We start from the raw sequence: 226143 nt of genomic DNA on the forward strand, positions 1-226143 counted from the left end.
GTGCGGGCGGATGCTTCAGACACACCCACCCCGCCCCGGAGGCCCTCCTCGATCAACCCGACACGCCGCCGCACACAACGTCTCGGGTCACGACATCTAGGGAGACGAAGCAAGAAAAGGGGAGCACGCCGATAGGGGGAGCTCGACCCGACGAGGTAGAACGGGGTCATGACCGTGGCTCCCGACATCCGCCTCACCGGTTACGCCCACGGCGGCGGCTGCGCCTGCAAGATCCCGCCCGGCGAGCTCGAGGACGTCGTGCGCGGGCTGATGCCGTCGCCGTCCACGGCGCGCGAGGGCGAGCTGCTCGTGGGCCTGGAGGACGGCGACGACGCGGCGGCCGTGCGTATCCGCGACGGCATCGCCTTGATCGCCACCACGGACTTCTTCACCCCGGTCGTCGACGACCCCTACGACTGGGGCCGCATCGCCGCCGCCAACGCGCTCTCGGACGTCTACGCGATGGGCGGGCGCCCGGTGATCGCGCTGAACCTGCTGTGCTGGCCGCGCGAGGTGCTGCCCTACGAGCTGGCGGCCGAGGTGCTCCGCGGCGGGCTGGCGGTCGCCGACGAGGCCGGGTGCCACGTCGCGGGCGGTCACTCGGTCGACGACCCGGAGCCCAAGTACGGCATGGCGGTCACCGGGATGGCCGACCCGGATGCGCTCATCCGCAACGACGCCGCGCGCCCGGGGACGCCGCTGACGCTGACCAAGCCGCTCGGGCTCGGCGTCCTCAACAACCGGCACAAGGCCACCGGCGAGTCGTTCGCGGAGGCGATCACGGTGATGACGACGCTGAACGCCGACGCCTCGCGCGCCGCGCTCGCCGCCGGGGTCCGGGCGGGCACCGACATCACGGGGTTCGGGCTGCTCGGGCACGCCCACAAGCTGGCCCGCGCGTCCGGGGTCACCGCGGTGATCGACAGCGCGGCGGTGCCGTTCCTCGACGGCGCGCGCGAGGCCGCCCGCGACGGCCACGTGCCCGGCGGCTCGCGGCGCAACCTCGACTGGGTGCGCCCGCACGCGCGCCTCGACGTCGACGAGACCACGGCCCTGCTGCTCGCCGACGCCCAGACCTCCGGCGGCCTGCTGCTGGCCGGCGAGATCCCCGGCCACCCCGTGGTCGGCGAGATCGTCGCCGCCGAGGAGGGCACGACGCTGCGCGTCAGGTGAGCGCGACCATGGCCTGGTCCCAGAGGTCGCGCGCGGCCTCGCGGACCTCGTCCTCGGGGACGTCGTGGGTGGCGCTCTCCTCGTGCCCGCACCAGCCCTCGAGCACGCGCAGTCCGCACTTCTGGCAGCCGCCGTGCCAGGACACCAGGACGCGGTGCCACACGCGGGTCAGCGGGGCGACGTCGGCGAGGTTGGCGTAGGTGAACACCGCGACCGTCGGCGTCCCGACCGCACCCGCGAGGTGCCGCGGGCCCGAGTCGTTGCCGAGCATCACCGAGGCCCGCGACAGCAGCCCGATCAGGGCCGGCAGGTCGAGCGTGCCCACCGCGGTCTCGGGCTCCTCCCGCATCCCCGCGACCACCCGCTCCACCCGCGCGGCGTCCCCGGGACCGCCGACCACGACGACGCGGGCGCCCCGGTCGGCCAGGTCCTGCGCGACGGCCCCCAGACGCTCCTCGGGGTAGCAGCGGCGGGCGTCGGTGGCGCCGGGGTGCACGACGAGCAGCGGCGCGTCCCCGGACGGCACGACGGCGTGCGAGGCGACGAGGTCCTCGTCGCGTACCTCCACGCGCGGCTCCACCCGCCGCGGCGTGCCCCCGGCGGCCGCGGCGACCTCGAGCCAGCGGATCGTGTCGTGCTGGTAGGGCCAGTAGGGCACCCAGCGGTCGGGCCGCGGCGCGTCCGGGGTGGCGCTGCCGACCGTGACGCGGGCGCCGAGGCGGAGCAGGAGCGCGTTGGAGTTCCGCCCGCCGCCGTGCATCTGGACCGCGAGGTCGTAGCCGTGGGCACGCTGCTCGGCGCACCAGGCCTCGACCTCGTCCTCGCTCGCGTCGGGGTCGGGACCGACGCGGATGCCGGGCATGAGGGGCACGGTGACGACCCGGTCGACGGGGGAGCGGCGGCCGTCGAGGAGCGCGGCGTGGTGGCCGGCGCCGAGCAGGGTCACCTCGGCGTCCGGGTAGGCGTGGCGCAGCGCGGCGAGCGCCGGCTCGGCGACCACGTAGTCGCCGAGCCCGTTCGCGCGCAGGACCGCGAGCCGCCGCACCTCGGGCACGAGAGGAGCGGGTGTGGCGGGGAGCCCGAGGGCAGGGCTGATCACGGCGCGGGAGCCTACGGTCGGGGGCATGAGCGAGCAGCGGGCAGCACTGGTGACCGGATCGACGAGCGGGATCGGCCGGGCGATCGTCGACCGGCTCCACGGTGACGGGTGGTCGGTCCTCGGCGTGGACCTCAAAGCGGACGAGACGCTCCCGGGCCCGTCGCTCGGCGCCGACCTCACGACGCGCGAGGGCAACCGCACGGCCGTCGACGCCGCCCTCAAGCACTTCGGGCGCCTGGACCTCGTCGTCCCCAACGCCGGGTTCCAGCACGTCTCCCCGGTCGCCGACTTCGACGAGGACCGCTGGGACGCCCTGCTCGCCATCCTCCTGACCAGCCCGTTCCTGCTCGCGAAGTACGCGTGGGAGGCCCTGCGCGCGGCCCCCGACGGCGGGCGGTTCGTCGCGATCGCGTCGGCGCACGCGCTGGCGGCCTCGCCGTTCAAGGCGGGTTACGTCTCGGCGAAGCACGGCGTGCTCGGGCTCGTGAAGACCCTCGCGCTCGAGGGCGCCGCCGACGGGATCACCGCCACCGCGGTCTGCCCCGGGTACGTGCGCACCCCGCTCGTCGAGAAGCAGATCGCCGACCAGGCGAAGGCCCACGGCATCAGCGAGGACCGGGTCCTCGAGGAGGTGATCCTCACACCGCACGCCCTCAAGCGGCTCATCGAGCCCTCCGAGGTCGCCGACGTCGTCGCGTTCCTGCAGACCCCGGCCGGTGGGGCGTTCACCGGCTCGCCCGTGACGATGGACCTCGGCTGGACGGCCCGCTGAGCGGGTCGTTGCGATACTGCCGCCCGTGACCCTCCGGGAGCTCGCCCACGAGCGCTGGCTCACCGTCCCCAACGCGCTGAGCGTGGTGCGCCTCGCCGGCGTGCCGCTGTTCCTCTGGCTGCTGCTGGGGCCGCGCGCCGACGGGTGGGCGCTGGTCGTCCTGGTGGCCAGCGGCATCACCGACTGGCTCGACGGCCGCATCGCCCGCGCGCTCGACCAGTACAGCCGGCTCGGCGAGATGCTCGACCCGCTCGCCGACCGGCTCTACACCGTCGCGACGCTGGTGGCGTTCCTCATCCGGGGGATCGTCCCGTGGTGGGTGCTCGCGCTGATCATCGGCCGCGACCTGGTGGTCTCGCTGGCGCTGCCCCTGCTGCGACGCAAGGGCTACCTCGCGTTCCCGGTGCTCTACATCGGCAAGGCCGCGACGCTGAACCTGCTCTACGCGTTCCCGCTGCTCCTGCTGGCCCAGATGGACTGGCGGGGCGCGGACATCGCCCGACCGTTCGCCTACGCGTTCACGACGTGGGGGATCGCCCTGCACCTGTGGTCCGGGACGCTCTACCTCGTCCAGCTGGTGCGCACCGAGCCCGCACAGCTCCCCGAGCGGGCGTGACGCGCGCCCCGGTGCGGTTGGCCCCCGGGTGCCGGGCGCTCTAGCCTGCCGCGGCCCGAACCCGACCGAGCAGTAACGAACGTGAGGAGTCGCCGGTGGTCCCCGAGGGCCTGCGCTACACCGCCGAGCACGAGTGGATCACTGCGTCCGAGGGTGACTCCTCGGTCGTCCGGATCGGCATCACGGACTACGCCCAGGACCAGCTGGGCGACGTGGTGTTCGTCCAGCTGCCGACCGTCGGTTCGTCGGTCTCCTCCGGGGAGTCCGTGGCCGAGGTCGAGTCGACGAAGTCGGTCTCGGAGATCTACGCCCCGCTCGACGGCGAGGTCACCGCGGTCAACGACGCGCTGTCCGAGACCCCGGAGCTCATCAACTCCGACCCGTACGGTTCCGGCTGGATGATGGAGCTGCGCATCCCCGACGGGCGGGCGGTCGACGAGCTGCTCGACGCGGAGGGCTACCAGGCCGTCATCGACGGTTCCTGACGCCCCGGCGCGGGTCGTCACGGGCCCCTGACGAGGGGACGCGTCCCTACGCTCCGCCACGGCACGCGGATGTGCGCTCACGGTGGGTGGGGAGGGACTCGACCCCGTGACAGGGACCGGTACCGTGACGGCCACCTCGCGACGATCCGTCACCGAGCCCGCACCGCCGCCCTCCGGAGAGGGTGTCGAGCAGGGCCCGCGGGACGGGCGGGACGACCTGGACGAGCACGACACGACGGAGGAGCACGGTGAGCACAGGCGGTCCCCCGGTCCCCCCCGAGCGTCAGGGCGAGACGACGTCGGTCTTCCGGGCCGACTTCCTGGCCGAGCCCGAGGCCGAGTCGCGCAGCGGCCCGGTGTCCGGCGTCGACTCCCTGCCGGCCGGTTCCGCGCTGCTGGTGGTCAAGCGCGGCCCCAACGCGGGCTCGCGCTTCCTGCTCGATCGCGACACCACGAGCGCCGGGCGCCACCCCGACAGCGACATCTTCCTCGACGACGTCACCGTCTCCCGCCGTCACGCGGAGTTCCGCCGTGACGGCGCGGAGTTCGTCGTCGTCGACGTCGGCAGCCTCAACGGCACCTACGTCAACCGCGAGCCCGTCGACACCGCCGTGCTCGCCAACGGCGACGAGGTGCAGATCGGCAAGTTCCGGCTTGTCTTCCTCACCGGCCCCCGCGACGGCGGGTCGGCCGGGGCGGGGGCGGGGCTGGAGTGACCGCCGCCGGGCTGCCCGAACCGGGGGGAGCCCCCCTCTCGATCGGATCGGTCCTGGACGCGCTGCGGGCCGAGTTCCCGGAGATCACGATCTCCAAGATCCGTTTCCTCGAGTCCGAGGGACTGATCAGCCCAGCGCGCACGCCGGCGGGGTACCGGCAGTTCTCGCACGACGACGTCGTCCGGCTGCGCTTCGTGCTCTCGGCGCAGCGGGACCACTACCTCCCGCTCAAGGTCATCCGCTCGCGGCTCGAGGAGTTCGACCGCAACCCGGTGGCCGGCGGACCCTCGCTGCCCGGTGACACGGTCACCGGCGGCGAGGTGGCGCTCGCGGGCGCGCCGTCGGTGGAGACCGGCGGTCCGGGCGGTCCCGGCGGTCCGGGCGGGCCGGGTGGCCCGAACGGCTCCGGTCCCGTCCTCACGAGCACCGGGGCGTCCGCGCGGGTGCGCAGCCTCGCCTCCGTGGCCTACCGCGCCGAGCCCGACGAGGACCCGGACGGGCTCGCCGTCACCAAGGGCGACTCGGTGGGCCGCGACGTGCTGCTCGCCGAGGACGGCGTCGACGCCGCGCTGCTCGACGGCCTCGAGCACCACGGCATCCTGCGCGCCGACCCCGACGGGCGCTACGAGCCCGAGGACGTCCTCGTCGCCCGGACCGCCGGGGCGCTCGCCCGGCTCGGCGTGGAGCCGCGCCTGCTGCGCTCCGCGCGGGCCAGCGCGGACCGCGAGGTGGGCCTGCTGACCCAGCTCGTGACGCCCGTCGCCCGCAGCCGCGGACCCGAGGCCACGCGGCGCGCCGAGGAGCTGTCGTCCGAGCTCGCGGCCCTGTCCGGGCGCCTGCACGCCCTGCTGGTCGGGGCGGGTCTGCGCCACGGTCTGCGGCGCTGAGAGCCCACGTCACACGCCTGTGACGTGGTCCTCGGCGGGGCTCTGATCCGCTCAGCGACGCGATCCTCGGCGCAGGTTCGGACGCGCGCGCGGGGGTCGGAGAGCGTGTAGCGTCACGCTTCGTCGACCGGTGGACGGGGTGACGGAGCGCGGAGCTCGATTCGATCGAGGAGGGCGAGTCGCATGAGTGAGATGCGTGTCGTGGGGGTTCGGGTCGAGCTCCCCGCGAACCAGCCGATCCTCCTGCTGCGCGAGGCCGAGGGCGACCGGTACCTGCCCATCTGGATCGGCTCGGTCGAGGCCACCGCCATCGCTCTCGAGCAGCAGGGCGTCAAGCCGGCCCGGCCGCTCACCCACGACCTCCTCAAGGACGTCCTCGGCGCGCTCGACCGGCGCCTCGAGCAGGTGCGGATCATCGACCTGCAGGAGGGCACCTTCTACGCGGAGCTCGTCTTCGACGGCGACATCCGCGTGTCCGCCCGCCCGAGCGACTCCGTGGCCCTCGCCCTGCGCGTCGGCGTGCCGATCCACGCCGAGGAGGGCGTCCTCTCCGAGGCCGGGCTCGTCATCCCCGACGAGCAGGAGGACGAGGTCGAGAAGTTCCGCGAGTTCCTCGACTCGGTGTCCCCGGAGGACTTCCGGGGCGCCGATACGTAGTTCCGCGAGCCCCGTTATTCTCACCCTCAACTCGAGGTCGAGAGTCGCCGCGCGTCGCGTTGACCCCCGTCTCCGCCGCTCGTACCGTCGGCGTCACCACGGGACGAGGGAGGCACATCGGTGAGCGGTGGTCAGGACGGCGGTCCCGCCGGCCCCGAGCTCGAGCCCCTCGGTCCGGAGGGTGAGCAGGGTCTGCTCTTCGCGGACGAGCTGTTCGGCGACGACGGCGTGCCGGGCAACGGCGAGATCCTCGGCTACCGCGGCCCCGCCGCCTGCCAGATCGTCGGCATCACCTACCGCCAGCTCGACTACTGGGCGCGCACGAAGCTCGTGGTGCCGAGCATCCGCACGGCCACCGGGTCGGGCTCGCAGCGCCTGTACTCGTTCAAGGACCTCGCGGTGCTCAAGGTGGTCAAGAACCTCCTCGACACCGGCGTCTCGCTGAACAACATCCGCGTCGCCGTCGAGCAGCTGCGCCGCCACGGCGTGCGCGACCTCGCGCGCATCACCCTCTTCTCCGACGGCGTCACCGTCTACGAGTGCACGTCGCCGGAAGAGGTCGTCGATTTGCTGCAGGGCGGCCAGGGCGTGTTCGGCATCGCCGTCGGCGGCGCCATGCGCGAGATCTCCGGCAGCATCTCGCGGTTCCCGGCCGAGCGCGCCGACGCCGCCGCCGTGGAGCACGCGCCGGAGGACGAGCTGGCGTCGCGCCGCAACCGTGGAGCCCGCTCCGCCGGGTGAGAGGCGCCATCGTGGACGCCGGCGTCGAGGAGCACGTTCGGCAGGCGTTCCGGCCTGTCGATCATGCGCTACGTGCCCCTCGCGCCTGGGGCGAGCCGGACGGGCCCGATTCTTGCTCTCGATGATGATCTCTCGAGAGTGTCGTGAGGGTCGTGCGGTCGGACAGCTCTGAGAGCACTCCCGAGAGATCGTTCCGGCGAGCGCCGAGCGGGTGACGCGGGCCACGCAGGTCGTGGGCTCGCGGCGTCGACTGCGGTACCCTCCCTGCGTCGTACTTGGACGCCGCGCGGGAGAGACCTGCAGACAGAAGCCTCTGGGTGCAGGCGCCGAAGGAGCAACTCCTCCCCGGAACCTCTCAGGCACCCTGACCGCGCGGAGGAGACGACCTCTGGAAAGAGGTGAACGGTCCCGCGAGGGCTCGTCCACCCGCCGATGGTGCAAGCCGAAGGTGAGCCCACCTCACCGGCGAAGCTCTCAGGCGCCCGCACCGTAGCGGGCAGCGGCAGAGGGGGAGGCCGCGTTTCCGGACGGTGACGTCCGTGAGCGCGAGGCCCCTGTTCGCCCTGCTCCGGAGGCGTCATGAACGCATCGCACGGTCCCGCATCCTCCTCGTCCTGGGAGAGCGCCCCGCTCGCCGCGCTCGAGCACGGTGTCCCCTTCGCCGACCGCCACATCGGCCCCGACGCGCGCGGTCTCGCCCGCATGCTCGAGACGGTGGGTGTCGGCTCGCTCGAGGAGCTCGCCGACCGGGCGATGCCCACGTCGATCCGCACCGATCCCGCCGACTGGTCCGACGACCCGACGGGCGCGGCGCCGCCCCCGCCGGCCACCGAGGCGCAGGTCCTCGAGGAACTGCGCGGGCTCGCCGCGCGGAACACCGTCCTCGAGCCCATGCTCGGCCTCGGGTACCACGGCACCATCACCCCGCCGGTGATCCGCCGCAACGTCCTCGAGGACCCGGCCTGGTACACCGCGTACACGCCCTACCAGCCGGAGATCTCCCAGGGCCGGCTCGAGGCGCTGCTGAACTTCCAGACGATGGTCTGCGACCTCACCGGCCTCGACGTGGCCGGCGCGTCCATGCTCGACGAGTCGACCGCCGCCGCCGAGGCGATGCTCCTCCTGCGCCGGGCCGACAAGACCAAGAGCTCGCGTTTCCTCGTCGACGCCGACACCCTGCCCCAGACGATCGCGGTGCTCCACACGCGCGCCGAGGCGCTCGGCATCGAGATCCGGGTCGTCGACGTGACCACCGACCTCCCCCATGACGACTTCTTCGGCCTGCTCCTCGCCGCGCCCGGCGCGTCGGGCGCGCTGCGCGACCACCGCGCCGTCGTCGAGGCCGCCCACGAGCGCGGCGCCGCCGTCGTCGTGGCGTGCGACCTCCTGGCCGCGGCCATGGTCACCCCGCCCGGGGAGATCGGCGCGGACGTGGCGGTCGGCTCCACGCAGCGCTTCGGTGTCCCGCTTGGCTTCGGCGGCCCGCACGCCGGGTTCCTCGCCGTGCGCCAGGGGCTGGCGCGCCAGCTGCCGGGCCGGCTCGTCGGCACGTCGGTCGACGCCGACGGCGACCCCGCCCACCGCCTGGCCCTGCAGACCCGCGAGCAGCACATCCGCCGCGACAAGGCCACCAGCAACATCTGCACCGCCCAGGTGCTCCTCGCGGTGATCGCCTCGATGTACGGCGTGCACCACGGCGCCTCGGGCCTGCGCACGATCGCCCGGCGCACCCACCGCATGGCCGCGGTCCTGACCGCTGGCATGGTCAAGGGCGGTGTCGAGGTCGTGCACCGCGAGTTCTTCGACACCGTGCTCCTGCGCGTGCCCGGCGGCGCCGCCGGGGCGGTCGCGGCGTGTCGCGGCGAGGGCATCCTCGTGCGCGAGGTCGACGCCGACCACGTCGGCGTCTCCTGTTCCGAGCAGACGACCCGCGAGCACCTGCGGGCCCTGTGGCGCGCGCTCGGCGCCGGCGAGATGGACATCGAGGACCTCGACGCCGCCACCGACGACGCGCTCCCCGCGGCGCTCACGCGCACGTCGAGCTACCTCACGCACCCGGTCTTCCACCGCCACCGCAGCGAGACCGCGCTCCTGCGCTACCTGCGCGAGCTCTCCGACAAGGACGTCGCGCTGGACCGCAGCATGATCCCGCTGGGCTCCTGCACGATGAAGCTCAACGCCACCGCGGAGATGGAGCCGATCACCTACCCCGGGTTCGCCGGGCTGCACCCGTTCGCGCCGGAGTCCGACGCCCCCGGGATGCTGACGGTGATCCACGACCTCGAGGACTGGCTGGTCCACCTCACCGGCTACCACGCGGTCTCGCTGCAGCCCAACGCCGGCTCGCAGGGCGAGCTCGCCGGACTGCTCGCCATCCGCGCGTACCACCGCAGCCGCGGCGACCTGCAGCGCGACGTCTGCGTCATCCCGTCGTCGGCGCACGGCACCAACGCCGCGTCGGCGATCTCGGCGGGGATGCGGGTGAAGGTCGTCCGGACGACCGACCGCGGCGACGTCGACCGCGAGCACCTGGACGAGGTGATCGCCGAGGCCGGTGACGCGCTCGCCGCCATCATGATCACCTACCCCTCGACGCACGGGGTGTACGAGCCGCACGTGCGCAAGGTCTGCGCGGCGGTGCACGACGCCGGCGGGCAGGTCTACGTCGACGGCGCCAACCTCAACGCGCTGGTCGGGCTCGCCCGGCCGGGCCGCTTCGGCGCCGACGTCAGCCACCTGAACCTGCACAAGACCTTCTGCATCCCGCACGGCGGCGGCGGCCCGGGCGTCGGTCCGGTGGGCGTGGCCGAGCACCTCGCCCCGTTCCTGCCGAACCACCCGGCCCAGCCGTCGGCGGGCCCGGACACCGGCGTCGGCCCGGTCGCCGGCGCGCCGTGGGGCTCGGCGTCGATCCTGCCGATCTCCTGGGCGTACGTGCGCCTGATGGGCGTCGACGGGCTGCGGCGCGCCACGCTCACCGCCGTCGCGGCCGCCAACTACGTGGCGACGCGGCTCGCCGACCACTTCCCGACGCTCTACACCGGGCCGGACGACTTCGTCGCCCACGAGTGCATCCTCGACCTGCGCCCGCTGACGAAGAGCTCGGGCATCACCGTCGACGACGTCGCCAAGCGCCTCGCCGACTACGGCTTCCACGCGCCGACGATGTCGTTCCCGGTGGCGGGCACGCTCATGGTCGAGCCCACGGAGTCCGAGGACCTCGACGAGATCGACCGCTTCTGCGACGCCATGATCGCCATCCACGGCGAGGTGGCCCGGGTCGAGTCGGGGGAGTGGCCGGCGGACGACAACCCGCTGGTCCACGCCCCGTTCACGGCCCGGTCGGTGCTCGGCGGGTCGTGGGACCACGCCTACAGCCGCGAGGAGGCCGCCTTCCCGGCCGGCGGGCGCCCGACGAAGATCTGGCCGCCGGTGCGCCGCATCGACGCCGCCCACGGCGACCGCCACCTCGTGTGCTCCTGCCCGCCGCTGGAGGAGCTCGCCGAGTCGTGAGGGCGCTCCGCGCCACGTGAGTGTTCTGGGTCGTCCAGACAACCCGAAGCACTCACGTGGCCGGAGGCCACTCGGCGTGTCGGTCTCACCCGATCGTGGGGCCAGAGGTGACACTGTGGCCCACGAGATCAGGGGGTCCACGTGGGCGTGCTCATGGCTGCAGGCATCGTCGTCGGTATCACGCTCGGGTTCGTCGTGGGCCGGCGCTGGGCCGAGTACTTCCGCGCAGCCGTCGACGCGCGCGGCATCATGAACAACCGCAAGAACTACCGGGGGAAGAGCGACCTCGCGTTCGTCCTCGGTGGTCTGCTGATCCTCGGCATCCTGATCTTCTACGCCAACAGCGCGACGTACTGACGCCGTCAGCCGCTCGCGGCGCCCGGTTCGTCCAGCGCCGCGCAGATCCGCGCCAGCGTGACGCCCCGCGCGGCGAGCAGGGGCATCGCGCGCCCCGTCTCGGTGTGCAGCATCCCGAGCAGGACGTGCTCGCTGCCGATCGAGCGGTCGCCGCGCCGGATCGCCTCGCGCAGCGCGAGCTCGAGGACCTTCTTGGCGCCGCGGTCGAAGGGGATGTGACCCCAGCGCCGCCCGCGGCCCCGCCCGGCCCGCGTGCTCTCCAACGCGCCCGGGCCGAAGGCGTCCTCGACGCGCTCGCGGACCTCGTCGAGGTCGATCCCGACGCTCGCCAGCGCCGCGCGGTCGGGGAGGTCGGGCCCGGGGGCGCCGAGCTCGGCCTCGACCACGGCCCGCGTGACGCCCCGGGCGGCGAGCAGCGCGGCCGCGCGGGTGTCGGTCGCCCGGCACAGGCCGAGCAGCAGGTGCTCGCTACCGATGCGGTCGGCGGCGCGCTCGCGGGCGTCCTCCTGGGCGAGCACCACCACCCGCCGCGCCGGCTCGGTGAATCGTTCGAACACGTCGACCTCCCGTCACGCGATGTCGCGGCGGTACTTCTTGTGCACCGCCTGCCTGCTGACCGACAGGCCCTCGGCGATCGCCTGCCACGACCAGCCCTGGTCGCGCGCGTTGCGCACCTGCAGCTCCTCCAGGGACTCGAGGAGCGTGCGCAGCGACGCCACCGCCGCGAGCCCGGTCGCCGGGTCGCGCGAGGACGCCGCCGCCGCCACCGCCGTCGCATCAGCCATGCGTGTCAATCTAGGTTGACGCCACGCGTCTGTCATCCGGAGTTGGCGTCCCGACCGCTCAGACCGTGATCGCCTCCGTGGGCGCGTCCGGGGCGGGCACGACCGGCGGCGGGGTCGTCGCGTGGCGCACGGCCCAGGCCAGGACGTAGTCGGCGATCTCCTCCCAGCCCGGCGCGGCCGGCAGGAGGTGCGGCTTGCTGCCGAACTCGACGACCTCGGTGATCGTCTTCTCGGCCCGGTAGTGCGCCGCGTTCGACCACTGCACCTTCGGCGGCATGATGTTGTCGCAGCTCCCGCCGACGAAGAGCAGCGGCGCCCGGTCCTCGTTCCCGTAGTTCACCCAGGTGCCCTGGTGGCCCGGCGTCAGGTTCGCCAGCGCGCTCTCGAACAGGATGCCGCCCGACACCGGCACGGCGTAGCGCTCGTAGAGGGCGCGGGCCTGCTCCTCGGGGAAGGTGTTGGTGAACGCGTAGTTCCAGTGCTCGAAGTCGTAGCGGATCGCCCGGTGGCGGTTCGCCGGGTTCTTCAGCACCGGGAACGTGGCCTTGACCTGCGACAGCGGGATCACCGGCACGCCCTCGGTCGGCGCCGAGTTCAGCGCGACGCCGGCGGCGCCGAAGCCGTGGTCCAGCAGGATCTGGGTGAACGCGCCGCCCGCCGAGTGCCCGATGATGATCGGCGGGGAGGACAGCCCGCGCAGGATCTCCTCGAGGTGCTCGACGATCGCGGGGATCGTGAGGGCCTCGACGGGGGAGGGGTCGGCGTTGAGCGACTCGACCTCGGCCTCGAAGCCCGGGTAGGCCGGGGCGATCACCCGGTAGCCCTTCGCCTCGTAGTGGGCGACCCACTGCTCCCAGGAGCGCGGGGTCACCCAGAAGCCGTGGACCAGGACGATGGTGTCGGGGGTGCGGGCAGCGTGGGTCATCGGTCGGACTCCTCGATCGGCCTAGAGTGTGATCACCGTAGGTAGACCGTCGATGTCGGAGTTGCCCGACGGTGCGCGGTTCTTGCCCCAGGATGCGCTCGGAGCCTTGGTATCGGCGCGGCTCGTCTCTACGCTGAGTCACCATGCTGGTGCTCGACTCCCGGGACGCCCCGGCGGCCGAGCGCGCCGAGCTCGTCACGACGCTGATGGCCGAGACGAGCGCCGCCACCGTCACGCTCGCGCCGCACCCCGACCTCCACGCGCGCATGGACCTCTGGCAGCTCGGCCGCCTCCCGCTGTTCCGCAGCGAGTCGTCGGGGATGGCGATGTCCCGCGACCGTCGCCGCGCCCGCCGCGACGAGGCGCCGATCGTCGCGCTCGCGGTCCAGGAGCGCAGCACCGCCAGGCACGAGCAGTTCGGCCACCAGCAGACGGTCGCCCCGGGCCGGCTGATGCTGGTCGACCTCACGGCGCCGTTCGCGTTCTCGTGGGCGACGTCGGGGGCGTCGCGGGCGCTCCAGGTGCCGCTGGACGCGCTCGGCCTCCCGACGGAGGTCATCCGGGACGCGGCGCCCCGCCTCGACGCGAGCCCGCTCGCGGGGCTCGTCAGCCGCCACGTCGTCGACCTCTTCGCCGCGGCCGACCGCCTCGAGGCCGGCGAGCAGGCGGCGGCCGTCGGGGCGGCGAGCATCGACCTCGTCCGCGCGCTGATCGCCTCGACGCAGGGCGACCGGGTCGCCCGGCCACTCCACCACGAGACGCTGCTCGCGCAGATCCACGAGTACCTCCGGCAGCGGCTGCGTGACCCCGACCTCGGCCCCGACGAGATCGCCGCGGTCCACAACATCTCCCGCCGCCAGCTCTACGAGCTCTTCGCCCGGGCGGGCAGCAGCCTCGAGCAGACGATCATCGGGCGGCGCCTCGAGGCCGCCCACGACGAGCTCGGCCGGCCCGGCGCCCGGCACAAGGCGATCGCGACCGTGGCGCACGAATGGGGCTTCCGCGACGCCGCGCACTTCAGCCGCCGGTTCAAGGACGCCTTCGGCATGACGCCGCGGGAGCGGCGGGCGAGCGCCTAGGCCAGCGTCGTCGTCCCGGGCGTGAGCACGACGGGCACCGGGGCCCCGCGGACGATCGCGCCGCCCGGGTCGCCGAGCAGCACACGCGTGGCGGTGCCGGCCGCGTTGGCGCCGACGACGAGGATCTCGCCGTCGTCCCAGCCGATGCTCTCCACCGCCTCCTCGACGCTCGCCCCGGCGACCGCGAGGGTCTCGGCGTCGGTGACCCCGAGCTCGGTGAGCGCCGCGCGCTGGGCGGCGACCATCTGCTCGCGCCACTGCTCGACGACGACCTCCTCGGCGTGCAGGCCCGCCTCCGGCGGCACGGTCGGCCCGCGCTGGGGGCCGAACGAGGCGACGCGCAGCGACGCCCCGGTGCGGCGGGAGAGGTCGACGGCCGTGGCGAGCACCCGGGAGGCGTGGCGGCCGCCGCCCCACGCGCACGTCACGCGCGTGACCGGGCCGTCGTGGACGGCGTCGTCACCGACCAGCGCCACCGGGACGTCCGCCGAGCGGGCGAGGCGCGCGCCGACCGAGCCCGGGCCGGGCGGCGCGTCGCCGAGCACGATCACGCCCGCCTGGTGCGCGTGGGCCGCGCGGGCGAGGCCGCCGGGGATCGAGCGGTCCTCGACGACCGTCGTCTCGACGTCGACGCCGTCGATGCCGTCCACGACCGGCGCGGGGTCCGGCGCGGCGTCCTCGCCGGGCGAGGTCACCGTGCACACGACGACCGGGCCCCCGAGCGCGCGGGCCAGGCGGGCACCGAGCACGAGGGCCCCGGCGCCGGTGTCGCTCCCGGGCACGCGGCCGACCAGCACGGTCACGACGACTCCTCCTCGGATGTCTCCTGCGCCGACGCGCGCAGACGCGAGTGGCGCGCGCCGTAGAACGCCCAGAACACGAGCGCGACGCCCAGCCAGAGCACGAACACGATCAGCGTGATCCACTGCAGCCCGGAGATGAGGTAGACGCAGGCGGCGATCGAGAGGATCGGCGTCACCGGGTAGCCCGGCACCCTGAACCCGCGCGGCAGGTCGGGCGCGGTGCGGCGCAGCACCATGACGCCGATCGAGACCACCGAGAACGCCACCAGCGTGCCCACGCTGACCAGGTCGGCGAGCACGTCGAGCGGGATCAGGCCCGCGAGGATCGCGACGGCGACGCCGACGATGACCGTGGTCGGGACCGGGGTCAGCGTGCGGGGGTTCACCCGCGAGAGCAGGGGCGGGAGCATCCCGTCGCGGCTCATCGAGAACAGGATGCGCGACTGCGCGTACATCGTCACCAGCGTGACGCTGAAGATCGAGATGACGGCGCCGGCGGCGACGACGATGCCCGGCCACGCGGACCCGGTGACCTCGCCCATGATCGCGGCGAGCCCGGCCTCCTGGCCCTCGAACTCGTTCCAGGGCTGGGCGCCGACCGCCGACACGGCGACGAGCAGGTAGATCGCGGTGACGGTGACCAGCGCGAGCATGAGGGCCCGGGGGAGCGTGCGTCGCGGGTCGCGGACCTCCTCGCCGGCCGTCGACACCGCGTCGAGGCCGATGAACGAGAAGAACACCGTCCCCGCCGCCGCGCCTACGCCGCCGAAGCCGAGCGGGGTGAACTCCGCGAAGTTGTCGACGTTGAACGCCGTGAACGCGATGCCCACGAACAGCAGCAGCACGCCGAGCTTGATGATGACCATGACGGCGTTGACCCGGGCGGACTCGCTGACGCCGCGGATGAGCAGCAGCGTGCAGAGCACCACGAGGATCACGGCCGGCAGGTTGAACACGCCGCCCGCGCCCGGCGCGCCGGACAGCGCGTCGGGGAACCGGATGCCGATCGTGGCCTCGAGCAGGGCGTTGAGGTACTCCGACCAGCCCACCGCCACCGCGGCCGACGACACGAGGTACTCGAGGATCAGGCAGGCGGCCACGGCCATCGCCGCCGCCTCGCCGAGGGTGGCGTAGGCGTAGGAGTACGACGAGCCCGACACCGGCACCGCCGAGGCCAGCTCGGCGTAGCAGAGCGCGGTGAGACCCGCGGTGATCGCCGCGATGACGAAGGACAGGACCACCGCGGGCCCGGCCTCCGGGGTGGCCTCCGAGAGCACGAAGAAGATGCCGGTGCCGACCGTGGACCCGATGCCGATGGCCGCGAGCTGGCCGAGGCCCATCGACCTCTTGAGGTCGCCGCCCTCACGCCCGGCGTCGGCCCCGGTCTCGGCGGCCATCGCGGTCACCGGTTTGCGGCGCAGCCAGGCCGTACGGTCAGGTCCGGGCACAGGTTCCCCCTCGAGGTTGCTGCGTTCGTGTCCCCTCGCCCTCGAGCGGGTGATCGGGAGCCTAACCCGTCGGTTCCTTCACGGGCGCTTGACTCGTCCGGCGACCGACCGACAGCGCGACGACGGCGGCCACGACCGTCACGATCCCGACGACCCAGAGCCCGGCGCGCTGGCTGCCGGTGAGGTCGGCGAGCCCGCCCGTGATGTACGGGGCGGCGAACCCGGAGATGTTGCCCAGCGAGTTGATCAGAGCGATGCCACCGGCGGCGGCCGCGCCGGTGAGGAACTGCGAGGGCAGGGGCCAGAACGTCGGCAGGGCGGCGCAGGTGCCCACCGCGCAGACCGTGACCGCGGCCATCGCCGAGTACGGGTCCTCGAGGTAGAGCGCGATCGGGATGGCGACCCCGCCGAGGATCATCGGCAGCGCGAGCCACCAGCGCCGTCCGCGCTCGCCGGCGAGGAAGCCTCCGTCCGTGCGGGACGCGGCCCGGTCGGCGGCGCGGCTCCACACCACCATCCCGATCGCCGCGACGACGTAGGGGATCGAGGTGACCATGCCCTTGTCGATCGTGCTGAGCTTGGTGCCGAACTGCTGCTCGAAGTCCGAGACGATCGTCGGCAGGAAGAAGCCGAGCGCGTAGAGCCCGTAGGTGACGCCGAAGTAGACGAAGGCGAGCGCGAGGATCCGCGGCGCGGTGAGCGCCCGGCGCAGCGGCCAGTGGTCGGCCGCCTCCACCTGCGCGGCCTCGGCGTCGAGGCGCCGGCGCAGCCAGGAGCGCTCGTCCTCGGTGAGCCAGCGGGCCTGCTCGGGCCGGTCGGTGAGCGCGAAGAAGGTCACGATGCCGAGCAGGATCGCCGGGATCCCCTCGAACAGGAACATGACCCGCCAGCCCGTCAGGCCGAACAGGCCGTCGCCCGCGGAGATGATCAGCGCGCTGACCGTCGAGCCGACCGCCGTCGAGATCGGCACCGCGACCATGAACCAGCCGACGGCGCGGGCCCGGTACTCGGCCGGGAACCAGAAGGTCAGATACAGGATGATCCCGGGGAAGAAGCCGGCCTCGGCCACGCCGAGCAGGAACCGCAGGATGATCAGCACCGTGGCGTTCGGGGCGAACGCCATGATCGACGCGACGATCCCCCAGGACACGAGGATGCGGGTGATCCACCGCCGCGCGCCGAAGCGGTGCAGCGCCAGGTTGCTGGGCACCTCGAGCAGCAGGTAGCCGATGAAGAAGATGCCCGAGGCGAGCCCGAACATCGTCGCCGTCAGGCCCAGTTCCTTGTTCATGCCGTTGGGCCCGGCGAAGCCGATGTTGACGCGGTCGAGGTAGTTGACGAAGTAGAGGACCCCGAGCAGGGGCATCAACCGCCAGGCGACCTTGCGGAGCGCCCGGCGTCCGACGTCACTGTCCGTGCTTGATCCGCTCGTCTCCGTCGACACCCGTTCAGTGGACCAGGTGAGTCAGGTCCCTGTGAAGTGCCGAGGAGAGAGTGTCAGCCGCAGCTGCGCAGCGCCGAGACGTCCGGGGAGCCGCCGCGCTCGAACGAGATGTGCACGTGGTCCTCGTGGTTGGCCGTGGCGCCGCCGCGGTCCTCCATCTTCTTCCAGCCGGACCCGGTGTTGATCCGCTGGTTCCAGATGACGTACTCGACGCCGAGGTCGCCCTTGTTCTCGACCATGCAGTCGGCGATCGCGTCGCCGCTGGTGGTCATGAAGTCGAGCGCGTAGCCGCCGGGGTGGTCGGACTGCCCGCCGCGGCTGCCGACGCCGAGGACGTCGTGGCCGGGGAAGACGCACTCCATGGCGTTGCCGACCTCCTGCACGGAGTCGGCCACGCCGCCGTAGGAGCCCGAGGCGCCGCAGTTCGTCACCGAGGCGGTGCGCTCCTGCTCGGCGGCGGCCTGCTGGACGCGCTGCTGCTCGGCCTCGCGGGCCTGCGCCTCGCGCGCGGTCGCGGCGTCGGCGGCGCGGTCGCGCTCGGTGGCCTTGATGAGGTCGGCCGAGGCGGCACTCGTGCCGGGCCCGCTGACCGGGGCGACGGCGGCGCGCGGGCCGGTCGAGCTGGACGTGTCCGCGAGCGCGGCACCCTGCGCGGAGAGCTCGAGCGTCGCCGAGGCGTCCTGGGTGTCCTGGTCGGGCAGGGCGATGACGGCCGGCCCGACCAGCGCGAGCGCGCTGCCGGTCAGGCCCGCGGCCACCGCGCCGTGCCGGATCGCGGAGCGACCGGCGGAACGGTGCCGGGAGGCACCGCGGACGGCGCCCTCGGGCATGACGAACGGGACGGTACGGGGCTCGCGGCGCTGTCCTTCGTGCGCGTCACGGCCCCTGGGGGAGCGTTGCCGTGTCACGTGCTGCCTTCCGGTCACGGAACGGCCTGGCGACACCGTCGGGGTCGGTCGTCGCCTCGGGGATGAGTCGGACACCGGTGGGGGAGCCGTGACCTTCTCGTGACCGTTCCGTGAGCGACAGTAGACGAACCGGACGTCGGAGATCGGTCAGGTTGCCTCGGTGACGACGGGCGGGACGCACCGCGCGGTCGGCGGTCACGGGTCGGTCACGGTGCGCGGTGACCGGTGCCCGGCCGACCGCTCAGCAGACGACGCGTGTCGCGATCGCCCGGCCCAGCAGGGTGCCGGAGCGCCAGGCCGTCTCGACCTTCGGGCTGCCCCAGGCGTCGCCGCAGAGCCCGACGAGGTCGTCGGTGAGCGCGAACTCCTCCTCGCGCGGCTGCGCCGGGCTGGCGAACGACCACCGGTGGGCGTGCGTCCAGGCCGGCGCGTCGTCCAGGTCGAGCAGCTCGGTGACCGCGGCGACCACGGGCGCGACCGCGCCGTCGGGGTCGTCGAGGTGGCGGCGCGCCCGCTCGGCCGTGGTGTGCGCGACGAGCACCGGCGCGCCGTCGCCGCGGCGGTCGCCGTCGTCGGCGAGGAGGTCCACGTCCGGGTGGCCGTTGACGAACGCCGCGGGGAACCGTTCCCAGCTGCGATGCCCGTAGCCGAGCGCGACCGAGATCACCGGGTTCCAGTCCCGGTCGGCGACCAGCGGCGCGGCGCGCAGCGCGGGGTGCAGCAGGCGCGCGGCCTGGGAATCGGGCATGGCCAGGGCCACGGCGAGCGCGGGGGCGCCGTCGACCGCGGGGCCGGGCTCGACCGCGGTGACCGTGTGCCCGGTGCTCACGGTGACGTCCTCGGCGAGGTCGGCGACCAGCGAGCGCAGCCCGCCCGGCGCGCACCAGCGTTGCGGGCCGGCCTTCGACGACCAGGACCCGTCCTCGTCGCGGCTGGCCAGGGTGTCGGTCCACGGGCGGGCGAGCCCGCGGCGCTCCCAGCCGTCGACGACCGCGGCGAACTCGTCGTCGCGCACGGTGAAGTACGCGGCGCCGAGGTCGACGACGTGCGCGGATCCTTCGGGAGCGTCGGGCAGCGGCCTGCTCGCCATCCGCCCGCCCACGCGGTGCGAGCGCTCCAGCACCCGCGCGGGCACCCCGGCCGCGACCAGCGCCCGCGCGCACGCGACCCCGCTGATCCCGCCGCCGACGACGAGCACCTCGTTGCGCAGCTGGGGGGTGCTCATGCCCTCGACCGCGTCACGTGCGTGCTGTCGCGGACCGTGCCCACGTACTCCTCGACGAGGTCCTCGAGCGCCACGAGCCCGACCGTCGTGCCGTGGTCGTCGACGGCGCGGGCGAGGTGGCTGCCCTCGCGGCGCAGGGCCGCGAGCGCCTCGTCGACCGGCGCCGAGAGCGCCAGCTCGGGCAGTGCGCGGACCCGCTCGACGGGGACCGGGCGGTCGGCGGCCATGTCGTCGGACTGCCCGTCGCCGTCGCCGTTGCCCAGGTCGAGCACGTCCTTGACGTGCAGGTACCCGTCGAGCGCGACGACCGGGGCGTGCTCGGAGTCGTCGTCGGCCGGCGAGATCGGCGTCGTGCCGGCCTCGAACGGGTTGGTGTCGAGGCGCGGGTGGGCGTCGGGCGCCTGCCCCGCCTGCACCGGGAACCGCGAGAAGCCTGTCCGGGCGACGGCCTCCTCGACCGCCCCGACCGTCGGGTTCGGCGGCAGGACGGTGACGCGGTCCAGGGGGATCGTCACGTCCGCGACCGTGTGCTCGGCCGAGGTCAGCGCCTGGGTCAGCCGGCGGGTCTGCGAGGCGTCGAGCAGCCCCTCGCGCCGCGACTCCGAGAGCATCTCGGCGATCTCCTGCGGCGTGTACGCCGCCTCCCGCTCGTCGACGGGCGTGACCCCGAAGAGCCGCAGGACGTGGTTGGCGCACCAGTTCAGCACCGTGATGATCGGGCGCGTCACCTTGAGGAACGCCACCAGCGCGGGCACCAGCCACAGCGACGTGCGCTCCGGCCCGGCGATGGCGATGTTCTTCGGGACCATCTCGCCGATGACGATGTGCAGGATCGTCACGATCGTCAGCGCGACCACGAAGGCGATCGGGTGGATGAGCACCGAGGGGACGCCGAGCGGCTCGAGGACGCCCTCGAGCTGGTGGGCGACCGCGGGCTCGCCGAGCGAGCCGAGGGCCAGCGAGCAGATCGTGATGCCCAGCTGGGCGGCCGCCAGCATCATCGAGAGGTGCTCGGAGGCCCGCAGCACCGTCGCCGCGCCGGACGTGCCCTCGGCCTGCAGGGCCTCGAGGCGGTCGCGGCGGGCGGTGATCAGGGAGAACTCGGCGCCGACGAAGAACGCGTTGGCGAGCAGCAGCGCGAGCATCAGCAGCAGCGCGACGGTGTCGCTCATGCGGGCGCCTCCGTCCCGTCGGTGGTGACCGCGGCCGGGACCTGGGGTGGTCGCACCACCCGGACCTCGGCGATCCGCCGGTCGTCGACGCGGGTGACGATCAGCTGCCACTCGTCGCAGGTGACGGCGTCGCCGACGTTCGCGAGCCGCTGCAGCTCGGCGACGATGTAGCCGGCGAGCGTCTCGTAGACCTCGCTCTCGGGGAACGACCAGCCGACGGCGTCGGCGAGCTCGTCCGGCCGCAGCATCCCGGAGACGATCCAGGTGTCGTCGCCCTCGCCGCGCACGCGGGCGGCCTCGCCGCGGTCGTGCTCGTCGCGGACGTCGCCGACGATCTCCTCGACGAGGTCCTCCAGGGTGACGATGCCGGCGGTGCCGCCGTACTCGTCGACCACCAGCGCCATCTGCAGCCCGGCGCCGCGCAGGCGGTCGAGCAGCTCGTCGCCGTCGAGGGAGTCGGGCACGGTGGTGGCGGTACGCATGAGGTTGCGCAGCTTGGTGGTGGGGCGCTTGGCGCGTGGCTCCGAGAACGCCTGCTTGACGTGGACGACCCCGCGGATGTCGTCGAGGTCGCGGTCGACCACGGGGAACCGGGAGAACCCGGTGCGCACGGTGGCGGCGAGCAGGTCGTCGACGGTGGCGTCCTGGGAGAGCGACTCGACCCGTACGCGCGGGGTCATCAGCTCGTCGGCCCGGCGCTCACCGACGCGCAGCGAGCGCGCCATCACCTCGGCGGTGCCCTCGTCGAGCGTGCCCTGCTGGGCGCTCGTGGCCACCAGCGAGCCGAGCTCCTGCGGCGAGCGCGCCGAGCGCAGCTCCTCCGCGGGCTCGACGCCGAGGCGCCGGACGATCCAGTTGGCCGAGCCGTTGAGCCCGCTGATGAAGAACGAGAACACCCGCGAGAAGCCGGCCTGGATGCCGGCGACCATCCGCGCGGTGCCCATCGGGCGGGCGATCGCGAGGTTCTTCGGCACCAGCTCGCCGAAGGTCATCGAGAGCGCGGTGGCGACGATCAGCGCGATCACCGCCGCCGTGCCGCCGGCCGCGCCCGCGGGCAGCCCGAGGTCCTCGAGCAGCGGCGAGATCAGCGTCGCGATCGCGGGCTCGGAGAGGTAACCGGTGATCAGCGTGGTGATCGTGATGCCGAGCTGGGCGCCGGAGAGCTCGAAGGAGAGGTTGCGGTGCGCGCGCTGCACGATCTTCGACCGGCGGTCGCCGACCTCGGCGACGTGGTTGTCGATCTGGCTGCGCTCGAGGCTGGTCAGGGAGAACTCGGCCGCGACGAAGATGGCGGTGCCGAAGGTGACGGCGACGAACCCGACGAGTCCGAGCACCGACAGGAGGACGTCCACGATCTCCTCTGTCCCCGACTCAGCCCGTCGCCAACCGGGCCGGGAAGCCGCCGGTGGCAATCGGCCCCCAGCGTTCCACCGTCAGCCGGATCAGCGACTTGCCCTGGCGCGACATCGCCTCGCGGTACTCGTCCCAGTCGGAGTGCTCGCCGGAGATCGACCGGAAGTACTCCACCAGCGGCTCGAGCGCGTCGGGGAGGTCGAGGACCTCGGCGGTGCCCTCGACGTGCACCCACGGACCGTCGAAGTCGTCGGAGAGCACGCACATGGCCACCCGCGGGTCGCGGCGGATGTTGGTGACCTTGGCGCGCTCGGGGTAGGTCGACACGAGCAGGCGCCCCTGCGCGTCGATGCCCAGCGTGACGGGCGAGGTCTGGTCGCCGCCGTCGCCGCGCCGGGTCACGACGATCGCCTTGTGCCGCGTCCGCAGGAACGCGTCGAGCTCCTCGCGTCCCACGCGGTCGTTCGTCGCCACGTTCACCATGGCGACGAGCGTAGCCGCGGGGGCGGGCACCGCCCTCTACGGTGATCACCGTGGGAGCGCTGGACGGGCTGGACGGGCGGCGGGTGGTGGTGACCGGCGCGTCCTCGGGCATCGGGGCCGCGGTGGTGCGGGCGGCGGCCGCCGCCGGGGCCCGCGTCGGGCTGCTGGCCCGGCGCGCGGACCGGCTCGCGACCCTCGCCGAGGAGGTCGGCGGACACGCCGCTGTCGCCGACGTCACCGACGCGGCGGCCGTCACGCGGGCGGTCGACGAGCTCGCCGGCGCCCTCGGCGGGATCGACGCCGTGGTGGCCGCCGCCGGGACGATGCACCTGGGCGCGGTGGGGGAGACGGACCCGGAGCGCTGGCGCGAGGTGTTCGACGTCAACGTGCACGGCCTGCTCGCGACGGCCCGCGCGGCGCTGCCGCACCTGGGCGACGGCGCGAGCTGGGTGACGATCTCCTCGATGTCCGGGCGGCGCGTGCCCTCGGCGGCGGGCGGGGTCTACGCGGCGAGCAAGCACGCCGCGCACGCCGTCGACGAGACCCTGCGCCGGGAGGCCGGCGCGCGGGGGGTCCGCGTCACCACCGTCGCGCCGGGCTTCGTCGCCACCGACCTCATGGCCGGTGACGAGCCCGGGCGCGACGACGTCACGGCCTTCCGCGAGCGGATGCACGGCCTGGGCCTGACGCCCGAGCAGGTCGCCGCCGCCGTGGTGCACGTGCTCGGCCTGCCGCCCGAGGTGTGCGTCGTGGAGTACGCGCTGGTGGCGACCGCGCAGCAGCGGGAGACGTAGCGTGCGGAGCTCGACCCGTCGGCCGGGAGTGAGGTGAGCTGCGCCGCAGCCGGTGGCGGGGCACCCCACGTCCCCGACGACAATGTGCCGCCATGTGCGACGGAGCCCGGGGGATGAGCCGGTGAGCGGCAGCCCGTTCGTCGATTTCGACCGTGCGTCCTGGGCGCAGCTGCGCGACACGAGCGCGGTGCCCCTGACCGCCGAGGAGCTCGAGGAGCTGCGCTCGCTGGGCGACCCGGTCGACCTCGACGAGGTGCGCGACGTCTACCTGCCGGTCTCGCGCCTGCTGGACCTGCACGTCCGGGCGAACACGGGGCTGCTCGACGCCTACCGGCGGTTCCTGCGCCAGGACGAGGAGGCGACGCCGTTCGTCATCGGCATCGCCGGGTCGGTGTCGGTGGGCAAGTCGACGACCGCACGGCTGCTGCGCCTGCTGCTGGCGCGCTGGGACGACCACCCCGACGTCGCCCTGGTGACCACCGACGGGTTCCTGCACCCGAACGCCGAGCTGGAGCGCCGCGGCCTCATGCGCCGCAAGGGCTTCCCGGAGTCCTACGACCGGCGCGCCCTGCTGCGCTTCGTCGCCGACATCAAGGCGGGCAAGCCCGAGGTGCCCGTCCCGATGTACTCGCACCTCGTCTACGACGTCCTCGACGAGCAGCGGATCGTGTCGCGGCCGGACATCCTCGTGCTCGAGGGCCTCAACGTGCTCCAGCCGGCGCCCCAGACCGGCGAGCGGGCGAGCGCCCTGGCCGTCTCGGACCTCATCGACTTCTCCATCTACGTCGACGCCCATCCGAGTGATGTCCGCCGCTGGTACGTGGAGCGCTTCCTGGCCCTGCGGGAGACCGCCTTCCGCGACCCGGCGTCGTACTTCCGCCGCTACGCCGAGATGGACGAGGACGCGGCCCGGGCCCAGGCCGCGCGGCTGTGGGACGAGATCAACGGCCCGAACCTGCGGATGAACATCGCGCCGACCCGCTCCCGGGCCGGTCTGGTGCTCACCAAGGGCGGCGATCACTCGGTCAGACGCATCCGGCTGCGCAAGCTCTGACCGCTCCGTGACAGGCCCGTGGGACCATGAGGCATGTCCACTTCCGCCACCGGGACGCAGACGGGCCCGTCCGGTGGGTCCGGATCGTCCGATCCCGACCTCCCGTCGCGTCTGCGGCTCGCCATCGGCCGGCTCAACCGCCGCATCCGCGTCGACTCCGCGGCGGCGCTCCCGCCGCTGCAGACGTCGGTGCTGGCCACGCTCGAGGACCACGCCCCGCTGCGCCTCTCCGAGCTGGCGCGCCGGGAGGCGGTCACCCCGCCGACCATGAGCCGGGTGCTGGCCGCCCTCGACGACGCGGGCCTGCTGATCCGCACCCCGGATCCCCAGGACGCGCGGTCCGCGCTGATCCACCTCTCCGAGGAGGGGCACGCCGCCATACGGCGTATCCGCACCGAGCGCACCGCGTCGCTCGCACAACGGCTCGACCGCCTGGACTCCCAGCAGCGGGCGGCCCTCGAGGCGGCGCTGCCGGCCCTCGAGGTCCTCGTGGAGGAGTAGCGGATCCCCCGCGCGGTGTAACGTTCCGCGGTCGCCCGACGACGGACGGTGTGTCAGGTGTGAGCGATACGACTCCGGGAGAGCCGGTGCCGCTGTTCCAGGCCCCCCTGCAACCCCGCCCGTCGCCGCCCGAGGTGGCCGACGAGCGCGAGGCCCTCGAAGGCTGGCTCGACTACTTCCGCGCGCTCGTCGTGCACGCCCTCGACGGGCTGGACGAGGAGACGCTGCGCCGGCGGGTGCCCGACGAGCACGGCCCGAGCCTGCTCGCGATCGTCAAGCACCTCGCCGAGCTCGAGCGCACGTGGCTCGTCGAGCGCTGGGGTGGGCGCGGCGGCCGCCACGTCCCGAGCTACGTCGATGAGGACGTGCCCGGGTTCCGCCTCGCGGACGTCGAGAGCCCGGACGAGGTCGTCGGCAACTACCTCGAGGTGTGCGAGAAGGGCCGCGACGCGCTCGCCGGCGCCGAGTCCCTCGACGACGCCGTCCGCGACGACCGGCGCGGCCACATCGAGCTGCGCTGGATCCTGCTGCACCTCATCACCGAGACCGCCCGCTACGCCGGGCAGGCCCAGGTGCTGCGCAACGCCGCCGCCGACCTCACGGGGGCCCACCCGGAGCCGCAGGACGACGAGGAGCCGGTCTAGCTACCGGACCTCGGCGGCCACCGTCAGGTCGTCGTGCGCGAAGCACACGAGGTCCTCGATGGCGCGGGACTCGTCGGTGGGCTGCTCGTAGGACCACGCGGCGTCGGAGAGCACGCGCCCGTCGGGCAGGCGCACCGAGTAGTAGGTCGCGTAGCCCTTGTACGGGCAGGTCGTGCGCTTGCCGGAGGGCTCGAGCGTCGCCGAGATCGCGTCACGCGGGACGTAGAGGCGGTCGACCAGGCCGGTCTCGCCCAGCAGCACTCCGCCGTCCGCGTCGGCCACGGTGACGCCGTCGGTGGTCGTGACGGTCACGTGGCGGCTCGTGTGGCGCAGGCTCACGCGGTGGTACGGGTCGGGCAGGCGCCCGATGACCTCGTCGTCCTCGTCGAACCAGCGGTCGGCGGCCTCCGGGGCCAGCACCGCGAGCCCGGCCAGCCACGACGACTCCGCGATCGGGTCCGGGTAGGACCACACCGCGTCCGGCACCACCCGGTCGCCCACCCGCAGCGAGCGGTAGGTCGCGTCGCCCTTGAACGGGCAGTGGGTGGTGGTGTCGCTGGGCTCGAGGAGATCGGCCCGGAAGTCCTCCTCGGGCACGTAGAGCTGCGGGGGCAGCCCGGTCTCGAACAGCAGCGCGCCGCGGGTCGTGTCGAGCACGGTCACCCCGTCGACCTCGGCGCGCACGCGCCGCGTGAACGGCTCGAGCAGCAGGGAGTGCGCCGGGCCCTCGACGGTGAACGTCCGGGTCTCGGGCACCTTGCGCGACAACGGGCCACCGAACATGGTCAGGGCCACGACGACCTCCAGAGCTGGGGACTGCACCTGTTCCGTGCAACCCGGCGCGCGTCGGCGCGCATTCCCGCTCAGGTGCCGGTGGTCGCGGCGCCCGCCGCGGTCACCGCGGCGATCGCGCCGTAGACGTCGGCGATCGCCCGGCGGACGGCCTCGCCGGCCCACTCGCCCTCGGCGATGACCTTGCTGCGGTCGCGCAGCGCGCGCTTCGGGACCTGTCCCTCGGGGACGACCTTGTGCTCGGCGCGGACCGCGCGCAGGAGGGCGACGAGCGCCGCGTCGTCGGTGGTCGGCGCCACCCCGTCGACGAGGACCGAGCGCATCCGGCCCGCGACGGCGTCACGGCGGCGACGGTCGGCGGCGGGGTAGTACGGGGTGCGCGCCATGCCGAGGAACGTGCGCTCCTCGAGGCGCACGGACCCGTCGTGCACGAGCCCGGCCATCAGCGGGTCCTTGACCCGGCTCTGCAGCTTCTCGATCGCCGCCTTCGGCGTCGGGTCGGTGGGGAGGCGCTCGAGCGCGAGGTCGAGGACGTGGTCGCCGGTCGGCGTGCGGTCGCCGATCCCCATGACGGTCTTCCAGCGGCGCTCCTCGAGGCGGGCGCGGTCGTCCAGCACGAGCTGGAGGACGACGGCGCCGGCGAGCCCGCGCGGCAGGGACGTCGAGTCCACCAGGGGCGCGCCGGTGTCGGGGTCGTGCAGGAGCAGGGCCAGGTCCTCGGCGGTGCGCATGACGTCATCGTGGCGGGCCGCGACCCCGCGTCGCCTCCTCCTCGGGGCGGAGATCGGGGTGTGGCGGGCCGCCGCGAGGGGGAGGCTCCGGGCGTGACCGAGCCCGTGACCCGCGAGGCCCCCGGCTACGCCGGGCCGACGATGATGACCCAGCGCTGGCGCGACGTCGCGTTCCTGCACTGGGCGGTCGACCCAGCGCTCGTGGCGCCGCTGCTGCCGCCCGGCGTGCACCCGGACGTGCACGACGGCGTCACCTGGGTCGGGCTCGTGCCGTTCCGCATGGTCGGCGCCGGTGTGCTGCGCGGGCCGTCGGTGCCCTGGTTCGGGACGTTCGCCGAGACCAACGTCCGCTGCTACACCGTCGACGACCGCGGCGTCCGCGGCATCGTCTTCCGCAGCCTCGACGCCACGCGCCTCGCGGTCGTCGCCGGCGCGCGGGCCGCGTTCGGGCTGCCGTACCGGTGGGCGTCGATGGCGGTCACCGACGACGCCGACGAGCACACGTACGTGACCCGCCGCCCGCACCCGAGCCGGGTGCGGGTCCGGGTCGGCGACCCCCGGCCGGCTAACTCTCTCGAGGACTTCCTCACCGCCCGGTGGGGCCTGCACGAGCGCCACGCGCGCCGGGACTGGTACGTCCCCAACGTTCACGAGCCGTGGCCGCTGTACGACGCCGAGGTCCTCGACCTCGACGACACGCTCCTCGCCGCCGCGGGCTTCCCGGACCTCGCCGACCGTCCGCCGGACCACGTGCTGTGGTCGCCCGGGGTGTCGGTCCGGTTCGGGTTCCCGCGGCGGCGCTGAAGCCTCCTCATGGGGTCGTCACCGGCGTCGCAGGCCCGTCGCCCACTGGAGGTCGGCGAACACCGCCACGGCCGCGGCCTGGGCGAGGACGACGACCGCGCCGAGCACGGTCAGCTGCTCCCACGCGCCGACCGCGAGCCCGACGCTCATCAGCACCCAGGCGCTGTTGCCGAGCACGACGACCCAGGTCGCGGGGTGGGGGATCGCCGGGCGCGCCGCGAGCAGCACGAGCCCGGTGGCGTAGACGACGAGGAACACGCCCACGCCGAGCAGCAGGGGCGTGGACAGGCCGAGCAGCGTGTCGAGCACGCCGGCGCCGGCCGCGGCGGCGACCCCCAGGGCGCCGGAGGCGGCGGCGTCGAGGCGCAGGACGCCGCGCAGGGTGCGCTGGGTGTCGGTGACGGGGGTGGTGGTCGTGGTGCTCATGGGGCCTCCTCGCTCGGGGTTGTCGGGGAGAACCCTGCGGCGCCGCGGGTAAGCGGGTCGATGACCTCGGAGGTCATGGCCGCCGGAGCGGGCGCGCCCTAGCGTCGTGGCCGTGACGACGACCGAGTCCCGCCCGGCCCCCGGGGACCTGCTGCGCGGCTGGCGCACCCGCCGCCGGCGCAGCCAGATGGACCTCGCCCTCGACGTCGGCGTCTCCACCCGCCACCTGAGCTTCGTCGAGACCGGGCGGGCCCGGGCCAGCCGCGAGCTGCTCGTCGACCTCTGCGAGCACCTCGAGGTGCCGCTGCGCGAGCGGAACACGCTGCTGCTCGCGGCCGGCTTCGCCCCGACCTACAGCGAGTCCCGGCTCGACGCCCGCGCCCTCGACGCCGTCCGCGGCGCCCTCGAGCACCTGCTGACCGGCCACGAGCCGTTCCCCGCGCTGGTCGTCGACCGGTGCGGCGACGTCGTCATGGCCAACCGCGCCGTGAGCGCCCTGCTGGCGCTGCTGGACCCGGCGCTGCTCGAGCCGCCGGTCAACGTCTACCGCCTGAGCCTGCACCCCGACGGCCTCGCGCCCCACGTCCGCAACCTGCCGGAGTGGGCCGGGCACCTCCTGCACCGCCTCGAGCGCCTCAGCGACCTCACCGGCGACCCGCGGCTCGTGGCGCTGCGCGACGAGCTCACCGGCTACGTCCCGCCCGCCCCGACCGGCCCCGCGGCCCGCGCGGCGCACGTGATGCTCCCGCTGCACATCGCCCACCCCGACGGCGACCTGCGGCTCTACTCGACGATCACGCACTTCGGCGCGGCCTGGGACGTGACGCTGGACGAGCTGTCGCTGGAGTCCTTCGTCCCCGCCGACGACGCGACCCGCGCGGTGCTGGAGCGACTCGTCGCGGAGTAGGGACAGGGTGGTCGCGGGGGGCGAGGGGCACGGTCGGCAGGTCTGCAAGGCCCTCGATCATGCGCACCGTGCCCCTCGCGCCGCCCTAGCCGCGGCGGGTGGCGTGGACCGCGATCACCGGGTCGTCGGAGGACTCCCGGCGCTGCGCCACCGCCTCGTCGAACGCGCCGGCGTCGCGCAGGTAGGTCGCGACGATGGCCGCGCGCTGCCGGTCGTCGGCGGCCAGCCAGCCGCGGATCGCCTTGGTGGGGAAGCAGCGGTTGGAGAACGTCAGCGCGAACGTCCCGCCCGGGCGCAGCACCCGGCCGACCTCGGCGCACACGGCGACCGGCTGCACGAGGTAGTCGATCGAGACGGTGCAGACGACGGTGTCGAAGACCGCGTCGGCGAAGGGGAGCGCGGGGTCGGCGTTGAGGTCGCGCACCACGCGCTCGTCGGCCATGGGGTTGGCGTCGAGCTCGGCCGCGTTCATCCCGAGCACCGTGAGGTGGCGCGGGCGTGTATGCAGGTGGGAGACCCAGGAGCTCATGAGGTCGAGCACGTCGCCGTCCACGCCGACCTCGTCGTAGAACGCGCCGACCGCGGCGATCGCGCCGTCGTCGATGTGCTGCACCAGGCGCGGCGGGCCGTAGAAGCCGGCGTCGTCGCCGTCGTCGGCGCGGTCGAAGAACCCGGGCGGGAAGTCGGTCACGGGCCCCGGGTATCCCGGCGGACGCCGTCACATGTGATCCGGGCGGTGGCGACGGGCCCCACCGGTCAGCGTCGCCCACGATGGACCGCATGGCCGACCCCACCACGGTCCTGTCCGCCGGTCCCTCGCTGGCCGAGGACGGCGACGCCCTCACCGACGTGGCCGCGTTCCCCGTGCTCCGGCCGCTGTCGCCGCGCTACGCCGACCTCGGCGGCGACGGCCGCGTGACGACCGTGGCGCTGGCCCGGTGGTTCGAGGAGGCGCGGATCGCCGCGGAGCTGCCCCGCTTCCGGCGCCTCGTCGAGGACGGCGGGTTCGGGTCGTTCCGCGTGCTGCTCGCCGCCCAGCGGATCCGCGCCCTCGCGCCGATGACCCTCGGCGACGACTACCGCGTCGGCACCGGTGTCCGGCGCGTCGGCGGGTCGTCGTACTCCTACGGGCACGGGGTGTTCGCCGGCGACCGGTGCGTCGCGATCTCCGACTCGGTGACCGTGCTGGCCGGCGGCGCCGGTCCGTGCGGCCTGCCCGACGAGCTGCGGGCCGACCTCGCCGCGATGGTGATCGACGAGCCCGGCGGCGTCCCGGCCCGTCCGGACGCCGGGCGCCACGACCGCGCCTCGTACCCGTTCGGCCACACGATCACCACGCGCATCGGCGACGTCGACACCAACCGCCACGTCAACAACGTCGCGGTCCTGTCCTGGTACGCCGACGCGGTCGCCACCTGGCAGAGCGACCACCTCGACGCCCCGCGCGACGGCGGCCCGCCCGAGGCGCTGGCCCCGAGCGCGTGGGAGGTGCAGTACGTCGCCGAGGTCGCCCACCCCCGCACCTACGACGTCGCCCTCGCCGTCGACGAGACCCCCGACGGCCACCGCTACCGGGCCGGCCTCTTCGCGGGGGAGCGGTGCGTGGGCCTCGCCGACGGCTTCGGGGCCGCGGTCGAGGAACGCGGCGCGCACCCGTCACGTTGACCCCGTCGTGACGACCTCCGAGCTGGGAACGGGTCCACGGGTCGTGGAGCCCGGCGCGCGGGCCGGGATGGCGGGCGTGCTGCTCGCGCTCGTGGTCATCGGCGCGATGCACCTCGTCGGGCCCTCGTCGCGCGTCGACCCGGTCCGGCGCACGATCAGCGAGTACGCGCTGGTCCCGGGCGGGTGGCTCTTCGACGTCGCGGTGGTCGCCCTGGCCCTGGGGTCGGCGGGCGTGATCGCGGCGCTGGTCGCCGCGCGGCTGGCGCCGGCGCGCTCGCTGCCGGTCGTGCTGCTCGGGGCGTGGTGCGTCGGGCTGGTCCTCGTCGTCGCGTTCGAGAAGACCAACTGGTCGATCGGGCCCAGCCTCTCGGGCTACATCCACCGCTACGCGAGCCTCGTCGCGTTCATCGCCCTGCCCCTCGGCGCGCTGCTGCTCGCCCGGCGCCACCGCCACGACCCGGCCGCCCGCCCGTTCCGGATCGGGGTGCGGATCGGCTCGTGGCTGGCGCTGGCGTCGTTCCTCCCGATCGTCGGGGCCATCGCGCTGCGCGGAGTGACCGGCGTGCCGTGGTGGCGCGCGGTCCCGCTGGGCCTGCTCGAGCGGGGCCTCGCGCTCGCCGAGGTGCTGGTGGTGGCCCTGCTCGGGGCCTGGGCCCTGGCGCACGCCCGCCGCTCGACGCCGCGCGGGAGTGATCAACCCCTGGACTGGCCCGCCGCGTAGCGTCCTGCCGCGTGTGGGAGGAAGCGCTCGACCGGGCCCGGCGGTTCGCGGGCGACTGGCTCGCGTCGTTGCCGGAGCGCCCGGTCGGTCGGCCCGTCGACGGGGCGCTCGCCCTCGACGGCCAGCTTCCGGAGCGCGGCACCCCGGCCCCGCAGGTCCTCGACGACCTCGCCGCCGCGCTCGACCCCGGGCTGGTGGCGACGCCCGGGCCGCGCTACTTCGGGTTCGTCACCGGCGGCTCGCTGCCGGTGGCGCTGGGCGCCGACTGGATGGTGTCGGCGGCCGACCAGAACGTCGCCGCCCGCGTGATGTCGCCGGCGATGGCCGCGGTGGAGGAGGTCACCGGCCGGTGGGTCGTCGACCTGCTCGGGCTCCCCGCCGGCAGCGCGCTCGGCTTCGTCACCGGTGCGCAGATGGCCAACGTCGTGTGCCTCGCCGCGGCCCGGCACGCCCTGCTCGCGGCGGCCGACTGGGACGTCGGGACCGACGGGCTCGCCGGCGCCCCGGTGCCGACCGTCGTGGTCGGCGAGCAGGCCCACTCGACGATCCTGCAGGCCCTGCGCCTGCTCGGCTTCGGCTCGGGGCGCGCGGTGCGCGTGCCCGCCGACGAGCAGGGACGAATGCGTCCCGACGTGCTGGCCGACCTCCTGGCGTCGATCGACGGCCCCGTCCTCGTGTGCGCGCAGGCGGGGCAGGTCGACACCGGCGCGTCGGACCCGCTCGACGCGATCGCCGAGGTCGTGGCCGCCCGGGACCAGCGCTGGCTGCACGTCGACGGGGCGTTCGGGCTCTGGGCCGCGGCCGCCCCGCAGCGTCGCCACCTGGTCGCGGGCGCCGAGCGCGCGGACTCGTGGACCGTCGACGGCCACAAGTGGCTCAACGTCCCCTACGACTGCGGCATGGCGATCGTCCGCGACCCGGCGGCGCTGACCGCGGCGATGAGCCTGTCCGCGGCCTACCTCCCGATGGAGGTCGCCGACCCCTCCAGCCGCGTCCCCGAGAGCTCGCGGCGCGCGCGGGCGCTCCCGGTGCACGCCGCCCTGCGACACCTCGGCCGCGACGGCGTCGCCGACCTCGTCGAGCGCTGCTGCACGCTCGCCCGCCAGGCCGCCGACGACCTCGGCACGCACCCCGGCATCGAGATCCTCAACGACGTGGTGCTCAACCAGGTCCTCTTCCGCCCGCGCGACGGCGACGCGCGCGAGCTCGCCGCCGCCGTCGCGCGCGACGGCACCTGCTGGGTCGGGACGACCGTGTGGCAGGGCCGTCCGGCGGTGCGCCTGTCGGTGTCGAACTGGTCGACGACCCCGGACGACATCCGGCGCTCCACCGCCGCCATCACCCGGCTGCTGTGACCCGCGCCCGATAGAAGGCGAGCGTCCCGAACACCCACCGGCGGCGCTCGACGACCTCGGCGTCGACGAAGCCGGCGTCGGTCAGGAGCGCGACGACGTCGTCGACGGGGGAGAGCTGCGGGCGCAGGTCCTCCTCGTGCCCGTGGCCGTGCGTATGTCCGTGGCCGTGGCCGTGTCCCTCGCTCCGCTGCACCCGGCTGATCGCGTGCATCGCCGCGCCGGCCGCCCGGGAGACCGGGCCGGTCGAGCGCTCGCCCTCCATGTCCACGATGTGCACCGTGCCGCCGGGCCGCAGGACCCGGCGCGCCTCGCGCAGGGCGCGCGCCTGCTGGTCGGCCGGCAGGTGGTGGAGCATCAGGGACGAGAGCACGCGGTCGACGTGGCCGTCGGGCAGCGGGAGGTCGTCGGCGAAGCCCTGCTCCAGGCGCACGCCGTCACCGAGCTTGGTGCGGGCACGCGCCAGCGCGGCGGGGTCCGGGTCGAGACCGATCAGCTCGACGTCGGGGTGGCGGCGGGCCACCGCGGCGAGGACGTTGCCGGTCCCGCAGCCGATCTCCAGCACGCGCCCGTCGCGCGGAGGATCGGCCTGCTCGACGAGGCGCCGGTGCGACGGGCCCGCCCCGAGCACGCGGCTCATCACGTCGTACAGGAACTGAGGCGCACCCCCGGGCATCCCGGGCAGGTAGGCCCGGCCCGAGGTGGTGGCGTGCTCCGGCTCCGTCATGCTGGACTCTCCTCGTGGAACGGGATTCGGTGTCGACGTCCACGATCGCCGTGTCCCCACCAGGCGACAAGGGACGGAGCGCGACCACGATAGGACGTTCTTCGGATGTCCGGCTGGTCGGCTACCCGCGGTCCGCCGACGGGCTCGACGTCACCGTCGCGCGCTCGGTCGGCGGGCGCGCGTCCGCCGGACCGTCCGTCAGCGAGCCGCATGCGCACGACTTCCTCCTGCTGCTGCTCGTCGAGCGCGGGACCAGCACGATGCGGGTGGACGGCCGCGACGTCCCGCTCGCGCCGGGTGACGTGCTCGTCCTCGCGCCCGGCGCGGTCGTCGCGCCGCACGCCGGGCACGTCGAGCCCGACACCGAGGTGTGGATGGTGTTCTTCCCCGCCGACGTCGTCGACCCGGCGACCACGGGCTCGCTGGTCTCGTGGCGCTCGCACCCGCTGCTCGCCCCGCTCGTCGGGCCCGGGCGGGCCGGCGGCCAGCGGTTCAGCGTGCCGGCGGGGGAGCGGGCGGGGTGGCTGGCGCACGTCCGCGCCCTCGACGCCGAGCTGCGGGAACGCCGGGACGGCGCCGCGGCGGCGGTCCGGGCGTACCTGACCCTGCTGCTCGTCGGGCTCACGCGGCTCGAGGCCGTCGTCACCGACGAGCTCCGCGACCGCGACGAGCCCCTGCTCGCGGCGGTCTTCGACGTCGTCGAGCGCCGGTTCCGCGAGCCGCTGTCCCTGCGCGACGTGGCGTCCGCGGTCGGGCTCACGCCGGGTCACGTGACGACGATCGTGCGGCGGCGCACCGGGCGCACGGTCCAGCAGTGGATCACCGAGCGGCGCCTGCGGGAGGCCCGCCGACTGCTGCACGACACCGACCTGACCGTGGCCGCCGTCGCCGCCCGGGTGGGGTTCCGCGACGCCGGGTACTTCGTGCGTCGGTTCCGTGCCGAGCACGGGGTCCCACCCGGGCGGTGGCGCGCGGCGTGATCAGACGAGCGCCGGTTCCGCGGCCGGCGTCACCGGCACGTGCCGCAGCGTCGCCACGACCAGCGCCGACACCGCGAGCAGGAGGACGGCTGCGACGGCGGCGGTGACGGAGACGGCGCTCGTGAACGCGTCGCGGGCGGGCCCGAGGACGTCCGGGTCGGCGCTGGTCACGGCGCCGGCGAGCCCCTCGCGGGCGGCCGCCGGGACGTCGGCGGGCAGCAGGGTCCGGTACACGGCGACCGCGAGGCTGCCCATCCCGGCGAGCCCCACCGCCATGCCGAGCTCCTGACCGGTCTCCGAGAGCGAGGACGCCGACCCGGCCTGCGCGGCCGGGGCCGACCCGACCACGAGGCCCACGCCGAGCCCGCCGGGCAGGCCCATCCCGAACAGCGCGACCGTGAAGGCGGCGATCATCGGCACGGTGCCGGCGGGCGCCGCGAGCGCGACGCCGGCGAGCCCGACCGCCGTGAGCGCCGTGCCGCCGGCCATCACCCACGCCGGGCGGACGCGCCGCGCGAGGACCGGGCCCGCGAGCACCCCGACCAGCATCGCCACGGTGCCGGGCAGCGTCGCGAGGCCCGCGGTGAGCGGGTCGAGGCCGGCCACGAGCTGCAGGTCCTGGGTGACCACGAGGAACATCCCGCCCATCACCACGCCGCCGAGCAGCATCGTGCCCAGCGCGCCGCGCAGGGCCGGGTGGGCGAGCAGGCGCAGGTCGAGCAGCGGGTGCTCGAGGCGGCGCTGGCGACGGACGAACGCGGTCCCGGCCGCGACCCCGACGACGAGTGCGACGACGGTCGACGCGCCGAGGTCACCCCGGGCCACCGCCTTCACGGCGTGGACCACCGGCAGCAGCGCGAGCAGCGACAGGGCGACGCTCGCGGGGTCGAGCCGCCCGACGCCCGTGCCGCGCCCCTCGGGCAGCAGGCGCGGCCCGACGGCCAGCAGCAGCACCATCACCGCGACACCGGGCAGGAACACCGAGCCCCACCAGAAGTGCTCGAGCAGCAGCCCGCCGAGAGCCGGCCCGAGCGCGCCGCCCACCATGATCGCGGAGAAGACGGTCGCGACGGCCATGCCCTGCCGGCGCGGGTCGGGATAGAGGCTCGTGACCAGCGCGAGCGCCGAGGGCATGAGCGTGGCGCCGGCGACGCCGAGCGCCGCGCGGGCGGCGATGAGCAGCTCCGGGGTCGGCGCGAACGCCGCCGCGAGCGAGGCCGCGCCGAACGCCGCGGCACCGATCAGCAGCAGGTGCCGCCGCCCGATGCGGTCGCCGAGGCTGCCCATGGTCACGAGGAACCCGGCGACGAGGAAGCCGTAGACGTCGGTGATCCAGAGCTGTTGGGCCGCGTCGGCGTGTAGGTCCTCGGCGAGCCGCGGCAGGGCCACGAGCAGCACGGACAGGTCGAGCGCGACGAGCAGGGCCGGGAGGGTGAGGACGGCGAGGGCGAGCCGTGCGCGGGTCATCGGATCTCCTCGAGCCAGGTGCGCCAGCGGGGGCGCTCGCGGTCGGCGACGGTGGCCGCGTCGGTGCCCGGGCCGTCGAAGAGGGACAGGTGGACGGTGGCGTGACCGCCCGCGGTGGCGAGGTCGGCGATCCCCGGTGCGGGCGCGTCGAGGTGCAGGACGATGCCGCTGAGGTGCGTGCCGGGGGAGAGGGCGGTGACGGTGCCGGCGAGCTCCGGGGTGGCGGTGAGGGTCACGTGGTCGCCGACCCGTGCCCCGTCGAGGCCCGCGGCGGCGAGCAGGGTCGCCCAGGTGTCGGGCTGCGACCCGCCGAGGCGGGCTCCCTCGGAGATCGTCGCCGACCGCCGGCCCGCGAAGTGCGCGAGGTAGACGCGCAGGCCCTCCAGCGCGGTGCCCATGCCCTCGCGCAGGGCGTCGATCTCGTCGTCCCAGTCGTCGCCGTCGCCGAAGCCGCTCATCACCATGCGCACGACGCACGTGCCCTCGTCGCGCGTGGACACGAGCCACTCGGTGGCGAGCGTGGTGGTCTCCTCGCCGGCGGGCCAGGTCGCCGCGGTGGCGAAGCGCTCCGGCGCGTCGTAGGCGGTCACGGTGCCGCCCTCGCCGAAGCCGCCGCCCATGTCGAAGGCGAACTCGCCGCCGACGTGCTCGCCGACCCTCGTCGGGTGCAGCCAGGCGCTGATGCCGGGCCCGGTCGCGATCGCGTCCCAGACCTGCTCGGGGGTGCCGGACACCGTGACCTCGAGATCGACGGTGCGGGGGTCCTGGTCGGTCATGACTCGTCCTTGTCCGTGGGGGCCGGCACCGGGTGCGCGCCGACGATCAGGCGGTGGGGGCGGCCGTCCGGCGCGTGGTACCGGGCGGCGAGCTCGCGGACGGCGGTGCCGAGCTCGTCGGCGAACGCGGCCCGCTCCGCTGCGGAGGCGAAGGCGATCTCGGTGTCGATCGCGAGGGTCGCCAGGCGCTTGTCCTGGGCGTCGGCGCGGCGGGCGAGGTCGCCGACCTCGCGCACGAGCCGTCCCCCGAGGGCGAGCAGGTAGCGCGCCGAGAGCCGGTCGGAGACCCGCTCGGGGCTGCTCGCGGCCTCGCCGAGCGCGGCGGGGGAGACGAGGTAGGAGGCGGCGGAGGCCTCGAGCATCCGTTCGGTCAGCCCGCGCTTCGGTCGCTGGGCGACCTCGCGCACCAGGCCGTGGGCCTCGAGCGTCCGCAGGTGGTAGTTGACCTTCTGTCGGGTGAGGCCGACCCGTCCGGCCAGGGTGGAGGCCGATCCGGGCTCGGCGAGCGCGGCCAGCAGGCGCGCGCGCAGCGGGTCGACGGCCGCCGCGGCGGCGGCCGGTTCGTCGATCACGTCCACGTCGAGCACGGACCCACGACAACATTGACAAGAAAATTTGTCAAATAGGGGAGCGGCCTAGGCTGGAGCGCGTGGCACGCCGACACGATGCGGACGCGGGCGGATCGGCCGAGGTCAACGAGGCGAAGGCGGCGATCCGGCAGCGCGTGTGGGACGCGCTGAAGGACGGGAAGCTCGCGCGGTTCCCGGGTGCGCACGGGCGCATCCCGAACGTGAGTGGGGCCGAGGCCGCCGCGGAGCGCCTGCGCGAGACCGAGGTCTGGCAGCGCGCGCGGACGCTGAAGTGCAACCCCGACGCGGCGCAGTGGCCGGTGCGCCAGCGCGCGCTGCAGGACGGCAAGACCGTGTACATGGCCGTGCCGCGCCTCGCCGAGGAGGCGCCGTTCTTCCTGCTCGACCCCGAGCACCTCGCCGACACCCCGCGCAAGGCGTCGTCGATCAAGGGCGCGTCCCGGTCCGCGCGGACGGTGGCCGTCGAGGACCTCGAGCCCGTCGACCTCGTCGTCACCGGCTGCGTGGCCGTCGCCGAGGACGGCGCCCGGCTGGGCAAGGGCGGGGGATTCAGCGACCTGGAGTTCGCCGTGGCCAGCCAGGCCGGGCTCGTCGCGCCCGACACCCCGGTGGTCACGACCGTCCACGAGCAGCAGGTCGTCCCGGTCGGCGACATCCCGGTCACCGACCACGACGTGCGCCTCGACCTCGTCGTCACCGCCGACCGCGTCATCACCTGCACCCGCGAGGCCCGCCACCCCGGGCGCATCGACTGGGACCAGCTGACCGAGGAGAAGATCGCCGCGATCCCGCTGCTGCAGCGGCTGCGTCCCGGCTCCTGAGCGCCGGTTTCGCGAAACGGCACCCACGGGTCCGCGCGGGCGCCCACCGTGGGGGCATGACCGTGACCCCCGAGAACGCCCCGCTCCTGCTCACCGACGACGACGTCCACGACCGCGTCGCCGCCATCGTCGGCCCCGCCGCCCGCGACGGCTGCGTCTGGCTCATGCTCGTCGACGGCGACCGCCGCCAGACGCCCGTCGTCATCCCGATCGGCGACTCGCCGCGCCACCCCGAGACCCATCTCGTGGCCGGCCTGCGCGACATGCTCGCCCACCTCGCCGGCCAGCTCGCGACCGACGCCGGCCCCGGCGCGTGCCTGTTCGCGCTCGAGCGGTTCGGTCCGCGCGAGACCGGGCCGGCCGACGAGGAGTGGGCCCGCGCGCTGCACGGCGCGGCGTCCGGTGCGGGCCTGGGCACGGTCGGCGTCTTCCTCAGCACGCCGGACGGTGTGCGGCGGGTTCGGTAGGTGCACCATGAGTGCTGTGACCGAGCTGGCCTCCACCGCGGCGTACACCGTCGCCGAGCTGCACGCGATGCCCGACGACGGGCGTCGCCGTGAGCTCATCGACGGGATGCTGTTCGTGAGCCCGGCACCCGGGTGGCCGCACCAGGAGATGGCGCTGACGCTCTACACGCTGCTGCGGGCCGCGTGTCCGCCGGAGCTGCACGTGCTCGCCGCGCCGTTCGCGGTGACCACCAGCACGGTCGACGAGGTCCAGCCCGACGTCATCGTCTGCCGCTATGCCGACCTCACCCGGGCGAACCTCCCGGTCGCGCCGGTGCTGGCCGCGGAGGTGGCCTCGCGCAGCACGCGGTTGCACGACCGCAACACCAAGAAGGCCCACTACGAGCGCCTCGGGGTGCCGTCGTACTGGCTGCTCGACCCGGACGGCGCGGGCGAGCTGGAGGTGCTCGAGCTCGACGACGCCGGGCGGTACGTCCCCACGGCCCGTGCCGTCGGCGACGAGGTGGTCGCCGCGACCACGCCGTTCCCGGTCACCGTCTCGCCCGCACGCCTGCTCGACGGCCTGCGCCGTCCCTAGCTGGTCCGCCGTCCCACGAACCGGGCGAGCAGGGGAGCGACGAGCAGCATCAGCAGCACGCGCAGCACCTGGACCGCGACGACGGACGTGACGTCGGCGCCCGAGGAGATCGCGGTGGCCAGCACCGCGTACACGCCGCCGGGGGTCGTCGCGAGGTAGCCCTCGAGCGGGGTCATCCCGGTGGTCCACGACAGCACGAGGCCCAGCCCGGCGCAGATCGCGATCACCGCCAGGATCAATGCCGTCGCCAGCGGGAGGACCCGGGCCACCGTCACGAGCGCCCGGCGGGTGAACTTCAGGCCGGCCTGCCAGCCGATCGCGGCGTAGGCGAGGTCGACCAGCAGGTTCGGCACGCTCGCCCCGACCACCAGCCCGGACATGCTCAGCGCCGCCGCCAGGACCATCGGGCCGAGCAGCGCCCCGGCGGGCACGTGCAGGGCCCGGGCGATCGGGGTGCCGACGACCCCGCACCCGATCACCACGAGGATGCCGACCCACCACGGTGCCGTCGGGCCGGCGGCGGGACCCGGACCCGCGTCGACGTGGGTGGCGCCGTAGCCGACGACGGCGACCACCGGCATCGTCGCGGTCACCAGCCCGACCCGGACGTACTGCACGACGGAGACGATCCGCTCGTCGCCGCCGAGCTCGGCGCTGATCGCGACCAGGCCGGACGCCCCGCCCGCGGTCTGCGCGAGCATCCCCGTCAGCGGCGACACCCCGCGCTGCACGCCCATGACCAGCCCCGCCGCCATGCTCACCAGCAGCGTCCCGACGCTGATCAGCAGGATCGGGAGCCACTCGGTGGCCACCGCGGCGAGGGTCTCGGGGCGGGCGAGCAGGCCGATCACCACGCCGATGACCGCCTGCGCCGAGCCCGTGGCCCAGCGCGGGACCGCGGTGGGCCCGAGACCCGCCAGCGCGACCACCGTCGCCACGACCAGCCCGGCGAACAGCGCCGCCGACGGGACGGCCAGCGCGGCGAACCCCATGGTCGCCGCGGCCGTCAGCAGCGCGAGCAGCGCCCACCGTGCACCGACGACGGGCCACCTCGCGGGTTGATCTGCCACTGCGCGGGAGCCTAGGCGTCACCCGCCGCGACGTCGGCGCGCGCGGGCAGGAACGCGGCGAACGCCACGCCGGGCAGGGTCACGGCGGCGATCGCGAGGAGCCCGGCGACCGGCAGGGCGATCAGCGGCTCGACGAGCAGCACGAGCACCACGCCGCCGAGGTTGCCGGCGAGGAGCAGGAGCGCCGTGGTCGTGGCGGCGTCGCCCTCGCCGGCGCGGGTCTCCGACCAGTCCAGGGCCACCGGGAGCCCGGCGAGCAGGAAGAACCCCGCGATCGCCAGCACGACCGCGGTCACCACGAGCCCCGGCCCGGCGGCGATGACGGCGAAGGCCACGATCACCGTGAGCGGGGTCAGGAGCAGGACCGTGCGGCGCCGGTCGTGGCGTGCCGCGAACCCGGGCACGATCGCGGCGCCCGCGATGCCGGCGACGGTCATCAGGGCGATCAGCGGCCCGCCGGCGTCGGGCAGGCCGAGTCCGCCGAGGAGCACGTCGAGCCAGGTGGCGACGGCGTTGAAGACCCCGACCCCGACGAACAGCAGGCCGGCGAGCAGCCACAACGTGCGGTCACGGGGGAGCGTGCGGGCGGCCGGCGCCTCGTCGGGGAACGCCGCCGGCACCCGGAGGGCGAGCAGGGTGGCGATCGCCGCGACGGTGCTGACGGCGGCGCCGAGCGCGAGCAGCGCGCCGACCCCGCCGGCGGCGACCACCGGCGCGCCGGACAGCGCCGCGACGAGGATGCCGACGAACTGCCCCGCGCTGCCCACGGAGATCGCCGTCGTGCGCTCGGCCGGCGGGAACCAGCGCGCGGCGACCTTCGTCGTCGCGTTGAGCACGAGCGGCTGGCCCGCCGACATCACGACCTGTCCGGCGAGCACCCAGCCGTAGGCGCCGGGGTCGACGAGCCGGACGAGCGCGCCGCCGGCGGTGAGCACGGCGCCGAGCCCCAGGGCCGCGCCGAAGCGGCGGTCGGCGAACCGCCCGGCGGGGATCGCGAGGAGCACGTAGACCAGCGGGTTGACGGCGGCGAGGTTGCCGACCGCGCCGTCGGAGACCCCGAGGGACCGCGCGACCTCGGAGGTGACCGGTGCGAACCCGAGCCACAGCAGCTGGGTGGCCGCGACGAGCAGCGTGAACGCCGCCAGGACCGTCCACCGGGCGCGGGAAGGGGACACGGGGGAGGACGCTAGCCGTTCGCACAGGCGTTCGAAGGGCGCGTCGCGCAGGCCCGGGCCCGGATGATCATGCGCAACGTGCCCCTCGCGCACCGCGGCGTTCCGGCGGCGGGCGCCCGCCGCCGATCTAGCCGACCGAAGGTGCCCTTCGGTCGGAACCGCAGGCAGAGTGCCTGGTCACCGCGGGGAGGGCCCTCTCCTGTCAAAATGACATAATGTCGATTATCGGATCGAGCGGGTCATGCGGGTGGTCGCCACCAGCAGGCCTACGGTGCACACGGTGAGGGCCAGCGACCGCACCAGGTTCGCGTCGAGCAGGCTGTCGATGGTCGCCGCGTCCTGACCGATGCGGTCCAGGCGGTCGTGCCTCGGGATCGCCCACGCGACCGTCGACGCGAGCGACGCCAGTCCGCCGGCGGCGACGACGGCCGCGAGCCGGCGTGGGACCTCCGCCGGCCGGGTCCAGGGAAACGCGGCGCACGCGAGGAACGTCAGGAACCCGGGCACGATCACGACGAGCGGGATCGCCTGGTTGTACTGCGCGTGGTACGCGAGGAAGTCCTCGGCCGGCACGGCGCGGAACAGCGGATACGACACCATCTGCGCCTGCCAGCCCACGCCTGTCGAGTACGCCGTCAGGGCGGTGAGCCCGACGAGGTGGGCGCGGCGCCACGGCGGGGTCCGGCGGACACTGCGCGAGGCCGTGGTGGTCATGGTGCTCATGCGGGTCTCCCCTGCGTCGAGTTATTCGGTAGAGTGAGACTAACTCTAATTGAGCAGGAGTCAAACGAAATGTCCGAGCGACGCCGGTACGACGCCTCCGGGCGCGAGCGCCAGGCCGCCCTGACCCGCCGGCACATCGCCACGACGGCCGTCGAGCAGTTCGTGGCGCAGGGGTACGCGACGACCACCGTGGCCTCCGTGGCGAAGGCCGCGGGCGTGTCCGCGCAGACGGTCTACAACGGGTTCGGGACCAAGTCCGCGCTCCTCAAGGAGGGCTACGACGTCCTCATGGCCGGCGACGGCGACGCGGTGCCGCTGGTGGACCGCCCCGAGGTGCGCGCCCTGTACGCCGACCCCGACCCGGTCGCCTTCCTGCACGGCTACGCCCGGCTGGGCCGCTCGCTGCTCGACCGCCTCGGCCCGCTCGCGATGCAGATCGCCGCCGGCGCGCTCGCGGGCGACCCGGACCTCGTGGAGCTGCGCGCGACCACCGACCGGGAGCGTCTCGTCGGCACCGGCATGGTCGTGGGGCGCCTGGTGGAGCTCGGGGCCCTCTCCCCCGCGCTGGACGCCGACGCCGCCCGCGACCGGCTGTGGACGCTCAACAGCGTCGAGGTCTGGCACCTGCTCACGGCGACCCGGGGGTGGACCGGGGAGCAGTACGAGGAGTGGATCGGGGACGCGATGTGCTCGTCCGTCGTGAGGGCCGTGCTGCTCCGCTGATCGAGATCCGCTCGCCGTCGCCCGCCGACCGGTGAGGCGATCCGATCGGGTGAAGACGTTGAATGGCACACGATCGATCGACCGTCCGGCGGACGGTCGCACCGCCGACCGCGCGCCTCCTTCCCTCCGCGCACCCGATCGAGCACGGTGAGGTCACGACCGGGTCGCACAGCGCGACTTTCATGCTCGCTCTGTGACGGCCCGTTCACGATCAGTGAATGTCCGGGCGCCGGCCCGGGCGCGCTCGGGGGGAACCGTGAGTGGAGCAGGACATCGGTGGGGGCGCCGGTGACCGAGGAATCCGACGAGATCGATCGCCTGGTCGCCGCCGTCGTGGAGGGCGACCGGCGGGCGCTGAACCAGCTGCTCATGATCCTGCGGCCCCTGGTCGTGCGGTACTGCCGCTCCCGGCTCGGCGCCGAGCGCGGTGGCGTCGCCGCCGACGACGTCGCCCAGGAGGTGTGCCTGGCGGTGCTGAAGTCGCTGCCGACCTACACCGACCAGGGCAAGCCCTTCCTCGCCTTCGTGTACGGCATCGCCGCCCACAAGGTCGTCGACGCCCACCGCCACGCCGGCCGCGACCGCTCCGAGCCCACCGACGACGTGCCCGAGGGGTTCACCGACGCCGTCGGCCCCGAGCAGGCGGCGCTCGAGATGTCCGCCAGCGCGGAGATGCGCGAGCTGCTGGCCCAGCTGCCCGCCAAGCAGCGCGAGATCCTCGTCCTCCGCGTCGTCGTGGGGCTCTCCGCCGAGGAGACCGCGCTCGCGGTCGGCTCGACGCCCGGCGCGGTGCGGGTCGCCCAGCACCGCGCCGTCGCGAAGCTCCGGGGCGTCATGACCGGCGCCGACGACGACCGAGGCCCGGACGACACCCCGCCCCGCGGTCTGCTCAGTACACGGGCCGGAGCGGGAACCCGGACCGGGCGTCGGGGCCGAGCTTGACCCCCAGCACCTGGTGGAGCTGGATGTTGTTGAGGTCGAAGCCCACCTGGCACGCCGGCATGTAGAGCCGCCACACGCGGGCCCGGCCCTCGCCGGCCTCGGCGACGCACTCGTCCCAGTTCGCCTCGAGGTTGGCCGACCACCCCGCGAGCGTCTTCGCGTAGTGCTCGCGCAGGTTCTCCTCGTGCCGGATCTCGAAGCCGGCGGCGTTCATCCGGGAGACCAGCCAGCCGATCGGCAGCAGCTCGCCGTCCGGGAAGACGTAGCGGTCGATGAACGGGTCGGCGTGGGCCCGGTGGTGGGCGTCGGGCCGGGTGATGCAGTGGTTGAGCAGGCGCCCGCCGGTGCGCAGCTTGCCGTAGAGGAAGCGGAAGTAGCCCGGGATGTTGCGCCGCCCGATGTGCTCGGTGAGCCCGATCGAGCTGACCGCGTCGAACTCGCCCTCGGTGACGTCGCGGTAGTCGCCGTGACGGATCTCCACGAGGTCGCCCAGCCCGCGGCGCGCGACCTCCTTCTGCGCCCAGTTGGCCTGGTCACGCGAGAGCGTCACGCCGAGCGCGCGCACCCCGTGGTGCTCGGCGGCGTGCATCGCCATCTGGCCCCAGCCGCAGCCGACGTCGAGCAGCCGCATCCCCGGCTCGAGGTGCAGCTTCTCGGCCACCAGCGCGTGCTTGGTGAACTGGGCCTCCTCGAGCGTCGCGGTCTCCGAGGGGTACACCGCGCACGTGTAGGCCATCGAGGGCCCGAGGACCATCTCGTAGAAGCGGTTCGACACGTCGTAGTGGTGCTCGATCGCGTCGGAGTCGCGGTCCTTGGAGTGCCGCCGACCGTGCTGGCGGTGCTCCTCGGGCGGCGGGGCGACCCGGTGCTTGAAGCGCAGCGGCGCCAGGCGCGCGGCCATCCGCACGAGCGTCGCCGGCGTCACGTCGGAGACGGTCAGCTCGCCCATCGCGGTCAGCGCCTCGTAGATGTCGCCGTCCACGTCGAGGTGGCCGGACACGTACGCCCGCGCGAGGCCCAGGGAGTTGGGCGAGCTCGCGAGGTAGGCGAGTGCGGTCTCGCTGCGCACGTCGACGGTGGCGACGGGGGGCGCGTCCGACGGCGTCGAACTGCTCCCGTCGTAGGCGCGGATGGCGACGGGGGCCTGCTCCCCCAGCACCGGTCGGAACATCTCGGCGACCTGCACGACGATCCTCCTCAGCCCGTCACGGTCTTGGTGTAGAGGTCGGGGAGACGGCCGTCCGGGTCGTAGCGAGCCTTGAGCTCCCGGTAGGTCGTCCCCCCGTACAGCGCGTCGAACTCGTCGGGCGTGTAGCTGGACGTCGAGTACAGCGACTTGTGCCCGTCGAGGCCCATGAGGACCTGCTCGATGCGCCGGTTGTGGTGGTCCTCCGCCTGGCCCGGGGCGAGCGGGGCGTCCGACCAGAACCCGACGTTGACGTAGGTCGTGTCGGGGTCCAGGGGGTAGAGCGGCCAGCTGCGCCGGTCGCGCTGTCGCAGCGGGCACAGCCACACGGGGCTGATCCCGATCTCGTCGTGGAAGAACGCGAGGAACTCGGGCAGCCGGTCCACGGGGACCTCGACGTCCTGGATGATCGGCTCGACGCCGGCCACCCCGCTGCGCCGGGCCAGGGCCTGGGACAGGCCGGTGCGCCGGTCGAGCGCGACGATGCGGCGGTAGACGTCCGAGCGCCGGTAGCGCGCGGGCCAGAGCCGCCGGACCACGGGGTGCTGCACGCCGAGGGCGCGCGAGCACCAGAACCAGTCGGTGTCCCAGCGCCACAGGTAGTCGTGGATGGTCACGAAGTCGGTGTCGCGGTCCTGGATCGACCGGTAGTAGATCTGCTGGCCGGTGTAGTCCGAGAGGTACGGCGCGGTGTCGACCATCTCGCCGACGGTCATGTAGTGCTCGCGGGCGGAGAACACGACGCCGTCGCAGAAGTCGACGCGCTCGCCGGCCCACTCGCGGGTCTTCGCCACCTCGGCCAGGGCCTGCGTGATCTCCTCGGCCGTGTCGAAGCGGACGTGGCGCAGGCGCACGAACGGGCGGACCGGCGCGAGCTCGATCTTCAGTCGCAGCGCGTACCCCAGCGTCCCGTAGGAGTTCGGGAGCCCGGAGAGGAGATCGGGGTGGTCGCTGGTCGAGAGGATGTCGCCGGTACCGGTGAGCACGTCCGCCTCGAGCACCGACTCGTGCGGCAGCCCGTCGCGGAACGACGACGACTCGATGCCGAGCCCGACCACCGCTCCCCCGAGCGTGATCGTCTTGAGCTGCGGGACGACGAGCGGCATGAGCCCGTGCGGCAGGGTCGCCGCGACGAGGTCCTCGTAGGTCGTCATCCCCGCGACGTCGGCGGTGCGCTCCACCGGGTCGACGGACAGCACCCGATCGAGCCCGTCGACGGTGAGCCCGCCCGCGCCGCCGCGGAAGCGGAACAGGTTGGAGGTCTTCTTGCGCAGCCGGACCGGGGCGTCCGGCGGCAGCGCTGCGAGCCCCTCCCGCACCGCGTCCACCGCCTCGCGGTGCGCGGTCTCGGCGTCGGCGCCGACCGTCATCTGGGTGCCTCCTCCCGGATCACAGCCGAGCGTATGCCCGCCGTGAGGTCGAGAGCACCGGATCTCATCTGTTCTGTGCGCCACCCGTGCGGACGCTCGACGGACCGTGCACGCTGTGCCACCCGGCGTGTCGGTCCGGCGTGTCGTGACGGTCAGCCGACGAGGTCGGCCACCAGCTCGAGCCCGCCACGCGCGGCCTCGCCGCGGTCGGACACGGCCTCCGGGGCGCGGGTCTCGGCCCAGACCGTGACGAGGAACAGCCAGCGGACGACGAGATAGACGATCAGCAGGAAGCCGACCAGCGCGCCCAGGGCCGTCACCGCGGGCGAGGTGCCGATGAGGCGGAAGTACAGGCCGCCGATCTGCTGCAGGACGACGAGACCCACCGCGGCCACCGCCGCCGCCGGCAGCAGCGGGCGCAGGGGACGCGTCGGGCGCGGCAGGTGGGCCAGGCACCACGCGACGACCAGCCAGTTGGCGGCGAGCCCGACGACGATGGACCCGACCGCCAGCACCGCCCGGGCACCGCCCGTGCTGGTCAGGCCCAGCAGGCCGAGCAGCCACCGTCCGAGGACGCCGGTCAGCGTCGCGAGCGCGAACGAGACGGCCAGCGCGAGGCCGACACCGATCAGCGCGGCGACGTCGGAGACCGCGGAGCGCAGCCGGCGCTCCGGGCACGGCCGCCCCAGCAGCGCGGTCACGGCGTCGCGCAGGTGGCTGATCCAGCTCCACCCGGAGACCGCCGCGGCCGCCACCGCGAGCACCCCGAGGGTCCCCCGCTCCGCCACCACGACGTGGACGACGTGGACGACCTCGGTGCTCACCGGCTGGGGCAGCGCCGCGGCGAGCAGGCGCTCCACCTCGGCGAACACGCTCTCGCTGGACGACAGCACGAACCCGACCACCGAGACCGCGAGCATCAGCAGCGGCACCAGGGCGAGGACGGTGAAGAACGTGACCGCGCCGGCGAGGTGGTCACCGTGGCGCGCGCGGTAGACCCGCCGGGTCTCGCGCAGGCGCCGCCACCCCGGCCCCATCCGGGCGGGCGTGAGCCGGCGGACGCGCCCACCGATGCCCTGCCACCCCGCCGGTGCCATCCGACCAACCAACCACGCCCACCCCGGGCCGCGGCACCGGGGGTTCACGTGCCGGAGGTGACCGCCTCCAGCACCCGCGCCAGCGCCTCGTCGGCGAGGGCGGCCATCTCCTCGTCGGTGCGGTCCTGGATCGGGTGCGCGACGTAGACGGCGGGGACGGACGCGAAGCCCAGCGCGCGGGCCTGGACGTCGGTGGCGGTCACGAACTCCGTCGACGCGACGAAGGTGGCGGTGACGCCGTCGGCCTCGAGGGCGGCGAGGTCGTGCACACTGCACGACGTGCACGAGCCTCAATCGGCGAGGGCCTCGATCACCACCTCGCACTCGGCGGCGATCTCCGCGCGCAGGTCGGCGGGCATCGGCTTCGTGAACGTCGGCTTGGCGTAGCGGCGCACCGTCGCGCCCTGCTCGCCGAGCAGCGCCTCGAGCCGGTCGAGGAAGACCTCGCCGCGCGGCTTGGAGATGTCGAGCAGCCCGACGGTGCGCCCGGCGAGGCCGTCGGGGCGGGCGCCGACCGTGCGTGACGCGGGCCGGGACTCGTCGGTGGGATCCAGCACGAACACCATCAGGCCTCCTCGATGACGCGGGTGACGGGCGTGCTGCCGCCGGGACCGCCGACCCAGCCGCCGAGCACCGCGGAGAACTTCCCCGCTCCCCCGCCGGCCACGGCGACCAGGAGCCCGCCCGGCCGGAACTTCGGGCGCGGACGGGTGGCGGGCATGCCCTCGGCGATGCCGTCGGCGCCGCGGGCGAGCTCCTCGGGGGCGAGCAGCAGCAGGTCGTCGAGCGCCGCGGTGAACCGCGCCCGGTCCCACCCGGCGTCGACGAACACGGCGAGGTGCTCGGGTGAGAGCACCAGCGTCGCGTCGAAGCCGCCGGCGAGCTTCGGGTGCGCGACGCCGCGCAGCGCGCCGGCCAGCGTGCGGGCCAGCGACTCCGGGGTGCGCGAGAGCTGGTCGACGATCCCGCGGGCCCCCTCGGCGGCGAACACGGTCACCGCCGACACCCCGGCCGGCACCCCGCGGGACACTGACAGCGGCTCCCACGCCGACCCGTCCTCGTCCTCGGCGAAGCAGAGCCCGACCTTGCCGGGCTGGCCGAGCGTCGCCCGGTCGACCTCGCCGGGCCGCCCGCCGCCGACGTTGCGGATCACGAGCTGCAGCGCGCGCCCGATCGTCGAGTTCGCCCGCGTGCCCTGCCCGAGGACGTTGCCGCCGGTGTTGACGCCGATCCGGCGCGCGATCGGCCCGTGCACGAGGACCGCGGGCGCCGCGCCCCACGTGGTGGCGAGCAGGCCGTGGGCGTTGAAGTCGGTGTCGCAGGCGGCCTCGACGGCGGCGAGCACGACCGGCAGGTACTCGGGGCGGCAGCCGGCGAGGACGGCGTTGATCGCGACCTTCTCGACGGTCGCGGGCACGAGGTTCGGCGGGACGACCGCGACGACCTCGTCGGGCGCCCGCGTGGTGCCCGCCAGCATCCGCAGCACGCGCGGTGGGGTCGGCGCGACCACGGGGAGCCCGTCGGTCCAGCCGCGGTCGTGGAGGGCCTCGGCCTCGTCCTCGAGCCCCGCCAGCTCGACGCGCCGGGCGGTGAGCTCGTGGCCCCGGGCGCGCACGAGCATCTCGTCGGCGACGGCGGGGTCGTGGGTGCGCGACCCGCAGCCCGGCTTCCACTCGGGCAGCTCCGCGCCGAGGTCGGCGACCCCGGCGAGCTCGCGCCACCGCTCGCGGTCCCACCCCTCGGTGCGCACGGTCTCCCGGCCGGACTCGCGGCGCAGCAGGGTGGGCACGACGTCGATGCCCAGCGCGACGCTGACGTCCAGGTCGGTGTCGTCGCGGACGTCGATCCCGGGCGGGAACGCCGGGTCGTCCTGGCTGTAGACGGCGGCGTCGAGGACGTCGAGGACCGGCGCCACCAGCCGGCACGTCGGGCAGTCCTGCTTGACCACCACCACGAGCCCGTCGTCGGGAAGGCTCACGGTCACGTCCGGCACGCTACCGAGGATTCCGTCGCGGCGTTGTCGAGAATCCCCGACCGGCTCCGTCCCGGGGACGACAGCGACCGACGCCCACGAAGGAGCACCCCGATGCGCAAGCTCGTCGTCACCGTCATCGCCACGCTGGACGGCTTCGTCGCCGGACCCGGCGGCGACGTCATGGTCATGCCCTTCGACGAGGGGTTCAACGACTACGCCGGCGAGCGCATCCGCGCCGCCGGCACCCTCCTGGCCGGCCGGACCACCTTCGAGGACTTCCGCTCGTACTGGCCGGGCGTCGCCGACGACCCGTCGCACGACGAGACCGAGCGCGACATCTCCCGGGTGCACAACAGCCTGGAGAAGGTCGTGGTCTCCGACTCGCTCGTCATCGAGCCCGGGACGGCGTGGGCCGACATCACCCGGGTCGTGCCGCGCTCGGCGGCCGCCGACGTCGTGAAGGAGCTCAAGGCCGGGGACGGCGGCGAGATCCTCGCGTTCGGCAGCTTCACCACCTGGAACCCGCTGCTCGTCGCGGGCCTCGTCGACGAGCTGCACGTCCTCGTGGGTCCGGCGCTGCTCGGGGCCGGGGTGCCGCTGCTCGCCGACCCCACACGGGTGCCCCTGCGTCTGCTCGAGGCCCGGCGCCTGCCGGACTCGTCGCTGGTGCTGCACCGCTACGACGCCCTTGCGGAGCGGTAGCCTTCCGTGCACCATCCAGGTGGATGGCGGAGGGAGGGTGAGAGATGGCCGGTGAGCCGGGGACCGAGAAGATCACGATCAACATCGGTCCCGTCGACCTCGGGCGCATCGACCTGCTCGTGCAGGAGGGGTTCTTCACCACTCGCACGGACTTCATCCGCACCGCCGTCCGCAACCAGCTCGCCACCAGCGAGCGCGCGATCGAGCAGACCGTCGCGCGCCGCACGCTCGTGCTCGGCACCCAGCACTTCTCCCGGCGCGACCTCGAGGCGCTGCGCGACGCCGGGGAGCAGGTCCACATCCGCGTCCTCGGTCTCGCCACCGTCGCCGAGGACGTCCCGGCCGAGCTGGCCACGGCCACGATCGCCTCGGTCGAGGTGCTCGGGGCCTTCCGGGCCAGCCGCGCCGTGAAGGCGGCGCTGGGTGCCCGCATCGTCTGACGACTCCCCCGCGGGGTCAGCAGGAGGACGCCGTGTTCCGCAGGATGACCGAGACCACCCGGCTCGTGCGCGAGGGTCACCTCCTCGACGCCACCGCGACGATCCAGGAGCGCCTGGGCGGCGGCCTGCCCGGCATGCCGGGCGGGACGGCCGGGACGACCTCCACGACGGCGGGCGGGTCCCGGGCCGGCGGCACCGTGACCCGCGGGTCCGCGTCCGCCGGGGGTGACCGGCGCGCCTACCGCCTCTTCGTCCCCACCGGCCTCGGGCCGGGCGCGCCGCTGGTGGTGATGCTGCACGGCGGCACCCAGGACGCCGACGGGTTCGCCGCCTGCACGGGCATGGACGAGGCCGCCGAGCGCGCTGGCGTCGCCGTCGTCTACCCCGAGCAGTCGCGATCGGCCAACGCGATGGGCTACTGGAACTGGTTCCGGCCCGGCGACCAGGCCCGGGACGCCGGCGAGCCCGCGCTCATCGCGGCCGCCACCCGCGCGGTGGCCTCCGAGCTGCGCACCGACCCGGCGCGGATCGCCGTCGCCGGGTTCTCGGCGGGCGCGGCGATGGCCGCGGTCATGGGCGCGACGTACCCCGACCTCTACTGCGGGGCCGGCGTCCACTCCGGTCTCCCCCACCGCGCCGCCCACGACGTCGGGTCGGCGTTCGCGGCGATGTCCTCCCCGCCCGCGGCGGTGGCCGACGCCGGCCCGGTGCCGCTCGTGGTCGTGCACGGCGACGCGGACCCGACCGTCGCGCCGGGCAACGGCGAGGCGGTGCTGCGCTCGGCGCTGGCCGGCGCCGAGCCCGGCCGGCTCGACCGGACCACCGGGCGCGACCCCGGCGGGCACGGCTGGAGGCGCGAGCGCTTCACCGAGGCCGGCGGCCGGGTGCTGGCGGAGTCGTGGACCGTGCACGGACTGGGTCACGCGTGGTCGGGTGGACCCGCCGGCGCGTCCTACGCCGACCCGGCCGGTCCGGACGCCTCCGGGGCCATGCTCGCGTTCTTCGGTTTCGCGAGCGAGGTGCCGGCAGGACGCCGGGTCGGGTAGATATCTCCCGTGCCCGACCTCTCCGAGTACAACGCCAAGCGGGACCCGGCGCGCACACCGGAGCCGTTCGCCGAGGTCGACCCCGCGGCCCCGACCGGCGACCGCTTCGTCGTCCAGGAGCACCACGCGCGGCGCCTGCACTACGACGTGCGCTTCGAGCGCGACGGCGTGCTGGTGTGCTGGGCGGTGCCGCGGGGCCTGCCGGACAGGCCGGGCGCGCCGCGCCTCGCGGTCCACACCGAGGACCACCCGCTGGAGTACCTCGACTTCCACGGCGAGATCCCCGCCGGCGAGTACGGCGGCGGCTCGATGACGATCTGGGACTCGGGTCGCTACGAGACCGAGAAGTGGTCGGACAGCGAGGTCGCGGTGACCCTGCACGGCGAGCACGTCTCGGGCCGGTTCGTGTTCTTCAAGCCCGACCGCGACGACCAGGAGGAGAAGGACTGGCTCGTCCAGCGCCGCAAGGCGGACACGGCGGCCCCGGCGCGGGACAAGGCCGCACAGTCGCCGCGGGTGCAGGTCGGCGGGCGCGGCCTGCGGCTGTCGAACCTCGACAAGGAGCTCTACCCCGACGTCCCCAAGGCCTCGGTGGTCGACTACTACGCCCGCGTCGCCGACACCCTGCTCCCTCACCTCGCGGGCCGGCCCCTCACGCTGCGCCGCTTCCCCGACGGCATCTCGGCGCCCTCGTTCTACGAGAAGAACGCGGGCGCCAAGGCCCCGGAGTGGCTGCGCAGCGTCACGGTGCCGACCCCGGGCAGCAGCCGCGGCTCGGCGACGGCGAACTTCGTGGTCGTCGAGGAGCTCGCCACCTTGGTCTACCTCGCCAACCTCGCGGTGCTCGAGCTGCACGTGCCCCAGTGGCGGGTCGACGACGACGACGTCCCGCAGCCGCCCGACGAGCTGGTGTTCGACCTCGACCCGGGCGAGGGCACCACGGTGGTCGACTGCGCGCGGATCGCCCAGCGCGTGCGCGACGTGCTCGTCGCCGACGGCCTCGAGCCGTGCCCGAAGACGAGCGGCAGCAAGGGCATGCAGGTCAGCGCCGCGGTCCGTGTCGACGACCCGGGTCGCACGTCGGCGTACGCGAAGGGCGTGGCGGAGCTCCTGGCCCGCGAGACCCCGCGCTCCGTCACCGCGATCATGGCCAAGGAGCGCCGCCACGGGAAGATCTTCGTGGACTGGAGCCAGAACAACACCGCGAAGACCACCGTCGCGCCGTACTCCCTGCGCGCGCGGGCGGCCAACGGCGCCCCCACGGTGTCGACGCCGCTGACCTGGGACGAGGTGGAGGCGGCGACGGAGGTCCGGGAGCTGACCTTCTCCCCCGCCGACGTGCTCGCCCGCATCGAGGCGGACGGCGATCTCTACGCGGCGGCGCTGGGCGAGGGCGTCACGCGCCCGGATCTGCCCGAGGCGCCGTCGGCGGGCTGAGGAGCTCGCCAGAACGATCGCTCGGGAGAGCCCTGGGTGTCGTCGGTGCGGCCGTGATCGTCCGCCGGGCGCCGGACGGGCGCTCACCGTCGCCGCTGGCACGACCCTGGCGGCACCGCCGAGAGATCGTTCTGGAGAGCGATCGGCGGCGCGGTGCCGGACTCAGCGGGTCAGGCCGTTGACGGTCCGGCCGACGCCGTTGACGACGCCACCGACGGCGTTGCCGACGCCGCCGAGGAGGCTGCCGCCGCGGGAGTTCCCCGAGTTCCCCGAGTTCCCCGAGCTCCCCGAGCCGCCGCCGTTCGACCCGGACGAGCTTCCGGACGAGCCGGAGCCGCCACCGGAGGAGCCGCCGGACCCGCCGGACCCCCCAGTCGACCCGCCCTCGTCGTCGTCGCCGCGGGTCGTCGGAGTCGAGGTGCCGGTGCTGCCCTCGTCGTCATCGTCGTCCGCGGTGGAGGTGCCGGTGGTCGGGCGCGTGGTGGTGCGCGACGGGGTGTCGTCGTCGCGGGCGAGCGCGCGCGGGGTCACCGTGGCGGTGCGCGGCGGCTGGGCGATCGCGACGGTCGGGTCGTTCATCGGCGGGAGCACCGAGGCGTCGGCGGGGGCGCCGGGCTGGGCGAAGGGGTCCTCGGTCGCCGAGCCCGGGGCCGGCCGCGCGGCGGGCGGGCGCTGTCCGGGCAGGTCGCCCGGTGCGACGACCGGGAAGGTGCCGACGCGCGGGAGGGCGGTGTTCTCCCCGTTGTGGGCGAGGGTGGAGATCGCGGCGGGGACGACGGCCGCGGCGGCCGCCACCGAGGCGGCGGCCAGGCCCCAGCCGCGCAGGCGGCCCGAGGTGCCCGCCCCGGCTCCGGCCGCGGCGGCGCCGCGCCGGCGGCGGTGGCGACCCGGATCGGTGACCGGCGCGGAGGGCGCCAGCTCGGTGGGCGACTCCTCGAGGCCGCGGCGTGCCCAGGACGGGAGCTCGGCGGGGACGTCGCCCGACGACCACCAGGAGGGTTCACCCCCCGACCTCTTGGGCATCCTGCGCTCCCCTCAGCCCAGTGTGATCGCCGAGGCTACTGCACGTGCACGTGCGCCCCCAAGGTGGCCCGCCGATTCCCCGAAACGTGGGAAGCGCCACGGCTGTGTGCAGCAGCGACGCGCGATCCGAGCGCCGATCCCGCGGACCGGGCACACTCGGGGCCCGTGACCCGGGCCCACCACCCGAACACCCGCCACCCGTACCTCGCCGGCCGCACACCGCGCGCCTTCGCGCACCGCGGCTGGCACATCGGTGACCTCGCCGGCCTCGAGAACTCCCTCCTGGCGTTCCGCCGCGCGGTCGACGAGGGCTACACGCACCTCGAGACCGACGTGCACGCCACCGCCGACGGCGTCCTCGTCGTGCACCACGACGCCACGCTGCGCCGGGTGGCCGGGCACCCCGGCGTCCTGCGCACCATGCCCTGGGCCGACCTCGCGGGCGTGCGCCTCCGCGGGCGCGAACCGCTCCCCCGTCTCGAGGAGGTGCTCGAGGCCCTGCCGGGCACGTTCTTCAACGTCGACCTCAAGGCCCCCGGCACGCTCGAGCCGATGCTGAAGCTGCTCGAGCGCGACGACGTCGCCGAGCGGGTGGCCGTGGCCAGCATGGACGAGCGCCGGCTGCAGGCGGTGCGTGCGCGGTTCGGGGACCGGGTGGTCACGGGGATCGCGACGCGGTCGGCGGTGCGCCTGCGGGCGCGGGCGGCGTCGCCGTCGCCGCTGCGCCGGGCGCTCCCGGTCCGGGGCGACCTCGCGCAGCTGCCCGTCCGCTTCGGCGCGCTGCCGGTCGTCGAGCCCTCGCTCATCGCCGCGGCGCACGAGATCGGGGTCGAGGTCCACGCCTGGACGGTCGACCGCACCTCCGAGATGCACCGGCTGCTCGACCTCGGGGTCGACGGCCTCATGACCGACCGCCCCGACCTGCTGCGCGACGTGCTCGTCACCCGCGGGGCGTGGCCCGGGCACAACCGGCGTCGTGTGGGTGTTGACGAGGACGGGTAATCACGCCGTGTGCGCCCGGATCGGTGAGTCGGGTCACGGATGGGATGAACGTCGGCCGCCACGGGAACGAACAGCGGTGGTCCGGCGTTGACCACCCCGTGCCCGACGCCGCGCGTCTCGGGTGCACACGCAGTCGAGGAAAGGACACCATCATGGCCGACCGCGTCCTCCGTGGCAGCCGTCTCGGAGCCGTCAGCTACGAGACCGACCGCGACCACGACCTCGCCCCCCGCCGTTCCTTCGCCTACCGCTGCCCCAAGGGCCACGACTTCGAGGTGCCGTTCTCGGACGACGCCGAGGCGCCCGTGACCTGGGAGTGCCGCCTCCACGGCGACGAGGGCAAGCGCATCGACGGCACCGAGCCCGAGCAGAAGAAGGCCAAGCCGCCGCGTACCCACTGGGACATGCTGCTCGAGCGCCGCTCCGTGCCGGAGCTGGAGGAGCTGCTCGACGAGCGCCTGGGCCTGCTCAAGGAGCGCCGCTCCGAGAGCGCCTGAGCCGCCGCTGCACGCACAGGGCCGTCCCGCACCGCCGGGGCGGCCCTTTCGTGTGCCCGGAAGAGATCACCGCCGGGTGGGGCGGGCCCGGCGCCGGCGCAGGTGGTCGCGGACGGCCCACGAGGTGATCCGCCAGAGCGCCTCGCGCACGACGGCGCCGCTCATCTTGGACACGCCGTGCTCACGCTCGACGAACGTGATCGGCACCTCGCGGGCGCGCAGCCCCGCGCGGTCCACCCGGAACGCCACGTCGACCTGGAAGCAGTAGCCCTCCGAGGCCACGGTCGCCATCTCGAGCGCGGCGAGCGCCGCGCGCCGGAAGCAGCGGTAGCCGCCGGTGACGTCGTGCAGGGGCAGGCGCAGGGCCCGGCGCGAGTAGACGTTGCCGGCCCGGGACAGCAGCCGGCGGTGCCACGCCCACCCCGCCGTCGCGCCGCCCGGCACGTAGCGCGAGCCGAGCACCACGTCGGCGTCCGTGGCCGCCGCGAGCAGGCGCGGTAGCTCCTCGGGGGCGTGCGAGCCGTCGGCGTCCATCTGCACGATCCACCCGACATCCTGCGCGAACCCTCCGCAGCGCCCGTCGACGATCAGCGAGAACGCGTCCACGTACGCGGCCCCGAGCCCGGCGCGGGGCGCGTGGTGGTGCACCCGGACCCGCGCGTCGTCGGCGGCGATCTCCTCGGCGAGCGCGCCGGTGCCGTCGGGGCTGCCGTCGTCGACGACGAGGATCCGCAGCCCGGGCAGCGTGTCGAGCAGCCGGGTCACCAGGCGCGGCAGGCTGTCGCGCTCGTTGAAGGTCGGGACCGTGACCAGCACGTCCGACCCGTCGGCGGCCGGGCCGCTCATGCGCGTCTCCGGGCGACGACCCCCGCCGCCACGCCGACCAGCCCGAGCGCGACCAGCACCCACTCCGGGGCGGGTCCGAGGCGCGTCGCGAGCGTCGTCGTGGTCCGCAGCGGCACCCGCTCGACCAGCACGCCGGGCGTGAACAGCGGGCCGGTACGCGCGACCAGCGACCCGTCCGGCGCGACGACGGCGCTCTGCCCGCTGGTCGCGGCGATCACCACGGCCCGGTCGTGCTCGATCGCGCGGAGCCGGGACATGCCCTGCTGCTGGTAGGTCATGTCGCTGTAGCCGAAGGTCGCGTTGTTGGTCGGCACGGTGAGCAGGTCCGCCCCGCCCCGCACGGCGTCGCGCACGGCGTCGTCGAAGACGACCTCGTAGCAGGTCACGACGCCGAGGCGTACCGGCCCGGCCGGCAGGACCCCGGACCCGGTGCCGGGCTCGAAGTCGGTGACGCGGTCGACCAGCGGCGACACCGCCCGGGCGACGGGGCGCAGCGGGATGTACTCGCCGAACGGGAGGATGTGGCGCTTCGTGTAGGTCCCGGCCGGCCCGGTCCCGGGCATCCAGACGATCGCGGTGTTCCGCGGGCCCTGGATCAGGCGCCCGTCGGCCCCGCGCGTGCCCGAGAGCACGGCACCGACCACGACGGGCACGCCGATCTCGTCGGTGACCGCCTGGATCTCCGTCCCGGCGTCGGCGTTGCGGATCGGGTCGATGTCCGAGGAGTTCTCGGGCCAGATCACCAGGTCGGGCCGGGGCGTGCGGCCGGCGCGGACGTCGTCGGCGAGACGGCGGGTCTGCGCGACGTGGTTGTCGAGCACCGCGCGGCGCTGGGAATTGAAGTCGAGGCCCGCGCGCGGCACGTTGCCCTGCACCGCGGCGACGGTGACGGTCGGGCCGGGCGTGTCCGCGCTGACCGACGGCCACACGGCGAGCCCGGCGACCGGGCCGAGCAGGACGGCGACCAGTGCCCCGGCGATCGGACGCGCGCGGCGCGGCGGGCGCAGCGCGCGGACCAGGGCCCAGAGGCCGGCGCCGGACAGGGCGACCGCGAAGGTCACCAGCGGCGCGCCGCCCAGCGAGGCCAGCGACGCGAACGGCCCGCCGGGCTGGCCGAAGGCGAGCTTGGCCCACGGGAAGCCCTCGAACGGCGCCCGCTCGATGAACGCCTCGCCGGCGACCCAGAGGCACGCGATCCACAGCGGCGCGCCGGGCCGCCGCGTCACCAGCGGCATCAGCGCGATCGGCACGGCCACGACCACCGTCAGGGCCGCGAGCAGCAGGAACCAGACGCCGCCGACGTACTCGCCGGTCCAGTGCAGCAGCGGCCACTGGTACGCCACGCCGACCAGCAGCCCGAGCCCGAAGGCCGCGCGCAGGCGGCGACCGTCGACGACGGCGGCGACGAGCGCGATCCCCAGCGGCGCGGTCCACCACGCCCCGAGCGGCGGGAACGCGACGTAGAGCAGGAGCCCGGCGACGACGGCGCCGGCGAGGCGACCCCACGTTCCGAGCGAGGGGCCCCTTCGCTCGGAGAGATCGAGCGAGGGTGCCCCTCGCTCGGATCCGGGGTCTGTCGTCAGCACGACTGCAGGTCGTGGGGGCGCTGGTTCACCGACTCGCAGCCGGCGTCGGTGACCACGACGATGTCCTCGATCCGGGCGCCCCAGCGGCCGGGGAAGTAGATGCCCGGCTCGACGCTGAACGCCATGCCCGGCTCGAGCGGCAGGTCGTTGCCGTCGACGATGTAGGGCTCCTCGTGCACCTCGAGGCCGATGCCGTGGCCGGTGCGGTGCACGAAGAACTCGCCGTACCCGGCGTCGCGGATGATCGCGCGGGCCGCCTCGTCGATGCTCGCGGCCGTCGCGCCGGGGCGGACCGCGTCGACGGCGGCGGCCTGGGCACGCTGGAGCACCGCGTAGACCTCGCGGACCTCGGCGTCGGGCTCCCCCACGACGTAGGTGCGGGTGGAGTCGGAGTTGTAGCCGTCGGGCAGCGGGCCGCCGATGTCGACGACGACGACGTCGCCGGTCTGCAGGACCCGGTCGGACACCTCGTGGTGCGGGCTCGCGCCGTTGGGCCCCGAGCCGACGATGACGAACGCGGCCTCGGCGTGCCCGGCCTCGACGATGGCGCGGGTGATGTCGGCGCCGACCTCGGCCTCCGTGCGGCCGGGGACGAGCCAGCCGGGCACGCGGGCGTGGACGTCGTCGATGGCGGCGCCGGCCTGGCGCAGCGAGGTGATCTCCTCGGCGTCCTTGCGCATCCGCAGCTGCCGCAGGATCGGGGTGGCGAGCTCGAGGGTCGCGCCGGGCAGCGCGTCGCGCAGGCCCAGGACGTGCAGGGCGGGCATGTCGGAGGCCACGGCGACCCGCCGGACGTCACCGAGCTGCGACGCGGCCAGCGCGTGGGGGTCGACGCCGTCGGTCCAGGTCAGCACGTCCATCGTCTCGACGGCCGACCCGTCGAGACCGGGCCGCTCGAGCGTCGGGACCACGAACGAGGGATCGCCCTCGGCGGGCAGCAGCAGCGCGGAGAGCCGCTCGTGCGAGTGCTTGACGACGCCGGTGAGGTACTGGAGATCCGGCCCGGGCGTGACGACCAGGGCGTCCAGGCCGGCCTGCCGGGCGGCGGCCCGGGCGCGCTCGAGCCGGGCCGCGACGGTGCTGCTCATGGTCGCCGAGCCTAGGTCAGGCGGGCGTGCCCCGGGGTGGCCCGGGGCACGCCCACCGGCGTCAGCCGGCGCTCACTCGGCGAGCTTGGCGAAGGCCTGCGCCCAGAGGAAGTACTTGTTGGTGCCCAGGTCGCGCACCGTCTTGATGTTGAACGCCTCCTTGAGCTTCTCCGCATCGCTCTCGCTGACGCCCTGCAGCGCCGCCACCGGGGCGTCGGCGATCTCCTGCGCGGACTTGGTCTCGTACTCCTTGTCGAGCTTGGACGCGATGTCGCCCATGGTCTTCTCCCCTCGCTGGTCACCCGGACACGGTCATGCCCGGCGTCGATCCTCTTCCCCCTCGGGCGCCCGGTCACGCGACCATCCGGTTGAGTAGTCCTCCCCTGGGAGCGCCGCCGCGGGCGGAGCAGGCTCCCCGGTATGAGCACCCCGGTGCCGCAGGACGCGCTCCTCGCCCGCCTCGACGGCGACCTCGCCGGTCTCTCGCGCGAGGTCGACCGCATCCGCGCGGACCTGCAGACCCTGCGCCCGAGCCCGGCCCCCTCGGGGCCCATCCCGGCACCGGCACCGGCACCGGCCCCGGCGCCCGTCCCGCCGCCCCCGCCCCCGGCCTGGGCGCCTCCGCCCCCGAGCGCCTGGGCGCCCCCGGCGGCGTGGGCGCCGCGTCCCGGACCTCCCCCGCGCGGTGTGCCACCGCACGGCCCCGCCCGTCCCCCGCGCCCGCCCCGCACCCCGCGCGTGGCGTGGACGCCGGCGCGGCTGCTCGCGGTCACCGGCGGCGCGACCACCGTCCTCGGCGTGGTGATGCTGCTCGTGCTCGCCGCCGGGCGCGGGTGGTTCGGCCCCGAGGCCCGGGTGATCGGCGGCGCGGTGCTGGGCCTCGCGCTCGTCGCCGTCGGCGTCCGGGTGCGCCGCCGCGCCGCGTCGGAGGAGGTGCCGGCCGGCGCCGTCGCCCTCGTCGCCACCGGCGTCGCCGCGCTGTTCCTCGCCGACGTCGCCGCGGTCGCGCTCTTCGACCTCCTGCCCCTCGCGGTGGCCGCCCCGCTCGCCCTCGTCGTGACGGCGGGCGGGCTCGCGCTCGCCGACCGCTGGCGCCACCGGGGCCTCGCGCTCGGCGTGCTCGTCGCCGCCGCCCTCGCCGCGCCGCTCGTGGTGGGCGCGCCGACCCCGACGCTCGTCACCGTCCTGCTCGCCGCCCAGGTCGCGGCCGCCGTCGTCGCCCGCCGCCGCGCGTGGCCGCTGGTCGCCGCCGTCGCGGCGATCGCGAGCACCGTGGCCGCGCTGGGCGCCGCGATCCGCTTCCTCGCCGGCGGCACGTACTCCGACCTGCCCACCACCGTCGCCGTGCTCGCGGTCCTCGCCGCCGGCGGGGCCACGGCCGTGGCCGTCGGCGCCCCGGGCCGCGCCGTGGCCGCGTCCCTGCTCGGCCTCCCGGTGCTCCCGGTGCTGCTCGTGGCCCCCGGCCTGGCCCGCGTGCCCGGCGCGCTCGTGGCCGGCGGCGTCGCGGTGGCCCTGCTGCTGGCCGTGGTCGCGTTCGACCGTGTCGAGCACCGCGCCCTGGCCCTCGTCGCCGGCACCGGCGGCACCGCGGCGCTGCTCGTCGCGACCCTCATCGCCGTCGACTCGGGCCCGGTGTCGGTGCCGCTGCTCGCCGAGGCCGCCGTGCTCGCGGTCGCCGCAGCCGCCACCCGGCGCGCCGGCCCGCTCGTCGCCGGCGGCGTGCTCGCCCTCGTCGGCGGGGTCACCGCGCTCGCCGTCGACGCGCCGCCCGACCTCGTCGCCGCGTTCCCGACCCGCCCGTTCGTCCTGGTCGCGCCGGGCGGCACGGCCACGACCGCCGTGGTCGGCGAGCTGGTCGGCGCGCTCGCGACGTCGGTGCTGCTCGTCGCCGTCGCGGCCGCCGGGCTCGCCGCCCTGACCCGTCTCGGCGCGCTGCGCGACCGCACGCAGACCGCGGTCGCGGCCGGCTGGCTCGGCCTGGTCGGGCTCTACGGGGCCACCGGGACGGTCGTGACGAGCGCGCTGCTCGTGTCCCCGACCCGCGACGCCTTCCTCGTCGGGCACGTCCTCGTGACGATCTCGTGGACCGCGATCGCCCTGGTGCTGCTGGTCCGCGGCCTGCAGTCGTCGCTGCCGCGGATCCTCGGCGGGGTGCTGGTCGTCGCGGCCGTGGTGAAGCTGCTGACCTTCGACCTCACCGCCCTCGACGGCCTCGCCCGCGTCGCCGCCTTCCTCGGCGCCGGGCTGGTGCTGCTCGCGGCCGGGACCGGCTACGCGCGGGCCGTGGCGGGCGCCGCCGGCGGCGCCCCGGCCGCGGCCGGGCCGACCACCGACGCCACGAGTCCGGCCAGCTCGTCGACGGTCGGCCCCTCGGCGACCGGCGGGCGCCAGCCCGACGCGTAGATCTCCTGGACCCGCGGGTGCACCGCGGCCAGCGAGTCGGGCAGCGCCCGCATCGAGAGGTACGGCCCGACCACGGCCATCAGCGACGGATCGGCCTCGAGCGCGGAGACGACGAGGTCGGACGTCGGTGGCCGGGTCGGGTCGACGTCCTCCCCCGCCCACCGCGCGGTCTGGGAGGCGTCGGTGGCGAGGTGGTCGACGAACCAGGGCCGGATCCGCTCGTGGCACCACGCGTCCTGGGCCAGCGCGAGGGCCTCCGGGTCAGCGCCGCCGCCCTCGTCGAGGAGCGCGAGCAGGTGCTCGACCTGCATCAACGACGTCGACACCCCGCGGCCCGCCGTCGGGTTGGTGGTGCAGACGCTGTCGCCGACGAACACGAGCCCCGGCAGCGGCACCCGGCCCCGGTCGTCGAGCTGGCCGCGGTAGGTGTTGTGCAGCCGCCCGCCCGGCAGGACCGGCGAGATCGGCGCGGAGCGGGCCGGGTCGGTCCAGTCGGCGAGCAGCGGGATCGCGGCGGTCGCGGCGGACCAGGCCGCCTCGTGGCGCAGGTCGGCGAGGCGGCGGTCGGTGCTCGGGCGGGCGATGAGCGTGGAGAAGGTGCCCGCGTCGTGCAGGAAGACGATGACGACGTAGCCGACGTGCAGCGCGACCGCGCCGATCGGGCTCGTGATGCGCGCCGGCCCGGCCCCGGGGTGCAGCCGGTACTGGCGGGACACGTAGGCGATGCCGCAGTCGATGGAGTCGACCGGGGCCCGCACGCCGTCCGCGAGACCGGCCGTGCGTCCGGTGGCGACGAGGACGAGGTCGGCCGGCACCGACCCGTCCCGCAGCCCCACCCCGGCCGCCCGGCCCTCCTCGGCGACGACGGCGTCGGCGCGCGCCCGCACCCGCGTCAGGCCCGGCTCGCTCTCCGCGACCCGGCGCAGCTCCCGCTCGACGACCATCCGCCGGCAGCGCAGGCCCGAGCCCCGCGGGACCTCGTCCCCGGCGGGCGGGCCCTCCGGCCCGAACGGTTCCGCGCCGTGCGCGAGCAGGGCGTCGAACGCCTCGGGCATCTCCGCGCGGATGACGTCGACGGCCTGCGGGCGGAACCCGTGCGGGTGGTGGAACTGCATCACCCCGCGCCGCGACCAGTGCTCGGCGTCGGTGGGACCCGGGTCGTTGTCGACCAGCGAGACGCGGTGACCCCGCCGGGCGAGCGCGACGGCGCTGACCAGCCCCGTGGGTCCTGCGCCGACGACGACGGTGTCCATGGCGGCTCCCGGGGTGCTCTCCCGGGCCAGCGCACTCCTGCCGCGCGGGGGTCGTCAAGCTCCGTGACCGTCGGCGCCCGCGCGTGCTCCCGCCGTGCTCGGCGTCGCCCGTGGGAAGCTGCCGACATGGACGCGCCGGTGATGCTGCTCGACTCGGCCAGCCTGTGGTTCCGGGCCTTCTACGGGGTGCCCTCCTCGCTGACCGCCGACGACGGCACGCAGGTCAACGCCGCGCGCGGGTTCTGCGACATGGTCGCCCGGCTCGTCCGGGGACGTCAGCCGGGCGCCGTCGTCGCCTGCCTCGACCGCGACTGGCGGCCGGCGTTCCGGGTCCGCGCGATCCCGTCGTACAAGGCGCACCGCGTCGACCCCTCGACGGCCGACCCCTCCTCCCCCGTCGGCGGCGCGCCCGACGCCGAGGCCGCCCCGCCGGAGCTCGGGCCCCAGGTGGAGATCATCCTCGAGGTCCTCGCCGCGGCCGGGATCCCGACCGCGGGCGCCGAGGGCTACGAGGCCGACGACGTCATCGGCACCCTGTGCGCCATCGAGGCGAAGGACGCGATCGAGGTCGTCAGCGGCGACCGCGACCTGCTCCAGCTCGTGCGCGACGAGCCCGCCCCGGTGCGGATCGTCTACATCGCCCGCGGGGTGTCGAAGTACGAGCTCTACGGGCCCGACGACGTCGCGGCCCGCTACGGCGTCCCGACCGCGCGGGCCGGCGACGGCTACGCCGAGATGGCGATGCTGCGCGGGGACCCGTCCGACGGGCTGCCCGGCGTCCCCGGGATCGGCGAGAAGACCGCGGCCCAGGTCGTGTCGAAGTTCGGCTCGTGGGACGAGATGATCAACGCGGTCCTCGACCGCTCCGACCAGCGGATGTCGTCGGCGGTGCGCGCCAAGATGGCGAAGGCCGGCGACTACCTCGTCAAGGCGCCCGAGGTCGTGCGCGTCGCCCCCGACGCCCCGATCGACTGGACCGGCGAGCGCCGCACCCTGCCCCACGCGCCGGTGGACGAGGCGAAGCTCGCCGAGCTGTCCGAGCGCTGGAACCTCACCGGCTCGGTCGACCGTCTCGTCGCCGCGCTCAAGGGCGAGCCTGCTCCCTAGTCGTTCCTGGGCCCTCGTCGTGCCGCTCGGCGAGCCAGGCCGCCGCGACCGTCTTCGGCGCGCGCTGCAGCCAGGCCTCCTCGACGAGCTCGCGCAGCTCGTCGACGCCGATCCGCTCGAGGCGCACGAGCACCGCCGGGTAGCCGTCGAAGTGCGGCGTCGTGAAGTACACGTCGGGCTCGTCGGCGATCAGGGCCGCCTTGACGCCCACGTCGGCGACCCGCACGCCCAGCACGTCGCCGTCGGGCAGCGGGACGCCGGCCTCCGCGAGCGCGGCCTCGTCGGCCCTGCGCAGCGGGCGCTCCCAGACGAAGCCCTTCGACGACACCCGCCAGGCCGCCGAGCCCCACGAGACCTTCTCGTCGGTGCGCGGCAGGGCCAGCGCGAGGCGCCGGACGTCGTCGAGCGTGGCCATCAGCGGGGTTGGCCCACCGAGTAGGTGCCGTCGGCGCCGACGATCGTCACCGGCACCTGCACCGGACGCCCGTCGACGGTGGCCGAGCACGTGAACCGCACGCCGGGCCGGACCTCCTGGTCCGAGGGGCACGAGACGCCGGTGATCTGGCGGCGCCAGTCCTCGGTGACCACACGGGTGACGCCCTGCGCGACCGCGTCGGCGTCGAGGACGTCGATGCGCGCGAACCGCGGGCCGACCACGAACGCCAGCAGCCCGACGACGATCAGCGCGATCAGCAGCAGGACCCCGACGACGATGCCGACGACCTTCCAGGGGAAGGGCCTGCGCTGGCGCGGCGGGTACGGGCCGCCCCAGCCGGGTCCGGGCTGCCCCCATCCGGTCGGGGCCTGGCCCGGCGGCGCCCACACCGCCGTCCCGGGGGCGGTCTGCGGGCCGTGGCCGGGCGGCGGGGGGCCGTACCCGGGCTGGCCGTACCCGGGCTGGCCGTACCCGGGCGGGGGCCCGTAGCCGGGTGGCGGCGGGCCCTGGCCGGGCGGCAGGTCGTACCGCTGCGTCGCGGCGTTCGACGGCGCGTCGTAGTGGGTGCCGGGGTGGCGAACGGTCGGCTGACCCTCCGGCGGCGTCGCGGCGTCGGCCGGCCGCGCCGTCGTCCGCTCGGTGGGTGTGGAGCCCGGCGCGACCCACCCGCCGTCGGTGCCTCCGGCTGGCGCGCCCTGCTCCTCGCGCGTCTCCTGCTCGGCACCCTCACCGGATCCCGAGCCCGGTGGGGCCCACGGCGATCGCGACGCCCTGTTCGGATCGTCCGGCGGCTCGCTCACGGCTGGCTCAGCCCTCCCCCACGGCGACGACACCGCGGCGGATGGCGCGGACCGCGTCGGCCGCGGCGCGTCCGACGGTGTCCTGGCCGCCCGCGACGGCGCGGATCTGGTCCAGCAGGTCGACGACCTGCCGGCACCAGCGCACGAAGTCTCCCGCGGACAGCTCGGTGCCGTGCGAGCGGGCCCCGTCGAGCACCGTGGCGAGCGAGTCGCCCCGGACCCAGCGGTGCACCGGCCAGGCGAACCCGAGGTCGGGCTCGCGGGTGCGGTCGAGGTGGTGGCGGCGCTCGTCGGCGACGAGGTCGTGCCAGAGCTGCACGGTCTCGTCGACCGCGGTGGTCGCGTCGTCCGGGACGCGCGGCACGCCGCCGTCGTCGCGCCGGCTGTCGTAGACGAGCGAGGACGCCACCGCCGCGATCTCGGCCGGCCCCAGCCCGCGCCAGATGCCGCTGCGCAGGCACTCGGCGACGAGCAGGTCGGACTCGCCCCAGAGGCGGGCGAGCCGGCGCCCGTTCTCGGTGACGTCCTGCTCGGCGTCGGGGGCTCCGTCGAGGTAGCCGCGCTCGGTGAGCAGGCCGCGGATGCGGTCGAAGGTCCGCGCCAGCGAGTGCGTCGTCGAGCGCACCCGCGACTGGAGCTGCTCGGTCTCGCGCTCGAGGCGCTGGTGGCGCTCGTACCAGCGGGCGCGGTCGTCCCGGTCGGGCAGCGAGTGGCACGGGTGGGCGCGCAGGGCCCGGCGCAGCGCGGCCAGCTCGCCGTCCTCGTGGTCGGCCGCGCCCCGGCGCCGGCGGGACGACCCCTCGCGCTGCGGCGGCTCGATGCCGGTCTCGCGCAGGGCGTTGGCGAGGTCGCGGCGCAGGCGGGGCACGCGGTGGTCGTACTTCTTCGGCAGCTTCATCGTGCCGAGCGCCGCGACGGGCTCGGGGAAGTCGGCGAGCGAGAGCCGGCCCGCCCACCGGTCCTCGGTGAGCACGAGCGGACGCGGCTCCTGCCCGCGGTGGCTGCGGTCGACGCCGGGGTCGAGCACGACGGCGAGGCCGGCGCGCTTGCCGCCGGGCACCGCGATGACGTCGCCGGGACGCAGCGCCTCCAGCGAGGCCGCGGCCTCGGCCTTCTGCGCCGAGCGGCCCTGGCGCGACAGCGTCTTCTCGCGCTCGGAGACCCGGCGGCGCAGGTCCATGTACTCGGAGAAGTCGTGGAAGTCCTTCTCCTCGCCCGAGTGGCCGCCGGCGGCCTCCGCGTAGCCGGCGAGGGCCTCGCGGTTGCGCTCGAGGCGCTTGGCCAGCCCGACGACGCTGCGGTCGGCCTGGAACTGCGCGAACGACTGCTCGAGCAGCTCGCGGGCGTCCTCCACGCCGACGCGGTCGACGAGGTTGACGGCCATGTTGTAGCCGGGGCGGAACGACGAGCGCAGCGGGTAGGTGCGGGTCGAGGCGAGGCCGGCGACCTGGTCCGGGTCGACGCCGGGCGTCCAGATCACCACCGCGTGGCCCTCGACGTCGATGCCGCGACGCCCGGCACGCCCCGTGAGCTGCGTGTACTCCCCCGGCGTCAGCTCGACGTGCGCCTCGCCGTTGTACTTCACGAGCTTCTCGAGGACGACCGTGCGCGCCGGCATGTTGATGCCCAGCGCGAGCGTCTCGGTGGCGAACACCGCCCGCACGAGGCCGCGGACGAACAGCTCCTCGACGGTCTCCTTGAACGCGGGCAGCATCCCGGCGTGGTGGGCCGCGACGCCGCGCTCGAGGCCCTCGCGCCACTCCCAGTAGCCCAGCACCTCGAGGTCGGCGTCCGGCAGGCCCGATGTCCGGCGCTCCACGACCTCGCGGATGACCGCGACGTCGTCGGGGCCGGTGAGGCGCAGCCCGGAGCGCACACACTGGGTGACCGCCGCGTCGCACCCGGCGCGGCTGAAGATGAACGTGATCGCGGGCAGCAGGCCCGCGGCGTCGAGGCGCTCGATGACGTCGACGCGCGACGGCGGGCGGAAGCCCGACGGCCCGCCGCGGCCGGGCGGGCCGGAGCGACCCGGTCCCCCGCGCCGGTCGCCACCGCGCCCGTTGCGTCCGGGCGGCCCCGAGCGGGCGCGCCCGCCCCGGATGTTCGGTCCGCGGTCGACCTCGGCGACGGCCCGCACGAGCGTCGGGTCCACCTTGAGCGCCGACGTGCCGTCACGGCGCTCCTCGGCGAACAGGTCGAACATGCGGTGCCCGACGACCATGTGCTGCCACAGCGGCACCGGGCGCGTCTCGTCGACGACGACCGTGGTGTCGCCGCGGACGGTCACCAGCCAGTCGCCGAACTCCTCGGCGTTGCTCACCGTCGCCGACAGCGACGCGATCTGCACGTGCTGGGGCAGGTGGAGGATGACCTCCTCCCACACGGCGCCGCGGAAGCGGTCGGCGAGGTAGTGCACCTCGTCCATGACGACGTAGGCGAGGCCCTCGAGCGCCGACGACTCGGCGTAGAGCATGTTGCGCAGCACCTCGGTGGTCATGACGACCACGGGCGCCGAGCCGTTGATCGCGGCGTCACCGGTGAGCAGGCCGACGGCGTCGGCGCCGTGGCGCTCGACGAGGTCGGCGTACTTCTGGTTCGACAGGGCCTTGATCGGCGTCGTGTAGAAGCACTTCTGGCCGCGGGCCAGCGCCAGGTGCACGGCGAACTCGCCGACGACCGTCTTGCCGGCGCCCGTCGGCGCGCACACCAGCACGCCGTGGCCCTGCTCGAGGGCCAGGCAGGACCGGCGCTGGAAGTCGTCGAGGTCGAACGAGAGCTCCGTGGCGAACCGGCCGAGCTCCGGGTGGGCGGTGCGCGTGCGAGCCTGCGCGTAGGCCTCGGCAGGAGAGCGAGTGGCCACACACCCACACTGACACATCGGGGCGACGTGCCGCTGGCTCAGGTGACGTCCCACCGGTCGGACGAGGTGTCGCTCCCCCGGTCGGCCGCGGGCGGTGGCACCGGCTCGATGCGCGGCGCCGGGCCCGCGGGCGGGGCCGGGGCGCCGAGACGGTCGTCGAGCGGCGACGGCTGGTCCGGGTCGAGCCCGTCCCAGCCCTGCTCGAGGCGCCGTCGCGCCGCGCGCTTGTCGTGCACCCGGGCGACCTGGATCGCGAACTCGAGCAGCAGGACCAGCGACACGCCCAGCGCGAGCATCGAGATCGGGTCCTGGCCCGGCGTGGCGACGGCCGCGAACACGAACAGGCCGAAGACCAGGCCGCGGCGCCAGCGCTTGAGCTGGTCGTAGGAGATCACGCCGACGCGGTTGAGCATGATCACGAGCAGCGGGAGCTCGAAGCTCACGCCGAAGATGATCAGCAGGGCGAGCAGCAGGCTGAAGTAGTCCGAGCCGCGCAGGACGGTGGCCTGGATGTCGCCGCCGATCGTGAACAGGAACTGCAGGGCCTGCGTGACCACGAAGTAGGCGAGGACCGCGCCCGCCGTGAACAGCACGACCGCGGCGGTGACGAACGTGTACGCGAAGCGCTTCTCCTTCGCGTACAGCCCGGGCGTGATGAAGCCCCAGATCTGGGCGAACCAGATCGGGCTCGACAGCAGCGCCCCGGCCGTCGCCGCGACCTGCAGGCGCAGCACGAACTGTTCGAACACCCCGAACGCGACGAGCCGGCACTGCTCACCGCCGCCGAGCTGGACCCGGTTCTCCGGGGGCAGCGCGCAGTAGGGCTCGGTGAGGATCTGCCCGAGCGAGGGCAGCCCGAACGGGTAGGACGTGTACCAGACGAAGCCGAGCGCCGTCCCGAGCGCGACGGCCAGCAGCGCGATGGCCAGGCGACGCCGGAACTCGTAGATGTGCTCGACGAGCGTCATCGTGCCGTCGGGGTTGGCCCGACGGCGCGCACCGGGCCAGCGCAGGCTGCGCCACCACCGGGCGCGGGACCCGGAGGACGTCACGGGCGACTCAGGAGGAGGTGGAGCCCGGGCGCGTGGCCGGGGAGTCCTGGCTCGCGGGCGTGGTGCCGTTCGTGCTGGTCGGCGCCTCGTCGAGCGCGCGGCCCGGGGCCTGCGGTTCGGCGGTGCCCTTCTCGGCCTTCTCGTCCTCGCGCAGGCCGCGCGTCTCGGCCTTGAAGATGCGCATCGACTGACCCAGCCCACGTGCCATGTCGGGCAGCTTCTTGGCGCTGAACAGCAGCACCACGCCGACGATCGCGACGATGACCCATTCGCTCACGGTGTGGCTCCTTCCACGGTGCCGGTGATGGTACGCGGGTGACCGTCGCCCCGACGCTCGGCGAGACGGACCTTGAGCGCCGCCACCCGCGCGTTGATCAGGCCGACGTCGCGCCCGAGCTGCTCGCGGGCGACGCCGGCGACGACGCCGAAGCGCCTGACCGGCCCGAGGAGCCCGACCACCACGAGCCCGAGCCCGACCAGCCCGGCGAGCACCACGACGACGCTCCACAGGTACGGCACGGTCCCGACCCTAACGGGACGGGGTGACCACACGGTGAACGCCCGTGCGCACCTCCCGGTGCGAGCGATGCGGCATCGCTGGCGTCTACCACCAGGCTCGCCACATCCTCGCTGCGCGACACGCCGACGCCCGCGCCACCAGAGGCTCGGTGCCGCGAGGGGCACGCTGCGCATGATCGGCAGGCGCGCCGACCTGCCGGACGTGCCGTTCGCCGGGAGCGGCGACTCAGTCGTCCTCGCCGTACGCCGCGAGGGCCTCGCGGGCCCGGGCGCGGCGGGCCTCGACGAGGTCCGGCGGGGCGAGGACGTCGACGGTGTCGCCGAGACCGAGCAGCAGGCGCACCATCCAGTCGCGGTCGCCGTAGCGCATCGTCACGCGGGCGGAGCCGTCGTCGTCGGCGTGCAGGTCCTCGACCGGGTAGTACTCGGCGACCCAGCGCGCCGCCGGGTGCAGCACCAGCGCGGCGACGAACGCGCCGTCGTCGGGGCGCAGCAGGTCCTCCCCCGACCCCTCGCGGCCCCGGGCGCCGGGCGGCGGGGCGGAGGGCTCGTCGAGGACCTCGGCGTCGTCGACGCGGTCGAGGCGGAAGAGCCGCACGCCCTCGGCGCGCCGGCACCACGCCTCGAGGTAGGCCGAGGCGTCGACGAGCAGCAGGCGCATCGGGTCGACGACGCGCCGCCCGACCGCGTCCCGGGAGGCCGAGTAGTAGGTCAGCCGCAGCGCCCGGCCGGTCTCGACGGCCCGGCGCACCTCGTCCTCGGCGCGCCCGGGCCGCCGCCCCAGCCCGACCGCGACGCCCTCGCCGACGGGCTCGACCTCCTCCGAGGACGCGGGGCCGACCCGCCCGGCGGCGTCCTCGATCTTCGCCAGCGCCCGCTGGACGGCGTCGGCGTCGACCATCCCCGGCGCGTCGGCCAGGGCACGCAGGGCGACGGCGAGCGTGGCCGCCTCGGCACCCGACAGCCGCAGCGGGCGGCGCATGCCGGCGTCGAACGTGACCGTCACCGTGTCGCCCTCGAACGACAGGTCCACGAGGTCACCCGGCCCGTAGCCCGGCAGGCCGCACATCCACAGCAGCTCGAGGTCGCGGCGCAGCTGGGCCTCGGGCACGCCAAAGTCCGCCGCCGCGTCGGCCACCGCGATGCCGGGGCGCGCCAGCAGGTACGGGACGAGCGTGAGCAGGCGCGGCAGGCGCTCGGACACCCCGGCGGTCATCGCACGCTCCCCGCGTCCACGGTCTGCCCGGCGTCCGCGGCCACCGTCCCCCGCAGCAGCGCCACCACGGCCTTGCGCAGCTCCGGCGGGTCGATGACGACGGCGTCGGGGCCGTACGCGGCGACCCAGCGCGCGGCGCTGTCGACGCGCGAGAGGTCGATCTCGACGACGTCCGGGTCGCCGTCGGGGTCCGGGCGCGATCCGCGCCGCAGGCCCTCCGCCCGCCCCGGCACGAGCCGGATCCGCGCCGTGCCGGTGGGCGGCGGTGGCCCGGCGGACGCGGCGACGAGCGCGACCAGGTCGACGTCGGCGGGCGGCGTCACGGCCCCGCGCGCCCCGACCGCGCGCACGTCGTCGCCGATGCGCGAGAGCCGGAAGCAGCGCACGTCGGCGCGGTCGCGGTCGTGCCCGACGAGGTACCAGCGCCCCCGCCACGACACGACGCCCCACGGCTCGACGATGCGGGTGCGCGCCTCGGCGGTGGGGTGCGAGCGGTGGGTGAAGGTGACGACGCGGCCCGCCCGGCTGGCCGCGAGCAGCGGCGCGAACGCCGGCTCGGCGGCCTGCAGGCGGGGCTGGACCGCCGACGCGGCGTCCGGGTCGACCGCGATCCCCGCCGCCCGCAGCTTCTGCAGCGCCGAGCGCGCCGCGCCCGCGAGCGCCGGCGAGTCCCACAGCCGCGCCGCGAGCGCGACCGCCGTGGCCTCGTCGGGGGCGAGGTCGATGTCGGGCAGCTCGTAGTCGCCCCGCGCGATCCGGTAGCCGTCGACGGGCTCGGCCATCGACGACCGCCCGGTCTCCAGCGGCACCCCGAGCTCGCGCAGCTCGGCCTTGTCGCGCTCGAACATCCGGAAGAACGCCTCGTCGGACGCGACGTCCGCGTAGCCGGGCACCGTGGCGCGGATGCGCTCGGCGCTGAGGTACTGGCGCGTCGAGAGCAGGCAGAGCACCAGGTTGACCAGGCGTTCGGCGCGCGCGGACGGGCTGGTCGTCACGGGCGTGAGCCTACCGAGGTCTCGCCCAGGTGTTCGAACGGTGGTGCCCGGCGCGTCACATCGAGTCGCTGCCGCGTCCTGCGCGCTGGATCCGCACCTGGCCGTCGTCGTCCTTGTCGACCTCGAACCGGTAGGTCTCGCGGCTGGTCCGCCCGCTCGCGGTGGTGAACTCGATGTCGGCGGTGACGGTGTCGCCGCGCACCGACACGTTCGACGTCCGGACCTCGCGGATCCCCGACCAGAACCGCTGGTAGCCCTCGTAGCCGCCCGACTCGTCCTGGGCACGCTCGGACAGCGTCCCCCAGGCCCGGTCGATGTCGCCGGGGAGCGCCGCGTAGTAGTCGACGACGACGGTCGCCGGGTCCGGGTCGCCCGCGGGATCGACCGGCGAGACCGGCGCGGCGACGCTGGGGGTCGGGAGGACCTCGTCGAACGGGTCCGAGGCGGGGGCCGCCGTCGTGGGGACGGTGGTCGACGGGGCCGGCGCCGCGACCGTCCCGCCGCCCGCGGTGGCGGCGAGCGCGACCCCGATGCCGGCGCCCAGCACGACCGCCGAGGCCGCGACCACCGCGGCGATGCGGCGCGGCGAGGGACGGCGCGACGGACGGCGCCGGTCGGACGTGGTGCCGGGTGTCCGGGTGGGCGCGGCGGCCGCGCCGGGGCGGGCCAGCGCGGACGCCGCGACGGCGGCGGACGGCCCGCTGATCCGGTCCGGGTCGGCGGCGGGGACGTCGGCCTCGGGATCGATCCCGTCGCCGACCGGGGCGGGCTCCTCCCCCGCGACGAGGGGTCCGAGGGGCAGGTCCGCCGTGCCGGTGGGGCGCGGCGCGGGCACGTCGACGGCGGCGGGCTCGGACACCGGGGCGGGGATGAACGGCGTGGACCCGGCCCGCGTGCGCAGCGCGCGCTCGACCGCCGCGGTGTCCGGGCGGTGGGACGGGTCGAGGCGCAGCATCGCGGCGAGCGGGCGCCCGAGCACCCCGGCACGCTCGGCGGGACGCAGCCGGCCCTCGGCCATCGCGTGCAGCACGGCGAGCGTGTTGTCGTGGTGCCCGCACACCAGCTGGTTCTCCACGGCGGCGTAGAGCGTGGCGCCGAGGGAGAAGACGTCCGAGGCCGGCGACGGGTCGCCGCCCCGGGCCACCTCGGGGGCGAAGTAGCCCGGCGTGCCGGCCACCATGCCGCCGCCGGTGGACGTGGTGTCCCAGACGGCGCGCGAGACGCCGAAGTCGGTGATCTTGGCGACGCCCTCGTCGGTGATCAGGACGTTGCCGGGCTTGATGTCGCCGTGGACGATGCCCGCCTCGTGCACCGCGCCGAGGGCCTCGGCCACCTGGGCACCGATCCACGCGGCCTCGGACGGCGCGAGCGGCCCCTGCTCGGCGAGCACCGCGGACAGCGAGCGCGAGGGCAGGTACTCCATGACGAGCCACGGGCCCGCGGTGTCGACGACCACGTCGAACACCGCGATGGCGCGCGGGTGCACGACGCGCGCGGCGATGCGGCCCTCGCGCATGGCCCGGGCCCGGGCGACGCGCTCCTCGGTGGCGTCGCGGTAGCCGCGGGCGGCCAGCTGCTTGATCGCCACCGTGCGCCGCAGCCGGCGGTCCCAGGCGGTGAAGACCACACCCATGGCCCCGGCGCCGATGCACTCCCCGATCCGGTAGCGCCCGCCGAGCACGGTGCCGACGACCGAGGTGTCGACCGGCGCCGGCGCGGCCCCCTGGATCGTGCTGGGGTGCAGCGTGCTCGGCGCCGCGACGGGGCCGTGCATGCGGGAGGTGCGGGGCTGGTGCTGCATCGAGTTCTCGTGCCGTCCTCGGCGTCGTCGGTCAGTGCGCGTTCGTGATTACCTCGTGCGCCCCCGACGCACGCCGCCGACGTGGCCTCCGTTACAAGGTCGCGATCAGCCGGTCCACACGTTCGTCGACGGCGCGGAAGGGGTCCTTGCAGAGGACGGTTCGCTGGGCCTGGTCGTTCAGTTTGAGGTGGACCCAATCCACTGTGAAGTCCCTCCCGGCGGCTTGTGCGGCCGCGATGAAGTCGCCGCGCAGCTTCGCCCGGGTGCTCTGGGGCGGCGTGTCCTTGGCCGCCTCGATCTCGCCGTCGTCGGTGACGCGGTCGACCATGTCCTTGCGCTGCAGGAGGTCGAACACGCCGCGGCCCCGCCGGATGTCGTGGTAGGCGAGGTCGAGCTGCGCCACGCGGGGGCTCGACAGGCCGAGGTCGTTGCGCGAGCGGTAGCGCTGGACGAGCCGGTGCTTGATCGCCCAGTCGATCTCGCGGTCGATCAGCGAGAGGTCCTGGCGCTCGACGGCGTCGAGCGTGCGGCCCCAGAGCTCGATGACGCGGTCGGTGACCGGGTCGGATCCGCGGCGCGCCACGTGCTCGACGGCGCGCGCGTGGTACTCGCGCTGGATGTCCAGGGCGCTCGCCTCGCGGCCGCCGGCCAGGCGGACCGGGCGGCGCCCGGAGAGGTCGTGGCTGATCTCGCGGATGGCGCGGATCGGGTTGTCGAGCGTGAAGTCCCGGAACTGCACGCCCTGCTCGATCATCTCGAGCACCAGGTGGGTCGTCCCCACCTTGAGCAGCGTGGTGACCTCGGACATGTTCGAGTCGCCGACGATGACGTGCAGGCGCCGGTAGCGCTCGGCGTCGGCGTGGGGCTCGTCGCGGGTGTTGATGATCGGGCGCGAGCGCGTGGTGGCGCTGGAGACGCCCTCCCAGATGTGCTCGGCGCGCTGCGAGAGGCAGAACACCGCGCCCCGCGGGGTCTGCAGCACCTTGCCCGCGCCCGCGATGAGCTGGCGCGTGACGAGGAAGGGCAGCAGCACGTCGGCGATGCGCGAGAACTCGCCCGACCGGCCCACGAGGTAGTTCTCGTGGCAGCCGTAGGAGTTGCCCGCCGAGTCGGTGTTGTTCTTGAACAGGAAGATGTCGCCGCCGATGCCCTCGTCGGCGAGGCGGCGCTCGGCGTCGAGGAGGAGGTCCTCGAGGATCCGCTCGCCCGCCTTGTCGTGGGCGACCAGCTGGGTCAGCGAGTCGCACTCCGCGGTGGCGTACTCGGGGTGGCTGCCAACGTCGAGGTACAGGCGCGACCCGTTGCGGAGGAAGACGTTCGACGACCGTCCCCAGGACACGACCCGGCGGAACAGGTAGCGGGCCACCTCGTCGGGCGAGAGGCGTCGCTGGCCGTGGAAGGTGCAGGTGACACCGAACTCGGTCTCGACCCCGTAAATCCTCCGCTGCATCCCTCCACCCTAAGCCAGCAACCCCCTCCGTGAGGCCCTCGTGGCGCGCCGGGTCACCCGCCGTCACGGGGCATGACGAGTGCTGCGACCCCGGATCACTACGGTCGGTGCCGTGGCGCTCCCGGCACGAGAACTCGCATCGGACATCTCACGCGGCGTGGGTCGGCGGGTGCGCCAGGGCGCCCGGGGCAGCAGGCAACGTCTCGCCGACGTCAACGAGCAGGACTGCCGGATCACCACGGCGATCGGCCACCTGCCCTATTCGGCCGCTGATCCTGCCCTGGCCGCGCTGAGTCGCTCCGCCAACCACAGCAAGCTCTGGTTCGCCGTCGGCGCGGCGCTCGCCGCCGGGACCCGCCACACGCGCCGCGGGGCCCTGCGCGGCGTGCTCGCCATCGCGGGCGCGAGCCTGCTCGCCAACGGCGTGCTCAAGCCCCTGGTCCCCCGCCGCCGGCCCGCCGCCGAGCTGCTGCCGACCTTCCGGTCCCTCGACGACCCGCCCACCTCGTCGTCGTTCCCGTCGGGGCACGCCGCGTCCGCGGCCGCGTTCGCCACCGCCGTCGCGATGGAGAGCCCGAAGGCCGCGACCTGGGTCGTGCCCCTCGCCGCGACCGTCGCCTACTCCCGCGTGCACGTCGGCGTGCACTGGACCAGCGACGTCGCCGCCGGGGTCGCCCTCGGGGCCGGCGCCGCGCTGGCCACCAAGCGCTGGCTGCCGGTGCGCGACATCGACGAGGCCGCCGCCCGCCCCGTCGCCGGCGCCCCCGCCCTGCCCGAGGGCGAGGGCCTGGTGATGCTCGTGAACAGCCGCTCCGGGCGCGCCGGCGTCGACCCCTACGAGGAGCTGACCACGGCCCTGCCCCGCGCCCGGGTGCTGCGCCTCGAGGACGGTGCCGACCTCGCCGAGACCCTCATCGACGCGGCCCGCGAGCCCGGCGTGCGGGCGGTCGGCATCGCCGGCGGCGACGGGTCGGTGGCCGCCGCGGCCCGGGTCGCCGAGGACCTCGACCTGCCGCTCGCCCTCGTCCCGGCGGGCACCCTGAACCACTTCGGCCGCGACGTCGGGGTCTACGACACCCAGGAGGCCATCGACGCGACCGGCGCCGGCGAGGCGGTGGCCGTCGACCTCGGCGAGCTGCGGATCCACGCCGACGTCGAGGGCCGCCAGGAGCCCCAGCGCGTCGTCTTCGTCAACACCTCCGCGTTCGGCGGCTACCCCGAGATGGTCCGCCTGCGCGAGAAGTGGCAGCAGCGCTGGGGCAAATGGCCCTCGGCCATCGCCGCGCTGCTGGTGACCCTCGCGCGCAGCCGGCCCATCCGTGTCCGCCTCAACGGGGTGGAGCGGTCGGTGTGGATGCTGTTCGTCGGCAACGGGCCCTACGTGCCGACCGGGATGGTGCCGTCGTATCGGCCCCGGCTCGACACCGGCGTGCTGGAGGTCCGCTACCTGCGCGCCGACCGCCCGCTGGCCCGCGCGCGGGCGTTCGTCGCCCTCGCGACCGGCGTGCTCGGGCACAACAGGATCTACCAGGAGAGCGCCATGCGATCGCTGGACATCGAGCTGCTCGACGGCCCGGTCGAGGTCGCCGCCGACGGGGAGGTCGTGGGCAAGGGCCGGCGCCTGCGCTACCGGGTCGCCGACCACCCCGTGCCCATCTACCGCCGCGACGAGGCGCTGTGGCCGCACCGCGCGACGGCGCGCTGACCGTGACCGTCCCCGAGCCCCGGCCCGTCGTCCGGGCCGCCCACCGCTCCCCCGTCGGGTCCCGGTGGATGCGGCGCCTGGACCGCACCGCCGACCGCGGGGCCCTCTGGGCCGTCGTGGCCGGCGGGCTGTTCGCCTCCGGGCGCGGGCCGCGGCGCCGCGCCGGGGTGCGCGGGGTGATGGCCGCCGCCGCGACGTCGGCGATCGCCCACGCCCTCGCCAAGCCCCTGCTCCCCCGCGCCCGGCCCTGGGGCCGGCGCTTCCCGTCGGCGCACGCCGCGTCCTCGTCGGCCTTCGTCACCGCCGCCGCGATGGAGTCGCCGCTGGTCGGGGCGGCGCTCGCCCCGGTGGCGGTCGGGGTGTCGGCGGCCCGCGTGGTCCTCGGCGAGCGCACCGTCGAGGACGTCGTCGCCGGCGCCGTGCTCGGGACCGGGGTGGCGGTGCTGACGCGGCGCTGGTGGCCGGTGGTGCGCCACGCCCCGGCCCGCGCCCGCCCGGCCGGTGACGCCCCCGCGCTCGGCGACGGCTCCGGGCTCGTGGTCGTCGCCAACACGTCGGCGGGCTCGCCGGGCCCGCTGGAGACGATCGGGCAGATCGTGGCGCCGGTGCTCGGCGTCGAGCCCGACGAGGACGAGGACCGCGCCCCCGCTCCGCCGTCGGTGATCCACGACGTGCTCCCCCGCGCCCAGGTGATCGTGCCCGAGCCGGGTGTGGACTTCGTCGAGGAGGTCGACGCGGCCCTCGACCGCCCCGCCCCCGACGGCGGTGCGCCCCGCGCGATCGGCGTGGCCGGCGGCGACGGCTCGGTGGCGGCGCTCGCCGGGCTCGCCCAGCGCCGCCGGGTGCCGCTGGTCGTGCTGCCCGAGGGCACGCTCAACCACTTCGCCCGCGACGTCGGCATCGACGACACCCCCACCGCGCTCGCCGCCGCCCGCGACGGGGAGGCGGTGCTCGTCGACGTCGGCGTCGTCGACATCAGCGACGGGGACGGCGACCAGCGCGGCGTCGCGTTCGTCAACACCGCGAGCCTCGGCGGCTACCCCGACATGGTCCGGATGCGCGAGGGCTGGGAGGACCGCTGGGGGAAGTGGCCGTCCGCCGCGTTCGCGCTGATGCGGGTCCTGGCCGAGGCGACGCCGCTGACCGTCGAGCTCGACGGCAAGCGCCGCACGATCTGGCTGCTCTTCGTCGGCAACGGCGGGTACGAGCCGCGGGGCATGGCGCCGCTGTTCCGGCCGCGCCTGGACGCCCGCAAGCTCGACGTCCGCTACCTGCGCGCCGACGTCCCGTTCTCCCGCACCCGGTTCGTCGTCTCGGTGATGGCCGGCACGCTCTCGCGCAGCCGGGTCTACGTCGCCCACTCGCGGACGCGCCTGTCGGTGCGGGTGCTCGGCCCGCCGATAGGGCTCGCCACGGACGGCGAGGTCCAGCCCGACGCCGACCGCTTCGTCTTCCGGATCGCGCCGGGCGCGATCCCGGTCTACCGCCCCTCGGAGGTCTAGGCCTGGGGGTCGGCGCCGCCGGCGCCCGAGACCTCGTCGCCGGCGCCGGTGTCCTCGGCGGGCTCGGCGTCGCCCGCGCCGCCCTGGCTGGGCAGCAGGGCGGCCAGGGCGTCGCCGGTGACGCGACGGAAGGCGCGGCGGGGACGGCGCGAGCGGTCCAGCACGGCCACCTCGAGGGCGTCGACGCCGAGCGTGCGGTCCTCCGAGCTCCCGCTGCCCCCCGAGGCCCCGTTGGCGGACTGGAGCGCCTCGAGGGCGATGCGCAGCGCGTCGCGCATCTCCAGGTCGGCCTCGTAGGAGCTCCGCAGCGCCGCGCTGATGGGCTCGGTGGTGCCGCCCATGACCACGAAGCGCGGCTCGTCGGAGATCGAGCCGTCGTAGGTGATGCGGAAGAGCTTGTCGCGGTCCGGGGTCTCGCCGACCTCGGCGACGCAGAGCTCGACCTCGAACGGCTTCTGCTGCTCGATGAAGCTCGCCCCGAGGATCTGGGCGTACGCGTTGGCCAGCGAGCGCCCGGAGACGTCGCGGCGGTCGTACGAGTAGCCGCGGACGTCGGCGTAGCGGATGCCGGCGGTGCGCAGGTTCTCGAACTCGTTGTAGCGCCCGACCGCGGCGAACCCGAGCGAGTCGTAGATCTCCGAGACCTTGCGCAGGGAGTTCGAGCGGTTCTCCGCCACGAACAGGACGCCGCCGGCGAAGGTCAGCACGACGACGCTGCGGCCCCGCGCGATGCCCTTGCGCGCGAGGTCCGAGCGGTCGCGCATCAGCTGGTCGACCGACGCGTAGAACGGCATCGTCATGGCGGGGAGCGCTCCTGGGTCTGGGCTGGGTGTGGGTCAGGTGGGGCGGGCCGTCAGCCGCCGGGACGCTCGCGGCGCCCGGCGATCACGGCGTCGGCGACGGCGCCGACCTCGTCGTCGCCCAGCATCGTCGCGCCCTCGGCGTCGATCGTCACGACGATCGGGTTGATGCCGCGGATCGTGTCCGGGCCGCCGGTGGCGGTGTCGTCGTCGGCGGCGTCGTAGAGCGCCTCGACGAGGGTGCGGACGACGTCGTCGCGCGAGCCCTCCGGGTCGTGGCGCTTCTTCAGCGACGACTTGGCGAACAGCGAGCCGGAGCCGACGCCCGCGTAGTGGGTCTCCTCGTTGCGGCTGCCGACCACGTCGTAGGACACGATCCGCCCGGCGCGCGCCGGGTCGACCGCGTCGACGTCGTAGCCGACGAACAGCGGCACGAACGACAGCCCCTGCATGGCGGCGCCGAGGTTGCCGCGCACCATCCCGGCCAGCTTGTTGGCCTTGCCGTCGAAGGTGAGCGGGACGCCCTCGATCTTCTCGTAGTGCTGCAGCTCGACGGTGAACAGCCGGACCGCCTCGACGGCCATCCCCGCGGTGCCCGCGATCCCGGCCGCCGACCAGTCGTCGGTGACGTAGACCTTCTGCATGTCGCGCGAGGAGATGAGGTTGCCCATCGTCGCCCGCCGGTCGCCCGCGATCGCGACGCCGCCAGCGAAGGTCGCCGCCACGATCGTCGTGCCGTGCGCGGCGGACACCGTCTGTTCGGCGGTCAGCGTCCGGGCCCCCGCCCCGGGGAGCAGGTCGGGCCGGACCTCGCGCAGGAAGTCGACGAACGAGGCCGTCCCGGCGGAGAAGTAGGCCGGGGGCAGGGCCGACGAGGGCTCCATCGGTGGGGCGCTCCTGAGTCTGTGCGTCGGGGAAGGGGTCGGGCTGTCGGGGATGGACCACCGCCCCCGCGGCCCGGGTCGCTGGAGGGGACCCGGGCTACGGGGGCGGCGTGGTGCTCTAGGCCGGACGGAGTACCTGACTCCGCCGGGAGGTTACTGGCCGCCCTTCTGGACGTACGCGCGGACGAAGTCCTCCGCGTTCTCCTCGAGGACGTCGTCGATCTCGTCGAGGATCGTGTCGACGTCCTCACCGAGCTTCTCGCGGCGCTCCTGGCCGGCAGCGGTGGTGTCCTCGCTGCCCTCGCCGTCGTCGCCCCCGCCCTGCCGCTGGGTCTGTTCCTGCGCCATGGCTGCCTCCCGGGGTCTTTCCTCACATCGGGGTACTGCGCCTTCGAACCCTACAGATCGCGGCCGACATCTGCCCGGGAACTAGCCCCGCGTGAGCGCTTCCACCAGGGCCGTCGCGTCCGCCGAGTTGTCGATGAGCTCGCCGACGTGCTTGCGGGTGCCCCGCAGCGGCTCGAGGGTCGGGATGCGCACCAGGGACTCGCGGCCCAGGTCGAAGATGACCGAGTCCCACGACGCCGCCGCGACCTCGCCGGGGTAGCGCTCGAGGCAGCGGCCGCGGAAGTAGGCGCGGGTGTCCTCCGGCGGGTGGGTGACCGCCGCGCGGACCTCCTCCTCGGTGACCATCCGCTTGATCGAGCCGCGGGTCACGAGCCGGTTGTAGAGGCCCTTGGCCTGCCGCACGTCGGCGTACTGCAGGTCGATGAGGTGCAGCTTCGGCGAGTCCCAGGGCAGGTTGTCGCGCTGCTGGTAGTTCTGCAGCAGGTTGAGCTTGGCGACCCAGTCGAGCCGGTCGGCGCACTTCAGCGGGTCGGAGCCGAGGTCGTCCAGCACCTGCTGCCAGACGTCGAGCACCTCGCGGGTCATCGGGTCGATCTCGCCGCCGCCCGTGGTCTCCTCGTGCTTCCAGGCCCGCTCGAGGTAGGCGCGCTGCAGGTCGAGCGCGGTCATCTTGCGGCCGTCGGAGAGGTCCACGACGGTCTTGAGCGTCGGGTCGTGGCTGATGCGGTGCACCGAGCGCACCGGCTCGAGCAGGCGTAGGTCGTCGAAGCGGACCCCGGCCTCGATCATCGAGAGCACGAGCGCGGTGGTGCCGACCTTGAGGAACGTCGAGTACTCGGCCAGCGTCGCGTCGCCGATGATGACGTGCAGGCGCCGGTACTTGTCGGCGTCGGCGTGGGGCTCGTCGCGGGTGTTGATGATGCCGCGCTTGAGCGTGGTCTCCAGGCCGACCTCGACCTCGATGTAGTCCGCGCGCTGCGAGAGCTGGAACCCCGGCTCGTCGCCCGACGGCCCGAGACCCACCCGGCCGGCGCCGCACACGACCTGCCGCGACGCGAAGAACGGCGTCAGCCCGGTGATGATCGTCGGGAACGGGGTCTGGCGGGCGCAGAGGTAGTTCTCGTGAGAGCCGTAGCTCGCGCCCTTGTTGTCGATGTTGTTCTTGTAGAGCTGGATGCGCGGGGTGCCGGGGACGGTCGCGGCGCGCTCGGCGGCGTCCTCCATGACCCGCTCCCCCGCCTTGTCCCAGACCACCGCGTCGCGCGGGGTGGTCACCTCGGGCGCGGAGAACTCCGGGTGGGCGTGGTCGACGTAGAGCCGCGCCCCGTTGGTGAGGATGACGTTGGCGGCGCCCAGGTCGTCGAGGTCGCCCGCGTCCGGCGGCGGACCCGCGCTCGGCCCCAGGTCGAAGCCCCGGGCGTCGCGCAGCGGCGACTCGACCTCGTAGTCCCAGCGGGCGCGACGGGCCCGCGGGACGTCGGCGGCCGCCGCGTAGGCCAGCACGATCTGCGTCGACGTGATCACCGGGTTCGCGGCCGGGTCGCCGGGGACGGAGATGCCGTACTCGATCTCGGTGCCCATGATGCGGCTCGCGGTCATGCCCCGACCCTAATTGTGCTGGGCGCCCTCGGCCCTCTCCGGGAGGGCGCCTCGCCAGAGAATGCCGAACACCACGGCCCCCAGGAGAACCGCGCCGGCCATGGTGGCGGCCATCGGCACCGCCGAGCGGCTCCCGGCGAGCCCCACCAGCGGGGCCGTGCCCGCGCCGACGAGGAACTGCGAGGTCCCGAGCAGCGCCGACGCGCTCCCGGCGTGCTCGGGGTGGTCGGCGAGGGCCAGCGTCGTCGCGCAGGGCAGCACGAAGCCGACGCCGATGACCGTCAGCACCAGCCCGGCCAGCAGGCCGGCGAGCCCCGCGTCGAGCAGGGTCGAGACCAGCAGCCCGCCGGTGCCGACCAGCGCGACGCCGAGCCCGGTCACCAGCAGGCGCTCCGGGCGCACCCGCCCCGAGCCCGCGAGACGCCCCGCGACCTGCACCGACGTCACGATCGCCACCGAGTTCGCCGCGAACACCCCGGAGAACGCCTGCGGCGAGAGGCCGTAGAGGTCCTGCAGCACGAACGTCGATCCGGAGATGTAGGCGAACATCGCCGAGAACACGAGCCCGGCGGCGAGCACGCACGCGACGACCCGCCGGTCGCCGAGCAGCACCCGGAACGACGCGAGCGTCGCCGCCGCACTGCCCGCCCGCCGGCGGGACCGGGGCAGCGACTCGCGCACCAGCCCGAGCACGGCGAGCCCGGTGAGCGCCCCGTACACCGCGAGCACGACGAACACCCCGCGCCAGCTCGTGACCCGCAGCAGCTGCCCGCCGAGCACCGGCGCGACGATCGGGGCGACGCCCGAGACCAGCATGAGCGTCGCGAAGGCCCGCGCGGACGTCGTCGCGTCGCTCGTGTCGCGGACGACGGCCCGCGCGACGACGATCCCGACCGCGCCGAGCAGCCCCTGGGCCAGGCGCAGGGCGATGAGCACCTCGACGCTCGGCGCCACCGCGCAGAGCACCGACGCGACCGCGAACCCCGCCGCGCCGATCAGCATCGGGCGCCGCCGGCCCAGGACGTCCGACAGCGGCCCGGCGACGAGCTGGCCGAGCGCGAGGCCGACGAGGCACGACGTCAGCGAGAGCTGGGCGACCGACGGCGTGGTGGCGAGGTCCGCGGTGAGCGTCGGCAGCGCGGGCAGGTAGGTGTCGAGCGAGAGCGGGGCGGCGGCGGTCAGCGCGCCCAGCACCACCAGCCGTGCGCGGTGCCCCGTTACGGGGTCGGCTCGTCCTCCGTCGTCAGCCATCGCAACAGATGGTCGTGCACGTCCGGGTCGTTCAGCAGGTGGAAGTGGTGTGACGACGTCAACGGTTCGACGTCGGCGACGGCGCCGCCCGCCGAGTCGACGGGGACCAGGAGGTCGCCCAGGGCGTTGGCCAGCGGGTGGTCCGGCGAGCTCGTGACGCACGCCGCGACCGCGTGGTGCGAGGCGTGGGCGAGCAGCGGGACCTCGGTGTCGGACACCCCGGCCACCAGGTCGCGGATGCCGGCCGAGCGGCGGTCGAGGAACTCGCCCCACGTCCGGGCGTTCGACCACCGCGAGAGCTGCGAGGCCAGCTGGTCGACCCGGTGCGCCAGCGGCGCCCCGCGGTGCGGCGAGCCGAGGTAGACCATCCGCCGCACCGCGCCGACCCAGGGCTGCCCGGTCTGCACCGCGTGGTGGCACGCGTGGCGCAGCACCAGCCCGCCCATGGAGTGCCCCACGAGGTCCAGGCGGCGCACCTGCTCGGGCCAGCGGGCGAACAGGTCGGTGAGCAGCAGCGAGAGCGCGGTGCCGTTGTCCGCGACGCGCTGGCCGCTGTTGTAGCGCAGGAGCAGCGGGGTCGCGCCGGTCGCCGACGCCACGCGCTCCGCGTAGCCCTCCCCCGCGCTGGCCTCGCCGTAGAGGCGCCAGGCGTGCTCGGTCTCGCCCAGACCGTGGACGAACAGCACGAGGCGGCCCAGGTCGCGCTCGGGGTGGTCGGCGACGACGGCGCGCAGGGCCGCCGGGTCGCCGGGCAGCTCGTCGTGCTGCTCGTCGCCGTCGGGGCCGATCGTCGACGTGTAGAGCGTCATCGGGACGGCGAGGTCGTTGTCGAGGGCGACCATGTGGTCGCCGACGAGCCCGTTGACCGCGCCGGTGAGCACGGCGCCGGCCGGCGTGCCCGTGATCGGCCGCCAGTCGCCGGGGCGGGCGAACGCGGCCGCCGCCCCGACCCCCCGCCCGGCGAGCTGCGAGATGCCGCGCACGGCCGCGTAGACACCGGTGGTGATGCCGTCGTGCACCACCTGCACCGGCTTCGACGCGGGGCCGAGCCCGACCCTGCGCAGGGCGCCGAACACGGTGCCGGCGATCGCCTCGTGGGTGCCCTGGACCGGGCGGGAGACGATGTCGACGGCCTCCGACGCGACACCGGCCGCCCCGCGGACCTCGTTGCGGTCCTGGCGGGACGGCCGGTGTGGCTGGTCGTTCATGCCTTACACGGTACCTGGCGTCACAGGTACCGACCGGTCACAGGTACTGGCCGGTGTTCGACGCGGTGTCGATCTCCTTGCCCTGCGTCGTGCCCTTGCCGGTGACGAGCGTGCGGATGTAGACGATCCGCTCGCCCTTCTTGCCGGAGATCCGGGCCCAGTCGTCCGGGTTGGTCGTGTTCGGCAGGTCCTCGGACTCGGCGAACTCGTCGACCACCGCGTCCAGCAGGTGCTGGACCCGCAGGCCCGGCTGCGAGCTCTCCAGCTGGGACTTGATGGCCGACTTCTTCGCCCGCCCGACGATATTCTCGATGACCGCGCCGGAGTTGAAGTCCTTGAAGTACAGGACCTCCTTGTCCCCGTTCGCGTACGTGACCTCGAGGAACCGGTTGTCGTCGGTCTCGGCGTACATCCGCTCGACGACCCGCTCGATCATGCCGTCGAGGCACGCCGCGCGGTTGCCGCCGAACTCGGAGATGTCCTCCTCGTGCAGCGGCAGCCCGTCGATCAGGTACTTCGAGAAGATGTCCTGCGCCGCCTCGGCGTCCGGACGCTCGATCTTGATCTTCACGTCGAGCCGGCCCGGCCGCAGGATCGCGGGGTCGATCATGTCCTCGCGGTTGGAGGCGCCGATGACGATGACGTTCTCCAGGCCCTCGACACCGTCGATCTCGCTGAGGAGCTGGGGGACGATCGTCGTCTCGACGTCGCTCGAGACACCGGACCCGCGCGTCCTGAAGATCGAGTCCATCTCGTCGAAGAACACGATCACCGGCGTGCCCTCGGACGCCTTCTCGCGCGCCCGCTGGAAGATCATCCGGATGTGCCGCTCGGTCTCGCCGACGAACTTGTTGAGCAGCTCCGGGCCCTTGATGTTGAGGAAGTGCGCCTTGACGTCGCGGCTGTCCTCGCCGCGGGTCTCGGCGACCTTCTTCGCCAGGGAGTTGGCGACGGCCTTCGCGATGAGCGTCTTGCCGCAGCCGGGCGGGCCGTAGAGCAGCACGCCCTTGGGCGGGCGCAGCTGGTAGGTCCGGAACAGGTCCGCGTGCAGGAACGGCAGCTCCACCGCGTCGCGGATGGAGTCGATCTGCCGGGTGAGCCCGCCGATGTCGGTGTACGCGACGTCGGGGACCTCCTCGAGGACGAGCTCCTCGACCTCGGCCTTCGGCACCTTCTCGTAGGCGTAGCCGACGCGGGTGTCGACCATCAGCGAGTCGCCCGGCTTGAGCTCCGGGGCGTCGCCGAGCAGCAGCGAGTCGGCCAGGTGGATCACCCGCTCCTCGTCGGCGTTGCCGATGATGAGCGCGCGGTTGCGCGTGCCGTCCTCGTCGGTGAGGACCTCGCGGAGGGCGACCACCTCGCCGATCCGCTCGTAGGTCCCGGCCTCGACGACCGTGAGCGCCTCGTTGAGCCGCAGGGTCTGGCCGCGGGTCAGCTCGGCGACCTCGACCGCCGGCGACACGGCGACCCGCATCCGGCGTCCGGAGGTGAACACGTCGACCGTGGAGTCCTCGAACGCCTCGAGGAACACGCCGTAGCTCGACGGCGGCTGCGCGAGCCGGTCGACCTCTTCGCGGAGCGCGACGAGCTGCGCCCGCGCCTCCTTGAGGGTCTCCGTGAGCTTGTCGTTCCGCTCGCTGAGCTGCGAGACGCGCTGCTGTGCCTCGCCGAGACGCTGTTCGAGGATGCGTGCGTGCCGAGGGGATTCGGTCAACTTGCGACGCAACAGCGCGACCTCGTCCTCGAGGAAGCGCACCTGTGCTGCCATGTCCGCCGAGCCACGATCATGTCGTTCGCCGCGGTCCCGGCCCTGGTCGGATCGGCCCCTGGGGTCGTCGTCATTCGTCACGGCGCCCTCCTCCGCTACTCCGTAGCGCAAACCGTACCCGCGAATCGAGGTGTCCGTGGAGTAGCGTCCCGGTGACGGACTTCTCACGCAGACCCCTTGCGCGGGGTCACCGAGGGTGATTCCGCCAGCACCGGAAAGCCTCGGTGCTCACGCTCGGTCAGCCCCGGCTCGGTCGGCGCTGGACGCGGGGCGGCGTGACGCCGTCGGCGAGGCGCCGGGCGGTCAGCAGGAACGCGGTGTGGGCGATCATGCGGTGCTCCGGACGGACCGCGAGACCCACCGCGTGCCACGGCCGCACCATCGACTCCCAGACCTGCGGCTCGGTCCAGCACGCCTGCTCGCGCAGCGCCTCGGTGAGCGTCGAGAGCTGCGTCGTCGTCGCCACGTAGCCGACGAGCACGCCGCCCGGGACCAGCGTGTCGCGCACGACGGGCAGCACCTCCCACGGCGCGAGCATGTCGAGCACGATCCGGTCCGCGGTCTCCCCGGTGTCGTGGTCCGCCAGGTCGCCGACGCGCAGGTCCCAGTTCTCCGGACGCTCACCGTAGAAGCGCTCGACGTTCGTGACGGCGTGCTCGGCGTGGTCGGCGCGGATCTCGTAGGAGCGCACGTGGCCCGTGGGGCCGACCGCGCGCAGCAGGCTGCACGTCAGCGCGCCCGACCCGGCGCCGGCCTCCAGCACCCGCGCGCCCGGGAACACGTCGCCCCACATGACGATCTGCGCGGCGTCCTTCGGGTAGATCACCTGCGCGCCGCGCGGCATCGCCAGCACGTAGTCGGGCAGCAGCGGCCGCAGCGCGAGGTACGGGGTGTTGGCCGCGGAGAGCACGACGCTGCCCTCGGGGGCGCCGATGAGCTTGTCGTGGTCGATCGCCCCGCGGTGCGTGTGGTAGCTCTGCCCGCGCTCGAGCACCAGGCTGAAGTGCCGTCCCTTGGGGTCGGTGAGCTGCACCCGGTCGCCGGGGCGGAACGGACCGCTGCGGACGGGCCCGCGCTCCTCGTCGAGTTGCTCGCTCTGCACGACGGGCCACCCTAGGGACCGGTGTGGAGGACAGGTGCTGTCGGGGCGCTGCCCTAGCCTCGGCGTCATGAGCAGCGAGGGGTCGGTGACCACCGAGGTCACCACGCCGGACGAGGCCCCGCGCCCGCCGGCGCTCTCGCCGTCGCGGGCGAGCGACTTCCGGCGCTGCGCGCTGCTCTACCGCTTCCGCGCGGTCGACCGCCTGCCCGAGACGCCGTCGCCCGGTGCACTGCGGGGCACGGTGGTGCACGCGGTGCTCGAGCGCCTGCACGCCCTCGAGCCCGCGGCCCGGCGCCCCGACGCGGCGCGGGCGCTCGCGCAGGACGTCCTCGACGAGCTGGGCCCCGACGAACGTGCCGTCCTCGGCGGGGAGCCGGGGGTAGACGAGCTGCTCGCCCGCTACTTCGCGCTCGAGGACCCGCGCACCGTGGTGTCCGAGGCCCGCGAGCTGCGCGTCGAGGCGGTGCTGGAGGGCCCGGGCGACGACGACGGCACGCCCCTGCGCGGCTACCTCGACCGCCTCGACACGGATCCGGCCGGGCTGACCGTCGTCGACTACAAGAGCGGGCGCTCCCCCTCGCTGCGCGCCGAGGGGCCGATGATGTTCGGCGTCCGCTTCTACGCGCTGCTGCTCGCCCGCAGCCGCGGGGTGGTCCCGACGCTGCGCCTGCTGCACCTCGCCGACACCACCACGCTGACGCTGCGCCCCCGCGCCGACGAGCTCGAGCGCTTCGCCGGCGTCCTGCGGGCGGTGTGGGCGGCGATCCGCCGCGCGGCCCCGACCGGCGACTTCCGCCCGAACCCCGGCCCCGGCTGCGCCTTCTGCGCGTTCAAGCCGCTGTGCCCGGCGTGGGACGGGACGCCGCCGCCGTACCCCGGCTGGCCGGGCGACGCCGTGGCGCCACCACTCCCCCGCCCGCGGGCCGGCGATACCGGGTGAGGGTGCTCGCCACAACGATCTCTCGAGAGTGCGCTCAGGGCACTGCCCTCACGGCTCTCCCGGGAGATCGATCGGGAGAGCGACGAGCGGCCGGTGTCCTCCCGCCCGCCTCAGCAGCCCTCCGGCGCGCCGCCCGTGCCGTCGGCGAACGGCAGCGCGCAGGCCACGCGGCGCGGCGAGCCGAGCGGTCCGCCGCCGGGGGTGTCGGGGCCGTTGTTGGTCACCACGGCCAGCGACGTGACCAGGCGCAGCATCTGCGGCGAGTCGATGTTCGGCAGCTCCGCCTCGGCGCCCGCCTGGGCGTTGATGGCGTTGGTGCCCTCGCCGCCGGTCTCGTCGACGACGTAGGCGCCGTAGTCGCGCAGCGCCTCGGCGATCTTGCGGGTGTCCTTCTCGGTGATCCAGCTGAGGTCCGTGTCCGGCGCGATGGCGAGCAGCGTGCCCATGTTGACGTTCGGGTCCGAGCCCCGGTACTGGTCGCGCCAGGCCGCGTCGGCCTTGAAGGCGGGCCACCGGAAGCCGTCGCGGGCCGTGCTGCAGCTCTGCTGGCAGTTGAGATTGATCTTCAGGGCGTGGCGGAGCGGCTCGGGCCCGGTCATCTCGCCGACGCGGATGGTGCCGCCGATCCCCGAGAGGTTCGACCCACCGTGGCACCCGAGCCTGCCGTCGCCGCGCAGCGAGACCGAGGGGTAGGTGTAGTTCCACCTCGGCGTGCCCCCGGGGTCGAGCTTGAGGGGCTGGCCGGCGAGGACCGTCTCGTCGTCCGGGGTCTCGGCGAGGAACGTCGAGCAGTTGTTGTACGACCCGTCCGCGGACAGGCGGGGGTCGACGTGCACGCGCCGGGTGCCGTTGTCCGACTCGAGGTCGCGGACCGGGGTGGCGGGGTCGACGGTGATGTTCTCGATGTCGAGATAGACGTCCTGCGCGCGCGTGTTGAACGGCGAGTACTCCGCCGAGCCCGCCAGCGGCAGGTTCCAGATGGAGTCCCAGGCGAAGGGGAGAGCGCGCAGGTCGCGTGTCGGCCCTCGATAGGGTTCCGGCCCCGTGGCGATCGGGGCCCGCGTCGCGACCACCACGCCCGCGACGGCGACCGCCGCGATCAGGACCGCCAGCAGGACCCGCAGTCTCGATCCCCCCGTCATCGGCACCGACCCTAGCCGTCACCACCTCGACCGCTCGGCCTACCCCGCTGCGCCACAGGAGAGGCATGACCACGACCGTCACCGAGCCGTTCTTCCGTCTCCTCCCGGCGGCGGAGGACGGCGCCGACGTCGAGCGGGTCTTCGCGACCGGCTCGACCGCCGGCCCCTGGTTCCCCGACGCCCAGCACATGGGCCCGCCGAGCGCGCTGCTGGTGCGCGCGCTCGAGCGGTGCGCGCCGCGCGAGGAGATGCTGCTCTCGCGGGTCACGGTCGAGGTGCTGGGCCGGGTGCCGATGGGTGAGCTCACCGTCCGCGCGTGGGTCGAGCGGGCCGGGCGCACGATCGAGCTGGTGGTCGCGGAGCTCGCCGCGGCGGGCCGGGCGGTGGCGCGGGCGACGGGCTGGCGCCTCGCCGTCACCGACACGTCCGCCGCGGCCACCGATCCCGGACCGGCGATGCCGGGTCCCGAGGAGGGCCGCGTCATCCCGACCCCGGGTGGTTGGCTGCCGGGCTACCTCGACGCGGTCGACTGGCGGTGGCTCGTCGGGCACCTCGGCGAGTCCGGGCCCGGGCGGGCGTGGGGACGCCTGCGCGTGCCGGTCGTCGAGGGCGAGGAGCCGACGCCGTGGCAGTGCCTCGCGGCGGTCGCCGACTCCACCAACGGCGCCGCGGCCCGCCTCGACCTCAACGACTGGCTCTTCGTCAACACCGACCTGACCCTGCACCTGCACCGCGCCCCGCGCGGACCGTGGGTCGGGCTCGACGCCGACAGCGTCATCGGGCCCGACGGGCTGGGCACGGCGTTCGCAGTGCTGCACGACGAGCACGGCCCGGTGGGCCGGGCCGCCCAGGCCCTGACCGTGCGGCCCCGCTGAGACGAGTGCCGACCGGACCTCAGTGCCCGTTCGGCGACCCGATCGCCCGGCAGGACTGCAGCGACGAGGTGACGATGCCCGTGGCGCCCAGCTCGGCGAGCTCGTCCATGATGTCGTTGACCCGCTTGCGCTCGACCATCGAGCGGACCGCGACGAACTTCTCGTTCGACAGCGGCGCCACCGTCGGGGACTCGATGCCCGGCGTCAGCTCGACGGCGCGCTCGAGCAGCCCGACCGGGCAGTCGTAGTCGAGCATCACGTAGCGGCGGGCGTAGACGACGCCGCGCAGGCGCTCGACGAAGCGGGACTTCTCGCGCTGGGTGTCCGCGCTGTCCGGCGCTTGGTCGAACTTGGCGTTGCGGTCGATGATGACGGCCTGCGACTCGGTGATCGGATCCCCTATGGTCACCAGCCCGTGCTGGGCCAGGGTCCGCCCGGAGCTCACGACGTCCGCGATCGCGTCGGCCACGCCGAGCTCGATCGAGATCTCGACGGCGCCGTCGAGGCGGATGACGTCCTTCGCCGCGATCCGCTGCTGCGCGAGGTTAGCCCGCACGAGCCGGGGGTACGACGTCGCGATCCGCTTGCCCGCCAGGTCCTGGACGCTCCACTCGTTGCGCAGGGGCGCGGCGTAGCGGAACTTCGACTGCCCGAAGCCGAGCTGGAGCAGCTGGTTCACCGAGGCGCTGGACTCCTCGGTGAGGTCGTGCCCGGTGATCCCGAGGTGCAGCTGGCCCTCGGAGACGTAGGTCGCGATGTCCTTCGGGCGCAGGTAGAAGAACGTGACCGCGTTGGCCTCGTCGTTGAGGCTCAGGTCGCGGCTGTCCGCCCGTTGCCGGTAGCCGGCGTCGCGCAGCATCTGCGACGCCTCCTCGGCCAGGGATCCCTTGTTGGGAACGGCGACGCGGAGCATGGGTCCTTCTCCTCCCGACACGCGCGGGTGTCGACTACAGGTGCTTGTAGACCTCGGTGAGGGTGAGCCCGCGACCGAGCATGATGACCTGGACGCGGTAGAGCAGCTGGGAGATCTCTTCGGCCAGCTTGTCGTCGGTCTCGTACTCGGCCGCGATCCACACCTCGCCGGCCTCCTCGAGCACCTTCTTGCCCTGGGCGTGGACCCCGGCATCCAGAGCTGCCACGGTCCCCGACCCCTCGGGTCGGTCCCGGGCTTTGACGGTCAGCTCGTCGAAGAGCTCGTCGAACGTCTTCACGTCGAGCCATCGTCGCACGGAGCCGGTTTCGGTCGCACACCACGGGATGACCCCACTGTCCCCGGTCGCCCCGCCCGGCCCCGTCCTGGTGCGCCCTCCGGGCTCCCGGACGCGCCGAACGGACGGTCGGGCGGGAGGACACGCCCACGTGCGGGTCCCGTGTCCCCCGTTCCGACGTCGCCACCACCTCGACACCGCGCGCTCAGTGCACGTCGGCCCGCGTCCGGTGGTCGCGCGCTACGCCGGGAGCGTCCGCGAGCACCGCGCGGAGGTCGTCGACGGTCAGCCCGACGAGGCTCTCGCGCAGCACACGGCGCTCCCCCGGCGGCACGGCGACCTCGGCCGGCACCACGAGCACGGTCGCGCCGGCGGCGACGGCCGAGCGGGTGCCGGTCGGCGAGTCCTCGACCGCCACGCACGCCGTGGCGTCGACGCCGAGCAGCTCGGCGGCCCGCAGGTACGGCGCCGGGTCGGGCTTGGTCGCCGACACCTCGTCCCCGCACACGGTGACGTCGAAGAACCCGCGCCCGATGGTGTCGAGGGCGACGTCGGTCAGCTCGCGGTAGGTGCTGGTGACGAGCGCGGTCGCGAGCCCCGACGCCCGGACCGCCGCCAGGGCCTCCCGCGCGCCGGGGCGCCACGGGAGGTCGTGGGCGAACAGGACCTTGGTGCGCTCGAGCAGCCAGCGCCCGTCGGCGAGCACGCCGTCCTCGTCGCCGGGGTCGAGGCCGACCTCGGCGCGCACCGTCGACACCGAGCGCCGCAGCGACGAGCCCACGAGGTCCTCGCGGGTCGCCGCGGACAGCGCGCCGCCGAGGTGGGCGGCGAGGTCGGCCAGGGACACGTCCCAGAGCCGCTCGGAGTCGACCAGCGTGCCGTCCATGTCCCACAGGACGGCCGCGAGGCTAGGCATTGAAGTACTTGGCCTCCGGGTGGTGCACGACGAGGGCGTCCGTGGACTGCTCGGGGTGCAGCTGGTCCTCGTCGGAGAGCTCGACGCCGATGCGGCTCGGGTCGAGCAGGTCCACGATCTTCGCGCGGTCCTCGACGTCCGGGCACGCGCCGTAGCCCAGCGAGAACCGGGCGCCGCGGTAGCCGAGCTTGAAGTACTCGTGGACGTCCGCGGGGTCCTGGTCGGCCATCGTGGAGCCGTCGGCGAACGTCAGCTCCTCGCGGACGCGCCGGTGCCAGTACTCGGCCAGCGCCTCGGTGAGCTGCACGCCGAGGCCGTGGACCTCGAGGTAGTCGCGGTAGGAGTTCTCCGCGAACAGCTTGTTGGCGAAGTCCGCGATGGGCTGGCCCATCGTCACGAGGTTCATCGGCATGACGTCGACGCCGCCGAGCTCGCGGGCCTCGTCGCGCGTGCGGAAGAAGTCCGCGAGGCACAGGCGGCGGTCGCGCTTCTGGCGCGGGAACGCGAAGCGGTGCAGCTCGTTCGCGTCCGGCTTGGCCTCGTCGAGGACGACGACCTCCTGGCCCTCGGAGATCACCGGGAAGTACCCGGTGACGAGCGCCGCGTGGCTGGTGATGCCCTCGGACTGCAGCCGGTCGAGCCAGTAGCGCAGGCGCGGGCGGCCCTCGGTCTCGACGAGCTCGTCGTACGACGGGCCCTCGTCGCCCTTCTGGCCGCGCAGGCCCCACTGCCCGAAGAACGTGGCGCGCTCGTCGAGCAGCGCCGCGAAGTCCTGCAGGCGCAGACCGCGCACGACGCGGGTGCCCCAGAACGGCGGCGTCGGGACCTCGATGCGCCGCGCGACGTCGGAGATCGCGGTCGGGTCGAACGCCGGGTTCTCCTCGCCCGCCTCGGCCTCGCGCTTGGCCTTGATGCGCTCGGAGCGCTCGCGGCGCTCCTTGCGCTCGGCCATCTTCTCCTTCTCCTCGTCCGACGGGCCCTCGCCCGTCATGACCGAGTCCATGAGCTTGAGGCCCTCGAAGGCGTCCTTCGCGTACCGGACGTCGCCCTGGTAGATCTCGCCGAGGTCGTTCTCGACGTAGGAGCGGGTGAGCGCCGCGCCGCCGAGGAGCACCGGGTACTGCTCGGCGACCCCGCGGTCGTTCATCTCCTGCAGGTTGTCCTTCATGACCACGGTGGACTTCACCAGCAGCCCGGACATGCCAATCGCGTCGACCTTGTTCTCGTCCGCGGCCTCGAGGATGGCGTTGATCGGCTGCTTGATGCCGATGTTGACCACGTCGTAGCCGTTGTTGGACAGGATGATGTCGACGAGGTTCTTGCCGATGTCGTGGACGTCGCCCTTGACCGTCGCCAGCAGGATCTTGCCCTTGCCGGAGTTGTCGGTCGCCTCCATGTGCGGCTCGAGGTGGGCCACGGCGGCCTTCATGACCTCGGCGCTCGCCAGCACGAACGGCAGCTGCATCTTGCCGGCGCCGAAGAGGTCGCCGACGACCTTCATGCCACCGAGCAGGTCGGTGTTGATGATCTCGAGCGGGTCCTTCTCCTGCATGCCGGCGTCGAGGTCCTCCTCGAGGCCGTTGCGGTCGCCGTCGATGATCCGCTGCGCGAGGCGCTCGAAGAGCGGCATCGCGGCGAGCTTCTCGGCGCGCTCGTCCTTGGCCGACTGCGCCGACACGCCCTCGAAGAGGTTCATGAAGTGCTGCAGCGGGTCGTGCTTCTCGCGGCGGTCGTAGACGAGGTCGAGCGCGGCCTCGCGCTGCTCCTCGTCGATCTGCGAGAACGGCAGGATCTTGCTGGCGTTGAGGATCGCGGTGTCGAGGCCGGCCTCGGTGCACTCGTTGAGGAACACCGAGTTCAGCACCTGGCGCGCGGCCGGGTTGAGGCCGAAGGAGATGTTCGACAGCCCCAGCGTGGTCTGGACCTGCGGGTAGCGCTCCTTGAGCTGCTTGATCGCGTTGATCGTCTCGATGCCGTCCTTGCGGACCTCCTCCTGGCCGGTGGAGATCGGGAAGGTCAGGCAGTCGATGATGATGTCCTCGACCCGCATGCCCCAGTTCTCGGTGAGGTCCTCGATGAGGCGGAACGCCACGCGGGTCTTCCACTCCGCGGTGCGGGCCTGGCCCTCCTCGTCGATGCAGAGTCCGACGACGGCGGCGCCGTGCTCGTGCACGAGCTTCATGATCCTCGTGAACCGCGAGTCCGGCCCGTCGCCGTCCTCGTAGTTCACCGAGTTGATCGCCGAGCGCCCGCCCAGCTGCTCCAGCCCGGCCTCGAGCACCTCGGGCTCGGTGGAGTCGAGCACCACCGGCAGCGTCGAGGCCGTCGAGACGTCGTGGGCGAGGCGGTCCATGTCGGCGACGCCGTCGCGGCCGACGTAGTCGATGCAGAGGTCCATCCAGTGCGCGCCCTCGCGGGTCTGCGCCTTGGCGATCTCCACGCACTTCTCGTAGTCGTCCTCGACCATCGACTCGCGGAACGCCTTCGAGCCGTTGGCGTTCGAGCGCTCGCCGATCATCAGCAGACCGGTCTCCTGCCGGAACGGCACGGAGTGGTACATCGACGAGATGCCGGGCTCGGGCTGCGGGTCGCGCTCGGTGGGCGTGAGGTCGCGGCACTTCTCGGCCAGCGCCCTGATGTGGTCGTTGGTGGTGCCGCAGCAGCCGCCGACGAGCTGCAGGCCGTAGTCGGTGATGAACGAGGCGCAGTAGTCCGCCAGCTCGTCGGGCTGCAGCGGGTACTCGGGGCCGTTCGGGCCGAGCTCGGGCAGGCCGGCGTTGGGCATGACGCTGACCGGGATGCGGCTCTGGCGGCTCAGGGCCCGCAGGTGCTCGCTCATCTCGGCCGGGCCGGTGGCGCAGTTGAGGCCGATCGCGTCGATGCCCAGCGGCTCGAGCGCGGTGAGCGCGGCGGTGATCTCGGAGCCGACCAGCATCGTTCCGGTGAGCTCGACGGTGACGTGGCAGACCACCGGGATGCGCTTGCCGTACTGCTCCATCGCGCGGAAGGCGCCGAGGATGGCGGCCTTCGACTGGAGCAGGTCCTGACAGGTCTCGACGAGGATCGCGTCGGCGCCGCCCTCGAGCTGGCCGAGCACCGACTCGATGTAGGCGTCGCGCAGCTTCGCGAACGGCGCGTGACCCAGCGTCGGCAGCTTGGTGCCGGGGCCGTTGGAGCCGAACACAAAGCGCGGGCGGTCCGCGGTGGAGAACTCGTCGGCGGCCTGGCGCGCGATCTTGGTGCCCTCGAGGGAGAGCTCGCGGATGCGGTCGGCGATGTCGTACTCGTTGAGGTTCGGCCAGTTCGTGCCGAAGGTGTTGCTGGTGACGATGTCGGCGCCGGCGTCGAGATGACCCTGGTGGACCGCGAGCACCGCGTCGGGGCGCGAGACGTTGAGGATCTCGTTGCAGCCCTCGAGCTGTTCGAAATCGTCGAGCGAGAGGTCCTGGTCCTGCAGTGCTGTTCCCATGGCACCATCGCCGATGAGGACCCGGGAGTGCAGAGCGGACAGGAATGCAGACTCACTCGAAGTAGTCATCACACGATCGTAACGTGATCGAGGAGCAGTGCCAGGCGCACTGCGAGCCTCGTCACGAGACGTAGGCTGTCCGGGTGTCCGTGCCCGACGACCGCCCCGACGAGCCCGTCCCCGCCCCGGAAGACTCCCCGGACCCCAGCTCGGAAGACCTCTCCGACGACTTCTCGGACGACCTCGAGGACCCCCCTGCGGCCCGCGTGGATCCCACCGCGCCGGTGATGCTCGCGGCGTTCGAGGGCTGGAACGACGCCGGGGACGCGGCCAGCACCGCGGTCGAGCACCTCGCCCTGCACTGGGACGCCACCGAGCTCTCCGCGATCGACCCCGACGAGTACTACGACTTCCAGGTCTCGCGCCCCACGATGCGCCTGGTCGACGGGGTCAGCCGGGCCATCGACTGGCCGACCACCCGCCTCACCCGCTGCCGCCCGCCCGGGTCCGCGCAGGACCTCGTGCTCGTGCGCGGGATCGAGCCGAACATGCGCTGGCGCGCGTTCTGCGCCGAGATCATCGAGTACGCCCAGGAGCTCGGCGTCGGCACGGTGATCACACTCGGTGCCCTGCTCGCCGACACGCCGCACACCCGCCCGGTGCCGGTCACCGGCACGTCGTTCGACAAGGCGTCGGCGGCCCGGTACCGCCTGCAGCGCTCGCGCTACCAGGGCCCCACCGGGATCGTCGGGGTGCTCCAGGACGCGTGCGTGCAGGCCGGCATCCCCGCCATCTCGTTCTGGGCCGCGGTGCCGCACTACGTCTCCCAGCCGCCCGCGCCGAAGGCCACGATCGCCCTGCTGCAGCGCGTCGAGGAGGTCCTCGACGTCGAGGTGCCGCTCGGCGGGCTGCCCGAGCAGGCCGAGAAGTGGGAGCGCACGGTCTCGGAGATGGCCGACGAGGACGACGAGGTGCGCGAGTACGTCAAGGCCCTCGAGGAGGCCGGCGACGCCGAGACCGACCTCGAGGAGGCCTCCGGCGAGGAGATCGCCGCCGACTTCGAGCGCTACCTGCGCCGGCGCGGGCCCGGCGGCACCGCGGGTGGCCCGCCCGGGCCCGGCAAGGGTCCCTGGGAGCGGTGACCGGGGCGCCTCCACGCCCGCTCGTCGACCGCCTGCGCGTCGGGGCCCTCTATGCGGGCGGCTTCCTCGGGCCGTTCGGCGGCGGCATCACCGCGTCGATGCTGCCCGAGCTCGGCGCCGACCTCGGGCTCTCGCCGTCGGCGGCGTCCGCGTCGCTGACGGCCTACCTGCTGCCGTTCGCGCTGCTCATGCTCGTGTCCGGGACGCTCGGGCAGCGCTGGGGCGCGCGGCGCACCGTGCGGGTGGCCTACGTGGCCTACGTGGTGTTCTCGCTGCTCGGGGCCGTCGCCGGCTCGGGGTGGCTCTTCCTCGCCGCGCGGGCGCTGCAGGGCGCGGCGAACGCGTTCACGACGCCGCTGCTGCTCGCCTCGCTGGCCGCGGCCACCCCGCGCGAGCGCCTCGGCCGCTCGCTCGGCGTGATGGGCTCGCTGCAGGCGGCCGGGATGACGTTCGCGCCGCTGGTGGGCGGGCTCGCCGCGAGCGTCGACTGGCGCCTCGCGTTCGTGGGCGTCGCCGTCGTCGCCGCGGTGCTCGCCGTCGCCGGACTGCCCGCGGACCCGCCGGGCGACCCCGGCTCCGGCCGGCCGCGCCTGCGCGACGCCTGGCGGCCGGCGGTGCTGCGGCTCGCGCTGGTCGCCGGGCTCGCGTGGGGCGCGCTCGGCGGGCTCTCGTTCCTCGTCGCGCTGCGCGTCGAGGACGCGTTCACCCTCGGCGCGGCGCTGCGGGGCGCGCTGCTCACCGGCTTCGGGGTCTGCGGGCTGCTCACCGCGCGCCTCATCGGCTCCGGCGTGGACCGCTTCGGGCCGGGCGTGACGATCCGCCTCGGCGCGGTCGCGGGCGCGCTGCTCGTGGCCGCGGTCGGGGTGCTGCCGTCCGCGATCGCCGTGGCCACGGTCTGGGCGCTGGCCGGCGCGGCCGCGCAGCTCGTGCTCGTCGGCGTCAACACGCTCGTGCTGCGCGGGACCGCGGCGGGCGGCGTCTCGGTCGTGCAGGCCGGGCGGTTCCTCGGGGCCTCGGCCGCGCCGGCGGTGTTCCTCGCGCCCTACCACCTCTCCCCCGTCGCCGGCTTCGGTCTCGCGGGCGTCGTGCTGCTCGCCGCGGGACTGCTCAGTCCCCGCCGCTGAGGCGCCGGGCGGCCGGGAGCGCGAGGGCCGCGGCGGCCAGCGCCGAGACGACCGCGAGCCCGGCGAGCGGGCCGGTGAGGCTGCCGTCCCCGGCGAGGGCGGAGAGCAGGTAGGGCACGCCGAAGCCGAGGTAGGCGCAGGCGTAGAAGGTGCCGGTGAGCGCGCCGCGCTCGCTGGGCAGCGCCAGCCGGGCGACCATCGCGAGCCCCGACGCCAGGCACAGGCCGTAGCCCGCGCCGAGCAGCAGCGCCACGCCGAGCAGCAGCGGCCACGCCTCGAGGACGAGCGAGAGCAGCGCGAGCCCGAGTCCCGCGGCGCCGAGCGCCAGCCCCGTCGGTCCCGCCCGCGTGGCCCCGAGGCGGCGCTCGAGCGGCGGGACCAGGGCGCCCGTCGAGAGCGTCACGCCGGCGACGATCCCGGCGACCGCCACGGCGACGCCGGGCATCTGCGGGGTGAGCAGCAGCGGCAGCACGGTCGCCGCGGTCGAGGGGAAGGCGAACACCCCGAGGGCGATCGGCACCACGACGAGCACGAACGCCTGCCGCGCGACGCTGGGCACGCCGAGGTTGACGATCCGCCCGCCGGTGCGGCGCCGCTCCGGGCCGAGGGTCTCGGGGACCCCGGGGAGCAGGGCCACCGCGCCGATCATGAGGGCGACGTGCACGAGGTAGGGCAGCACGGTCGGCAGCACCACCCACTGCCCCATCAGCCCGGCGACCAGCGGGCCGGCCGCCCAGCCGATCGCCAGCGCGATCGTGGTCAGGCGCGCCGAGCGTCCCGGCTCGCCGATGAGCTCGCCCAGCCACGCGGTGCCGACGCTGAACACCACCCCGGACACCGCGCCCTGCAGGAACCGCCCGACGAAGAGCACGAGCACCGAGGAACCGGCCGCCAGGAAGAGCACGGACACGAGCCCGGCGAGCACCACGAACGGCAGCACGACCGGCCGCCGCCCGAACCGGTCCGAGGCCGGGCCGGAGAGCAGGAGCGCGGGGATGAGGCCGGCGGCGTAGACCCCGAACGCGGCCGTCAGCGTCGTCGGCGCGAGGCCGAGGGTCTCGCGGTAGACCAGGAGCAGCGGTGTCGGGACGTTGGTGCCGAAGGCGACGACGAGCACGACGGTCCACAGCGCGCGTACCGGTCCCACCTTCGCGCCGCGTCGCACACCGGCACCCTGCCGCATGCGCGGGCTCAGCGGGCGGTCTGCGCCGCGAGGGGGTCGAGGGCGGGCCCGCGCGGCAGGAGGTCCAGCACCGCGCGGGGAGCCGGGCGCGGGACGCCGAGGCCGAGCGCCGACGCCGCCGCCGGGTCCGGCACGGGATAGACGCGCCCGCCGGGGTCGACGAGCACGGGTGGCTCCCCGACCGGGACGACATAGGCGCCGCCGCCCGCGACCCAGGCGCCGTCGAGGGGCGGGCCGACGAGCGGGGTCGGCGCGGCGGGACCGGGCAGGGCGGGCCCGGCGAAGACCGCGGCCGTCCCCGCGCGCTCGGGGCCGCCCGCGTCGGGGCGCACGCACACCGTGGTGGCCGCGTCGTAGGTGACCGGGCGGGGGAACGTCGCCGGATAGGCCCGGACGTCGACGACCGCTACCCGCGGGGCGTCGGCGAGGCGTCCGGCCGGGACGGCGGCGATGCCGGGGTCGGCGGCCGGGTCGGGATTGGCGAACCGCGCGAGCTGGGCGACCACCGCGGGCACCTCCTGCACCCCGTCGGCGGCCACGAGGAAGAAGCGCGCGCCGTCGGGGCTGACCACGTCACCGGTCCTGACGCCGAGTGCGGCGGTCCGGGGCTCGGTCGGCGTGGCGCCGGAGCCGGGCACCGTCACCGGTTCCAGTGGGGGGCCCTGGGGCAGCGTGCCGAGCAGGGCGGGGCTGGCGGCCCGGGCACGCGCACCGGTGAGCTCGAGGCCCCGGACGACGGCGCCGGCCTGCGGGGTGATGAGCGCGCGCCGCCCGTCGGTGACCAGCCAGAACGCGCCGTCGGGTCCCCGCAGGAGCAGGGCCTCGTCCGGCGCGAGCGGGCGTCCCGGCGACGGCACGCCGCCGAGCGCGACGGTGGTCAGCGCCGGGTCGGCGGCCGGGTCGGGCACCGAGGGGTCGAGGGTCACGCGGTCGCAGACGGCCCAGGCGTCGGCGACCGGCGCGGCCGGGTCGGGCAGCACCGAGGGCGCGCCGGGGATGCCGGCGGGCGCGGTGCGCGGTGCCTGGGCGAGGAGGTCGTCACGGACCGGGACGGGCGGGCCCAGGGGATCCGTGTTGCCGGCCGCCGCCGCGAGCAGGCGTGCCGAGGTCAGGTTGAGCGCGGGGACGAGGCGGTCGGGGCCGTGGGCGACGGCGTAGAGCGCGCCGGAGGGCTCGCCGCGCACCACCGCTTCGTCGCGCCACCCCTCGTCGCCCCGGATCAGCCCGACGACGGCGAACCCGACGAGCGCGAGCACCCCGAGCACGGCGCCGACGAGCAGTGCCCGGTTCTGGCGGCGCCCGGGGTCGTACCGTGGCGTCGGGTCGCGGCCCACCAGCGCGGACTCCAGGCGACGCACCGCGAACCGGTGCGCCTGGACCTGGGTCGCGGTGGGCGGTGGGAGACGCAGCGAAGCGGAGCTCGACCCGTCGGGATCAGACGGCACAGCGCGATGCCTACCGCATGTGAGTGTTCTGGGTCGCCAGAACGACCCAAAACACTCACGTGCGCGCAGCGCATCGGCTCACTCCGGCGCCCGGTGCGCCGCCAGGTCGGCGAGGTCGACCCACTCGAGCGTGCGGGCGTGCGTCGCCTCGAGGACGACGGGCGGGGCGACGCCGGCGTCGAGGGCCTCCTTCCACCGGCTCGCGCACAGGCACCAGCGGTCGCCGGGCTCGAGACCCGGGAACTGCGGCGCCGGGCGGGTGAGGTCGTTGCCGCGGGACGCGCTGAAGCTCAGGAACTCCGCGGTGACGCGGGCGCACACGGTGTGCACGCCCGCGTCGTCGGGACCGGTCTCGCAGCACCCGTCGCGGTAGAAGCCGGTGACGGGGTCGTGACTGCAGTCGGCGAGATCGCCGCCGAGGACGTTGCGGGCCATGGCATCCACGTACCCGCGTACGGCCTATCGCAGCGGCACACCGAGCAGGGCGTCGACGGCGTCGGCCACGCGGGCGGGGCCGTCCGGGGTCCAGCTCTCGGCAGTGCGGCGGAAGAGCACCTCGTCGGCCCACGCGTCCAGGGCGGCCAGGGCGCCGGGGGTGTCGAGGTCGTCGGCGAGGTGGGTGCGCACCCGGGCGACGGTGTCCTCGGGGTCCGGGCCGGTCGGGGACGCGGCGGCCTCGCGCCAGCGGTGCAGGCGCGCCTGGCCGGCGGTGAGGAGCTCCGCGGTCCAGGACCGGTCGGTGCGCCAGTGCCCGGACAGGAGCGCAAGGCGCACGGCCATCGGGTCGACGCGGTCGGCGCGCAGCCGGGAGACGAAGACGAGGTTGCCCTTCGACTTCGACATCTTCTCGCCGTCGAGGCCGATCATCCCGGCGTGGCAGTAGTGCCGGGCCAGCGGGTGCGCGCCGGTGAGCGCCTCGGCGTGGGCGGAGCCGAACTCGTGGTGCGGGAAGGCGAGGTCGGACCCGCCGCCCTGCAGGTCGTACTGGTCGCCGAGGCGGTTGAGCGCGATCGCGGCGCACTCGACGTGCCAGCCCGGGCGGCCCTCGCCGAGGTCGGAGGACCAGTGCGGCTCGCCCTCGCGGGCCATGCGCCACAGCAGGGCGTCGAGCGGGTGGCGCTTGCCGGCGCGGTCGGGGTCGCCGCCGCGCTGGGGGAAGACCTCGAGCATGCGCGCCTCGGAGTAGCGCGAGACGTAGCCGAAGTCCCGGGTGGCGGTGTGGTCGTGGTAGACGTCGGGGAACTGCTCGTCGTCGGCGCGGTAGGCCGCGCCGCTGGCCAGGAGCTTGCCGACCAGCTCGCTGATCTCGTCGACGGCCTCGACGGCGCCGATGAACTCGCGCGGCGGGAGGATCCGCAGCGCCGTCATGTCCTCGCGGAACAGCGCGGTCTCGCGCATCCCCAGGACCACCCAGTCGTCCTTGTCCCGCTCGGCCCGCTCGAGCAGCGGGTCGTCGATGTCGGTGACGTTCTGGACGTAGTGGACGTCGTGGCCCGCGTCGAGCCAGAGGCGGTTGATCAGGTCGAACGCCAGGTAGGTGGCGGCGTGCCCGAGGTGGGTGGCGTCGTAGGGCGTGATCCCGCAGACGTACATCCGCGCCGTCGGACCGGGCGCGGTCGGCCGCACGCTGTCGCTCGCGGTGTCGTGCAGGCGCAGCGGGGGCGGGCTTCCGGGGACCCGCGGGATGTCGACCGATGACCAGGCTCGCATGGTCACGAGCCTAAGCCCGCCGCGGCGAAGAGTCCGGCGCTCGTGGCGAACCGCTCGTGCCCCGGGCACGAACGACCGTGTGGAACCCCGGCCGGGTCGAGTCAGCAGGGCCGTCGTGGGCGAGCACGTCGCCCCTGCACGGGATGACGGACCCGGCCGGGGTGGCCGGGAGCCGCGGGGGGGATCGGCTCCAGCCACGGTCGAGCGTACGCGGTGTCGCCCCCTGTGGTCGTGACGCCCGGTTGCGGGCGATTCGTTCACCCGGTCAGGGTGTTCGACCTTCGTCCGGGCAGCTCAGCGTCGTCGTCGGCTCGCGAGGTAGTCGCTCACCACAGCGGCTCCGAGCCCATCGAGGTCGGGGTTCACCACCCGTCCGCCGGCCCGCCGGGCGACGAGATCCACGAACGCCTCCAGCCGCGGGTCCTCCCCCAGCATGAAGACGGTCAGCGCCGCGTTCAGCCGCGCCAGCGCGTCGACCTCGCCGAGCGTCGCCCGCAGCGTCTCCGGGCTCGGCGGGTAGTCGAACAGCGCGTGCCCGTCGGGCTCGAGGTGCGCGGTCGGCTCGCCGTCGGTGACGACGAGGACGACCGGCGCCGCGTCGGCGTTCCTGCGCAGGTGCCGCCCGGCCAGCAGGAGCGCGTGGTGCAGGTTCGTGCCCTGCTCCCAGGCGCCTTCCAGCGCGGTCAGCTCGCCGAGCTCGACCTCCTTGGCGTGGCGCCCGAAGGTGATGAGCTGCAAGTCGTCGCCCCGGAAGCGCGTCGACACCAGGTGGTGCAGCGCCAGCGCGGTGCGCTTCATCGGCACCCACCGCCCGTCGGCGACCATCGACCACGACGTGTCGACGCACAGTGCCACCGCGGCGCGCGTGCGCTGCTCGGTCTCGACGATCTCCACGTCGGTGACGTCGAGCGCCCGTGGGTCCCCGGAGGCGTGCCGCATCTCCGCGTTGAGCAGCGTCCGCGGGACGTCCCACTGCTCCGTGTCGCCGAACGACCAGGGCCGCGTGGCACCGGTGGCTTCCCCCGCGGCCCCGGAGCGCTGTGTCTCCCGCTCGCCACGCCGCGTCGACAGCGACCCGACGACGTCGCGCAACGACGACTGCCCGAGCTGGCGCAGCGCCTTGGGCGAGAGCATCAACGAGCCGTCCGCCGCGCGCTGGAACACCCCCTGCCGCTCGAGCTCACGCTGCAGCTCCGCCAGGCGCTGCGCGTCGACGCGGGCCTGCTCGCCGAGCGTCGCCTCGAGCGCCTCGAGGTCGATGTCCTCCATGCGCGCGCCCGGGTAGGACTGCGAGAGCTGCTCGGCGAGGGCGTCCATCTGCCCGAGCTGCTCCATCGCCCGGGTCGCCTCGCCCATGCCGAGCGGGTCCTCGCCGCGGAAGCGACCGCGCCCCTGCCAGTCCTCGCCCGGGCGCAGGCCCTGCAGCTGCTGGTCGAGCCGGCCGAGCTGCTCGGCGAGCCGCGGGTCGCCGAAGGCCTGCTGCATGAGGCCCTCGAGCTCCGCGCGCTGCTCGGCGGACAGCGAGTTCATCATCCGCTGCGCGGCCGCCGAGCGTTCCGCGAGCAGGTCGATCAGCTCGTCGGTGTTCTGGGGGTTCTCGGGGAAGTACTGGCCGTGCTTGTCCATGAACTCGTGGAACTGCTGCGCGGTATCCTCGCCGCGTCCGTGGGCCTCGAGCAGGTCGTTGAGGTCGGAGATCATCTCCCGGACGGCGTCGACGTCCTCCGGGGTGGCGTTCTCCATCGCCTGCTTCATGCCCTGGAAGCGCTGGTCGAGCGCCTCCCGGCCGAGCAGGTCGCGGATCTGCTCGTAGGCCTGGCGCGCCTCGGCGTTGCGCCAGTCGTAGTCCTCGAGCTCGCGCACCGCGCCCGCCGGCGACGGGGGCAGCGCGTCGAGCTGCATCTCGCGGAACCGGGCGTCGTCGGAGTCCTCGGCCTGCAGCGAGTTGCGCTCGGCCTCGAGCGCCTGCTCGAGCAGCTCGCGGACCTCCTGGAGCGTGCCGTCAAGACGGTGCTCGCGCTGGAGCCTGCTGCGCTGCTCGTTGAGCCGGCGCATGAGGTCGTCGAGACCCCGCTGCTCCCCCATCCCGCGGCGCATCAGCTCCTGCATCGCCCGCCGCGGGGAGGTGCCCTCCATGACGTCGCGGCCCAGCTCGTCCATCGCCTCGCGCAGGTCGAACGGCGGGGCGAGCGGATCGGGGCCGTCGTAGTACCGGCCGTAGGAGTAGCGCCCGCTGGCCGGGCCCTGCCCCTCGGGCTCGGTGGGGTCAGCCGCCATAGGCCACCGTCCCGTCCTCGGCGTCGTCGTCCTTCGCGAGCTTGCGGGTGAGGTAGAGGTGCTCGAGGGCGAGCTCGACCGCGCTGGCCAGGGGCCCGGGGGCCTCCGTGCCTGCGGCGCCGAGACGCTCGGCCACCGTGTAGACGACCGAGATCGACGGCAGCGCGTCGACCACCTGGCGGGCCGCGACGCGGTCGCCGGTGACGACCCGGCGCGAGCCCTCGAGCGCGGACACCCCGTCGGCCAGCGGGGACAGGTCGACCCCGGCGAGCCGCGCGCGGGCGGTCTCCGAGATCGAGCGGCGCAGCAGGTGGGTGAGGAGCTCGGCCTCGCGACCCTCCTCCCCCGACTCGAACTCGAGCTTGCCGCGCAGCACCGGCGGCACCGACTCGAGGTCGACGGGGCGGGCCACCGGGGTGTCCTCGCCGGTGACCGCGGCGCGGCGCAGCGCGGCGGCCGCGACGGTCTCGGCGGCGGCGATCGTGAAGCGGGCGGACACGCCGCTGCGCTGGTCGACCGCGCTGGACTGCCGCAGGTGGCGGGTGAAGCGCGCGAGGACCTCGACGAGGTGGTCGGGCACGTCGGCGACGAGCTGCGCCTCCTGGCGGACCAGGGCGATCTCGCCGGTGACCTCGAGCGGGTAGTGGGTGCGGACCTCGGCCCCGAAGCGGTCCTTGAGCGGGGTGATGATCCGCCCGCGGTTGGTGTAGTCCTCGGGGTTCGCGCTGGCCACGAGCATGATGTCCAGCGGCAGGCGCAGCGTGTAGCCGCGCACCTGGATGTCGCGCTCCTCCATGACGTTGAGCAGCGCGACCTGGATGCGCTCGGCGAGGTCGGGCAGCTCGTTGATCGTCACGATGCCGCGGTGCGCGCGCGGCACAAGCCCGTAGTGGATGGTCTCGGGGTCGCCGAGGCTGCGGCCCTCGGCCACCTTGACCGGGTCGACGTCGCCGATGAGGTCGGCGACGCTGGTGTCGGGCGTGGCGAGCTTCTCGGCGTAGCGCTCGTCGCGGTGCCGCCAGGTGATCGGCAGGTCGTCGCCCAGCTCGGCGACGCGGCGTCGGCTCGCCGGGATGATCGGCTCGGCCGGGTGCTCGCCCAGCTCGGAGCCCTCGATGACGGGCGTCCACTCGTCGAGCAGGTTCACGAGGCTGCGCAGCAGCCGGGTCTTGCCCTGGCCGCGCTCGCCGAGCAGCACCACGTCGTGCCCGGCCAGGACCGCGCGCTCGAACTGGGGCAGCACGGTGCGGTCGAACCCGACGATCCCCGGCCAGGGGTCCGCGCCGGCGCGCAGACGGGACAGCAGGTTGTCACGCAGCTCGGTCCGCACGCTGCGGGCCGTCGCCGCCGGGTGGCCGCTGCGGGCCAGCTCGCCGGCGGTGGTGGGGAGAGCTGAAGGAACAGTGGGAACGGAGGGAGCAGCAGAAGAGCTCACCTCTCCACGCTACGTCGCGGGACGTGATCCGGCTCCCCGCTTCTGCCGGCGGAGAACAGCTCGGGGTCGTACCCGTGCCCGCTGCGCCCGATCCGTCGCCTCCGCCGGAATCCCCCGAAGGTGTCGGCCGACGCGCCGTCACGCTGCGTGTGGTCCGAACACTCACAGGAGTTGACTGCGCTCGTTCCTCCCGCGCGGGGCGGGAGGGCGTGAGTGATCGGTGGAGATCATGGCGCGTTCGGGTCGCTACGGGGTCGTGGCCGCGGTGTCGGCGCTCCTCCTGCTCGGGACGGCGGGGCCTGCCCTCGCCCTCCCGGCCGTCGAGGGCGCACTGGCCGTGCCGGCCGGAGACGGGTCGACCGTCGACGACGGCGAGCCGGGGTTCTCCGTGTCCTCCTCGGTGCTCTGGTGGTCCGGGGGCGGCCTGGGTGTGGCGCTCGCCGGCCTGGTCGCGGCCCGGCAGCCGACGACGCGGCGGTGAACCGGCACCGCCGTGAGGAGACGGCGATCCTCGACCCGTCCGTCCTCGCCCGCGTGCTGGCCGTCGGCGCGTTCGTCCTCAGCGCGGTGTGCGCGGCGATGGGCGTGGCGACCGCGACGTCCGACGGCGCCGGGGCGACCGCCGACCCGTGCCCGCCGGTCACGGCTCCCTGGCGCGCCGACCCCGCCCCGATGACCGCCTCCGACCCGGTGGCGATCACCGTCGACCGCATCGACGCCTGCTCCTCGCTGGTGCCCGTCGGCGTCGACGACCGCCGGCGCATCGAGGTGCCGTCGGTGCACACCCCGGAGCAGGCCGGCTGGTACCGCCACGGCCCCACGCCCGGCGAGCGCGGCCCGGCCGTGGTGGTCGGGCACGTCGACGGCGACGGCCGGCGGGGCGTGTTCGCCGACCTCGCCGACGCCACCGCGGGCGACCGGATCACCATCACCCGGCGCGACGGGTCCCACGCCGTCTTCACCGTCACCGGCACCGTGCAGGTCTCGAGGAACTGGTTCCCGACCCGCGACGTCTACGGCGACACCGCGGGCGCCGAGCTGCGGCTGATCACGGCGGGCGGCGCGCTCGACCCGACCGGGCGCTCCCGCGAGGACAACGTGATCGTCTACGCCACGCTCACGGGACGGGGCTGACCAGCTTCATCAGGGTGTCGGCGAGCTCGTCGAAGGCCCGGTCCTGCTCGTCGACGGGGAGGTCGGCGCACCACAGCGGCGCCTGGCTCATCGCCGCGTGCATGGCCTGCAGGGTGCTCGCGGTGGCGACGACCGCGAACTCCCCGCTCTCCAGCCCCTCGACGAGCACCGCGCGGAACACCTGGTCGTGGCGCCGGCGCATCTCGGTGATCCGGGCGCGCAGGGCGTCGGGCCAGGTCCGGGGCACGAGGAACAGGCGCAGCGCGGCGGGGTACTCGCGCACGGCGATCGCGACGTGGGCGCGGATCAGCGTCCGCAGCCGCTGGGCCGCGCTCCCCTCCGCGGTCGCGGCCAGCTCCTCGAGGCGCGCGGTCCAGTCGGTGCCCAGCGTCTCGATGGCCGCCGTGGCGAGCTGCTCCTTGCCCGCGAAGTAGTAGTAGAGCGACCCCTTGGTGACGTCGAGCCGCTCGGCGACGTCCTCGAGGTTGACCGCGTCGTAGCCGCGCTCGCCGAACAGCTCGGCGGCGACCGCGAGGATCTGCTCGACCCGCCGTCCCCGTTTGCGCTCCACCCGGTTCACGGGGCCGAGCATGCGGTCTCCTGACCTCTGAGTCAAATTTCGACTCCCTCTGTTGACTCGCGGGTCAAACTTTGCCAGCGTCACCCGCGTCCGACACCGGAGCGGAGGAGCAGAGGCGATGGACTTCGAGCTCACCGGCGCCCAGCGCGAGCTGCGCGACCGGGCGCGGGTGCTGGCGACCGAGCAGCTCCTGCCCGGCTACGCCGAGCGCGAGCGCGCGGGCCGGATCGCGCCGGACCTGCGCCGCGAGATCGGGCGGCAGGGGCTCATCGCCTCCGAGCTGCCCACCGACCTCGGCGGGGGCGGGCACGACCGCGTCGCGTCCGGCCTCGTCACCGAGGAGATCGGGCGCGGCGACATCAACGTCGCGTACCTGCAGGCGGTCGGCTCGCTGGTGGGCGCGGTGCTCGCCCGCAACGCGCCGGCCGAGCTCGCGCAGGAGTGGGTGCCGCGCATCTGCTCCGGCGAGGAGATCGTCGGGATCGGGCTCACGGAGCCGCACGCCGGCTCCGACGCCGGGGTCCCGCGGCTGACCGCGACGCGCGACGGCGACGACTGGGTCCTCGACGGCGTCAAGTCGCTCTCGTTCGCCGGCGACGCCGCGGCCGTCGTGGTCTTCGCCCGCACCGGGCCCTCGGAGCAGCGCGGCCGCGACATCAGCGCGTTCCTCGTGCCCCTCGACCGGCCGGGCGTGACCCGTGAGCCCTACCCGGACATGGGCACGACGGCCGTCGGGCGCGGCGCCGCGCACCTCGACGGCGTCCGCGTCCCCGCCGACCACCTCATCGGCGCCGAGGGCCGCGGGTTCGTGCAGGTCATGCAGGGGTTCGACTTCAGCCGCGCGCTGATCGGGCTGCAGTGCCTCGGCGCCGCCGAGCAGAGCGTCGACGAGACCTGGGCCTACGTCAGCGAGCGGCAGGCGTTCGACCGGCCCCTGAGCACGAACCAGGGCGTCGCGTTCCCGCTGGCCGAGGCCGAGACGTTGCTGTCGGCTGCGCGGCTGCTCTGCCTGGAGACGCTGTGGCTCGGCGACCACGACCGGCCGCACACCGACAAGGCCGCGATGTGCAAGTGGTGGGCCCCGAAGACGGCCCACGAGGTCATCACCCAGTGCCTGCTGCTGCACGGCCAGTACGGCTACCGCACCGACCTGCCCTTCGAGCAGCGGATGCGCGACGTGCTCGGCCTGCAGATCGGCGACGGCACCGCCCAGATCATGAAGCTCGTCGTCGCCCGCGACCGCCTCGGTCGCGAGCTGGCGCCCTAGGAGAGGACCGCTCGATGGGCAGGATGGACGACAAGATCGCGATCGTGACCGGCGCCGGCCGCGGCATCGGTCGCGGCATCGCCGAGAAGCTCGCCGCCGAGGGCGCCACGGTCGTGGCCACCGACGTCGACGGCGCCACCGCGCGGGAGACGGCGGACGCGCTCGGGCACGGCGCGGTCGGGATGACCACCGACGTCGCGTCGCGCGCGTCGGTGGAGGAGACGGTCGCCGCGGTCCGCGGGCGGTTCGGCCGCATCGACGTGCTGGTCAACAACGCCGGGTGGGACAAGGCCGGGCCGTTCGTCGACTCCGACCCCGCCGACTGGGACAAGGTCATCGCGATCAACCTGTACGGCGTCCTGCACACCTCGAAGGCCGTCCTCCCGATCATGGCCGAGCAGGGCGGCGGACGGGTCGTGAACCTCGCCTCGGACGCCGGCCGGGTCGGGTCGTCGGGCGAGGCCGTGTACTCGGCCGCCAAGGGCGGCGTCATCGCGTTCACCAAGACCTGCGCCCGCGAGATGGCCCGCCACCAGGTCGCGGTCAACTGCGTGTGCCCCGGCCCGACCGACACCGCGCTCTTCGCCGACTTCGCCGGGGACAACCCCAAGCTGCGCGAGGCCCTCACCAAGGCGATCCCGCTGCGCCGGCTCGCCCAGCCCGAGGACCTCGCGGGCGCCGTCGCCTTCCTCGCCTCCGACGAGGCCGCCTACATCACGGGCCAGACGCTGAGCGTCAGCGGCGGATTGTCGATGAGCTGATGACGACCACCACCATCACCGCCGCCCCGGCCGGCGACCTCCTCGCGCTCGACGACCTCCTCTCCCCCGGCGAGATCGCGTGGCGCGACGACGTGCGCGCGTTCGTCGACCGCGCGATCCGCCCGCACGTCGGGCGCTGGTTCCGCTGACACTCCCGAGGAGGTCCCGGTGACGTTCACCTACGACGCGTCCGCGTACCGGACGTACTTCGAGCACGAGTTCACCTACCTCGCGGGCTTCCGCCGCAACGTCCACCGCTACGCCCGGCGCACGGCGATGACCGACCCGGCGACCGGGCAGCGGTGGACCTACGCCGAGCTCGGCGCCCGCGTCGACGCGCTGGCCTTGGGCCTGGCCGGCGCGGGCGTCGGTCCCGGTGACGTGGTCGTCCACCAGCTGTTCAACTCCCCCGCGTTCGCCGAGCTCTACCTGGCGACGCAGGCCTGCGGGGCCGTCGGGGCGCCGGTCAACTTCCGCCTCGCCGCCGGCGAGACCGCGCACGTGCTCGACGACAGCGAGCCGACGGTGTTCGTCTACGACACCGCCCTGCGCGACACGGTGGCCGCGGCGCTCGAGCGGGCCCGGCACGCGCCGTCGGTGCTGGTCGCGGTCGGCGAGGGCGAGCCGCTGCCGGGATCGGTCCGCTTCGCCGACCTGCCCGGCGGCACCCCGCCGGCCGTGGCCCGCACCGTCTACGACGAGACCACGCGGCTCTACACGTCGGGCACCACCGGGATGCCCAAGGGCGTGCCCCTGAACAGCCTCGTCGAGGTGTTCAGCGCCCACGACGTGATCATGCACTTCCCGCTCGCGCCCGAGGACCGGACGCTGAACATGACGCCGTGGTTCCACCGCGGCGGGCTGTACTCGGGCAGGCCGAACCCGGTGTTCTACCTGGGCGCGGAGGTCGTGCCGCTGCGCGCGTTCGACCCCGACCGCGTGCTCGACCTCGTCGCCGAGCACGGGCTGACCTACCTCATCGGGGCGCCGACCAACCTCGCGATGCTCGCCCGCGCCCAGACCGAGCGGCCCCGCGACCTCGGCACCCTGCGCGGCATCGTGACGATGGGCGCGCCGCTGGAGCGGGAGGCGTGCCTGCGCTACCAGGAGCTGCTCACCCCGCGGATCTTCAACGGGTTCGGCACCACCGAGTCGTTCTGGAACACGTTCCTGCGCCCCACCGACCTGCCCGGCCACGCGGGCGCCGCCGGTCGTGCGTGCACCGACGACGACGTCATGGTCGTCCACGTCGGCGGCGGGAGCGACGACCCCGTGGCCCAGGACGGCACCGAGGTCGGCGAGGTGATCATCCGCTCGCCGAAGGCCGGCTACGCCTACGTCAACTCGCCCGAGCAGGAGGCGGCGAAGTTCCACGACGGCTGGATCCACGTCGGCGACCTCGCGACGTGGGACGGCGACGAGTACGTGACGATCGTCGGCCGCAAGGACGACATGCTGATCTCCGGTGGCGAGAACGTGCACCCCGTGCAGGTCGAGGAGGCGCTCAACGAGCACCCCGGCGTCGCCGACTCGCTCGTCGTGGGCGTGCCCGACGAGCGCTGGGGCGAGCGGGTGGTGGCCTTCGTCGTGCGCGAGGACCCGGGCCTGACCGCCGCCGACTGCGAGGCCCACTGCCGCGGCCACGCCATGCTCGCCGCGTACAAACGGCCGCGTGCCTACCGCTTCGTCGACGAGCTGCCGCTCACCGCGACCGGCAAGAAGATTCACTACCGGGCCCGGGCGCAGGCCGTCGAGGACGACGCCGCGGGCCTGTTCGAGACCGTGACGACCGACCACCGATAGGGAGACGATCGTGCCTTTCGACGACTACCAGCAGCTCGTGTTCGAGCGCCGCGACCACGGCGTCCTGCTGATCACGATCAACAACCCCGAGAAGTACAACGCCGCCGACGAGGTGCTCCACGGCGAGCTGGCTCGGGTGTGGCGCGAGGTCGACACCGACGAGCAGACCCGCGTCGCGGTGATCACCGGGGCGGGCCGGGCGTTCTCGGCGGGCGGCGACCTGGGCATGGTCGAGCGCATCGCGGGCGACTACGACCGCGTCCACCACATGCTCCGCGAGATGTCCGAGATGGTCTACAACATCATCGGGTGCGACAAGCCGATCATCTCGGCGATCAACGGGGTGGCCGTCGGCGCCGGGGTGGTCGTCGCCCTGCTCTCCGACGTCGCCATCGCCGCCGAGGACGCCAAGCTCGGCGACGGGCACGTCAAGCTCGGCGTCGCGGCGGGCGACCACGCGGCGATCATCTGGCCGCTGCTCGCGGGCATGGCGAAGGCGCGCTACTACCTGCTCACCGGCGAGATGGTCACCGGCGCCGAGGCCGAGAAGCTCGGCATGGTCGCCAAGGCGCTCCCCCGCGACCAGGTGCTCGACGAGGCCCTGCGCGTCGCCGACACCCTCGGCACCGGCTCCCAGCAGGCGATCCGTCTCACCAAGCGCAGCCTCAACAACTGGCTGCGCGCCGCGGGCCCGACCTTCGACCAGTCGGCGGCCTACGAGATGCTGACCTTCATGGGTCCCGACGTCGTCGAGGGCTACACCGCGCTGCGGGAGAAGCGGGCGCCGCGGTTCCCGTCGGCGGCTGACTGAACCCGCACGCGCCGGGCCGAGCGGGCGATGCCGACCCGGGCGGCCAGCCACACCGGCACCTGCACGAGCATCGCCGCCCGGAAGGCGTCGAGCGTGTAGGTGTCGGGGGTGCCGGCACCCTGGAGGTCGAGGGCGACGCCCACGACGAGGACGACGGCGACGGTGGAGACGAAGCCGCCGACGTTGACGATCCCCGAGGCGCGACCGATGCGCTGCGGCGGGACCGCGGCGCGGGCGATGTCGAAGGCGACCAGGGACGCCGGCCCTCCCCCGCCGAGCACGACGACGTGCAGGGCGAGCAGCGCGAGCGGGGCGGGGCCGGGCCAGGCGAGCACGACCAGCCACGAGACGGCCTGGGCGACCGTGCACACCACGATCAGGCGCACCCGGTGCGCCGGGAAGCGCCCGGCGAGCGTCCCGAGCAGCGGGCCGATCGCGATGCCGGCGACGACGTAGAGCACGAGCAGGCCACGGGCGGTGCCGCTCGCGAGGCCCTCGCCGCCGGTGAGGAACGGGAAGCCCCAGAGAAGCCCGAACACGTTGCCGGGGAACGGGGCGGCGAGGTGGCACCAGAAGGCGAGCTTCACCCCGGGCTCGCGCAGCGCCGCGCCCAGGCCGCCCTTCACCACGGGGCTGTCCGCACCGGTCGAGCTCCGCTCCGCTTCGTCTCCCGCCGGGGCCGCGGCCCCGGCCGGGCCGTCGCGCACCACCGCGACGACGAGGACGGCGACGAGCACCGCGGTGCCGCCCGCGGCGAGGTAGGCCGGCGTCCAGCCCGCCCCGAGGACCAGGGCGGCGAGCGGGACCGCCGAGATCACCTGCCCGAGCTGGCCGAGGATGCCGGCGAGCTGGTTGAGCAGCGGCACCCGGCGCGCCGGGAACCACGAGGGGATCAGGCGCAGGACGCTGACGAAGGTCACCGCGTCGCCGGCGCCGACCAGCATCCGCCCGGCCACGGCCAGCCAGAACGGCGCCGCGAGAGCCAGCACGACCTGCCCGAGCGCGACGAGCACCGCCCCGCCGGCGATCACCCGGCGCGGGCCGACCCGGTCGACGAGCACGCCGGCCGGGATCTGGAGCGCCGCGTACACCGCGAGCTGGACGACCGCGAGCAGCGACAGCACGCCGGACGAGACCTCGAAGCGCTCGGCGGCGGTGACGCCGGTGGCCGCGAGCGACGACCGGCCGAGGACGGCGGCGATGTACGCGAGGACCGCGACGCCCCAGACGGCGAGGGCGCGCCCGGAACGACGCGGGGGGACAGCAGTGCTCACAGGACGCGCGTGCCCCCGACGGGCAGGTCCCACAGGTCGGCGCGGTCGCGCCCGGCGCGCACCCACTCCTCGCGGACACGCTCCAGCGGCTCGAGCACGGGCTCGGCGGAGAGCGTGAACGTGCCCCAGTGGACGGGGACGAGGTGGCGGGCGCCGAGGTCGCCGGCGGCCCGGACCGCCTCGCCCGGGTCCATGTGCACCCCGCGCAGCAGCCGGCGGGGCGCGTAGGCACCGACCGGGAGGACGGCGATGGCGATGTCGGGGTGCCGGGCGCCGATGCGGCCCGGGAAGGGCCCGTAGCCGGTGTCGCCGGCGTGGACCACGCTGCGGCCGTCGGCACCCGTGACCACCCAGCCGCCCCAGAGCCGCCGGCAGGTGTCGCCGAGCGTGCGGCGGGACCAGTGGTGCGCCGGCACGAACTCGACGTCGACCCCGCCGACCCGGGTGCTCTCCCACCAGTCCAGCTCGGTGACCTCGGTGAACCCGCGGCGCGCGAACCAGGGCGCGCCGCCGCCCCCGACCAGCACCGGCGTCGAGCGGGGCAGGCGCCGCAGGGTGGGGGCGTCGAGGTGGTCGTAGTGGTCGTGGCTGATCAGCACCGCGTCCAGCGGCGGGAGCTGGTCGGGCGTGAGCGCCGGCGCGGTCAGCCGGCGCGGGGCGCCGGGGATGCCGCCGACGAGCACCGGGTCGACGAGCAGCGTGACGTCGTCGACGTGCAGCAGCACCGAGGCGTGGCCGAGCCAGGTGACCGCGATCCGTCCCGGGCCGACCCGCGGGTACGGGTCGGCGGCGACGACCGGGACCCGGGCGCCGTCCCGCTCGGCCTGCGGCGGGAACGCCCGGAAGAGCTCGAACGCCTCGAGCGGGTTGAGCAGGTCGGCGGTGCGCCGGTGGTGGAAGTCGCGGGGCCAGCGGCGGTCCCGCCGCGGCAGGACCCGCCGGCTCAGAAGGCCGGCCACGGGATCGGGGGCCACCGGCCGCCGGGTGCGGGGAGCTCGTTCGCGTCGAGGAGCCTCGAGACGCGCGAGCGCAGGGCGGTCACCTCGGCGCGCGTGAGGTGGTCGTGCAGCGTGTCGTCCAGCCCGGCGGCGTTGCCCGGGGACAGCGCGGCGCGCAGCCGGCGCAGGCCCTCGACGACGTCGTCGGTGAGGGGCTCGCCGACCCAGCCCCACAGCACGGTGCGCAGCTTCTCCTCGCGGTGCAGGCAGATGCCGTGGTCGACGCCGTAGACCCCGCCGTCGAGGCCGGCGAGGACGTGCCCGCCCTTGCGGTCGGCGTTGTTGACGACGACGTCGAGCGCCGCCATCCGGCGCAGCGCCGGGTCGTCGGCGTGGACGAGCAGCGCCGGGTCGCCGTCCATGCCGCGGGCACGCAGCACCGTGCGCCAGTTCTTGTCGACGTCCTTCGGCGCGAGGATGTCGACCAGCTCGCGCTCGTCGTCGGTCTCGATCCAGCGCTGCACCATGCCGGGACCGAACGGGCCGTCGCGCAGGACGGTCGGCGGCACCACCCGGAACCCGGCGGCCTCGCTGACCAGGAACGTCGCCACCTCGCGGCCCGCGAGCGTGCCGTCGGGGAAGTCCCAGAGCGGGCGCTCGCCGCGCACCGGCTTGTAGACGCAGTGCTCCTCGACCCCGTTGACCGCGATCGAGCAGAACAGCGTGGTGTTGGAGGCCTCGGTGAGGCGTCCCTCGACCTCCATCCGACCGTGGAGCAGCAGCTCCAGCGCGTCGTGGGTGGTCTCGTCCGTCGGCTGGTGGCCGTCCGTCTCCCGGTCCACGCGCCTACTCGGGGGTCGTGACGCGTCGGTAGCCGTTCTGGCGCGGGCAGACGTGGCCCGCGGCGTCGAGCGGCTGGGTGCACAGGGGGCAGAGGCGGCGGCCGGCGCCGACGACCCGCTCGGCGCGCGTCGCGAACGCCCGCGCCCCGGCCGGCGAGAGGAACACGCGCAGCGCGTCCGGGCCCTCGTCGGTGTCGTCGAGCACGACCGACTCGTCGACCTCCTCCTCGGTGACCGCGAGGAGCTCGACGACGACGTTGCGCGACTCGGCGTCCCAGCCCAGGCCCATGGTGCCGACCCGGAACTCCTCCTCCACCGGGACCTCGAGCGGCGAGGTGTCGACCTCGTCCTCGGGGACGGTGACGGGCACGTCGGCGCCGAAGCGGCGCGAGACCTCCTCGAGCAGGGTGCCGATCCGCTCTGAGAGCACCGAGACCTGCTGCTTCTCGAGCAGCACGCTCACCTTCCGCGCCTGCTCGGTGGCCTGCAGGTAGAAGGAGCGCTCGCCGGGCTGCCCGACGGTGCCGGCGACGAACCGGTCGGGCTGGCGGAAGACGTGGATCACCCTGGGCATGACATCTCGATCGTAGAACTCCGGGCAGGGCGCCGCTGGAGGACGGTGTCCTCTGGCGTCGGCGGAAGCTTCATGCTACTCCCGTCGACCCCCCGACGGTGGCCTCCTCGGGGACGGCGTCGCCCGCGGGCGGCGTCTCCTCGTCCCCGTCCTCCGAGCCCTTCCCGGACTCGGACTCCGGCTTCGGGACCAGCGACGACAGGTCGCCGCCGGTGTCGTTGACGCGGACCACGAAGGGGCGCGTGGGCGTGTAGCTGATCACGCTGACCGAGCACGGGTCGATGACGATCCGCTGGAACGAGTCCAGGTGCAGCCCCAGGGCGTCGGCGACCGCGGCCTTGATCACATCGCCGTGGCTGCAGGCGACCCACAGCGCCTTGTCGCCGTGCTCCTCGCCGATGCGCGCGGCCTGGCGGCGGATGGCGGCCACCGCGCGCGTCTGCATCGCGGCCAGACCCTCCCCGCCGGGGAAGACCGCGGCGGACGGGTGGGCCTGGACGACCTTCCAGAGGTCCTCCTTGCCCAGGTCGCCGAGCTTGCGGCCCGTCCAGTCGCCGTAGTCGACCTCGGCGAGGTCCGGCTCCACGGTCGCGGTCAGGCCGCGGGCGGCCAGGAGCGGCGCGAGCGTCTCCTCGCAGCGCTGCAGCGGCGAGGTCACGACCGCCGCGAGCGGGAGCTCGGCGAGGCGGTCGACGAGCTTCTCGGCCTGCGTGCGCCCGTGGTCGTCGAGGCCCACGCCGGGCGTGCGTCCGGCGAGCACCCCCGACGTGTTGGCCGTGGACCGGCCGTGCCGCAGCAGGATCACCGTCGTCACGGCACAACCCTACGCGGCTCTTCGGCTACGTCGCGGCCACGACCCCGTTGCTGACGGCGAGCAGGACGACCAGGCCGAGCAGCACCCGGTACCAGACGAAGACGTAGATCGTGTGGTTCTCGACGAACCGCAGCAGCCAGGCGATCGAGGCGTAGCCCAGGACGAAGGCGATGATCGTCGCGACGACCATCTGCGGGATGCTCGGGAACACGACGAGGCCGCCCTGGGTGTCGGCGGCGGTCGGGTCGAGGATGTCGGGGATCTGGGTGAGCCCGGACGCGAACACCGCCGGCAGGGCCAGCAGGAACGAGAACCGCACGGCCACCGACCGTTCGAGGCCGAGGAACAGGCCCGCGGTGATCGTGCCGCCGGAGCGCGAGACGCCCGGGATCAGCGCCAGCGCCTGCGCCCCGCCCATCACCAGGCCGTCGCGCAGCGTGAGCTGATCGGGTCCGCGGCGCTGGCGGCCGTAGCGCTCGGCGGCGGCGAGGGCGAGCGCGCCGAGGATGAGCACCGTGCCGTTGAGGTAGAGGTTGCGGGCCGGGCCCTTGATCGCGTCCTCGAAGGCGAGCCCGATCACCCCGATCGGGATGGAGCCGAGGATCACGTACCAGGCGAGCTTGTAGTCGTAGCCCCGTTCGTCCCGTTTGGCGAGGCCCACGAACCATGCCCTGAGCAGGCGCCAGATATCGGAGAAGAAGTAGATGAGCACGGCGGTCTCGGTGCCGAGCTGGGTGACCGCGGTGAAGGCGGCGCCCGCGTCGTTGCCGAAGAAGAACGCCGAGGTGATCCGCAGGTGCGCCGAGGACGACACGGGCAGGAACTCGGTGAGGCCCTGGACGATGCCGAGGACGATCGCCTCGAGCCATCCCATCGGTGCGGCCGCTGTCACGGCGACGGACGGTAGTCCTCCCGGGTCTCGGCTCGGCGTGCCCCCCGGGGCTCGGGCGTGACCTGTTCGTAAGCTTCTTCCCCGTGGAGCAGCGACGCCTGGGCACGAGCGGCCTGCGGGTCTCGCGACTGGCGCTGGGCACGATGAGCTGGGGCCGCGACACCGACGCCGACGAGGCGGGCGCGTCGCTGCTGGCGTTCCTCGACGCGGGCGGCACGCTCGTCGACACCGCCGACGTGTACTCCGGCGGCGAGGCCGAGCGGATCCTCGGCAGCCTGTTCGACGACGTGATCCCGCGGGGCGAGGTGGTGGTCGCCACCAAGGCCGGGGCGCGCCGCGACGACGGGCCGTTCGGCGGGGGCGCCTCGCGCGGGGCCCTGCTCGCGGCCCTCGACGACTCACTGGACCGGCTGAACACCGACTACGTCGACCTGTGGCAGCTCCACGAGTGGGACGACGACGTGCCGCTCGAGGAGACGCTCGCCGCCGTCGACGTGGCGCTGACCACCGGGCGCGCCCGGTACGCGGGCATCGCCAACTACGCCGGCTGGCAGGTCGCCTCGGCCGCGACCCGCCAGAGCCTGACCTCGCTGCCGCTGGTGTCGGTGCAGTCCGAGTACTCGCTGCTCGACCGGACCGTGGAGACCGAGGTGCTGCCCGCCGCCGAGCACCACGGGCTGGGTCTGATGCCCTGGGGTCCGCTGGGCCGCGGGGTGCTCACCGGCAAGTACCGCGAGGGCGTGCCCGCCGACTCCCGCGGCGCGTCGGAGCACCTGGCCGGCTACGTGAACCGCCACCGCACCGAGCGCACCGCCCGGATCGTGCAGGCCGTGGTCACCGCCGCGCACGGGCTCGGCACGTCGCCGCTGGCCGTCGCGCTCGCCTGGGTCCGCGACCGGCCCGGCGTCGTCGCCCCCGTCGTCGGGGCCCGCGACGGCGCCCAGCTGCTGGGCTCGCTGGCCGCGGAGGACCTCGTCCTGCCCTCGGCGATCCGCGGGGCGCTCGACGACGTCAGCTCCCCGTCGGGGCCCTCCGGGTCCACGGTGCTCGACGACGAGGCCGAGGAGCCCGATCTCCCGCCCTGGGAGTGATCCACACGGCTGACCGCCCGGCGCTGCGACGGGTGCGCCGGGAGCGTGGCTTTGCGTACGGTGGTGCGGCTGGGTCAGGTGTCCCGGAGGTGGTCGGCTCGTGAACTCTGGTGCTCGCGAAGGCGGAGCGCTCGTCGGAGCGCCGGTGGTCGAAGGGGACTGGGAATACCAGCCCGTGAGGCTGCCCCCGGACATCACCCGGATATCGGCGACCGTCCAGCTCGGCATCCGTGCCGAGTTCGGCGGGTGGGAGCTCGCGCGGACGCTCCTCTACGCCGACGGCAGCCGCAAGGTCTGGTTGCGTCGCAAGCTCTCCCGCGGGCTCGTCGCCGGTCTCGCGACCTAGGGGCGGTTCGTCTCGGGAGCTCGTCACGGGAGCGAGGGGCGCCCCGGGTGGGACGCCCCTCCTGACTCCGTGCTGCCCTCGCCGCGCCCCGCCGCGTCTCGCCGTGCGATGCGGTGGCACGGTCGGCCATCGAGGCCAGCCACCGGGAACGCTAGGAGCACCGGCCGTCCGCCGGCATCGGGACTTCGGGAAGTACTGCCCGGCGACGGCGTTGCGGGCTGCTACGGCGCGCGGAGGACGACCCGGCCCGTGGTCCGCCGGGCCTGGAGCTCGGCCATCGCGGTCGGCAGGTCCTCGAACGCGTACTCGGCGCCGACGAGCGGGTCGATCGCCCGGCGGTCCCACAGGTCCTCGATCCCGCGCTGCCACTCCGTGACGAGCTCGGGTGCCCGCTCGCGGTAGGCCGACCAGTGCACCCCGACCACCGCGTAGTTCTTCACCAGCGCGTGGTTGGTCGGGGCGTCGGCGATCCGCCCGCCCGCGAACCCGATGACGAGCAGCCGGCCCTCCCAGGCCACCACGCGGCGGGCGGCGTCGAAGGAGTCGCCGCCGACCGGGTCGTAGACGACGTCCGCGCCGCGCCCGTCGGTGAGCTCACGGACGGCGGTCACCAGGTCGTCGGGGTTCACGATGACCTCCGCCCCGGCCGCGCGCACCACCGCCGCCTTGGCCTCGTCCCCGACGACGCCGATCACGCGCGCCCCGGCCGCCCGGCCGAGCTGCACCGCGGCGAGCCCGACGCCGCCGGCGGCGGCGAGCACGAGCAGGGTCTCGCCCGCCGCCAGGGTCGTGCGGTGGTGCAGCGCGCACCACCCGGTCTGGTACGAGACGAAGAACCCCGCGGCCTGGGTGGCGCTCATGCCCTCGGGCCACGGCCAGGTCGTCCGGAGCACCGCCTCCTCGGCGAACCCGCCGTGGGGCAGCGCCACCGGGCCGAACACGCGCCGCCCGTCCTCGGTCGTCCCCGCGACCTCGAGGCCCGGCGTGAACGGCGGCGGGACGCGCTCCTGGTACTCGCCGGCGCAGTGGAGGATGTCGGCGAAGTTCACCGCGGCGGCGGCCACCCGGACGCGGGTCTCCCCCGGCCCGGGCTCGGGGCGCGGCACGTCGGCGGTCTCGAGGACCTCGCCGAACGGCCCGTACCGCGGGACCCGCCAGGCCCGCACGCTCAGCCCTCCCCGTGCAGCCGGGGCGGCGCGCCGGCGTCGTCGGCCGGGCCCGGGACGCCGCGGAACCGGAACGGCCCGGGCTCGCGGCCGGGCTGGACGAACCAGCACTCCCCCGACTCGCCGCGCTCGACCATCGCGGCGACCGCGTCCGCGACGTCGGTGGCGCCGAGCAGCGGGAAGTCGCCGAGCCGGTCGCGGAAACCGGTGATCAGCGCGGTGTCGGTGAACCAGGGGCACACCGCCATCACGCGGACCGGCTCGCCGACCAGCGTGGCCGCCACCGAGCGGACGTAGCCGACGACGGCGTGCTTGGTGAGCGTGTAGACCGCGTCGTCGGGCATGCCGGTGAGCCCGGCGAGCGACGACGTCGCGATCACCGTGCCGCCGCCGTCGAGGCGCAGGGCGGGCAGGGCCGCGGTCGTCCCGAACACGACGTGGTCGACGTTGACGGCCATCACGCGCCGGTAGGCGGCGACGTCGAGGTCGTCGACGCCCGACTGCCCACCCGTCGACCCGGCGTTGAGCACGACGAGGTCGAGCCGCCCGCCCCACGCCGTGGCCTCGTCGACGGCCGCCTTCACCGCCACGTCGGAGGTGACGTCGCAGACGATCGCGAGCCCCCCGCACTCCTCGGCCACGCGCGCGGCGGCCGCGGCGTCGCGGTCGACGACCGCCACCCGGTGGCCGTCGGCGGCGAGCCGCGCGCAGACGGCGGCGCCGATCCCGCCGCCACCGCCCGTCACGAGGGCGACGTGCTTGCTCACGCGCGCAGCAGGATGCGCTCGAGCACCCGGGTGCCGAACTGCAGGGCGTCGACCGGCACCCGCTCGTCGATGCCGTGGAAGAGCGCGGTGAAGTCGAGGCCCGGGGGCAGACGCAGCGGCGCGAACCCGAAGCAGCGCATCCCGAGCTTCACGAACGCCTTCGCGTCGGTGCCGCCCGACATCATGTAGGGCAGCGTGTGCGCCTGCGGGTCCTCGTCCTTCACCGCCCGGGTGATGACGTCGACGAGCTCGCCGTCGAAGGCGGTCTCGACGGCCTCGAGGTTGCGGATCCACTCGCGCTCGACGTCCGGGCCCAGCAGCTCGTCGAGCTCGCGCTCGAAGGCCTCCTGGCGTCCCGGCAGCACGCGGCAGTCGACGGTCGCCTCGGCCAGCGACGGGATGACGTTGGCCTTGTAGCCGGCCTGCAGCATGGTCGGGTTCGCGGTGTCGCGGGTGGTGGCCCCGACGACGCGCGCCACCCCGCCGAGCTTCGCGACGGCGCCGTCGAGGGCGGCCGCGGAGTCGGTCGGGAACTCGATGCCGGTCAGCTCGGTGATCTCGTCGAAGAACCCCTGGACGGACTCGGTGAGCACCAGCGGGAAGCGGTGACGGCCCAGCCGGGCGACGGCCTCCGCGAGGATCGTCACGGCGTTCTCGTCGTGGACCATCGACCCGTGCCCGGGGCGCGAGCGCACGCGCAGCTTCATCCAGGCGATCGACTTCTCCGCGGTCATCACGGGGTAGACGCGGACGTCCTCGCCGAGCGTGAGGGAGAACCCGCCGACCTCGCCCAGCGCCTCGGTGCACCCATCGAACAGGTCGGGGCGGTGCTCGGCGAGCCAGTGCGAGCCGTAGGCGCCGCCCGCCTCCTCGTCGGCGAGGAACGCGAACACCAGGTCGCGCGGAGGCACCGTGCCCTCGGCTTTGAACTGGCGCGCGAGCGCCAGGATCATCGCGTCCATGTCCTTCATGTCCACCGCGCCCCGGCCCCAGACGTAGCCGTCCTGCACGGATCCGGACAGCGGGTGGACCGACCACTCGCTCTCGTCGAACGGCACGACGTCCAGGTGCCCGTGCACCAGCAGCGCCGGCCGGCTCGGGTCGGCGCCCTCCAGGCGGGCGAACACGTTGTGGCGTCCGGGAGCGCCGGACTCGATCACCTCGGTCTCGTACCCGACCTCGCGCAGCTTCGCGTCCACGTACGCGGCGGCCTCGGCCTCACCGGTCGTGGTCGCGAGGTCACCGGTGTTCTGGCTGTCGATCTGGATGAGCTCGCTGGTCAGCGTCACGACCTCGTCCTCGGCACGACCCATGTGCCGCATCCTGCCACCCACCGTGATCGGCCCGCGCACCGTCGTCTACGCTGTCGTCACGCAAGTCCGAGTGGCGGAATGGCAGACGCGCTAGCTTGAGGTGCTAGTGCCCTAGTAGGGCGTGGGGGTTCAAGTCCCCCCTCGGACACCCTCCCCTTTCTCCTGGTCCTGACACACGTCGGCGCCGGTGACCTGGCTGGTCACCGGCGCCGACGTCTGTGTGGGGGTCCTCCTGGGTCTCCTCCTGGATCTCCTCCTGGGTCTCCTACTGGGCGACGAGCTCGCCGGGGTCGCCGATGAGCCCGGCCTCGCCGGGCGTGCCGCCGTCGCCGGTGTCGCCGCCGCTGCCGAGGACGAAGCCGCCGCTGCCGAGGACGAAGCCGACGTCACCGGACGTGCCCTCCTCGCCGGTCGCGCCGCCGTTGCCGAGGAGCAGACCGCCACGGCCGCCGGTGCCGCTGTCGCCGGCCCTGCCGCCGTTGCCGATGAGGCCCGCGTCGCCGCCGACGCCGCCGTGGCCCGCCTCGCCGCCGTTGCCCAGCACGAGACCGCCGTTGCCGCCGACGCCGCCGTCACCGACGCTGCCGCCGTTGCCGATCAGGCCCGCGTCGCCGCCGACCGCGTTGTCGCCGCCGTCGCCACCGTTGCCGAGCAGGAGCCCGCCGGCCCCGCCGGCTCCCCCGTCGCCGGCCTCGTCGCCGTCACCGATCAGGCCGCCGTCGGCGGGGTCGATGGTGTCGGGGGCGGCGGTGTCGGGTGCGGCGGTCTCGGGTGCGTCGTGCTCGTGCGCCGAGGCGGTTGCCGACCCGGCGAGGAGGAGCGCCGGCACTGTCGCGGCGAGGCCCCAGCGACGCAGGGCCACGCGGGAGTCGGTCGATGCGGTGTGCCTACCCACAGGTTCGGCCTTTCGTTCGCGGGACAGGGCGTCGCACCCGGGGTGCCGCTGCGCGGCGGCGTGCGACTCGGTCAGCACGCTAGGAGCGGGTCATTCGGCCACGGACGATCGAACCGACCGGCGGCGCGTCGGCGCACGGCCGGGTGACGCGGTCCGCGGAGGGTGAGCGTGACGGCGCGGGGTCCCTCACGCGCGTGCCGCCGGTCGTCGCTCGGCGGCCGGTCACCGCGAGTGCCGCTCTCCGCCGCTCGACACACGGTGAGTAGTCGTCGGCGCCGTCTGTCCCCATCTCGATCCCGAAACCCACAGGTCCACCCGGTCGGGTGGTGACGGGCCGTGTCCGTCTGCAGACTGCGCCCATGACCGGGACGCCCTGCTGGGCCGAGCTGGACGTCGAGGACCCCGAGGTCGCGGCGGCCTTCTACGCCGCGGTGCTCGGCTGGTCGGCCGGCGGCGAGGTCGTGGCCGATCACCAGCACCGGACGCTCCGGAGCGATGACCGCGCGGTGGGCGCGCTCGGCTCCCCCGGCGTCGCCGCCCCGCCCGCCTGGACGCTCTACCTGCGGGTCGGGATCGACGGCGGCGGCGCGGTGTTCGGGCTGTGGGAGTCCGACCACGACGTCCCCCCGCCGGCACCGGGCCGGCTCTGCTGGGCGGAGGCCGCGTCGGCGGAGCCCGGCACCACGCGCACCTTCTACCGCGAGCTGCTGGGCTGGCGCTGGGAGGAGGACGGGGCCGGACCTGGCCACCTCGCGGGGCACGGCGACGACGGCCCGGTCGCGGGTCTCGGGCTCGCCGGCGACGCGCTCCTCCACTGGCTGCCGGTGTTCGCGGTGACCGACGTCGACGCCGCCGTCGCGGCCGCCGAGGGCGCCGGCGGGCAGGTCGTCGCCCCGGTGGCGGCCGGACCGCGGGGCCGGCACGCGGCGCTCGCCGACCCGGCGGGCGCCCGCTTCGGGGTGCTCGAGGTCGGCTGAACCGGCGCCCGGCCCCTCCTGATCGGTACAGTCGCGAAGGGCTACCGGGGAGGGCCGAACGTGGAGCGGGACACCGTCGCGGTGGCGCCGCCTCGCCGGATCCGCTCCTCCCCGTGGACCTGGCTGGTCCTCGCGGCGCTGCCCTGGGCCTGGTTCCCGCTGCGCGACGAGCTGGCGCTCGTCGGCGACGTCCTCGCGATCGTGCTCCCGGTCCTGGCGGTGATCGCCGCCGTCGCGGCCGTCGTCCTGGGCCGCTGGTGGGGCCTGGTCACCGCGGTGTCGGTGCTGCTCGCGGCCACCGTCGCCGTCGTCGGCCCGTGGACGCCCCAGGACGCCGGCGTGGTGCGTCCCGGCGCGGGCATCACGGTCGCCAGTGCCAACGTCACCGGCACGAGCTCGACGGTGCCCGCGCTGCAGGCCGCCGGCGCCGACGTGCTCGTCGTCGTCGAGAACGACCGCCGCATCGACGCCGCCCTCGCCGCCGGCTACCGGTTCCACGTCTACGCCGGCGGCACCCCCGCGGTCGGCGTCTACAGCCGCTACCCGGTCCGCCTGCTCGACGCGCCGGTTCCCGACTTCCCGGGCGTCCGGGCGGCGATCGAGGCGCCCGGGACGACGGGGCCGTTCGTGGTCTACGGCCTGCACGTCCCGCGCCCGTGGTGGACCGGCGGCTTCGGCTACCAGTCCACGCCCGCCGAGCACCACCGGCTGGTCGAGGAGGTCGCCGCGCGGGTCGCCCGCGAGCCCGGACCGGTGGTGGTGGCGGGCGACCTCAACTCGACCGACCGGGCCCGCGACTACCGCCTGCTCGACGACCGGATGACCGACGCGATGCGCGACGGCTGGGCCGGGCCGACCTCGGTGACGCAGTGGCGCGCCTTCCTCCTGCGCATCGACCACCTCTTCGTCAGCCGCGGCTGGTGCGGCGACGACGCGCACCGCGTCGACCTGCCCCGCTCCGACCACGACGGCATCGAGGCGACGGTCGGGCCCTGCGTCTAGGTCTCGGGGAGCGCGACCTCGTCCCCGACGGCGATCCCGCCCGAGGTCAGCACGCGGCAGATCGCCCCGCCGCGGCCGTGCATCGCCCGCGCCGCGCCGGGCCCGATCTCGGTGTCCATCACCCGGCACGGGGCGGCGCGGCGGACCACCTCGAGCACCACGTCGCCGACGGTCAGGCGGGCGCCCGGCTCGGTCGGGACCGGGCCGTGGTCGAGGGTGAGCGTGCGCCGCGTCAGCTCCTCGGGCACCGGCGCGCCGTGGGCCTCGGTGGCGGCGGCCAGCTCGTCGCGGCTCTGCACGGAGACGTGGCGGTGCCGGGTGCCGTGGTAGCGGTCGCCGACCAGCCCGCGCCCCGCCTCGGCCTCGACGCGCGGCACGGACGTCATCGGCGCCTTGCGCTCCGGCGCGACGTACAGCGCGACGACCTGGCTCACGCACGTGACAGCCACCGGACGGTCCCGGACATTCCGTCTCGTCAGGCAGTGACCGAGCATGCACACTCCGTGGGACTCACCCGTCCGTGTCGTTGACCCCAGGAGCGGCGCATGGAGCGATCGACGACGACCGCACCGCCGGACCCGACCGCCGACACTCCCCCGCCCACCCCGTGGCGCCGCGGGCCCGCGGTCGCCGTGCTCGGCGTGGTCCTGGCCGCGCTGCTGCTGGTCCCGCCCGCGGTCGGGGCGCTGACCGGCGGTGGCGACGGGACGCAGCTCAAGGGCCTGCGGATGATGGTGCCCAACAGCCCCGGCGGCGGCTACGACGTCACCGCGCGGGCGGCGGCCCAGGCGATGGAGGACAGCGGGCTGTCGGGACCGGTCGAGGTGTTCAACCTCCCGGGCGCGGGCGGCACCGTCGGGCTGAACCGCACCGTCAACGAGGCCGGCGACGGGCGCCTGCTGATGTCGATGGGGCTCGGCGTCGTCGGCAGCGTCTACTCCAACGAGTCCGCGACGACCCTGCGCGACGTCACCCCGATCGCCCGGGTGACCGAGGAGACCGAGGTCGTGGTCGTCGGGCGCGACTCGCCCTTCGCCGACATCGGGCAGTTCCTCGCCGCGTGGCGCGCGAACCCGGGGTCGGTGCCGGTCGGCGGCGGGTCGTCGGTCGGCGGCCCGGACCACCTCGCGCCTATGCTCATGGCGCGCGGCGCCGGCGTCGACCCCCGCGCGGTGACCTACGTGCCCTACGACGGCGGCGGCGAGCTCATGGCCGCGGTGCTGGGCGACAAGGTCGGCGTCGGGGTCAGCGGGCTCGGCGAGTTCGCCGACCAGATCGAGTCCGGCGACCTGCGCGTGCTCGCGGTGACGGCCGGGACGCGGGTGCCGGGCGTGGACGCGCCCACGCTGCGCGAGGCCGGCGTCGACGTCGAGTTCACCAACTGGCGCGGGATCGTCGCGCCGCCCGGCCTCTCCGGCGAGCAGCGCGCCGAGCTGGTCGGCGCCCTGGACGCGCTGCACGCGACGCCGGAGTGGCGCGACGTGCTCGCCCGCAACGGCTGGCAGGACGCCTACCTCCCCGGGGACGCCTTCGGCGCGTTCCTGGCCGACGAGGACACCCGGGTCGCCGGCGTGCTCCGGGAACTGGGGCTGTAGATGACCGCTCCTGCTCGCTCGTGGTGGCGCGCGCACTCCGAGCTCGGCGTCTCGGCGCTCCTGGCCCTGGTCGGCGTGCTGGTGCTGGTCGACACCGTCGCCGAGGGCGGGCTGTCGGGCGGCGAGGACGACGACCCGATCGGGCCTGGCGCGGTCCCGCTGATCCTTGGCGCCGCCCTGCTCGTGCTCGCCGTGCTGCTGACGATCGACGTGCTGCGCGGCGGGCACGGCGAGGCCGAGGCCGGCGAGGACGTCGACCTCGACGCGCCGATGGACCTGCGCACGGTGGGGATGCTCGCCGGGGTGCTCATCGCCACCGCGGTGCTCATCCCGCTGCTCGGCTGGCCGATCGCGGGGACGCTGCTCTTCGCCGGCGCGGCCTACGCCCTGGGCTCGCGGACCGTCGTCCGGGACATCGCCGTGGCCGCGGCCGTCTCGCTGGTCACGTGGATCGCCTTCGACGGGCTGCTCGGCGTGGACCTGCCCGGCGGGCCGCTCATGGGGCCACTCTCTTCTCTGATGGGAGCAGCCGGGTGAACGACTTCGGCCTGCTCGACGGGTTCGCCTCCGCGCTCACCCCCACCCACCTGCTCTTCGCCGCGATCGGTGTCCTGCTCGGCACCGCGATCGGCGTGCTGCCCGGCATCGGCCCGGCCATGGCCGTCGCGCTGCTGCTCCCGGTCACGTACGCCTTCGAGCCCACCGGCGCGTTCATCATGTTCGCCGGCATCTACTTCGGGGCGATGTTCGGCGGTTCGACGACGTCGATCCTGCTCAACACCCCCGGCGAGAGCGCCTCGGTGATGGCCGCGATCGAGGGCAACCCGATGGCCAAGCAGGGCCGCGGCGCGCAGGCCCTGGCCACCGCGGCGATCGGGCACTTCGTCGGCGGGATGATCGGCGTCCTGGGCCTGGTGCTGCTCGCGCCGCTGATCGCCGCCGTCGCGGTGGACATCGGCGCCCCGGACTACTTCGCGATCATGGTGCTCGCGTTCGTCGCCGTGACCGGCGTGCTCGGCTCGTCGCGGATCCGGGGGTTCGCGTCGCTGGTCCTCGGGCTGACGATCGGGATGGTCGGGCTCGACCCGATCACCGGCTCCCCGCGCCTGACGTTCGGCGTGCCCCAGCTCGCCGACGGCATCGACGTCGTCATCGTCGCGGTCGGGCTGTTCGCGGTCGGCGAGGCGCTGTGGGTCGCGGCGCACCTGCGCCGCAAGCCCCCGGAGGTCATCCCCGTCGGGCGGCCCTGGCTCGGGCGCGAGGACGTGAAGCGGGCCTGGCGGCCGTGGCTGCGCGGCCCGTTCATCGGCTTCACCTTCGGCTCGATCCCCGCCGGCGGCGCCGAGATGTCGACCTTCATGGCGTACGTGACCGAGCGGCGGCTCTCGAAGCGCCGCGACGAGTTCGGGCACGGGGCAATCGAGGGCGTTGCGGGCCCGGAGTCGGCGGCGAGCGCGTCGTCGGCCGGGACGCTCGCGACGATGCTGACCCTCGGCCTGCCGACCACGGCCATCGCCGCGGTGATGCTCGCGGCGTTCCAGCAGTTCGGCATCCAGCCGGGGCCGCTGCTCTTCGAGCGCGAGCCGGACCTGGTGTGGACGCTGATCGCGAGCCTGTTCATCGGCCTGGTCCTGCTGCTCCTCCTCAACCTGCCGCTCGCGCCGGCGTGGGCGCAGCTGCTGCGCATCCCGCGGCCCTACCTCTACGCCGGCATCCTGTTCTTCGCCTGCGTCGGGGCGTACGCCGTGTCCGGGCAGCCCGTCGACCTCGTCGTGCTGCTCGTCATCGGCGCGATCGGGTTCGGGATGCGCCGCTTCGGGCTCCCGGTGCTGCCCGCGATCATCGGCGTGATCCTCGGGCCCGACGCCGAGCTGCAGCTGCGGCGCGCGCTGCAGATCAGCGACGGCGACGTGACGACGTTGGTGTCGACGCCGTTGTCGATCGCCGTCTACGTGATCATCGTGCTGTTGTTCGTGGTGCCGCTGGTGCTGCGTCTGCGGCGATCCCGGCGCGCGCCGTCCTCCGAGGAGCGCGAGTCCGAGTCGGTCTAACCTTTGTCCACGAGCGGCGCGACCTCGGTGCCGAGCAGCTCGATCGAGTGCAGCAGATCCTCGTGCGCGAGACGCGGGTTGGTCATCTGCAGGTTGATCCGCTCGACGCCGCCGAGCTGCTCGGAGACCCGCAGGACCTTCTCGGCCACCGTCCGCGGGTCGCCCACGAAGAACGCGCCGTCGGGTCCGCGCATGGCGTCGAACGCGCGGCGCGACGGCGGCATGCCGCCCCGCTCGGCGGCGACCTGCGTGAACATCTCCTGCCAGCCCGGGTAGAACGCGTTGGTGGCCTTGGCGACGTCGTCGCCGAGGAACCCGAAGCAGTGCAGCCCGACGCGCAGCGCCTCCGGCGGGTGGCCGGCGTGCTCGCCCGCGCGCCGGTAGAGGTCGACCAGCGGCGCGAACTGCCGCGGCTCGCCGCCGATGATCGCGATCATGAGCGGCAGCCCGAGCAGCCCGGCCCGCGCGAACGACTCGGGCGTGCCGCCGACCCCGACCCAGATCGGCAGCCGCTCCTGGCTCGGCCGCGGGTAGACGGGCTGGTCGGTCAGCGCCGGGCGGTGCTTCCCCGACCACGTCACCGTCGGCGACTCGTTGATCCTGAGCAGCAGGTCGAGCTTCTCCTCGAAGAGCTCGTCGTAGTCCTCGAACCGCAGGCCGAACAGCGGGAACGCCTCGGTGAACGACCCGCGCCCGACGACGAGGTCGACCCGGCCCCGCGAGATCAGGTCGATCGTCGCGAACTCCTGGAACACGCGCACCGGGTCGGCGGCCGAGAGCACGGTGACGGCGCTGCGCAGCCGGATGTTCTCGGTGCGCGCCGCCGCGGCCGCGAGGATCACCGGCGGTGCCGCGTCGAAGTACTCGCTGCGGTGGTGCTCGCCGATGCCGTAGGAGTGCAGGCCGACGCGGTCCGCGAGCGCGATCTCGTCGAGGAGGTGCTCGAAGCGCTCCTCGGGGCCGATCACCCGCTCGGTGTGCGGGTCGGTGGTGCGGGCGACGAAGCTGTCGACGCCCAGCAGGACGGGCTCGCTCACAGCGTCTTCTGCAGACGCTCGGCCAGCGTGTTGACGAACGTCGTCGGCTCCTTGAGCTCGCCGCCCTCGGCCAGCAGCGCCATGCCGTAGAGCAGGCGCGCGACGTCGGGGTCGGCGTCACCGGCGCCCTGCTTGTCGCGCAGGCCGCTGACGAGCGCGTGCCCGGGGTTGAGCTCGAGGATCCGCTTGGTCACCGGCGGCTCCTGGCCCATCGCCCGGTACATCTTCTCCAGGGTCGGCGAGAGGTCGCCCGGGTCGCCGACGAGGCAGGCCGGCGAGCTCGTCAGGCGCGTCGAGAGCCGCACCTCCTTGACGTCGTCGGCGAGCTCGGTGCCCATCCAGGTCAGGAGGTCGTCGAAGCCCTCGGGCTTGTCCTCGTCGCCGCCGAGGTCGACGTCGCCCTTGGCGATCGAGGCCATCGGGGTGCCGTCGAACTCGCTGACGGCGTCGGTCCAGACCTCGTCGACCTGGTCGGTGAGCAGCAGGACCTCGAAGCCCTTGGCGCGGAACGCCTCGATGTGCGGGGAGTTCTCGATGCTCGCGCGGGAGGCGCCGGTGAGGTAGTAGATCGACTCCTGGCCCTCGGGCATGCGCTCCTTGTAGGCCTTCAGCGTGGTGTTCTCGTCCGGCGAGTGGGTGGACGGGAACGCGCTGGCGCCGAGGATCGCCTGCTGGTTGTCCGGGTCGGTGAGCAGGCCCTCCTTGAAGGCCCGGCCGAGCTCGGTCCAGAACGTGCGGTACGTCTCCGGCTCGTTCTCCTGCAGCGCGGAGATCGTCTGGAGCACCTTGCGGACGAGGCGCTTGCGGATCGCCTGGATCTGGCGGTCCTGCTGGAGGATCTCGCGGGAGACGTTGAGCGAGAGGTCGGCGGCGTCGACGACGCCCTTGACGAAGCGCAGGTACTCGGGGACGAGCGCCTCGCAGTCGTCCATGACGAAGACGCGCTTGACGTAGAGCTGCACGCCGCGGCGGGCCTCGCGCATGAACAGGTCCATCGGCGCGTGCGCCGGCAGGAACAGCAGGCCCTGGTACTCGAACGTGCCCTCGCCGGAGAGCCGCATGGTCTCCAGCGGCTCCTGCCAGTCGTGGCTGACGTGGCGGTAGAACTCGGTGAGCTCCTGGTCGGTGACCTCGGACTTCGGCCGGGCCCACAGCGCCTTGCGGGAGTTGATGGGCTCTTCCGGCGCGTCCCCGTCGGTGACCAGACGGATGGGCCAGGTGATGAAGTCCGAGTAGCGCTTGACGATGCGCCGGACCGTCTCGGGCTGCGCGTAGTCGTGGAGGCTGTCCTCCGCGTCCTCGGGCTTGAGGTGCAGCGTGATCGCCGTGCCCTGCGGGGCGTCCGCGACCGGCTCGAGGGTGTAGGTGCCCTCGCCGGTGGACTCCCAGTGCACGCCCTCGTCGCTGCCGGCCTTGCGGGTCACCATCTCGACCTTGTCGGCGACCATGAAGCTCGAGTAGAAGCCGATGCCGAACTGGCCGATGAGGTCCTCGGCGTTCTCGTCCTGCGCGTCCTTCATCTGGGCGAGCATCTCGGCGGTGCCCGACTTCGCGATCGTGCCGATCAGCTCGACGACCTCGTCGCGGGTCATGCCGATGCCGTTGTCGCGGACGACCAGCGTGCGGGCCTCGGCGTCCTGCTCCAGCTCGATGCGCAGGTCCGACGTGTCGACCTCGAGATCCTTGTCCTGGTAGGACGCGAGCCGCAGCTTGTCCAGCGCGTCCGACCCGTTGGAGATCAGCTCCCGGAGGAAGACGTCCTTGTCGGAGTAGATCGAGTGGATCATCAACTGCAGCAGCTGACGGGCCTCGGCCTGGAACTCGATCGTCTCGCTCATACGTCCTCTCCCGCGGTGGGTCGTGCCGTGCCCGTCGAGGATATCGGCCGCGCGTGACGGGCCGGATGGCCCAGCCGTCCGGGCATCACGCCGCCGGGAGCTCGCCCGGCAGGGCGCGGACGTGCAGGAGGTCGAGGCGCCGCTCGACGATCGTGCCCACCGGCCAGCCGGCCACGTACTCGGCGAGGTCGTCGGCCTCGTCCGTCGAGCAGCAGGCGCACGGGTCCCATCCCTGGGCCTGCAAGGAGGACCGGATCGCCTCGACGTACTCCGGCCGGGTGAGGGGCACCTCGGCGACCCGCGCCGTCGTGGTCGCCCGGTGCGAGTTCAGGCCGCCGAACCCGCGCCCGCACCCGCAGCCCCCGTCCGGGTCGTCCCGGTCCTTCCGGCAGACCTCGCCGACGCGGACGAGCTCGCCCTCCGTGGCCCAGTGGTAGTCGTTCGCTCGTGCGCCCTGGGTCTCGGCAGTCGCCACCAGCACCTTCATCGCGGTCTCCCTCGTCCGTGCCGTGGTACGAGGGATAGCAGCGACCACCGACAACGCCGGCCGTGCTGCTGTCCGCGGGTCTCGGATGGGCCGGCGACCCGGGACCGGGCGTCCGTCGGTGCGCGCTCCATCGCCCGCCGTCGTGGGACGGGCCAGAACGCGAGGTCCTCGGCAGACCCGCGCTCGACCCGCACCATCATCGCTCCAGGTGCTCCGTCGACCACATGTCACGTGGTCGACGGAGCACCCGGGCGGATCACGGCCGCGAGGTCGGTGGATCCGAGAGACACACCGCTGCGTCGAACCCTGTGTGGACACCGAGAACGAACTCGCCGCCCTCCTGCGCCGGCAGGACGGCGTGCTCACCCGCGCCCAGGCCGTGGCGTGCGGTCTCACCCGCAGGGCGATCGACCATCGCCTCGCCCGAGGTCTCTGGACCCTGCTGTGGCCGCGCGTCTACCTGTCGTCGGCGCACACGCTCGGTCCGCGGGCCCGGGTGCGGGCGGCGTCCCTCTGGCTCGGCCCGACGGCCACCTTGATCGGCGCCGGGGCGGCGTGGTGGTGGAAGCTGCTCGACGAGCCGCCCGCGGTCCTGCGCTTCGCCGTGCCGCCGACGCGACGGGTGCGCTCCCGCGGCGGCGTGGAGGTGGTGCGCCGGGTCCTCGTGGGGTGGGGTGCGACGGTGTCGGGCGTGCGCGTGGTACCGAAGGCGTACGCGGTGGTCGACGCCGCCGCGGAGCTCGGACTGCGGCGCGGCGCCGAGATCATGGACCGGGCCCTGCTCTCGCGCCGCGTGACCCTCGACGACCTCCGGCGCGCGCACCGCAGCCGGCTCGGACGCCCGGGCTCGGCGACCGTCGCCCGGCTCCTCGCGCTCGCCGCGGGCGGGGCCCGCTCCGAGGCCGAGCGCCGCGCGCACCGGCTCCTGCGTGACGCGGGCGTCACCGGCTGGCTCGCCGACCATCGCGTCGCGGTGCCCGGGTACGGGGTGGCGGTCCTCGACATCGCCTTCCCCGCCGCGCGCGTGGTCGTCGAGGTCGACGGCTGGGCCTACCACCGCGACCTGCCGGCGTTCCGCCGCGACCACGCGCGCCAGAACGCGCTCGTCCTCGCGGGATGGACGGTGCTGCGCGTGGACTGGCACGCCCTGGAGGCCGACCCGGCCGGGGTGCTCGCGACGATCACGTCGGCGACGGCTGCGGCGGCATGATCGCTCCAGGTGCTCCGTCGACCACGTGTCACGGGGTCTGCGGAGCACCCGGAGCGATCACCGGCCGACGGGCGCGCACCGCCCACCACGCCAGCCCCACCGCCGCCGCGACGATCGCCACGCCGAGCGGCACGTGCACCGCGAGGACGCCGACGTACCCCAGCGCCACCTGCGCGGTCGCGGCGACGACGAGCCCCGCCGCGACCGCGATCGGCCAGGGCGACAGCCGCCCCGGGCGCCAGGCGAGCACGGCGGCGGGCACCTGGATCATCGCGACGAGCAGCAGCGTGCCGCCGACCGCCTGGTGCACCGCCAGCCCGGCCTCCGACGCCTGCAGCAGCGCGCCGGCCGCGACCGGTTGGGCGACGGCCATCGCCGCGTGCAGCACCGTGACGACCCGGAACGCGCCGACCGTCGGTCCCTCACCCATGAGCGTGGCCGACCATCGCGGCAGGCCGCTGACCAGCCCCGACGACGAGGAACTGGAGCATCATCCCGTCGTCCTCGTGGCGGAGCATGTGGCAATGGATCATGTACGGCACCTCCGGGTCGGCGTACGGACCCACGCGCACCAGCACCCGCACGGTCTGCCCCGGCGGGACGGGCACCGTGTCCTTCCACGCCCGCTCCCCCGGCGCGATCACCTGCAGCCGGGCGTCGTGCACGTGGATGTTGTGCGGCAGCGTGTGCCGGTTGACGAGCTCCCAGATCTCGGTGGCGCCGGGCTCGAGCACCTCGTCGACGCGGCTCATGTCCATCGCCCGCCCGTTGATGCGGTTGTTCGACAGCTCGAAGCGGCGGACCCGGGGCGAGACGCCGGAGGACAGCGGGACCTCCCGCGACAGCACCGCCGGCACCGGGGAAGACGCCTCGAGCCGGTCGGCGGGACGCAGTTCGAGCAGGTCCAGGGTGTCGGCGCCGCCCGCAGCGGTCGCGATCCCGTTGACCGCGCCGAGGTCGTCGGGCACCGAGCGCACCATCACCCGCCGGCCCGGCGCGACGTCCACGACGATCTCGGCCCGCTCCCCCGGCGTGAGCGCGACGTCGGGCACCACGTGCGGCGACGGGAGCAGGCCGCCGTCGGTGCCGACGAGGGTCATCGGGGCGTCCACGGCGAGCCGGTAGCTGCGCGCCGGCGACGCGTTCAGCACCCGCAGGCGCACCCGGGTGGTGCGCACGTCGAGGTACGGCGCGACCGTGCCGTTGACCAGCACCGTGTCCCCGAGCAGGCCGACCGCGTTGCGGTGCGCGGTGTCGAAGCTCCCGTCCGGGCCGAAGCTGCGGTCGGTGAGGATCACGGGGACGTCGTCGAGGCCGTAGCGGTCGGGCAGGTCGACGGGCACGTCGTCGTCGACGAGGAGGAGCCCGGCGAGGCCGCGGTGCACGTGCCGTTCGGTCGCCCCGTGCGGGTGCGGGTGGTACCAGAGCGTCGCCGCGGGCTGGTCGACGCGCCAGCGTGCCTCCCAGGTCTCCCCCGGCGCGATCGGCTGGTGGGGCCCGCCGTCCATGCGGGCGGGCAGGGTCATGCCGTGCCAGTGGGTGGTCGTGGTCTCGGGCAGGCGGTTGGTGACCCGGACGACGACCTCCTCGCCGCGCCGGGCCCGGATCGTCGGTCCGCCGAACGGCATGCCGCCGTAGCCCCAGGTCGGTGTCGTGGGGCCGTCGAGGAAGGCGCTCTCGCCCGGCGCGGCGGTCAGCTCGACGACGCCGTCGCGCACCGGGGCGAGCGGCGGGATCGCGAGAGGACGCTGCGCGGGCCGGCGGACCACCGGCGGCGCGCCGGACGAGCACGCGGCGAGCGCGGTGAGGGCGCCGGCGGCGAGCGTCGCGCCGAGGAAGCGGCGCCGGGAGAGGGTCACGGCGCCGAGCGTCGCGAGCCGCGGTCCCTCGGGTCGTCGTCGCGGCGACGTGTCCCCGGCGTACGCCTACGGGCGTAGGAGCCCTGAGGGCACGCACACCCCGGACTCGTAGGCGATGACCACGAGGGTCGCCCGGTCGCGCGCGTCGAGCTTGGTGAGCAGGCGGCCCACGTGCGTGCGGGCGGTGGCGGCGCTGATGACGAGGCGCGCCGCGATCTCGTCGTTGGTCAGCCCGGCGCCGACCAGGGCGAGCACCTCGCGCTCCCGGGGCGTGAGGACCTTCAGGCGGGTCGCGCCGGCGAGGGGCTGCGGGCGGGCGGCGAACTCGGCGATGAGCCGTCGGGTCACGGCCGGGGCGAGCAGCGCGTCGCCGCGGGCCACGAGGGCGATGGCGCGCACGAGGTCGGCGGGCTCGGCGTCCTTGAGCAGGAAGCCGGCCGCGCCCGCGCGCAGGGCGCGGTAGACGTACTCGTCGAGGTCGAAGGTCGTCAGGACCAGCACGGCCGTGGCCGCGAGCGCGGGGTCCGCGACGATCGTCTCGAGCGCCGCGAGGCCGTCGACGCCGGGCATCCGCACGTCCATCACGACCACGTCGGGCCGGGTCTCGCGGACGAGCGCGACGGCCTCGGCGCCGTCCGCGGCCTCGCCCACGACCGCGAACCCGTCCTCGGTCTCCAGCAGCACCCGCAGGCCGGCGCGGACGAGCTGCTGGTCGTCGGCCAGGACGACCCGGATCACCGCGGCACCGGCAGGGCCGCCTCGACGACGACCCCGGAGGGTCCGGGCACCACCGCCGAGCGCCCGCCCAACGCGGCGGCGTGCTCGGCGAGGCCGCGCAGGCCGTGGCCCGGGGTCACCTCGCCGGCGGGCCCGCCGTCGTCGGCGACCCGGATCCGCACCTCGCCGCCGTCGTGCTCGAGGTCGACGACGACATGACGTGCCCGGCGGGCGTGGCGCACGGCGTTGGTGACGGCCTCGCGCACGATCCGGAACGCGGCGCCGTCGACGGCGGGGTCGGGGCGGCCGGCGCACCCCCGCACCTCGACCTCCACCCCCGCGAGCCCGGCCACGCGAGCGACCTCGTCGAGGCGGTGCAGCCCCGGGGTCTCGCCCGGGTCGGCGTCGCGGAGCACGCCGAGGACGTTCCGCAGCTCGGCGAGCGCGGCGCTGCTGGCCTGCTTGATCTCGAGCAGCGCCGCCACGGCCTGCTCCGGGCGCCGGTCGGCGACGTGCGCGCCGACGCCGGCCTGGACCGCGATCATCGCGAGGCTGTGCGAGACGACGTCGTGCACCTCGCGGGCCACCCGCAGCCGCTCCTGCTCGACGCGACGGCGCGCCTGCTCCTCGGCCCGCTCGACCGCCGCGGTCTGCGCTCGCCGCAGGCCCCCGACCGCGACGCCGACCGCGACCGTCACGACGATCCACATCACGTGCTCGCGCGCCCCCGCGACGCTGCCGCCGCTGATGACCCGCTCCAGCCCGACCCACGCCACGAACAGCACGACCCCGACGGCGACCGAGCGGTGCCAGCTCAGGCGGCTGGCGACGGTGTACATCGCGAGCGCGACCATGAGCGAGGTCGGGCCGTCGGGGTAGCCGAGCCAGTAGTACGGCGCGACCGCCGCGAGGGTCAGCGCGAGCACCGTCAGCGGTGCCCGGCGCCGCCACACCAGGACGAGCGCGGCCGCGGCGATGAGCAGTGCGCCGCCGGGCCACCACGGGCGGTCGGCGGGCATCGCCGAGACGGCCGCGCCGGCCAGGCAGCCCGCGCCGAGCAGTGCGGCGACGGCGACGTCCGCGTGCGCGGGCCGTCGGACATCCGGGGTCACCCCGGTGACGCTAGGGAGCGGCCGGGGCCGTGTCGTCAGCGTCGGGACGTACGCGACCCGGGGATCCCTCGGGGTCACGCCGGTGCGCGGTCCCGGGGGCACCTACCATCGACGGATCACCCAAGCTGGACGAGGAGCGGGACACCCATGGCGCGCGACGGCGGTACGACGTTCGAGAAGCAGGTCCTCGAGGCGTCGGAGCGTCTGGGCGGTATTGCCGAGCGGACCCCGCTGCAGCGCAATCCCCGCCTGTCCGGCGCCACGGGCACCCAGGTGTGGTTCAAGCGCGAGGACCTCCAGGTCGGGCGCTCCTACAAGCTGCGCGGCGCCTACAACCTCATCAGCCAGCTCGACGACGACGCCCGTGCCGCCGGCGTGGTGTGCGCGAGCGCCGGCAACCACGCCCAGGGCTTCGCGTTCGCCTGCGCGGCGCACCGGGTCCGCGGCCGCGTCGTCATCCCGTCGACGACCCCGCGCCAGAAGCGCGAGCGGATCGTCGCCCTCGGCGGCGAGATGATCGACCTGGTGGTCGACGGCGACACCTACGACGAGTCCTCGGCCGCCGCCACGCGCTGGTCCGAGGAGACGGGCGCGACGCTCGTCCCGGCCTTCGACGACACCCGCACCGTGGCCGGCCAGGCGACGGTCGTGGCCGAGATCGTCGACCAGCTCGGCGAGGCCCCCGACACCATCGTCGTCCCGGTCGGCGGCGGCGGCCTGCTCGCCGGCACCGCGACCTGGCTGCAGGCCACCCACCCCCGCACCCGCGTCATCGGCGTCGAGCCCGCCGGCGCGCGCAACGTCGCCGCGGCCCTGCACGCCGGCAGCCCGGTGATGCTCGACGAGCACGGGTTCGACCGCTTCGTCGACGGCGCCGCGGTGCGCAAGGCGGGCGCCGTGACCTACCCGCTGATCCGCCGCTCGGGCGCCGAGCTCGTCGCCGTCGACGAGGGCCTGGTCTGCACCGAGATGCTCGCGCTGTACCAGACCGACGGCATCATCGCCGAGCCCGCGGGCGCGCTGGCCGGTGCGGCGATCCGCCCCGACGGGCCGGGCCTGGACCTCGTGCCGGGCGAGACCGTGGTCGTCGTCCTCTCCGGCGGCAACAACGACGTCTCGCGCTACGCCGAGGTCATCGAGCGCTCGCTGCGCTTCCAGGGCCTCAAGCACTACTTCCTCGTCGACTTCCCCCAAGAGCCCGGCGCGCTGCGCCGCTTCCTCGACGAGGTCCTCGGGCCCGACGACGACATCACGCGCTTCGAGTACGTGAAGAAGGACAACCGCGAGTCCGGGCCGGCGCTCGTCGGTGTCGAGATCGGCTCGCGCGACGACCTGGAGCCGCTCCTGGAGCGGATGGCGCGCTCGCCCCTGGAGATCGAGGCGCTGGAGCCGGGGTCGGCGGGGTTCCGCTTCCTGGTCTGAGGAGCGCCGTCTAGAGGGGGCGCGCCCACGGCGTGGCCGGCGCCGACCACCCGGGGCCCTGGTACGGCTCGCCGTCGGCGTGCCAGCCGCGGCGGGCGTAGAACCTCTGGGCGCCCGTGTTCGCGGTGTAGACCCAGAGGGTCGCCCGGCTGAAGCCCGCCGCCGCGAGGTGCGCGACGCCCGCATCGTGCAGCGCGCTGCCCGCGCCGGTGCCGATCACCGCGGGGTCGAGGTAGAGCGTGTAGAGCACCGCCGTGCCGTCGTCGGACGGCTCCGGCTCGCGCGGTGGGCCGACGACGCAGTAGCCCATCACCCGGCCCCGCTCGTCGTCGGCGACGAACACCGCCATCGGCTCCGGCGCCGCGATCGCACCGCGCCGGACCTCGGCGATCTCCCCCGCGTCGAGGGCGTCGAGGCGCTCGTCGTCGACGATGCCGCGGTAGGCGTGCCGCCAGCCCGCGACGGTGATCTCACCGATGCGCTCGGCGTCGGCGTCGACCGCGCGGCGGATGGTCCAGCCCACGCCGTCAGTCTCCCGGGCCCGCCGCGGCCCGGGCCGCCGTGACGCGCTCCGGCTCCGGTTCGGACGCCACGGGCGTGACACCGATCGCCGCGAGCGGCGCCAGGGCCACCACGGCGAAGCCGACCGCGTAGCTCGAGACGCCGATCAGGGCGCCCAGAGCCGGCGGGGCGATCGTGGCGACGATGTTCTGGGTGGTGTTCTGCACGCCGAGCGCCCGACCCGACCAGCTCGAGCCGGCGATCTCCGCGGTGGCGGTGAAGGCGAGGCCGTTGTCGGCGACGGTGATCACCGACCCGGCGGCGATCCCGGCGACGGCGATCAGCCCGAGGGTGAGGTCGCCGAGGGCGAACACGAGCAGCACCGCGGCGCTGGCCACGGCGAGCTGGCGCATCGGGCGCAGGCGCGAGCCCACGCGGTCGGACCACCAGCCGCTCGCGATGCGCCCGCCGGCCCCGGCGATCTGCGCGCCCGCGACGAAGACGCCCGCGACGCCCGGCGACCAGCCCTGCTCGCGCACGAGGTACTCCAGGGAGAACGCCGACACCGCGAACTGCGGCAGCACGAGCAGCGCGCTCGCCGCGTGCACCCGGGGCAGGACCGGGCTGCGGTACGGCGAGGCCGGTGGGGCCTCGCCCGGCGCGCGCGGGACGCGCGGCGGGTCGGCGGCGACGAGCACCACGACCACCGCGCACACGAGGCAGGCGAGCGCGGGCCACCCGAGGGCAGGCAGCGGGCCCTCGCGCGCCGCGAGGGTCGGCAGCACGAGCCCGGCGAAGGCGACCCCGAGCGGCTGCGCGGTCTGGCGGATCCCCATGGCGAGGCCGCGCTCGTCGACGTCGAACCAGCCCATGATCAGGCGCCCGCTCGCGGCGTTGACCGACGCCGCACCGACGCCGGCGAACACGAGCAGCGCGACGGTGGTCGTCAGCGAGGGCGGCGCGAGGAGGGCGAGAACCCCGGTCACCGCGCCGCAGGCGCCCAGCCCGACGGCCATCGGGAGGCGCTCGCCGACCCGGTCGACGACGGCGCCCCACGCGATCAGCGCCATGAGCAGGCCGAGCGTCGGGGCCGCGACGACGATCCCGACCGCCGCGAGCGACAGGCCGCGCTCGTCGCGCAGGCTCGGCACGAGGAAGGGGACGCCGTACACCATCGCGGACGCGGCCGTCTGCGCCGCGACGCCGGCGGCGAGGACGGCCCAGCGTCGACGGGATCGCACGGCTCCCTGTTCTACGCCTCCGGCGCCCACGTCGCAGGAAATCCGTCCCACATCGTGAGACGACTCAGCGTGACGTCAGTCCCACGAGCAGGTCGGCACGGCGGTCGGCGTCCTCGGCGCGGGAGTGGTGCGACCACCCGACCAGCACCGCGAGCACCGCGGCCAGCAGCGGCAGGTCGCCCAGGAGCCAGGCCAGGACGCCGGCGAGGTGCTGGTCGGCGAGCAGGTCCGGCGCCCAGGGCAGGCGCAGGCGCACGAAGAAGTCGTCGACGAAGATCTGCCCGCTCCCCCCGTCCGCCGGCAGCACCGGGGTGCGCGACACCGGGTGGTCGGCCGCGAGCAGCGCCAGCCCGACCAGCGCGTGCACCGGCATCGACGCGATGAGGAACGTCAGGCGCGCGATCGGGGGCAGGCCGGGACCGTCCGCGGGCCCGGCGACCAGCGGGCCGAGGAACAGCACCCCGACCAGCAGGAACCACAGCGTCATCAGCGGCTGCAGCCAGCCCAGCGGTTGGGTCAGCGAGAACACGGGCGTGAGGTAGAGCAGCGCCGGCGAGCCGACGACGAGCACGAGCGCCACGGCCGGATGGCTCGCAACGCGCAGGGTCGGCGCGGCGAGGAGGTGCTCGAGCCAGTCCGCCGGGCCCTCCCGACCGCCCGACTCGGGCAGCGTCCGGCGCGCGAGCACGATCGGCGCCCCGAGCGCCCAGAGCAGCGGGACCGCGGTGGCGACCAGCATGTGTCCCGCGATGTGGACGCTGAGCACGGCGGGCCCGTAGCGCCCCAGTCCGGACGAGGTGGCGACGACGAGCAGCGCGCACCCGGCGAACCACGCCACCGAGCGCCCCACCGGCCAGCGCGCGCCCTCGCGGGCGAGCCGGCGCAGCCCGGCGGCGTAGAGGCCGGCGAGCACGATCGCCAGGGTCAGCGTGACGAGCTCCGGGCGCCAGGACGTCGCGAGCACGGCGGGCGTCGGGGGCGCCGCGAGCCCGTAGCCGAGCAGGGCGGTCGGGGTGCTCGTCGCGCCGGGCGCCTGCACCGGCGGTACCGCACGCGTCGCGACCGCGGACAGGCCCACGACGACCGTGAGCAGCGCGAGCTCGACCGGCCACGCGGTGCGGCCGCGGCGCCGCCGCCACAGCACCCCGCCGGCGACGACGCCCAGCGCAGCGCCGAGCAGGACGAGGACGGTCCAGTCGACGCCGGCGCCGGGCCCGCCCGGACCGCTCAGGGCGACGACGGCGGCCACGGCCCCGGAGGCGACCGTGACGGCGCCCGCGGCCGTGCCGATGCGGGCGGCGCGCCACCACGCGCGCCCGTCGCCGCGCACGACGGCGAGCACCCCGAGCGTGCCGAGCCAGACGGCGGCGGCCACGACGTGGAACGCGGTGCTCGACAGCGCGAGGTCGCGGCCCACCCCGTCGGCAGCGTGCCCGGTCGCCACCGGCACCAGCAGCGTCGCCACGGCGAGCGCGAGCACGCCCGCCCCGCCGCTCCAGCGCCGCACCTCGCCGGCGGCGACGGCCGTCGCGGCCCCCAGCACGGCCGCGACCAGCCAGCCGACGGGCTCACCGCGCGCGAGCATCGTCGTCACGAGGTCGGGGCCGAGCGGGACCCGCCCGCCCGCCGAGTCGGCGAGCGTCGCGGGCACCGACAGCGCCGCCCCCGCCCCGCCGACCCACGCCGCCCACCGGGCGACGCCGAGCGCCTGCTGCCCGGTCGGTGTGAACGCGGTGGTGCCCGGCGCCGGGGTGGCGACCACCAGCGCGACCAGCAGCCCGCCGACCGTCGCGGCAGCGGCGAGGTCGACGACCGTGCGCAGCGCCGGCACGAGGACGCGCACGAGCACGCCCGGGTCGGCGAGGCCCAGCTCGGGATAGCCGACCGGGCCGCGCACGAGCACGGCGCCGACCGCGACGACCAGACCCAGCAGCACCGCGGCGCCGGCGAGCGACGCGCGGTGTCTCACGGGTCGATCTCGCTCGGGTAGCGGGCGCGGTACTCGTCGAGGTGCTGGGACTTGCAGACGTGCTGTTCCTTCTCGTTCTGCGCCTGGCGCATGCACTCGTCGAGCGTGCGGACGCCGCCCGTCTCCAGGTAGGTGACGGCGCCGGCGAGGGTGCTCCACTCCACGGCGACCGCGATCACGACGGCGACGAGCCCCAGCGCGAGCCCCGCGAGCGGCCCGCGGCGCGAGAGATCACGGCCCCGCAGGCGTGCGAAGGCCACCAGTGCGACGGCCACCGCGACCAGCCCGAGGGCGAGGCCGCCCCACCCCGTCCACGCGCTGACCAGCGCCATCGCGCCCAGGACGGGAGCGGCGACGACGATCCCGGGCCGGCGGGACGCCGGCTCCTCCGACGCGTCGGCGTCGGCGGCCGGGGTCGCGGCGGGTTCCGGGGGCACGGCCCGATCGTGGCAAGGGGCGGGGTCGCGCCCGGCGCCGGGGGTGGGGCCGTCTCCGGTCGGTGTCCGGAACGTGCACCGGTGTCCGAGCTCTTCGGTGGACATGCTTCGGATTCCGAAGCATCTCGCTCAGAGCGAACCGGTCCTCGTGGCTCGTCGCGCTCTCAGCCCGGGGGCGCGAAGCCCGAGGACGGCTCCGACGAACCGGACGGCGCCGGGGACTCCACGGGGGCGGCGGACCACGGCGTCGGGGACGGCGGCGGTGTCCCCGCGCCCGTCCCGTGCCACGGCGACGCCACCGCCCGCGCCGGGGCAGGCGCGGGGCCGGGGTTCGGGGCCGAGCCGTACGGGGCCGCAGGCCCGGACCCCGGAGCCCCGCCCCACGGCGAGCCGCCGAGCCGGGCCGTCTCGCGGCGGCGGCGCTCCCCCAGCACCGCGAGCAGGTACGCCTCGGGTGGCGTGCCGGGCGGCGGGGGTGGGGCGACGCGGGCGGCGACGTCGGCCGCGAGCCGGCCGCCGAGCTGGGCGCGCATCGGCGGGGCGAGCTGCCCCGCGCGCACGAGGAACTGGCGGGCGGCGAGCGCGAGGTCGTCGGGGAGATCCGCGAGCTCGCAGCGCTGCGCCCAGGCGGCGAGGCGGGGGTCGGGCGGCGGGAGGCCGGGCAGGCCCGTGCGTGGCAGGCGCTCGCGGACGACGATCGTGCCGGCGAGCAGGTCGCCGATCCGCTGGCCGCGCGCGGTGCTCGCGGACACGACGATGCCGATCACGCCGGTGAAGAACGAGAGCAGCCCGAAGTCGACGATGAAGCCGGCGAGCGCGCGGGCCAGGGCGTGGCGGAAGACGATCGGCCCGCCGTCGGTGCGGACCACGCGCAGGCCCATCGCGTACTTGCCCGGCGAGCGGCCGCGGGTCAGCGTCTCCCAGAGCAGCGGGTACCCGACGAACACCCCGACGGTGATCGCCAGACCCACCGCGGCGGTGAGCGCGTCGTCGACCTCGGCCCCGAGCAGCTCGGTCACCAGCAGCACCGCGAACAGCAGCGCGAGCATGATCAGCGCGTCGAGGGCGAAGCCGAGCGCGCGGCTGGGCAGGCGGGCGGTGCGCACGTCGAGCTCGACGGCCTCGCCGATCACCACCCGGTCCACGGCGCCATCGTGCCAGCGCCCGTCGGGGCCCCGTGGGAGGGACGAGGCGGGAAGGATCAGTGGGAGGATCGGCGACCGTGGACGTCGACGCGTACGTGGCCGCGCACCGGCCCGAGTGGGACCGCCTCGCGGACCTGCTCGACCGCCGCCGGTGGACGGGCGCGGAGGTCGACGAGGCGGTGGCGCTCTACGAGCGCACGGCCACCCACCTCTCGGTCGTGCGCTCCACGTCGCCCGACCCGGCGCTGGTCGCTCGGCTCTCGACGCTCGTCGCGCGCGCCCGCACCGCGATCACCGGCTCGACCACGGCGTCGTGGCGCGACCTCACGCGGTTCGCAACGATCGGCTTCGCCGTGGCGCTCGCCGCGTCGTGGCGGTGGTGGCTGACGACGCTGGCGGTGTGCTCGGTGGTCATGGTGGTCGTCGGGGTGTGGGTCGCCCGCTCCCCCGACGTGCAGGCCGCGCTCCTGCCGCCGGAGGAGACACGCCGGCTGGTGGAAGAGGACTTCGCGTCGTACTACAGCTCCGACCCGGCCTCGTCGTTCGCCGCCCGGGTGTGGACCAACAACGCCTGGATCGCCGCGATCTGCCTGGTCACCGGCGTGCTGATGCTGCCGGTGCTCTGGGTGATGCTCCAGAACGTCGTCAACATCGGGGTGTCGGGCGGCATCCTCGCCGCCAACGGGCGCGCCGACCTGTTCTTCGGGCTGATCACCCCGCACGGCCTCCTCGAGCTCACGGCCCTCTTCGTCGCGGCCGGGGCGGGGCTGCGGCTGGGCTGGTCGTGGGTGGACCCGGGCCCGCTGTCCCGGACCGAGTCGCTCGCGCGGCAGGGGCGCACGACGGTGGGCATGGCGCTCGGCGTCGCGGTCCTGCTGGCGATCTCGGGGGTGATCGAGGCGTTCGTGACGCCGTCGGGGCTGCCGACCTGGGCCCGCATCGGCATCGGGGTGCTCGCCGAGCTCGGCTTCGCAGCCTACGTGCTCTGGGGCGTGGTCCTCGTGCGGCGCCACGGGGCCACCGCGCCGGCGCTCGCCGACCTCGCCGCCGACCGGCGCGGCGCCGCGCTCCCGGCGGCGGGCTGACCGTGCAGACGGTCCCCGACGACCTCCTCGTCGGCCTGCGCCGCGCCCGCGACCGGATCGACCGGCACTACGCCGAGCCGCTCGACCTCGACGCCCTCGCCGCCACGGCGGGCCTGTCGAAGTACCACTTCCTGCGCTGCTTCGCCCGCACCTACGGCCGCACCCCGCACGCCTACCTCACCGAGCGCCGGGTCGAGCGCGCCCAGGACCTGCTGCGCGCCACCAACCTGACCGTCACCGAGGTGTGCTGGCTCGTCGGCTACTCGGGCCTCGGGTCGTTCTCGACGCGGTTCCGCCGTCTCGTGGGCTGCAGCCCCTCGGAGTACCAGGCGCGCTGGGCGCGCACGGGCCCGCCGCGGATCCCGGGCTGCTTCGTGATGATGCACGGGCTCTCGGACCGCTCAGCGGAGCGGAGCCGGTCCATCGGCTCGGACCGAGCAATCGCGGAGAAGCCGGAGGAGGACCACCCCCGAGGAGAATCCTCCGCATGATCACCAACATCTCGCTGTTCACCCTCTACGTCACCGACCAGGACGACGCGAAGAAGTTCTACTGCGACGTGCTGGGGTTCGTGGAGGGCACCGACGTCCAGATGGGCGAGGGCTTCCGCTGGGTGACGGTGAAGCACCCGCGGCAGCCGGAGCTCGAGGTGACGCTGATGGTCCCCGGCCCGCCGCTGAACGAGGAGATGGCCGGCGCCGTCCGCCGCGCGCTCGCGAGCGGGACGATGGGCGGCTTCGGGCTCACCACCGACGACTGCCGCGCCGAGTACGAGCGCCTGACGGAGCTGGGCATCGAGTTCACCCAGGAGCCCTCGGAGCGCCCGTACGGCGTCGAGGCCGTCATGCGCGACAACTCCGGCAACTGGCTCGTGCTCGTCGAACCGCGGCCGTTCGACCCGGCGGACTTCGGCTGAGGGACGTCGGCTGACACGCTGTCCCACGTGGACGCACGGGCGGAGCAGAGCGCGGCCTGGAACGGCACCGGCGGCGACGCCTGGGTGCGCCTGCAACCCGTGCTCGACGCGCTCTACGCGCCGGTCGAGGAGCTCCTCGTCGACCGGGTGGCCGCCGCGGTCGCCGGACCCGCGCCGACCGTGATCGACGTCGGGTGCGGCACCGGCGCGACGACGCTGGCGCTCGCCCGCCGCCTCGGCCCGGCGGCCCGCTGCGTGGGCGTCGACCTGTCCGAGCCCATGGTGGCGCTGGCCCGGACGCGCGACCCCGACTCGGCCGAGTTCCTCGTCGCCGACGCCGGCCGGCACCGGTTCGACCCGGGCGGCGCGGACGTCATCGCGTCGCGGTTCGGGGTGATGTTCTTCGACGAGCCCGCAGCGGCGTTCGCGAACCTGCACGCCGCCACCCGCCCGGGCGGGGCGCTGCGCGCGATCGTCTGGCGCCGGCCCGAGGAGAACCCGTTCATGACGCGCGCCGGCGAGACCGCCGCGCCGCTGCTCGAGGTGCCGGCGTGGGCTCCCGACGTGCCGGGCCCGTTCGCGCTCGCCGACCCCGACCGCACGCTGCGCCTGCTGCGCACCGCGGGCTGGTCGACGGCGACCGCCGACCCCGTCGACCTCGTCTGCGAGATGCCGGCCGGGAGCCTCGACGCCTACCTCGGCGCGCTCGGACCGGTGGGCCGCGCGCTCGCCGGGGCGGACGCGGCGTTCCGGGCCCGGGTCCTCGACCACGTCCGGCCGGCGTTCGACGAGTTCCGCGCGGGCGACCGGGTCCGGTTCACCGCGGCGTGCTGGCTGCTCTGGGGCGAAGCTTGATCTCCGGGGGCGTGACTCAGAGCCGCCCGGCGGCCTTGAGCGCCAGGTAGCGGTCGGCGACGGCCGGGGGCAGGTCGTCGGGCGCCGCGTCGACGATCTCCACCCCGCGGCGCCCGAGGCGCTCGGCGGTGCGGCGCCGGGCGTCGCGGGCCGCACCGGCCGCGGCGGCGGTGTAGACGGCCTCGGCGTCCCCGCGGCCCGCGGCCATCGTCGCGAGCTCCGGGTCGGCGACGGCGGCGAGCAGCAGGGTGTGCCGGCGCAGCAGGGTGCCCAGGACCGGGTCGAGGCCCTCGGTCACCGCCGCCTCCTCGAGCCCCGTGACCAGCACGATCAGGCTGCGCCGCCCCGCCCGCGCCAGCGCCGCGGCGGCGAGCAGGCGCATGTCGGTCTCGACCAGGCGCGGCTCCAGCGGCGCCATCGCCGTGACCAGCGCGGGCAGCAGGTCGCGCTCGGTCGCGCCGAGCACGGAGGCGCGGACCTCGCGGTCGAGGGCGAGCAGGTCGACGCGGTCGCCGCCGCGCGAGGCCAGCGCGGCGAGCAGCAGCGCGGTGTCGAGGGCGGCGTCGAGCCGGGGCGCGTCGCCGACCCGTCCCGCGGCGCTGCGGCCCGTGTCGATCACGACGAGGACGTGGCGGTCGCGCTCGGGGCGCCAGGTCCGGACGACGAGGTCGTGCGAGCGCGCCGAGGCCCGCCAGTCGATGGAGCGCACGTCGTCGCCGGCGACGTACTCGCGCAGCGAGTCGAACTCGGTGCCCTGCCCGCGCACCTGGACCGCGCGGCGCCCGTCGAGCTCCCGCAGGCGCGCCAGCCGGGACGGCAGGTGGCGGCGCGACCCGAACGCCGGCAGCACCCGCACGCGCGCGGGCACGACCCGCCGGCCCTGCCGGGCGCCGATCCCGAGCGGCCCGAGCGAGCGGAGGGTCACGCGCACGGCGTCGCGGTCGCCGCGCCGGGTCGGGGTCAGGGTGGAGACGACCCGGCGCCGCTCCCCCGCCGGCACGACCAGCCGGTGCCGCGACGGGACCGCGCCGGCCGAGGGCTCCCAGGCGTCGCGCACCAGGAGCACCGCCCGGCGCCGGGCGGGGTTGGCGACGCGCAGCGCGACCTCGAGCGAGGTGCCGAGGCGCAGGGTGGTCGTGTCCTCCTGCTCGCGGTCGAGACGCAGCGCCGTCACGGGCACGGCGGCCAGGGCGTCGACGACCGCGGCGAGCGCCAGCACCCCGGACACCACGAGCACCCCGGTCCCCGACGGCCACGCCAGGCCGACGACCAGCGCGCCCAGGGCGACGAGGAGCGCGAAGCGCCCGGTGACCGCCATGGTCTAGCGGGGCACCGGCACCGCGCCGAGCACCCCGGACACGACGCCGTCGGCGGTCACGCCCTCGAGCTCGGCCTCGGCGCGCACGGCGACGCGGTGGCGCAGCACCGGCAGCGCGAGGGCCTGGACGTCGTCCGGGGTCACGTACTCGCGACCCGAGAGCCAGGCCCAGCACCGGGCGGCGAGCAGCAGCGCCGTCGCCCCGCGCGGCGAGACCCCGAGGCGCAGCGACGGCGACGAGCGGGTCGCCCGGCACAGGTCGACGACGTAGGCGAGGAGCTCGGGACGCGCGGTCACCCGGGACACCGCCGCGCGCCCGGCCCGCAGGTGCTCGGGCCCGGCGACCGGGCGGACGCCGGCGCCGGCGAGGTCGCGCGGGTCGAAGCCCTCGGCGTGCCGGCCGAGCATCCGGATCTCGTCGTCGCGCAGCGGCAGGGGCAGCACGAGCTTGAGCAGGAACCGGTCGAGCTGGGCCTCGGGCAGCGGGTAGGTGCCCTCGTACTCGACGGGGTTCTGGGTCGCCGCCACCACGAACGGATCGGGCAGCGGGCGCGGCACCCCGTCCACCGAGACCTGGAACTCCTCCATCGCCTCCAGCAGCGAGGCCTGGGTCTTCGGCGGGGTGCGGTTGATCTCGTCGGCGAGCAGCAGGTTGGTGAACACCGGGCCGGGGCGGAACGAGAACTCGGCGCTGCGGGAGTCGTAGACCAGCGAGCCGGTGACGTCGCCGGGCATGAGGTCGGGGGTGAACTGCACCCGGCGGTCCTCCAGCGACAGCGCCGCCGCGACCGCCCGCACCAGCAGCGTCTTCGCCACGCCGGGCACGCCCTCGAGCAGCACGTGGCGACGGCTGAGCAGCGCGATGACGAGGCCGGTGACCGCGGCGTCGTGGCCGACGACGGCCTTGGCGACCTCGCGGCGCAGGGCGAGCAGGGCGTCGCGCGCCTCGTCACCGGTGACGCTTCCCGAGACGTCCCCCGCGCCGGTCGTCACCACCGTGGTGTCGGTGCCCTCGCTGCTGGTCACGCTCGCCATCCGATCATGCGGACCCCGGGCGGCCGTCGGCGGCCGTGTCCCGCACGGCGCGGCGCAGCCCGTCGAGATCACCGGCGAGGCGCACCAGGGCGGGGTCGTCGGGCGGCTCCGGGCCGTCGAGCAGCGCACCGACCTCGGCCACCGGCCGGCCGGTGCGCGCGGCGACGGCGTCGACGACGGCGGCGACGCCCCCGCCGCGCGGCACGCCGAGGCGGGCGGCGAGCTCGCGGTGGGCGTCGCCCCGCAGTGCCGCGGCGGCCCGGTCGCGGGCGCCGGCGCGGCGGTAGAGCCGGGCCCGGCCCCGCACGGTCTCGCCGGCGGGGACGACGACGGGCAGGTCCTCGGTCACGACCGGGCCGAGCCGCCGGCCCCGCCACAGGGCGACGGCGACCCCGGCGACGAGCAGCTGCAGCGGCCCCCAGATCCACCCGGCGGGCAGCAACTCCGAGGTGCTGCGCTCCTGGCCGGGCTCCGCGGGTGGCGGGACGGGCAGGTACCAGAGCAGGTCGGGGTGGGCGCCGAGCAGGTTGAGCGCGAGCGCGGCGTTGCCCCGCTCGTCGAGGGCGTCGTTGGTGAACGGGGTGGCGTCGCCGACGACCGTCACGGTCCGGTCGCCCTCGCGCACGCTCACCAGCGACGCGGCGCCGACCTGGCCGTCCGTGGGGTAGCAGCGGTCCGCCGCCAGCCCGGGGTCGACGCCGTACGCGGCGCCCTCGAGGTCGACGGGCCCGGCGCGCACGGCCGCGGGCACGCCGCACGCCGGGTCGGTGGGCTCGGGCAGCTCGATCGGCTCGGGCCGCACCCCCGGCGCGAGCGCGGTGAGGGACCGCTCGTCGGGACGCACGAGCACGACGTCGGCGCCCGAGGCGGCGAGGGCGTCGCGCTGGCGGGTGCTCATGCGCTCGGGGAACGCGACGAACACCGTGCGGCCCGGGACGGCCGTGGCCGGGTCGAGGTCGTCGACGGCGCGGATCCGCACGCCCTGGTCCTCGAGGAGGTGCGCCAGCGCCATGCCGCCCTCGGGTGCGGCGCCCTCGGGGCTGAGGTCGCCGATACGCGGCGCGGCGGTGAGCACGGCGACGACCAGCGCGGCCGCGAGGACCAGCGCGCCGATGAGGACCGGCCCGCGCCAGCGCCGGGCGTTCGCCGCGAACGTGGTGTTCGCTGCGTCGACGCGTCCGGACTCCCCGGTGATCACGGCGCGGCCACCGCGCGCGTCCCCGCGACGGCGGCGTCGATCTCGCGCAGGCGGGCGTCGGTGCCGGCGTCGGCCGCGCGCCCGCCGTAGACCGTCTCGTCGAACCGGCGGGCGGCCTCGAGCAGGTCGTCGGCGACGGGCGGCAGCGCGCGCCCACCCTCGCGCGCCGCGTCGCCCGCGGTGCGCCCCTGCCGGGGTTCGAGCAGCGTGCGCTCCTCCAGCGACCGCACGATCGCGCGCATCCGCTCGCGGACGGCGTCGTCGAAGTAGCCGGCCTTCGCGTGCCCGTCGGCGAGGCGGCGGTGCTCGTCGGCGGTGCGCTCGGTGCCGCCCAGGACCGCGCCGGGGACCGCCGCCGTCCGCGCCAGCCGGCCGAACCGCCGGCGGACGACGACGATCACGATGACGAGGACGACCAGCAGCACGAGCAGCCCCCACCCGCCGCCGGGCGAGACGCCGGACGCGGCGCGCAGCAGGTCCTCGAGGCGCCGCGCGATCCACCGCAGCGCCTCCTGCACCGGGTCGGGCGCCGCCTCCTGGTAGACCCGCCCGGAGAGCTCCTCGCGGGCCAGCTCGCGGGCGGGGTCCGCGCCGATGTCGACGGGCACGACCCCCGGTACCGGGACGGCCGGCACCACCGGATCCATCAGCGGGGCCCCACCGCGGCCCGCTGCAGCTCGATGTCGAAGCCCTCGCGGCGCATCCGCTGGTCGACGTAGAGGAGGCCGGTGACCCCGGACTGGAACGGGGTGGTCAGCGTGCTCGCGATGATCGAGCCCAGCGCCGTGACCAGCAGCACCCAGGTCGGCATGGACGCCGCACCTTCGACGCCGCCGGCCGCGCCGAACGCGGCGACGCCCCCGATGAGCCCGAACGGGATGGCGATCACGAAGGCGACGAAGGCCGCGATGATCCCGCCGAGCAGCTGGATGCCGAGCACCGGCCACCACCGCCCCTTGACCAGGAACCACGACCGGCGCAGCGCCTCGGTGACGCCGACGCCCTCGAGGACGTAGGCGGGCGCGGCCAGCGACAGCGACACCCCGACCCAGATGAGGACGACGACGGCGGCGAGCACCCCGATGCCGATGACGACGCCGCCGAGCGTGCCGTCCACCAGCAGGAGCAGGAGCCCGGGGATCGCGCCGACGAGCAGGATGCCGATCGCGATGAGGGCGACGAGCAGCGAGAGCCCGATGACGCCGAGCACCCGGGGCTGGGCGGCCCGCCAGGTCTCGCTCGCGTCGACGGGGGCGCCGAGCACCGAGCGGCTGATGACGACCATGAGGATGCCGGTGAGCACCGAGGTCGCGATGAGCGTGACGACCCCGCCCACGAACGACGACGCGCCCTGGCCGGCGACCTGTCCGGTGATCCGGGAGAGGTCCGGCGACGCGCCGAACGACGCCGGCGACGCCGTCGGGACCAGCAGCGTGACGACGAGCTGGGCCAGCGTGCTGACCACCGCCACGACGGCGGACCAGCCGAGCACGATCTTGGGGTGGGCGCGGATGTAGCCGAGCGCGCCGTCGAGGATCTCGCCGAGCCCGAGCGGGCGCAGCGGCACGATGCCGGGCTTCGGCGCGCGCGGCGGCATGCCGCCGGGCGGGCCGAAGCCGGGCTGACCGGCCGGCTGCCCGTACCCGGGCTGCTGCCCGTACCCGGGCTGCTGGCCGTACCCCTGCTGCCCGTACCCCGGCTGTTGCCCGTACCCCGGCTGTTGCCCGTACCCCGGCTGTTGCCCGTATCCCTGCTGGCCGTATCCCGGCTGTCCGCCGGGCGCCGCGCCGTAGCCCGGCTGCTGCTGCCCGTAGCTCTGGCCGTACCCCGGCTGTCCGCCCGGTGCCGCGCCGTAGCCGGGCTGCTGCCCGTACCCCGGCTGCTGGCCGTACCCCTGCCCGGAGCCGGCCTGACCGGCGCCGTAGCCCTGCTGACCGCCCGGCGGCCCGTACCCCGGCTGTGCGAATCCGGAGGACCCGCCGACCGTCGGCTGGTCGCTGCCCGGGGTCCCGCCGCCGTCACCCCCGCCCGGGTCCCACGCCGGGACCGAGGACGGGGCGGGCGTGCCGCGGGGCGGGGTGGCCTCGCCGTTCCCGGTGCCGTCGTCGGAGGATCCGGAGGCACCCGACGACTCGGGACGCTGGCCGGACGGCTGGTCGGACGACGGACCACTCACCTGGGCACGCTCCCCTCTCCGCGCCGGTGACTCCCCGCGCCGAACCGATGACGCGGTGATCGTGCCACGCGGGCGGGCGCGCCACGTGTGAACGGGCGTCGCCGTGTCCGCCACCGGCGGTCTGCCACGATCCTCCGGTGGCCCTGCACTCCGCGATGTGGCGACGGCTGGACGTCTCCGACGGCCTCGCCCACGGCGCCCTCTCCGACTACACCCCCGACGGCACCCACCCGGACGGTGCGCACCTGCTCGACGGCTCGGGGGTGATGCGGGACGACGCCGGGCCGTGGTCGCTGCGCTACTCGGTGATCGCCGACCGGGCGTGGCTGACCCGCACGGTGTTCGTCGAGGTGCTCGCCGACGACGGGCTCGAGCGGGTGACCCTGGAGGTCGACCACCTGGGTGAATGGTCGCTGGACGGGCGGCCCTGGCCCGACCTGCGCGGCTGCACCGACGTCGACGTCTCGGCCTCGCCGCTGACCAACACCCTGCCGATCCGGCGCCTCGACCTGCCGGTGGGCGCCGAGGCGTCGATCGACGTGGCGTGGCTCGACGTGCCGTCGCTCGCGGTGCACCGGGTGCGCCAGGTCTACCGCCGCGGCCCCGACGACGCCCGCGGCCTCGCGACCTACACGTACGCCGACCCGACCTACGGCGAGTTCGGCGTCACCGTCGACCCGGTGGGCATGGTCGTCGCGTATCAGGGCCTGTTCACGCGGGTCGCCTGAGTACCCTCGTCCGGGACACGAGGAGGTCGACGACGGGAGCGCGCACCGACCGTGGCACCGCTGCGTCTGTCGTCCGGGCCCGCCCGGTGGTTCGTGCTCGCGGCCGTGCTGCTCGCGCTGGTCGTCCTCGCGCTCACCGTGCCGGTGCCGACACCGCTCGAGCTGCGCGACCGGGTCGCCGCGCTCGGGGCGTGGGCGCCGATGGCGTTCCTGCTGGTGCACACGGTGGCGGCGACGACGCCGGTCCCGCGCACGGCGTTCTCCCTGTCCGCGGGCCTGCTCTTCGGGCCCTGGACGGGGCTGACGCTGTGCCTGGTGGCGAGCGTCGTCTCGGCCGCGGCGGGGTTCGCGATCTCGCGGCGCCTCGGCGGCCGCGCCGTGGAGCGTCTCGGGCCGGGCCGGGTCCGGATGCTCGAGGAGCGGCTGAGCTCCCGGGGCCTGCTCGCGGTCGTCTCGGCGCGGTTCGTGCCGTTCATCCCGTTCGCGCCGCTGAACTACACGTTCGGGGTGACGAGCGTGCGGTGGCGGCACTACCTCGTTGGCACCGCGATCGGCCTGGTCCCCGGCACGTCGGCGGTGGTCCTGCTCGGCGACGCGGCCACCGGCTCGGTCTCACCGAGCATGCTCGCCGTCTTCGTGGTCAGCGGCACGCTCGGGGTGATCGGCGTGGCGCTGTGTGCGCGCACGCCGGCCGCGGATACGGCCGAGGAGGCCTGAGGGTCGTCAGCCGCCGGGCGCCGGGGCGGGCGCGGGCTCGCCGGCGGGCTCCGGCGCCTCCGCGCTGGTCCGCGGGGCCTCCGCGGGACCGATCGGCTCCGGACCGGGGGTGATGACGCCGGGCTGCGGCGGCGGACCGGGCGGCGGGAATCCGGAGGTCGAGTACTCGTTCGGGCTCGACGGGGACCCCGGGGCGGGCTCGGCGGGGAACACGCACCCGCTCAGGGCCACGCCTGCGGCGAGCAGCACGCCCACCAGCGCCGCCGTGCGCCCGGCCGTCCGTCGGTTCGCCACTGCAGGTCCTCCCGGGTCTCCCACCGGTCCTCCGCCGGCGGCGCGCAGACGGTATCGCGTCGCCGCCCGACCCGCCGTGCCCCCACGTGCGTGATCTTCTGCGCTATGGCTCAGAAGATCACGCACGTGGGCGGCGGGCGAGCACCCCGCGCGGCCGGATCGAGCGCATCGGCTCGGGCGCCACGCCCTCCTCGCGCAGGACGTCGTTGGCGGCGGTGACGGCCGTGACCGCCGCCCGCTCCATGAGCGCGGACGGGACGTCGCTCGCCACCCAGTCGCCGGCCAGGCGCAGCCCGCGCGCGTCGGTGAGGACGCCGGGGCGCACGAGGTGGTAGCCGGGGTCGAAGCCCGGCGCGTTGGTGTAGCGGTGGGTCTCGGCGTGGAGCACGCGCAGGTCCGCGGCCTCCGGCCACAGCGCGGCGAGCTCCTCGCGCATCGCCGCCACCAGGTCGTCGGCCGACTCCCCGGGCGGGCACGCGTAGGAGTGCAGCTCGAGCACCGAGCGCCCGGGGCCCGCCCAGCGCGCCGACCCGCCCTCGAGGCGGTGGAACAGGGTCACCGAGTCGAGGACGCGCTCGCGGGTCACGCCGGTGAACACCGCCCGGCCGGGGTCGACGTCGCCCTCGCAGTACAGGCGGGTGACGACGTAGGGCTCGCCGCTGGGCAGCGCGGAGATCCGCCGCGCGAGCCCCGGTGCGGTGGCGATCAGCTCGGGCGAGGCGGCGACGAGGTCGCGGGTGGCGGGGACGTCGGTGGCCACCACCAGGTGACGGGCGTGCCGCGCGGGCTCCCCGTCGACGTCGACCGCCCAGCCCCGCGCGCCGTCGGGGCGCAGCGACACCGCCCGCGCGCCGGTGGTCACGGTCGCCCCGTGCTTCTCGAGCAGGCGGGTGAACGGCTCCCAGAGCGCCGTGCGGTAGTCCTCGACCGGGGCGTCCATGCCGAGGCCCTCGGGGTTCGCGGTGAAGTAGAAGTGGCACATCGCCAGGAACTCGGCCGCCGAGTACCGCTGCTCGAGGTTGAAGAACGAGTGCGCGAAGACCTCGAAGAGCATCGCGCGGCCGCGGTCGGAGAAGCCCAGGGAGTCGAGGAGCTCGGCGGCGCTGCGGTGGTCGTGCTCGGCGTACGTGCGGGCGGGGTCGTAGCGCAGCATCGCCAGCGCCTCGTCGCCGTCGACGTGGCGCAGCTCGCGGAGCTTGAAGCTCGGGCTGCGCACCACCAGCGCGGCGAGGTTGAGCAGCGGCGTGCGGGGCAGCGCCGTGAAGTCCTCCTGCGCCCAGCCCACCGAGGGCCGGCTCGCGATCGGGTAGCCGCCGACGTCGCGCAGGAAGCCGAGGTCGGGGTCGAGGCGGCGCAGGATGTCGCGCAGCGTGTAGTACTGCCGGAAGAACCCGTGGTAGCCGTGCTCGACGACCACCTCGGAGCCGTCGGGCAGCCGCCGGTCCCACGTCCCGAGGCGTCCGCCCAGGTGGGGGGCCGCCTCGAGCAGCTCGACCGCCACGCCGCGCTCGGCGAGCACCAGCGCGGCGCTCACCCCCGCGATGCCGCCGCCGACCACCACCGCCGTGGCGTCCGGCCCGACGCGCTGCGGGAGGTCGGGGCGGGCGGGGACGTGGTGGTGGGGACCGAACACGGACGCCGACCCTATCCGCGCGGACGCGCCGAGGCCGTACAGTCCACTAGTGGTGAAGTGACTGACGACGGGAGGGTCTCGTGCGCGCGGTGGTGCTGTCCGGAGGTCTGACGCACGACTTCCCCGCCACGACGTCCTGCCTCGCCGAGCTGCTGGCCCCGCTCGGCGTCGAGGTCGAGGTGCACGAGGGCACCGCCGGCGTCGACTCCGCCCTGCTCGCCCTGCCCCGCGCCGACCTCCTGGTGGTCAACGCGCTGCGCTGGACGATGACCGGCCCCGGCGTCCCCGACCGCTACCGCGAGAAGGCCGGCGAGGAGGGCGCGAGCCCGTCGGACGCCGCCCGCGCCGCCTTCGACGCCCACCTCGCCCGCGGCGGCGGCGTGCTCGCGATGCACACCGCCGCGCTCTGCTTCGACGACTGGCCGGGGTGGGCGGACGCGCTCGGCGCGCGCTGGGTCTGGGGGCACTCCCAGCACCCGCCGCTCGGTCCCGTCGTCGACGTATCGGTCACCGGCGACGACGCCCTGGTCCACGGGGTCGACTGCTTCTCGCTGGTCGACGAGGTCTACGGCGACATGGAGCTCGCCGACGACCTGGACCCGCTGCTCGCCGCCCCCCAGCCCGGTCCCGACGGCCGCGTCATGCCCCTGTTCTGGGCCCGCGAGCACGGTGGCGGGCGCGTCGTCTACGACGCCCTCGGGCACCACCCGCCGTCGTACGCGGTCCGCGAGCACGCGGAGATCGTCACCCGGGCCGCCCGATGGGCCCTCGGTGGCTGATCACACGCCCCCTGGCCACGCGCTGTCCCTCTCCGCCGGCTGCGTGCTCGACCTCGAGCCCGCCGAGACCGTGGGCATCGCCGCCGCGAGCGGCTACGACCTCGTCGGGGTCCGCCTCGCCAACCCCCGGGCGCAGCGCGACGCGGTGGCCCGCGCGCTCGCCGACCACCCCGTCGGGCTCCTCGACGTCGAGGTCGTCCGGCTGGGTGCCGACCCCCTCACCGACCACGACCGCGCCCTCGCCGAGACCGCGGCCGACCTCGGCGCCCGGTTCCTGCTCACCGTCTCCGACGAGCCCGACGAGGACGTCACCACCGCGCGCGTCGCCGAGCTGGTGGACCTCCTGCGCGGCGCGCCCACCCGCGTCGCCCTCGAGCCGATGCGGTTCACCGGCGTCCGGACGCGCGAGGCCGCCGAGCGGGTCGCGCGCGCGGCCGGGGCGACGGTCCTGCTCGACCCCCTGCACCTGCACCGCACCGGCGACGACCCGGCCCGCCCCGCGGACCGCGCGCTGACCGGGTACGCGCAGCTCACCGACCTCGCCGACCCGGGCACGACCCCGCCGGACCTCGCCCACGAGGCCCGCCACGACCGGGTCCCGCCCGGCCACGGCGGGCTGGACCTCGGCGCCTTCGTCGCGGGCCTGCCCCCGGCCGTCCCGCTCGCCGTCGAGGTGCAGTCCGACCGGCTGCGCGCGACGACCGCCCCCCTGGAGCGCGCGCTGATGCTGCGGCTCGCCGCGGAGACCGTCCTGAGAGGAACCGCCTGATGGCACGACCGATCGCCGGCATGTCCGTCCTGGTCACCGGAGGGGGGTCGGGCATCGGCGAGACCGTGGTGACACGCCTGGCCGCCGCCGGCGCGCACGTCACGCTGACCGGGCGCCGGGCCGAGAAGATCGGCGCCGTCGCCGAGCGCACCGGGGCCCGCCCGGTCACCGGCGACGTCACCGTCGAGGCCGACCGGCACGCGATGGTCGACGCCGCGGTGGAGCACGGCGGCGGTCTCGACGCCGTGGTGCACGCGGCCGGCAACATGTACCGGGGCCCGCTCGCGGAGCTGACCGAGCAGGGCCTGCACGACGTCTTCGCGTCCAACACGATCGCGCCGATGCTGCTCACGGGCCTCGCCCTCCCCCACCTCGTCGCGTCGGGCGGCGCGGTCGTGTTCTTCGGCTCGGTGCACACCCAGCGGGCCTTCCCGGGCGCGTCCCCCTACGCGGCGACCAAGGGCGCGCTGGAGACCCTGACCGGGGTGCTCGCCGCCGAGCTGGGCCCGCAGGGCGTCCGCGTCAGCTGCGTGCGCCCGGGCGGCGTGCTCACCGAGATCAACCAGCGCGCGGGCGTCTTCGACGACGCCACCGCCGCGGAGCGGATGCAGTCCCTCGGCCCGGCGCACGCCCTGGGCCGGCCCGGCACCACCGACGAGGTCGCCGAGGCCGTCGAGTACCTGCTCGGCGCGGAATGGGTGACCGGCAACGTCCTCACCGTCGACGGCGGACTCGGCCTGGGCGTCACCCACGCCTGAGCGTCACCGATCAGGAATCCACCGCCGGATCGTCGGTCCTGGTGCCCCTCGCACCGCTGGAAGGATCGACCACCATGACCGACGCCGCCGAGGCATCGCGATTCGCCCTCGTCACCGAGCCCCACCGGCGCGAGCTGCAGGTGCACTGCTACCGGATGCTCGCGAACTACGACGACGCCCAGGACATGACGCAGGAGACGTTCCTGCGGGCGTGGCGCAAGCGGGCGTCGTTCGAGGGCCGTGCCGCGCTGCGGACCTGGCTGTACCGGATCGCGACGAACGCCTGCCTCGACTTCCTGGAGAAGCGCAACGACCGCACGCCGGTCCCCGTCGAGGGCTCGGAAGTGGCCCACCTGCAGCCCTACCCCGATCGCATGCTCCCGGAGGACCCGCTGGACGCGGCGGTGGCGCGGGAGACGATCGAGCTCGCGTTCGTCGTCGCCGTGGCGCACCTGCCGCCGCGCCAACGGGCGGTGTTCGTCCTGCGCGACGTCCTCGGCTGGCCGGCGTCGACGGCCGCCGACGCCCTCGAGCTGACCCTCGCCTCGGTCACCAGCGCCCTGCAGCGGGCGCGCGTGACCATGCGCGAGCAGCTGCCCGACCGCCGCCTCGACTGGCGCAGCCCCGCCACCCACGCGCTGTCGGACGCCGAGCGCGGCGTGCTGAGGGCCTACATGGACGCCCACGAGCGCAACGACCTCGACGGGCTGGCATCCCTGCTGCGCGACGACCTGCGCTTCGCGATGCTGCCCGACCCGGGCACCGTGACGGTGGGGGCGCGCGACGCGGTGGACGGCTGGGTCTCCGGCGGGCTCTTCGGGCCCGGCATGGACGACTGGCGCGCTGTGGCCACCACGGTCAACCGCATGCCGGCCGCCGCGCTGTACCGCCGCGCCCCCGACGACCCGGAGTACCGCCTGTTCGCCCTCGCGGTCCTGCACGTCGTCGACGGGGAGATCGCCGAGCTCACCGGGTTCGACGCCACCGACAAGCCCTGGCTGGGCCTGCCCGCGACCTCGTGACCCGTGCTCACCGCCTCGTCGCGTACCGGGTCAGCACCGTGCCGCCGGGGAAGGTCCGGGTCTCGACCAGGTCCAGGTCGACCCACGTGTCGAGCGCGGCGAACATCGGCAGGCCGCCGCCCAGGAGGACCGGGTGCGTGACGATCGCGTATTCGTCGATCAGCCCGGCCCGCATGGCCGCCCCGGCGAGGGTGGCGCCCGCGATGTCCATCGGGCCGCCGTCCTCGGCCTTCAGCCTCGTGATCTCGGCGACGGCGTCGCCGGTGACCAGGCGGGCCCCCTCGACCGTGCCGAGCGTCGAGGAGAACACCACCTTGGGCATGTCCCGCCAGCGGCGGGCGAACTCGACATGCGCCGGTGTGGCGCCCGGCTGCTGGTCGGCGGTCGGCCAGTGGGCGCTCATCCCCTCCCAGAGCCGGCGCCCGTAGAGCGCCAGGCCGGTCGCGGCCACCCGGTCGGAGAACCACTGGAACAGCTCGTCGCTCGGCATGCTCCAGCCCAGGTCGTCGCCGGGTGCGGCGACGTAGCCGTCCAGGCTCACGTTCATGCCGAAGGTCAGTTCCCGCATCGTGCGTGCCTCCTGTGTGTCGACGTCACAGGTACCGACGGGCGGCGCGCGGGAAGCTGATCGGTGGCGTCGCCTAGCGACGGCGCCGGCGGGCCGGGGCCGCGGCCTCCGAGCGCCCGCCCAGCTTGAGCAGCGCGGCCGGGATGCCGTGGTCGGCGCGCAGGCGCTGGATCGCGGGGTCGTTCGCCCAGAACGTCTCGAAGTCCTCGGGGGCGAGCTTCTCGGCGATGAGGTGCATGGCGATGTCGTGGCGCACGTACTCGACGGCGACGAGCACGACGGCGGGGTCGTCGGTGAACACGCCCCACGCGTCGTCGCCGACCACGCCGCCGATGACGGCCTGCTCGCGGTCGGCGGCGACCACCATCAGCCGGCAGCCCAGGTTCTCCAGGGCGACGTCGGGCGAGGAGAAGCGGTGCACGGTGGTGGCGCCGACGGGCTCGGCGTCCTCGCCGAAGCTCACCACCGAGACGTCGACGCCCTCGTTCTCGGCGCGGCGGGCCGCGGCCTTGAGCGGCGCGAGCTCGGCGGGCCAGCCGGAGAGGAACAGGTCGTTGCGGGCCGCGCCGACGACGTCCTCGGCACGCGCGAGCAGGCCGTCGCGGTCGGTGAGGTTGTGGACGATGCGCACCTGGGGCGGCACGGCGAGGCGTGGCAGCTCGGTGCCCAGTGCGTCCATGGAGGCGTCGAACTCGCGGCGCATGCGCTCGAGCAGCGACGCCGGCGGCAGCGACAGGTAGCCGACGCTCGCGTCACCGGTGTGCACCTCGTACGCGGCGCCGCGGCCCACGAGCTTGCCGAGGGTCTCGTAGACGGTGCTGCGCGGCACGCCCGAGCGCTTGGCGACCTCGTACCCGTTCAGCGGCGTCCCGGCCGCCACGAGGGCCACGTAGGCCTTGGCCTCGTAGCCCGACATCCCGAGACGACCCAGCTCGTCGATGACGCTCTGCTGCGACATGGCTCCATCGTCCCAGGTCAGTCGGCGGAGGCGTCGGAGCGCGCGCGGGGCATCGCGTTGAGCGCGCCGCGGGTGATGCCGCCGTCGACCGCGAGCGTCTGGCCCGTGACGTAGGCGGCCTTCTCCGAGCCGAGGAAGAGGACGGTCTCGGCGACGTCCTGCGCGGTGCCGAGGCGCCCGAGCGGCACGCGGCCCGAGCGCAGCCGCCGGACCTCGGGGTCGGCGTAGATCGCGTCGGACATCCCGGCGTCGATGAGGCCCGGCGCGACCGCGTTGACGCGGATGCCGTGGGCGCCCCACTCGAGGGCCATGTGCTCGGTGAGCATGACGACGCCGGCCTTCGACGCCGTGTACGCGCCGGCCCCGGGCGCCGCGGCGAGCCCGTTGATGGAGGCGATGTTGACGATCGCGCCGCCCGTCGACTCCGCGATCATGCGCTCGGCGGCGACCCGCGCGACGAGGAACGTGCCGGTGAGGTTGACGTCGAGGGCCGCGCGCCAGTCGGCGGCCGCCAGCTCGAGCAGCGGGCCGAAGCGCACGATCCCCGCGTTGTTGACCACCAGCGAGGGCGCCGCGGGCAGCTCGGCGACCGCCGAGCGGACCGAGCTCTCGTCGGTGACGTCCACGGCCATCGGCACGCACGCCTCGCCGATGTCGTCGGCGACGGCACGGACGGCCTCGCCGTCGAGGTCCCACGCGGCGACGCGGTACCCCTCCTTCGCCGCGTGCCGGGCCAGGACGGCACCGATCCCCCGACCGGCCCCGGTGATCACTGCCCACGTCGTCGTCACGGTAACGACGCTAATGCCGCTGATCGATCGCGTCCATCACCTGGCGATGGTTCGCTCTTGTGCGAGACTGAGACCCAGGGCACGGCACGCGTGCGAGTAGTCGTCAGCCCCCTGACGGCGCACGTTCGACCCCCGGGAGGCGTCCGGCATGGCGAGCATCCTCATCCACGGCGGCACCGTCGTCGACGGCACCGGCGCGGCGGCACGGCCCGGCGAGGACGTCCTCGTGCGTGACGGCCGCATCGCCGCCCTCGGCGCGGCCGCCGCGGCCGGCGCCGACGCGGCCACCGAGCGGGTGGACGCCACCGGGAAGACGGTGATGCCCGGGCTCATCGACGCGCACACCCACCTCACGTTCGGCGAGCCGACCGGCAACGACGAGCTCTTCAACCACCGCACCGAGGCCTACAGCTCGATGCTCTCGGCCTACAACGCGCGCAAGGTGCTCCGCGCCGGCGTCACGAGCGTGCTCGACGCCGACTGCCTGTGGAACATCGGCTGCGAGCTCCGGGACGCGATCGAGGCCGGGATCGTCGAGGGCCCGCGGATGCGTGCGGGCGGCCAGGCGCTGATGACGATGCTGGGCGGCACGGCCGGCCGGATGATCAAGGACGAGGGCACCACCGGCTACGCCACGGTGGTCACCGGCCGGGACGTGATGGTCAACGAGATCCGCCGGCAGATCAAGTACGGCGTCGACTGGATCAAGATCATGGTCACCGGCCTGATCCCGTCGATGAAGGGCCCCGAGGTCAAGGTCTGGAACATCGACGAGCTGCGCACCGTCTGCGACACCGCGCACGAGCTCAACACCAAGGTCGTCGCGCACTGCCGCAACTCCGACTCCACCCGTGACGCCGCCCGGGCCGGGGTCGACCTGATCTACCACGCCTCCTACCTCGACGACGAGGCGATCGAGGCCGTCGTCGAGGCCGGCGCGTCGATGTGCCCGACGTTCACGCTGCTCGGCAACCTCGCCGACTACGGCGAGAAGATCGGCACCGCCCCCGAGCTGCTCGACGTCTTCCGCGCCGAGATCGAGGTGACGGCCAAGCAGCTGACCAAGGCGCACGCCGCCGGAGTCCGCTTCCTCACCGGGTCGGAGACCGGCTTCGCGGTCACGCCCGTCGGCGAGTGGCACGCCCGCGAGCTGGAGATGTTCGTCGAGTACATGGGCATGACGCCGATGGAGGCGATCGTCGCCGCCACCCGCAACGGGGCGTTCGCGATGCGCATGGAGGGCGAGGTCGGCACGCTCGAGACGGGCCGGGTCGGCGACGTCCTCGTCGTCGACGGCGACCCGCTGCGCGACGTGAAGGTCCTGCAGGACAAGGAGAAGATCGTCGAGGTGATCAAGGGCGGCAGGCGCACCGACCTCGTCACCCCGATCCCCGAGCAGAAGCAGCGCGCGTCCGACCAGGTGCGCTTCCTCGCCGCCTGCCCGCTGACGCGCTCGCTCGCGCTCACCGAGGAGCAGCTCGAGCGCATGTCCCATGTCTGAGGGCGTCCTCGACGTCCACGCCCACGCCGTCCTGCGCTCCTCGGAGGGCGCGGCCGGGGCGGCCGGGCCGGAGCTCGGCACGTCGTCCGACGGGCGGCCGTTCTACCGCGTCGGCGACTACGTCCTGCACGGCGTGCGCTACGAGGGCAGCCCGTTCATGGACGTCGACCTGCGCCTCGCGGCGATGGACGCCGCCGGGATCGCGCGACAGCTCCTCTCCCCCAATCCCCTGACCTACTTCGGCGACCTCCCCGTCGACGACGCCGTGTCCTTCGCGCGCCGCCACAACGACGGCCTCGCCGCACTCGTCGCGGAGCACCCCGACCGCCTGCTCGCGGCCGCCCAGCTGCCCGTGCAGGACGTGGCCGACAGCGTGACCGAGGCCCGGCGCGCGGTCCGCGACCTCGGCATGAGCGCGATCTACCTCGACACCGACCCGGCCGGCCGCACCCTCGACGACCCGGCCCTCGACCCGCTGTACGAGGCGGTCGTCGAGCTCGACGTCCCGCTGTTCGTGCACCCCTCGCCGATCGGCCCGGACGGCCCGCCCGCGGACCCGCGGCTGCGCCGGTTCGACCTCGACCTGCAGTGCGGCTTCGCGTACGACGAGACGCTCGCGGTCGCCGCGCTGGTCTTCGGTGGCGTGCTCGAGCGCCACCCCGAGCTCGACGTGTGCCTGTCCCACGGGGGCGGCGCGGCCGCGTTCCTCGCCGGGCGCTTCGCGCGGGCGGCGCGCAAGCGGCCGTGGGCGTCGGACGCCCTGCGCGAGCAGGGCTTCGAGGCGTGGTTCCAGCGGCTCTGGCTCGACGTCCACGTGCACGACGAGGGGTCGCTCGACCTCCTCGCGGCCCGGGCCGACCCAGCCCGCCTGGTGTTCGGCACCAACTTCGCCGGCTGGGACTCCGACGCCGACGACACCCCCACCGGCCCGTGGGCGCAGGCGCTGACCGCGAACGCGGAGCGCCTGCTGCGGATCACGCCGACCGCTACATCGGCAGCGGGCGACGCGCCGTCTCCCTGAGCGCCAGCACGGCGGGCAGCGAGACCACCGCCAGGATCATCACGTAGTACGCGCCGACCATGGTCGAGCCGGTGACGCCGCCGAGCCAGGTCAGCAGGTACGGCGCGGAGCCGCCGAAGAGCGCGACCGACAGGTTGTACGTGATGCCGTGCCCGCTGACCCGGACCCTGGTCGGGAAGAGCTCGACGAGCGCGGCGTTGATCACCGCGGCGTAGGCGCCGGCGAGCAGCCCGAAGAGCACCAGCCCGCACGCGATCAGCCCGAACGTCCCCGAGGTGATGAGCAGGAAGCTCGGGTACGACAGCACCAGCAGCCCCACGACGCTCACGAGCAGCACGGTCCGGCGCCCGACCCGCTCGGAGAGCCACGCGCCGCCGACCTCGGCGACCAGGCAGGCCGCCAGCGCGATCACCGAGGGCGCGAAGGCCTGCAGCCCGGAGAGCTGGAGGCTGCGGGTCGCGAAGCTCGGGAGGTAGCCGACGATCATGTAGAACGACGACGCGTTGGCCGCGACCAGGAAGAACGCGATGACGAGCAGCCGGCGCTGCTCCCGGCCCGCGAGCGCCGCGCGCACCGGGTTGGCCGCCCGGTTGCGCTCCTCGCGCAGCGCGAGGAAGTACGGGGTCTCATCGAGCTTCTGGCGGATGTAGAGCCCGATCAGGCCGAGGGGCAGGGCCACGAGCAGCGGGATCCGCCAGCCCCACGCCTGCATCTGCTCGGTGGACAGGGTCAGCAGCAGGACCCCGGGGATCAGGCTCCCGAGCAGGGTCCCGACGACGGCGCCGACCGAGATCATGCCGACGAAGAAGCCGCGGCGGTTCTCCGGCGCGTGCTCGGCGACGAACGAGACGGCACCGGAGATCTCCCCGCCGGCCGAGACGCCCTGCACGAACCGCAGCAGCACGAGCAGCACCGGCGCCGCCAGCCCGATCGCGGCGTAGCCCGGCAGGACGCCCATCAGTGCCGTGGCCGCGGACATCAGCAGCACCGTGAGCGCGAGGGTGCGCTTGCGCCCGATCCGGTCCCCGACCGCGCCCCACACGAACCCGCCGAGCGGGCGGGCGAAGAACGCGACGGCGAACACCGCGAGCGTGGACAGCAGCGCCGTCGTCGGGTCGACCGACGGGAAGAACACCGCCGCGAGCGTCGTCGCGAGCACCGCGTAGACCGAGAACTCGTAGAACTCGACCAGCGAGCCGATGACGCCGCCGGCGAGCAAGCGCCGCAGCGCCCGCCGGGTGGTGGCGTCGTCGGGGGCGGGGGGTGCCGTCGGTTCCGTGGACATGCGCGCTCCCCGTAACGTCGTCGTGGCGGAGGGTAGACGTTAGGGAGCTGACGACGACTCTGTCTAGAGCAGACCCTGGTACGCCCCGCCGTCGACGGGGACCGCGGTGCCGGTGACGAACCCGGCCCGTTCCGAGCACAGGAACGCGACCAGCGCCGCGCACTCCGCGGGGTCGCCGAGCCGCCCGGCGGGGACGCCGGCGAGGGCGGCGGCGCGCGCGTCGGGGTCGGCATACACCGAGCGCACCCGGTCGGTGTCGTGCAGGCCCGGGAGCACGGAGTTCACGGTGACCCCGTCGGCGGCGACCTCCCGCGCCAGCGTGCGCAGGAACCCCGTCGCCCCGGCCCGCGCGGTGTTGGAGAGCGCGAGGTTGGGATACGGCTGGCGCACGCCGAGCGAGGTGATCGCGACGACCCGCCCCCAGCCGCGCTCGCGCATCCCGGGCACCGCGGCCAGGCACATCCCGACGACGGCGAGCAGGCTGCGGTCCAGCGCGGCCTGGTAGTCGGCGAGCGCGGTGTCGGCGACCGTGCCGGGACCCGGGCCCGGGCCGTTGACGACGAGGAGGTCGAGCCCGCCGTGGCGCGCCTCGACGTCGCGGACGAACCCCGCCGCGGCCTCCGGGTCGCGCAGGTCGGCGACCAGCCAGTCGGTGCCGAGCTCTGCCGCGGCCGCCTCGGCGCGCCCGGCGTCGCTGCCGCAGATCGTCACCTCGGCACCCTCGGCCACGAGTGCCGCCGCGCAGGCCCGTCCCAGCCCTGCCGTCCCCGCGGCCACCGCCGCGCGCCGTCCCCGGATCCCCAGGTCCACGTGTGCTCCCCGATCAGCTACGAGGCGAAAATGTCGATCTCTTCGCCGGTGTCGGCATCGAACACCAGCAGCGCCGACGACGGGCAGGCGCGGGCGAGTCGAAGGGCGGCGTCGTCGGGCAGCGCGGGCGCGCCGGGCACCCCTTCCGCCACCTCCTCGTCGTCGAACCGGAACCGCTCCGGGTACTCGGCGACGCAGCGGCCCGAGCTGATGCAGATCTCCTTGTCGACCTCGATGCGGTAGGTCATCCGAGCACCACCGGATAGGTGCCCCAGTACGGGCGCGCGGTCGACGCGTCGCGCTCCGGCGGGCGGTCCGGGTCGCGGCCGACCCCGGCGGCGAACAGCTGGCCGACCGCGCCGGTGACCAGCCCGAACAGGTGCGTGTCCGGGTCGGTGTCGGACCGGGCGACGACGCCCGCGGCGAGGTCCTGCCCGATGCAGACGTGCATGCCCGCGGCGAAGCTCAGCCCGAACGGGGCGACGCCCGCGGGCACCGTGCGGTCGGGGTCGAAGGCGGCCGCGTCGGGCCCGAAGAGCGTGGCGTCGCGGTTGACGGCCTGCAGGTCGATCACCACGGTGGCGCCCTCGGGGATCGTCGTGCCCGAGCGCAGGGCCACCGGCGCGAGCGCGCGGCGCATCCCGACCGGGCTCGACGGGTTGAGCCGCACGGTCTCGTGCACGCAGCGCTGCACGAACAGCGGGTCGGTGTGCGCGTCGGCGCGCTCGGGGTGCTCGGCGAACCAGCCGAGCATGTGGTCGACGGTGCGCACGAACGCCGTCGCGCTCGTGTGCGCCCCGGCGAGCAGGTAGAAGGCGACCTCGCGGCGGACGACGTGGTGCGGGAGGTCCAGCTCGTCGGCGTGGCGCAGCAGGGTGGCCAGCACGTCGCGGGGCGGCTCCACCCCCTGGTCCAGCATCTCCCGCCGCCGGGCGATCGACGGCGCCAGGAACTCCTCGTCCCACTCCTCGAGCGCGCGGGCCACCTCGGCGGCCTTCGCGGCCTTGTCGCCCGTGGCGTGCGCCAGCGTGGCGCCCTCGATGAACCGCATCATGTGCGCGTGCAGCCGGGCCGTCTCGGCGGCGGTGCCCTCGGGCCGGTCGATCCCCGCGGTCAGCGCGGCCAGGTTGAGCATCAGCTCGTGGCCCAGGTGCACCAGGTCGACGTGGCCCGCCGCGACGTACGGGGCCAGCGTCTGCGCCGTGACCTCGGGGAACAGGTCGCGCTCGTAGCGCTCGAACACCTCCCGGCGGAACATCCGGTTCTCCACGCGGCGCCGGTCGCGGTGCTCGGTGCCGTGCAGGTTCACCAGCACGTCCGCCATCACCACCTCGCCCTCGTCGTAGAGGGACTGGCGCAGCTCGCGGCTGCGGTAGGCGTCCTTGGCGTCGGCGAACGTGCTCAGGGTGACGACGAGCGACTCCCCGGTGGTGGTCACGGCTTCCTCCTCGAACCCGGCGACCCTCGGACGGTAGTCGTTAGGCGACTGACGTCAAACCGCCGTCGACGGCGTCGGCGACGGTCAGGGCGGCGACACCGTCCGCGAAGGTCGGCAGGTCACCGGGCGCTCCCCCGTCGGCCACGTGCGCGACGAGCGCGCGGACGAGGCGGGTGAAGGGCTCGGTGGCGCCGCCCTCGGCGGGCACGATCTCCGCGAGGTCCTCCCCCGGGCGGGCGCCGGAGAGGCGCACCGGGAAGTGGCCGGTGTGCCCGGCCGCCTCGGCGACTAGCACGCCCTCCGAGCCGTGCGCGACGAGCCGCCAGCCCCCTCCCCCGGGCGCCACCCAGGAGCTGTGCACCGAGCACAGCGCGCCGTCCTCGGTGCGGGCGGTCCAGGCGGCCGAGTCGACGCTGTCGGCCGGGACCGGCCCGTCGGGTCCCGGCCACGTCGGCGCCCGCCGGGCCACCAGCCCGCGGACGTCGCCGAGCTCGCCGAACACCCACCGCAGGACGTCGGCGGTGTGCAGGCCGTGCACCCGCAGCGAGCTCGCCCCGTGGGCGGCCTCGGCGCACCAGCCCGAGCCGCGCACGGCGGCGGGGTTCGTGAACGTCGGGTAGAACGCCTGCACCGCGACGTTGTCGACCCGGCCGATCCCGCCCTCGCGCACCCGGCGGCGCAGCTCGGCGAGACCGGGCCAGTAGCGCGACTGCATGTCGACGACCGCCACCCGGCCGGCCGTGCGGGCGGCGTCGGCCATCTCGCGGCCCTCCGCCGCCGACCGGGCCAGCGGGGCCTCGCACAGCACGTGCTTGCCGGCCCCGAGTGCCGCGGCGACCATCGCCGCGTGGCGGCTCGGGCGGGTCGCCACGTCCACCAGGTCGACCTCCGGGTCCGCGCAGAGCGCCTCGAACCCGACGTGCGCCCGCGGGACGCCGTGCGTGCGGGCGGCCTCGTCGGCGGTCTCCCGGTGCGCGGTCGCGACCGCGACGAGCTCCACGAGCCCCTCGCGCGCCAGCGCGGCGTAGACGGGCAGGTGGGTGCCGGCCGCGTAGTGCAGGCCGACCACCCCCACGCGCAGCGGCGTCACGCGGGGACCGCGGGCCGGTCCAGGGCGGGCAGCACCTCGGTGCCGAACAGCTCCATGGCCCGCAGGACCGAGCGGTGGTCGGGCCCGGTCGGGTACCGGAAGATCATGAGGAAGTCGTCGACGCCCGCCTCGTCGCGGAAGCGCCCGATCGTCTCGACGCACTCCTCGGGCGTGCCGAACACGAACCGGTCGCGCACGAACTCCTCCAGGGTGATCTGGTCGGCGCTCGTCACGCCGGGCAGATCGGTGATGGCGCCGTAGTCGAAGAGCGTGCGGGCCATCGCGAGCGCCGTGTCGCCGAAGAGCTCGAGGGCCTCCTCGCGCGAGGTGTACGGCCAGCAGAAGCGGATCGAGGTCACGTGCGGACGCCGGCCGGCGGCCTCCGCGGCGGCGCGGTAGTCGGCGGCCATGGCCGTCATGGTGTCCAGCGACATCAGGGCGTTGGTGATCCAGCCGTCGCCGAGGCGCCCGGCGCGGCGCAGGCCGCCGGGAGTCCAGGCCGCGAGGTGCAGCGGGACGCCTCCGTCCTGCAGCGGGCGCGGCAGCACGGCCTGGTCCTCGAAGTGGTGCAGCTGGTCGTCGAACGAGAAGCGCTCCTGCGTGTGGGCCGCCCGCACGATGCGCACGGTCTCGTCGAAGCGCTGCGCCCGGTCCTCCCACGGCACGCCGGCCGCGGTGTAGTCGACGGGCATGTAGCCGGCGCCGAGCCCGAGCCAGGCGCGCCCGCCGGAGAGCTGGTCGAGGATCGCGGCGTCCTGGGCCAGCACGACGGGTGCGTAGAGCGGGGCGATGGCGATCGCCGTGCCCACGCGGACCCGCTGCGTGCGGGCGGCGATGGCGAAGGCGAGGTGCAGCGGCGCGCCGAAGTACTCGTCGGAGTCCTTGTGCTCCGTGGTCAGCGCGGCCGAGAACCCGAGCCGGTCCGCGGCCTCGGCCTGCTCCAGGATCTCGGCGAGCACCGTCTGCGGCTCGCCGGTCACCTGGCCCTGCGTGAACAACACTCCGACCGACATCGTCGTCTCCTCAGGAGGTGGTGGGCTCGGGGTCGAGCTGCACGAGGGCGATGCGGGTGTCGAGCATCCCCGGCAGCTGGGCGTGGAGGACCGATCCGTGGCCGCCCCCGCCGCGGACGTCGCGGGCCGCGGCGCGCCCGGCGAGGCGGCCGAGCGTGAAGCCGCCGCTGATGTGGATGCCGCCGAGGTCGGAGACGGGGTTGAGCCCGCCCACGCAGTCGCCGGCGGCGAACAGGCCCGGGATCGCGTCGCCGAAGACGTCGAGGACCTGCAGGTCGGTGGTGACGCGGAAGCCGCCGCAGCAGAAGTTGATGCCCTCCACCATCGGCACCGCGGTGAACGGCGCCCGCGCGCACGTCCGGCGCCCGGGCGGCAGCACCACGCGGCCGAAGTCGGGGTCCTGCCCGGCCCCGGTCGCGAGGAAGTCGTTCCACCGCGCGACCGTGGCCTCGAGCGCCGCCGCCGGGACGCCGATGGCGGCGGCCAGCTCGGCGAGGCTCCCGGCGGTCACCGGCGGCTCGGGCATCTGGCCGATCAGCGTGGCCTTCTCCCGGGCGACCTCGTCGTCCACGACGTACCAGGCCCGGCGGCCGGGCTGCTCGTGCAGGCGGTCGACCCGCTCCTCGTACGGCCCGGCCTCGTCGTGGAAGCGCTCGCCCGCCTCGTTGACCGCGATCGCGTCCTCCACGACCGACGAGGAGACGATCACCAGCGGCGGCACGAAGGTCATGTTGATCAGGTCGCCGCCGATGGCCTGGCCCAGCAGGTGGCCGTCGCCGCGGCACGTGTCGATCCCCAGGTAGGGCGCGCGCGACACCGCCTCGGGCTGGATGCGGCGCCGCAGCTCGGGGTTGGCCTGGTAGCCCCCGGTGGCCAGCACGACGCCGCGGCGGGCGGTGACCTCGAGGAGCGCCTGGTCCGTGGTCGAGTGGGCCCGCACCCCGGTGACGCGGCCGTCGGTGACGACCAGCCGGTCGGCGACGGTGCCGTACCGGACGGTCACGCCGGGGCGCTCGACGTCGGCCCGGAACGCCCGGCCGAGCATCCAGCTGTCCTCCACGGCCGCCATCCGGTCCACGGTGTGCTGGCGGGGCCGCGGGATGAAGCGGCTGAAGCGCACGCCGCGCTCGACGAGCAGGCGGTAGGTCTCCGCGCTCTCCCGGGCGAACAGCCGCACGAGCGCCTCGTCCCACTCGACGCCGAACCGGTCGCGGGCCTGCTCGACCATCGCCCGGGCGTCCGCGACGAACGTCTCCTCGTCGTCGGCGATGTCCTGCTCGCGCTGCATCGCGGAGTCGACGAAGGCCAGGTAGCCCGTGGACCACACCGCGTTGCCGCCGATGTGGTCCATGGCCTCCAGGACGACCACCGTCGCGCCCTCGTCGGCCGCGGCCGCGATCGCGGCCATCCCGGCGGGACCGGTGCCCAGCACGACGACGTCGGCCTCGAGCGCCTCGACCTCGGACACGGTGGCTCCCCGCTAGGTTGGAAGAGACGGTGGGACGGGTCACAGACTGGGGAGCCGACCGGGCGGCGTCAAGTACCTGACGACGCCGTCGCCACTCGACCGGATGCGGGTGCGTTGCTAGCGTCGTTAGCCACGCCACGCCGAGGGAGTGTTCCTTGCCCACGATCACGCTGGACCGTTACGCCGACGTCCGCGAGGCCTACCGCCAGCACGATCTCGAGCAGGCCCTGTACGACGCCGGCGGCGTGGTCATGGCCGACTGCCTGCTGGTGCTGCACGGGTCCGCGCACCGCACGCGCCGCCGCGTCGAGAACCGGCTGTTCCGCCGCGGGACGTTCCGGCACTGGGAGCACACGTTCCTGCGCGACGTCGTCACCGACACCCTCGCCCCGTTCGTCGCCGCCGGCCGCGCCGACCTGCTCGAGCTCGGCTACCGCACGGTCATGAACCTGACCGCGATGGTCGCGGGCGTCGACCACTCGACCACCGAGGTCGCCGAGACCGACGCGCTCTACCGGTTCGCGAAGAAGTTCTCCGAGGGCGCGACGCTGGTGCACACCACCCGCGACCCCGAGGAGGTGCGGGCCGAGGTCGCCGACGCGCTCGACGAGTTCGACCGGATCTTCCTCACCCCCTCGATCGCCCGCCGCGAGGCCCTGCTGGGCCGGCTCGCCGCCGGGGAGATCACCGAGGACGACCTGCCGCGCGACGTCCTCACCGCGCTGCTCCGCCACACCGAGGAGCTCGGCCTCGACCGCGACATGCTGCGCCGCGAGGTCGCGTTCTACCTGCAGGCCGGCTCGCACAGCACCGCCGACGCGTTCTCCCACGCCGTCGACGACTGGTTCGCCTGGTCGGCCCGCGACCCCGAGGCCGCCGAGGAGGCGCGCCACGACCCGGCCCTGCTGCAGGCCTGCGTCTACGAGACGCTGCGGCTGCACCCGGCGAGCCCCGTGGCCCGCCGCCGCGCCCTCGCGCCGATCTCGCTGCGCGGCGGCACCGAGATCCCCGAGGGGTCGGAGGTCGTGCTCGACATCGCCGCCGCCAACCGCGACCCAGAGATCTTCGACCGCCCGACCGAGTACGACCCGGCCCGCGACGTCCCCGCCGAGGTCCCGCGCTGGGGCCACGCCTTCGGCGGCGGGATGCACGCCTGCATCGGCACCGAGCTGGCCGGCGGGGTGCCGGCGGCGACGGACCGCGAGGGCGCCCAGGTCCTCGGCACCGTGACCCTGATGCTCGACGCCCTGCTCGCGGCGGGCGCGCGCCCCGACCCGGCGGCGCCCCCGCAGCGCGACCCGCACTCGGCGCGGGACCACTTCGCGTCGTACCCGGTGGTCTTCGGATGACCATGCCGCCCGTGGTGGGGCGCTTCCTCGCCGCCGTCGAGGCCCGGGACGCCGACGCCGCCGGGGCGTGCTTCGCCGAGGACGCGACGTGGGCGAACGTCCCGCACCCGCCGGTGGTCGGCCCCGCCGGTGTGCGCGGCATGCTCGCGCCGATCCTGGCGCGCTCGGCGTGGGTCCGCTGGGACATCGTCACCGCCGCGCACACCCCGGAGCGGTCCTGGCTGGAGCGGGTCGACCGCTTCGGCATCGACGGCACCGAGTACGCCGTCGCCTGCCACGGCGTCGTCGAGGTCGACCCGGACCGCGACCTGATCACCGCGTTCCGCGACTACGTCGACCTCGGCGAGTGGCGGGCGCGGCTCGGCGCCGTGCTGACCCTGTGACGGACGAGCGGTGACCGACGAGCTCAAGATCGGCCTCGGCCTCTGGAGCGGCCAGCACGGCGACCCCACGGACGCGGTCGCCCTCGCGCGGGCCGGCGAGGACGCCGGGTTCGACTCGTTCTGGGTCACCGAGCACCACGGGATGCCCGACGGCTACCTGCCCTCGCCGCTGACGGTGCTCGCCGCCTGCGCTTCCGTGACGCAGCGGATCGAGCTGGCGAGCGGCGTGGTCCTCGCCCCGCTGCACCACCCGCTGCGCCTGGCCGAGGACGCCGCGCTCGTCGACCGGCTCAGCCACGGGCGCCTCCTGCTCGGCCTCGGGCTCGGGTACGCCGCGCACGAGTACGCCGCGTTCGGCGTCGACCCGGCCACGCGCGGGGCGCGGCTCGAGGCGCTGGTCGGCGCGCTGCGGGCCGCCGGCACGGGCGAGCCGTTCGACGCGCCGGGGCTCGGCCTGCACGACGTCCGGGTCACGCCGACCCCGGCGCGCCCGATCCCGCTCTGGCTCGGCGGGTACGCCGAGCGCGCACTCGCCCGGGCCGGGCGCCTCGCCGACGGGCACCTGGTCGGGCGCGGCGAGCCGGCGATCGTCGAGGCCGCCTCCCGCACCCTCGCCACGGTCCGCGATCCCGCCGACCCGACCTTCGTCCGCGGCGTCGTCGTCACCTGCGTGCTCGACGCCCCGGGCGGCGGGGCCGCCCACGCCCGCGCCGGGTTCGCCCGCGCCCAGGAGGCCTACGAGGCGATCCAGCAGGGCCGGGCGGTCTTCGCCGGGCTCGCGGACCCCGCCCGCGCGGCCGACATCGACGCCCACATCCAGGTCCGCGGCGACGTCGACGACGTCGTGACCGGCCTGCGGGCCGTCCTCGCGTCGCTCGCGGCGTGGTCGCGGGTTCACCTCGTGGTCCGCGTGGCGTTCGCCGAGCCGGACCTCGACACCGTCCTGACCCGCGTCGCGACCATCGGCGAGCGGGTCCTCCCCCACCTGCGCTGAGGAGCGAACCATGGACCCCGACGACCGCGTCGCCATCACCGACGTCCTCGCGCTGTACTGCGAGCGGATCGACTCCTACGACATCGACGCCGTCGTGGACCTGTTCACCACCGACGCCGTCATGGACTTCGGCCCCGGCCGCGGCGGGGAGCTGCGCGGGCGCGCGGCGCTGCGGGCGCGGTTCGCGGGCGGCCAGGGCGGGTTCCGGCGGACCCACCACCACCTCGGCCAGGTGCGGCTCACCGACGCGGGCGACGGGCGGGTGCACGCCGTCTCCTCCTGTTCGGCGGGCCACGAGCTGCACGACGGCACGCAGTGGCGGGTCGGCCTGCGCTACGTCGACGTCCTCGTGCGCGAGGACCGCTGGCGCATCGCCGAGCGCCGGATCGAGGCCGCGCTCGTCGAGAACGGACCGCGCGACGGGTGGACGTGGATCGGCCGGAAGGACCCCGAGACCGCCTGAACCTTGCCGCCTCCGTCGAGCGGCGTTAGCGTCCTCACGACGCATGAGCGGCGTCACAGGGAACTCAAGGAGGCGTTTCGATGGCGGCAGTACTGCGCGGGCTCGAGGGCAAGCACGTCCTGATCACGGGCGCGGCGAAGGGCCAGGGCCTCAGCCACGCGCTGGCCTTCGCCGACGCGGGCGCCGACATCGCCGCGCTGGACATCACCGACCCGATCCCCGACATCTATCCGCTCGCGACGGGGCAGATGCTCGAGGACACCACCAAGGCCGTCGAGGCCACCGGTCAGCGGTGCCTGCCGCTGGGCTGCGACATCCGCGACGAGAGCCAGGTCGAGGCGTCGGTCGCCAAGGCGCTCGACTACTTCGACGGCCGCATCGACATCCTCGTCAACAACGCCGGCGTGGCCGCGCTCGACACCATCCAGGGCATGCGCAGCCACGTCATGGACGCGGTGATCGACACGATCCTCAAGGGCCACATGTACGTCGCGAAGTACGTGGTCCCGAACATGATCGGCCGGCGCTCCGGCAAGATCATCAACATCTCGTCCGGCGTCACCGGCTCCGGGCACGCCCAGCTGTCGCACTACGTCGCCGCCAAGCACGCGATCCAGGGCCTGACCTCGGCGTGGGCCTTCGAGCTCGCCGAGTTCGACATCAACGTCAACGCCATCGCGCCGGCCACCATCAAGCCGGGCGAGGGGCAGGGCTCCGGCATGGTGCTGGGTCTCGCGGGCGAGGTCGGCATGACCCCCGACGACGCCTACGAGATGTTCTCCGCCGCCGGCAACATGCCCGGCGACAAGTGGCGCACCGAGGTCTCCGACATCACCGACGCGGTGCTCTTCCTCGCCTCCGACAACGCCGACCAGATCACCGGCCACATCCTGCGGGTCGACGCCGGGCAGGGGGCCAAGTAGCCCATGACCACCGGGACGCGCCCCACCAAGCCGATCTTCGACCAGGAGCCGGACACCATGCGGTGTCCGTACGAGCAGTACGCGCAGCTCCGCCGCGAGGCCCCGGTCTTCCACGACCCGGAGTACGACATCTACGTCGTCTCCCGCCACGCCGACATCGAGAAGGTCAACACCCAGCCCCGGCTGTTCTCTAGCCAGAACCCCATGGGGCCGACGGTGTCGGGCGCGGTCGCGGCGGTCGGCCGGGCGCTGGCCGACGCGACCCCGGAGTTCGCCGAGCGCGTCCGGGTGGTCATGAGCCGTGGTGACGTCCTGTTCACCCAGGACCCGCCGGACCACAGCCGGCACCGCCGCATCCTCAACAAGGCGCTGACCCCGCGGTCGGTCGCGCGGATCGAGCCGCGGATCCGGGAGCTGTGCCACGGGCTCGTCGACGGCTTCGCGGGGGCGGGCGAGGTCGACCTCGTCCCGGCCTACTGCTCCCCCGCGCCCGTGCAGGCCCTGGCCACGCTGCTCGGGGTGCCGGTCGAGAACTCCGGCGACTTCGCGCGCTGGGCCGACGCGATCAACGCCGCCATCGGCACGGCGATGACCGACGAGGCGCTGCTCGCCACGCTGGAGACCCAGATCGAGTTCTGGACGTTCTTCGAGAACGAGATCGCGGACCGCACCCAGAACCCGCGCGACGACCTGCTGACCGCGGTCGTGCAGGCCCGCAACGAGGGCGACGCGCCGCTGACGCCGAACGAGATGGTCGGCTTCTGCAGCCAGCTCATCGGCGCCGGGGCGGACACCACCACCAAGCTGATCTCCTCGTTCATGCTGATGCTCTGCGAGAGCCCGGACCTCATGGCGCAGGTGCGGGCCCACCCCGACGAGCTCGGCCGGTACCTCGAGGAGGCGCTGCGGCTGGAGTCACCGGTGCAGGGGCTCTTCCGCGTCGCCACCGCCGACACCGAGCTCGGCGGTGTCGCGATCCCGGCCGGCGCGCACGTGTGGGTCGTCTACGCCTCCGGCAACCGCGACGAGGAGGTGTTCGCCGAGCCGGAGACCTTCGACCCGTCGCGGGAGCGCCTGCGCTCGCACCAGGCGTTCGGGCACGGCCCGCACTCGTGCATCGGGGCGCCGCTGGCCCGGTCGGTCGCGCGGATCGCCTTCGAGGTGCTGTTCTCCCGGCTCGACGACATCGCGCTCGCCGAGCCGGGCTTCGTGCCGCGCTACGACCCGAGCTACGTCATGCACGGCATGCAGCACCTGCCGCTGACGTTCACCGCGCGGTGAGCGAGGACCTGGCCGACCTGCGTCGCCGCCTCGAGGTCCTGGAGGCGGAGTCGGCGCTGCACCGGCTGCGCAACCGGTTCCACGAGTTCGTCAACACCGACCGGTGGGACGAGATCGGCGGCCTCTTCGCGGAGGACGCCGAGCTCGACTACTCCTACCTCGGGACGGCGTCGGGGCGCGCGGCGATCACCGAGTTCTTCGCGGCGATCCCGCGGCTGCTCCCGGCGGACGCGGGGAAGCCGTTCGTGCGCCAGTTCATCCACGGCCACGACGTCACGGTGGACGGGGACACGGCGAGCGGGACCAGCTTCCTGTTCGCCACCCCGATCTACCACGGCCAGAGCTTCGTGCTCGCGGGCCGCTTCGCCGACACCTACCTCCGCACCGGCGAGGGGTGGCTGTTCGCGAGCGTCGCCCTCGACATCTGGTACTCGGTCCCGGTCGCCGAGGGCTGGGCGGGGCCGGAGCGCCACCGGATGTCCCTGTGACAGGAGTGGTGACGGGAGTGGTGACGGGACTTCACGCGTAGCCCACCAGGTCCCAGGGCACTCCGCCGCCGACAGGCCCCGCACGCCGGGGCACGCTGACGGGAGGGGACCCATGGCCGAGAGCGACCGCGAACGCCGAGTGATCGACGAGGTCACCAAGGGCCTGATCATCGGCGGGTCGGTGCGCGACGCGACCGACGGGCGGACGTTCGGTGTCGAGGACCCCTCGACCGGCGAGCTCCTCTGCGACGTCGCCGACGCCTCCCCCGAGGACGGGATGGCGGCCCTGGACGCCGCGGCGAACGCCCAGCCCTCGTGGGCGGCCACCGCCCCGCGCGAGCGCGGCGAGATCCTGCGCCGGGCGTTCGAGCTGGTCACCGAGCGGGCCGACGAGATCGCCCTGCTCATGACCCTGGAGATGGGCAAGCCGCTCGCCGAGTCGAAGGCCGAGATCACCTACGCCGCCGAGTTCTTCCGCTGGTTCTCCGAGGAGGCCGTGCGGATCTCCGGCGAGTGGAAGGTCAACGCGAACGGCGCGGGCCGCGTGCTGGTGACGCGCCAGGCGATCGGGCCGTGCCTGCTGATCACGCCGTGGAACTTCCCGCTGGCGATGGGCACGCGCAAGATCGGCCCGGCGATCGCGGCCGGCTGCACGATGGTCATCAAGCCGGCCGGGCTCACCCCGCTGACGATCCTCAAGCTCGCCGACATCCTCGCCGAGGCCGGGCTGCCCGACGGCGTCCTCAACGTCGTCACGACGTCCTCGACCGGCAAGGTCATGGAGCCGCTGATCCGCGACGGGCGCATCCGCAAGCTCTCGTTCACCGGCTCCACGGAGGTGGGGCGCAAGCTGATCGAGCAGTCCGCCGAGCAGGTGCTCAAGACGTCGATGGAGCTCGGCGGCAACGCCCCGTTCGTGGTCTGCGCCGACGCGGACGTCGACGAGGCCGTGGCGGGCGCGATGCTCGCGAAGATGCGCAACATCGGCGAGGCCTGCACCGCGGCCAACCGGTTCTACGTGCACGCCGACGTCGCCGAGGAGTTCACGAAGAAGCTCACCGAGCGGATGGGCGACATGAAGATCGGGCGCGGCACGGAGGAGGGCGTGGAGGTCGGCCCGCTGGTCGAGGCCGACCAGCGCGACAAGGTCGCCGAGCTCGTCGACGACGCCGTGCAGAAGGGCGCCGTCGTCCGCACCGGCGGCGAGGTCCCCTCCGGCGCGGGCTACTTCTACCCGCCGACCGTGCTCGCCGACGTCCCCACCTCGGCCCGCCTGGCCAAGGAGGAGATCTTCGGTCCGGTGGCGCCGATCTTCACGTTCACCGAGGACGACGACGCGATCCGCGCCGCCAACGACACCGAGTTCGGGCTGGTCAGCTACCTCTACACCAACGACCTGTCCCGGGCGATCCGTCTCTCCGAGCGGCTCGAGGCCGGCATGGTCGGCCTCAACCAGGGCATGGTGTCGAACGCCGGCGCCCCGTTCGGCGGCGTCAAGCAGTCGGGCCTGGGCCGCGAGGGCGGCAGCGTCGGCATCGACGAGTACCTGGAGATCAAGTACATCGCCATGAACGTCTAGGTGCCTACGGCAGGTGAGCAGTATGGACGGCTATAGCCGTCCATACTGCTCACCTGGCCGCAGGCCACACGTCGCCGACGAGGCGCTCGCCGTCGAGGCGGTGGGGCGCCGGGGTGTCGTGGAGGACGAGCAGGCCCTCCGGCAGGACCGCGAGCCCCTCCGGGCGGTCGCAGCCCCGGCCCACCGCCACCTCGGTGACCACCTCGACCTCGTCGGCGGTGATCGCGGGCGGGAGCGGGGCGGCGGCCCCGCCGCGCAGGCGCACGATGCGCGCCGGGCCGTCGAGCACCATCGTCGGCCCGGCGAGCACGAGCAGGTCCTCGCCGTCGCGGGCGAGGTCGCGCACGCCGAGGCCCTCGAGGTCGACGAAGGTCTTCCTCAGCCGGTCGAGCACCAGCTCCGGGCCGTCGGCGTGCACCGCGAGCTCGAGCAGCACCGCCCACCCGCGCAGCACCGGACCCCGCAGGCCGAGGACCACGCCGCCGCCGGCGTGCGCCTCGCGGACCGCGATGCCCTCGACGTCGAACCCGTTGTCCTTGCCCGGGATGCCGTGGAACGGCCCGAGGTGCTCGTCGTCGGCGAGCGCGCCCCAGAGCCCCCGCTTGCCCGACGGCAGGCGTGCCGCCTCGCCGACCCCGTCGACCTTCTTCCCCGCTCTGACCGTCCGCGGGCCGTCGGGACCGTCGCGCAGGGGCAGGCGGGCGATCACGCGGCGCGACTTCTGCGGGTCGACCTCCGCGAGCCGCTGCCCGATCTCGTCCGGCGGGGTCCCGTGCTTGACCCGCTTGCGCTTGGCGCTGTGCGAGCCGGCCACCCAGAGGCACCCGTCGACGATGTCGAGGCCCTCGGCGTCGACCTCGTCGTCGGGCCCGCCCTTGAGCGCCACGGCGTCGCCGAGCGGGACCTCCTCGGGCGCCTCCCAGTCCAGCGACCCGCCGCCGGGCTCCCGGCGCAGCCGCAGCAGCGCGGAGCCCTCGTCGGGGGCGAGGAACATCGTGTCGCCGGTGACGGCGACGCCGGACAGGTCGACGCCCGCGGTCGGGGCGTACGCGCCGAGGTGCAGGCGCGCCGGGAGGGGGGTCATCGCGGTCACCGGCCCTGGAACGTGAAGACGGCGGTGCGCCCGTCCGAGGACTCGAGTCGCACGGTCGACCCGTCCTCGACGAACGTGCCGCCCTGCGGGACACGGGTGACGATACCGTCGTCGGAGACCTCCACCGAGCCCGGAGCGAGCGACTCGACCCGGAAATCGACGGCGTCGCCGTCGTTCACGGGGCGCCGGCTGGTGCTGCTGCGCCCGGACCCGCTCCCGGGCTCGGGCTGGTTCACCTCGATCGGTGCGCCGGTCACCGTCGCGCGGCAGCTCGTGCCCGAGCAGCTGACCGAGCTGCTGTTCCCGCCGCTGCACCCTGCGAGCAGGCCGCCCGCGAGGACAGCGAGGGCCAGCGCGGCGGCGGGGGGACGGAAGAGGGCGATCATGCCGCTGTGACGGTCCGACCGGGGCGGAATGTTCCGGCGTCAGAGCAAGATGTCGATCAGGACGCGCGCGAGGTCCGCCGGCTCCCAGCCGTGCTCGGCGCCCGGCACCTCGCCGCGCTCGGCGTCGGGCAGCGCGGCGACCAGCGCGTCGGCGGCCTCGACGAGGAACGGCCAGGCGCTGGTGCCGGTGAGCACAGTGGTCGGCACGGTGACCTCGCGCGCGAGCCTCTCGTCGCGCAGCGCGTCCGCCGCCCACGCCAGCGCCTCGGCGTCGGCGGCGGTGGTCGGCGCGAGGCGCAGGTGGTGCTCGCGGTCCGGTCCGGCGAGCATGCCGTCGAGCCACTCCGGGGGCATGCCGTCCATGGCGAAGCGCAGCACGGCCTCGAGGTCGCCGGTCGCGCTGCGCTCGACGATCCCCCGGTGCCACGCGCGCGCCTCGTCACCGCCGTCGGTGCCGACCGGCACCTCCCAGAGCACGAGGCGGTCCACGCCCGGGACGTGTGCCGCCGCGGCGAGCGCGATCGCCCCGCCCGAGGAGCTGCCGTAGAGCGCAGCGCGCCCGCCGAGCTCGTCGACCAGCGCCCGGATCGCCGCGACCTCCCCGGCCAGCGTGAACGGCGCCTCGCCCGTGGACTCGCCCCGGCCCGGGCGGTCGTGGTGCACGACGTCGAACCCGCGAGCGGCGAGCTCGCTCGTGAGCGTGCGGGTCGCCGGGTCGGTGGCCCGCATCTGCCCGAGCCCGCCGACGAGGACGAGCGGGCGCCCGCCCGAGCCCTCGCGGTCGTAGGCGACGCGCCGCCCGTCGTCGGTGCGGACGTACACGTCAGCCCGCCAGGGCTCGCAGGCGGCGCACGACCTCGTCGGCGCCGAGGGCCCGGGTGACCTCGTAGAGGTCAGGGCTGCGCTGGGCGCCGGTGATCGCCACGCGGGCCACGTTGGCGGCGTCGCGCAGCATGCCGGGGTAGGCGTCGGGGTCCTTCTTGTACGTCTTCGGGTTCGGGGCGAAGCCGTGGCGGTGGGCGAGGTCGCGGATCTGCTGGAACCAGGTCGGCTGGTCGCCCTCGTGGACGTAGGTGTCCGCCAGGTCCGCGGCGACGGTGCGCACCAGGTCCGCGTCCAGCTCGCCGAAGCGCTCGTCGGCCGGGTCGGTGACGTCGGTGAAGAGCTCCGGGAAGAAGAACCCGTAGGCCTCGCGGAAGTCCGACCACTTCGCGAGGTCCTTGCGCGGGTTCTCGACGCCCACCCGCTCGACGTCGATGGCCGCGAGCACCAGCTCGGGGTTCGCGTCGAGCACCTTGACGATCTCGGGGTCGTACTCGGCGGCCCAGGTCCGGACGCCGGCGACCACGTCGGGGCCGGAGAGCGTGGCGATGTGGTCGGCGGAGATGTCGCTGAGCTTCACCGTGTCGACCAGCGGGCCGGCGAGCCCGAACTCGTCGAGGCGCAGCGGGGTCGTCAGGGCCTCGGCCAGCGGCATCTCGGCGAGGCGGGGGTTGGCGAGCCCGCGCAGGTAGTACTGCACGGCGGGCACCGGGAAGCCGGCCTCGAGGTAGAAGTCGACCGACGCCTCGGGGTCCTTGCGCTTGGAGAGCTTGCGCTTGGAGCCGCCCTCCTGCTTCATCAGCGGCGCGAGGTGCGCGTAGTCGACGGGCTCGAAGCCCAGCGCGTCGAACAGCTGGCGGTGCGTCGGCACCGACGACAGCCACTCCTCGGTGCGCACGACGAGGTTGGTGCGCATGAGGTGGTCGTCGACGGCGTGCGCGAAGTGGTAGGTCGGGAGCCGGATCGCGTTGTCGGAGCTCTTGAGGATCACCACGTCGTTGTGGTTGTCCTCCATCTCCACGCGACCACGGAGACGGTCGGTGAACGCGAACCGCTCCCCCACCCTGCCTTCGGAGCGGAACCGCGCCACCCACGGCTTGCCGGCGTCGAGGGCCGCCTGCACGTCCTCCTGCGCGGCGTCGCGCCACGGCGCCCAGCGGCCGTAGTAGCCGGTGGGCAGCTTGAGGGTGCGCTGCGCATCGGAGATCTCGGCGAGCTCCTCCTTGGTGGCGAAGTCCGGGTAGGCCTTCCCCCGGCGCATCAGCTCGCGGACGTGGGTCTGGTAGAGCGCCGCGCGCGCCGACTGGTGGTACGGGCCGTAGTCGCCGGCGGGCGCGGGGATGTCGCCCTCGTCGGGCACCAGGTCGAACGCGTCGAAGGCGCGCCGGAACTGCGCGTCGGCGCCCTCGACCTCGCGGCTCTGGTCGGTGTCCTCGATCCGCAGCACGTAGACGCCCCCGGTCGAGTGCGCGAGGTCGCGGGACACCATCGCCGTGTACAGGCCGCCGACGTGCACGAACCCCGTCGGGCTCGGGCCGAAGCGCGTCACCAGCGCGCCGTCCGGCAGGTCGCGCGGGGGGTAGCGCTCCTCGAGCTCGGCGGGCTCGGGCAGGTCGGCCGGGAACAGGCCGTCGACGAGGGCGCGATCGAGCATGACGCCCGATCCTACGAGGTGGCCGCCGGGTCAGACCGTGTCGGGCGGGATCGCGTCCCCGCTCGCGTGGCGCCCGGCACCGTTGGACTCCGGTTCGGCCGACGTCGCGGCCTCGGCCCGCTGCTCGGCGGCGGCCACGACCTTGGCGATCTCCGGGTCGGTGCTGGTGTCGAACCAGTCGGCGACGTCGTCGTCGGTCTGGCCCGGGCGCGTGACGGGGGCGCCGTCGTCCGGCGAGGGCGTGTAGCGGAAGACGCCGTCCTCGCCCGGCGCGCCGAGCATCTTGGTGAAGCCCTCGAGCGCCTTGCCGAAGTCGCTGGGCACCATCCAGACCTTGTTGGCTTCGCCCTGCGCCATCTGCGGCAGCGTCTGCAGGTACTGGTAGGCCAGCATCTCCGGGGTCGGGCGGCCGGCCTTGATGGCGGCGAAGGTCTTCTCGATCGCCTTGGCCTCGCCCTGCGCCTGGTAGTACTGCGCGGCCCGCTCGCCCTGGGCCCGCAGCATCGTCGACTGCCGGTCCGCCTCGGCCTCGAGGATCGCGGCCTGCTTCGCGCCCTCCGCGGAGAGGATCGCGGCCTGTTTGTTGCCCTGCGCCTCGGCGATGGCGGCCTCGCGGTGGCCCTCGGCGGTGAGGATCATCGCCCGCTTCTCGCGGTCGGCCTTCATCTGCCGCTCCATCGAGTCCTGGATCGAGGGCGGCGGGTCGATCGCCTTGAGCTCGACACGGACCACCCGCAGGCCCCAGGGCCCCGTGGCGTCGTCGAGGGCGCGGCGCAGGCGCGAGTTGATCGTCTCGCGGGACGTCAGCGCCTCCTCCAGGCTCATCCCGCCGACAACGTCGCGCAGCGTCGTCGTGGTGAGCTGCTGGACGCCGTTGATGTAGTCGGAGATCTCGTAGACCGCGTTGCTCGGCTCGGTGACCTGGTAGTACACGACGGTGTCGATCGAGACCGTCAGGTTGTCCTGGGTGATCACCGGCTGGGGCGGGAACGAGACGACCTGCTCCCAGAGCGCCACCCGCTCGCGGATACGGTCGATGAACGGCACGAGGAACGTCAGGCCGGGGGCCGCGGTGCGCTGGTAGCGCCCGAGCCGCTCGACGACGGCCGCCTCGGCCTGGCGGACGACGGTGATGCTCTTGACCACCGCCGTGATGATGAGGATCAGCGCGGCGGCGATGACCACGTAGAGCACGAGCGTCGCGGGATCCATCAGGTCTCTCCCTGGAGGGGCGGTCGGGTCGGGCGGGGTCCGGGTGCCGGCCCGGCGCCGGTGACCACGGCGGTGGCTCCGCGGATGTCGACGACGACCACGGGGTCGCCGGTCGCGAGCACGTCCCCGTCGTGCAGGGGGCGCGCGGTCCACAGCGCGCCGCCGATGCGCACGGTGCCGGCGTCGCCCGCGGTGATCGCGTCGACGACCTCGGCCTCGGCGCCCAGCAGCGCCTGCGGGCCGGCGTTGACGGGGCCGTCGGCGCGGTCGGTGCGGAAGCGGCGCTGCAGCGCGGGGCGCGCGACGAGGACCAGCGCGAGGGCGCTGAGCCCGAAGACGGCGACGTCGACCCCGAGCGGGGCGCCGAGCGCGGAGGCCCCGGCGGTGACGAGCGCGGCGAGCCCGAGCATGAGCAGCACGAAGGTGCCGGTCACGAGCTCGACCGCGACGAGCACCACCCCCGCGATCGCCCACAGCAGCGGGATCACACCGGCGAGTGTGCCAGATGCCACTTGCCGGGAGCGTGAGTTCAGGGGCCGACGGTCACGAAGTCGATCAGCTGCTCCATGGCCGTGATCAGGGGCGTCTCGAGGTCCGACCACGTCGACACCGACGAGAGCACGCGGCGCGCGCCGGCCCGGTCGTCGCCCCAGCCCAGGGCCTCGCAGACCCCGGTCTTCCAGTCGATGCCGCGCGGCACCGTCGGCCAGGCCTCGATCCCCACCGCGCGGGGCTTCACGGCTTCCCAGATGTCGATGTAGGGGTGGCCGAGCACCAGCACGTGCGCGGCCGCGGGCCCGAGCTCGCGGCGCAGGCCGTCGGCGATCCGCGACTCCTTGGAGCCGGTGACGAGGTGGTCGACGAGCACCCCGAGGCGCCGGTCCGGCCGGGGCGCGAACTCGCGCGCGGCCTCGACGAGCACGTCGGCCCCGTGCAGCGGTTCGACGACGACGCCCTCGACGCGCAGGTCGTGGCCCCAGACGCGCTCGACGATCTCGGCGTCGTGCAGGCCCTCGACCCAGATCCGGTGCGGGAGCGCGGTCTTCGCGCGGACGTCGTCGACGCGCCGCGAGCCCGACGCCGAGCGCTGCGGGGCCTTATCGGCCGCCGCCGCCCGCTGCGGGGGGACGAGCGTCGCGGGGCGTCCCTCGTGGAGGAACGCGGCGGGCTTGTTCGGGAAGAGCCGGCGTCGCCCCGCGGCGTCCTCGAGCACGACCTCGCGGATGTCGGCGCGGATGACGGCGCCGCAGAAGGTCTCGGCGGCGTCCTCGACGACCAGTCCCGGCTCGGCGACGACGGTGACGACCTCGCGGGCCGGCTTGTGCGGCGCGAGCCCCGGCAGCCCGCCGGTGCGCCCGGCGCCCGAGGACGGGCCGCCGCCACCCCGGGCCGGGGCGCGCACCGCCCCGCCGGTCGATCGGAACCCGGGGTCGCCGGTGGAGCCGTGCATCCCCCGGCCCTGCGTTCTCGCCACGCGCGGACGCTAACGGGACGCGGTGATCGTCCGGGGTCGACACGCCCGCGCGGTGCCCGTGGTGTGTGCAGCGAGGGTCACCCCGGGTGCTTGGGACGCAGCGAGGGAGTCCCTCGCTCCGCGGGGCGGCGGGGTGCCGCGAGGCGAGGGGCACGTTCCGCATGATCGAGAGGCCCCGGCGCCTGCGGAACGCGCTTCTCGGTGCTCGCCACGACGATCTCTCGGGAGTGCCCTCAGGGTTCCCGACGTGCCGACAGCCCCGACGGCTCTGTCGAGAGATCGTTCTGGGGAGCACCGTCGACGCCCCTCGTCGCCGCGACAGGCACGTTCCGCACGATCGAGAGGCGTCAGCGGCTGCGGAAGGTGTCCCTCGCCTTCTCGGTGCTCGCCACATCGATCTCTCGGGAGTGCTGTCAGGGCTGGTGCGCGCCGACAGCCCTGACGGCTCTCTCGAGAGATCGTTCTGGAGAGCACCGTCGACGCCCCTCGTCGCCGCGACGGGCACGTTTGCGCATGATCGAAGGACCCCGAGACCTGCCGAAGGTGCCCCTCGGCGACGCCGACGGAGCACTCCCGGCGGCCGGGCGGCGGAGGCCCCGGTAGCGTGGATCGGGTGCCGTGCGCGAGTGCCTCCCTGGCCGTGTGGACCGCGGCGTGGCTCGCCGGGTCGGCCGCCGCCGACGACGTCCTCGACGCGCTGGGCCCGTGGTCCGAGGCGCACGACGTCGTCGCCGCCGACGCCGCGACCGCCGCGGTGACCGACCTGCCGACACCGGACCACGCCGGTGCCGGGCTCGCCACGCTGCTCGTGCTCGCGCGCCAGCGGGTCTCGCCGATCGGGTCGGACGCGCGCCTGGTCATGCCCGCGCCGGGCGACGTCCGCGGGCTGCCGGGACCCGAGGCGCTGCGGGTCGCGGCGATGGAGGCCGGCGAGTGCGCGGTGCTCGCCGGGGCGGGGCTGGCGGCCGTGCCGGCCCCGGTCGCCGACGGCGTGCTGCGCTGGACCGTGCACCTCGTCGACGAGGTCCCGCCCGCCGCGCACCCGAGCCTGTCCGACGCCGAGCACGACCTGCGCGGCTCCGTGCGCGACGCCGCCGACACCCTGGCCGCGATGGACGTCGCGCGCCCGAAGGCCGGGGTCCGCGAGGAGATCGCCGACCGGCTGCGCCGCCGGCCCCACGCGAACTGGCCCGCCGGCACGCCGGGACGTCCGCTGCGGGTGCTCCAGCACGCCGACGAGGTCGAGGCGATCCTCGTCGCGGCGTCGGGCGACGACCCGGGCGGCGCCGTGACGTCGTCCGCCACGCTCGCCCGCACCGACGCCCTGCGCCCGCTCGCCACGGCCGTGCGTGCGGCGCGGGTGGCGGCGGTCGCCGAGACCGTGCGGGCGCTGACCGCCGCCTGACCCGCAGGTCAGACGGCGGTCAGGACCTAGTGGCCGTGCCCGTGACCATGACCGTGGCCATGGCCGTGCCCCGAGGACCCCGTGTCCTTCTTCGGTGCTGACTCCGACGAAGACGACGAGTGCCCGATGTACGGCTCCCCCGCGCGCAGGGGTGCCTGCTCGTAGCGACCCTCGTGCGCCGCGACGGGACGCGTGTCGCCGCGCAGCTCGGGGTGCTTCGCCTCGAGCTTCTGGCGCTGGTCCCACTGCTTCTGCAGCCCGGTGACGTACTCCCGGTTGCCGCGGTAGGTGCCCTTCCAGGTCTGGGGCATGTACTCCTTGGACGGCCCGGGGTCGGCGGTCCCGTGCAGTGCGGGGCGGGACGGCACCTTGCGCGTCTCGCCACCACACTCCGGGCACGCCGGCGCCGGGGCGTCCCGGCCGATCAACCGCTCGAACCGCGAGCCGCAGTCGCAGCGGTAGTCGTAGATCGGCACGGGGTCACCAGTTCTCGACGGACTTGCGGAAGATGTCCGCTATGTCGTCCTCGGTGGGCGTCCGGGGGCAGGTCGCGAGCAGCCGCTGCTGCTTCATCGTCCCGTCGACGAGGTCCGGGATGTCGCCCTCGCCGAAGCCGACGGCGCCGATGCCGTTCGGGATCCCGATGTCGCGCATGAGCTCGGTGACCACGTGCGGCAGCTGCTCCGACGCGTTGTTCTGCGTCTCGGCGTTCGGCCCGAGCATCCGCGCGGCCGCCATGTGCCGGTCGGGTGCGGAGTCGAAGCTGAACCGGAAGGCCTCCGGCGCCGTCAGCGACACCGACATGCCGTGGGGCACCATCGCCTCGTCCGACGGGTAGCCCGCCGGGTGGAAGTCCCGGACCTGCCCGGCGATCGGGTAGGCGTTGGCGTGCGGGATGTGGACGCCCGAGTTGCCGAAGCCCATGCCGGCGAACGTCGCCGCCATCATCATGTCCATCCGGGCGTCGACGTCCTCGCCGCCCCGCTCGACCGCGGTGCGGAACGAGCGGGCGAGCAGCGACATCGACTTCTCGCACCAGAGGTCCGAGACCGGGTTGGACCCGCAGTAGGTCACCCGCTCCTCGGGCTTCTTGCGGTCGAACGTCGTGTACCAGCGCGCGGTGTACGACTCGAGCGCGTGGCAGACGATGTCCATGCCCGACGCCGCGGTGACCTCCGGCGGGAGGGTCATCGTTAGCAGCGGGTCGACGACGGCGAGGGTCGGGCGCAGCCGCCAGCTGCTGATGCCCGTCTTCACGCGCAGCGAGAGGATGTCCAGCACGCACATGGCGGTGGACTCCGAGCCCGTGCCCGCCGTCGTCGGCACCGCGATCAGCGGCTTGAGCTGGCCCGGCGGGGTCTGGGCCTTGCCGACGGGCTTGTTGACGTAGTCCATCAGGTCGCCGGGGAAGGTCGTCAGCAGGTTGACGGCCTTCGCGGTGTCGATCGCCGAGCCGCCGCCGACGGCGACGAAGCCGTCCCACGGGCCCTGCTGCTGGGCGTAGCCGACGGCCTTGTTCATCGAGTCGTCGGTCGGCTCGACGTGCACGCCGTCGAAGATCTCGACGGTCATGTCGTAGCGGCGGATCTGGTCCGCGATGCGGTCGGGCAGGCCGGTCTGCTGCATGCCCGGGTCGGTGATCAGCAGGATGCGCTTCGCGCCGTACTGGGCGAGGTCGAAGCCGATCTCGTCGCAGGCACCCGCGCCGAACTTCAGCGGCGGGGCGCCCCACGTGAACACCGACTCTTCGGTGGGAACCGGGGGGACGGTCATACCGGTGAGATCTCCGATCAGGTGTCGATCAGGTGTAGGAGCCGCCGCCGTTGCCCACGGTCTTGAGCTGGTGGATCTGCTCGGAGTCGTGGCCGAAGACGACCGTCGCGTTGGTCTTCTCGGCGACCCCGCGGATCTTCTCGACCGACGAGTAGAACTGGCCCATGTCGTTGACGATCGCGGCCGGCGTCGTGGGCGGGCCGTAGCTCTCGCCCATGTAGACGGCGTCCGAGGTGAAGATCATCGTGCCGGTGTCGGGCAGGTCGACCTGCATCGACATCGTGCCCGGCGTGTGCCCCGGCGTCTGGAGCAGCGTGACCCCGGGCAGGAACTCGGTGTCGCCCGAGACCGTCTCCCAGTTCAGCGCCTCGTAGTCGGTCTTGAGGTGGGCGCCGTTGAAGAGGCCGTCGAAGCCGAACGCCCAGTCCTTCTCCTTGTCACTGCAGATGAGCTTGGCCGACGAGTCCTTGAACATGTCGGCGTTGCCGCAGTGGTCGAAGTGCAGGTGGGAGAGCACGACGTAGTCGATCTGGTCGACGCCGACGCCGATCTGGCGCAGGCGCGAGTCGAGGTACTCGTCCTCGCTGACCTTGTCGTAGGGGAAGAAGTCCTGCAGGCCCGTCGGGCCCCAGCGCTCCTCCCAGTCCCGGGGGCAGCTGGTGTCCCACAGGATGGTGCCGTCGGGGGTCTCGACGAGCACCGTGTGCGTCGGGACGTCGGCCCACTCGGTGGGCTGGTCCCGCATCTGCCGGGGGCGGATCGAGCGCCCCGGCTTGAGGAGCAACCACGTCAGGTCCGCGGTCATCATGCCGCAGTCCAGGATGCTCACCTTGATCTCGCCACTCGCAGCCATGGGCGCTCCTCCGCGTGCCGCGTGCCGAATCGGGGGTCGCAGCCGGGGCGCCGCACCGATCATGCATGCATCACCGGCCACGTGACGCCGGACACTAGCGATGCTCACGATCGACGGCAAATGATCAGGTGAGGGCTCTGTGCCGGCGCGGACGGCGACGGCACGCTGCTCCATCAGGGTGGCGGCTGCTGTGACGGAGGGTGACGATCGGGCAGGCTGAGGCCGTGACCGCTCCTCCCCCGTCGGCCGGGACGTCGACCCATCGTCGCGCTGTGTGGGCGCGACGCTCCCGCCTCGCGGCGGCTCGGCGGGCGCCGTTCTGGACCCTGCTGGCGTCCGGTGTGGTCGCGGGGCTGTCGGCGCCGATGATCCACCTCGCGATGTCCGACCGGTGGCGCGACGCCGCGGGGATCCTGCCCGAGGGCCTGGTCCGCCTCACGGTGCTGGCGGCGCTCGGGCTGGTCGTCGCGGTGTGCGCGACGGCCGCCGGCCTGTTCTGGGCCGCCGGCGCCCTCGGGGAGGCGCCGACCGACGACGTCGAGCACTACGGCGGCGGGCGCCGGGGCGTCCTCGCGTGGGCCGACCGGTACGCGACGACCGGGCGGACGACGCTCGAGGACACCCCCGACGCCCGCGTGGCGGCCGCCCGCGACGTCCAGGGCCGGCGGGCCCTGCCGGCCACGGTGGCCGGGGCCCGGGTCGCCGCCTCCCGCGAGCGCCCGCACGGCGTGGCCGCCTACTCGGTCACCGTGCCGGAGGGCTCCGTCACCGTGACCGCCGACGAGGGCCCGCGCGGCCTCGTCGACTGGACCCTCGACGACGGGCGCGGCACGACGCTGCGCTGGCGCCACCACCTCGCCGACCGAGTGCCGCGGGTGACGCTGGTCGACGGGCACGGCACGGCCTGGTGGGTCCGGCGCACGAGCCGGACGGCGCTGGCGGCCGAGGTCCCCGACGAGCTCGACCCGGCGGCCGCCCGGGTGCTCGTGCTCGTCGTCGACGACCAGCTGGCCAACGCCCGGCACCTGCGCTCGGCGATGGCCGCCTCGGGCGGCGGCGGGGACTAGCGCGCCGGGCGCTTCGCGGGCTCGCAGCACCCCGGGTGGCAGAGGGCTCCGTTGCAGCCCACGCCGGCCCGCGGCGCCGACCCCAGCTCACGCGGCGCCGCACCGTCGACCTGCTCGGCGATCAGCTCCACGACCATCTCGACGAAGCGCGGGTCGGAGCCGGCGCTCGCGGCGCGGGCGAACCCCATCCCGAGCTTCTCGGCGTGCTCGGCGGCCTCGTTGTCGAGGTCCCAGACGACCTCGAGGTGGTCGGACACGAACCCGACCGGGCTGACGACGACGGCGTCGACGCCGCGGTCGTGCAGGTCGTCGAGGTGGTCGACGATGTCGGGCTCGAGCCAGGGGATCTGCGGCGGCCCGGAGCGCGACTGCCACACGAGGTCGTGGTCGGCGGCGTCGACGGCGTCGGCGACGAGCCGGGCGGCCTCGCTCATCTGTCGCGAGTAGCGGTGGCCGCCCTCCTCGGGCGGGCCGGCGGTGCGGTCGGCCGACTCGGGGATCGAGTGCGCGGTGAAGACCAGCCGCGCCTCGTGGCCGGCGTCCAGGCGCTCGCGGGCGGCCCGGACGCCGTCGGCGACGGACGCGACGAACAGCGGGTGGTCGTAGAAGTGGCGCAGCTTGACGAGGTCGGGCGCGTAGCCCGTCCGGTCGACGGCCGCCTCGCGGGCCCGGGCGATGTCCTCGTGGTACTGCCGGCACGCCGAGTACCCGCCGTAGGCGCTCGTCGCGAACACCAGCGCGCGCCGGACGCCGTCGCGGGCCATGCCCTCGACGGTGTCCTCGGCGAGCGGGTGCCAGTTGCGGTTGCCGAAGTAGACGGGCAGGTCGCGGCCGGACTCCCGCAGCGCGCGGGACAGGTCGGCGACGAGGCGTCGGTTCAGCTCGTTGATCGGGCTGACGCCCCCGAAGTGCTGGTAGTGCTCCTCGACGGCGTCGAGCCGCTCGGGCGGCACGCCGCGGCCCCGCGTGACGTTCTCGAGGAACGGGCGGACCTCGTCGGGGCCCTCGGGGCCCCCGAAGGACAGGACCAGGACGGCGTCGTAGGGCTCGGCACTCACGTCGTCCAGCATCCCCCCGGAGGACCGGGGCTACACGGCGAGACCTCCCTGGCTAGGCGCCCATCGCGTGGTACCCGCCGTCGGCGTGCACGACCTCGCCGGTGGTGGCGGGCAGCCAGTCCGAGAGCAGCGCGCAGATCGTCCTGGCGACCGGCGTCGGGTCCTCGAGGTCCCAGCCCAGCGGCGAGCGCTGCACCCAGGCCTCCTCGAACGTGTCGAAGCCCGGGATCGACTTCGCGGCCATGGTGCGCACCGGGCCGGCGGCGACGAGGTTCGCGCGGATGCCCTCGGGGCCCAGGTCGCGGGCGAGGTAGCGCGTGGTGGCCTCGAGCGCGGCCTTGGCGACGCCCATCCAGTCGTAGCCGGGCCAGGCGACGGTGTTGTCGAAGTCCATGCCCACCAGCGACGAGCCGGGCCCGAGCAGCGGCTTGCAGGCCATCGCCAACGACTTGAACGAGTAGGCCGAGACCTCGACCGCCGTCGCGACGTCCTTCCACTCGGTGTGCAGGAAGTTGCCGCCCAGGGCGTCCATCGGGGCGAAGCCGATGGAGTGCAGGACGCCGTCGAGGCCGTCGACGTGCTCGCGGACCGCGTCGGCGAGACCGTCCAGGTGCTCCTGGTCCTGCACGTCCAGCTCGATCACCGGCGCCTCGGTGGGCAGCCGCTTCGCGACGCGCTTGACCAGCGACAGCCGCCCGAAGCCGGTGAGGACGACGGTGGCGCCCGCCTCCTGCGCCGCCTTCGCCGCGTGGAAGGCGATCGAGGCGTCGGTGATGATCCCGGTGACCAGGATCCGCTTGCCCTCGAGCAGGTTGCTCACTGTCTCCCCTTCTAGTGGCCCATGCCGATGCCGCCGTCGACCGGCAGCACCGCGCCCGTCACGTACCCGGCGTCGTCGGAGGCCAGCCAGGCGACGGCCTTGGCGATGTCCTCGGGCGCGGCGGTGCGCCCCAGCGGGATCGAGGCGAGGAGCTCCTCGCGGCGCTTGTCGGTCAGCTCGGCGGTCATGTCCGTGTCGACGTACCCGGGGGCGACGACGTTCGCGGTGACGCCGCGCCCGCCGAGCTCGCGGGCCGTCGAGCGCGCCAGGCCCACGAGGCCGGCCTTCGAGGCCGCGTAGTTCGCCTGGCCCGGCGCGCCGGTCAGCCCGACGACGCTCGAGATGTAGATCAGCCGGCCGTAACGGGCCTTCATCATGCCGCGGACGGCGCGCTGGGTGACCCGCCAGGCGCCGGTCAGGTTCGCGTCCACGACCTCGGTGAACGCGTCCTCGGGCATGCGCATGAGCAGGCCGTCGCGGGTGATCCCGGCGTTGGCGACCACCACCTCGACCGGCCCGTGCTCGGACTCCACCTGCGAGAACGCGGCGTCCACGGACTCCGAGTCGGTGACGTCGCACGGCACCCCGTGCAGGCCCTCCGGCGGCTCGCCCGAGCGGTGGGTCACCACCACCGTGTACCCGCGCTCGGCGAGCTCGCGCGCCGTGGCGAGCCCGATCCCGCGGTTGCCTCCCGTGACCAGCACGACGCGGCTCACGCGACTCCTCTCGTTCTGCGGGAGACGAAGCGCAGCGGAGCTCGACCCCTCGATCAGTGCGGCCGCGGAAGGGTATCCGCTTTGCGCCCGGCCCGTGGGAGCGCGACCGAACGGCGCCTTCCGGTCGTGTGACCCCGCTCATAGGTTGTATCCATGACTGCCACCGACGCCACCCCGACCCTCCCCGGCCGGCTCGGCGACCCCTCGCTGGACCTGCGCACCGACCCCCGCGCGAAGCCCGGCCTCGTCGCGGCCCTCGCCCCGTTCGGGCTCGACGGACCCGCCGCCGAGCCGCCGCTGACGCGGGAGGCCGGCCGGGACGCGGTGGCCGAGGCCGTCGGCGGGCTGCACGACGCGTTCAGCGCCCTCTACGCGAACATCCCGCTCGACCTGCCGGGCGACGCGCCCGACGACGCCGTCGAGGTCACCGAGACGTCGGTGCCGTCGCCCGACGGCCACCTGATCCCCGTGGTCCTCTACCGCCCGGCGGGGGTCGCCGGACCGTTGCCGTGCGTCGTCTACATCCACGGCGGCGGCATGGTGATCCTCGACGCCGAGACCCGCGTCCACGACCGCTGGTGCCGCGAGCTCGCCCTCACCGGGGTCGTCGCTGCGCGGGTCGGGTTCCGCAACGCGTGGACCGAGCTCGGCCCGCACCCGTTCCCCGCGGGCCTCGACGACTGCGCGACGGCCGTGCGGTGGCTCGACGACCAACGCGGCGAGCTGGGCCTGACCCGCATCGTCCTGCAGGGCGAGTCCGGCGGCGCGAACCTCGTGCTCGCCACGACGCTGCGGGCCAAGCGCTCGGGCGACCTCGACGCCATCGACGGCGTGTACGCCTCGGTGCCCTACGTCAGCGGCGGGTACGCGTGGGACCGCGCGCGCAAGCTCCGCGAGCTCCCGTCGATGGTCGAGAACGACGGCTACTTCATCAACTGCGCGCTGATGGACCTGCTCGTCGCCCAGTACGACCCGCACGCCCGCCACACCGAGGACCCGCTGGCCTGGCCGTACTTCGCGACCGCCGACGACCTCGCCGGCCTGCCGCCGCACGTCATCACCGTCAACGAGCTCGACCCGCTGCGCGACGAGGGGCTCGCCTACTACCGCAAGCTCCTCGCGGCCGGGGTCCCGGTCGAGGGGCGGGTGAACCTCGGCATCGTCCACGGCGCCGAGATGATCTTCCGGCAGGCGCTGCCCGCCGAGCACCGCGCGGCGATCGCCGACATCCGGGCCTTCGTCGACCGGTTGACGGTCGACCACATCTAGCTCCGACGTCTAGGGAAGCCGCTGCCCCGTGACGATCGCGGTGGCGGCCCCCAGGACGACGAGGATGGTGGCCGCGAGGAACCAGCGCCCGGACAGGTCGACCGTGCGCTCCTCGTAGCCCACCTGCTCGGCGAGGTTGGCGTAGGTCTCGCGCAGGTCCAGCTCGGTGGACGCGCGCCGGAAGTCGCCGCCGGAGAGCTGGGCGATCTCGCGCATCTGGTCGTCGGCGACGGCCACCGACACGGGGCGCCCGTCGATCTCGATCTCGCCGTACTCGGTGCCGAACGAGATCGCCGAGATCGGGACGCCGGCGGCGCGCGCCTCGGCGGCGGCCGGGAAGGCGCCCCGGTCGTCGGCGGGGTCGGTGGTCGGCGTCGTCTGCTTGCCGTCCGAGAGCAGGATGATCCGCGCCGGCGGCGGGCCCTCGGGGCCCCGGATCTGGCTGCCGAACGCCCGGATCGCGGCGAGGCTCGCGCGGATCGCGTCGCCGGTGCCCGTCGACTCGGCGAGCTGCAGGCTGCCGATCGCGTTCTTCACCGCCTGGCGGTCGGTGGTGGGCGTGACCAGCGTGGACGGCGTCGCCGCGAACGACGAGAGGCCGAGGTTGATGCCGGCGGGGAGCTGGTCGGCGAACGCGGACGCGGCGGTCTCGGCGACCTGCAACCGTGAGGGCTCGACGTCGGTGGCGCGCATGGACAGCGACACGTCGATCGTCAGCATCACCGTCGCCCGGTTGCGCGGGACCTGGGCGGTGCCCTGCGGGCCGGCCAGCGCGATGACCATGAGCACCAGCGCGACCAGCACGAGCGCCATCGGGACGTGGCGCCACCGCCCCGGCCCCTTCGGGGCGACGCGCTCGAGCAGCGCGAGGTTGGTGAAGCGCATCGTGTAGCGCTGCCGGCGCCGGTTGATCCACCAGTAGCCGACCGCCAGCGCGGCCACGACCAGCAGGCCGAGGAACCACCAGGGGTGCGCGAACATCAGCGCCCTCCGGCGGTCTCGGGCACGCGGCCGGTGCTCGCCCCGCCCGACCAGCCGCGCTTGCGCGCCACGGCGAAGCGGACGACGTCGGCGATCCAGTCGCGGTCGGTGCGCAGCACGAGGTGCCCGGCGCCGCAGGTGCGCAGGGCCGCGGCGACCCGCCCGCGGTGGGCGGCGGCCTCGGCGGCGAAGCGCCGGCGCAGCGTGGGCGTGGTGGTGACCTCGCGGTGGCGCCCGGTCTCGGGGTCGGCGAGCACGACGGTGCCGACGTCGGGGAGCTCCTCGTCGCGGGGGTCGACGACCTCGACGGCGAGCAGGTCGTGACGCGCCCGCAGGGCCCGCATCGCGCGCTCCCAGTCGACGTCGCCGAGGAAGTCCGAGACCACGACGACGAGCCCGCGGCGCCGCGGCGGGCGGCGCAGGGCCTCGAGCGCGCCGGGCAGGTCGCCGCGCGTGCCCTCGGGGGCGGTCGGGGTGGACGCGATGCGGCGCAGCAGGTCGCGGGCGGCCGCCTCGCCGCCGCGCGCCGGCAGGCGCCGGGTCTCGGCGCCGGTGGCGACGACGGCGCCGATCCGGTTGCCGCCCCCGCGGGTCAGGTGCACGACCGCGGCGCACGCGGCGACCGCGAGGTCGCGCTTCTCGCAGGCGGCGGTGCCGAAGTCGAGGCTCGGCGAGAGGTCGACGACGAGCTGGGTCTCCAGCTCCCGGTCGGCGATCGTCTCGCGGATGTGGGGCTCGGTGGTGCGCGCGGTGACCGACCAGTCCATGCGCCGCACGTCGTCGCCGGGCTGGTAGGGCCGCGGCTCCCCCGCCTCGGTGCCCGGACCGGGGACGAGACCCAGGTGGTTGCCCTGCAGCAGCCCGTCGAGGCGGCGCCGGACCGAGAGCTCGAGGGTGCGCAGCGACCCGGACAGGCGGGCCTGGGTGCGCTCCCCCGCCACCTCGTCGGGACCCGAGGGCACCGGGGAGGTCGGCGGCGGCGCCCACGCCGGGCGCGGCTCGCCACCGGGCGTCTCGGCCGGCGGGGCGCCCGGTGGCCGCGGCCCGGGTTCGGGGACCTGCGCGGACGGCGTGTCGTCGGGCGGGTCCCCCGCTGAGGTCACCGACCCGCCGCCGGCACGGGCGCCGGGCCCATCCCGACCGGGCGGGCCGACACCTGCGGCAGCGGGACGGTCTGCAGCACGCGCGTGACGACGTGGTCGACGGGCACGCCGTCGGCCAGCGCGTCGTAGGACAGCACCAGGCGGTGGCGCAGCACGTCCGGCGCGATGTCGACGACGTCCTGGGGCAGCACGTAGTCGCGCCCGCGGACCAGGGCGAGCGCCCGCGCGCCGGCGATGATGCCCAGCGAGGCGCGCGGCGAGGCCCCGTAGGCCACCCAGCCGCCGACGTCGGCCATCCCGTGCTCGGCGGGCGAGCGCGTCGCGACGACCAGCCGGACGACGTAGTCGACGAGCGCGTGGTGGACGAACACCTGGGCGGCGACGTCCTGCAGGCGGCGCAGCTCGGCGGGGTCGAGCACCCGGTGCGGCGACGGCGGGCTCACGCCCATCCGGTAGACGATCTCGCGCTCCTCGTCGGCCGTCGGGTACTCGACGAGGATCTTGAACAGGAAGCGGTCGCGCTGCGCCTCGGGCAGCGGGTAGACGCCCTCGTTCTCGATGGGGTTCTGGGTGGCCAGCACGAGGAACGGGTCGGGCATCGCGTGGGTCTCGCCGCCGATGGAGACGTGGCGCTCGGCCATCACCTCGAGCATCGCCGACTGCACCTTGGCGGGCGCGCGGTTGATCTCGTCGGCGAGCACGAAGTTCGACACGACCGGGCCGAGCTCGACGTCGAACTGCTCGCGGCCCTGGCGGTAGATGCGCGTGCCGAGGATGTCGGCGGGCACGAGGTCGGGCGTGAACTGGATGCGGGCGAAAGACCCGCCGACGACCCGGGCGAACGTCTCCACCGCGAGGGTCTTGGCCACGCCGGGCACACCCTCGAGCAGCAGGTGGCCCTTGGCGAGCAGGCCGACGAGCATCCGCTCGACCAGGCGGTCCTGGCCGACGATGACGCGCTTGACCTCGAGGACGGTGCGCTCGAGCTGCTCGGCGTCGTGCGCCGGGGTGGACGGGGCTCCCGTCCCGGATCCCGCTGCGGCCGGGGGCGTCGGCGATCCCGAGGGGCCCTGCCGTCCCGTCTGGCCCGTCTGGCCGGCGTCCGTGGGCTCGGTCACCGCTGTCCCTCTCTGCTCGGCGCTCGCTCCGCCCCCGTCGGACGGGGGCATCCGGGGCGGCACGCTACCCGCCGGTCCACCAGGCAACTCGCCGGCCGGTGAGGGCGCGGTGAATGCGGCACGCAGCGCAGCGGAGCTGCCGCGCCGGAGGCCGAACACAGCATCACACGACCCGGGTGACCGTCTTGACGATCTCGTCGTCGAACCGCACGGACGTGATCCGCACCGTCTTGCCGGACTCGGGGGCCTCGACCATCTGGTCGTCACCCAGGTAGAGCGCGACGTGGTGCACCGGGCCCTGCCCGTCGTCGTCGGCCCAGAACAGGAGATCCCCGGGCTGGCGGTCCTCCAGCGCGACGTGCTGCCCGGCGTCGGTCTGGTAGCCGCTGTAGTGCGGCAGCTCCTTCCCGGCGGCGGCGAACGCGTAGATCATCAGGCCCGAGCAGTCGAAGCCGGTCTTGTCGTAGTCGCCGTGCTGGTCGGCCACCCCGCCGTCGCGGATGCCCAGCGTCGGACCCTTCTCGTCCCCGCCACCCCAGGCGTAGACGACGCCGAGCTGCGAGAGCGCGCGCTCCAGCACCTGCCGGACCTCGTCGGACATCCCGTCGGTCGAGATCCCGGCGTCGGCGAGCGGGTCGTCGGCGGCCGCCCGCGGGTCGACGGCACCGGGCACGGACCGGGCCGCCCGTGCCTGCAGGCCCGCACTCGCGGCCCGGCGGACGCGGGCGTCGCGGGCGGTGTCGCGAGCCTGGGCGGCGGCGTCGAACGCCTCGGCGCGGTCGCGCTGGGCGGCGAGTGCCGGGTCGGCGTCCTCCAGGTCGCGCAGGCGGGCCTCGGCGGCGTCGCGCTGGGCGGTGAGGTCGCGCAGCTGCGCCTGCTGGGCGTCGGTGTCGGTGCGCACCCGGGCCAGCTCGGCGTCCGCGGCCACCCGCGCCGCGGCGGCGCGGGCGGCGGCCTCGTCGGCGACGATCCGGGCGGCCCGGGCCCGCGAGTCGGCGTTGGCGGCCTCGATGCGGGCGCGCTCGGCGCCGTCGAGGGCGGCGCGCTGGTCGGCGGTGACGACGTCGCGCAGGTGCGCCCGCGCGGCGACGTCGTCGGGGCCCGACGAGCCGGAGAGCACCGAGAGCGGCCCGAGGACGTCGGCCTGCTGGAACCACGCGGTGATCCAGGCGTCGACGTCGGCGCGGGCCCGCTCGGCGGCCACGGCGGCGGCGTCGGCGGAGCGGCGGCTCTCCTCGGCGGCCTTGCGGGCGTCGTCGGCGCGGCGCCGGGCGTCGGTGTCGTCGGCGAGGGCGCGGTTGGCGAGCTCCTGGCGCTTGCCGAGGTCGGCGGTGAGGCGGTCGAGCGCCGACTTCGCGGTGGCGATCCGGGCGACCAGCGAGCCGGCCTCGTCGGCCGGTTCCTGCGACGTCGGATCCTGGGACGTCGGGGGCGGCGTCGGCGACGGGCTGGGCGGCGCGGCGAGGGCCGAGGGGACGAGCGCCAGGGCCGTCACGAGGACGGCAGCGACGACGGCAGGGCCCGCGACCGCACCGCGCACGCCCTCGTCCCCCTCCCCCGCATCGGCTCGAGCGGGTGGAGGGTCCCGGTCCCGCCGGGCCCCGACGGGCTCCGACACGCGGTGGTGTGGCGTGAATCGCCCGCTCGTGGGCCTTTCGGAGCCCGTACGGGCCGCGCCGGGGCGGTCACGGACGGGTACCCGGTCGTAGGCTGGAGAGGGCGGGAGTGCGGCATCCGGGAGGGTGCGCGAGACTCCCGCCCGACCCCCGGGTCGCGCGTCGTCACTGCACTGCGCAGTGGGCCAGACCGGACCACCACCCGGCCCGGCCTGCTCCGGCGACGCCGCCGGGACCGCAGCGACCCCGGGCCGCGGCCGACCACCACTCGCCGCGCCCGCGAGGAACGAGGAGGAATGTGTCCGTGAGCTCGCCAGCCCAACCCGACTCCTTCGGTGCCAAGGGCACCCTGGACGTCGGCGGTAGCTCCTACGAGATCTTCCGCCTGTCCGCGGTCGAGGGCTCGCAGCGCCTGCCGTTCAGCCTGAAGGTGCTGCTCGAGAACCTCCTGCGGACCGAGGACGGTCTCGTCACCACCGAGAAGTCCATCCGGGCGCTCGCCGAGTGGGACCCGACGGCCGAGCCGGACACCGAGATCCAGTACGTACCGGGCCGCGTCGTGATGCAGGACTTCACCGGCGTCCCCTGCATCGTCGACCTCGCGACGATGCGCGAGGCGGTCACCGAGCTCGGGGGCGACGCACAGAACGTCAACCCGCTGGCCCCGGCCGAGCTCGTCATCGACCACTCCGTCGTCGCCGACCTGTTCGGCACCCCGGACGCCTTCGAGCGCAACGTCGAGCTGGAGTACCAGCGCAACGAGGAGCGCTACAAGTTCCTGCGCTGGGGCCAGACCGCGTTCGACGAGTTCAAGGTCGTCCCGCCGGGCACCGGCATCGTCCACCAGGTCAACATCGAGCACCTGGCGCGCGTCGTCATGACCCGGGGCGGCCAGGCCTACCCCGACACCCTCGTGGGCACCGACTCGCACACCACGATGGTCAACGGCCTGGGCGTGCTCGGCTGGGGCGTCGGCGGCATCGAGGCCGAGGCGGCCATGCTCGGCCAGCCGGTGTCGATGCTCATCCCCAAGGTCGTCGGCTTCCAGCTCTCCGGCGAGCTGCCCCCGGGCGCCACCGCCACCGACCTCGTGCTGACGATCACCGAGATGCTGCGCGAGCACGGCGTCGTCGGGAAGTTCGTCGAGTTCTACGGCGAGGGCGTCGGCGCCGTGCCGCTGGCCAACCGCGCCACGATCGGCAACATGAGCCCGGAGTTCGGCTCGACCGCCGCGATGTTCCCCATCGACGACGAGACGCTGAACTACCTGCGCTTCACCGGCCGCGACGACGACCAGGTCGCGCTCGTCGAGGCCTACGCCAAGGAGCAGGGCCTCTGGCACGACCCGTCGCACGAGGCGGACTACTCCGAGACGCTCTCGCTGGACCTCTCGACGGTCGTCCCGTCGATCGCCGGCCCGAAGCGCCCGCAGGACCGCATCCGGCTCGACGCCGCCAAGGACTCGTTCCGTGCCGCGCTGCCCGACTACGTCTCCGGCGACGAGCAGCCCCGCAGCCAGTCCGAGGAGTCCGACAGCGAGTCGTTCCCGGCCTCCGACCCGCCCGCGGAGCACCCCAACGGCGACGCCGACAAGCCCTCGGTGCACAAGCAGCCGGCCGACCCGGGCGGCCGCGCGTCGCACCCGACGCCGGTGACGCTCGAGGACGGCACCCAGCTCGAGCTCGACCACGGCGCGGTGACGATCGCGGCGATCACGTCGTGCACCAACACCTCGAACCCGTCGGTGATGATCGGCGCGGCGCTGCTCGCGCGGAACGCCGTCGACAAGGGCCTCGAGCGCCGGCCGTGGGTGAAGACCTCGCTCGCCCCGGGCTCCAAGGTCGTCATGGACTACTACGAGCGCTCGGGCCTGCTGCCCTACCTCGAGAAGCTCGGCTTCAACCTCGTCGGCTACGGCTGCACCACGTGCATCGGGAACTCCGGCCCGCTGCCCGACGAGATCTCGAAGGCGATCAACGACGAGGACCTCGCCGTCACCGCGGTGCTCTCGGGCAACCGCAACTTCGAGGGCCGCATCAACCCCGACGTCAAGATGAACTACCTCGCCAGCCCGCCGCTGGTCGTGGCGTACGCGCTGGCCGGGACGATGGACCTCGACCTCGCCACCGAGCCCCTCGGGCACGACCCGCAGGGCAACCCGGTGACCCTCGAGGACATCTGGCCGTCGCCCCAGGAGATCCAGGAGACGATCTCCTCGGCGCTGTCCCCGGAGCAGTTTACCCAGGGCTACGCCGACGTCTTCGCCGGCGACGAGCGGTGGACCTCGCTGCCCACCCCCGAGGGCGAGACCTTCACGTGGGACGAGGGCTCGACCTACGTGCGCAAGCCCCCGTACTTCGAGGGCATGTCGCGCGAGCCGTCGGCCGTCGGCGACATCGACGGGGCCCGCGTGCTGCTCAAGCTGGGCGACTCGGTGACCACCGACCACATCTCCCCCGCCGGGTCCATCAAGGAGGACTCGCCGGCCGGTCGGTACCTCAAGGAGCACGGCGTCGAGCGCAAGGACTTCAACTCCTACGGCTCGCGGCGCGGCAACCACGAGGTCATGATCCGCGGCACCTTCGCCAACATCCGGCTGCGCAACCTGCTGCCGACCGGCGACGGGGGCTCGCTCGACCAGGGCGGCAACACCGCCGACTACACCCAGGGCGGCCAGCAGGCCGCGGTGTACGACGCGGCGCAGAACTACGCCGCCGAGGGCACGCCGCTCGTGGTGCTCGCGGGCAAGGAGTACGGCTCGGGCTCGTCGCGCGACTGGGCGGCCAAGGGCACGACGCTGCTCGGCGTCCGCGCGGTCATCGCCGAGTCCTACGAGCGCATCCACCGCTCGAACCTCGTCGGCATGGGCGTGCTGCCGCTGCAGTTCCCCGAGGGCCAGAACGCCGACTCGCTGGGCCTCACGGGCACCGAGACCTTCGCGATCAGCGGCGTCACGGCGCTCAACGACGGTGACGTGCCGGACACGGTGCACGTCACGGCGCAGCCCGAGTCCGGCGACGCGATCGAGTTCGACGCGCGCCTGCGCATCGACACCCCGGGTGAGGCGCAGTACTACCTCAACGGCGGCATCCTGCCCTACGTCCTGCGCAAGATGCTGGGCTGAGCGGGACCCACCCGACGAACGAACGGCGCTCTCGCTGCTTCCGAAGCAGCGAGAGCGCCGTTCGTGTCTCCGGAGCGGGCGCATCCGGGGGCACGCCCGCGTCCGGGCGGGCGAGCGTCAGTCGTCGGCGGGCTCGGCGGTGCCCTCCATGGCGGCGCGCACCTCCTGCTCCTCGGTGCGGCCGCGGCGCCAGTAGCCGGTGAAGCAGACATCGCGCTTGTCGACGCCGCGCTCGCGGACGACGTGGCGGCGCATCGCCTTGACCTCCGAGGCCTCGCCCGCCAGCCACACGTAGGGGCGCTCGCCGGGCAGGGCCAGCCCGCGGAGGCGGTCGGTGATCGTGTCGGGGGTCGTCCAGTGGATCGTGACGTCCCCGGCGGTCCCCCAGGTCTGCCGCTCGGTGACGTCCCGGACGCTCGCCACCACCGTCACGCGCCGCCCCGGCGGCAGGCCCTCGACGATCGCGCCGATCGCCGGCACCGCCGTCTCGTCACCCGCGAGCAGCACGCCGTCGTGCTCGTCGGTCGGGGCGTAGAGGCCGTAGGGGCCGGTGAACGCGATGTGCTCGCCGGGCGCGGCGCGCACCGCCCAGTCGCGCGCCGGGCCCTCGTCGTGCAGGACGAAGTCGACGTCGATCTCGACGGGGTCCTCGCGGCGTTGCCGCAGGGTGAACGTGCGCATGGGCGGGCGGACGTCGTCGGGCATCGCGAGGTAGCGGCTGAACCAGCCGGCGATGTCGGGCCCCTCGCCGCCGTCCTCGACGAGCGGGGGAAGCCGGGGCTCGACCTCGTCGGGGCGCGGGAAGAAGAGCTTCATGTAGCCGTCGGGGGCGACGACGGGGAGGTCCGCGAGGTCGGGCCCCGCGAATGTCACCCGCACCACCCGCGGGGTCGGACGCGCGACGGCGCGCACCACCGCGCGTCGCAGCTGCACTGCCGGACGTGTCGACGCCGCCGTCACGCACTCCCCTTCCGCCGCCTGCAGGTGAGGCAACCCTAACTTGCGGCGGGCATACGTGACGAGGCGGCGGTCAACCCCTAGGGCATGACTCTGAACGAGACCGCCCGCGAGATCCTCGCCGACGGGAAGGGCATCCTCGCCGCCGACGAGAGCACCGGGACGATCACCAAGCGGCTCGAGGCGGTGGGTGTCGAGTCCACCGAGGACACCCGGCGCCGGTTCCGCGACCTGCTGTTCACCACCAAGGACGTCGAGAACTCCCTCGGTGGCGTGATCCTCTACGACGAGACCGTCCGCCAGGACGCGCTCGACGGCACCGGGATGGTCGACCTGCTGCGCCGGCGCGGGATCGTGCCCGGCATCAAGGTCGACGGCGGCGCCAAGGACCTGGCCGGCTTCCCCGGCGAGAAGGTCACCGAGGGGCTCGACGGGCTGCGCGAGCGGTTCGCGGAGTACGCCGGGCTGGGGCTGCGGTTCGCGAAGTGGCGGTCGGTGATCTCGGTGTCCGGCGACCTGCCGACCGCGACCGCCGTCGAGCTCAACGCCGCCGGCCAGGCCCGGTACGCCGCGCTGGCCCAGGAGGCGGGTCTGGTGCCGATCGTCGAGCCCGAGTCGATCATGGACGGCGACCACGGGATCGTCCGCTCGGCCGAGGTCACCGAGGAGGTCCTCGCCGCCACCGTCGAGGCGCTGCGCCGCCAGCGGGTCGCGCTGGAGGGCGTGCTGGTGAAGACGAACATGGTCGTCTCCGGCTACGCGGGGTCCGACCAGGCCGGTCCCGAGGAGGTCGCCGACCGCACCCTCGAGGTGCTGCACCGGACCATCCCGGCCGCCGTGCCCGGGATCGTGTTCCTCTCGGGCGGACAGGACGACGCCCAGGCAAACGCCAACCTCGACGCGATCGCGCGCCGCGGGCCGCAGCCGTGGATCGTGAGCTTCTCCTACGCCCGCGCGCTGCAGGGCCGCCCGATGTCCGTGTGGGCGGGTGCCGAGGAGAACGTCGCGTCTGCTCAGGACGCCTTCGCCGAGCGGCTGCGCCTCACCGGCGCGGCGAACCGCGGCGAGTGGACGGCGGACGCGGAGCGCGCCGGGTCCTGAGGGACCAGTGATCGCCGACTCGGTGACGATCCCCCGCAGATCTGCGATCGATCGTCACCGAGATCGTGATCATGCCTGCTGGGGTGCGCGGGGCTTCAGCTGGTCGATGTCGGCGGTGAGCTCCTCGACGGACGCGACGACCTCGGACGCGCCGGCCTCCCGGAGCTCCTCGTTCGAGAAGCCACCGGTGCGCACGGCGACCGAGGGCAGGCCGAGGCGCTCCGCGGCCTGGCAGTCCCAGACCGAGTCGCCGACGACCACCGCGGCCTCCGCGCCGACCCGCTCCATGGCGACCCCGAGCAGATCCGGGGCCGGCTTGGTGCGCTCGACGTCGCCGGAGCTGACCCACTCGCTGGCGAGGTCGCCCGCGCCGATCAGGTCCGCGTAGCGCTCGACGTGGTGCGGCTTGCCCGAGCTCGCCATCACGAGGGTGAAGCCAGCGCCGACGATCGCCTCGAGCAGGTCGTGGGCACCGGGCAGGGCGGCGATCTCGTCGAGCATCGCGTCGGCCTGCTCGGTCCACGCCGCGCGGATGTCGTCGCCGTGCTCGCGCTCGACGTCGTCGCCCGCCACGGCCGCCACGAGCTGGTCGCCGCCCATCCCGATGTGCCGGTGGATGGTCCAGACGGGGATCGTCACCCCGTACTGCCGGAAGGCGCGGTACCAGCCCAGCGCGTGGTGGTAGTTGGTGTCGACGAGCGTGCCGTCGACGTCGAGGATCACGGTCCCGCGTGCGTCCGTCATGACGTCGGGGGTGCCCAGCGCCGACCGCCGCGCATGCGGAGCGCGCATGCGGTCGATGACCTACTGCGCTGACCGGTTGAGTATCTGTCGCCCGATCGTCGGTGTGACATGCGGCGCACGGCGGCTCACACGGACGTCACTCAGGTGCTTGAAGCTCGTTTGGCCGAGCATGATCTTCTCCCCCCGCAGGGCGGTCGGGGCGACGGCGCTGGTCGCAGCGGTGCTCGTCGTCAGCGGATGCGGCGGGGGGTCGGCGCCGCCACCGCGCACGGTCCCGGTGACCCGGGCGGCGGTGGAGACCGGCGTCTCGGCCCAGGGATCGGTCGCGGCGACCGCGAACAACAACATCGGCTTCCCCACGGGCGGCCAGCTCACCGAGGTGAACGTCGACGTCGGCGACCAGGTCCGGGCGGGCCAGGTCCTCGCGAAGATCGACGACTTCAACGCCCGCCAGGGCGTCGAGCGCGCCGAGGCGGCGCTCGCCGGTCAGGAGGCCGCGTACCAGCAGGCGCTCGACAACACCGCCGTCGACGGCGCCGGCAACTCGGTCGCCCAGGCGCGCCGGATCGTCCAGGCCACGGAGGGCCAGGTCGACGCGACCCTCGACGCGGACAACGAGGCGATCCACCAGGCCGAGAGGGCGAACGCTAACGCGGACGCGGCGGCCACGGCGGCGGAGACCAACTTCAGGAAGACGAGCCAGGCATGCAGCGCCGGAGGTGGCGCCGCGGCCTACAGCAATCCGGGTCTCATTCCGCCTCTGGCGCCGCCGGCTGCCCAGCAGGGCAACACCTCCTGCATCCTCTTGCCCGGTGCGCAGAACCAGCTCGCGATGGCGCAGCAGGGCAAAGCGCAGGCCGAGGCCCAGCTCTCCCAGGCCCGGTCGAAGAAGCAGATCGACGAGGCGTCCGGCCGCGTCCAGGTCGAGCAGGCCCGCAACGGCCTGGTCCAGACGCAGAACCAGCTCGACGCGTCGCGCGCTTCCCGTCCCCACGAGCTCGACGGCGCCCAGGCGCAGGTGGACAACGCCCGGGTCGGCGTCCAGAGCGCCCAGCGCGACCTCGCGAACACGACCCTGCGGGCCCCGGTCGACGGGGTCGTGACCGCGATCAACGGCGCGGTCGGCGAGTTCCTCCAGCCGAGCTCCGGCACCACGCCGCTGGCCCCCGGCGGCGAGGCCGCCATCCCCGGCGCCGCGAGCGCCGCCGGCGCGGGTGCCGCGGCCGCCTCGATGGGCGGCGGCGGGGCCTCCCCCGGCCGCCCGGGCGGTTCGCAGTTCCTCGTCATGCAGAGCACGTCCGGGTTCTCCGTGGTCGCCCCGTTCCAGGAGATCGACGCGGCGTCCCTGGTCCCGGGCCAGGCGGCGCGCGTCACCCTCGACGCCCTGCCCGACGTGACGATCGACGGCACGGTGCTGGCGGTGTCGCCGGCCTCGACCGACATCGCCAACGTCATCAACTACTACGTGACCGTCGCGGTCGCCCGCCCCGACCCGCGGCTCAAGGACGGGCAGACCGCCCAGGCGTCGGTGATCACCGGCGAGGGGCTGGACGCGGTCAGCGTCCCGAACTCCGCGGTCGTCCGGCAGGGCGACCGGACCTCGGTGATCGTCGTCGAACCCGGCGGCCGCCAGGTCCCGACACCGTTCACCCCCGGCCTCGTCGGCGCCGACCGCACCGAGGTCCGCAGCGGCCTGACCGTGGGTCAGCAGGTGCTCGTGGCGGCCCGGCGATGAGCGCCGACGGGCAGGACACGACGGGCCCGGTCGCCACCGAGGAGCCGGAGCAGACGGACGGTCAGAAGCGCCGCCCCATGCGCCGCGGCACCCGCATCGCACTGATCGTGATCGTGGTCCTCGCGCTGCTCGCGGCCGTCGGCTTCACGCTGAGCTACTTCCTCGACGCCCGCCAGTACGTCTCCACCGACAACGCCCAGGTCGACGGCACCCAGATCCCGATCGTCGCCCCCACCAGCGGCACGCTCGTCGGCTGGACCGGCACCCAGGGCTCCGTGCTGCGCGCCGACCAGGTCGTCGGGCGCATCGAGATCGACGGCGGCTACGTCCGGCCCCAGCGCAGCATCCGCGCGCCCGCCGCGGGCACGGTGGCCACGACGGACACCACGGAGGGCGTCTACGTCACCGCGGGCCAGCAGCTGGCGATCGCCTACGACCCCGGCAACGTCTACGTCACCGCGCGCGTCGACGAGACCGACATCGACGCCGTCCGCCCGGGCCAGGTCGTCGACTTCACCGTCGACGCCTACCCCGACCGCACGTTCACCGGGTCCGTCCGCGAGATCCAGGGCGGCGCGGCGGGCGTCTTCTCGCCGCTGCCGCAGTCGAACAGCCAGGGCAACTTCCAGAAGGTCACCCAGGTCATCCCGGTGAAGATCGGGATCGACGACCTGCAGGGCTTCGAGCTGATCCCCGGCATGAACGTCGAGGTCAACATCCACCGCGGGGACTGAGCTCAGCCCTCCATCACCCGCGGGCCCTCGCTCGGGGCCGGCTTGCCGCTGGGCAGCATCAGCGCCAGCAGCACCGCCCCCGCGGTGAGGACGGTGGTGACGACCATGAGGTCGCCGAACGCCGTGTCGAACACCCGGGTCTGGAGCTGCTGGTACATCGAGTACTCGCCGAGCACGGAGCCGAAGGTCTCGGGATCGGCCGGCACGAGGCTCGCGCGGTCGGCGTAGCCCTGGGACTGCTGCGCGGTCATCAGCGCGGTCATGGCCGCCAGCCCGATCGCCGACGACGAGCGCTGGACGACCGTGTTGAACGCGCTCGCCCCGTCGACCCGGTGCGGCGGCAGCGCCGACAGCCCGCCGGTCATGATCGGCATCATCGCGAGCCCGATCCCGGCGGCGCGGAACCCGAGGATCCACGCCAGGTCGCCGTGCGAGGTGTCGATCGTGAGGTCGCGCAGCATCCACGTGCCCCACGCCGTGATGATCAGCCCCGCGACGGCGGGCCAGCGGGCCCCGACCCGGTCGTAGATCTGCCCCGCCAGCGGCATGATCACCGCCATCACGAGCGCCTGCGGGAGCAGCAGCAGGCCCGTCTCGAACGCCCCGAGCCCCTGGTTGAGCTGCAGCGACTGCGGGATGTAGAAGAGCACCCCGAACAGCCCCGCCGAGATGACGGCGATGAGGATCAGCGAGTTCGTGAACGGCCAGGACGCGAACACCCGCACGTTGAGCAGCGGGTGGTCGACCTCGAGCTCGATCACCACGAACAGCGCCAGGGCCAGCACGCCGTACGTGAGCAGGATGAGCACGGGGTACGACGTCCAGCCCCAGTCCTCGGCCTCGTGCAGCCCGAGCAGCAGGGCGAACAGGCCCGTGGCGATGGCCAGGAAGCCGGGGAGGTCGAACTTCCGCGACGTGCCGCCGCCGAAGTTCGGCAGCCAGACCATCGCGGCGATCGTGCCGACGATGCCGATCGGCACGTTGATGAAGAAGATCAGCCGCCAGTCGACGTACTCGACGAGGTAACCGCCGAGCGTCGGCCCGATCGCCGGCGCGAAGACGATCCCGAGGCCGTACATGCCCATCGCGGCGCCGAGCCGGTCCTTGGGCACGATCTTGTAGAGCATCGTCAGCGCCACGACCGGGATCACGCCGCCGGGGATCGCCTGCAGGATGCGGAAGGCGATCATCGAGTTGAGGTCCCAGGCCAGCCCGCAGAGCACCGAGCCGATCGCGAACCCGATCATCGCGACGATGTAGGCGCGGCCCAGCCCGAGCCGCAGGCCCAGCCACGCGCTCGCCGGGACGATCACGCCCTCGGCCAGCGAGTACGACGTCGAGACCCACGAGATGTCCTCGGTCGTGACCCCGAAGTCGTTCTGCATCACCGGGATCGCGACGTTGACGATGCTGATGTCCAGCACCGACATGAACATCCCCGCGACCAGCACGAGCAGCGCGACGACCCAGCTCGTCTCGCCCGAGGGTGCCGGGGAGGTGGGTTCGGCGGTCTCGACGGCCTCGACGGGTGGCTCGACGGGGCGGTGACCGTCGGTCGTCGGCTGGGGAGGGGGGACCAGCTCGGTCTCCCGGACGTCGGGCCTGGCCGTCACCGCTCGAGGCTACGACGTCCGGGTCAGCACCTCACGCCGAACGCACAGTGACGGTGATCGCCCCCGAACCGGGTCAGCCGAGGAGCGCGGCGATCTCGTCGACGGCCCGCCGCAGCTCGGCCGCGAAGCGCTCCATCTGCTCGCCGACGGTCGCGGGCGTGCTCAGGTGCACGACCAGGCGCCCGGGCAGCAGCACGTACGCGACGCCGATGCACTGGGTGCTGGTCGACCCGAAGCCGAAGACGCGCACGTGCTCCGACGGCGCCGAGCTGGTGGACAGGTAGTCGTCGCGCATGACGCGCCAGCCCGGCGAGTCGACGACCGCCAACGGCTCGCCGGCACCCAGCGACGCGCCGCGGCGCTGCTGGATGAGCGAGAGCTCCCAGAGGTGCTGCTCGGGCGCCTCGCCGGCCTGGCACGCCTGGGCGCGCCGGACGTGCGCCGTCGCCGCCGCCTCGAACGCCTCGCGGCGGCGCGCGTCGTCGGCCGTGGGGTCGTCCATGGCCGCCGTGAACGCGAGGATCTCCGGGGTCACCACCCGCATGGCCTCGGTGCGCCCGTGGTGGAACTGCAGCGTCGCGATCGACTCGTAGGTCGCGCCCACGAAGCCCTTCGCGCGGACGTGGGCGAGCTGGTACGCCATCTGCACGAACGCGTCGGGCGAGACGCCCAGCTTCTTCGCGCGGTCGCTGCCGAGGTCGTCGAACACCACGAGCCGGGTCGCGACCGACGCGGTGAACGCCGCGAAGTCCTCCCCCGCCGCCCGGATGTCGGCGGCGCGCTCGTCGGTCACCGTGAAGGGCAGCGGTGCCGACCCCGGTACGCCCTGCGAGCGCACCCCGAGGTTCGCCGCGTGCTCGGCGGTCGACGACCCGAGCACCCCGTCGACGAGCGCGAGCACCGTCGTGCCGTCGAGGCGGCAGTGCTCGGTGTTGATGCCGGCGGTGCCGTCCGGGAACACGACGAACGTGACGGCCTTGTCGAACCACCGGTTCGCGCTGTCGCCGCCGAGCAGCTGCTTCCCGATCGCCCGGTCGTCGCCCGGCCGGTCGTCCTCCAGGGCCACGCAGAACAGCGCGGTCTCGAGGTCGTCCAGCGCCGCCTCGTTGCCCTCCGCGAGCAGCGCCCGGCGGCTCGCCGCCCACGCCGCGCGCGCCTTGGTCGTCAGGTGCCCGACCCCCGGGCCGCGGGTCTCCCCCACCTGCGCGCGGATCGCCCGCAGCCCGTCGGCGATCTCCGCGGCGGTGTGCGCGGTGCCGTCGGGCCCGAGGACGTCCATCCGGTACGCGTGGCCCCGCACGAGCACGACGACGTGGCGCTCGCGGGACGGTCCGGGCCAGGCGTCGGTGTAGGGCGTGCGGGCGGTGTCCTGGTCGTCGCCGGGGATGCGCGTCGAGGAGAACAGGAACTTGTGCTGCTCCATCGTCATCGGCGAGCCCTTGCGGGTGGCCGGCGGCAGCGTCTCGGTGTCGACGCGGTGCTTGTGGTCGAGCGCGCCGAGCACGAGGCCCGCGGCCCGCGTGGCCTGGTCGCGCTCGTCGGGGACGTCGGCGAACAGGAAGAAGAAGTTCGCGTTGAGCGCGATCCGGTCGCGGCGCCCGAGGTAGCGCGACTCCCAGAAGTCGTCGAGCCAGCTGTGGGTGGTCGGCTCGTCGTCGTACGCCTCGAGCGCGGCCTGCAGCACCGGGCCGGGCCCGTCGGGACGCAGGAGCTGGTCGACGGCCGCGCGCGTCGCCGCCCGCTGGTCCTCGTCGAGCAGCGGCTCGCTCCACGCGAGGAACTGCTCGGCGCTGGCGGCCAGCGTCGGCACCGGGACCCGGGGCAGGTCGTCCTCGGCGTCGAACGTCCCGGTCATGGTGGTCCTCTCGGGTCGGGTGGCCGGTCAGTCAAGCAGCGTGTCACCCCGGACGCTCGCCCCGGCGAGGTGCTCGGGGGCGACGCGGCCGAAGAGCTGGCGGGTCCGCGTCGGGGAACCGACGACCCCCGGGCGCTCGCTGTAGGCGAGGATCGCGGCGTGCCGGGGCGTCGCGCCGCCCACCGGCGTCACGCGGTGGAGCGCGAACCGGCCGCGGAAGAGCTGCAGGTCACCGGGCCGCAGCTCGAGCCGCCGGACCGGGGCGCGGTCGCCGTCGAGCACCGCGCGCACCCCGGCGTGGTTCTCGTCGCCCGCCGCGCGCAGGCCCGGGCAGTACTCGAACACCCCGCCGCTCCCGGGCGCGCGGGTCAGCAGGCTGACGGCGAACTCGTTGGTGTCGAAGTGCCAGGGGTGGTCGTCGCCCGGCGCCACGACGTTGAGCGTCAGGCCGGCGTAGGGGTCGGCGAGCGGGTGCACCGCGGGCACCTCGAAACAGGCGGCGATCAGCCGGTGCAGGCCCGGGTCGGCGTAGAGGCGCGCGACGAGGTGGTCGGCGGGGATGTGGTCGCGCGCCACGAACGCGTTGCGCCGGTGCAGCACGACCCGCGCCGGGTGCTCGGCGGGCAGCGTCGGGTCGGGGTCGGTGTTGTAGACGTTGACCTCGGCGACGTCGGCGTGCGCGTGCCCGGCGACGGCGTCGCCCTCGGCCCGCAGCCGGTCGCGGTGCTCCGGCGCCACGACGTCGCGCAGGACCGTGCACCCCCCGGCCCGCAGCTCCGTGCGCGCCCGGTCGACGACGGCCCGCCACGCCGGGTCCCCGGGGTCGTCGAGGGGATAGCGCCGCGCGTCGACGACATCTCCCCCGGGTGCCACGGGAGGTCACCGTAGCGACGATCACGCCGGGCCCGCCCCGTCCATCAGGGCGGGCCCGGCGCGAGGCGGCACGCAGCGCAGCGGAGCTGCCGCGCCGGAGGCCGGATACTGCTCGTCAGCGCGGGTTCTTGATGAAGTCGGCGCAGCGCTCGCCGATCATCATCGTGGTGATGCAGGGGTTGACGGTGATCAGGTCCGGCATGATCGACCCGTCGGCGACCCGCAGGCCGTCGACGCCCCGGACGCGCAGCTGCGGGTCCACGGGCGCGAGCGGGTCGGAGTCCGGCCCCATCTTCACCGTGCACGACGGGTGGTAGACCGTGTTGTGGGTCTTCGAGATGTAGTCGAAGATCTCCTCGTCGGTCTGCGCCGCGTCGCCGGGTGCCTGCTCCTTGCCCACCCACTCCTTGAGCGCCGGGGCCGACGCGATCTCCCGGGCCACCCGCACGCCGCGGATCATCACCTCGCGGTCGTGCTCGTGGGTGAAGTACCGCGGGTCGACCTTGGGCTTGTCCCGGAAGTCGCGGGTGCGCAGGCGGACGGTGCCCTGCGACTGCGCGCCGGTGACGTTCGGCGTGAGGCAGAACGTGTTCTCGGTGCTCGGGTAGCCGTAGCGGATCAGGTTGAGGTCGAACGGCACCGACCCGTAGTGGAACATCAGGTCCGGCGTCGTCCGGCCCTCGGCGCCGGCGAAGATCCCGATCTCCCACCACTGCACCGACTCGGTCGGCATCGTCTGCAGGGCCTCCCACTGCACGAGGCCCTCCGGGTGGTCCTGGAGGTTCTCCCCCACGCCCGGCGCGTCGACGCGGACCTCGATGCCCACCTCGCGCAGGTGCTCGGCCGGGCCGATCCCCGAGAGCATGAGCAGCTTCGGCCCGTCGATCGCCCCGGCCGACAGGATCGTCTCCCGCCGGGCGGTGACCTCGATCGTCCAGCGCGTGTCCGGCGTGCGCAGGGCGACCCCGGTGGCGCGCGGGCGGGGGCCGGAGTCGTCGAACGTCAGGCGCTCGGCGCGGTAGCCGGTCCAGACCTCGAGGTTCGGGCGCTTGGCCATGATCGGGTGCAGGTAGGCCGCCGACGCCGAGCTGCGCGTGCCGTCGGGGTTGGCGTTCACCTGGAACCAGTTCGCCCCCCGCAGCACCGTGCGCCCGGTGTTGAACGGGGTGGTCGGCAGCCCGACCTGCTCGCACGCCTCGAGCAGCGCCCTCCCGCACGGGTCGCGCGGCGCGATCGAGCGGATCGTCACCGGCCCGTCGGTGCCGCGGCCCGGGGGCTCGGCGTACTCGGCGCCGTCCAGGGCCGTCTCGAGCTTGCGGTAGAACGCGTAGCTCTCGTCGGCGCCCCAGCCGGTGCAGCCCTGGGCCTCCCAGTCGTCGAGGTTCTCGCGCGGCGCCCAGAAGGCGATCGCGGAGTTGTGCGACGAGCACCCGCCGAGCACCTTGGCCCGGGCGTGGCGCATGTAGGAGTTGCCGAACTCCTGGGGCTCGATCGGGTAGTCCCAGTCGTAGCCGGACTCGAGCAGCTCCATCCAGCGCCAGAGGTTCAGGATCGCCGGGTCGCCGACGTCGGACGGGCCCGCCTCGACGAGCAGGACCGACACGTCCGGGTCCTCGGACAGGCGCGCCGCCACCGCCGACCCGGCGGTGCCGCCGCCGACGACGACGTAGTCGAACTCGCGCCCGGAACTCTGTGGGTCGGCCATCACGCCTCCTGGACGGGCTTGTCGGTGGGGACATCGGCAGGGGTCTCGACGCGGGCGTGCTCGGCCACGACACCGGTCTTGTGGCGCTGGACCGTCCAGTAGTAGGCGAAGCCGGCGCCCAGGATGACGCCGGGCAGCAGCACCCCGCCCCACTGCAGATACCAGTGGAACGGCTCGGACGCGTTGTAGACCTCGTTGCGCGGCCAGGCGAGGTTCACCGTCATGAACCCGCCCCAGAGGATCGCGAGGATGTTGACGGGCAGGCCCCACCGGCCCAGCGAGAAGCCGTCGGGCCGGGGCTGCCAGGTGCCCCGCACCCGCTGGACGAGCATCGGGATCGTCACCAGCAGGTACGCCGTGTAGATCATGATGATCGCGATCGACGTGACCACCGTGTAGATCTGCGGGCTGAAGGTGACGAACAGCAGGACGATCGCGATGATGCCGATCGTCACCGACGACACCACCGGCGTGCCGAAGCGCGGGCTGATCGTGCACAGCTTCGAGCCCGCGGGCAGGTTGTTGTCGCGGCTCATGGCGAACGCCAGCCGGATCGCCGCGGCGTGCACGGCGAGATCACAGACGACGACCGCGATGACGACGGCGATGAGGATGACGGTGCCGACACCGCCGCCGAGCACCTGGAGGATCAGCGTCTGCAGACCGCCCAGCGAGCTCAGCGCCGGGTCGGACAGGTCGGGCGCCGACATGATCGCGAACAGCAGGATGAGCCCGCCGAGGACGAACGAGAAGAACAGGGCCCGCAGGATCGCCTTGGGAGCGTTGCGCCGCGGGTCGTGCGACTCCTCGGCCAGCGAGCTCGCCGTGTCGAACCCGTACATGACGTACAGCGACGCGAACATCGCCACGAGGAACGCCCCGGCGTAGCCGAGCGGCCGTCCGCTCGCGTCGATCCCGCCGGTGTCGAACACGATCTGCGGCCCGCGCACGATGTTGATCGCCAGCAGGATGATCAGGACGACGGCGGCGATCAGCTCGAGGAACACCCCGGTCGAGTTGATCTGTGCCATCAGCTTGGTGCCGAACGCGTTGATCAGTGTGGTGAACACGATGAGCAGCGCGGCGAGGATGACGCCGTTGAGCGCCTCGGCGTTGGACACGTCCTCCGGGATGAACTGGAACCCGGACCAGATCTCCGGCAGCGTCGCCTGCAGCGCCAGGGCGACGGCCGCGAGGGAGACGATGGACGCGGTCAGCATCGTCCACCCGGCGAGCCACGAGACGCCGTGGTTCGAGAGCCGCTTGCTCCAGTTGTAGATCGACCCGGCCACCGGGTAGCGGGCGGCCAGCTCGCAGAAGCACAGCGCGACCATCAGCTGCCCGACGAACACCAGCGGCCACGACCACCAGTACGCCGGTCCGGCGGACCCGAGCCCGAAGTAGAAGAGCTGGAAGGTGCCGGTGAGGATCGAGATGTAGCTGATCCCCGCCGCGAACGTGTGGAAGCTGCCGAGGGACCGGACGAGGCTCGGCTTGTAGCCGAACTCGTCGATGTCCTCGGCGTCCGCCGCGCTCGCCTGCTTGTGGGCTTTCTCGTCACTGGTCATGAACCACTCCCTGCAGAGTCGATGGGTCCAGCTCCGCTTCGCTCCGTGTCCCGAGAAGAGGGGAACCACCCGGTCGGACCCGGCCGGGTGTTGGTCCAGATGTGCTTGGGCTCCTGGTACTCGGCGAACCCCGCGCGGCCGAGCTCGCGCCCGACCCCGGAGTGGCCGAAGCCGCCCCATTCGGCCGCCGGGACGTACGGGCCGAAGTCGTTGATCCAGATGGTGCCGTGGCGCAGGCGCGCGGCGACCTCCTCGCACGTGCCGTGGTCGGCGGAGAAGACTGCGCCGGCCAGGCCGTACTCGGTGTCGTTGGCGATGCGGACCGCGTCGTCGAGGTCGGTGAACGTCTCGACGGTGAGGACCGGGCCGAACGACTCGTCGTGCACCACGCTCATGTCCTGGGTGCAGCGGTCGAGGATCGTCGGCGGGTAGAAGTATCCGTTCTGGAGCTTCGGGTCGGTGGGCCGCTCGCCGCCGCAGCGCAGCACCGCGCCCTCCGCGACGCCGGCGGCGACGTAGGCCTCGACCTTGTCGCGGTGCGCGGCGGAGATCAGCGGCCCGGTCTCGGTCTCCGGGTCGTCCGGGCCGCCCAGGCGGATCCGCCGGGCCCGCGCGACGAGGTCGTCGACGATCCGGTCGTGCGCGGACTCCTCGACGACGAGCCGGGCGCCCGCGGAGCACACCTGCCCCGAGTGCAGGAAGATCGCGGTCAGGGCGTTGTCGACGGCGGTCTCGTGGTCGGCGTCGGCGAAGAGCACGAACGGGTTCTTGCCGCCCAGCTCGAGGGCGACCTTCTTCACCGTGGGCGCCGCCGACTCCATGATCCTGCGGCCGGTGACGAGCCCGCCGGTGAAGCTGACCATGTCGACGCGCGGGTCGGTCGACAGCGGTGCGCCCGCGGTCGCCCCGGCACCCAGCACGAGGTTCGCGACCCCGTCGGGCACGCCCGCCTCCGCGAGCAGCTCCATGAGGATGATCGCCGTGTGCGGGGTGAGCTCGCTGGGCTTGAGGACGAACGAGCAGCCCGCCCCCAGCGCCGGCGCGACCTTCCACGCGGTCTGCAGCAGCGGGTAGTTCCAGGGCGTGATCAGCCCGCACACCCCGACGGGCTCGTGCACGACCTTGCTGCGCGCGGCCGCGATGCCCGTGTCGACCAGCCGCCCGTCGTCGGTGGAGGCGAGGTGCCCGAACCACCGGAAGCAGTTGGTGATGTCGTCCATGTCGATCTCGGACTCGGCGACGCGCTTGCCGGTGTCGTCGGTCTCCGCGCGGGCCAGCCGCGCCTTGTCGCGCTGGAGGAGATCGGCCACCCGCAGCAGCAGGGCGCCCCGCTCCGGGGCGGGCACCGACGACCAGCGGTGGTCGTCGAACGCCCGGCGCGCCGCCGCGATGGCGAGCTCGGTGTCCTTGGCGCCGGCCTCGTCGACCTCGGCGACCAGGTGTCCGTCCGCGGGCGAACGAATCTCCCGCCTCCCCCCGTCGACCGCTGTCGTCCACGCTCCGTCGATGAACAGCTGCCCCACGCCTGGCGCCTCCTCGTTCGTCGTCACCCGGTCGGCCCTGCGGCCTGGTCGTCCGAGTATCGACCTCACGCCACGTCGGCACCATGCCTGACACCGATCACACGGAACGCGCGACCGGGTGACGCGTCAGGGTCGGCGGACGGCGACCAGGCTCTCCTCGCCATGCCCCTCGGCGTGGTGGCGCACGTCGAGCGCGCCGCCGAAGGCCTCGAGGAGCTCGCCCGGCGGCGCGCGGAACGGCCCGCCCGCGTCGCCGGCCCCGGACAGCACGCTGATCACGAGCAGCCCGCCCGGCGCGAGGACGCCGATCAGCGCCGGGTAGAGCGCGGGGTCGCGGAAGCGCTGGCAGACGACGACGTCGTACGGCCCGGCGACGGGCAGGCCGTCGTCGAGGTCCGCCTCGATCCAGTGCACGTCGGGCGCCTGCGCCCGGCCGGCGGCGAGGCCCACGGGCGACACGTCGACGGCGTCGACGTCCAGGCCGCGGCGCGCCAGCCACACCGCGACGGTGCCGCGCCCGCACGCGAGGTCGAGGGCGCGCCCGGCCGTGGGGACGAGGTCCTCGCGGCCCACGAGCGCCGAGGGCGGACCGGGCTCGCCCGCCCCGAGACCGGTGAAGCGGGCGTCCCAGCGCTGCCTGTCCTCGCCGCTCAGGGCTTGCGGCCCACCACACCCGCGATGCAGTGCTGCGCGGGCAGGAGCGGCGCGAGCTGCGGGCCGTCCGGCCACCACTTCACGCACAGCTCGAGGCCCGGATCGACGAGCTCGAGGCCCGGCATCATCGCGAGGATCTGGTCGCGGGTGCGGTAGACGCCGGTGCCGAGCGGGCTGTGGAGGAAGACGTCCTCCATGCGCCGGGCGACAACGCTGTTCTCGTCCTCGGGGTCGAGGAAGTGGCTCAGCGCGACGTACGAGCCCGACGGGAGCGCGTCGATGTAGCGCTGCATGATCTCGACGCAGGACAGCTTGCTCTCGTCGTAGTGGTGCAGCGTGCCGAGCTGGAGCAGGCCGATCGGGCGGCTGAAGTCGAGGTTGCGCGTGACCACCGGGTCGGCGAGCACCTCCTCGGGCACCGTGAGGTCGCCCGGCGAGAAGAAGGTGCGGTCGTTCTCCTCCAGCAGCGCGCGGCCGTGCGCGACGACCGACGGGTCGTTGTCGACGTAGACCACGCGGGCCTCGGGGCTCAGTCGCTGGGCGGCCTGGTGGGTGTTCTCCGCCGTGGGCAGCCCGGAGCCGAGGTCGAGGAACTGGTCGATCCCGGCCGTGCCCGCGAGGAAGCGCACCGCGCGGACGAGGAACGCCCGGTGGTCGACCGTGAACTGGCCGATCTCCGGGGCGACCGTGCGCAGCTTCTCGACGACCTCGCGGTCGGCGGGGTAGTTGTCCTTGCCGCCGAGGGCCGTGTCGTAGACGCGCGCGATGCTCGCCTTGCTCGTGTCGACGTAGGCGGGAGCGGCCCCCGAGCGGGACGAGGAGTGCGCAGCGGTCATCGGCAACCCAATCGGGATGGAGATCACGGACGGTCGATCACCCTAGGAGGGTACTGCCGCACCCCCCGCCGCGGGTCGATCAGCGGACATCCGGACAGGGAGCCGTGTAACGTCTCGGATTCGGCGGCACGACCGGCGCCGGCAGCGGGGCCCGAGGACAGCGGGGAGCGCACCAGACGTGGCCGAGCAGGAGCACACCGAGCCGGAGGGCACCGGACCCACCGCTCGACGGATCATCCTCGGCGCCCAGTTGAAGCGTCTGCGCGAGCGTGCCGGGGTGGCGCGCTCGGACGCGGCCTGGTCGATCCGGGGGTCGGACTCCAAGATGAGCCGCCTCGAGGCCGGCAAGGTCGGCTTCAAGGAGCGTGACGTCGCCGACCTGCTGACGATGTACGGCATCACCGAGGAGTCGGAGCGCGAGCTCCTCCTCGACATGACGCGGCGGTCCAACGAGCCCGGGTGGTGGCAGCCCTACGGCGACGTCCTCCCCGACTGGTTCGAGGACTACGTCGGCCTGGAGACCAGCGCCTCGCGCATCCAGACCTACGAGCTGATGTTCGTCCCGGGCCTGCTGCAGACCGAGGACTACGCCCGCGCGATCATCACCTCCGGCCACCCGGACCGCGCCACGCCCGACGACGAGCGCCGCCTCACCGTCCGGATGCGCCGCCAGCAGACGCTCGGGCGCCGCGACTCGCCGACGGTCTGGGCGATCATCGACGAGTCGGTGCTGCACCGGCCGATCGGCGGCCACGAGGTGCTCGTCGGGCAGGTCGAGCGCCTCCTCGAGGTCTCGGCGCTCCCGAACGTCGTCGTGCAGGTCCTGCCGTTCACGCTGTCCGGCTACGCGGCGGAGAGCACGTTCTCGATCCTGCGCTTCTCCGAGCCCGAGCTGCCCGACCTCGTGTACCAGGAGCACCTGACCCACGCGACGTACCTGGACAAGCGGCCCGAGGTCGAGCAGTACAGCCGCGTCATGGACCGGGTGGCCGTCGACGCGCTGACGCCCGACGAGACGAAGCAGTACCTCACGAAGCTCGCCGCGGAGCGCTGAGCGGGCTCCGGGTGCGCGTCGTCATGGCGCGCCGACGTCACATGCACGTGCAGATGATCCGTACGGTTGCTAGGCTCGCCCTCGACGGATGCACGTGCAGACGATCGAGGCGGTCGCATGGCCCAGGTGCCGAATGCACACGACGCTCTGCCCGACGTGACGTGGCGCAAGAGCGCCCGTTCCGGCAAGCAGGGCAACTGTGTCGAGCTCGCTCCGGTGCGCTCCCACGGCGTCGCGGTGCGCAACTCCCGCTTCCCGGAGGGCCCCGCCCTCGTCTTCTCCGTCGCCGAGATGCGCGACTTCCTCGCCGACATCAAGCGCGGGGCGTTCGACGACCTCCTGGGCACGGACGACGTCGCCGGGGTGGCGTCGTGAAGCGCAACCGCACGATGTGGCTGACGTGCGCCGTCGACGGCGCCGACCACGCGGTCTCCGACGCCGCGTTCCTGGCCGCCCAGGGCGGCGACGGGCGCTTCGAGGCGATGTGCCGCGCGACCGTCTGGGCGTCCTCGCTCTCGGCTCCGCCGGCGTCACGCTGTGAGACGTGCGCTTCCGCGGCCGGCGAGCCCGTCGACGCCTCGCCCGACCGTCGTGGCGGGGGTCTGTGGTCGCGGCTGGTCCCGCGCGCCTCGGCGTGAGATAGCAGCCCGGTTCGTGAGGCGTCCTTCCGATGCGCCGTTCGAGTAGCCGGTCACCCTCGTGCGAACAGCCACCCGCTGAACGCTGAGAGCGCAGGGCCGTTCGGCGTAGAGTAATCACTCCGTCCACGGACGATCGATACGTCACCCGGCCAGGCACCGTCAGCCGAACGGCCAATTGCTCTCCGTGACTTTCGTTCCTAGGCTCGTGACTCCACCGAGCTGCGAGCGAGAGGAATTCGTGATCACGGCGGCGACACGTGCGGCTCCCCCAGGGCCTGCCCCGGGCGCTCCCCCGAGCCCCGCCTCCGTGGTGACCGCCGCACCCGTGCTCGCCTCGCTGCAGGACCTCCCGGGCCTCGCCCACGCGCTCGTCACCGACACCGACCCGGACGGCCACGACCGCCGCGTGGTCGACGAGATCGGCACCGACGAGGGCACCGCCGCCGCCGTGCTCGCCTGGGGCCGCCGCGCCGCCGCCGTCGCGGGCGACCGGGACCTCGCCCTCGACGACGTCATCGTCACCACCGACACGGCCCACCACCTGCTGCGTGCCGTCGGCGTGCCGGCCACCGGCTGGGTCTACCTCCGGGTCCGCCGCGACGACGGCAACCTCGCCCTCGCCCGCCGGCGCCTCGCGGCGCTCACCTCCCCCCAGGCTCCCGCGGCGAGCCGGCCCCCGGTCCCGGCCGGGCCCGCCGAGCTCCCCGCGGGCCCGTCGTCGACGTCCGCGTCCGCAGACCGGTCCCGGGGTCCGTCCCCGGCCCTGTCCGCCACGCCGTCGGCGGCCCCGCCCGGCGCGGCCCGGTCGAACCCGTGGCCGGACCGCGTGCCACCCCCGATCCGCCCGCCGGCAGCGTCGCCGACGAGCACGTCGACGGGTCCGGCGACGTCCACGGCGGCGACGGTCCGGGGAGCCCCGGCCGCGTTGCCCGCCCCGCCGGCCCCGCCGTCCATCTCGCGACCGCCGGCACAGGCCCCCGCCCCACCGGCGGCCCGGCCGTGGGCCCCGCGGCCCGATCCGGCTCCGGCCCCGTCGCGAGACACGTCGGCGGCACCGCCGCCGACACGGGAGCTCCCGGCGACCGTGCCGGAGCTCCCCTGGCCCCGCCGGCCCCCGGCCGCGTCCGACCTGCCGGCCGGGCCGATCCCGGAGCCGGCGGACGCGGAGCTGCCGAAGGACTCCGCCGGTGTGCTCGGCCAGCGCTGGCGCTCCGACCCGGAGACCCTGCGGCGCGTCCTCGCCGGACTGCTCCGCATGGGCCGGACACCCCAGGCCGCGCTGGCCGGCAGCCCCGAGAAGACCACCACCCGCTCCCCCGGAGCGACCCCGATACGGAGGAACCCATGAGTGATGTCGAGTACGCCCTGAACGCCGCCGCCAACATCAAGGGCGCGTTCGCCGTGGCGATCGTCGACTACGACAGCGGCATGACCCTCGGGTCACGCGGCGGCAGTGCCGAGTTCGACCTGGACGTCGCCGCCCCCGGCAACAGCGAGGTCGTGCGCGCGAAGTTCGACGTGATGCAGAAGCTGGGCCTGCGCGAGACGATCGAGGACATCCTGATCACCCTCGACACGCAGTACCACCTCATCCGGCCGATCTACTCCAACGGCGACGACAAGCTGTTCTTCTACCTGGTGCTCAACCGCCAGCAGGCCAACCTCGCGATGGCCCGCCGCGACCTCAAGGTGATCGGCCAGCGCTTCTACCTCGACGACCCGTCGTCGCAGGCGTCCGTGCCGGCGCAGGACCAGGGCTACTACCAGCAGGCCGGACGTCGCTGACACCCACGACCAGGAGGGAGCCGCGAGGGTGGGGCGACACCGCCACCTGACGTGCGTGCGGTCGGACGGGCTGTCGGCGGTGCTGCGCCCGTTGCTCGACGACCGCCGCATCGTCGCCGCCACCCTCGTGGACGTCGACAGCGGGCTGATCCTCGACGGCTACGTCGACGACCCGGGCGACCACCCCGGGCTCGCCGACCTCGAGCTGCTCGGGGCGGCCCACGCCGACATGGTCAAGGCCGGCACCGTCGTCTCCGCGTCCCTCGCGGAGCTGACCGTGAGCACCGACGACGGCCACCACCACCTGCTCCACGCCGTGCCCGATCCGCACGGCGAGCGGTTGGTGGTGGCCGTCGTCGTGCGCGGGGCACCGCGCCACGTCACCCGGGCCCGGCTGCGCCTGCGCACCGTCTCGGTGGAGGCGCTCACCGCCGGGCCCACGCTGGCCCGGCGGCCGGTCGACGGCAGCTGGGTCGTCGAGGAGCCAGCCCCGGAGGACACCGCGCCGGAGGAGGACGACGACGAGAGCGCCCCGGCCGACGTCCCGATGCCCAGCGGGGCGCCGCTCTCGGCCATGGCCCCGCGCAGCGCCGCGGCACCGAGCGCCGACCGCACTCCCTCGGCCACCGTGTCGTCGGTGGCGTCGTCCCTGGCGACGGGCCTGTCCCGGGGGATCTCGTCGCCGCTCGTGCCCCTCAGTGACGCACGGCCAGGGACAGCGCGAACCGGCCCCGCGGGTCGGTGAACCACCCGTCGTGGGAGAACCCCGCGGCGGCCAGCTCGTCGCGCACCCGCTCCCGCGTGAACTTCGTCGAGATCTCGGTGCGCATCTCCTCGCCGTCGGCGAAGTCGATCTCGAGATCGAGCTCGGGGACCCGGACGTGCATCGCCCGCCGGGCGCGCAGCCGCATCTCGATCCGGCTCGACTGCGGCACCCAGACCGCGAGGTGCTCGAACCCGTCGGGGTCGAAGTCGGCACCCAGCACCCGGTTGAGCACCGCGAGCACGTTGAGGTCGAACGCCGCGGTGACGCCCTGCGGGTCGTCGTAGGCCGCCACGAGCGTCGCCTCGTCCTTGACGAGGTCGGTGCCGACGAGGAACGCCTCCCCCGGGTCGAGGGCGTCGGCGAGCGCGGCGAGGAACGCCTTGCGCCCGTCGGGCTCGAAGTTGCCCAGCGTCCCGCCGAGCAGCGCGACGAGGCGGCGCCCGTCGCGGGGCACGCTGCGCAGGTCGGAGGTGAAGTCGGCGACGACGCCGTGCACGTCGAGGCCCGGGTACGCGGCGACCAGGCCGGGGACGGCGTCCTCGAGCGCCGACGGCGACACGTCGACGGGGACGTAGCGGCGCAGCGTGCCCGCGCGGTGCAGCGCGTCGAGCAGCACCGGGGTCTTCGACGACGACCCGGAGCCGAGCTCGACGAGGGTGTCGGCGGCCGCGGTGCGGGCGATCGCGTCGGCGTGCTCCGCGAGCGCCTCGCGCTCGGCGGTGAAGGGGTAGTACTCCGGCAGCGCGGTGATCTGCTCGAACAGCTCGCTGCCCCGGGCGTCGTAGAGCCACTGCGGGGTGAGCACCTTGGGGGTGGAGGTCAGGCCCCGGCGGGCGTCGGCGCGGAGGGCGGCGTCGGCGTCCTCGGCGGTGAGATGTACGTCGAGCGCGGGCAGGCTCATCGGTGTCGGGTCACGTCCTGGGGTCGGGGCACGCGCCGGTCGGGCGCGCGCGGCGTTCACGGCGTCGGGAACGGTCGGGTGTCAGCGCCGGGTCTCGAGCGGCGACACGGTCACGGCGGGCGGGTCGTGCACCCCGCCGTGACGGGCGACGAGCAGGGAGCCGTCGGGGACGGGGATCCACGTGGGGTCGGGATCCAGGGGCTCGGAGGCGACGGTGACGGCACCGTCGGCGTGCGTCCGGTAGGACAGCGCGTGGTCGACGGCCGTGGCGACGACCTGCTCGCCGTCGCCGACCAGCAGGTTCAGGCGCGAGCCGGGGGCGGCCACGAGGGTGTCGGCGACGACGCCCGCCACCGCGTCGGCGAGGTCCTTTCCGGCGGCGAGACGGGCGCGCAGCAGGGCCCAGAGCAGGGCCGAGTCGGTGGCGGCGTCGAGGGTGAGCAGGTCGAGCGCGGGCAGCGTGGCGGCGAGGTCGGCCATGCTGTCGGGCCAGCCACGGACGACGCCGTTGTGGCTGAACAGCAGGCCGTCGGCCCGGAACGGCGCGCACGCCGCCGTCGACACCGGCATGCCGACCGTCGCCGAGCGCACGGCCGCCATCAGCGCGGTCGTCTCCACCCCGCGCGCGAGGTCGAGGAACGACGCGTCGGTCCACATCGGGTCGTCGCGCCGGTAGAGGTGCCAGTCGGCCGGCCCGAGCCACCCGACACCGAAGCCGTCGGCGTTCACGGTGCCGCCGCCGCGCATGTCGGACGGCGCGTAGCTCTGGACGAGCAGCGAGTGCTCGGGCTCGGTCACCAGCGACGCGAGGGTGACCGGCGTCGGACCCACGCGGGCCAGGTGGCGGCACACGTCAGGCGGACCGGGCGCAGCGGAAGCCGGAGAAGATCTGGCGCCGGATCGGCAGGTCCCAGTTGCGGAAGGTCGTGCGGGCGTTCGGGGTGCCGACGCCGAACGACGACCCGCGCAGCATCCGGAAGTCGCCGCCGAAGAAGACCTCGGAGTACTCCTTGTACGGGAACGGCTCGAAGCCCGGGTAGCCCTCGAACCCCGAGTCGCACCACTCCCAGACGTCGCCGACCAGCTGGTGCACGCCCAGCGGCGACGCGCCGGCCGGGTAGGCGCCGACCGGGGCGGGCTGCAGGTGGCGCTGGTCGAGGTTGGCGCGCTCGGGCGTCGGGTCCTCGTCGCCCCACGGGAAGCGGCGCGTGGTGCCGGTGGCGTGGTCGTGGCGGGCGGCGAACTCCCACTCGACCTCGGTCGGCAGGCGCTTGCCCGCCCACGCGGCGTACACCGCGGCCTCGTGGAAGCAGACGTGCAGCACGGGCTGGTCGCCGACGTCGTCGATGGCCTGGCGCTCCCCGAACGACGTCCGGTGCCACCGCCCGTCGACGTGCTCCCAGGTCATGGGCGCCGTCCAGCCCTCGGCGGTGATGTGGTCCCAGCCGGCCTCGGACCAGAGCGACCGGTCGCGGTAGCCACCGGCGTCGACGAAGCGCGCGTACTCGGCGTTGGTGACCGGTGCGGCGTCGAGCCAGAAGTCGTCGACGCGCACGGGGTGCGCCGGCTTCTCGTTGTCGAGCGCGGCGGCCTCGGACGAGGTCCCCATGAGGAACTCCGCGCCCGGGTGGAACACCTCGGTGCCCGCGAGCCCCGCCACGACGGCGGGCGGCGGCGGGTCGGCGTGCAGGACCGGCGTGCCGGCGCGCAGCTGGTGGGTCGCGAGCATCGTCTCCACGTGCTGCTGCTCGTGCTGCACGATCATGGAGAAGACGAAGCCCTCGGCGAGGGTGCGGCGTTCGTCGAAGGAGCCGGCCTCGAGGTGCTCCAGGGCCTTCTCGCGCACCCGGTCGCCGTAGACGCGCGCCTCGGCCGGGTCCAGCAGGGGCAGCGCGGAACGCCCGGCGCGCGGGTTGGTGAACGCGTCGTAGAGGTGGTCGACGTCCTCGCGCACGCCCGCGACGAGGTCGCTGTCGGGCGCGCCGCGGCGCACGAGCCAGTAGTCCTCCATGTTCGCGATGTGCGCGAGGTCCCAGTGGAACGGCGACATCAGCGGGGAGTGCTGGCGGGTGAAGTCGGGGTCGTCGCCGGCGAAGACGTCGTGCGTCAGCGCGCGCGTGCGGGCGCGGGCGGCGGCGAGCTCGGCGGCCAGGCGCCGGCGGAGTGCGCCGCTGTCCCGGGCGGTGGGGGCGGTCATGGACGCTCACCTCCGAGGAGGGTCGGTGCGACGGTCTCGGGTTCGTCGGGGGCGTCGTCGGGGCTCGGCGCCCGCGCGGGGGCGAGGCCGGCCTCGGCGGCGTCGAGGGGGTCGTCGGCGGGACACCGGCCGCGCAGCACCCGCTCGGTGATCACGCGGTCGACGAGCTCGTGCACGTCGTCCGGGAGGTCGGCGAACGCCGGCCCGGCCAGCGTGCGGTGCGCCTGGGCGAACACGTCGCCCGCGGCCCGGCGCAGGACGCGGTCGGCGAGGCCGTGGCGGGCCGCCGCGGTCCAGCGGTCGACGGCGGGCTCGGCGGCGGCGCGGGCCCGGGCGACCGTGTCCGGGTCCTGCATCAGCGCGGCCACGACGACCAGCGGGACGACCCACTCGTCGCCGGCCTGCTGGTCGAGGTAGCGGACCTCGAGGTGGCCCTGCGGGCGCACGGGCGGGAAGAGCGTCGTGAGGTGGTAGTCGAGGTCGGCCCGGGTCGGCGCGGGCTCGAGCGCCCCG

General features: G+C 74.5%; 223 protein-coding genes, 1 tRNA gene, 1 pseudogene and 1 riboswitch (1 of these 226 only partly in view). Of the genes and pseudogenes, 90 read left to right on the forward strand and 135 right to left on the reverse strand.

The window, feature by feature from the left end:
* The first annotated feature begins 168 nt into the window (after positions 1-168).
* On the forward strand, positions 169-1173 hold the full coding sequence (gene selD, locus EV188_RS22840; protein WP_133828630.1) for a selenide, water dikinase SelD: 1005 nt from the start codon (positions 169-171) through the stop codon (positions 1171-1173).
* Here the strand turns inward: selD and EV188_RS22845 are convergent.
* Complete coding sequence (locus EV188_RS22845) at positions 1166-2272, reverse strand: glycosyltransferase family 9 protein (protein WP_133828631.1); 1107 nt, start codon at positions 2270-2272, stop codon at positions 1166-1168. The genes selD and EV188_RS22845 overlap by 8 nt on opposite strands.
* A 25-nt stretch (positions 2273-2297) precedes the next feature.
* On the opposite strand from EV188_RS22845, the gene EV188_RS22850 reads away from it, so the two are divergent.
* From EV188_RS22850 to EV188_RS22890, 9 genes are all read left to right on the forward strand, one after another.
* Positions 2298-3044: an SDR family oxidoreductase gene (locus EV188_RS22850; protein ID WP_133828632.1), complete on the forward strand. Its 747-nt coding sequence runs from the start codon at positions 2298-2300 to the stop codon at positions 3042-3044.
* Between the two features lie 25 nt (positions 3045-3069).
* Positions 3070-3660 carry a cardiolipin synthase ClsA gene (gene clsA, locus EV188_RS22855; protein ID WP_133828633.1) on the forward strand — a complete coding sequence of 197 codons (591 nt, stop codon included), beginning with the start codon at positions 3070-3072 and terminating at the stop codon, positions 3658-3660.
* Between the two features lie 95 nt (positions 3661-3755).
* Positions 3756-4145: a glycine cleavage system protein GcvH gene (gcvH, locus tag EV188_RS22860; RefSeq protein ID WP_133828634.1), complete on the forward strand. Its 390-nt coding sequence runs from the start codon at positions 3756-3758 to the stop codon at positions 4143-4145.
* Between the two features lie 248 nt (positions 4146-4393).
* A complete protein-coding gene (garA, locus tag EV188_RS22865; protein ID WP_133828635.1) occupies positions 4394-4861 on the forward strand; it encodes a glycogen accumulation regulator GarA in 468 nt (155 codons plus the stop codon).
* Positions 4858-5748: a MerR family transcriptional regulator gene (locus EV188_RS22870; protein ID WP_133828636.1), complete on the forward strand. Its 891-nt coding sequence runs from the start codon at positions 4858-4860 to the stop codon at positions 5746-5748. Before garA ends, EV188_RS22870 begins: the two co-directional genes overlap by 4 nt.
* A gap of 183 nt (positions 5749-5931) precedes the next feature.
* Positions 5932-6405, forward strand: a complete 474-nt coding sequence (locus EV188_RS22875) for a bifunctional nuclease family protein (protein ID WP_133828637.1) — start codon at positions 5932-5934, stop codon at positions 6403-6405.
* Positions 6406-6597: 192 nt separating this feature from the next.
* Entirely contained in the window at positions 6598-7146 is a 549-nt protein-coding gene (locus EV188_RS22880) for a MerR family transcriptional regulator (protein WP_243741958.1), read from the forward strand.
* A 277-nt stretch (positions 7147-7423) separates the two neighbouring features.
* Positions 7424-7527: riboswitch (glycine riboswitch) on the forward strand.
* 198 nt (positions 7528-7725) lie between these two features.
* Positions 7726-10659, forward strand: coding sequence for an aminomethyl-transferring glycine dehydrogenase (gcvP, locus tag EV188_RS22885; RefSeq protein ID WP_133828639.1), 2934 nt, complete (start codon positions 7726-7728; stop codon positions 10657-10659).
* 153 nt (positions 10660-10812) lie between these two features.
* Positions 10813-11016, forward strand: coding sequence for a hypothetical protein (locus EV188_RS22890; RefSeq protein ID WP_133828640.1), 204 nt, complete (start codon positions 10813-10815; stop codon positions 11014-11016).
* Between the two features lie 5 nt (positions 11017-11021).
* On the opposite strand, the gene EV188_RS22895 is transcribed toward EV188_RS22890, so the two are convergent.
* From EV188_RS22895 to EV188_RS22905, 3 genes are read right to left on the reverse strand one after another with little or no spacing between them, the layout of a single operon-like run.
* On the reverse strand, positions 11022-11573 hold the full coding sequence (locus EV188_RS22895) for a Clp protease N-terminal domain-containing protein (RefSeq protein ID WP_133828641.1): 552 nt from the start codon (positions 11571-11573) through the stop codon (positions 11022-11024).
* A 12-nt stretch (positions 11574-11585) separates the two neighbouring features.
* On the reverse strand, positions 11586-11801 hold the full coding sequence (locus tag EV188_RS22900) for a helix-turn-helix domain-containing protein (protein WP_133828642.1): 216 nt from the start codon (positions 11799-11801) through the stop codon (positions 11586-11588).
* A 58-nt stretch (positions 11802-11859) separates the two neighbouring features.
* Entirely contained in the window at positions 11860-12726 is an 867-nt protein-coding gene (locus tag EV188_RS22905; protein WP_133828643.1) for an alpha/beta hydrolase, read from the reverse strand.
* A 143-nt stretch (positions 12727-12869) separates the two neighbouring features.
* Here EV188_RS22905 and EV188_RS22910 point away from each other — a divergent pair, with 143 nt between their 5' ends.
* The gene (locus EV188_RS22910; RefSeq protein WP_133828644.1) at positions 12870-13805 is read left to right on the forward strand and encodes a helix-turn-helix domain-containing protein; all 936 of its coding nucleotides are present in this window, start codon (positions 12870-12872) and stop codon (positions 13803-13805) included.
* Here the strand turns inward: EV188_RS22910 and EV188_RS22915 are convergent.
* From EV188_RS22915 to EV188_RS22950, 8 genes are all read right to left on the reverse strand, one after another.
* Positions 13802-14608 carry a universal stress protein gene (locus EV188_RS22915; protein ID WP_133828645.1) on the reverse strand — a complete coding sequence of 269 codons (807 nt, stop codon included), beginning with the start codon at positions 14606-14608 and terminating at the stop codon, positions 13802-13804. The two genes, EV188_RS22910 and EV188_RS22915, sit on opposite strands and share 4 nt — an antisense overlap.
* Entirely contained in the window at positions 14605-16005 is a 1401-nt protein-coding gene (locus EV188_RS22920; RefSeq protein ID WP_133828835.1) for an APC family permease, read from the reverse strand. The genes EV188_RS22915 and EV188_RS22920 overlap by 4 nt, the downstream gene beginning before the upstream one ends.
* Positions 16006-16117: 112 nt before the next feature.
* Positions 16118-17422: an MFS transporter gene (locus tag EV188_RS22925; RefSeq protein ID WP_133828646.1), complete on the reverse strand. Its 1305-nt coding sequence runs from the start codon at positions 17420-17422 to the stop codon at positions 16118-16120.
* Between the two features lie 131 nt (positions 17423-17553).
* Positions 17554-18330, reverse strand: coding sequence for a VldE C-terminal domain-containing protein (locus EV188_RS22930; RefSeq protein ID WP_133828647.1), 777 nt, complete (start codon positions 18328-18330; stop codon positions 17554-17556).
* A 319-nt stretch (positions 18331-18649) separates the two neighbouring features.
* Positions 18650-19633, reverse strand: a complete 984-nt coding sequence (locus tag EV188_RS22935) for an NAD(P)/FAD-dependent oxidoreductase (protein ID WP_133828648.1) — start codon at positions 19631-19633, stop codon at positions 18650-18652.
* Positions 19630-20805, reverse strand: coding sequence for a hemolysin family protein (locus tag EV188_RS22940; protein WP_133828649.1), 1176 nt, complete (start codon positions 20803-20805; stop codon positions 19630-19632). Before EV188_RS22940 ends, EV188_RS22935 begins: the two co-directional genes overlap by 4 nt.
* Positions 20802-22160: a hemolysin family protein gene (locus tag EV188_RS22945; protein ID WP_208114357.1), complete on the reverse strand. Its 1359-nt coding sequence runs from the start codon at positions 22158-22160 to the stop codon at positions 20802-20804. The genes EV188_RS22940 and EV188_RS22945 overlap by 4 nt, the downstream gene beginning before the upstream one ends.
* A 16-nt stretch (positions 22161-22176) precedes the next feature.
* Positions 22177-22641, reverse strand: coding sequence for a PPOX class F420-dependent oxidoreductase (locus EV188_RS22950; RefSeq protein ID WP_133828651.1), 465 nt, complete (start codon positions 22639-22641; stop codon positions 22177-22179).
* Positions 22642-22691: 50 nt separating this feature from the next.
* On the opposite strand from EV188_RS22950, the gene EV188_RS22955 reads away from it, so the two are divergent.
* The 4 genes from EV188_RS22955 (at position 22692) to EV188_RS22970 (ending at position 25634) form a co-directional block, all read left to right on the forward strand.
* Positions 22692-23435: an SDR family oxidoreductase gene (locus EV188_RS22955; protein WP_166660027.1), complete on the forward strand. Its 744-nt coding sequence runs from the start codon at positions 22692-22694 to the stop codon at positions 23433-23435.
* A gap of 82 nt (positions 23436-23517) precedes the next feature.
* Positions 23518-24489 carry a type I pantothenate kinase gene (gene coaA / locus EV188_RS22960; RefSeq protein ID WP_133828653.1) on the forward strand — a complete coding sequence of 324 codons (972 nt, stop codon included), beginning with the start codon at positions 23518-23520 and terminating at the stop codon, positions 24487-24489.
* A 33-nt stretch (positions 24490-24522) separates the two neighbouring features.
* A complete protein-coding gene (locus tag EV188_RS22965) occupies positions 24523-24990 on the forward strand; it encodes a MarR family transcriptional regulator (protein ID WP_133828654.1) in 468 nt (155 codons plus the stop codon).
* An 86-nt stretch (positions 24991-25076) separates the two neighbouring features.
* Positions 25077-25634 (forward strand): mycothiol transferase, encoded by a 558-nt coding sequence (locus EV188_RS22970; protein ID WP_166660028.1) that lies wholly within the window; start codon positions 25077-25079, stop codon positions 25632-25634.
* Here the strand turns inward: EV188_RS22970 and EV188_RS22975 are convergent, their stop codons facing one another.
* Together EV188_RS22975 and EV188_RS22980 are read right to left on the reverse strand one after the other, a co-directional pair.
* Entirely contained in the window at positions 25635-26429 is a 795-nt protein-coding gene (locus EV188_RS22975) for a DUF427 domain-containing protein (protein ID WP_133828656.1), read from the reverse strand.
* Positions 26430-26497: 68 nt separating this feature from the next.
* Entirely contained in the window at positions 26498-27157 is a 660-nt protein-coding gene (locus tag EV188_RS22980; protein ID WP_133828657.1) for a GOLPH3/VPS74 family protein, read from the reverse strand.
* A gap of 93 nt (positions 27158-27250) precedes the next feature.
* Between EV188_RS22980 and EV188_RS22985 the strand changes: the two genes are divergently transcribed.
* Positions 27251-27961 (forward strand): YqjF family protein, encoded by a 711-nt coding sequence (locus tag EV188_RS22985; RefSeq protein WP_243741929.1) that lies wholly within the window; start codon positions 27251-27253, stop codon positions 27959-27961.
* 18 nt (positions 27962-27979) lie between these two features.
* Here EV188_RS22985 and EV188_RS22990 read toward each other — a convergent pair whose 3' ends face one another.
* Positions 27980-28387: a hypothetical protein gene (locus EV188_RS22990; RefSeq protein WP_133828658.1), complete on the reverse strand. Its 408-nt coding sequence runs from the start codon at positions 28385-28387 to the stop codon at positions 27980-27982.
* A 112-nt stretch (positions 28388-28499) separates the two neighbouring features.
* Here EV188_RS22990 and EV188_RS22995 point away from each other — a divergent pair, with 112 nt between their 5' ends.
* The gene (locus EV188_RS22995; protein WP_341770792.1) at positions 28500-29294 is read left to right on the forward strand and encodes an MmyB family transcriptional regulator; all 795 of its coding nucleotides are present in this window, start codon (positions 28500-28502) and stop codon (positions 29292-29294) included.
* Between the two features lie 85 nt (positions 29295-29379).
* Here EV188_RS22995 and EV188_RS23000 read toward each other — a convergent pair whose 3' ends face one another.
* The gene (locus tag EV188_RS23000) at positions 29380-29985 is read right to left on the reverse strand and encodes a class I SAM-dependent methyltransferase (protein ID WP_133828660.1); all 606 of its coding nucleotides are present in this window, start codon (positions 29983-29985) and stop codon (positions 29380-29382) included.
* A gap of 89 nt (positions 29986-30074) precedes the next feature.
* Between EV188_RS23000 and EV188_RS23005 the strand changes: the two genes are divergently transcribed.
* From EV188_RS23005 to EV188_RS23015, 3 genes are read left to right on the forward strand one after another with little or no spacing between them, the layout of a single operon-like run.
* Positions 30075-30959, forward strand: a complete 885-nt coding sequence (locus EV188_RS23005; RefSeq protein WP_166660029.1) for an acyl-CoA thioesterase — start codon at positions 30075-30077, stop codon at positions 30957-30959.
* Positions 30960-30966: 7 nt separating this feature from the next.
* On the forward strand, positions 30967-31680 hold the full coding sequence (locus tag EV188_RS23010; protein WP_133828662.1) for a DUF998 domain-containing protein: 714 nt from the start codon (positions 30967-30969) through the stop codon (positions 31678-31680).
* An 11-nt stretch (positions 31681-31691) separates the two neighbouring features.
* Positions 31692-33035: a pyridoxal phosphate-dependent decarboxylase family protein gene (locus EV188_RS23015; protein WP_133828663.1), complete on the forward strand. Its 1344-nt coding sequence runs from the start codon at positions 31692-31694 to the stop codon at positions 33033-33035.
* On the opposite strand, the gene EV188_RS32290 is transcribed toward EV188_RS23015, so the two are convergent.
* Entirely contained in the window at positions 33019-33759 is a 741-nt protein-coding gene (locus tag EV188_RS32290; RefSeq protein WP_208114348.1) for a class I SAM-dependent methyltransferase, read from the reverse strand. The genes EV188_RS23015 and EV188_RS32290 overlap by 17 nt on opposite strands.
* A gap of 50 nt (positions 33760-33809) precedes the next feature.
* Between EV188_RS32290 and EV188_RS23025 the strand changes: the two genes are divergently transcribed.
* On the forward strand, positions 33810-34739 hold the full coding sequence (locus EV188_RS23025) for an AraC family transcriptional regulator (protein WP_243741930.1): 930 nt from the start codon (positions 33810-33812) through the stop codon (positions 34737-34739).
* Here EV188_RS23025 and EV188_RS23030 read toward each other — a convergent pair whose 3' ends face one another.
* The 3 genes from EV188_RS23030 to EV188_RS23040 are packed head-to-tail and all read right to left on the reverse strand — an operon-like array spanning position 34740 to position 37569.
* Positions 34740-36206 carry an MFS transporter gene (locus EV188_RS23030; RefSeq protein WP_133828664.1) on the reverse strand — a complete coding sequence of 489 codons (1467 nt, stop codon included), beginning with the start codon at positions 36204-36206 and terminating at the stop codon, positions 34740-34742.
* The gene (locus EV188_RS23035) at positions 36203-36982 is read right to left on the reverse strand and encodes an SRPBCC family protein (protein WP_133828665.1); all 780 of its coding nucleotides are present in this window, start codon (positions 36980-36982) and stop codon (positions 36203-36205) included. The genes EV188_RS23030 and EV188_RS23035 overlap by 4 nt, the downstream gene beginning before the upstream one ends.
* The gene (locus EV188_RS23040) at positions 36979-37569 is read right to left on the reverse strand and encodes a helix-turn-helix domain-containing protein (RefSeq protein ID WP_133828666.1); all 591 of its coding nucleotides are present in this window, start codon (positions 37567-37569) and stop codon (positions 36979-36981) included. Before EV188_RS23040 ends, EV188_RS23035 begins: the two co-directional genes overlap by 4 nt.
* Before the next feature lie 62 nt (positions 37570-37631).
* Between EV188_RS23040 and EV188_RS23045 the strand changes: the two genes are divergently transcribed.
* From EV188_RS23045 to EV188_RS23055, 3 genes are read left to right on the forward strand one after another with little or no spacing between them, the layout of a single operon-like run.
* Positions 37632-38393, forward strand: coding sequence for a 5-formyltetrahydrofolate cyclo-ligase (locus EV188_RS23045; protein WP_424922950.1), 762 nt, complete (start codon positions 37632-37634; stop codon positions 38391-38393).
* Positions 38394-38449: 56 nt separating this feature from the next.
* Positions 38450-38860: a hypothetical protein gene (locus EV188_RS23050; protein WP_133828668.1), complete on the forward strand. Its 411-nt coding sequence runs from the start codon at positions 38450-38452 to the stop codon at positions 38858-38860.
* 7 nt (positions 38861-38867) lie between these two features.
* Complete coding sequence (locus EV188_RS23055; RefSeq protein WP_133828669.1) at positions 38868-39437, forward strand: Uma2 family endonuclease; 570 nt, start codon at positions 38868-38870, stop codon at positions 39435-39437.
* Here the strand turns inward: EV188_RS23055 and EV188_RS23060 are convergent.
* From EV188_RS23060 to EV188_RS23070, 3 genes are all read right to left on the reverse strand, one after another.
* Positions 39434-40507, reverse strand: coding sequence for an AbrB family transcriptional regulator (locus tag EV188_RS23060; protein ID WP_243741931.1), 1074 nt, complete (start codon positions 40505-40507; stop codon positions 39434-39436). The genes EV188_RS23055 and EV188_RS23060 overlap by 4 nt on opposite strands.
* Before the next feature lie 11 nt (positions 40508-40518).
* Positions 40519-41682 carry an MFS transporter gene (locus EV188_RS23065; protein WP_166660030.1) on the reverse strand — a complete coding sequence of 388 codons (1164 nt, stop codon included), beginning with the start codon at positions 41680-41682 and terminating at the stop codon, positions 40519-40521.
* Between the two features lie 222 nt (positions 41683-41904).
* Positions 41905-42405: a hypothetical protein gene (locus EV188_RS23070; protein ID WP_133828671.1), complete on the reverse strand. Its 501-nt coding sequence runs from the start codon at positions 42403-42405 to the stop codon at positions 41905-41907.
* 69 nt (positions 42406-42474) lie between these two features.
* Between EV188_RS23070 and EV188_RS23075 the strand changes: the two genes are divergently transcribed.
* Positions 42475-43128 (forward strand): TetR/AcrR family transcriptional regulator, encoded by a 654-nt coding sequence (locus EV188_RS23075; RefSeq protein ID WP_133828672.1) that lies wholly within the window; start codon positions 42475-42477, stop codon positions 43126-43128.
* Between the two features lie 288 nt (positions 43129-43416).
* On the forward strand, positions 43417-44070 hold the full coding sequence (locus EV188_RS23080) for a sigma-70 family RNA polymerase sigma factor (protein ID WP_133828673.1): 654 nt from the start codon (positions 43417-43419) through the stop codon (positions 44068-44070).
* Here the strand turns inward: EV188_RS23080 and EV188_RS23085 are convergent.
* The 5 genes from EV188_RS23085 to EV188_RS23110 all read right to left on the reverse strand — a co-directional run bounded on the left by EV188_RS23085 (position 44018) and on the right by EV188_RS23110 (position 49707).
* On the reverse strand, positions 44018-45241 hold the full coding sequence (locus tag EV188_RS23085) for an SAM-dependent methyltransferase (protein ID WP_133828838.1): 1224 nt from the start codon (positions 45239-45241) through the stop codon (positions 44018-44020). The genes EV188_RS23080 and EV188_RS23085 overlap by 53 nt on opposite strands.
* Before the next feature lie 26 nt (positions 45242-45267).
* Positions 45268-46626 (reverse strand): FAD-binding oxidoreductase, encoded by a 1359-nt coding sequence (locus tag EV188_RS23090; protein WP_133828674.1) that lies wholly within the window; start codon positions 46624-46626, stop codon positions 45268-45270.
* A gap of 152 nt (positions 46627-46778) precedes the next feature.
* The gene (locus EV188_RS23095) at positions 46779-47723 is read right to left on the reverse strand and encodes a YihY/virulence factor BrkB family protein (protein WP_133828675.1); all 945 of its coding nucleotides are present in this window, start codon (positions 47721-47723) and stop codon (positions 46779-46781) included.
* A gap of 44 nt (positions 47724-47767) precedes the next feature.
* On the reverse strand, positions 47768-48286 hold the full coding sequence (locus EV188_RS33040) for a UGSC family (seleno)protein (protein WP_481726164.1): 519 nt from the start codon (positions 48284-48286) through the stop codon (positions 47768-47770).
* 2 nt (positions 48287-48288) lie between these two features.
* Positions 48289-49707, reverse strand: a complete 1419-nt coding sequence (locus tag EV188_RS23110) for a thioredoxin family protein (RefSeq protein ID WP_208114349.1) — start codon at positions 49705-49707, stop codon at positions 48289-48291.
* Positions 49708-49809: 102 nt separating this feature from the next.
* Between EV188_RS23110 and EV188_RS23115 the strand changes: the two genes are divergently transcribed.
* The 4 genes from EV188_RS23115 to ligD are packed head-to-tail and all read left to right on the forward strand — an operon-like array spanning position 49810 to position 53323.
* Entirely contained in the window at positions 49810-50400 is a 591-nt protein-coding gene (locus EV188_RS23115; protein WP_133828678.1) for a dihydrofolate reductase family protein, read from the forward strand.
* A 44-nt stretch (positions 50401-50444) separates the two neighbouring features.
* Positions 50445-50840, forward strand: coding sequence for a CopG family transcriptional regulator (locus EV188_RS23120; protein WP_133828679.1), 396 nt, complete (start codon positions 50445-50447; stop codon positions 50838-50840).
* Between the two features lie 32 nt (positions 50841-50872).
* Positions 50873-51886 (forward strand): extracellular catalytic domain type 1 short-chain-length polyhydroxyalkanoate depolymerase, encoded by a 1014-nt coding sequence (locus tag EV188_RS23125; protein ID WP_208114350.1) that lies wholly within the window; start codon positions 50873-50875, stop codon positions 51884-51886.
* A gap of 9 nt (positions 51887-51895) precedes the next feature.
* Positions 51896-53323, forward strand: coding sequence for a non-homologous end-joining DNA ligase (gene ligD / locus EV188_RS23130; RefSeq protein ID WP_133828680.1), 1428 nt, complete (start codon positions 51896-51898; stop codon positions 53321-53323).
* A gap of 162 nt (positions 53324-53485) precedes the next feature.
* Here ligD and EV188_RS23135 read toward each other — a convergent pair whose 3' ends face one another.
* Entirely contained in the window at positions 53486-54346 is an 861-nt protein-coding gene (locus EV188_RS23135) for a hypothetical protein (protein WP_133828681.1), read from the reverse strand.
* 165 nt (positions 54347-54511) lie between these two features.
* Between EV188_RS23135 and EV188_RS23140 the strand changes: the two genes are divergently transcribed.
* The gene (locus tag EV188_RS23140; RefSeq protein ID WP_133828682.1) at positions 54512-55348 is read left to right on the forward strand and encodes a glycerophosphodiester phosphodiesterase family protein; all 837 of its coding nucleotides are present in this window, start codon (positions 54512-54514) and stop codon (positions 55346-55348) included.
* A gap of 152 nt (positions 55349-55500) precedes the next feature.
* Positions 55501-55845 (forward strand): RNA polymerase-binding protein RbpA, encoded by a 345-nt coding sequence (locus EV188_RS23145; RefSeq protein WP_133828683.1) that lies wholly within the window; start codon positions 55501-55503, stop codon positions 55843-55845.
* A gap of 66 nt (positions 55846-55911) precedes the next feature.
* On the opposite strand, the gene EV188_RS23150 is transcribed toward EV188_RS23145, so the two are convergent.
* From EV188_RS23150 to EV188_RS23165, 4 genes are all read right to left on the reverse strand, one after another.
* Positions 55912-56691 carry a polyprenol monophosphomannose synthase gene (locus EV188_RS23150; RefSeq protein ID WP_133828684.1) on the reverse strand — a complete coding sequence of 260 codons (780 nt, stop codon included), beginning with the start codon at positions 56689-56691 and terminating at the stop codon, positions 55912-55914.
* Positions 56688-58277, reverse strand: a complete 1590-nt coding sequence (gene lnt, locus EV188_RS23155) for an apolipoprotein N-acyltransferase (RefSeq protein WP_243741932.1) — start codon at positions 58275-58277, stop codon at positions 56688-56690. Before lnt ends, EV188_RS23150 begins: the two co-directional genes overlap by 4 nt.
* Positions 58271-59365, reverse strand: coding sequence for a M24 family metallopeptidase (locus EV188_RS23160; protein ID WP_133828685.1), 1095 nt, complete (start codon positions 59363-59365; stop codon positions 58271-58273). The genes lnt and EV188_RS23160 overlap by 7 nt, the downstream gene beginning before the upstream one ends.
* A 72-nt stretch (positions 59366-59437) precedes the next feature.
* Complete coding sequence (locus tag EV188_RS23165) at positions 59438-59644, reverse strand: hypothetical protein (protein ID WP_133828686.1); 207 nt, start codon at positions 59642-59644, stop codon at positions 59438-59440.
* Between the two features lie 141 nt (positions 59645-59785).
* Here EV188_RS23165 and EV188_RS32295 point away from each other — a divergent pair, with 141 nt between their 5' ends.
* The gene (locus EV188_RS32295; protein ID WP_133828687.1) at positions 59786-61768 is read left to right on the forward strand and encodes a DUF2339 domain-containing protein; all 1983 of its coding nucleotides are present in this window, start codon (positions 59786-59788) and stop codon (positions 61766-61768) included.
* Between the two features lie 791 nt (positions 61769-62559).
* Here the strand turns inward: EV188_RS32295 and EV188_RS33045 are convergent.
* Positions 62560-63021, reverse strand: a pseudogene (locus tag EV188_RS33045) (FAD-dependent oxidoreductase); the annotation flags it as partial.
* Positions 63022-63147: 126 nt separating this feature from the next.
* Between EV188_RS33045 and EV188_RS23180 the strand changes: the two are divergent.
* Entirely contained in the window at positions 63148-64128 is a 981-nt protein-coding gene (locus tag EV188_RS23180) for a 5'-3' exonuclease (RefSeq protein ID WP_133828689.1), read from the forward strand.
* Here the strand turns inward: EV188_RS23180 and EV188_RS23185 are convergent.
* The 10 genes from EV188_RS23185 to pafA form a co-directional block, all read right to left on the reverse strand.
* Positions 64106-64543 (reverse strand): MmcQ/YjbR family DNA-binding protein, encoded by a 438-nt coding sequence (locus EV188_RS23185; RefSeq protein WP_133828690.1) that lies wholly within the window; start codon positions 64541-64543, stop codon positions 64106-64108. The genes EV188_RS23180 and EV188_RS23185 overlap by 23 nt on opposite strands.
* The gene (locus EV188_RS32300; protein WP_208114351.1) at positions 64543-65364 is read right to left on the reverse strand and encodes a DUF4333 domain-containing protein; all 822 of its coding nucleotides are present in this window, start codon (positions 65362-65364) and stop codon (positions 64543-64545) included. Before EV188_RS32300 ends, EV188_RS23185 begins: the two co-directional genes overlap by 1 nt.
* Positions 65365-65371: 7 nt before the next feature.
* A complete protein-coding gene (locus EV188_RS23195; protein ID WP_243741933.1) occupies positions 65372-68224 on the reverse strand; it encodes a DEAD/DEAH box helicase in 2853 nt (950 codons plus the stop codon).
* 38 nt (positions 68225-68262) lie between these two features.
* A complete protein-coding gene (tatC, locus tag EV188_RS23200) occupies positions 68263-69276 on the reverse strand; it encodes a twin-arginine translocase subunit TatC (protein WP_243741934.1) in 1014 nt (337 codons plus the stop codon).
* A gap of 7 nt (positions 69277-69283) precedes the next feature.
* Positions 69284-69553 carry a Sec-independent protein translocase subunit TatA gene (gene tatA / locus EV188_RS23205; protein ID WP_133828692.1) on the reverse strand — a complete coding sequence of 90 codons (270 nt, stop codon included), beginning with the start codon at positions 69551-69553 and terminating at the stop codon, positions 69284-69286.
* On the reverse strand, positions 69550-69795 hold the full coding sequence (locus EV188_RS23210) for a hypothetical protein (RefSeq protein ID WP_133828693.1): 246 nt from the start codon (positions 69793-69795) through the stop codon (positions 69550-69552). The genes tatA and EV188_RS23210 overlap by 4 nt, the downstream gene beginning before the upstream one ends.
* 226 nt (positions 69796-70021) lie before the next feature.
* Complete coding sequence (locus tag EV188_RS23215) at positions 70022-71011, reverse strand: helix-turn-helix transcriptional regulator (RefSeq protein WP_133828694.1); 990 nt, start codon at positions 71009-71011, stop codon at positions 70022-70024.
* Positions 71008-72006, reverse strand: a complete 999-nt coding sequence (locus EV188_RS23220) for a helix-turn-helix transcriptional regulator (protein WP_133828695.1) — start codon at positions 72004-72006, stop codon at positions 71008-71010. The genes EV188_RS23215 and EV188_RS23220 overlap by 4 nt, the downstream gene beginning before the upstream one ends.
* A gap of 55 nt (positions 72007-72061) precedes the next feature.
* The gene (locus tag EV188_RS23225; RefSeq protein WP_243741935.1) at positions 72062-73807 is read right to left on the reverse strand and encodes a serine/threonine-protein kinase; all 1746 of its coding nucleotides are present in this window, start codon (positions 73805-73807) and stop codon (positions 72062-72064) included.
* A 91-nt stretch (positions 73808-73898) separates the two neighbouring features.
* Complete coding sequence (pafA, locus tag EV188_RS23230; RefSeq protein WP_133828696.1) at positions 73899-75257, reverse strand: Pup--protein ligase; 1359 nt, start codon at positions 75255-75257, stop codon at positions 73899-73901.
* Positions 75258-75414: 157 nt separating this feature from the next.
* Here pafA and EV188_RS23235 point away from each other — a divergent pair, with 157 nt between their 5' ends.
* Positions 75415-76962: a bifunctional phosphatase PAP2/diacylglycerol kinase family protein gene (locus tag EV188_RS23235; RefSeq protein ID WP_243741936.1), complete on the forward strand. Its 1548-nt coding sequence runs from the start codon at positions 75415-75417 to the stop codon at positions 76960-76962.
* Positions 76935-78464, forward strand: coding sequence for a bifunctional phosphatase PAP2/diacylglycerol kinase family protein (locus EV188_RS23240; RefSeq protein ID WP_243741937.1), 1530 nt, complete (start codon positions 76935-76937; stop codon positions 78462-78464). Before EV188_RS23235 ends, EV188_RS23240 begins: the two co-directional genes overlap by 28 nt.
* Here the strand turns inward: EV188_RS23240 and prcA are convergent.
* The 8 genes from prcA to EV188_RS23280 form a co-directional block, all read right to left on the reverse strand.
* The gene (gene prcA, locus EV188_RS23245) at positions 78461-79264 is read right to left on the reverse strand and encodes a proteasome subunit alpha (RefSeq protein WP_133828697.1); all 804 of its coding nucleotides are present in this window, start codon (positions 79262-79264) and stop codon (positions 78461-78463) included. The two genes, EV188_RS23240 and prcA, sit on opposite strands and share 4 nt — an antisense overlap.
* Positions 79265-79317: 53 nt before the next feature.
* Entirely contained in the window at positions 79318-80148 is an 831-nt protein-coding gene (gene prcB, locus EV188_RS23250) for a proteasome subunit beta (RefSeq protein WP_133828698.1), read from the reverse strand.
* A 153-nt stretch (positions 80149-80301) separates the two neighbouring features.
* On the reverse strand, positions 80302-80496 hold the full coding sequence (locus tag EV188_RS23255) for a ubiquitin-like protein Pup (protein WP_133828699.1): 195 nt from the start codon (positions 80494-80496) through the stop codon (positions 80302-80304).
* A gap of 81 nt (positions 80497-80577) precedes the next feature.
* Positions 80578-82095, reverse strand: a complete 1518-nt coding sequence (dop, locus tag EV188_RS23260) for a depupylase/deamidase Dop (RefSeq protein WP_133828700.1) — start codon at positions 82093-82095, stop codon at positions 80578-80580.
* Positions 82096-82104: 9 nt separating this feature from the next.
* Positions 82105-83346 (reverse strand): multidrug effflux MFS transporter, encoded by a 1242-nt coding sequence (locus EV188_RS23265; protein WP_133828701.1) that lies wholly within the window; start codon positions 83344-83346, stop codon positions 82105-82107.
* Positions 83313-84554, reverse strand: a complete 1242-nt coding sequence (locus EV188_RS23270) for an esterase/lipase family protein (RefSeq protein ID WP_133828702.1) — start codon at positions 84552-84554, stop codon at positions 83313-83315. The genes EV188_RS23265 and EV188_RS23270 overlap by 34 nt, the downstream gene beginning before the upstream one ends.
* Before the next feature lie 37 nt (positions 84555-84591).
* Positions 84592-86403 (reverse strand): proteasome ATPase, encoded by a 1812-nt coding sequence (arc, locus tag EV188_RS23275; RefSeq protein ID WP_208114352.1) that lies wholly within the window; start codon positions 86401-86403, stop codon positions 84592-84594.
* A 157-nt stretch (positions 86404-86560) separates the two neighbouring features.
* On the reverse strand, positions 86561-87424 hold the full coding sequence (locus EV188_RS23280; RefSeq protein WP_243741938.1) for a tRNA (adenine-N1)-methyltransferase: 864 nt from the start codon (positions 87422-87424) through the stop codon (positions 86561-86563).
* 67 nt (positions 87425-87491) lie between these two features.
* Here EV188_RS23280 and EV188_RS23285 point away from each other — a divergent pair, with 67 nt between their 5' ends.
* The gene (locus EV188_RS23285; protein WP_133828704.1) at positions 87492-88364 is read left to right on the forward strand and encodes a RecB family exonuclease; all 873 of its coding nucleotides are present in this window, start codon (positions 87492-87494) and stop codon (positions 88362-88364) included.
* Positions 88365-88474: 110 nt separating this feature from the next.
* On the opposite strand, the gene EV188_RS23290 is transcribed toward EV188_RS23285, so the two are convergent.
* Positions 88475-89506, reverse strand: coding sequence for a hypothetical protein (locus EV188_RS23290; protein WP_133828705.1), 1032 nt, complete (start codon positions 89504-89506; stop codon positions 88475-88477).
* Between the two features lie 65 nt (positions 89507-89571).
* Here EV188_RS23290 and EV188_RS23295 point away from each other — a divergent pair, with 65 nt between their 5' ends.
* The gene (locus EV188_RS23295; RefSeq protein WP_133828706.1) at positions 89572-90381 is read left to right on the forward strand and encodes a thioesterase family protein; all 810 of its coding nucleotides are present in this window, start codon (positions 89572-89574) and stop codon (positions 90379-90381) included.
* A gap of 19 nt (positions 90382-90400) precedes the next feature.
* Here EV188_RS23295 and hisG read toward each other — a convergent pair whose 3' ends face one another.
* The 4 genes from hisG to metH all read right to left on the reverse strand — a co-directional run bounded on the left by hisG (position 90401) and on the right by metH (position 96043).
* Positions 90401-91294 (reverse strand): ATP phosphoribosyltransferase, encoded by an 894-nt coding sequence (hisG, locus tag EV188_RS23300; protein WP_133828707.1) that lies wholly within the window; start codon positions 91292-91294, stop codon positions 90401-90403.
* Between the two features lie 34 nt (positions 91295-91328).
* Positions 91329-91592 carry a phosphoribosyl-ATP diphosphatase gene (locus EV188_RS23305; RefSeq protein ID WP_133828708.1) on the reverse strand — a complete coding sequence of 88 codons (264 nt, stop codon included), beginning with the start codon at positions 91590-91592 and terminating at the stop codon, positions 91329-91331.
* A 202-nt stretch (positions 91593-91794) separates the two neighbouring features.
* Positions 91795-92505 (reverse strand): HAD family hydrolase, encoded by a 711-nt coding sequence (locus EV188_RS23310; RefSeq protein ID WP_133828709.1) that lies wholly within the window; start codon positions 92503-92505, stop codon positions 91795-91797.
* The gene (gene metH, locus EV188_RS23315; protein ID WP_133828710.1) at positions 92498-96043 is read right to left on the reverse strand and encodes a methionine synthase; all 3546 of its coding nucleotides are present in this window, start codon (positions 96041-96043) and stop codon (positions 92498-92500) included. The genes EV188_RS23310 and metH overlap by 8 nt, the downstream gene beginning before the upstream one ends.
* A gap of 218 nt (positions 96044-96261) precedes the next feature.
* On the opposite strand from metH, the gene EV188_RS23320 reads away from it, so the two are divergent.
* Positions 96262-97116 (forward strand): PAC2 family protein, encoded by an 855-nt coding sequence (locus EV188_RS23320; RefSeq protein ID WP_133828848.1) that lies wholly within the window; start codon positions 96262-96264, stop codon positions 97114-97116.
* The gene (locus EV188_RS23325) at positions 97113-98240 is read left to right on the forward strand and encodes an MFS transporter (protein WP_133828711.1); all 1128 of its coding nucleotides are present in this window, start codon (positions 97113-97115) and stop codon (positions 98238-98240) included. Before EV188_RS23320 ends, EV188_RS23325 begins: the two co-directional genes overlap by 4 nt.
* Here the strand turns inward: EV188_RS23325 and EV188_RS23330 are convergent.
* From EV188_RS23330 to EV188_RS23355, 6 genes are all read right to left on the reverse strand, one after another.
* Positions 98224-99405: an MFS transporter gene (locus EV188_RS23330; protein WP_208114353.1), complete on the reverse strand. Its 1182-nt coding sequence runs from the start codon at positions 99403-99405 to the stop codon at positions 98224-98226. The two genes, EV188_RS23325 and EV188_RS23330, sit on opposite strands and share 17 nt — an antisense overlap.
* Positions 99406-99431: 26 nt before the next feature.
* Entirely contained in the window at positions 99432-100868 is a 1437-nt protein-coding gene (eccB, locus tag EV188_RS23335; protein WP_279536766.1) for a type VII secretion protein EccB, read from the reverse strand.
* Between the two features lie 78 nt (positions 100869-100946).
* Entirely contained in the window at positions 100947-101303 is a 357-nt protein-coding gene (locus EV188_RS23340) for a DUF2237 family protein (protein ID WP_133828714.1), read from the reverse strand.
* A 24-nt stretch (positions 101304-101327) separates the two neighbouring features.
* A complete protein-coding gene (gene mshC / locus EV188_RS23345; protein ID WP_133828715.1) occupies positions 101328-102578 on the reverse strand; it encodes a cysteine--1-D-myo-inosityl 2-amino-2-deoxy-alpha-D-glucopyranoside ligase in 1251 nt (416 codons plus the stop codon).
* Positions 102579-102872: 294 nt separating this feature from the next.
* Positions 102873-104855, reverse strand: a complete 1983-nt coding sequence (locus tag EV188_RS23350) for a vWA domain-containing protein (RefSeq protein WP_133828716.1) — start codon at positions 104853-104855, stop codon at positions 102873-102875.
* A complete protein-coding gene (locus tag EV188_RS23355; RefSeq protein ID WP_133828717.1) occupies positions 104845-106290 on the reverse strand; it encodes an ATP-binding protein in 1446 nt (481 codons plus the stop codon). The genes EV188_RS23350 and EV188_RS23355 overlap by 11 nt, the downstream gene beginning before the upstream one ends.
* 229 nt (positions 106291-106519) lie before the next feature.
* Here EV188_RS23355 and EV188_RS23360 point away from each other — a divergent pair, with 229 nt between their 5' ends.
* Together EV188_RS23360 and EV188_RS23365 are read left to right on the forward strand one after the other, a co-directional pair.
* A complete protein-coding gene (locus EV188_RS23360) occupies positions 106520-106771 on the forward strand; it encodes a hypothetical protein (RefSeq protein ID WP_133828718.1) in 252 nt (83 codons plus the stop codon).
* Positions 106768-107424 (forward strand): class F sortase, encoded by a 657-nt coding sequence (locus EV188_RS23365; RefSeq protein WP_243741939.1) that lies wholly within the window; start codon positions 106768-106770, stop codon positions 107422-107424. Before EV188_RS23360 ends, EV188_RS23365 begins: the two co-directional genes overlap by 4 nt.
* On the opposite strand, the gene EV188_RS23370 is transcribed toward EV188_RS23365, so the two are convergent.
* The gene (locus EV188_RS23370) at positions 107408-108016 is read right to left on the reverse strand and encodes a TetR/AcrR family transcriptional regulator (RefSeq protein WP_133828719.1); all 609 of its coding nucleotides are present in this window, start codon (positions 108014-108016) and stop codon (positions 107408-107410) included. The genes EV188_RS23365 and EV188_RS23370 overlap by 17 nt on opposite strands.
* A gap of 106 nt (positions 108017-108122) precedes the next feature.
* Between EV188_RS23370 and EV188_RS23375 the strand changes: the two genes are divergently transcribed.
* The 5 genes from EV188_RS23375 to EV188_RS23390 are packed head-to-tail and all read left to right on the forward strand — an operon-like array spanning position 108123 to position 112646.
* The gene (locus EV188_RS23375; RefSeq protein WP_133828720.1) at positions 108123-109271 is read left to right on the forward strand and encodes an acyl-CoA dehydrogenase family protein; all 1149 of its coding nucleotides are present in this window, start codon (positions 108123-108125) and stop codon (positions 109269-109271) included.
* A 14-nt stretch (positions 109272-109285) separates the two neighbouring features.
* Positions 109286-110032 (forward strand): SDR family NAD(P)-dependent oxidoreductase, encoded by a 747-nt coding sequence (locus EV188_RS23380; protein WP_133828721.1) that lies wholly within the window; start codon positions 109286-109288, stop codon positions 110030-110032.
* Positions 110032-110181: an acyl-CoA dehydrogenase family protein gene (locus tag EV188_RS31875; RefSeq protein WP_166660033.1), complete on the forward strand. Its 150-nt coding sequence runs from the start codon at positions 110032-110034 to the stop codon at positions 110179-110181. The genes EV188_RS23380 and EV188_RS31875 overlap by 1 nt, the downstream gene beginning before the upstream one ends.
* A gap of 19 nt (positions 110182-110200) precedes the next feature.
* A complete protein-coding gene (locus EV188_RS23385; protein ID WP_133828722.1) occupies positions 110201-111835 on the forward strand; it encodes a class I adenylate-forming enzyme family protein in 1635 nt (544 codons plus the stop codon).
* Positions 111836-111845: 10 nt separating this feature from the next.
* The gene (locus EV188_RS23390; RefSeq protein WP_133828723.1) at positions 111846-112646 is read left to right on the forward strand and encodes an enoyl-CoA hydratase/isomerase family protein; all 801 of its coding nucleotides are present in this window, start codon (positions 111846-111848) and stop codon (positions 112644-112646) included.
* Here EV188_RS23390 and EV188_RS23395 read toward each other — a convergent pair.
* The 6 genes from EV188_RS23395 to EV188_RS23420 form a co-directional block, all read right to left on the reverse strand.
* Positions 112592-113920 carry an MFS transporter gene (locus EV188_RS23395; RefSeq protein ID WP_166660034.1) on the reverse strand — a complete coding sequence of 443 codons (1329 nt, stop codon included), beginning with the start codon at positions 113918-113920 and terminating at the stop codon, positions 112592-112594. The two genes, EV188_RS23390 and EV188_RS23395, sit on opposite strands and share 55 nt — an antisense overlap.
* Positions 113917-114879, reverse strand: coding sequence for an MBL fold metallo-hydrolase (locus EV188_RS23400; protein ID WP_243741940.1), 963 nt, complete (start codon positions 114877-114879; stop codon positions 113917-113919). The genes EV188_RS23395 and EV188_RS23400 overlap by 4 nt, the downstream gene beginning before the upstream one ends.
* Positions 114864-115622 (reverse strand): SCO1664 family protein, encoded by a 759-nt coding sequence (locus tag EV188_RS23405; RefSeq protein WP_133828850.1) that lies wholly within the window; start codon positions 115620-115622, stop codon positions 114864-114866. Before EV188_RS23405 ends, EV188_RS23400 begins: the two co-directional genes overlap by 16 nt.
* 82 nt (positions 115623-115704) lie before the next feature.
* Positions 115705-116274: a DUF3090 domain-containing protein gene (locus EV188_RS23410; protein WP_133828726.1), complete on the reverse strand. Its 570-nt coding sequence runs from the start codon at positions 116272-116274 to the stop codon at positions 115705-115707.
* Between the two features lie 70 nt (positions 116275-116344).
* On the reverse strand, positions 116345-117088 hold the full coding sequence (locus tag EV188_RS23415; protein ID WP_133828727.1) for a histidine phosphatase family protein: 744 nt from the start codon (positions 117086-117088) through the stop codon (positions 116345-116347).
* Between the two features lie 25 nt (positions 117089-117113).
* Positions 117114-117962, reverse strand: a complete 849-nt coding sequence (locus EV188_RS23420; protein WP_133828851.1) for an undecaprenyl-diphosphate phosphatase — start codon at positions 117960-117962, stop codon at positions 117114-117116.
* Positions 117963-118063: 101 nt separating this feature from the next.
* Here EV188_RS23420 and EV188_RS23425 point away from each other — a divergent pair, with 101 nt between their 5' ends.
* Both EV188_RS23425 and EV188_RS23430 read left to right on the forward strand, forming a co-directional pair.
* The gene (locus tag EV188_RS23425) at positions 118064-119071 is read left to right on the forward strand and encodes an aldo/keto reductase (RefSeq protein ID WP_133828728.1); all 1008 of its coding nucleotides are present in this window, start codon (positions 118064-118066) and stop codon (positions 119069-119071) included.
* 145 nt (positions 119072-119216) lie between these two features.
* A complete protein-coding gene (locus EV188_RS23430; protein ID WP_133828729.1) occupies positions 119217-119417 on the forward strand; it encodes a DUF5703 family protein in 201 nt (66 codons plus the stop codon).
* Positions 119418-119638: 221 nt separating this feature from the next.
* Here EV188_RS23430 and EV188_RS23435 read toward each other — a convergent pair whose 3' ends face one another.
* Genes EV188_RS23435 through EV188_RS23445 form a run of 3 tightly spaced genes read right to left on the reverse strand, consistent with a single transcriptional unit; the run spans position 119639 to position 122663 of the window.
* A complete protein-coding gene (locus EV188_RS23435) occupies positions 119639-120583 on the reverse strand; it encodes an NADPH:quinone oxidoreductase family protein (protein WP_208114354.1) in 945 nt (314 codons plus the stop codon).
* Between the two features lie 2 nt (positions 120584-120585).
* On the reverse strand, positions 120586-121350 hold the full coding sequence (locus tag EV188_RS23440; RefSeq protein ID WP_133828730.1) for an SDR family oxidoreductase: 765 nt from the start codon (positions 121348-121350) through the stop codon (positions 120586-120588).
* The gene (locus EV188_RS23445) at positions 121347-122663 is read right to left on the reverse strand and encodes a M20/M25/M40 family metallo-hydrolase (RefSeq protein WP_133828731.1); all 1317 of its coding nucleotides are present in this window, start codon (positions 122661-122663) and stop codon (positions 121347-121349) included. Before EV188_RS23445 ends, EV188_RS23440 begins: the two co-directional genes overlap by 4 nt.
* Positions 122664-122727: 64 nt before the next feature.
* On the opposite strand from EV188_RS23445, the gene EV188_RS23450 reads away from it, so the two are divergent.
* Positions 122728-122811 (forward strand) — tRNA-Leu (locus tag EV188_RS23450).
* Between the two features lie 117 nt (positions 122812-122928).
* On the opposite strand, the gene EV188_RS31880 is transcribed toward EV188_RS23450, so the two are convergent.
* A complete protein-coding gene (locus tag EV188_RS31880) occupies positions 122929-123525 on the reverse strand; it encodes a hypothetical protein (protein WP_166660036.1) in 597 nt (198 codons plus the stop codon).
* A gap of 392 nt (positions 123526-123917) precedes the next feature.
* On the opposite strand from EV188_RS31880, the gene EV188_RS23460 reads away from it, so the two are divergent.
* Complete coding sequence (locus EV188_RS23460) at positions 123918-124535, forward strand: VOC family protein (protein ID WP_133828732.1); 618 nt, start codon at positions 123918-123920, stop codon at positions 124533-124535.
* A gap of 60 nt (positions 124536-124595) precedes the next feature.
* The gene (locus EV188_RS23465) at positions 124596-125537 is read left to right on the forward strand and encodes an endonuclease/exonuclease/phosphatase family protein (RefSeq protein WP_166660037.1); all 942 of its coding nucleotides are present in this window, start codon (positions 124596-124598) and stop codon (positions 125535-125537) included.
* Here EV188_RS23465 and EV188_RS23470 read toward each other — a convergent pair.
* The gene (locus EV188_RS23470; protein WP_243741941.1) at positions 125534-125986 is read right to left on the reverse strand and encodes an MOSC domain-containing protein; all 453 of its coding nucleotides are present in this window, start codon (positions 125984-125986) and stop codon (positions 125534-125536) included. The two genes, EV188_RS23465 and EV188_RS23470, sit on opposite strands and share 4 nt — an antisense overlap.
* Before the next feature lie 96 nt (positions 125987-126082).
* On the opposite strand from EV188_RS23470, the gene EV188_RS23475 reads away from it, so the two are divergent.
* From EV188_RS23475 to EV188_RS23485, 3 genes are read left to right on the forward strand one after another with little or no spacing between them, the layout of a single operon-like run.
* A complete protein-coding gene (locus tag EV188_RS23475; protein ID WP_133828734.1) occupies positions 126083-127132 on the forward strand; it encodes a Bug family tripartite tricarboxylate transporter substrate binding protein in 1050 nt (349 codons plus the stop codon).
* On the forward strand, positions 127133-127669 hold the full coding sequence (locus EV188_RS23480; RefSeq protein ID WP_133828735.1) for a tripartite tricarboxylate transporter TctB family protein: 537 nt from the start codon (positions 127133-127135) through the stop codon (positions 127667-127669).
* Complete coding sequence (locus EV188_RS23485; RefSeq protein WP_133828736.1) at positions 127666-129183, forward strand: tripartite tricarboxylate transporter permease; 1518 nt, start codon at positions 127666-127668, stop codon at positions 129181-129183. The genes EV188_RS23480 and EV188_RS23485 overlap by 4 nt, the downstream gene beginning before the upstream one ends.
* Here EV188_RS23485 and EV188_RS23490 read toward each other — a convergent pair.
* The 3 genes from EV188_RS23490 to EV188_RS23500 form a co-directional block, all read right to left on the reverse strand.
* Entirely contained in the window at positions 129180-130220 is a 1041-nt protein-coding gene (locus tag EV188_RS23490) for an Atu2307/SP_0267 family LLM class monooxygenase (protein ID WP_133828737.1), read from the reverse strand. The genes EV188_RS23485 and EV188_RS23490 overlap by 4 nt on opposite strands.
* A complete protein-coding gene (gene htpG / locus EV188_RS23495; protein WP_133828738.1) occupies positions 130217-132058 on the reverse strand; it encodes a molecular chaperone HtpG in 1842 nt (613 codons plus the stop codon). The genes EV188_RS23490 and htpG overlap by 4 nt, the downstream gene beginning before the upstream one ends.
* Before the next feature lie 85 nt (positions 132059-132143).
* On the reverse strand, positions 132144-132545 hold the full coding sequence (locus EV188_RS23500; protein ID WP_133828739.1) for a DUF7715 family protein: 402 nt from the start codon (positions 132543-132545) through the stop codon (positions 132144-132146).
* A gap of 310 nt (positions 132546-132855) precedes the next feature.
* Here EV188_RS23500 and EV188_RS23505 point away from each other — a divergent pair, with 310 nt between their 5' ends.
* Entirely contained in the window at positions 132856-133755 is a 900-nt protein-coding gene (locus tag EV188_RS23505; protein WP_133828740.1) for an endonuclease domain-containing protein, read from the forward strand.
* A 28-nt stretch (positions 133756-133783) separates the two neighbouring features.
* Here the strand turns inward: EV188_RS23505 and EV188_RS23510 are convergent, their stop codons facing one another.
* The 4 genes from EV188_RS23510 to EV188_RS23525 form a co-directional block, all read right to left on the reverse strand.
* Positions 133784-134185 (reverse strand): hypothetical protein, encoded by a 402-nt coding sequence (locus tag EV188_RS23510; RefSeq protein WP_133828741.1) that lies wholly within the window; start codon positions 134183-134185, stop codon positions 133784-133786.
* Positions 134178-135614 carry a multicopper oxidase family protein gene (locus EV188_RS23515; protein ID WP_133828742.1) on the reverse strand — a complete coding sequence of 479 codons (1437 nt, stop codon included), beginning with the start codon at positions 135612-135614 and terminating at the stop codon, positions 134178-134180. Before EV188_RS23515 ends, EV188_RS23510 begins: the two co-directional genes overlap by 8 nt.
* Positions 135615-135680: 66 nt before the next feature.
* Positions 135681-136352 carry a response regulator gene (locus EV188_RS23520; RefSeq protein ID WP_133828743.1) on the reverse strand — a complete coding sequence of 224 codons (672 nt, stop codon included), beginning with the start codon at positions 136350-136352 and terminating at the stop codon, positions 135681-135683.
* Complete coding sequence (locus EV188_RS23525) at positions 136349-137443, reverse strand: sensor histidine kinase (protein WP_133828744.1); 1095 nt, start codon at positions 137441-137443, stop codon at positions 136349-136351. The genes EV188_RS23520 and EV188_RS23525 overlap by 4 nt, the downstream gene beginning before the upstream one ends.
* A gap of 147 nt (positions 137444-137590) precedes the next feature.
* Between EV188_RS23525 and ilvA the strand changes: the two genes are divergently transcribed.
* On the forward strand, positions 137591-138865 hold the full coding sequence (gene ilvA, locus EV188_RS23530) for a threonine ammonia-lyase IlvA (RefSeq protein ID WP_133828745.1): 1275 nt from the start codon (positions 137591-137593) through the stop codon (positions 138863-138865).
* Between the two features lie 10 nt (positions 138866-138875).
* Here ilvA and EV188_RS23535 read toward each other — a convergent pair whose 3' ends face one another.
* The 5 genes from EV188_RS23535 to EV188_RS23555 all read right to left on the reverse strand — a co-directional run bounded on the left by EV188_RS23535 (position 138876) and on the right by EV188_RS23555 (position 144158).
* On the reverse strand, positions 138876-139388 hold the full coding sequence (locus EV188_RS23535; RefSeq protein ID WP_133828746.1) for a GNAT family N-acetyltransferase: 513 nt from the start codon (positions 139386-139388) through the stop codon (positions 138876-138878).
* 4 nt (positions 139389-139392) lie between these two features.
* Positions 139393-140607 (reverse strand): MFS transporter, encoded by a 1215-nt coding sequence (locus tag EV188_RS23540; RefSeq protein WP_243741942.1) that lies wholly within the window; start codon positions 140605-140607, stop codon positions 139393-139395.
* A gap of 64 nt (positions 140608-140671) precedes the next feature.
* Positions 140672-142576 (reverse strand): cytochrome c oxidase assembly protein, encoded by a 1905-nt coding sequence (locus tag EV188_RS23545; RefSeq protein WP_133828747.1) that lies wholly within the window; start codon positions 142574-142576, stop codon positions 140672-140674.
* Positions 142573-143013 (reverse strand): hypothetical protein, encoded by a 441-nt coding sequence (locus EV188_RS23550; RefSeq protein ID WP_133828748.1) that lies wholly within the window; start codon positions 143011-143013, stop codon positions 142573-142575. Before EV188_RS23550 ends, EV188_RS23545 begins: the two co-directional genes overlap by 4 nt.
* Positions 143014-143177: 164 nt before the next feature.
* Positions 143178-144158, reverse strand: coding sequence for an RDD family protein (locus EV188_RS23555; protein WP_243741943.1), 981 nt, complete (start codon positions 144156-144158; stop codon positions 143178-143180).
* Positions 144159-144235: 77 nt separating this feature from the next.
* Between EV188_RS23555 and EV188_RS23560 the strand changes: the two genes are divergently transcribed.
* From EV188_RS23560 to EV188_RS23575, 4 genes are read left to right on the forward strand one after another with little or no spacing between them, the layout of a single operon-like run.
* Entirely contained in the window at positions 144236-145243 is a 1008-nt protein-coding gene (locus EV188_RS23560) for a stage II sporulation protein M (protein ID WP_133828749.1), read from the forward strand.
* 2 nt (positions 145244-145245) lie between these two features.
* The gene (locus EV188_RS23565; protein ID WP_133828750.1) at positions 145246-145734 is read left to right on the forward strand and encodes a helix-turn-helix domain-containing protein; all 489 of its coding nucleotides are present in this window, start codon (positions 145246-145248) and stop codon (positions 145732-145734) included.
* Positions 145731-146159, forward strand: a complete 429-nt coding sequence (locus EV188_RS23570) for a VOC family protein (protein ID WP_133828751.1) — start codon at positions 145731-145733, stop codon at positions 146157-146159. Before EV188_RS23565 ends, EV188_RS23570 begins: the two co-directional genes overlap by 4 nt.
* Positions 146160-146186: 27 nt before the next feature.
* On the forward strand, positions 146187-147014 hold the full coding sequence (locus EV188_RS23575) for a class I SAM-dependent methyltransferase (RefSeq protein WP_133828752.1): 828 nt from the start codon (positions 146187-146189) through the stop codon (positions 147012-147014).
* A 16-nt stretch (positions 147015-147030) separates the two neighbouring features.
* Here the strand turns inward: EV188_RS23575 and EV188_RS23580 are convergent, their stop codons facing one another.
* Genes EV188_RS23580 through EV188_RS32775 form a run of 5 tightly spaced genes read right to left on the reverse strand, consistent with a single transcriptional unit; the run spans position 147031 to position 152741 of the window.
* Positions 147031-148332, reverse strand: a complete 1302-nt coding sequence (locus tag EV188_RS23580; RefSeq protein ID WP_133828753.1) for a DUF58 domain-containing protein — start codon at positions 148330-148332, stop codon at positions 147031-147033.
* Positions 148333-148335: 3 nt separating this feature from the next.
* A complete protein-coding gene (locus EV188_RS23585) occupies positions 148336-149325 on the reverse strand; it encodes an AAA family ATPase (protein ID WP_243741962.1) in 990 nt (329 codons plus the stop codon).
* Between the two features lie 46 nt (positions 149326-149371).
* A complete protein-coding gene (locus EV188_RS23590; protein ID WP_133828755.1) occupies positions 149372-150565 on the reverse strand; it encodes a DUF4350 domain-containing protein in 1194 nt (397 codons plus the stop codon).
* On the reverse strand, positions 150562-151212 hold the full coding sequence (locus EV188_RS23595) for a DUF4129 domain-containing protein (protein WP_133828756.1): 651 nt from the start codon (positions 151210-151212) through the stop codon (positions 150562-150564). Before EV188_RS23595 ends, EV188_RS23590 begins: the two co-directional genes overlap by 4 nt.
* Positions 151212-152741, reverse strand: a complete 1530-nt coding sequence (locus EV188_RS32775; protein ID WP_133828757.1) for a DUF7847 domain-containing protein — start codon at positions 152739-152741, stop codon at positions 151212-151214. Before EV188_RS32775 ends, EV188_RS23595 begins: the two co-directional genes overlap by 1 nt.
* 137 nt (positions 152742-152878) lie before the next feature.
* On the opposite strand from EV188_RS32775, the gene EV188_RS23605 reads away from it, so the two are divergent.
* Both EV188_RS23605 and EV188_RS23610 read left to right on the forward strand, forming a co-directional pair.
* A complete protein-coding gene (locus tag EV188_RS23605) occupies positions 152879-153469 on the forward strand; it encodes a putative glycolipid-binding domain-containing protein (RefSeq protein ID WP_208114355.1) in 591 nt (196 codons plus the stop codon).
* 51 nt (positions 153470-153520) lie between these two features.
* Positions 153521-154186 carry a TVP38/TMEM64 family protein gene (locus EV188_RS23610; RefSeq protein WP_133828758.1) on the forward strand — a complete coding sequence of 222 codons (666 nt, stop codon included), beginning with the start codon at positions 153521-153523 and terminating at the stop codon, positions 154184-154186.
* A gap of 6 nt (positions 154187-154192) precedes the next feature.
* On the opposite strand, the gene EV188_RS23615 is transcribed toward EV188_RS23610, so the two are convergent.
* A complete protein-coding gene (locus EV188_RS23615; RefSeq protein WP_133828759.1) occupies positions 154193-154480 on the reverse strand; it encodes a hypothetical protein in 288 nt (95 codons plus the stop codon).
* Positions 154481-154598: 118 nt separating this feature from the next.
* On the reverse strand, positions 154599-156113 hold the full coding sequence (locus EV188_RS23620; protein ID WP_243741944.1) for an FAD-dependent oxidoreductase: 1515 nt from the start codon (positions 156111-156113) through the stop codon (positions 154599-154601).
* An 80-nt stretch (positions 156114-156193) separates the two neighbouring features.
* On the opposite strand from EV188_RS23620, the gene EV188_RS23625 reads away from it, so the two are divergent.
* The 4 genes from EV188_RS23625 (at position 156194) to EV188_RS23640 (ending at position 159441) form a co-directional block, all read left to right on the forward strand.
* Positions 156194-156892, forward strand: a complete 699-nt coding sequence (locus EV188_RS23625) for a ThuA domain-containing protein (protein ID WP_133828760.1) — start codon at positions 156194-156196, stop codon at positions 156890-156892.
* Positions 156885-157661 (forward strand): sugar phosphate isomerase/epimerase family protein, encoded by a 777-nt coding sequence (locus EV188_RS23630; protein ID WP_166660038.1) that lies wholly within the window; start codon positions 156885-156887, stop codon positions 157659-157661. The genes EV188_RS23625 and EV188_RS23630 overlap by 8 nt, the downstream gene beginning before the upstream one ends.
* Positions 157661-158419 (forward strand): SDR family NAD(P)-dependent oxidoreductase, encoded by a 759-nt coding sequence (locus EV188_RS23635; protein ID WP_243741945.1) that lies wholly within the window; start codon positions 157661-157663, stop codon positions 158417-158419. Before EV188_RS23630 ends, EV188_RS23635 begins: the two co-directional genes overlap by 1 nt.
* A 74-nt stretch (positions 158420-158493) precedes the next feature.
* Positions 158494-159441 (forward strand): RNA polymerase subunit sigma-70, encoded by a 948-nt coding sequence (locus EV188_RS23640; RefSeq protein WP_133828762.1) that lies wholly within the window; start codon positions 158494-158496, stop codon positions 159439-159441.
* A gap of 7 nt (positions 159442-159448) precedes the next feature.
* Here the strand turns inward: EV188_RS23640 and EV188_RS23645 are convergent, their stop codons facing one another.
* The 3 genes from EV188_RS23645 to EV188_RS23655 all read right to left on the reverse strand — a co-directional run bounded on the left by EV188_RS23645 (position 159449) and on the right by EV188_RS23655 (position 161758).
* Positions 159449-160009: a dihydrofolate reductase family protein gene (locus tag EV188_RS23645; RefSeq protein ID WP_133828763.1), complete on the reverse strand. Its 561-nt coding sequence runs from the start codon at positions 160007-160009 to the stop codon at positions 159449-159451.
* 73 nt (positions 160010-160082) lie between these two features.
* Complete coding sequence (locus EV188_RS23650) at positions 160083-160967, reverse strand: TrmB family transcriptional regulator (protein WP_133828764.1); 885 nt, start codon at positions 160965-160967, stop codon at positions 160083-160085.
* Positions 160968-160984: 17 nt separating this feature from the next.
* Positions 160985-161758 carry an SDR family NAD(P)-dependent oxidoreductase gene (locus EV188_RS23655; RefSeq protein ID WP_243741946.1) on the reverse strand — a complete coding sequence of 258 codons (774 nt, stop codon included), beginning with the start codon at positions 161756-161758 and terminating at the stop codon, positions 160985-160987.
* 148 nt (positions 161759-161906) lie between these two features.
* Between EV188_RS23655 and EV188_RS23660 the strand changes: the two genes are divergently transcribed.
* Both EV188_RS23660 and EV188_RS23665 read left to right on the forward strand, forming a co-directional pair.
* Positions 161907-163259 (forward strand): metal-dependent hydrolase family protein, encoded by a 1353-nt coding sequence (locus tag EV188_RS23660; RefSeq protein WP_133828765.1) that lies wholly within the window; start codon positions 161907-161909, stop codon positions 163257-163259.
* Positions 163252-164280: an amidohydrolase family protein gene (locus EV188_RS23665; protein ID WP_133828766.1), complete on the forward strand. Its 1029-nt coding sequence runs from the start codon at positions 163252-163254 to the stop codon at positions 164278-164280. Before EV188_RS23660 ends, EV188_RS23665 begins: the two co-directional genes overlap by 8 nt.
* Here the strand turns inward: EV188_RS23665 and EV188_RS23670 are convergent.
* The 7 genes from EV188_RS23670 to EV188_RS23700 all read right to left on the reverse strand — a co-directional run bounded on the left by EV188_RS23670 (position 164246) and on the right by EV188_RS23700 (position 171384).
* Complete coding sequence (locus EV188_RS23670; protein WP_133828767.1) at positions 164246-165565, reverse strand: MFS transporter; 1320 nt, start codon at positions 165563-165565, stop codon at positions 164246-164248. The genes EV188_RS23665 and EV188_RS23670 overlap by 35 nt on opposite strands.
* 63 nt (positions 165566-165628) lie before the next feature.
* The gene (locus tag EV188_RS23675) at positions 165629-166375 is read right to left on the reverse strand and encodes an SDR family oxidoreductase (RefSeq protein WP_133828768.1); all 747 of its coding nucleotides are present in this window, start codon (positions 166373-166375) and stop codon (positions 165629-165631) included.
* Between the two features lie 17 nt (positions 166376-166392).
* On the reverse strand, positions 166393-166623 hold the full coding sequence (locus tag EV188_RS23680) for a ferredoxin (protein ID WP_133828769.1): 231 nt from the start codon (positions 166621-166623) through the stop codon (positions 166393-166395).
* On the reverse strand, positions 166620-167813 hold the full coding sequence (locus tag EV188_RS23685; RefSeq protein WP_243741947.1) for a cytochrome P450: 1194 nt from the start codon (positions 167811-167813) through the stop codon (positions 166620-166622). Before EV188_RS23685 ends, EV188_RS23680 begins: the two co-directional genes overlap by 4 nt.
* Before the next feature lie 40 nt (positions 167814-167853).
* Positions 167854-168903, reverse strand: a complete 1050-nt coding sequence (locus tag EV188_RS23690; protein WP_133828770.1) for a Gfo/Idh/MocA family protein — start codon at positions 168901-168903, stop codon at positions 167854-167856.
* Positions 168900-169916 carry an LLM class flavin-dependent oxidoreductase gene (locus tag EV188_RS23695; RefSeq protein WP_133828771.1) on the reverse strand — a complete coding sequence of 339 codons (1017 nt, stop codon included), beginning with the start codon at positions 169914-169916 and terminating at the stop codon, positions 168900-168902. Before EV188_RS23695 ends, EV188_RS23690 begins: the two co-directional genes overlap by 4 nt.
* A 10-nt stretch (positions 169917-169926) precedes the next feature.
* Positions 169927-171384: an FAD-dependent oxidoreductase gene (locus tag EV188_RS23700; protein WP_243741948.1), complete on the reverse strand. Its 1458-nt coding sequence runs from the start codon at positions 171382-171384 to the stop codon at positions 169927-169929.
* Between the two features lie 155 nt (positions 171385-171539).
* Between EV188_RS23700 and EV188_RS23705 the strand changes: the two genes are divergently transcribed.
* The 8 genes from EV188_RS23705 to EV188_RS23740 all read left to right on the forward strand — a co-directional run bounded on the left by EV188_RS23705 (position 171540) and on the right by EV188_RS23740 (position 178844).
* Positions 171540-172733, forward strand: a complete 1194-nt coding sequence (locus EV188_RS23705; RefSeq protein WP_133828772.1) for a cytochrome P450 — start codon at positions 171540-171542, stop codon at positions 172731-172733.
* A complete protein-coding gene (locus EV188_RS23710) occupies positions 172730-173116 on the forward strand; it encodes a nuclear transport factor 2 family protein (RefSeq protein WP_133828773.1) in 387 nt (128 codons plus the stop codon). Before EV188_RS23705 ends, EV188_RS23710 begins: the two co-directional genes overlap by 4 nt.
* 10 nt (positions 173117-173126) lie before the next feature.
* Positions 173127-174110 (forward strand): LLM class flavin-dependent oxidoreductase, encoded by a 984-nt coding sequence (locus EV188_RS23715; RefSeq protein ID WP_133828774.1) that lies wholly within the window; start codon positions 173127-173129, stop codon positions 174108-174110.
* 10 nt (positions 174111-174120) lie between these two features.
* Positions 174121-174573: a nuclear transport factor 2 family protein gene (locus EV188_RS23720; RefSeq protein WP_133828775.1), complete on the forward strand. Its 453-nt coding sequence runs from the start codon at positions 174121-174123 to the stop codon at positions 174571-174573.
* Between the two features lie 80 nt (positions 174574-174653).
* Positions 174654-175496, forward strand: a complete 843-nt coding sequence (locus EV188_RS23725) for an SDR family NAD(P)-dependent oxidoreductase (RefSeq protein WP_133828776.1) — start codon at positions 174654-174656, stop codon at positions 175494-175496.
* Between the two features lie 3 nt (positions 175497-175499).
* Complete coding sequence (locus EV188_RS23730; protein ID WP_133828777.1) at positions 175500-176777, forward strand: cytochrome P450; 1278 nt, start codon at positions 175500-175502, stop codon at positions 176775-176777.
* Positions 176774-177265 carry a nuclear transport factor 2 family protein gene (locus tag EV188_RS23735; RefSeq protein WP_166660039.1) on the forward strand — a complete coding sequence of 164 codons (492 nt, stop codon included), beginning with the start codon at positions 176774-176776 and terminating at the stop codon, positions 177263-177265. The genes EV188_RS23730 and EV188_RS23735 overlap by 4 nt, the downstream gene beginning before the upstream one ends.
* Before the next feature lie 112 nt (positions 177266-177377).
* Positions 177378-178844, forward strand: coding sequence for an NAD-dependent succinate-semialdehyde dehydrogenase (locus EV188_RS23740; RefSeq protein ID WP_133828779.1), 1467 nt, complete (start codon positions 177378-177380; stop codon positions 178842-178844).
* Positions 178845-178893: 49 nt separating this feature from the next.
* Here the strand turns inward: EV188_RS23740 and EV188_RS23745 are convergent, their stop codons facing one another.
* Genes EV188_RS23745 through EV188_RS23775 form a run of 7 tightly spaced genes read right to left on the reverse strand, consistent with a single transcriptional unit; the run spans position 178894 to position 185485 of the window.
* Positions 178894-179928 carry a DUF3616 domain-containing protein gene (locus tag EV188_RS23745; protein ID WP_133828780.1) on the reverse strand — a complete coding sequence of 345 codons (1035 nt, stop codon included), beginning with the start codon at positions 179926-179928 and terminating at the stop codon, positions 178894-178896.
* A gap of 5 nt (positions 179929-179933) precedes the next feature.
* Positions 179934-180323 carry a hypothetical protein gene (locus EV188_RS23750; protein ID WP_133828781.1) on the reverse strand — a complete coding sequence of 130 codons (390 nt, stop codon included), beginning with the start codon at positions 180321-180323 and terminating at the stop codon, positions 179934-179936.
* A gap of 39 nt (positions 180324-180362) precedes the next feature.
* On the reverse strand, positions 180363-181145 hold the full coding sequence (locus tag EV188_RS23755) for an alpha/beta fold hydrolase (protein ID WP_133828782.1): 783 nt from the start codon (positions 181143-181145) through the stop codon (positions 180363-180365).
* A 1-nt stretch (position 181146) separates the two neighbouring features.
* Positions 181147-182799, reverse strand: coding sequence for a glutamate--tRNA ligase (locus tag EV188_RS23760; protein WP_133828783.1), 1653 nt, complete (start codon positions 182797-182799; stop codon positions 181147-181149).
* A 30-nt stretch (positions 182800-182829) separates the two neighbouring features.
* Positions 182830-184011: an SPFH domain-containing protein gene (locus tag EV188_RS23765; protein WP_133828784.1), complete on the reverse strand. Its 1182-nt coding sequence runs from the start codon at positions 184009-184011 to the stop codon at positions 182830-182832.
* Positions 184011-184499, reverse strand: a complete 489-nt coding sequence (locus tag EV188_RS23770; protein WP_133828785.1) for an NfeD family protein — start codon at positions 184497-184499, stop codon at positions 184011-184013. The genes EV188_RS23765 and EV188_RS23770 overlap by 1 nt, the downstream gene beginning before the upstream one ends.
* Positions 184500-184540: 41 nt before the next feature.
* Positions 184541-185485: a DUF3097 family protein gene (locus tag EV188_RS23775; protein WP_243741949.1), complete on the reverse strand. Its 945-nt coding sequence runs from the start codon at positions 185483-185485 to the stop codon at positions 184541-184543.
* 613 nt (positions 185486-186098) lie between these two features.
* On the opposite strand from EV188_RS23775, the gene EV188_RS23780 reads away from it, so the two are divergent.
* Entirely contained in the window at positions 186099-186890 is a 792-nt protein-coding gene (locus EV188_RS23780) for a hypothetical protein (protein ID WP_133828786.1), read from the forward strand.
* Between the two features lie 26 nt (positions 186891-186916).
* Here the strand turns inward: EV188_RS23780 and EV188_RS23785 are convergent, their stop codons facing one another.
* From EV188_RS23785 to EV188_RS23795, 3 genes are read right to left on the reverse strand one after another with little or no spacing between them, the layout of a single operon-like run.
* Entirely contained in the window at positions 186917-187366 is a 450-nt protein-coding gene (locus EV188_RS23785; RefSeq protein ID WP_133828787.1) for an FmdB family zinc ribbon protein, read from the reverse strand.
* 4 nt (positions 187367-187370) lie between these two features.
* A complete protein-coding gene (locus EV188_RS23790; RefSeq protein WP_133828788.1) occupies positions 187371-188663 on the reverse strand; it encodes a hydroxyacid-oxoacid transhydrogenase in 1293 nt (430 codons plus the stop codon).
* A 28-nt stretch (positions 188664-188691) separates the two neighbouring features.
* Complete coding sequence (locus EV188_RS23795; protein WP_133828789.1) at positions 188692-189516, reverse strand: N-acyl homoserine lactonase family protein; 825 nt, start codon at positions 189514-189516, stop codon at positions 188692-188694.
* Positions 189517-189788: 272 nt separating this feature from the next.
* Between EV188_RS23795 and EV188_RS23800 the strand changes: the two genes are divergently transcribed.
* Positions 189789-190583, forward strand: coding sequence for a hypothetical protein (locus tag EV188_RS23800; protein WP_133828790.1), 795 nt, complete (start codon positions 189789-189791; stop codon positions 190581-190583).
* Here EV188_RS23800 and EV188_RS23805 read toward each other — a convergent pair.
* The 3 genes from EV188_RS23805 to fabG are packed head-to-tail and all read right to left on the reverse strand — an operon-like array spanning position 190580 to position 193177.
* Positions 190580-191641, reverse strand: a complete 1062-nt coding sequence (locus EV188_RS23805; protein WP_424922951.1) for a ferrochelatase — start codon at positions 191639-191641, stop codon at positions 190580-190582. The two genes, EV188_RS23800 and EV188_RS23805, sit on opposite strands and share 4 nt — an antisense overlap.
* Positions 191642-191693: 52 nt before the next feature.
* Positions 191694-192461, reverse strand: coding sequence for an enoyl-ACP reductase FabI (gene fabI / locus EV188_RS23810; protein WP_133828792.1), 768 nt, complete (start codon positions 192459-192461; stop codon positions 191694-191696).
* Between the two features lie 11 nt (positions 192462-192472).
* Positions 192473-193177, reverse strand: a complete 705-nt coding sequence (fabG, locus tag EV188_RS23815) for a beta-ketoacyl-ACP reductase (protein ID WP_133828793.1) — start codon at positions 193175-193177, stop codon at positions 192473-192475.
* A 153-nt stretch (positions 193178-193330) separates the two neighbouring features.
* Between fabG and EV188_RS23820 the strand changes: the two genes are divergently transcribed.
* A complete protein-coding gene (locus tag EV188_RS23820; protein WP_133828794.1) occupies positions 193331-194446 on the forward strand; it encodes an alpha/beta hydrolase fold domain-containing protein in 1116 nt (371 codons plus the stop codon).
* A 9-nt stretch (positions 194447-194455) separates the two neighbouring features.
* Here EV188_RS23820 and EV188_RS23825 read toward each other — a convergent pair whose 3' ends face one another.
* From EV188_RS23825 to EV188_RS32305, 4 genes are all read right to left on the reverse strand, one after another.
* Positions 194456-195427, reverse strand: a complete 972-nt coding sequence (locus tag EV188_RS23825) for a VWA domain-containing protein (protein ID WP_133828795.1) — start codon at positions 195425-195427, stop codon at positions 194456-194458.
* Complete coding sequence (locus tag EV188_RS23830; RefSeq protein ID WP_133828863.1) at positions 195427-196389, reverse strand: DUF58 domain-containing protein; 963 nt, start codon at positions 196387-196389, stop codon at positions 195427-195429. The genes EV188_RS23825 and EV188_RS23830 overlap by 1 nt, the downstream gene beginning before the upstream one ends.
* 137 nt (positions 196390-196526) lie before the next feature.
* Positions 196527-197648: an AAA family ATPase gene (locus EV188_RS23835; protein ID WP_243741950.1), complete on the reverse strand. Its 1122-nt coding sequence runs from the start codon at positions 197646-197648 to the stop codon at positions 196527-196529.
* Between the two features lie 163 nt (positions 197649-197811).
* Positions 197812-199188, reverse strand: a complete 1377-nt coding sequence (locus EV188_RS32305) for an NlpC/P60 family protein (protein ID WP_133828796.1) — start codon at positions 199186-199188, stop codon at positions 197812-197814.
* Positions 199189-199568: 380 nt separating this feature from the next.
* Between EV188_RS32305 and EV188_RS23845 the strand changes: the two genes are divergently transcribed.
* Positions 199569-202388, forward strand: coding sequence for an aconitate hydratase (locus tag EV188_RS23845; protein WP_133828797.1), 2820 nt, complete (start codon positions 199569-199571; stop codon positions 202386-202388).
* Positions 202389-202505: 117 nt separating this feature from the next.
* Here the strand turns inward: EV188_RS23845 and EV188_RS23850 are convergent, their stop codons facing one another.
* The gene (locus EV188_RS23850; RefSeq protein ID WP_133828798.1) at positions 202506-203348 is read right to left on the reverse strand and encodes a siderophore-interacting protein; all 843 of its coding nucleotides are present in this window, start codon (positions 203346-203348) and stop codon (positions 202506-202508) included.
* A gap of 84 nt (positions 203349-203432) precedes the next feature.
* On the opposite strand from EV188_RS23850, the gene EV188_RS23855 reads away from it, so the two are divergent.
* Positions 203433-204446: a class I fructose-bisphosphate aldolase gene (locus EV188_RS23855; protein WP_133828799.1), complete on the forward strand. Its 1014-nt coding sequence runs from the start codon at positions 203433-203435 to the stop codon at positions 204444-204446.
* A gap of 69 nt (positions 204447-204515) precedes the next feature.
* Here the strand turns inward: EV188_RS23855 and EV188_RS23860 are convergent, their stop codons facing one another.
* Positions 204516-205190 carry an HAD family hydrolase gene (locus tag EV188_RS23860; protein WP_133828800.1) on the reverse strand — a complete coding sequence of 225 codons (675 nt, stop codon included), beginning with the start codon at positions 205188-205190 and terminating at the stop codon, positions 204516-204518.
* Positions 205191-205359: 169 nt separating this feature from the next.
* Here EV188_RS23860 and EV188_RS23865 point away from each other — a divergent pair, with 169 nt between their 5' ends.
* Both EV188_RS23865 and EV188_RS23870 read left to right on the forward strand, forming a co-directional pair.
* On the forward strand, positions 205360-206925 hold the full coding sequence (locus tag EV188_RS23865) for an HlyD family efflux transporter periplasmic adaptor subunit (protein WP_166660040.1): 1566 nt from the start codon (positions 205360-205362) through the stop codon (positions 206923-206925).
* Positions 206922-207659: an HlyD family secretion protein gene (locus tag EV188_RS23870; RefSeq protein WP_208114356.1), complete on the forward strand. Its 738-nt coding sequence runs from the start codon at positions 206922-206924 to the stop codon at positions 207657-207659. Before EV188_RS23865 ends, EV188_RS23870 begins: the two co-directional genes overlap by 4 nt.
* A 2-nt stretch (positions 207660-207661) precedes the next feature.
* Here EV188_RS23870 and EV188_RS23875 read toward each other — a convergent pair whose 3' ends face one another.
* The 8 genes from EV188_RS23875 to EV188_RS23910 all read right to left on the reverse strand — a co-directional run bounded on the left by EV188_RS23875 (position 207662) and on the right by EV188_RS23910 (position 218286).
* Positions 207662-209272 (reverse strand): DHA2 family efflux MFS transporter permease subunit, encoded by a 1611-nt coding sequence (locus tag EV188_RS23875; RefSeq protein ID WP_243741952.1) that lies wholly within the window; start codon positions 209270-209272, stop codon positions 207662-207664.
* A gap of 73 nt (positions 209273-209345) precedes the next feature.
* On the reverse strand, positions 209346-211127 hold the full coding sequence (locus EV188_RS23880; protein WP_133828802.1) for a choline/carnitine O-acyltransferase: 1782 nt from the start codon (positions 211125-211127) through the stop codon (positions 209346-209348).
* A 27-nt stretch (positions 211128-211154) separates the two neighbouring features.
* The gene (locus EV188_RS23885) at positions 211155-212000 is read right to left on the reverse strand and encodes a HalD/BesD family halogenase (protein ID WP_133828803.1); all 846 of its coding nucleotides are present in this window, start codon (positions 211998-212000) and stop codon (positions 211155-211157) included.
* A gap of 115 nt (positions 212001-212115) precedes the next feature.
* Positions 212116-213705, reverse strand: coding sequence for a GMC family oxidoreductase (locus EV188_RS23890; RefSeq protein ID WP_133828804.1), 1590 nt, complete (start codon positions 213703-213705; stop codon positions 212116-212118).
* Positions 213705-215273, reverse strand: a complete 1569-nt coding sequence (locus EV188_RS23895) for an APC family permease (RefSeq protein WP_133828805.1) — start codon at positions 215271-215273, stop codon at positions 213705-213707. The genes EV188_RS23890 and EV188_RS23895 overlap by 1 nt, the downstream gene beginning before the upstream one ends.
* Positions 215270-216796 carry an aldehyde dehydrogenase family protein gene (locus EV188_RS23900; protein WP_133828806.1) on the reverse strand — a complete coding sequence of 509 codons (1527 nt, stop codon included), beginning with the start codon at positions 216794-216796 and terminating at the stop codon, positions 215270-215272. The genes EV188_RS23895 and EV188_RS23900 overlap by 4 nt, the downstream gene beginning before the upstream one ends.
* A 126-nt stretch (positions 216797-216922) precedes the next feature.
* Positions 216923-217369, reverse strand: coding sequence for a class I SAM-dependent methyltransferase (locus tag EV188_RS23905; RefSeq protein WP_243741953.1), 447 nt, complete (start codon positions 217367-217369; stop codon positions 216923-216925).
* Positions 217370-217446: 77 nt separating this feature from the next.
* Entirely contained in the window at positions 217447-218286 is an 840-nt protein-coding gene (locus EV188_RS23910) for an SAM-dependent methyltransferase (protein WP_133828807.1), read from the reverse strand.
* A gap of 178 nt (positions 218287-218464) precedes the next feature.
* On the opposite strand from EV188_RS23910, the gene EV188_RS23915 reads away from it, so the two are divergent.
* From EV188_RS23915 to EV188_RS23940, 6 genes are all read left to right on the forward strand, one after another.
* On the forward strand, positions 218465-219340 hold the full coding sequence (locus EV188_RS23915; protein ID WP_133828808.1) for a helix-turn-helix domain-containing protein: 876 nt from the start codon (positions 218465-218467) through the stop codon (positions 219338-219340).
* 117 nt (positions 219341-219457) lie between these two features.
* On the forward strand, positions 219458-219715 hold the full coding sequence (locus EV188_RS23920) for a DUF397 domain-containing protein (RefSeq protein ID WP_133828809.1): 258 nt from the start codon (positions 219458-219460) through the stop codon (positions 219713-219715).
* Positions 219712-219978, forward strand: coding sequence for a hypothetical protein (locus EV188_RS23925; protein ID WP_133828810.1), 267 nt, complete (start codon positions 219712-219714; stop codon positions 219976-219978). The genes EV188_RS23920 and EV188_RS23925 overlap by 4 nt, the downstream gene beginning before the upstream one ends.
* A 313-nt stretch (positions 219979-220291) precedes the next feature.
* Positions 220292-221329: a hypothetical protein gene (locus tag EV188_RS23930; protein ID WP_133828811.1), complete on the forward strand. Its 1038-nt coding sequence runs from the start codon at positions 220292-220294 to the stop codon at positions 221327-221329.
* Entirely contained in the window at positions 221326-221766 is a 441-nt protein-coding gene (locus tag EV188_RS23935; protein ID WP_133828812.1) for a hypothetical protein, read from the forward strand. Before EV188_RS23930 ends, EV188_RS23935 begins: the two co-directional genes overlap by 4 nt.
* A gap of 28 nt (positions 221767-221794) precedes the next feature.
* Positions 221795-222511 carry a hypothetical protein gene (locus EV188_RS23940; RefSeq protein WP_133828813.1) on the forward strand — a complete coding sequence of 239 codons (717 nt, stop codon included), beginning with the start codon at positions 221795-221797 and terminating at the stop codon, positions 222509-222511.
* Here the strand turns inward: EV188_RS23940 and egtD are convergent.
* The 4 genes from egtD to egtA form a co-directional block, all read right to left on the reverse strand.
* Complete coding sequence (gene egtD, locus EV188_RS23945; RefSeq protein ID WP_133828814.1) at positions 222462-223433, reverse strand: L-histidine N(alpha)-methyltransferase; 972 nt, start codon at positions 223431-223433, stop codon at positions 222462-222464. The two genes, EV188_RS23940 and egtD, sit on opposite strands and share 50 nt — an antisense overlap.
* 81 nt (positions 223434-223514) lie before the next feature.
* Positions 223515-224285 (reverse strand): ergothioneine biosynthesis protein EgtC, encoded by a 771-nt coding sequence (egtC, locus tag EV188_RS23950; RefSeq protein WP_133828815.1) that lies wholly within the window; start codon positions 224283-224285, stop codon positions 223515-223517.
* Between the two features lies 1 nt (position 224286).
* Positions 224287-225630 carry an ergothioneine biosynthesis protein EgtB gene (egtB, locus tag EV188_RS23955; RefSeq protein WP_133828816.1) on the reverse strand — a complete coding sequence of 448 codons (1344 nt, stop codon included), beginning with the start codon at positions 225628-225630 and terminating at the stop codon, positions 224287-224289.
* A protein-coding gene (gene egtA / locus EV188_RS23960; protein ID WP_243741955.1) for an ergothioneine biosynthesis glutamate--cysteine ligase EgtA crosses the window boundary here: on the reverse strand, positions 225627-226143 show its 3' portion. Its footprint extends 908 nt past the window's final position; the window shows 517 of its 1425 coding nt (coding positions 909-1425); its start codon lies beyond the right edge, outside the window — the gene reads right to left on this strand; its stop codon occupies positions 225627-225629. The genes egtB and egtA overlap by 4 nt, the downstream gene beginning before the upstream one ends.

It is taken from the genome of Actinomycetospora succinea (assembly GCF_004363095.1).
In the GTDB taxonomy this organism is placed as follows: domain Bacteria; phylum Actinomycetota; class Actinomycetes; order Mycobacteriales; family Pseudonocardiaceae; genus Actinomycetospora; species Actinomycetospora succinea.

Bases quoted from the DNA above. Each gene is read 5' to 3' on its own strand.
- selD (WP_133828630.1), top strand. From the start codon at position 169: ATGACCGTGGCTCCCGACATCCGCCTCACCGGTTACGCCCACGGCGGC.
- EV188_RS22850 (WP_133828632.1), top strand. From the start codon at position 2,298: ATGAGCGAGCAGCGGGCAGCACTGGTGACCGGATCGACGAGCGGGATC.
- EV188_RS22875 (WP_133828637.1), top strand. From the start codon at position 5,932: ATGAGTGAGATGCGTGTCGTGGGGGTTCGGGTCGAGCTCCCCGCGAAC.
- gcvP (WP_133828639.1), top strand. From the start codon at position 7,726: ATGAACGCATCGCACGGTCCCGCATCCTCCTCGTCCTGGGAGAGCGCC.
- EV188_RS22890 (WP_133828640.1), top strand. From the start codon at position 10,813: ATGGCTGCAGGCATCGTCGTCGGTATCACGCTCGGGTTCGTCGTGGGC.
- EV188_RS22900 (WP_133828642.1), bottom strand. From the start codon at position 11,801: ATGGCTGATGCGACGGCGGTGGCGGCGGCGGCGTCCTCGCGCGACCCG.
- EV188_RS22905 (WP_133828643.1), bottom strand. From the start codon at position 12,726: ATGACCCACGCTGCCCGCACCCCCGACACCATCGTCCTGGTCCACGGC.
- EV188_RS22910 (WP_133828644.1), top strand. From the start codon at position 12,870: ATGCTGGTGCTCGACTCCCGGGACGCCCCGGCGGCCGAGCGCGCCGAG.
- EV188_RS22920 (WP_133828835.1), bottom strand. From the start codon at position 16,005: ATGGCCGCCGAGACCGGGGCCGACGCCGGGCGTGAGGGCGGCGACCTC.
- EV188_RS22925 (WP_133828646.1), bottom strand. From the start codon at position 17,422: ATGCCCCTGCTCGGGGTCCTCTACTTCGTCAACTACCTCGACCGCGTC.
- EV188_RS22930 (WP_133828647.1), bottom strand. From the start codon at position 18,330: ATGCCCGAGGGCGCCGTCCGCGGTGCCTCCCGGCACCGTTCCGCCGGT.
- EV188_RS22935 (WP_133828648.1), bottom strand. From the start codon at position 19,633: ATGAGCACCCCCCAGCTGCGCAACGAGGTGCTCGTCGTCGGCGGCGGG.
- EV188_RS22940 (WP_133828649.1), bottom strand. From the start codon at position 20,805: ATGAGCGACACCGTCGCGCTGCTGCTGATGCTCGCGCTGCTGCTCGCC.
- EV188_RS22950 (WP_133828651.1), bottom strand. From the start codon at position 22,641: ATGGTGAACGTGGCGACGAACGACCGCGTGGGACGCGAGGAGCTCGAC.
- coaA (WP_133828653.1), top strand. From the start codon at position 23,518: ATGTGCCGCCATGTGCGACGGAGCCCGGGGGATGAGCCGGTGAGCGGC.
- EV188_RS22965 (WP_133828654.1), top strand. From the start codon at position 24,523: ATGTCCACTTCCGCCACCGGGACGCAGACGGGCCCGTCCGGTGGGTCC.
- EV188_RS22980 (WP_133828657.1), bottom strand. From the start codon at position 27,157: ATGCGCACCGCCGAGGACCTGGCCCTGCTCCTGCACGACCCCGACACC.
- EV188_RS22990 (WP_133828658.1), bottom strand. From the start codon at position 28,387: ATGAGCACCACGACCACCACCCCCGTCACCGACACCCAGCGCACCCTG.
- EV188_RS23005 (WP_166660029.1), top strand. From the start codon at position 30,075: ATGGCCGACCCCACCACGGTCCTGTCCGCCGGTCCCTCGCTGGCCGAG.
- EV188_RS32290 (WP_208114348.1), bottom strand. From the start codon at position 33,759: ATGACGGAGCCGGAGCACGCCACCACCTCGGGCCGGGCCTACCTGCCC.
- EV188_RS23030 (WP_133828664.1), bottom strand. From the start codon at position 36,206: ATGACCCGCGCACGGCTCGCCCTCGCCGTCCTCACCCTCCCGGCCCTG.
- EV188_RS23035 (WP_133828665.1), bottom strand. From the start codon at position 36,982: ATGACCGACCAGGACCCCCGCACCGTCGATCTCGAGGTCACGGTGTCC.
- EV188_RS23050 (WP_133828668.1), top strand. From the start codon at position 38,450: ATGACCGTGACCCCCGAGAACGCCCCGCTCCTGCTCACCGACGACGAC.
- EV188_RS23055 (WP_133828669.1), top strand. From the start codon at position 38,868: ATGAGTGCTGTGACCGAGCTGGCCTCCACCGCGGCGTACACCGTCGCC.
- EV188_RS23070 (WP_133828671.1), bottom strand. From the start codon at position 42,405: ATGAGCACCATGACCACCACGGCCTCGCGCAGTGTCCGCCGGACCCCG.
- EV188_RS23075 (WP_133828672.1), top strand. From the start codon at position 42,475: ATGTCCGAGCGACGCCGGTACGACGCCTCCGGGCGCGAGCGCCAGGCC.
- EV188_RS23085 (WP_133828838.1), bottom strand. From the start codon at position 45,241: ATGTTCCGACCGGTGCTGGGGGAGCAGGCCCCCGTCGCCATCCGCGCC.
- EV188_RS23090 (WP_133828674.1), bottom strand. From the start codon at position 46,626: ATGACGGTCGGCGCCGACGCCGAGACCGCGCACCGCGAGGCGGTGGAC.
- EV188_RS23095 (WP_133828675.1), bottom strand. From the start codon at position 47,723: ATGGCACCGGCGGGGTGGCAGGGCATCGGTGGGCGCGTCCGCCGGCTC.
- EV188_RS23115 (WP_133828678.1), top strand. From the start codon at position 49,810: ATGCGCAAGCTCGTCGTCACCGTCATCGCCACGCTGGACGGCTTCGTC.
- EV188_RS23120 (WP_133828679.1), top strand. From the start codon at position 50,445: ATGGCCGGTGAGCCGGGGACCGAGAAGATCACGATCAACATCGGTCCC.
- EV188_RS23135 (WP_133828681.1), bottom strand. From the start codon at position 54,346: ATGCCCAAGAGGTCGGGGGGTGAACCCTCCTGGTGGTCGTCGGGCGAC.
- EV188_RS23145 (WP_133828683.1), top strand. From the start codon at position 55,501: ATGGCCGACCGCGTCCTCCGTGGCAGCCGTCTCGGAGCCGTCAGCTAC.
- EV188_RS23150 (WP_133828684.1), bottom strand. From the start codon at position 56,691: ATGAGCGGCCCGGCCGCCGACGGGTCGGACGTGCTGGTCACGGTCCCG.
- EV188_RS23160 (WP_133828685.1), bottom strand. From the start codon at position 59,365: ATGAGCAGCACCGTCGCGGCCCGGCTCGAGCGCGCCCGGGCCGCCGCC.
- EV188_RS23165 (WP_133828686.1), bottom strand. From the start codon at position 59,644: ATGGGCGACATCGCGTCCAAGCTCGACAAGGAGTACGAGACCAAGTCC.
- EV188_RS32295 (WP_133828687.1), top strand. From the start codon at position 59,786: ATGAGCACCCCGGTGCCGCAGGACGCGCTCCTCGCCCGCCTCGACGGC.
- EV188_RS23180 (WP_133828689.1), top strand. From the start codon at position 63,148: ATGGACGCGCCGGTGATGCTGCTCGACTCGGCCAGCCTGTGGTTCCGG.
- EV188_RS23185 (WP_133828690.1), bottom strand. From the start codon at position 64,543: ATGGCCACGCTCGACGACGTCCGGCGCCTCGCGCTGGCCCTGCCGCGC.
- EV188_RS23215 (WP_133828694.1), bottom strand. From the start codon at position 71,011: ATGACCGCCGGGGTGTCCGAGCGCCTGCCGCGCCTGCTCACGCTCGTC.
- EV188_RS23225 (WP_243741935.1), bottom strand. From the start codon at position 73,807: ATGCAGCACCAGCCCCGCACCTCCCGCATGCACGGCCCCGTCGCGGCG.
- pafA (WP_133828696.1), bottom strand. From the start codon at position 75,257: ATGCAGCGGAGGATTTACGGGGTCGAGACCGAGTTCGGTGTCACCTGC.
- prcA (WP_133828697.1), bottom strand. From the start codon at position 79,264: ATGACGATGCCGTTCTACGCGTCGGTCGACCAGCTGATGCGCGACCGC.
- prcB (WP_133828698.1), bottom strand. From the start codon at position 80,148: ATGGAGCCCTCGTCGGCCCTGCCCCCGGCCTACTTCTCCGCCGGGACG.
- EV188_RS23255 (WP_133828699.1), bottom strand. From the start codon at position 80,496: ATGGCGCAGGAACAGACCCAGCGGCAGGGCGGGGGCGACGACGGCGAG.
- dop (WP_133828700.1), bottom strand. From the start codon at position 82,095: ATGACCGCGAGCCGCATCATGGGCACCGAGATCGAGTACGGCATCTCC.
- EV188_RS23265 (WP_133828701.1), bottom strand. From the start codon at position 83,346: ATGGCTGACGACGGAGGACGAGCCGACCCCGTAACGGGGCACCGCGCA.
- EV188_RS23270 (WP_133828702.1), bottom strand. From the start codon at position 84,554: ATGAACGACCAGCCACACCGGCCGTCCCGCCAGGACCGCAACGAGGTC.
- EV188_RS23285 (WP_133828704.1), top strand. From the start codon at position 87,492: ATGAGCAGCGAGGGGTCGGTGACCACCGAGGTCACCACGCCGGACGAG.
- EV188_RS23290 (WP_133828705.1), bottom strand. From the start codon at position 89,506: ATGACGGGGGGATCGAGACTGCGGGTCCTGCTGGCGGTCCTGATCGCG.
- EV188_RS23295 (WP_133828706.1), top strand. From the start codon at position 89,572: ATGACCACGACCGTCACCGAGCCGTTCTTCCGTCTCCTCCCGGCGGCG.
- hisG (WP_133828707.1), bottom strand. From the start codon at position 91,294: ATGCTCCGCGTCGCCGTTCCCAACAAGGGATCCCTGGCCGAGGAGGCG.
- EV188_RS23310 (WP_133828709.1), bottom strand. From the start codon at position 92,505: ATGCCTAGCCTCGCGGCCGTCCTGTGGGACATGGACGGCACGCTGGTC.
- metH (WP_133828710.1), bottom strand. From the start codon at position 96,043: ATGACTACTTCGAGTGAGTCTGCATTCCTGTCCGCTCTGCACTCCCGG.
- EV188_RS23320 (WP_133828848.1), top strand. From the start codon at position 96,262: ATGCTCGCGGCGTTCGAGGGCTGGAACGACGCCGGGGACGCGGCCAGC.
- EV188_RS23340 (WP_133828714.1), bottom strand. From the start codon at position 101,303: ATGGCCCGCAACGTCCTCGGCGGCGATCTCGCCGACTGCAGTCACGAC.
- mshC (WP_133828715.1), bottom strand. From the start codon at position 102,578: ATGCGAGCCTGGTCATCGGTCGACATCCCGCGGGTCCCCGGAAGCCCG.
- EV188_RS23350 (WP_133828716.1), bottom strand. From the start codon at position 104,855: ATGGCGGCTGACCCCACCGAGCCCGAGGGGCAGGGCCCGGCCAGCGGG.
- EV188_RS23360 (WP_133828718.1), top strand. From the start codon at position 106,520: ATGGCGCGTTCGGGTCGCTACGGGGTCGTGGCCGCGGTGTCGGCGCTC.
- EV188_RS23370 (WP_133828719.1), bottom strand. From the start codon at position 108,016: ATGCTCGGCCCCGTGAACCGGGTGGAGCGCAAACGGGGACGGCGGGTC.
- EV188_RS23375 (WP_133828720.1), top strand. From the start codon at position 108,123: ATGGACTTCGAGCTCACCGGCGCCCAGCGCGAGCTGCGCGACCGGGCG.
- EV188_RS23380 (WP_133828721.1), top strand. From the start codon at position 109,286: ATGGGCAGGATGGACGACAAGATCGCGATCGTGACCGGCGCCGGCCGC.
- EV188_RS31875 (WP_166660033.1), top strand. From the start codon at position 110,032: ATGACGACCACCACCATCACCGCCGCCCCGGCCGGCGACCTCCTCGCG.
- EV188_RS23405 (WP_133828850.1), bottom strand. From the start codon at position 115,622: ATGGAGGTCGAGGGACGCCTCACCGAGGCCTCCAACACCACGCTGTTC.
- EV188_RS23410 (WP_133828726.1), bottom strand. From the start codon at position 116,274: ATGCCCAGGGTGATCCACGTCTTCCGCCAGCCCGACCGGTTCGTCGCC.
- EV188_RS23420 (WP_133828851.1), bottom strand. From the start codon at position 117,962: ATGGGATGGCTCGAGGCGATCGTCCTCGGCATCGTCCAGGGCCTCACC.
- EV188_RS23445 (WP_133828731.1), bottom strand. From the start codon at position 122,663: ATGGGTCGTGCCGAGGACGAGGTCGTGACGCTGACCAGCGAGCTCATC.
- EV188_RS23460 (WP_133828732.1), top strand. From the start codon at position 123,918: ATGACCGGGACGCCCTGCTGGGCCGAGCTGGACGTCGAGGACCCCGAG.
- EV188_RS23475 (WP_133828734.1), top strand. From the start codon at position 126,083: ATGGAGCGATCGACGACGACCGCACCGCCGGACCCGACCGCCGACACT.
- EV188_RS23480 (WP_133828735.1), top strand. From the start codon at position 127,133: ATGACCGCTCCTGCTCGCTCGTGGTGGCGCGCGCACTCCGAGCTCGGC.
- htpG (WP_133828738.1), bottom strand. From the start codon at position 132,058: ATGAGCGAGACGATCGAGTTCCAGGCCGAGGCCCGTCAGCTGCTGCAG.
- EV188_RS23500 (WP_133828739.1), bottom strand. From the start codon at position 132,545: ATGAAGGTGCTGGTGGCGACTGCCGAGACCCAGGGCGCACGAGCGAAC.
- EV188_RS23510 (WP_133828741.1), bottom strand. From the start codon at position 134,185: ATGGGTGAGGGACCGACGGTCGGCGCGTTCCGGGTCGTCACGGTGCTG.
- ilvA (WP_133828745.1), top strand. From the start codon at position 137,591: ATGGCGCGCGACGGCGGTACGACGTTCGAGAAGCAGGTCCTCGAGGCG.
- EV188_RS23570 (WP_133828751.1), top strand. From the start codon at position 145,731: ATGATCACCAACATCTCGCTGTTCACCCTCTACGTCACCGACCAGGAC.
- EV188_RS23580 (WP_133828753.1), bottom strand. From the start codon at position 148,332: ATGGCGGTCACCGGGCGCTTCGCGCTCCTCGTCGCCCTGGGCGCGCTG.
- EV188_RS23595 (WP_133828756.1), bottom strand. From the start codon at position 151,212: ATGGATCCGGTGGTGCCGGCCGTCCCGGTACCGGGGGTCGTGCCCGTC.
- EV188_RS23635 (WP_243741945.1), top strand. From the start codon at position 157,661: ATGGCACGACCGATCGCCGGCATGTCCGTCCTGGTCACCGGAGGGGGG.
- EV188_RS23640 (WP_133828762.1), top strand. From the start codon at position 158,494: ATGACCGACGCCGCCGAGGCATCGCGATTCGCCCTCGTCACCGAGCCC.
- EV188_RS23645 (WP_133828763.1), bottom strand. From the start codon at position 160,009: ATGCGGGAACTGACCTTCGGCATGAACGTGAGCCTGGACGGCTACGTC.
- EV188_RS23650 (WP_133828764.1), bottom strand. From the start codon at position 160,967: ATGTCGCAGCAGAGCGTCATCGACGAGCTGGGTCGTCTCGGGATGTCG.
- EV188_RS23660 (WP_133828765.1), top strand. From the start codon at position 161,907: ATGGCGAGCATCCTCATCCACGGCGGCACCGTCGTCGACGGCACCGGC.
- EV188_RS23665 (WP_133828766.1), top strand. From the start codon at position 163,252: ATGTCTGAGGGCGTCCTCGACGTCCACGCCCACGCCGTCCTGCGCTCC.
- EV188_RS23670 (WP_133828767.1), bottom strand. From the start codon at position 165,565: ATGTCCACGGAACCGACGGCACCCCCCGCCCCCGACGACGCCACCACC.
- EV188_RS23680 (WP_133828769.1), bottom strand. From the start codon at position 166,623: ATGACCTACCGCATCGAGGTCGACAAGGAGATCTGCATCAGCTCGGGC.
- EV188_RS23695 (WP_133828771.1), bottom strand. From the start codon at position 169,916: ATGTCGGTCGGAGTGTTGTTCACGCAGGGCCAGGTGACCGGCGAGCCG.
- EV188_RS23710 (WP_133828773.1), top strand. From the start codon at position 172,730: ATGACCATGCCGCCCGTGGTGGGGCGCTTCCTCGCCGCCGTCGAGGCC.
- EV188_RS23720 (WP_133828775.1), top strand. From the start codon at position 174,121: ATGGACCCCGACGACCGCGTCGCCATCACCGACGTCCTCGCGCTGTAC.
- EV188_RS23725 (WP_133828776.1), top strand. From the start codon at position 174,654: ATGGCGGCAGTACTGCGCGGGCTCGAGGGCAAGCACGTCCTGATCACG.
- EV188_RS23730 (WP_133828777.1), top strand. From the start codon at position 175,500: ATGACCACCGGGACGCGCCCCACCAAGCCGATCTTCGACCAGGAGCCG.
- EV188_RS23740 (WP_133828779.1), top strand. From the start codon at position 177,378: ATGGCCGAGAGCGACCGCGAACGCCGAGTGATCGACGAGGTCACCAAG.
- EV188_RS23745 (WP_133828780.1), bottom strand. From the start codon at position 179,928: ATGACCCCCCTCCCGGCGCGCCTGCACCTCGGCGCGTACGCCCCGACC.
- EV188_RS23750 (WP_133828781.1), bottom strand. From the start codon at position 180,323: ATGATCGCCCTCTTCCGTCCCCCCGCCGCCGCGCTGGCCCTCGCTGTC.
- EV188_RS23760 (WP_133828783.1), bottom strand. From the start codon at position 182,799: ATGCTCGATCGCGCCCTCGTCGACGGCCTGTTCCCGGCCGACCTGCCC.
- EV188_RS23765 (WP_133828784.1), bottom strand. From the start codon at position 184,011: ATGGATCCCGCGACGCTCGTGCTCTACGTGGTCATCGCCGCCGCGCTG.
- EV188_RS23790 (WP_133828788.1), bottom strand. From the start codon at position 188,663: ATGACCGTCCCCCCGGTTCCCACCGAAGAGTCGGTGTTCACGTGGGGC.
- EV188_RS23795 (WP_133828789.1), bottom strand. From the start codon at position 189,516: ATGGCTGCGAGTGGCGAGATCAAGGTGAGCATCCTGGACTGCGGCATG.
- EV188_RS23820 (WP_133828794.1), top strand. From the start codon at position 193,331: ATGACTGCCACCGACGCCACCCCGACCCTCCCCGGCCGGCTCGGCGAC.
- EV188_RS23825 (WP_133828795.1), bottom strand. From the start codon at position 195,427: ATGTTCGCGCACCCCTGGTGGTTCCTCGGCCTGCTGGTCGTGGCCGCG.
- EV188_RS23855 (WP_133828799.1), top strand. From the start codon at position 203,433: ATGACTCTGAACGAGACCGCCCGCGAGATCCTCGCCGACGGGAAGGGC.
- EV188_RS23860 (WP_133828800.1), bottom strand. From the start codon at position 205,190: ATGACGGACGCACGCGGGACCGTGATCCTCGACGTCGACGGCACGCTC.
- EV188_RS23865 (WP_166660040.1), top strand. From the start codon at position 205,360: ATGATCTTCTCCCCCCGCAGGGCGGTCGGGGCGACGGCGCTGGTCGCA.
- EV188_RS23870 (WP_208114356.1), top strand. From the start codon at position 206,922: ATGAGCGCCGACGGGCAGGACACGACGGGCCCGGTCGCCACCGAGGAG.
- EV188_RS23880 (WP_133828802.1), bottom strand. From the start codon at position 211,127: ATGACCGGGACGTTCGACGCCGAGGACGACCTGCCCCGGGTCCCGGTG.
- EV188_RS23890 (WP_133828804.1), bottom strand. From the start codon at position 213,705: ATGGCCGACCCACAGAGTTCCGGGCGCGAGTTCGACTACGTCGTCGTC.
- EV188_RS23895 (WP_133828805.1), bottom strand. From the start codon at position 215,273: ATGACCAGTGACGAGAAAGCCCACAAGCAGGCGAGCGCGGCGGACGCC.
- EV188_RS23910 (WP_133828807.1), bottom strand. From the start codon at position 218,286: ATGACCGCTGCGCACTCCTCGTCCCGCTCGGGGGCCGCTCCCGCCTAC.
- EV188_RS23920 (WP_133828809.1), top strand. From the start codon at position 219,458: ATGGCCCAGGTGCCGAATGCACACGACGCTCTGCCCGACGTGACGTGG.
- EV188_RS23935 (WP_133828812.1), top strand. From the start codon at position 221,326: ATGAGTGATGTCGAGTACGCCCTGAACGCCGCCGCCAACATCAAGGGC.
- egtD (WP_133828814.1), bottom strand. From the start codon at position 223,433: ATGAGCCTGCCCGCGCTCGACGTACATCTCACCGCCGAGGACGCCGAC.
- egtB (WP_133828816.1), bottom strand. From the start codon at position 225,630: ATGACCGCCCCCACCGCCCGGGACAGCGGCGCACTCCGCCGGCGCCTG.